This window comes from Winogradskyella wichelsiae, from assembly GCF_013403925.1.
GTDB lineage: Bacteria > Bacteroidota > Bacteroidia > Flavobacteriales > Flavobacteriaceae > Winogradskyella > Winogradskyella wichelsiae.
Window position 1 is genome coordinate 576,714 of sequence record NZ_JABFDJ010000002.1, and the last position, 230,686, is coordinate 807,399.

Genomic DNA, 230,686 nt, shown 5'->3' on the forward strand with positions numbered 1-230,686 from the left:
TAGTCCGTTTCTGTTTTTCCTCTGGGTAAAAATTAGAAAGAAATTTTCCTATATTTTCTGCCACTGTAGTTACAGGCATTAAATCGAATTCTTGACTAACCGATTTTATAAAATCATATCCAACAACTAAGTTATATTTTGGCCCGAGAATCTCTTCGTCTTTCCAAAAAATTTGTCCTTCATTCAGGTCATATTCTCCGTAAATAAGCTTTATCAGTGTACTTTTACCAGATCCGCTTTCACCTATAATTGCGAGATTTTCTCCTGGCTTAACGTTAAAATCAATAGCATTTAAAACCTTAGTTTTAGAATATCCGAAAGTGATGTTTTTTACTTGAAGCATTTTACAAAAATACTATATCATTAAAGAATCTGCATAAAAAAACCGCTTGATTTCTCAAACGGTTTTACTTTTTTTAGCTATAAGTTATTTTTTAAAAAACTTACGTTTCATTGTTTTTCCTTCAGACTCTAACCTTAAGAAATAAACACCATTTGTTAAAGTAGAAACATCTATAGCATTAGATGTAAGTTTTGAACTAAGAACACGCTTTCCGTTGATATCAAAAACTGTTGCTATTTTATTAATAACCTCAGCAGATGTTTTAATGTTTAGTTGATCCTCTACTGGGTTAGGATAAATTGACACGTCTACTAAAGTTTCGTCAACAACACTTAGTGTAGAACCTTCTATAATAGCGTGTGTTGTGTTAATTTCAGGATTAACTATATGATCCACAATACCAGATGGCCAGTAAATGATAATGCTATTAATACTTGTTAATTCACCAATACCAAAATGCGTATTTAAAGAGCTCATGTACTTAAAACCTTCCCCACTTCTTACATCACGTATTTGTGTTCCTGTTGTCGTTTCAATTTCAACTCTAGCTCCAATGCCATTAATGTTACTTGTTGCACCAATGGTATTTATTTTTACCCAATTGTTATTGTTTGTGTTATTTAAATAAATATTTCCATTACGAAAAATATCTAAAAAACCATCATTATTAGTATCTCCAATAGCACCACTTGGTGGCATATTATCTGAATAATTAGTAAATGTAAAATCACCATTGTTAAACAATATATCTCCATTACTTAAAATATCGACATACCCATCATTATTAAAGTCAGCAGGGGCATTTTCTATACCTAATTGTGCCTCTAAAACACCAGATCCAGCGGTTACATCTGTAAATGTGCCATCACCATTATTTTTCATTAATTTAGAATCACCATTTTCAGTACTACTTGCTCCAATATACACATCCATATAACCATCATTATTAAAGTCTGCCCAAGCTGAAGACCACGTTTGGATATTATCACCCAAAAGAGAAGAGTTGTCATGACCAGCACTAGGATAATTAGTATTATACCAACCATTACTATCTGCTACGTTAACAAATACTCCATTACCATCATTTCTCCATAATTCATTAGTACTTATTGTTGAAGAACCACCTCTACATTTAGCAATAAACATATCCATATCTCTATCGTTATCATAATCGATCCAAACAGTTCCGTAATTACCACCACCTGGCGTTAAACCGATTCCGTTAGGTAAAACGTCTTCACTTACTCCTTGATAGAATTGTAAATTCCCCGCACCATCATTAATATAATACACATTTGCCTGAACATCATGGCAAACAAAAGCATCTAAATGCCCATCATTGTTTATATCTACAAAATTAGAGCGTTGAGAAAACACATATTCTATTCCAGAAATTTCGGTATAAGCTGTTCCTGTATCATTTGCTTTCATAAACGTAACCCCACCTTGACCACCATAGACTAGATCGTTGTAACCATTACGATCAAAATCACCAGCAGCTAAGCTCCAACTCGGTGTAAAATCTGCATCTGGGGTAGAAATATTCATTGCGTTAAACCCACCAGAGGCTAACTGATAATGTACATTTATGTTATTAGAACTGACAGAAACGACATCATCTAAAAAGTCCCCATTTAAATCGACCAAAGCAATATCATAAGTTCCTGATGTATTTATAGGGTTTATTGTAAAACTTGCTGGATAACTAGAAGTATCAATACCAGTTGTAAGAGCAATACTTGTCCAATTACTATACCCGCCATCAGTACAATTAGCTCTTACGTAAAAAACATAATTTGTTTGCTGAGAAAGATTACTTAAATTATAAAAATTAGTTGTGATCGAAGTTCCTGAAGCTGGAATACCTTCTGATGGTAAAAGTACTGCAACTTCCCATAAAGCTTCTAAGCCACCAACACCCCAATTAGCTGTTGCACTATTGGCGTCTACATTACTAATCGCTAAAGATGTAACACTTGGACATGCCGGAGGAATAGCAGAACTTATTGATGGTGAATTAACGCAAAAACCCCATCCATAAGAGTTGTTATCGTTGTACAGAATACGATACTTAAAACCTGTTAGTTGTTCTGTAGAAAATGAAATAATATTTAAGCTTTCACTTATAAAAATTGAAGATGCCGCATTACAATAACCATTGGTTGCAATAGAATTAACAGCTATTTCACTTCCCCAACTTACCCATTCGTTAGAGCTATTATCCCAATATTGAACACTTAGTGATTCGGTATCATAAATATTTAAAACATAATTAAAAAAAACTGTTATTTCAGTTTCATTAGCGTCAAATGCATTTTGAAGATTAATAATAGGAGATTCAGCAGCAATAGTATTGTTTGAACCACCACCAGCTTCATCATCATTAAAAGAAAAAGAACCACTTGAGGATAAGGTGGGGTTTTCTTCTAAATAAGTTATATCATAACTTCCAGAGAGTGACCACGTACTATTAGGCCAATTAGAAGGTTGATTTAATTCTTGAGCATTGCCCAAATAACTTAGTAAAGTAAAAAGTAATGCAGTGAGTAATAGTTTTTTCATATTGATTGATTGGTTTAATTACAATTTATTTCTAAGGAATTTATCCATGCTTCAACAAGCTCAACTCCTTCAATGTGTACAATAGTTCTTGATAACAAAGGCATTCTATTTGACGGTTCTGTAGAGTTAATTCTATAAAACAATACTGAATTTCTATCATCTCCAGGTTCTACAATACGCCCTAAACCAAATCCTAAATCCGTTTCAGCATCTACACAAACTCCTATATTAGTAAGATCTTCGGTTAATGAAAAATCGAATCGCATTGGTCGGTATGCACAATGTGTTTCTTCTGAGTGGCAATGTGCACAATTAATATCTAAGTAAGCTCTAACTCTTTCTTCTAAAGCCACACTAGAATCATTATAATTTGGCATTTTAGCTATTTCATCTGGAAGTGTGTTTTCTAGATATCCAAAACTGACTAATTGTTCTAATTGATTACGAGGACCATCGTCATAATTATAAAGTAAATTTAAGTTTCTTACTTTAGGACCTATAGGCCGTGCTATTTCCATTACCTTATGACAGGTATGACATTCAGCACCAGATGGAATTCTATATTGTACTGATTTTGTTTCTTCTGCTTGTTGCCATTGTAAATCTACATAGCTTCCATTCATGTCTAAAACAGCTTCGGACTGTTCAGTATTCCATACGTAATTTGCAAAAACCCACCCTTCTTGTTTATTTATCATAAGACGTGTTTCAATTAATTGAGTGGTATTATCTGGAAGCACATTATCGTAGTAAAAGTTTTTTATAAGAATCGTCCCAACAGGAAAATCTAAAAGTTCATTTTCATTTACAAATGAAGCTTTAGTATTATTTGGCATCCATAAAAAACGCTTTTTCTTAGCGTAATCACTAAATAACGTTGAATTTAATGTGTAAGGCAACACACCATAAGTTGGTTCTAAATTCTTTAAATCCCCTTCAAAAAATTGATAGTCTGATAATGCGGAGAATGGCATATTATCTAAATCATATAATACGTTTGTACCCGTTGTAATGGTCACAGTTACTGCTTCTGTTTTACAGCCTCCAGAAGCACTACATATCGTATATTCAAAAATATCTACACCAATTTCATTTGGATTTACTGTATATTTTATATGATCGTCACTTGGGTTGTTAGGTGTATTATTAGTGTCAATAATTGCAACACTACCCTTTAACGGCGAACTCAATGACAACTCTCCCGTTGAAGGTATATTAGAATCGTTCAAAAAAATAAAAATTTCAATTTCTGAATTTTGAACAATAACTACACTATCTGGATTGGTATCAATAACTAAAGGACTTAATCCATCATCGTCAACGCAAGAAAATAGTAATAATAATAATGTAAGAAAAATAATGGTGTAATGTTTTCTCATAAGCGTTATTATACATTATTAATAAAACAGATCAGTCCTTAAATTTCCTACCTAAAATAGAAACTATTTACCTCTAACCTATTCTTTATCAACTCTAAATAAATAATAGGCCTAAATATACACTTTTCTATTAGTTAATGGTTGTACGAAAATAATAGGTGATTTTAAATCATAAATTAGTTTAATATTAAGTAAAACATCTTAATTTTCTATTCACCATCCATTTCTGAAGGCAAAGTTTTGAATCCCATATTATAAAGTGTAAAACCATAAATATCTGCATATTGTTCAATGGTTTTACTAACAGGAGTACCAGCACCATGGCCAGCATCAGTTTCTATTCTTATTAAAGTAGGATTTTCTCCTGTTTGCTTACTCTGTAACTCGGCAGCAAATTTAAAACTGTGCGCTGGTACAACCCTATCGTCATGATCACCTGTTGTAACAAGTGTTGCGGGATATTTCGTTCCTTTTTTAACATTATGAACAGGTGAATATCCTTTTAAATATTCAAACATTTCTTTGTTATCTTCAGCAGTTCCATAATCGTAAGCCCAACCCGCACCTGCTGTAAATGTATGGTAGCGCAACATATCTAAAACACCAACTGCAGGTAAAGCTACTTTCATTAATTCTGGTCGCTGCGTCATTGTTGCCCCAACCAATAAACCTCCGTTAGACCCCCCTCTAATCGCTAAGAAATCTGATGATGTATACTTTTCTGAAATAAGATATTCTGCAGCGGCAATAAAATCATCAAACACATTTTGTTTCTGAAGCTTGGTCCCTGCATTATGCCAAGCTTTTCCATATTCCCCGCCACCTCTAAGATTAGGGACAGCAAAAACACCTCCTTGTTCCATCCAAACGGCATTTGCGATGCTAAAACTAGGTGTTAAACTAACATTAAACCCTCCATAACCGTAAAGTATTGTTGGGTTTTTACCAGTAAGCTCCAAATCTTTTTTATGGGTTATAATCATCGGAACATTAGTCCCATCCTTAGATTTGTAAAATACTTGTTTGCTTTTGTAAGCTTCAGGATTAAAATCAATACTCGGTTTTTTATATAATTCTGAAGTTCCGTTATCAATATCGTATTTGTAAATACTTCCTGGAGTTATATAGTTTGTAAATGCATAGTAAAGCTCTTTTTCGTCTTTCTTTGTACCAAAGCCATCTGCAGTTCCTACGCCTGGTAACTCAACTTCTCTTATCAATTTTCCATTATAATCGTATTGTAACACTTGCGAAACAGCATCTACCATATAATTAGCAAAAAAGTAACCACCACCTGTTGAAGGCGTTAATACGTTTTCTGTTTCAGGAATAAAATCTACCCAATTTTCAGGACTTGGGTCCGAAGCATCTACTGTTACAATTTTTTGATTTGGCGCATCCAAATTTGTCATTATGTAAAGTTTTGACCCTACATTTTCTATAATATTAGAATCTGAATCGGTATGTCCTAATATTTCTACTAAAGGCGCATTAGGAACAGTTAAATCTTTTATATAAAGCTTATTTCCTGAAGTTGAAATACGTGGAGTAATTACTAAATAATGATCATCTTCTGTAACACCACCGTAAATATAACGATGCTTTTCTTCAGGTATACCACCATAAATTAATTGATCTTCAGATTGTTTTGTTCCTAATTTATGGTAATAAACTTTATGTTGATCAGTTTTTGCAGAGAGTTCACTGCCTAGAGGTTTATCGTAACTAGAATAATAAAATCCTTCATTCTTATACCAAGACATGCCACTGAATTTAATATCAACCAAAGTATCTTCAATAATTTCTTTGGTTTCAGTATTCATGATTAGAATTTTTCTCCAATCACTACCACCTTCAGAAATAGCATAGGCTAAGGTTTTACCATCCTTTGAAAAACTTGTACCACCTAAAGAAATAGTACCGTCTTCTTTAAATGTATTTGGATCTAAGAATACTTCAGCCGTACTTGGATCATTTCCTGTTTTATATCTATAAATAACATACTGATTTTGTAAACCATCATTTTTATAGAAGTAAGTATAGCTTCCTTCTTTGAATGGTGAACCAATTTTTTCGTAATTCCAAAGTTTTGTTAAGCGCTTTTTTAGCGATTTTCGGTAAGTAATGTTTTCTAAATACTCAAAAGTAGTTTCGTTTTGTGCCTTAACCCAATTTTCCGTTGCTTTTGACCTATCATCTTCTAACCAGCGATAAGGATCAGGAATGGAGACTCCAAAATAAGTATTAACGGTGTCTACTTTATGAGTTTTAGGGTAATTTATGGAAATAGATTTCATGCTTTGAGTTTGAATTTTACAAGACACAAAAATACTTAACACTAAAGCAAGGAAGAATAATTTTCTCATAATTAGGCTTTTTTTATAATCTCGTAATTTTACCTAAAATATAAGTTTTGAGTTATTAGAGTATACTAACAACCCAAAACTTATGATAAAATTAGATGTACAATATAAGTATTATTTCAATCACCTAATTAAGCAACACACTGAAATACAAAAAATTACTTATATTTAAAAACTTAGAAACACCTTAAACTAAATCAGTTTCTATAAGATATTCTGCAATTTGAACAGTATTAGTTGCAGCTCCTTTTCTAAGATTATCACTTACAACCCAAAGATTTAAAGTATTTGGTTGAGAAGCATCTCGTCTAATACGCCCCACAAAAACATCATCTTTACCATGCGCATACATTGGCATAGGATAAAGGTTTTCATCTAAATTATCTTGTAACGTAACACCATCTGTTTCACTAAGTAATGTTTTAACATCGTTAACATCAAAATCAGATTCAAACTCTACATTAATAGATTCACTGTGTCCACCAGCAGTTGGAATTCTAACTGCTGTTGCCGTTACAGCAATAGAGTCGTCACAAAGAATTTTGCGCGTTTCATTTACCAATTTCATTTCTTCTTTGGTATATCCATTTTCTTCAAAAACATCACATTGTGGAATTGCGTTTTTATGAATTGGGTAAGGGTAAGCCATATCACCTTCTTTACCTGCTATTTCATTCTCCATTTGTTCTACAGCTTTTACACCTGTACCAGATACAGATTGATATGTAGAAATAACAAGACGTTTAATTTTATATTTTTTATGAAGCGGTGCTAATGCCATTACCATTTGAATGGTAGAGCAATTTGGGTTCGCTATAATTTTATCTGTTTTAGATAATTCACCTGCATTAATTTCCGGAACTATTAATTTTTTAGTACCATCCATTCTCCATGCCGAAGAATTATCGATAACCGTTGTCCCAACCTCAGCAAATTTTGGTGCCCATTCTAAAGATGTACCTCCTCCAGCAGAAAACAAAGCAATATCGGGACGTGCTTCAATAGCTGTAGGAATACTAATTACCTTAATATCCTTTCCTTTATATTTTAATATCTTACCTGCAGAACGCTCTGAAGCTACCAATAATAATTCATCTAAAGGGAAATTACGTTCCTCTAATACTTTAAGCATTACGTTGCCAACCATACCTGTTGCACCTACAATTGCTACTTTCATACGTTTCAATTTAATATTTCTTAAAAATCTAATGTTACATCTACCACTTATTTTTTATAAGTGACTAATTTTTAGCTCTAAATGCTTCACAAAACACAAAGCTAAGATATCAAAATTAGAATATTTCTTTTACTAATTAGAGTAATTTAGTCTTAAAAATCTGATAAAAATAAAGGGTACTATTTATCGGATATGCATTACAAAATATTACAACAAAGAAAACCCAGACTTTTACAGTCTGGGTTTGATTAAAATAATAGTGTAGCGATGAAGCTATACGTATTTTATTTTTTTAATGAATCTCTGATTTCTTTTAATAAATCAAGTTCAGTTGGTCCTGCAGGCGCAGCTGGTGCAGGCTCTTCTTTCTTCTTCATATTATTAACTCCTTTTACAACAAGGAACATAACAAATGCTACAATGATAAAGTCAATAACGTTAGTTAAGAATGTACCATATTCTAAGAAAACATCACCAACTATTTCGCCAGCGTCATTTAAAGTTCCTTCTTTTAATTGGTATCTCAACGCTTTAAAGTCTGAGTCGAAAATCATACCAATTAATGGAGATACAATACCTCCTGTAAATGCAGTAACTACTTCTTTAAAAGCAGCACCCATTACAAAACCAACAGCAATGTCTATAAGGTTGCCCTTCATTGCAAATTCTTTGAATTCTTTTAACATAATTTAGTTTTTAATTTTTAGTTAGGCTATTAATTAAGACACCAAGTTAATAAAAAAGTCACAAGAAGTTAACAAAAAGATTATTACGGTATAAAAACGCGTTTAATACGTTGCGATAATGCTGTTAGAATTTCATAAGAAATTGTACCTGCAGATTCCGCAAGATCATTAACTTTATGAGTGGCATCGAAGACAATTACCTCATCACCTTCTTTACAGTTAATGTCAGTAACATCTACCATAATCATGTCCATACACACATTACCAATGATATATGCTTTTTCTCCATTTATAAATACAAATCCTTTTTTGTTGCCATAAATACGACTGACACCATCAGCATGACCAATTGGGATTGTAGCAATTCTTTCGTTATTATTTGAAGTATAAGCCCTGTTATAACCAACAGATTTCCCTTTTTCAACATCATGAATTTGAGAAACAACCGATTTCAAACTTGCAATAGGTTTAAAATTTTTATCTTCTTCTTCAGAATTCCCAAAACCATAGAGTCCAATACCACTACGCACCATATTGAAATGCGCCTCAGGATAATTAATAATTCCTGAAGTATTACATAAATGCAACCAAGGCTCCGTACCTGATTTTGTTTTAAAATTTTCAGTTATAGATTTAAAGGTTTCTATTTGTTGCTCTGTAAAATCTTTTTCTTCAAGATCTTCACTCGCTGCCAAATGAGAAAATAATGATTTTGCTTGTACAGATGTAGTCGCTTTTAATTGAGACACAATAGACTCGACATCCTTTTCGTCAAACCCTAAACGATTTAAACCTGTATTGAATTTAATATGAACAGGGTAATTGTTCTGACCACGTTGTTCTGCTACAGCTATAAAATCGTTTAATAGTCTAGCGCTATAAATACTAGGCTCTAAACATCTATCAATTAAAGTTTCTGCATTTAAAGACTGCGGATGCAAAACCAAAATAGGTGTTGTAACTCCTGCGTCTCTTAAAGCAACACCTTCTTGGGTGTATGCAACAGCAAAATAATCGGCACCTAATTTCTGAAGGTGCTTTGCCAATTCTACAGAATCACTTCCGTAGGCATAGGCTTTTACTACCGCTAAAAACTTAGTTTCTGGCTGTAATTTAGATTTTAAGTAGTTATAATTTTGAGTTAATGCACTTAAATCAATTTCGAGAACTGTTTCTTGAGCTTTAGGCATTATTGTCTTCTTGTTTAGAATCCACTTCCTTTGCATCATTTACATTAAGTTGCCTTAATTTATCTCTTTGAATACTTTTATAATACGCTGCTCTACTTAAGGGTTCATATTCATCAACTTCACCAAGTAAAACCAACTCATCACTAAGCGTTTTTCTATGGCTATATTGTGCTAAATTCCCTGTTTTTGTACAAACCGCATGCACCTTAGTTACATATTCTGCTGTTGCCATAAGATTAGGCATTGGTCCAAAAGGATTACCTTTAAAATCCATATCTAAACCCGCAACGATAACTCGGATTCCTTTGTTTGCTAAATCATTACAAACACGTACAATTTCATCATCAAAGAATTGGGCTTCGTCAATACCAACCACATCACAACCGTCTGCTAATATTGGAATATTTGCAGCAGCAGGAACTGGTGTTGAGCGAATTTCATTAGCATCATGAGAAACGACCATTTCTTCATCGTAACGCACATCTACAGCAGGCTTAAAAATTTCAACTTTTTGTTTTGCAAATTGGGCACGTTTTAACCGACGAATTAATTCTTCCGTTTTACCGGAAAACATAGATCCGCAGATGACTTCAATCCACCCAAATTGTTCTTTCTGATTTACTGTATTTTCGAGAAACATTTTGTAATTTTAGCACTAAATCAAAGATCGATCTTCGATTCTATAAAGGTGAGACAAATTTATTAAAAAATAGAAAGCAAAACTTACGAAAAGGAAATAAAGAGATTATATTTCTCTTTTATTCAATGTAAAAATTGGTTTTTAAAACCTAAAAAACGCTAAAGTGCTTCATTATAAAAATTTAGAATTATGAAAAAGAAATTAGAATCAGAATTAGTGAGTATTGCTCATAGGATTCTAAAATTAACAGGTAGAGAAGACATCGATAAGCTTCACGAAGAAGTTGCTGTGCTTTATGAAAAATTGACCGTTTTAAAATTTGCAAAAGATAACTTTGAAGATAGACTTCCTAAAATTGGGCATGATTCTTCTTTTTTCGACATGTTAGAAACTGCTTTTAATAATAAATATAGTGACAATATAGAAATTGAAGATAAGACTTATGTTCATTTAGATGAAACTGAAGATGATGCTATAATGGAACCTGTGATGACTAAGATTAAAGACTTAGTATCTCATATGCCCGATGAAGAAGTTGAAGAAAAACCTGTAGTTGAAAAAATACCAACACCAAAAAAAGTCTTACCAAAAGAAACCGAAACACAACAATCTTCTATTGAATTTGAAACCCTTACTTCTGGTTTTGATAAAATGCCAGAATTTGAACCTATTGAAGAAGCGCAAAAACGTGACGTTGAAAAAACAGAAGTAGAAGCCACCAATAAGTCATTAAATGACAGACTAAAGGGCCAAAACCTAAAGATAGGATTGAACGATAAATTAGCTTTCATTAAACATTTATTTGAAGGAGAAAGTGAAGATTATGATCGTGTAATTTCTCAAATTAATACCACAGCAACTTTACCAGAAGCTAAATCTTTAATTATAGAAATGGTAAAACCAGACTATAATAATTGGAAAGGAAAAGAAGAATATGAAGAACGTTTTCTTCAACTAATTGAAGGAAAATTTAATTAATGAGAATCAAACAAATTATTTATTGGTTTTGTACAGTATTATTATGCTTAATTTTTCTGTATTCAGCACAGATGTATCTGTTAAACACAGAAATGACAAAAGGTTATTTTGAAAGTCTAAACTATCCTAGTTATTTTGTTATTCCACTCGCTATTTTAAAACTTCTTGGTATTGCAATGGTTTTATGGCGAAAAAGTAAGTGGCTTACAGAATGGGCTTATGCTGGCTTCTTCTTTGATTTAGTTTTAGCAACTGCAGCACACCATTATGCTGGTCATGGTATTTTTGGCTTTTCATTTTACGGATTAGTAGTCCTTTTTCCGTCCTACTTTTTAGGTAAATATTTAAGAGACTAGATAATAATTATAAAATATTCTCGATTTCGCGAGAAATAAATATGAGTAAACTTTACTTAGTACCGACACCAATTGGAAATTTAAAAGATATCACTTTTAGAGCTGTCGAGGTTTTAAAAGAAGTAGATTTAATTTTAGCCGAAGACACTAGAACTTCAGGTAAACTTTTAAAGCATTTTGAAATTACCACACATATGCAAAGTCACCATATGCATAACGAGCATAAAACGGTTGACCATTTAATAGAAAAACTTAAAGCAGGATTAACAATAGCTGTAATTAGTGATGCAGGAACACCTGCTATTTCCGACCCAGGGTTTCTACTAGTAAGAGCTTGTGTAGAACATCATATAGAAGTGGATTGCCTACCTGGCGCAACCGCATTTGTACCCGCTTTGGTTAATAGCGGATTACCAAACGATAAGTTTGTTTTTGAAGGTTTTCTTCCTGTTAAAAAAGGAAGACAAACAAGACTGTTACTTTTAGCAGAAGAAACAAGAACTATTATTTTTTACGAAAGTCCACACAAGTTAATTAAAACCTTAGGCCATTTTTGCGAATATTTTGGTGAAGACCGATTGATTTCTGTTTCTAGAGAAATTACTAAACTTTACGAAGAAACCATAAGAGGAACCGCAAAAGAAGTCTTAGAGCATTATACCAACAAACCACCTAAAGGCGAAATTGTAATTGTTGTAGACGGAAAACATAAATAAAATTATGACTTTAGAAGATTTTTTAGCCAAACTTAAATCGAGTCCAAAACAGATTGATTTTTCTGAAACTATGAACGTAATAGAAACCTATTACCAATTTACACCAACCGCTTTCACCAATGGAACTTTAGAAAATGCTGTAGATCAAAATTCAGGATCTTGTAAATTATTTGCCTTTGCTGTAGATCAAAATTTAACAAAAGAAGAAACCTTAGCTTGTTTTGGAACTTATTATTTTGAAGATGTTTTAATAAACCCAACAGGAGCAGGACATCAAAATATTAGAAATTTTATAACAACAGGTTTTACGGGTTTACATTTTGAAATCTTTCCTTTAAAAAAGAAATAACCCATTTTTCGTAATTGGGTTAATCTTTACCTCATCAGCATCAGTCTTTTCCGCTTAGTTTCCATAATTTTCTATTTCAAAATAAAACTATGGAAACTATACATTACGACGTATTTGTAATTGGAAGTGGTATTGCCGGACAAACCGCAGCAAAAGCTTGTATTGCAGCTGGTAAAACAGTTGCTATTTCAGATAAACGAGAATTTGGCGGTACTTGCGCCACAAGAGGTTGCGATCCTAAAAAAGTATTAATGCAATTTGCCGATTTAGAGCAAAAAGCTAAGCAACTTGAAAGTTTAGGGATTAAGAATGGACCCAAAATTAAATGGAAAGCTGTTCAGAAATTCAAATCTACTTTCACAAAACCTGTTCCTTTATCTACTGAAAATAACTTGGTAGATCTTGGGATTGACTTATACCATCAATCCCCAAAATTCATCAGTAAAAACGAAATTACTGTAGAAGGCAAAACTATTTCTGCTGATAAGTTTGTAATTGCAACAGGTTTTGTACCAAGAACTCTTGAGTTTAAAGGTGCTGAATTTCTACAAACAAGTGATGCTATTTTAAAGTTGAAAAAAATTCCTGAATCAGCCATATTCATTGGTTCAGGTTATGTTGGTATGGAATTTTGCTACATGCTTTCTACAATGGGGTGCAAAGTGACAATGATTGAAATTGGACAACAAGTATTATCGCAATTTGATTCGTTTTTAGTCGAAAAACTAACGAAGGTTTTAGAAAAAAGAGGTGTTCAATTTATATACGATGTACAACCTGAAAACATTAAAAAAGGTAAGAAAAACTTAAAATTAACATTTCAAAAAGGTGGCAAATCTAAAACTATAAAAGCTAAAAAGGTTTTTAATACTGCTGGACGTGTCCCTGCTATTGATAAACTAGATTTAGAACAAGCCAACGTTAAGGCAGACGATTCGGGTATTTTAGTAAACGACTTTATGCAAAGCACAAGTAATGAAAACGTATATGCTTGTGGCGATGTTTCTAGTAAATCATTACCCCTAACACCGTTATCGGGGTTGCAAGGCTACATTGCTGGCCACAATATCATAAACGGTAATACTAAAGAATTTGAAAATCCGTTAGTCCCTTCTATTGTTTTCACACATCCACAATTGGCTACGGTTGGTTATTCTGAAGAAGAAGCTAAAAGTCGCTATAAAAATGTAAAAATTTATAAAGGTGATGCTTCAAAATGGTACAATGCCAAAAAGGAAAATGCAGAAGCTTATGCCTATAAAATAATAGTTAACGAACGTACAGATAAAATTGTGGGTGCTCATTTATTAAGCGCACAAGCCAATGAAACTATTAATATTTTAACGGTTGCTATAAATGAAGATTTAACTATAAATGAATTTAAAAAACAGATCTTTACATATCCATCCTACGCTAATGATTTAAAAAGCATGCTGAAGGATGAGTAATAAATTATGAAAGACTTACTGCACAACATAAGCCAATGTACTATCTGTAAAGCACATTTACCATTAGGTCCAAGACCTGTAGTAACCGCGAATATCAATTCTAAAATTGTAATTATTGGGCAGGCACCGGGAACTAAGGTTCATAAATCCGGAATTCCTTGGGACGACCAAAGCGGTAAAAGATTAAGAGAATGGCTTAAGGTTACAGAAGCACAATTTTACAATACCGATAATTTTGCTATTATGCCAATGGGATTTTGTTATCCAGGAAAAGCAAAAACAGGAGATTTACCACCAAAACCAGAATGTGCACCAAAATGGCACGATGCATTATTGAATAAAATGCCAAATGTGCAATTGATTATTTTAATTGGTGCTTACGCACAGAAGTATTATTTAAAAGAGAAAGCAAAACGCACATTAACAGAAACCGTTGGGGACTATAAAGAATATTTACCCAAATATTTTCCTATTCCACACCCATCGCCAACCAATAGATTTTGGAGAAGTAAAAATCCTTGGTTTGAGGAATTGGTTGTTCCTGAATTACGAAAAAAGGTAAAATCACTACTTTCTTAATATTATACATTTAAAATAACACAGAAAACCCTCACTGTTTCCAGTAAGGTTTTTTCTTATTTATTTAAAAATAAAGTGTTTAAAATCTAATAATCCGATCCATCATGTTTGCCAACTTCGTAACCATGTTTTCCTAAGTATTTTTCACCACTTTCAACAGCACCTTCTTCAATAGAAGTTCCCATAGAATCATTCCAACGGTTTAAGTAACCAAAAAGTGAAATTACACCTAACATTTCTACAATTTCACCTTCATCCCAATATTCGTATAAACGGGCTTTTATTTCAGCATTTACGGCATTTGGCACTTGGCTTGCTGCCAAACTAAAATCTAAAGCAGCACGTTCTGCATCGTTAAAAGCAGCGTGCGTCCTATATTCCCAAATATTATCTAACTGTTCTTGTTCTGCACCATAACGTTCCGCAGCTCTAATGGCGTGTGCTTGGCAATAACGACAACCCGTTGCATTACTACTTACCCAAGCAATCATACGTTTTAAAGCTGAGGTCACTCGACCTTCATTAGCCATAACGGCTTTATTCAAATTGATAAACGCTTTACTTATTGCGGGTCTGCGTTGCATGGTTAAAACCGAATTAGGACAAAATCCGAGAGTTTCATTAAAGAATTCTGCTAATGCTTTGGTTTCTAAATCGTGCTCAGCAGACAAAGGTGTTACTAATGCCATAGTTATTTTTTTAGTAGTATTTTTGAGGTAACTAAGATAGTATTTTAAGATTTAACAAAAATACAGCCTTAAACACTTCAACTATATATAACTTTTAAAATCAGAAATTATGCAACATAAAATCACAACAAATTGGAAAGGTGGATTAACTTTTGAATCTGATAATCCAAGTGGAAAAACAGTCCTTATGGATACAAATATTGAAGGTACCGACCAAAGAAATGGCCTGTCTCCAAAAGCCATGATGCTATCTTCTTTAGCTGGCTGTTCTGGCTTGGATGTTATTTCTACTTTAGATAAAATGAAAGTTGAAATTAAAGATTTTAAAATGGATGTTTCAGGTGAATTAACAGACGAACACCCTAAGTATTACCATACCGTTACTGTGGATTATCATTTTTACGGAGCAGATTCAAACGAAAAAAAATGTGAACGCGCCGTTAATTTATCTGTTGAAAAATACTGTGGCGTTATGGAAATGTTTCGTCGTTTTGCAACTGTTGAAACCAATATTCATTTTCATTAACATTAAAAAAACAAGTCGTCTTGAGCGCCTTCGAGATATTCATAAAACCTATTAATATTAGGTATCAACTGCGCTCAACCGACACTAAACATCAATTTATTTTAGCTACATATGCGTTGGACATTAAAACCAAAACCACAAGCTTCAAAAGTTGAAGAACTAAAAGCAGCACTTAAAGTAGATGATACCGTTGCAACCTTATTATTACAACGAGATATTGATACTTACGATGCAGCTAAAAAATTCTTTAGACCAAGTTTTGAAGACCTTCACGATCCTTACTTAATGAAAGATATGGATAAAGCTGTTGCACGTATTGAACGCGCCATAACAGCAGGTGAGAACGTGATGGTTTATGGCGATTATGATGTAGACGGAACAACATCTGTAGCCTTAATGTCTACCTATTTAAAAACACGAATAGATAGTATTGCAACTTATATTCCAGACCGCTATGACGAAGGTTACGGCGTATCGTATAAAGGAATTGACTTTGCAGACGATAATGGATTTTCTTTAATAATCGCGCTCGATTGTGGAATTAAAGCCATTGATAAAGTAGCCTATGCCAATGAAAAAGGGATTGATTTTATAATTTGTGATCACCACAGACCAGGAGCTGAAATTCCGGATGCTGTTGCCGTTTTAGACCCAAAACGGGAAGATTGCGAATATCCATTTAAAGAATTATGTGGTTGTGGTGTGGGCTTTAAACTGATTACCGCTTTAGCTGCAAACCAAGGACAAACTGCTGAAGATTTAACCGAGTATCTCGATTTGGTCGCTACTGCTGTCGGAGCAGATATTGTACCTATTGTAGATGAAAATAGAGCTTTAGCCTATTTAGGATTACAGGTTATTAACACCAATCCTAGACCAGGAATGAAAGCTATTATCAACCTGGTTAAAAAAGATATTCTTACCATTACAGACGTTGTATTTACCATCGCACCACGTATTAATGCGGCAGGACGAATGAAACATGGTAATTATGCGGTTAGACTATTATCTGAAACCGATTTTAATCTTGCAGAAACTTATGCTTTAGAAATTGAAGCTTATAATTCTGACCGAAGAGAAACTGATAAACGTATTACCGAAGAAGCTTTAGTTCAAATTGAAGACAACAAGGAACAAGAAGGCTTTACAACCGTTGTTTATGATGAATCTTGGCACAAAGGTGTTATTGGGATTGTGGCTTCACGTTTAATAGAAACGTATTATAGACCCACTTTAGTCTTTACAAAAAGTGGTGATAAATTAGCCGCTTCGGCACGTTCTGTAAAAGGGTTTGATGTGTATAATGCACTAGAGGCTTGCTCAGAACATATTGAACAATTTGGTGGTCATAAATATGCGGCAGGTTTAACTTTAGATCCAAAAAACTACGAGGCTTTTAAAGCAAAGTTTGAAAGTGTGGTAAAAGAAACCATTGATCCTAAATTATTAATGGAAGAGTTAAAAATAGATTTAGATATTGAGCTCGGCGAAATCAATGATAAATTAATGCGAATTCTAAAACAATTTGCACCTTTTGGTCCTGGAAATATGTCACCCACCTTTATGTCGCAAAATATAAAAGATACAGGTTGGGGGAAATGCGTAGGGGAAGATGATAAACATATCCGACTGACAGCAACGCAATCTTTTAACGATAAAATAGTTTGTATCGGTTTTGGTTTAGGTGATAAAATAGATATTATTAATAGTAAAAGACCATTTAGTGCAGCCTATTCCATAGATGAAAATCACTGGAATGGTACTGTAAGTTTACAGTTGAAATTGAAGGATATAAAAGTATAATAAACCCTGAAGGATGAGATATTAAATCAAGTTTAGCATATGCCTTTTAAGCATAAATAATTGGTAATATTTTTTATAGTAATAAAACATCAATTGTAGACCTGTTAAGTTTCAAAAAAACCTCAAAGGTCTCATAAACTATTAACTACATTGGCAAAAAACGATCCATACGCAGCATTAAGGATTAGAGAATTTAATACCTTTTTATTATTACGCTTTTTATTAATCTTTGGTTGGTCTATGCAATTTATTGTTATAGAATGGGAAGTTTATACTTTAACCAAAGACCCTCTCTATTTAGGATTAATAGGTTTAATGGAAATTATACCTGCTTTTACAATGGCGCTATTTGCTGGCCATATTGTAGACCAAAGAGAAAAACGAAATTTGCTAGCCTTATGTATTGCGGCGTTTTCATTAATTAGTTTAGGCTTATTTCTGTTAACTTGGGAGCAAGCAGTTGGTCATTGGGAAACTACAACCATTTTATATTGTATTTATGCCTTGGTCTTTTTTGGTGGGTTTTTACGTTCGTTTTTTGGACCGACCATATTTTCTTTAATTGCACTTATTGTACCTAAAAAAGTATATCCTAATGCAGCTACTTGGAGCAGTAGCACTTGGAAAGCTGCCAGTGTTTTAGGTGCCCTTTTTGCTGGTTTTTCTATAGATTGGATTGGTGTTGACTATACGTTATGTATTGTTTTTGTTATGGTGACCCTGTCTTTAATTATTACATTTCAAATAAAGAAAAAGCCTATTTTAAATCCAAATATTGGCGAATCAGTAAAGGAAAGTTTAAAAGTAGGTTTGCGATTTGTATATAGTGATAAATCTATTTTAGGCGCTTTATCTTTAGATATGGTTGCTGTTTTATTTGGCGGAACTGTGGCTTTACTTTCTGTCTTTTCTCAAGATATTTTGCATGTGGGCTCTAAGGGGTTTGGGGTTTTAAATGCATCCATATCTATAGGAAGTATTCTTACCATGTTTATCACCACCTATTTACCTGTAACCAAAAACGCTGGTAAGAAACTGTTGATTTCTATTTTTGCCTTTGGGTTGTGTATTATAGCCTTTGGTATGTCTAAAATTTTCTGGGTAAGTATTGTTGCTTTATTTTTATCTGGCGTTGCAGACGGTGTATCTATGGTAATTAGACAAACCATTTTACAACTAAAAACACCCGATCATATGCGAGGGCGTGTGGCTTCGGTAAATTCTATGTTTGTAGGATCTTCTAACGAACTTGGGGCGTTTGAAAGTGGTTTAGCCGCTAAAATAATGGGACCAGCAGTTGCTGTTATATTTGGTGGCACCATGACTTTAATTACAGTAACCACCATTGGTATTAAAAATAAAACGTTACGAAATCTCGATTTAACTAAAGATATCGAAGCACATGAGAAAGAGGAAGAAATCGCTTAGTATTTCTTCAAATCAAAATTTTCACCATCAAAAACACCGTAAGTATAATATTGTATCCAATCGCCCAGGTTAACGTACTTAGACTTTTCATTCAAATCAATTTCTAAAGGCAAATGTCGGTGTCCAAACACAAAGAAATCTCTATGTTTATCTTCTAATTTACGTTTACAATAAACGGCTAACCATTCATTTTCTTCACCTAAAAAAGTAGCATCATCATCACCAGAAATCATTTTGTTTTTTACAGACATGTATTGCCCAATACGCAATCCAATATCTGGGTGCATCCATTTAAATAACCATTTAAAAACAGGATTGGTAAACACTTTTTTCATGCGTTTGTAACCTTTATCATTTGGCCCTAAACCATCACCATGACCAATAAAAACAGAAGTATCATTAAACATGAATTCTTTAGGTTCATGATATACAGGAATACCGAGTTCTTCTTCAAAATAACCATGCATCCACAAGTCGTGATTCCCCACAAAATAGTGAATCGGAATTCCGGAATCACTAATTTCGGCAAGCTTACCAAGCGTTCTTGTAAATCCTTTTGGGACAACGGTTTTATACTCGAACCAAAAATCGAATAAATCACCTAACAGAAAAATGGCTGCCGCATCGTGTTTAATTTCATCTAACCAAGCCACAAATTTTTTCTCACGTGGTTTAGAAGCGTCACTAGTTGGTGCGCCTAAATGATTGTCAGATGCGAAGTAAATTTTCTTTCCTTCAGTTAAAGTAATATGATTGGATTTATTCATTATCTGATGCGTACCATTCTGCAAAAGACGATGTAGTTTCTGAAAGCCTTAATGAATGTAATTTTATAGTTTTGGGTAAACGTTGTTTTATTTTTTCAGCAAAATCAATCACCATCATTTCACTTGTTGGCTGATAATCTACCAACAACACGTTATGATCTCTAATTTGTAATTCTCTAGCTAACTCAACATGCGGCGTATTTTTATTAAAAACAGTAGCATGGTCAAAAACATCTACAATTTCTTCCTTTACAATTTTCTTTAAATCCCCAAAATCAATCACCATTCCGTATTTCACGTTTGTGGTATCAGAAATTGGAGTTCCTATTACGGTTACATAAAGTTGGTAACTGTGGCCGTGTACATTTTTACACTTCCCGTCGTAACCGTATAATGCGTGACCTGCTTCAAAAGAAAACTGTTTTGTAATGCGTATTTTACTCATGCTATTTTTAATTAGGATGCAAAGATATTATAAATGTAAAAGGAATGGCTTTTTAGATTACATTTGCTCACTTTTTTTAATTTTATTAAGATAATATGAAAACATTAAATTCTTACAAAAGTCACGTTGAGTAGTCTTTTTGAAGCTATTCCGTTTGTTGAAAACCCGCTTTATGAGCGTATTATTTCAGACATTTCATCACAAAAATATAGTATTGTTGATGATTTCTTTTCAGAAGATGAAGTTATTGCCTTAAGACACTCGTTGCTTTTAAAGTATGAAGAAGATGCGTTTAAAAAAGCAGCTATTGGAAATAAAACCCATAAATTCATAAAAAAAGCAGTCCGTGGTGATATTATTCTTTGGATCAATGAGAATATTATTAATTCTGCGGAAGAATTATTCTTCAATAAAATTAACGATTTAAAAGATTACCTAAACCGTACTTGTTTTTTAGGAATAAATCAGAAGGAATTTCATTACGCTATTTACCCAAAAGACACCTACTACAAACGTCATTTAGATACGTTTCAGAATGATGATAGACGTAAGTTATCTTTCGTATGTTATTTAAATAGTGAAGACTGGAAACCCGAAAACGGAGGAGAACTAGTACTTTATTTAGATGGAGAGGATAAAGTAATCTACCCTTTTCCTGGTAAAGTTGTCATTTTTGAAAGTCAGGAATTAGAGCACGAAGTAAAACCCGTAAATACCCAAAGATTAAGTATAACAGGTTGGTTAAAAACAAGGTAAATTTATATTACCGTTTTTTATATTTATTGTAGAAATATACAATTACAAGTGCTAATCCGAGTATAAGAAATAGGCCGTTTCCGCCTAAAAAACCAAGTACATCCATGTTATTCTTCTTTATATTTGTTTTTACTATATCTATAAATGATGTAGGCAATAGCCACCAACACTACAAAAGGGACCAAATTACCTATTAGAATACCTATGCTATAATAATCATCGGGTGCTTCTTTTAGCTTTTCGTCTATGTCTAGGTCTTGAAGTAATGTAATTAAAAAATGCATTTAAAGTGATTCATTTATAATTCAAATTTAAGCGTTTTCAGCAAGTGATTTAAATGTTTTACGAAATTTAATTATTAATGGTAAGCCTCGAGCAATCATCCAAAATGTAAAGGCAACAAAAATGCCATAAAGTTTATAATCTAGACTATCGGTCCAGAAAATAATAGGTACAAAAACAACCAATGTAGAAAATAGTAAAACATTTCTAAGATATTTCATCCTACCGAGTCCTTTAAAAACTCCATCGAAAATAAAAGCCAATGCACATAAGGGCTGCATAGCTAAAATGATCCAAAAAATATTATAAAACTCATTGAGTACCTCTTTATCATTACTAAAAACACGACCTATCTGATAATAGAAAATCGCTCCTGTTACACTAATTATCAAACCAACTAGAATACCATATTTTATGAGTTCATTACTCAGCTCAATTAAATTCTTATAATCTTTTGCGCCATACAATTTACCAGATAAAATATTACCTGCACTAGCATAACCATCGATAAGAAAAGCACCTAAAAACCACAAGTTAATCCCAATGGTGTAAGCTGCAATGTAGTTTTCCCCGTATTTAGTTGCAAAACTCGTTGCTAAATATAGTGCCAAGTTTAAAGCTAATGTTCTAATAAATAAGTGCGCTATCATTGTAACAAAACGTTTCATTTCAGTATTAAAAGGCAGCTTTATCAATAAAGGAATATCTGTTTTTTTAAGGAGATAAAATGCAGAGAGTAATGCCATAATAACTTGCGCTAATACACTAGCATAAGCCGCACCTTTTATATGCATTGCAGGAATAAGCCCTTCAATACCATAAACAAAAGCAAAATCTAAAACAATATTTGCAGCCGCTCCGACTATGGCAATAAGCATTGGAAAATATGTGTTTTGTAAACCTCTAAAAGTTCCAAAAACAGCAATAGTAAATAGCGTGAATGGAAAACCAAAAACACGAATTTGATAATACGCTACACTATAATTTAGAATGTCTCCAGAAGCATTGTAAAGTTTAAAAATCTGAGCTGCGAAGGGATAAGTAATACCAATGATAACTAAGCTTAATGCGGTAATTATAAAAATTGCCTGAGCTGGTAAATTCTTTACTGCATCTAATTGATCTGCACCAACATATTGAGATACGATTGAAGAAATAGCACTTCGGGTTTGCCCTAAAACCCATATCAGCATAGAAAAAAACGTCCCAACAATACCAACAGCTGCCAACGAAGTTGTGGCCTCATAATCCATATTACCAATAATAGCGGCATCAGTTAAAGACAGAATAGGCTCGGATACTCCAGATATTAATGCTGGAATAGCGAGTTTGTTTATTTGTTTTAAAGTTATTTGTGTGCTCACAGAACTAATTCATAACAATGAAAAGGAAATTCACTTTGCTTTGGAAAATAAATATCCTCTAATTTTTTATAACCGCGAAGTTCGTAAAACTTTTGGTTTCTTTTGTTCTGTGAAAAGGTATCTAATCTAATTGAACTACAATTGTTTTCAGTAGCAAATTCCTCAGCGAAATCCATAAGGTTTTGGGCATAACCTAATCCTTGATGTTTTGGATGAACCGCTAACCTGTGAATATAAACATTATGAACATTGTTAGTTAACCATTTTACAGGAACGTACTCAGAGTCCATTAGCTTTGAAATTACAATACAGCCTAAAATGTTATTATTAATTTTCAACACATAAAGTTCTTCGTGTTCAACATCTTTAGCAAAGGCAGCTGCATTTGGGTAATGTTCGTTCCATTGATAAATACCTTTAGATATCATTGTTTCAGCACATGCTTTGGTAAGAACCAAGAGTGATTTAACATCATCTATTATGGCTTTTTCAATTTTATAACTCATTAATTTGACTTAAAATTTAGTTTTAAAAAGTGAACAAAAATAAGTATATATTTACAACTGTAATGGGGATGTAGCTCAGTTGGCTAGAGCGTTTGACTGGCAGTCAAGAGATCGTGGGTTCGAATCCCATCTTCTCCACCAAAACGTCTTGGGGTGCGCTTTTCTATCAATTAGAACCATATTAACATTTTTTGCGTAAGTTAGCAGCCGTTTAATGCCCCTAACATGAAACCTACCATACTAATTATCTATCTTTTAGCATGTACTTTGTATGCGCAAAAACCTGCATTTAATCCAGAAAGCTCTTCTGGAGAATTATTTGAATACTCTGAATACACAAATACGGAGCGTGCTAAATTTGCTATTGAAGATGTATTACAAAATACTGATTTAAAGTTCCAAACTTTACAATCTGAAAATCACGACCTTGGTTTTACGACCAACAATTATTGGGTTAGATTTCGATTAGAAAACACTCTAAATACAGATAAAACTTATTATTTGGTCACTGCTAGACCAATAACAGACGTCGTTGATTTATATACTATTAAATCTGAAATTGAAATTTCTAAAAATGGAGATCAAGTTTCTTTTGATAAAAAAGATATTAATCACAGAGAAAATGTTTTCAAAATAAAACTAAAAGCTCAAAGTAAGCAACTCTTTTACATCAACCTATCTAGTGATGGAGAAACCCTAAACCTTCTACTTAATTTATATGATGAAGACTCTTTTATAAATAAAAATTACACCCAACAATTATTTTTAGGCTTGTTTTATGGTGTTTTATTATTAACGAGTTTAATCTATTTGTTTTTTTATACCAGTTTAAGCAATAAAACATTTTTGTATTATTGTTTGTATGCTTTTTCGATTGCTTTAATGCAAATGTCTTTAGACGGCTTTATACATCAATATATTTTACCTAATGGTGGTTATTTAAATAGTCGAGTTGTTTTAATTACGGCACTATTTTCGAATCTATTTTTACTCAAATATTGTGAATATTTTTTAAAAGTAAATTTAAACTTAAAACACTTTAAAATAGCTTATAATATTATTTACGGTGTTATATGTACTTTATTTTTAATGTTATTTATCAATTCTAAAACGTTAGAACTAGCATACCCCTTAAGTAATTTAAATGGGTTATTGAGTCTTATCTTAATTGTTACTACAGTTTTTAAAATGCGCTTTAAACGTATTTATGTCGATCCTTTCTTTTCTTTAGGTATTCTATTTTTGGTTATCGGTTTAACAGGTTTTGTAATGAATAATTTGGGTTTACTTCCAACAAATTTTTACACGCAAAACAGCTCTAAATTTGGAACAGGTATAGAAGTCATTCTACTTTCACTTTCGATGACCAAACTTATAAAAAAATTAAGGTTAGATAATGAACATTCACAAGAACTAGCATTAAAAAAATCCGAAGAAATTAGTGAGATTAAGAGTTACTTTATGTCTAATATAAGTCATGAATTACGCACACCTATCAATGCCATAATGGGCATGGTAGATATTGAATTAGCAAGTGCAGACAACGATGTAGAAAGCAGAAAAAAATATCAAATAATTAAGAATGCATCCATAAGCTTATTAAGTAATGTGAATGATGTTTTAGATTTTGAAAAAATTGAAAAGAAAGAACTAAAATTAAGAGAAGAAGAGTTTAATCCTTCAATTGTATTAAACCAAATTAGTAATAATTGGAAAACAGAAGCGAATAAAAAAGGACTTAAATATGCCTTTGAAATGGATTCTGAAATCCCCACCAAAGTCATAGGTGACTCTGATAGATTTGTTCAAATTATAAATAATGTATTAGCCAATGCTGTTAAATTCACAAAAAATGGTCAAATAATTCTAAAACTAAAATGTTTACCACAACCTAATGATATATCTAGTTTCTGCTTTCAAATATCAGATTCTGGTGTCGGTATGAGTAAGATTAGTAAAGACAATGTATTTGTTAGTTTTAATCAAATGCAACTGAACCATAAAAGACAATTTGGGGGTATGGGACTTGGTTTAACCATTGCTAAACATTTAATTGAACTCTATAAAGGTTCCATTAAAATTGAAAGTAAAATTGATAAAGGGACAGATGTTTTTATTAAAATACCGCTTAAAAAATTAAAGAATGAAAGCGCTACGGTCGATAATAAAAGTGCTGTAATATTCGAAAAACCTTTACATATTTTAGTTGTTGAAGACAATAAACTGAATCAATTAGTTATGCGTAAGCTATTAGGAAGTTTTACAAGTGTAAGCTTTTCTGTGGTAGAAAATGGTAGCGAAGCTCTTAAGGCATTAAGAAATGATGTCTATGATTTAATCTTAATGGACCTACAAATGCCAGTAATGGATGGTTACGAAGCAACTAAATTTATTAGAAGTGGAGAACTAGGTTCTTCAATTATTAATATACCCATAATAGCCGTTACAGCAGATGCAATGGAAGAAACAAGACAACGTGTTTTAGAAATTGGCATGAATGATTACATGACTAAACCTGTTAAAAGAGATTTACTTTATGAAAAAATTAAATGTTGTTTTAACAATAACTTAAGCGTTGCCTAATCGTTTATCAATCTACTTTATAAACTTGCTTATAATTTCTGCAACATCATTTAACTCTGCCGAAAGCTGTTCTTTTTCCCATGGATGTTTTGTATTAAACACGTGGTCTGCCTCTGGTATTATTTCTAACCTACTATTCTTACTCCATTGAGAGATATTATAAGCTTCATCAATTTTTACAGAAGTGTCTTTATCTCCATGAATTATTAAAACAGGAAGCTCTATTTTTTTAGTTGCAAACGCTATGTTAAGCTTATTCTCATTGGCTTTAAAATCTTCAAAAAACTGGTAATAATGCGGCATTTCTTGTTTTGTTCTTCCGTTCTTAACGTACTTCACACCATTTTCCTTCCAGCTTTCAATTTCTGTTTTAGAGCCAAATCTATTAGCAAAATTACTGACACTCGCTAATGTAATAAGCTGAGTTATTCTAGCGTCTTCTGAAGCCTTTAAAATAGCAATACCACCACCACGACTATGACCAATTAATGTGATGTTATGAGTATCTATTTTGGTGTTATCGTTGAAGTTTTCTTCTACCCAATCAATAACAGCATTTAAATCATCTAATTCTTTGGTGTAGTTATTATTTCCAAAAGCTTCCAAGTCCGGAAAATCAATTGGGTTTTCCATGGTACCTCCATTATGAGAAAAATTGAATTTAATAAAACAAAGTCCAGATTTAGCTATTTGCTCTGCCATCAAATTCCAAGCACCCCAATCTTTAAAACCCTTATAACCATGACAAAATATTACAACAGGTTGATTTCTTTTTTCTTCAGAATAGAATGCATCTATAAGAATTATCTTTTTACCATCTCTATTTAGAATTATATTTTTATCTATTTTCATTTGGTTAAATCTTTTTCAACAAAATTAAGTTCGGGATTACAAATTTCAATGATGAGGCTTTTCAGTTCTATTTCAAAATCATCTAATGTTTCATTCGTTATAAGTTGGTCCTTTTTTCTTGAGCCAGCTGATTCTTTTTTTCCAAATTTTAAAAAGCCTCCATTTAAGTTTTTAAAGGATATAATTCCTGCTTCAATAGGTAGTTCTATTTTGTTATTTTGGCGCATCATATAAGCATAGCACAAAATCTGAAAGGACTTACTATACTTATCATAATCGGTGGTTAAATCTTCCCAATTTACTATTTCTACTTTGTTCTGTTCTACTTTACCAGACTTATAATCAATAACTCTAGTAACTCCATTAAAACGGTCAACTCTATCTACTTTTCCTTTTAGTTTAATAGGAAAATCTAAAGAATCGATTGTAATCATTATTTCTTCATCTGCTTCTATAGATAGGATTTCTATTTCATTACCCTGTTTAAGACTCTCCATTTCTAAATCTATAAAATTTGAAATATAACGTTGTGCTATCTCAAAAATAATAAGATTTTTACCATTAGAAAAACCACCTTTATTATACAGTTTTTCAAAATGCTTAGTGACCATTTCTCTTATCTGACTTTTAAACTTCTTAAGATGTTCAACCGTTAAAATTGACCCCTGTAAAGGTTCATAGAAATCTTCAAGAGAATTATGAATTACGGAACCGAGTGTATTTGCTGCAATGTTCTCTTCAACCTCTTCAAACTCTTTAATACCAAGTATTTTTTCATAATAAAAATCAATAGGATTTCGAATGTAATTCGTTAAAGACGATGGAGAATAACCTTTGTTAGAGAGTGTTTTAATTTGATCTATAACCGATGGTGTTTTTATAATGTTCTGTAATTTTTGCTGAATATTAGGTACGCTAGGTGATAGAATTTTGTGCTTTACGTTATGCAACCCTTCGATATCTAACTGTGTTATAAACCTGCTTCTTTCTCCTCCTTTCAAAGCATCTATCTCGGTATTATAAAGAATATAAACATTCTTTGCACGTTGTAATAATCTATAAAAATGATAAGTATAAACGGCGTCTTTTTCTTTAAATGTAGGTAACTTATTTTCAATCTTTACATCAAAAGGTATAAATGAATTGTTCGTTTTACCCGAAGGAAGAATACCCTCATTAACGGAACTTATAATAACGGTTTCGAAATCTAAAACACGAGATTCTAACATACCCATAATTTGAAGACCGTCTAAAGGCTCTCCTTTAAAATCTAATGTTTCCGAACTTAATAATTCTTTATAAATAGTTTGTAAAGCAACAATAGAATTTAGGTATTTGTACTTGGTGTTTAACTCAGATAATTGATTAAATAAGGTATTAAAACGGTATAAATATTCTAATTCTAAACTGTGTATTGACTTATCGTTATCAAAGTTTAATTTCATCTTAAAAATAAGAGAAGTACATTGTTTTAAAGCAACGCCAGGCTCATTATTCCATGACTTAAAAATTAAATCTAACATTTCCAAACTTGTAGTTGAGATCTCTTTTAATTCATTAATCGAAACATATACTAAATTATTTTTCTGAATATGCTCTACAATAATCTTCGAATCATTGCTTGTTTCTGTTTCAAATAATGAATAAATAGCGGGGTGCGATAGTAACCCTATTATATCTTTATAATAAAATTGTTTTGGATTGTTTTTATGAACTAAAAATAATTGCTCAAATAACGACGACAATGGTACAAACTGCAATGGTAAACCCATTGTTACGTTCAATTTACTAATGGTATCTGGAATCGAATTAAGAACGGGTAATAAAAGCTGTTCTTCACCTAGAACTACCGCTATTTTAGATAAATTAGTATCTACCTGCGTTAAGTCTTCTATAATTTGACCTATATATTTGGCTTGCCCTACAAGTTTAGGAATGCCAATTGCATGAATATTTTTTTTATCAGAATAATGTGATGTTGTCCAATTAAAAGCATTAGTTTTAAAATATTCCCATTGGCTTCTATGTTGTCTTGTAAACCATCCTGCATCATGCTTATTGTCATCAATAAAAGCTTTATCAATATCCCAATATATATGAGCTAAATCACTTTCTAGTAAACCTTGTATAATCTTAGACTCAGCAGTATTTAAGGCATTAAACCCTAAAAAGACATGGATTTTATCGTTAAATTTTTCAATATAAGATTCTAAATTAACAACTGCTTCTCTATAAATAAGTCCTTGATAACCCTGTTTAGATTCTAATAAATTTTCAGTGAAAGCAGCATAATATTCTTTCAGGTGTTTCCAAAACTTTAAATGATTCTTAATCAATTCTGTTTGGTCAGTTTCTAAAGACCAATGACTCAGTTCTTTTATGGCATTTAAATAATCAAAAATTTGCTCTTGTGGTATAAGATAACGGTCTATCTCGTTAAAGTCTTGTAATAAGATTTGTGCCCATTTAGAGAAGGATTCAAAAGTTTCTTGCTCTGCTTCTTTTGTTAACTTCTTATATGTTTCGTAAAGTCTAAATAATAAATCGGTATTAGGAAGGTTTTGCAAACCTGATAATTCCTCTACAAATTCTTCAATACTTACAATTTGAGGCGAAAATATAGGCTCATCCAATATTGATGACAGGTGATGCTTAAGAAAAACACCTGCACGCTTGCTTGGTAAAATGAAATTAACTTCTGCTAGATTTAACTTTTTATCTTGAAGTTGTAGTAGTACGGATTTTATAAAACTTATCATTCTATAAAAATAGAAAACGCCCCGAAATTCGGGGCGTTTTTTCAATATATTTTAGATATGATTAGTTTTTCAACTTCACCTCTACACGTCTGTTTTCTTTTTTACCAGCTCTTGTACTGTTACTAGCGATAGGATTAGCTTCACCAAAACCAGAAGCAGTTAATCTATCAGAACTAATACCATTTGCAATTAAGTAATCTCTAACTGCATTTGCTCTTCTATCAGATAATGCTTGATTCATTGATTTAGAACCATCGCTATCAGTATGACCTTCTAAAGAGAAGTTAGCTTGAGGATATTCTTTAAATATTGCAACCATAGATTGTAATACTTGATCCGTTTGTTTTTGAAAAGTTGCTTTACCTGAGTTAAACAAGATAGATCTTGAGTATTCATTTAAAGTCTCCATTACTTCTTCAGTTGGTGCAACTTCAGGACAACCATTGTTTGCCACTGTACCAGCTTCGTTAGGACATTTATCATCTTTATCTAAAACACCGTCACCATCAGTATCAGGCCAAGGACATCCGTTGTTTGCTGCAGGACCTGCTGTATCTGGACATTTATCATCAGCATCAGAAACACCATCACCATCAGTATCAGGACAACCAGCTAATTCTTTAAGACCAGCAACTTCTGGACACTTATCATCTTTATCCATTACACCATCACCGTCAGTATCAGGACAACCATTAAATTCAGCTAAACCTGGAGTATTAGGACAATCATCTTTAGAATCTGGAATTCCATCATTATCAGAATCAGGACAACCGTTGAAGATCTCTAAACCTGCTTCTTCTGGACAAGCATCATCTTTGTCATATATACCATCACCGTCAGTATCAGTACCACCAAATTGAAATACAACTCCAACTGAATGTTGAAAATGCTTAGGTAAGTAATCTTCAAAAGAATGCTTGTAAGTAGAATTAATATCTATACCTAAGTTATCCGAAAACCAAAATTTAAATCCTAAAGTTCCGTTTGCAGTTCCTGCTCCTATTTCGTCTAACCATGTGTAACCACCACCAACTCCTAAATAAGGATCGATAACTTTAGAGTTAATTACATTTTTAAAACTATAAGTAATATTACCATCTAAACCGTAATATGTTAAGTCATCTACAGAATTAGTTGTTTCCTCACCTGTTATTAAATCTACATTAGAACCAAATTTGTCAATTCTATTAATAGAACCTTTTGCAGTAAAAGTAAATCCATCACTAAGGTATCTAGATACTGAAAGCGTTGAAATTGAAGGTAGTATACTCCAATGATCATCTGCATTGAAATACTCGTCAAAATAGTCTCCTTGTGGTGCGTCTTCTCCTACTGGATAAAAGTCAACTGCGTTCGCTCCAAAGCTAAGAGCCCATGGATTGTTCTTATCTTGTGCATTAGATGTGCTAAAACTTGCGATAAGCACTGCGACAAAAAATAATCTGCTAAGATTTTTCATATTAATTAATTTAATTTTAAGTGTTAATTGTTGCAAAAATAGTATGTTAAAATTTATTAACAAAGACAAATATATAAAACTTCTGCCTTTTTGTCCTAGATTAGAGCGTTTGAGTTAAGATTTGAATGGTTTCAGATAACTTTCAATTCTTTACCAACTTTCTTAAATGCAGTTATTGCTTTATCGAGTTGACTTTTATCGTGAGCAGCAGATAGTTGCACTCTAATTCTTGCTTTATCTTTAGGAACGACAGGGTAAAAGAAACCTATAACATAAATACCCTCTTTCAATAGTAAATTTGCCATATTTTGAGAGAGTTTTGCATCATATAACATTACTGGTACAATTGCTGAATCTCCATCTACAATATCGAAACCAGCTTCTTTCATTCCTTTCTTAAAATACTTAGTATTCCAATCTACTTTATCTCTTAAAGTTGTATCATTTTTTAACATATCAAACACCTTAATAGAAGCACCAACAATAGCAGGCGCTAAAGAGTTTGAGAATAAATATGGTCTAGAACGTTGACGCAGCAATTCAATAACTTCTTTTTTCGCTGTAGTGTAGCCACCCATTGCTCCGCCTAATGCCTTTCCAAGTGTTCCTGTAATGATATCAATTCGTCCTAAAACACCTTTTTCTTCTAAAGTCCCAATTCCAGTTTCTCCTATAAAACCAGTAGCATGGCATTCGTCAATCATAACCAAAGCATCATACTTATCCGCTAAATCACAAATTTTATCTAAAGGCGCAACTAAACCATCCATAGAAAATACTCCATCAGTGACAATAATTTTGAAACGTGCGCCATTGGCATTTGCTTCAATTAATTGTGTTTCTAAATCTGCCATATCGTTATTTTGATAACGATATCTGGCCGCTTTACACAACCTAACGCCATCTATAATAGAAGCGTGGTTTAGTGAATCTGAAATTATAGCATCTTCCTTTGTTAATAAAGGCTCAAAAACACCTCCATTAGCATCAAAAGCTGCTGCATATAATATCGTATCTTCTGTACCATAAAAATCAGCAATTTTTCGCTCTAATTCTTTATGAATATCTTGGGTACCACAAATAAAACGCACTGAAGACATCCCAAAACCATGTGTATCCATAGTATCTTTTGCAGCCTGCACAACATCGGGATGAGAGGATAAACCTAAGTAATTATTAGCACAAAAGTTCAATACTTTTTGCCCTGTATTTAAAGTTATCTCGGCTCCTTGTGGTGAAGTAATAATACGCTCTTCTTTAAAAAGACCTGCATCTTTAATAGCTTCTATTTCTTGTTGTAAGTGGTTCTTTATATCTCCGTACATAATTTAATTTTGTTTGATATGGTCAAAGATACTATGAAAAATTAGACTTCTAGAACTTCGATTGTATCATTTATATAAACAAGTAATTTATGCGTAACAGTCAAATTCATCTGATTTAAAACAAATTCGTAATCACTTAATTGAGCGGCGTGAAATGATTTCTGATCTCCTGTTTTATAATCTATAATTATAGCTTCGTTTTTAGAATTGATATTTAATCGGTCTGGTCTTAACTGCTGACCCGAATTGGTAATTATATCACGTTCATTATAAATTCTGAAACCGTCCTTAAAGTATAAAGCTAATTTTGGATGATTTATTACTTGCATCACTAACCTTTCTAATGCCTCTTTATTTTTGGCTGTTATTTCACCAGAAATTAAAAGATTACTAAATGCTAGCTCTAAATCCGTTTTCGTCTTAATTTTTGATAAAATTAAATGCACTAAATTACCGCGCTCAATAGCAACTTCTTGCTGCGTATCCCAAAGTAATCCTGATTTGGTCACAATATTTAAATTATGAGCTTCTTTAGGTACTGATATTAATTTTAGTGGATCGGAAGGGGTTTCTTTCTCTGAAATATTTTGGTTTGGGTTTAAAGTACCAAAACTATAGTTCAACTCGCTGTCATTCCATTTGTTTTCTTTCATTAAGAAATTAATAAACATACCTGCATAAGTATTTCCTTTTACTGCTCCTTTAGCGTCAATATCTTTTTTCGTAATTATATACAATTGCTCGACTGCTCGTGTTAAAACCACATATAACAAATTAATATTGTCTAATTCTAATTCCGATTGATGTCTATTATAAATTAATGCACCTATTTCGCCAAACTCTTCAACATCTTTATTATAATTAAGTAACAATGTACTAAAACCGTTGTGACTTTCTGCTGCAACAGGAAACCAAACCTTTGGCTCTAATTCTCTATAAATATCAAGATCTGCATAAGGAAAGATAACAACAGGAAACTCTAATCCTTTAGATTTATGGATGGTCATAATCTGAACCGCATTCATGTTCTCTGGGGTTACCACACTTAAAGTATCTTCTTTCTTTTCAAAATAATTAACAAAAGCAGACACATCAGAATTTTGTTTTTGTGTAAATTCTAAAACAACATCTAAGTAAAATTGAAGATAAGCATCTGAATTTTTGTTAAGATTAAATAAGCGTACTACATGCTCTACTAACTCGTATAACGGTAATTGAAGGCATTGGTTTTTATCAATAAAAAGATCAATATTCCTTAACTCTAGAAACATATCATCAAGATCTTTCTTAAGGTAGGTTGTAAAAAACAAGTGTTTATCTTCTGCCTGATATTGTTCTGCTAAATAAGAAAGCACATCTATTTTAAGACGGTCATTATCGGGCTGAATGAGCAGTTTTAAAAAAGAATTTATAAAGATAACTTTATCTGAATTTTTTAACAATAAGGTCTCAGAAGAGGTTATTTTAATACCATTATCATTTAAAAAACTAGCTATCGCAACACCTTCCTTCCTTTTTCTTACTAAAACACAAATATCATCTAAAGGAAAACCGTTGCGCTCACATTCCTTAATAGTTTCTAAAACTTGATCCGCATACATCTCATGGATATCATCCTCTTTTTGTACATCTAAAAAATTAAGATTTACATAACCTTCTGATTTATTATGCGTGTTTTGTTTCGCCTTTTTATAAAGATCAGCATAAGTACTTTCGCTAAAGGCCGTTTCACTTAAATATTTAAAAAATGAATTATTAAATTCAATAACAGCTTTAGCACTCCGGTAATTGGTTTCTAAGGGTAAAACTTCGGCGGCAAGCTGAAACGGCTGATCTATTTTATTATAAAGTTTAATAAATTGTTCAGCCTCACCACCTCTCCATCTGTAAATTGCTTGTTTTGCATCGCCAACCAACATTGCAGAACCATTAACCGCAGAAAGAGCATTCTCTAACAAAGGGACTAAATTTTCCCATTGCATATTAGAAGTATCCTGAAATTCATCAATAAAATAATGCTTAAATTTTTCTCCTAAGCGTTCATAAATAAAAGGTGTTGGTTGATTTTTTATTTCATTACTGATGATAGAATTAAATTCTGAAATCAGCATTTTATTCTGATCAGACTTTAGGATATCCAGTTCATTTTGTATGGCATTTAAAACTGAAAGTGGTATGATATTTCGGTAAAAGCCTTTTTTAAGTTTTAATTTAAAAATAAATGTTTTAATATCTGAAAATGCTTGTGCTAATTGCGGTTGAATGCTATCAATAACCGATGCTATATCATCCTTAACACGTTTGGGATATAAAGCATTTCCTTCCACCAAAGTATTTTGCCAAGCCGTATCAAACGATATACTAAATGCTTTAACACTTACTTTTTTAAAGAATTTAGGAAGATAACTACCACTAAAATCGTTGTATTGTAACCCGCTCTCATCAATTAAAGTTAAAGCTTTATTTGCTGTAACAATTAATGTTTCTTCTATCTCTGTAACCTCTTTAGCTAATTGCTGTTTTAAAACTTTAAAATCATCAAGTGTTTTTTCTTTCAAAGCGTTAATGGCAAAAAGATCATTCTCATTCACTAATAATTTCGAAATTTTATTAAAATCGAAACTAATATCCCAACTTTTATCGTCGTCAGCTTTTTCTATCGCAAAATCGACTAATACTTTAGTTAAGGCTTTGTCTCTTCCAGCTTTCGCTATTAAACTATCTACAGCTTCACTTAAAAGTCGTCCTTGATCTAATTCTACTTCAAAATTTATAGGTAATTTTAAGTCGTGCGCAAAAGTTCTAATCACTCGGTGTGTAAAACCATCAATTGTAGAAATATCGAAGGCACCATAATTGTGAATAATATGCTTTAAAACCTGCTTCGATTTGCTATGCAGTACTTCAGGTATTATACTTAACTCTTCACAAATAGCAACAAACATCGGATTTGGATGCGTTAAACTCTCTTCTTTAGAAAAAGATTTAAGCATATCTATTATCCGTTCTTTCATTTCGCCTACTGCTTTATTAGTAAACGTAATGGCTAAAATGGACTTAAATTGGTCGTTACTCTTAGATTGAATTAAGATTTTTAAATAGGCTTTTGCTAGTGTAAAGGTTTTTCCACTACCAGCAGAAGCGTTGTATATTTTAAAGGCTGAATTTTGCAAAAGATAATTTTTATACCAAAATAGGCAATCTTAATAGTTTATTAAGAGAAATTAAGACACAAAATTGTAAATTTGAGTTCAAGGAATTTATTAACCAATTAAAAACATAAATATTATGGCTTTCGAATTACCGAAATTAAAATATGCTTATGATGCTTTAGAACCGAATATTGATGCTCGCACAATGGAGATTCATCATACTAAACATCACCAAGGCTACACAAATAAATTAAACGCAGCAATTGAAGGAACTGATCTAGAAGGTAAAACTATAGAAAATATTCTTATCAACTTAGATACAGATAACAAAGCAGTACGAAATAATGGTGGCGGATTTTACAACCACTCATTATTTTGGGACGTAATGAACCCTGAAGGAAAGGGTCGTTTATCTGGAGACTTAAAAGATGCTATTGAAGCAGAATTTGGTTCTTTTGAGGCATTTAAAGATGCATTTTCTAGTGCAGCAGCAACACGTTTTGGTTCTGGTTGGGCCTGGTTATGTGTACATGAAGGTGGAAAAGTTGAAGTTTGTTCTACAGCAAACCAAGACAATCCATTAATGCCAGGAATTGGTTGTGAAGGAACTCCAATTTTAGGTTTAGATGTATGGGAACATGCTTACTACTTAAACTACCAAAATAAAAGACCAGAATATATTGAAGCTTTCTTTAATGTAATTAACTGGAACGAAGTTGAGCGTCGTTACGCTGAAGCTAAATAATTTTTTAGTTTCATTTATTTAGACTTATAAAGAGAATCCGAACATTTAAATGTTCGGATTTTTTTATTTGTCTTATTTGAATTACCTACGTGAAATAATTTAGAGATATCACAAAACAGTTTCTATAATATATTTCTGATCTCTAAATTTAATCTCATCTCCAACACTCTTAGACAATAACAATTGTGCAATTGGTGTTACCGCAGAAATTGCATAATAAGACACATTATCTATCATAATTTCACCAGCGCTTATTGCAATAAAATAATTAGATGTGCTTGTTTTTACTACACTACCAAACGCCACTTTATTGTGCTTTGATTCTATATTTATTTTATGAAGAATTTGCTTCTGATTTTCGATTTCAGATAACTGATGACCTGCTTTTTCACGTTCTAACTGCAACATCGCTCTTCCTGTTTCGTGTTTGTCGCCTGCGCTACTTTTGGTTTCAGATTCTAATGAATATTGAATATCTGATATCGCTTTATTTACCGTTAACAATCGGTTATCAACAAACTCTATGCATGCGTTATATAATGCTTCTTTAATAATCATTCTTTAGGCTTTAGATTTAATGTTCCGTAGTATCGCATCTGCTTCACAATCCACTGTTTTCGTTTTTGAATATAAGCAGATGCCGGATTTGCTTTATAACTTCTAGGGTTTGGTAACACAGCAACTATTGCTGCGGCTTCATAAGGACCTAAATTAGCTGCTGATTTCTTAAACCAATGTTTCGCAGCAGCTTCTACCCCATAAACTCCTTTCCCCATTTCAATACTGTTTAAATACACCTCTAAAATACGCTCCTTACTCCAGATTGTTTCAATTAAAAAAGTAAAATAGGCTTCTAAGCCTTTACGCAACCAACTTCGTTCTGGCCATAAAAACACATTCTTTGCCGTTTGCTGACTTATGGTACTTCCGCCTTTAATACGTTTTCCTTTTTTATTGTATTCATAAGCTTTTTCAATCGCTTCTAAATCAAATCCATTGTGGTTTACAAATTTTTGATCTTCACTACAAATCACTGCCAATTGCATGTTTTTTGAAATGTCTTCCATTGGCACCCAATTATGTTTCCAAAGCTCTGTTTCTTCAGTGTTTTCGAAATATCGAATCACCATAAGTGGTGTAATAAGAACAGGAACATATTTAAATAATACCACTGAACCAACTGAAATTATAATGCTCCAAATAAATAATTTTGCTAAAAATCGAAAAATTCTCTTCATCCCTTAATCTAATAAATCTGCTAATTGTTTTCCTATTGTGCTTCCTATCGCAATCCCCATACCACCTAAACGCACACCACAAAACACATTATTAGACAACTGTTTTACTATTGCTTTTTTCTGTTTACCGACTCCCATAATACCAGACCATCGATGCTCAATTTCAAAATTTGTTTGAGGCAATATTGTTGTTTTTAATAATTCTTCAAGTTTATTTTGAATGAGATGTGTTTCTCCAAATTGAGTAGTTTCTTCCGTTTTAAAATCTAGATTTCTCCCTCCTCCTAACAAGATTCTATTGTCTATATTTCTAAAATAGTAATACCCTTCATCTAAATGAAATGTTCCTTTTATATGCAAATTATCTATTGGTTTGGTAATTAAAACTTGCGCTCTAGCTGGTTTAACTTTTGGTAGGTCTAAATCCTTAGCAAATCCATTTGTTGCAATAAAGAGTTTTTTTGTTGAAAACGTAAAATGATTTGTATTTAATTTTACAGAATCTGCATCCCCCGAAAAAGAATCTACAGTACAATTATTTAGTATTTTTATTCCTAGAGACTGCACCTTGTAAAGTAAAGCATCCATCATTTTACCAGTATCAATCTGACCTTCAAAAGAATTAAAACTATATGTAGATTTTATCTTTTTAAAGCCAAAATTGTTTTCCTTAAAAGAAAACACTTCAGCTTTAAACAATGGAAGTAAAAGTTGATTGATATATTCTTGTCTCTCAATACATAAATTGTACAATGCATCATCAGAGTCTAAGAACAATTCATAACCGCCAAGATTTTGATAATCTATAGTATTATCGCCCAAGATTGTACGAAGTAAATGAAGTCCCTCTATTCGTTTTTTAATTAATTCTAAGACTTCTGCCTCTGAATGATGATTTAAATCGTTTACAATTTCACTTAAACTTCCAAAACATGTAAAACCTGCATTTTTAGTACTCGCCCCTTGTGGAAGCATTCCTTTTTCAATAATTAGAATCTTAGAATTTGGAAATCGTTGTTTTAATTGTAAAGCACAATTAAGGCCTACAATGCCGCTACCAACAATTGTATAATCGATGTTAGTTAACCAGTTTTTTATTTCCCAATATGATAAGTTCATAAGATAAAAAAAGCCCCTAAAGTTAGGAGCTTTTTCAACTATAATTTAATTTTTAATCAACTATAATTTTCTTAGTTACTTTTTGTGAACCATCTATAATAGTTAATAAATAGACACCCGATTGTGCGTTGTTAAGTTGAATAGTTTTATTAAAGCTTCCTATATTATTAAATTTCTGATTGTAAATAGAACGACCTCTTATATCATAGACATCAATAGCAATATTTTCACTAGACCTAGGATTAAACTTGATATTAAATTCGCCATTATTTGGATTAGGATAAATACTTAAAGCTTCTAACTCATTATCTTGTAAAGATAAATTTGTTGTATTACAAAATTCTACTGACCAACTATTTAACACCCCTGTATCTCCTGAAAAGAAATCGGCTATTAAGATGCTCCAATCTCCTTGGGAGTTTAAACCACTAAACTCAGATAATGGCTCAGACGGGCTATATGCATTTCCTACTCCTGTAAAATCACAGTCTATATCAGCTGCTTCATCGTCAAACTGAATATTAATATTGTCTGAACTGCTACAGTTTCCAATCCATACATCAACCTCTGTAGTACCGTTTGGATGTATTAGTCTTACTAATAAATCACCTACGTAAGTATGATCGATATCTACGTTAAGCTTAAGTGATTCTATTGTGAAGTTATCAGGAACGTTGATTACGTTTTCTAAAGGTACTCCGTTTACACCAGATGTTGTACCTGTACCATCTGCAATAGCTTCATTAACATTGTTTGCACTATAAGTTGTACAATCTAAACTTGCTCCAATTGAAATGTTTTCAGTATTTAAATTAAAAAATATTCCATTTGCTGCTTCTACCATAATTCTGCAATTAACAGAAGAAACGTTAGGTACTACAATATCGTAAGAACCATTATTTGCTACATTAGAAGCCAAAATGGTATCAAAGTTTTCTCCATCTGTTGCTAATAAAATATTAACATTAGCTTCATTTACACCGTTTGCTGTCGTACCAGCAACATCCCATGTTACTGTTTGCGTACTACCTACACTCCAGGTCTGACCAGATGTATTTTGAGACGTAACTATAAACGGACCGGCTGCAGCAACATTAGTAATAGTCATTTCATCTGAGTCGGTCTGGCCTCCTCTAGCGTCATTATCCCTAACGGTTAACATAAAATCGATACTTCTATTTACGCTAGATAATTTCTCCCATGTTGTAGAAGTACCTCCATTAGTTAATACATCCGAAAGTTGTGGCACATATCTTGTTGAGTTTTCAGTACCTTCAAAAGATCTAACTAAAGGTCCTGTAGTAATTGTTTCTGTTGGTAAGCCGGCTGAACCCAAATCGTATTGTTCCCAAGTATAAGTTAGAGTCTCTGTACCATCTACATCAGTAGAATTACTTCCATCTAACTTATAAGGTGTTCCTTGAGGTATTGTATAGTTGGCTCCTGCATTTGCAACTGGCTCTGTATTACCTGTAGATGTTCTATTTACAGGACAAGAACCTGTACTAGTAACATGAGACCAAATTCGATTAATACTACCTTGGTGAAAATAAGCATCACTATTATTTTGTACATTATCAGATCCACAAATACCTGCATAAGCCATAATTGTTGAACCACTACCTGGCTCATAGGCATTTGCTCCAGAGCGGTTTCCTCCGGAACAACTACCAATGGTTCCATTAAAAGTATGAGGCGCACCAAATTGATGTCCTAATTCATGTGCAACAAAATCGATATCAAAAGCATCACCTACAGGTTGAGAAATTCCAGTAACCCCTCTTGCTTTAAAATTATTATTACACGTTACTCCAAGACTCGCTAATCCACCTGCTCCAGTACTAAACGTATGCCCTATATCATAACCCCCAGATGTGATAGCAGCATTAATAATAGATTGACTTTGACCTATTAAGATACTCTCATTGTCATTATTAAAATCATCTGTATCACCGTCTGTGTATATTATCGCTTCATTATTATCAATCAAGGTTAAAGTAATTGATAAGTCGCGCTCAAAAACACTATTAACTCTAGTTAATGTTACAACAATTGCAGCCATAGCATCTGCCACTGTACCACCATGAAACTGCGTATATTCGCCAGTACAAGCAACAGCTATACGGTAATTTCTTAGAGTACCATCGTTAGCGTTTCTTGCTGACGGTGTCTCAAAACTAGTTGTATCTAAAAGTGAATCATTGTCTATAACCCCACATTCAAATTCAGAATTTTTTTCCATCAAATCCTTTTTAGAATAAACCGTATAGATATCTCCTACTTTAGTAAATGGATCAATGAATTGTGTGCCATTAGATGTTCCCAAAAACATAGCATGAAATCCTTTTGAAGTTATACTAAACCTAATAATCTCTGTTGGGTTATCTACACCTTGACCAGCGTAGCTTCGCATATCAGGATACTTAGCCTGAAGCTCTGACTCCATAACGGAAGCTTCAAACACTTTAAATTTACTAAGCTTACCTTCTGAGTTTGGAAAAGAAATAATTGTATTACCGATATTCTCTCTATTTCCTACCTGAGCTAATGTATTTCTTAGATTTTCAAGATTTAGATGAAAAAATTTTTCTTTCTGAAGTTCTATTTTCCTTACGACCTGTTGAGACTGTTTTGCTTTTTCAGCATTTACACTCGTCCATAATTGAGTTGAATTTTGACCTTGAGCGGATATTGAAATAAGCACAATGATAACAGTGCTAATTTTTAAAGCGTAGTTTTTAAGCATATATTATTTTTTAATAGTTCATAAAGTTACGTTAATTATATTAAAATGTTCACTTACCCATAAATCCCACGTATTCCTAATACCTTTTAAAACAAAAAAACCCAAACTTTTACGTTTGGGTTTTAATTTATTCTTCAATCTCTTTTTCTAATACAAAGTCTTCCATAAACTTGGTGGTGTAATTACCCGCTAAGTAATCTGGATGATCCATCAGTTGCCTGTGGAAAGGTATTGTTGTTTTAATCCCCTCTATTACAAACTCGTCTAATGCACGCTTCATTTTATTGATAGCCTCTTCTCTTGTTTGAGCTGTTGTTATCAACTTTGCAATCATAGAATCATAATTAGGTGGAATAGTATAACCTGCATAAACATGAGTATCTAAACGCACTCCATGTCCGCCTGGTGCATGTAATGTAGTTATCCTTCCTGGTGAAGGTCTAAAATCATTAAATGGATCTTCAGCATTAATTCTACATTCTATAGAGTGCAAGTTTGGCGTATAGTTTTTACCAGAAATTGGCACACCTGCTGCTACTAATATTTGCTCACGGATAAGATCAAAATCAATAACTTGTTCTGTTATTGGATGCTCTACCTGAATACGTGTATTCATTTCCATGAAGTAGAAGTTTCTATGTTTATCTACTAAAAATTCAACTGTTCCTGCACCTTCATACTTAATAAACTCTGCAGCTTTAACAGCAGCTTTACCCATTTTATTTCTCAATTTATCAGTCATAAATGGAGAAGGCACTTCTTCTGTTAGTTTTTGGTGACGTCTCTGAATAGAACAATCTCGTTCTGATAAGTGACATGCTTTACCGTTAGCATCACCAACAATTTGTATTTCTATGTGGCGAGGCTCTTCAATAAGCTTCTCCATATACATATCATCATTTCCGAAAGCAGCTTTAGATTCTGAACGTGCGGATTCCCAAGCATTCTCTAGATCTTCTGGTTTCCAAACGGCACGCATACCTTTTCCACCACCACCTGCAGAAGCTTTAAGCATTACAGGGTAACCTGTCTGTTTAGCTACTTTTACACATTCTTCAAAAGTTTCAATGATTCCTTCACTACCTGGTACACATGGTACACCAGCAGCTTTCATTGTAGCTTTAGCATTGGCTTTATCTCCCATTCGGTTAATCATCTCTTCTGATGCACCGATGAATTTTATACCATGCTCTTCACAAATTTTTGAAAATTTAGCATTTTCAGACAAAAAACCATAACCTGGGTGAATGGCATCTGCATTTGTAATTTCTGCTGCTGCAATAATATTAGACATCTTAAGATAAGACTCACTACTAGGTGGCGGTCCTATACAAACGGCTTCGTCTGCAAACTTAACAGGCAAACTATCTGCATCTACAGTAGAGTATACTGCCACAGTTTTAATGCCCATTTCTTTACAGGTTCTGATAACTCTTAGTGCTATCTCACCTCTATTGGCAATTAATATTTTTTTAAACATAACTTTCTAATATTTAAAATTTCAAATTCCAAATCCCTAGTTTAAAGGAATCTTGTTTTGGAATTTTAAATTTGGTTATGAAGGATCAACTAAAAATAATGGTTGATCAAATTCTACAGGTGAAGAGTCATCTACTAATACTTTCACAATTTTACCAGAAATTTCTGATTCAATCTCATTGAACAACTTCATTGCCTCAATAACACAAAGTACATCACCTTCTTTTATATCCGTACCTACTTCAACAAAGACAGGTTTGTCTGGAGATGGCTTACGATAAAACGTACCAATAATTGGTGATTTTATAGTAATATATTTTGAATCTTCAGTCGATGCTGCTACAGGCGCCGCTTCTGCTGTTGGTACCGCAGTTTGCATTGGCATTTGTTGCTGTGGCATAGCTGCTGTATGCATTGGGACTTGTTGTACTATTGTAGTCTCGTTTTCAGAACCTGTTCTAATAGTAATTTTAATATCGTCCATTTCTAACTTAACTTCACTTGCACCAGATTTAGCTACAAATTTTATTAAGTTTTGAATTTCTTTTATATCCATAATATTAAGATATTTTGTTAGTTAGTTTTTCGTTAGGAGTTATAGGCCCATTTAAAATAAATTGAACCCCAAGTAAATCCACCACCAAAGGCAGCAAATATTATTTTGTCACCTTTTTTAAGTTGTGACTCGAAATCAAATAGTAATAAAGGTAATGTTGCAGAAGTAGTGTTACCGTACTTCTCTATATTCATCAGAACTTTGTCTGCGTCTAGATTTATTCTGTTAGCTGTAGCATCTATAATGCGCTTATTAGCTTGGTGTGCTGCAAGCCAAGAAATGTCATCGTTAGTTAGACTATTTCTTTTCATAATCTTTTCAGCTACATCTGCCATATTAAATACCGCATTTTTAAATACGGTTTTCCCGTCTTGGAATACATAATGTTTTCCTTCGTCGAAAGTTTCTTTAGTTATAGGGTAAGAAGATCCACCATAAGTAGCTTGTAAAAAGTCTCTTCCTTCTCCATCACTTCTTAATAACTCATCTTGTAATCCTAAACCTTCTTCATTTGGTTCAAAAAGTACAGCTCCAGCTCCATCACCAAATATGATGCAAGTTGCTCTGTCTTTATAATTAATAAATGAAGAGTTTTTATCTGCTCCTATTAAAAGAATTTTTTTATAACGACCAGCTTCTATGTAAGCTGCTGCAGTAGACATTCCGAATAGGAAACTAGAACATGCTGCTTCTAAATCGAAAGAAAATGCATTTACGGCTCCAATTTGTGTGGCTGTATAGGCAGCTGTTGAAGCGGCTTTCATGTCTGGTGATGCTGTACAGACAATCACCAATTCGATCTCCTTTGGATCTAAGCCTTTTTTCTGAATAAGATCTTCAGCTGCTTTTATGGCTAGGAATGATGTTCCTTTTCCTTCTTCTTTTAGAATTCTTCGCTCCTTTATACCTGTCCTCGAGGTAATCCATTCGTCATTGGTCTCAACCATTGTTTCTAGTATTTTGTTAGTTAAAACATACTCAGGAACATAGCCTCCGACAGCTGTAATTGCCGCTGTGATTTTACTCATTATTAGCTTTTAGATTAATTAAAAGTATGAAAAATTGACAAAATCAGGTACGGTTTATTCAACTTTCCTTGGTTTTGACAAATTTGACAAACGTAAATAGGAACGCAAAGTAAATGGTTTTTGCTGTATTGAAAAAATAATAACAAAAAAAACGCTCACAAAGGAGCGTTTTCTTGTATGCATGCATAGTACTTATGCTACATTTTCTTCTTCAACAGAGTTGTCAATAAGAACTTGACCTCTGTAATATAATTTACCATCATGCCAATGAGCTCTATGGTATAAATGTGGCTCACCAGTTGTTGGGCAAGTTGCTATTTGAGGTACAGAAGCTTTGTAATGTGTTCTTCTTTTATCTCTTCTTGTTTTCGAAATTTTACGCTTTGGATGTGCCATTTTAAATGTTATTTATCCGTTAATAGTTTTTTTAAATTATCCCAACGAGGATCAATATCCTCTGATGATTTTGCTTTTTGATCCTCACTTGGACTCAATTCTTCTAATTTTGAAAGTATATCGGACTGTAATGTACCGTCTTCTATACCTGGATGGACTCTTTTTATAGGAACCGCTAAAATAATTAACTCATATATATATTGAGCTATATTAATTTCATACTCACCATGTGCAACAATTAGAATGTCTTCATTCTCATCATTGTACTCATCACCAAACTTTACGACTAATTTAAAATTATCGTTAATAGCTTGATCATATGGTTCATTCGTAATATCACAATTTAGATTTATTGACCCTTTTGCCGAAAAATACAACTCAAAAAAAGTTGATTTCTTGTCAAATTTGAGATCAATTACTACGTCTACTGCGTTAAATTCATCATATTCAAAATGCTCAAAGAACGTGTTATCAATTTGATAATCAAAATGGTGCTCTCCTATTTTTAATCCTACAAAAGGGATAGTATAAGATTTTAATGCCTTCATTATCACATTCAATTTGAGCGTGCAAATATATAAATTTTTATTAACTTAAAGCCTAGATATCAACAAATTTTGTTTATAACTATCTAGATAGTCTTTTTAACGGGTTTTCATTATAAATATTGTACTCTTCTCTTTTTCTAAAGATCTCTACTGCTGTGACAATAGCCAATTTCATAGAGCTTTCGTCGGCGATGCCTTTTCCTGCAATTTCATAAGCTGTACCGTGATCTGGAGAGGTTCTTACTTTATCTAAGCCTGCAGTATAATTAACTCCTTTGCCAAAGGCAATAGTTTTGAAAGGTATTAAACCTTGATCGTGATACGATGCTATAATGGCATCAAAATTACGATAAGTGTTAGATCCAAAAAAACTGTCTGCTGAGTAAGGTCCGTAAACAAGACTACCATCTTTCTTGATTTTTTCTAAAGCAGGCTTTAAAACAACATCATCCTCATTACCAATGACTCCATTATCTCCTGCATGAGGATTAATGGCTAATACGGCAATTTTTGGTTTTCTAATTCCGAAGTCTTGTTTAAGTGATTTCGTTACTGTTCCTATTTTTTCCTTTATAAGATCTTCTGTTATGGTTTCACTAGCGTCTTTTAAAGGAACATGATCGGTTAAAAGTCCGACTCTTAATTCATCTGAGACCATAAACATTAAACTTTTTCCATTTAAAGCTTTGGCTAAATAATCTGTGTGACCAGGAAAATTAAATGTTTCTGATTGAATATTGTGCTTATTAATAGGTGCAGTTACCAATACATCTATCGTTCCTTCCTTTAGAGCATTCGTTGCAGCTTCAAGCGATTTTATGGCATATTCACCTATTTTTTTATCTTCTGTGCCAAATTGAATTTTCACAGGTTCATTCCAAACATTAACCACATTCACCTTACCGTGAACTATTTTTTCTGGCGAATCAATACTGAAAAAATTAATTTTACTATTAAAATGAGTCTTAAAAAACTGCATAGTCTTAGTTGAAGCAAAAATCACAGGTGTATTTAATTCTAAAGACCTCGGGTCTTCATATGTTTTAATGACTATTTCTGCACCAATACCATTGAGATCACCAATTGAAATCCCTACAACTATCTTTTCGTCTTTTTTCATTTTTTGTCTTTAACTTTGTAACTGCAAATTTAACTAAATAAAGTACAAATTATGTTCACAGGTATTATAGAAGATCTAGGGAAAATTGAAAAATTAGAAAAAGAAGGCGGAAATCTTCATATTACAATGCATACCGCTATAACAAATGAATTAAAAATTGATCAGAGTGTTGCACATAATGGGGTATGTTTAACTGTTGTTGGAATAAAGGAAAGCACTTATACCGTTACAGCTATTCAAGAAACTTTAGACAAAACTAATTTAGGTTTATTAAATGTAAACGATTCAGTAAATATTGAACGCGCCATGAAGTTAGGGGATCGATTAGATGGCCATATTGTACAAGGGCATGTAGACCAAACAGCCAAATGTATAGAGGTTTTAGAAAAAAATGGCAGCTGGGTTTTTACCTTTGAATATGATAAAAACTTAAATAATATTACAATTGAAAAGGGTTCTATAACTGTAAATGGTGTGAGCTTAACAGTTGTTAACTCTATGCTAAATCGTTTTTCCGTCGCTATTATACCGTACACGTACGAACATACCACATTTAAAAATCTCGCAATTGGAGATACTATAAATTTAGAATTTGACGTGATTGGAAAATATGTAAAGCGATTAAATGATTTAAGAAATTAGACTGGTCGTTTAGGTGTTTTTAAAGACTTATAAATACCATAACCTAAGGCTAATGAAAACAAAAGTACAATACCACCATCTATAGGAAGACCTGGTGGTGGTGGTGGAGCCGGAGGAGGCACATCCACACCTTGAGCTAACGCTATAAAACCTACAAAAAAAATAAAGGTTGAGGCAAGTATGTTTTTCTTCTGCATTCTATATTAAATATGGCGTAAAAGTATAAAAAAAAACGACTAAACAAAATTTAACGCTATTTAGAACATCTACGAAATACAAATTTCGCCGATTAAACGTTAAAAAGTGCGTTAAATAAGAGAAAATGATGACTTCTATATTTGTATTTAACCTAATAATAATATTAAGACTTCTTAACCTAGACACTTAAACGTTCAAATCAAAACATCAGTATGTCTCCCATTCTCTTCACTACAATAATAAAAAGAGTTCGTGTATAATAATTAACTATGTGCTTCTAGATTATAATTTGCACCAAGGACTCACGTAATATTTAAGTTGTCATAAGCTAATTTGACCTCAGCTTCTCCATATTTTCGCTCTAAACGTTTTATAACAAAATGAGCCGTTGCCATTTTCTGAAAATGATCTACAAAAACATAATTTAATCCTCCACCTCCAATTGCACCAACAACAGGTACGACTTGTGCTAAAAATTTCTCACTAATTAATAGACTTAATCTCGTAGCAATTTTAGATAAAAAATTACCAATTGCATTAGATCCCAAAGTACTTGCCCCTTTTACTAAACTATCTAAGCTCATTTTTATACTCGCTGATGACAAATTGTTTAAGGCTGAATTTAATGCCATACGTGTTGTGTAATAGCTCGTTTCCATTCCATCATCATCTACAGCATCTCCACCAAGAGCAAAAACTTGCAAACATGCCATTTGACCTTCCAGTGTATAAATATCCTCACCTTCACTGCGAGCTATATCCATAATTGTTCGCATTAAAAATTTAGTAGTTAACGTTACTTCTGAAGCAAAAATAGCAGTCCCTAAACCTGTAGACGACCCAAAAAAACCACTTAAAGCACCTGTTCCTGTAACAATACTTTTGTACGTGTTTTTTGAAGGCTTCTTAAAGGTTTGATTCTTTTTTATCGTCAATAAATTAGCCTTAATAACTTTTAGCAAAACTTTTTCTGTGATTTTCTGTACTTTAATTAATACTTTTTCTGGTACGTAACTAATTCCAGTTTCAACGGTATTACCTATTTTATTAATATTACGTATAGCCCAGCCTAAATTCTGCATCGTAGACTTCGCATCTAATAAAATTCTCTTATCTTCTAGTGTTATGGAGTTTGTTGTAAGGCTCAAATATTATTTATTTTATAGAATTGGTCGTTTAATCTATGTCATTGTTACAAAAATATCCATCTAATCCTGTAGAATAAAAGTTATTTAACAGTATTATTCTTATCAGATATAAACTCATCACGTCCATTGTATTTTACATTTTCTTTTATGAGAATATCTATAGGAAGGTAAATTTTATGCTTTGGCATTTTATTTTGCATTAAATAATCCGTTAAAAGTCTGACAGATTTATAGCCTTGATCAAATGGTTTTTGAGATATTAAAAACGAAACCGAATCATTTAATAAGCACTCTGTATTTTGAGGTGTATTATCAAATCCTATAAGCTTTAAATCTTGTAACCGATTATTGTCAATACAATCTACAACTTTATAAATTCTACTCGATGGCACAAATACTCCTTTAATTTCAGGATGTGTTTGTAAATATAAATTAATGATTTCCTTTGTCTCTAGCACGTTATTGATATCTTCAATTTTTAAAGTTTTCGGAGTTGAATTAATTTCATTTTTAAAAAAATAATCCTTAAACCCTTTAACTCTATTAGATATCGCATTGTTTTTAGTTATATCGTGGCTCGATTGAATAATTAAAAACTCACACGGTTGTAAATTATTAAAATGCAGCAATTTCCCAGCAATATAGCCCGCAGTACAAGAATCTTGCCCTACATAGCCCATATTATTAAAGCCCTCTATGTCAATATTTAAAAATAAATATGGAATATTAAGCGCTTCTAATCGATTTATAATTTGCTTGGTTTCATTAGAAAAATTAGGCACCATAATCACAGCCGTTGGTTTTGTTTCTAATAAAGCTTTAAAAGCCTTTAAATACGAAATGGGATCAGATTGATTAAACTTAAAACTACTTACCTGAACACCAAAATTCTTAACATCCTCAGCAGCCTTCAGAACGCCCAAGTATGGAGATTTCCAAAACAAATCAGAATCATCATGCTCAGGTATAAGCACTGAAATTTGATGCTTCTTTTTCAAGGCTAGCGCACTTGCAACAGGATTCACTTTAAAATTATGACGCTCAAGAACCTTCTTAACCTTAGCCTCTGTCTTTTTCGAAACACCAATTCTGTTATGTATAACGCGATCCACAGTTCCTTCAGAAACATTCGCTGCTTTCGCTATATCCTTAATTGTAATCATATTAAAATGTATCTACCTCAATATATACAACACAAACTTATGTATTAAATATATAGCTTATAAACTAGGGCAATTTACTAAAAATAACCACAATTTTGTGTGCGCACACAAAAAGCGATTGTTATATTTGTGTGTGCGTACACGGAAAAATAATTAAAAGAAAAGACTTAATTATGAATAAAGTAATCGTATTAACAGGAGCAGGCGGTGTGTTATGTAGCACTTTAGCTATAGCACTTGCAAAACAAGGAAATAAAATTGCTGTTTTAGATTTAAGAAAAGAGGCTGCGGACAAAGTAGCAGATGAAATTAATTCTAACGGCGGAACAGCTATTGGAGTTACTGCAAATGTTTTGGAGAAAGACACTTTAATAGCAGCCAAGAAAACTGTAAATGATATTTTTGGAAAAGTTGATATCTTATTAAATGGAGCAGGTGGAAATCACCCTTTAGGAACAACTTCTAATCCCTTTTTAGAATTAGAAGATTTAGCAAATAAAACAGAAGGTTTTAAAACTTTTTTCGATTTAGATCCAAAAGGCATTGAGTTTACATTCAACCTTAATTTCTTAGGAACTTTAATTCCTACACAAGTATTTGCAACAGATATGGTAGGTAGAGAAGGTTGTTCTGTATTGAATATTTCTTCTATGAATGCGTTTACACCCTTAACAAAAATACCAGCTTATAGTGGTGCAAAAGCTGCAGTCTCTAACTTTACACAATGGCTAGCTGTTCACTTTTCTAAAGTAGGAATCCGTGTTAATGCATTAGCCCCTGGCTTTTTCTTAACCGACCAAAACAGAACATTACTAACAAATACAGACGGAAGTTTAACACAAAGAGGACAACAAATTATTGACCAAACACCAATGGGTCGTTATGGAGAACCTGAAGATTTAATAGGCACAACATTATGGTTATGTGGTGAAGGTGCAAAGTTTGTAACAGGAGTTGTAGTGCCAATTGACGGTGGATTTTCAGCCTATAGTGGCGTTTAAAAAACAAAAACATGATACAAAATTTAGAACAAACATGGCGTTGGTACGGACCAAATGACCCTGTTTCTTTATCTGACATAAAACAAGCAGGAGCAACAGGAATTGTTTCGGCATTACATCATATTCCAAATGGAGAAGTTTGGACGGTTGAAGAAATCAACAAAAGAAAAGAAGTTATAGAAAATATTGGACTTACATGGTCTGTTGTAGAATCGGTACCTATCCACGAAAACATTAAAACAAAGTTTGGGGATTATCAGTTATATATTGACAATTACAAACAAACCTTATTGAATTTAGGGGAATGTGGCATTGATACCGTATGTTATAATTTTATGCCTGTTTTAGATTGGACACGTACCAATTTAGATTATGAAGTTTCTGATGGATCAACCGCATTACGTTTTGAAGCAGCAGCTTTTGCAGCTTTTGAATTGTATTTATTAAAAAGACCAGGGGCAGAACACCACTATTCTGATGTTCAAAAAGAAAAAGCAGCAACGTTTTTAAAAAATTCAACAGCTGAAGAACAAAAGACTTTAGTTAGAAATATTATAGCGGGTTTACCTGGTGCTGAAGAAGGTTATACTTTAGAAGAATTTAATGCCATTTTAGCCACTTATAAAAATGTTGGTCCGGAAGAATTAAAAGCAAATTTATTTTCATTTTTATCCGAAATTATTCCCGCAGCAGAACAAGCTGGAGTCTTAATGTGTATTCACCCAGATGATCCACCTTTTCCAATTTTAGGTTTACCAAGAGTGGTTTCAACAGAACAAGATATTGTTGATTTATACAAAGCGGTTCCTTCTCACAACAACGGACTAACATTCTGTACAGGTTCTTTCGGTGTAAGAGCTGATAATGATTTAGCAGGAATGGTAGAACGTCTTGGTGATCGTATTCATTTTATTCATTTACGGGCTACAAAAAGAGATGCTGAAGGTAATTTTCATGAAGCAGATCATTTAAATGGCGATGTAGATATGTATGCCGTGATGAAAGCTTTAATTAAAGAGCAACAAAAACGTATTGAAGCCGGACGAACAGATCTTAGAATGCCATTTAGACCCGATCATGGACACAAAATGTTAGATGATTTAAAAAAGAAAACAAACCCTGGTTATTCTGGTATTGGACGCTTACGTGGCTTGGCAGAATTACGTGGTTTAGAATTAGGTATTAGACGTTCATTATAACATAGAATTTTTTTCAAAATGACTAGTAAATCACCTTTTATAAAGGCTAATTTTTTACTGCAATCTGAAGTCGCAGAAACACTATATCATCAGTACGCTAAAGATTTACCGATTATAGATTATCACAATCATTTGTCACCACAAATCATTGCAGAAGATCTACCTATAAAAAATATTACAGAAGCTTGGTTAAATGGTGATCATTACAAATGGCGTGGTATGCGTGCTAATGGCATTGAGGAAACTTTTATTACAGGAAATAAAACAACGCAAAAAGAAAAATTTTTAAAATGGGCAGAAACGGTTCCTTATACATTAAGGAACCCGCTGTTTCATTGGACGCATTTAGAACTCAAACGCTATTTTAATATTGATGATCTTTTGCAACCGGCAACCGGAGAAGCTATTTATAAGAAAGCAAATACCATTTTAGAAACCAAAACGCCTGCGCAATTATTAGAGCAAATGAACGTTGAAGTCATTTGCACTACTGATGACCCATCAGATAATTTGGAACATCATACAATAATTGCAAAAAAAGGATTCTTCACTAAAGTTCTACCCACATTTAGATCCGATAACTTAATTTTAATTGAAGCAAGTAATTATGTCAATTATATTAAAAAACTAGCTTCTGAAGTTGAATTTTCAATTTCAAACTTATCAGAATTATTAAAGGCTATTCAACATCGCGTTGACTTTTTTAACACGTTAGGTTGCCGACTTTCAGATTATGGATTAGAGCAAATTTATGCTTTTGATTTTACAAAAACCGAAGCCGATGCTATCTTTCAAAAACGTCTATCAAATACCGCTATTTCAAAAGACGAAGCCAATGTATTTGCCTCTTGTATCTTATTTGAATTGTGTAAAATGTATCATGCAAAAGGCTGGGTGCAACAATTCCATTTAGGCGCCTTAAGAAACAATAATAGCCAGTTATTAGACCAAATAGGTTTAGATGCTGGCGGAGATTCTATTAATGATTTTAATCAGGCACAAGCCATCTCTAAATTGTTTAATCAATTAGATGCTGAAAATTCATTATCAAAAACCATTACTTATAATTTAAACCCATCTCAAAACGAAGTATTTGCAACCATGATGGGAAATTATAGCGAAGCAGGTATTCCTGGAAAAATGCAATGGGGTTCTGGCTGGTGGTTTTTAGACCAAAAAGATGGTATAGAAAAACAGTTAAACACACTTTCAAACATGGGCTTATTAAGTCGGTTTATTGGTATGGTAACAGACAGTCGTAGTTTTTTATCCTTCCCGAGACATGAGTATTTTAGACGAATTCTATGTAATTTAATTGCAGAAGATGTCAATAACGGGCTTGTACCAAATGATATTGAATTTCTTGGAAAAATGATTCAAGATATTTGCTATCATAATGCGGTTAATTATTTCGATTTTGAAAATTAGATATTAAAACATTTCCTGATAGCCAACTCGCTTCTGAAAGAGAAGTACTTGAGTTATTACAAAAGTAAGCGCCGCAATCCTATCTAATTTATACCTGAATATCATGTATTTGGCATCCCTTATGTATTTAAAACAAACAACAATTTAATGTTTTAGAAAGAAGCCTTGGTGTTTAAATTATAATGCTTTCAGATTTTTATAACCACTTTTCCCATAAAAACGACGTTACATCATTGAACCATATATAAGAATCCTAAGTCACAAAAAAAATCCGCGTTTCTCCATTAGGTGAAACGCGGATTATATAAAATAATTTATAATCTTAATTTGCAGTAATTGTAATTTTTAAAACAGTGTTAACACTTGGGTAATCGTAGCCATCGTTAACATTCGATAATAATTGAACAGGTTCTGTTTCAGCCATTCCTGTGTCTGCCTCTAACTGGTTAGTCACTGTGTTTGGACCGATGGCAGGTTGTTCGTTAACTTCGGTTCCTGCGTCCCATAAGTAAACCATACTCGTAATATCTCCACTTAAAGGTGTACCGTCTGTACTGAATAATTCAATTCCTGTATCTTCCGTAGCAAATAACACATCGTTGGTAGCGGCTAACATACTTGCGAATGACAAGCTATTTCCTGCTTCTGCCGTAAAACTAAAGGTGTAGGTATTTCCTGGTAATAAAGGTCCTGGTCCGCTACTGCCTAATGGAGTATTAAAAACATCCCCCGAAATTTGGCCTTCTAATCCACTTAAATTTCCGGCCAAAACAGCTGTGTTTCCATCTTCTGCGATAGCTTCCAAACCTAAGTCGTAATCTGTACTTCCTGAAGTAAACAACGGCATCGTATTCTCGTCGTGAACCACAAAGATTCCAGGAGACGATGGGAATGTAACTCCCGTATTTTCGGCAGTGTAGTCACCTAAAGGCGCAGCATTTCCATCTTCAGCAATAGCTTCTACACCTTGACCGTAATCAGGTTCACCTTCTGTAAATAAAGGATTTGCACCACCATGAACCACATAAACACCAGGTGATAAAGGAGCAACAGACATCCCTGCACTAGTGTCTAAACTTGCTGTAGCTAAGTCTTCAATAGAAACGGTAAACAGTGTACCTTCTGTATGCGTAATGGTTACTGAAATTATTTCGTTGACTTCTGGAAAATCAAACATAAAGCCATTGGTTACGTCTGCAATTTTTAATACGTTTCCGTTTTCTACTTCTCCAGTATCAGGACCAGACTGCATTCCTACTGTATTAGAACCAACAGCAGGCTCTTCATTAACTTCCGTTCCGGCATCCCATAAATAGACTTGATCGGTAACATCTCCCGAAATAGGATCTCCATTCTCATCGTAAAACGCAATTCCATTACCATCAGGAGCAAAAAATAAATCGTTGGTTGCGGCTAACATAGTTGCAAAAGATAATTTTTGACTTCTACCAGCATTAACAGTAAACTCGTAACGTTTTCCTGGAGTTGCTGGGCCAGGGTTTGCATCGCCTACAGGGGTATTAAATAATCCAGAATCTATAAAACTATAGGCGCTACCAATATTTTCAATACTTACTGTAAAATTAGTTGTTTCGCTTGGATCTACTGTAGTGTTGTCGTCGTCATTATCGCAACTTGCAAAAAGTGTAATAACGGATAAAAGTGTAATAAATTTAAAATTTTTCATTTGTAAATATGTTAATGATTATATATCCACAAATATCCTCCGAGAGTATCACCAAATTATAACAACGATATAACCATAGTATAAATTATTATATAAAATTTATAACGATGCCGTTCTTTTAAGCACTGGCAGGTTAAAATAAAACTCGGTACCCTGATTTAAAATACTATTTACTTTTATGGTTGAATTATGAAGGTCCATAATCTTTTTAACAATGGCCAAACCAAGTCCGCTACCTTTTGTGGCATCGGAATAAAATTTGCCTTTACGGTAACGTTCAAAAATATAAGGTAACTCTTGAGATTCTATACCTCTTCCTGTATCTGAAACCTTTACCATCACCTGATCATTTACTCTATAAAGCTCTAAGGTTACTACATCTCCCTGCTCACAATGTTTAATTGCATTGTCAATTATATTTTGTAAAGCACGATCGATTAAGGCGATATCTGCATATACGAAAGGTAAATCTTTAGAATACACCGTATTAATACTTACGCCTTTATCTTTAGCAATGATGCGGTATTTATCGGCAATATCTTGAATAATTTCTGCCATTTGTAACGCTTCTGGTTGCACAGCTTTTTGGTTGGCTTCTAAAACACTTAATTCAAACAAATCATTAACCAATTTTTTAAGGCGTTCAGAATTTTTAAGCACAATTTCCATGTAACGCTTTTTTTCCTTTTCCTTTAAAGTGTCACCTTTAATCATAATTGTTTCCACAAAACCTTGAATAGAGGCAATAGGTGTTCTCAGGTCATGTGAAATATTCGCGATTAATTCTTTTCGTAAGTTATCTACACTTTGTAAATCTTGAATATTACTTTGTATGGTTTGGGCCATGTCGTTATAGGTATTAGCCAACAATCCCATTTCTCCATGCTGAACACCAGCTACGCGAGCATCATGGTTACCATTTTTAAAGGAAGTAAACGCAGCAATAATTTTATTGAAATTTCTTGTAATAATATAAATAGAGAGTATTGCTACCAATAGGGCTGCAAATAGCGCATATAAGATATTACGCATACTTAATTTACGAATATAACTGGCTTCGTGTTTTTTAATCAGGGAGTCGTAGTCATTACCACCTACAATGGTATAAATGTAACCCACTTTTTCGTTATTATACAAATAGGGAGCTGCTGAAAATATTTTTTTAGTTCCCGGTAATTTTGGGTCATCCCCTTTTATAAACACCTCGCCATCTTGGGCAATAAATTCTGTTATCGGTTTTAAATCAATGCTTGTGGCTTTCACCTCTTTGTTCATGGCGACATGCTTAAGAATGTTACCATCTAAGTCTAATAAATAAACTTCAGTTGCCGGATTTGTAGCCATAACATGATGCATTAGACTGCTCATTTTAGAACCGACTACCGAGTCGCCATCGTACAGTCCTTGAATTTCTTCAACGATATATCCTGCCACATTTTTATTTAAGCCTTGTGTGATTTCGTCATGATATTCTTCTGAAAGTTGCGTGGATGTTCTTGTAATTAAAAAGGCAAGTACGACAAATAATGAGATGAGTATACCAGCAATTTTGTAAAATAAGGTGTTTTTTGTTTTCATAATGTATTAGGATTCAGAAAATCGGTACCCAACTCCCCAAGTGGTAATGATATATTCTGGGTTGCCAGGATCTTGTTCTATTTTTGCTCGTAAACGGTTAATATGAGAATTAACCGTATGTTCATAACCTTCGAATTCATAACCCCAAATACGATGCAACAATTGCGCACGACTATAGGTCTTACCCACATTATTGGCTAATAAACAAAGTAATTCAAATTCTTTTGGAGTAAGATTAAGACGCTCTCCTTCTAGTTCTACTTTACGCATTTCCTGATTTATAACAAGGTTTTTACGCATTAAAATAGGTAAATCTTCTTCTGAAGTAGCAATTTTAGTATCTAAAACTTGGCGTCTAATGATCGCTTTTACACGCGCTTGTAATTCACGAATGCTAAATGGTTTGGTGATATAATCATCTGCTCCTGTTTCTAGTCCTAAAATCTTATCGATTTCATCACTTTTACTGGTAAGCATGAGAATAGGAGTGTTAATATTAGATGCTCTTAGCTCTCTGCAAATATCTAAACCCTTTTTACCAGGTAACATTAAATCTAAAATAATAAGATCGTATGCGTTTGTAGAAGCTTCAATAAAACCTTCGTTACCATTATAACAACTTTTTAAAGCGGTTTGATCGTCTTCAAGGTTTATAGTGACCAATTCTGCGATATGCACATCGTCTTCAACAACTAAAATTTGAACCATTTTAATATATTTTGTGAGCAATCTAATCGTAAAGTATCATGAAAGTGTCTCGATACTATGTTATTTTAAAAACAATAAGTTTTTTGATTACACGTTAATATTTAAATAGACGAAAGAAACAGAAGATACTTTCAAGTAATCCAATACCAAATCACCAACTGTAATCTACGATAAGAATACATTTCACAAACTTATTGTATCTGTTACAGCTAACTGCATTCAAAAAAAGACATCTATAAAACCTTAAAGGAATTGATAAAACACATATCATTTTCAATATAGAACTGATACTAAACTCACTAGAAAAGAATAGGAAGGTTACCGTAAAAGATTTATGGTCTAAATAAAAAAAGCCTTACATCTCTGTAAGGCTTTTTTTTTGTTTGTGGTCCCACATGGACTCGAACCATGGACCACCTGATTATGAGTCAGGTGCTCTAACCAACTGAGCTATAGGACCATTGACATTTGTCAATCTCTTTATTACTAAACAGTGTGCAATATTACTACATATTTTAAAACTGACAAAGAAATTTTATCCCTTTATATCTTGACAAAGTTCAATTAGTACACCATTGGTTGATTTTGGATGTAAAAAAGCTATTAATTTATTATCAGCACCACGTTTTGGTTGTTTATGAATCATTGTAAACCCTTCTTTTGTTAAACGCTCTATTTCTGCTTCAATATCATCTACAGCAAAAGCAATATGATGCATGCCCTCCCCTTTTTTCTCTATAAATTTAGCAATCGGACTGTCTTCTGTGGTTGCCTGCAGTAATTCAATTTTATTAGGTCCACACTTAAAAAATGAGGTTTTTACACCTTCACTTTCTACATCTTCAATTTTATAATGAGCTTCACCAAACAAAGCTGCAAAAAGAACATTTGACTGATCTATGTCTTTTACCGCAATACCTATATGTTCTATTTTTTTCATCTTAATTAGGTTTCAATTTCTGCTTAAAACAGAAATCGTATTAATAATTTACATTCAAAAATAAGATTATCTTTAAATAACCTCTACTTTTGCAAATCATTAGTTATAATGATTATTATGGAAGAATTTACACAGAGACAGAAAAAAATAGGGGGTATACTCCAACAAGATTTAGCAGAGGTTTTACAAAAAGCAGCTTCTGATGGGGGTTTAAGAGGTGTTATTATCTCCGTGAGTAAAGTAAATGTTACTACAGATCTTTCTGTGGCTAAGGTATATCTTAGTATTTTTCCGAATAAAGAAGCTAAGCCTTTATTAGAAGGAATTAAATCTAATAAACCACTTATTAGACACGAATTAGCGCAGCGCACACGTCACCAATTGAGACGTATGCCTCAATTAGAATTTTTTATCGATGATTCTTTAGAATATATTGATGGTATTGAGCGCTCCCTAAAAGGAGAAGACAATCCGTTAGAAAACCCAGAGTTATTAGGTAAGCGTAAAAAACAATAAGTGAATTTTCCTTTATATATAGCAAAACGTTATCTGTTTTCTAAAAGCAGTAATAATGCTATAAATATAATGACGTTTATTGCTTCTGGTGGCGTTATTATTGCAGCAGCAGCACTATTTATTGTGTTATCGGTCTTTGCGGGCTTAAAAGATTACAGTCTTAATTTTTCTTCATTTGTAGATCCTGATTTGAAAGTACTACCTTCTGAGGGTAAATCATTTCAATGGACAGAAAATGATATCAATTCCCTTTTAAACATTGAAGGTATTGCTGCCTACTCTACAATTATTGAAGAAAGGATTATAATAAAATCTGAAAACAAAAATCTTATTGCCACCTTAAAAGGAGTGGACAAAAATTACCTTAACGTTACTAACATAGATTCCATGGTAACGAAAGGAAATTGGGTTAGACCAGATAGTCATGAGGTCGTTTCTGGTTGGGGAATTTCTAACAATCTCTCTTTTGGTATTTTAGATTTCCGAAAATCGTTGTCCTTATATGTTCCTAAAGCAGGTAAAGGCCAAGCGAGTTCTGCTAAAGGTTATTACAATTCGGTACATGTGAATAATGTTGGCTTATTTGAAATTAATGAAAAGCTTAATAATAACTACATTTTTTCAGATATTACGCTTGCTAAGCAATTACTAAGCTATCAAGATGACCAACTCAGCGCTATTGAAATTAAACTAAAGCCTGATGCTAAAGAAGATGCAATAAGAGCACAGCTCAAAGCTACCTTTGGAAATAAAATAGCAATTAAAAACAGAGCACAATTAAACGATGCCTTATTCAAAATGCTGAATACTGAAAACCTTGCTGTTTATCTCATATTTACTTTAGTAATTATCATTGCCCTTTTTAATGTTATTGGTGCTATTATTATGATGATTCTTGATAAGAAAAAATCACTTAACACCTTATTTAATTTAGGTACAGAAACCAAAACGATTAAGTCTATTTTCTTTCTACAAGGAAGTTTGATGACTGTTGTTAGTGGACTGATTGGTGTAAGTATTGGATTGCTCGTTGTAGTATTACAATTATCTTTTGAATTGGTAATGTTAACCCCAGACTTACCTTACCCTGTTGGTATTAACTTCTTCAATGTCCTTATTGTTTTGGCAACGATTTTTGCTTTAGGCATTATAGCCTCTAAAATTGCTTCTCAGAGAATTACCCAAGGTTTAATAAAAAGCTAAAAAAATATTTCATAGCGTTATAAATATGCTTATTTTTAATTAAGAAATTCCCAAATTTTAAAAATCAGACACATGAAACAACTATTACTTTTAACTATTTTAATTTTCTCTAAATCTCTTTCTGCGCAGACAATTTATACCTATACGGGCATAGGGGACTGGACAGAAGAAACTAATTGGTCACCTAGTTATCCTGGTACAACAATAAATGAAAATGATGAAGTTATAATATCTACTGATAGCGAGGTAGTCGTAATGTCTGCATCTATTAATGGAAAACTAACAATTGATGGAAATCTAGAAACACAACATTTTCTGACTATCAATGGAGAACTTATAATTAATGGTTATTTATATAGCAGAACTACATTAACAATTAATAACACTTGCATAAACAATGGAATACATCTATCTAACTCTGTTATTAAGATATATGGTGTTTATACAAATAAAGGTACTCTGACACTCTCATCGATCTCTAATATCTATCCAGATGGTGTTTTAAATAATGAAGGGGCTCTTACTAGTTTTAATTTATATAATAATGGAACATTAAATAACACAGGGACATATACAAATAATCTTAATTTATTTGGAGATAATAATATACACATTTCAGATTTTACAAACACTCATAATTTAATACCTGGGGGTAACAGTTACATTATTGGAACTTATAATTTTGATGCTAACTTAAGTTTAGCTGATAATTCTATCTTAATAACAGAAATTGAAAGTGCCACTGAAGTTGACTTAGTAAACGTAAATGAAACAGCAACTATCGGTGGTAAATTAGAGGTTACTTTGTTAGAAGATTACGACCCAGCAATAGGAACAACTTACACCATTTTACAAGCCAACGCTATAACGGGTACTTTTAGCGATATTGAATATCCTGATTTGGGTACTGATAAAGAGTTCTCTATTACTTATAACACAGACAATATAGTTCTTGAAGTTGTAGATAGCACATTATCTATTGATTCAGACAACGAATTAAGCAGTGTAAGTATTTACCCTAATCCTACTTCGGGTATTTTAAATATAAACAACACTAATACTATTTCGCAAATTGCTATCTATTCTGTTTTAGGTCAAAAAATTAAAACATTGACATTAAGTATAGGAAATAATAGTATAGATATAAGTCATCTAAAAAAAGGCGTTTACATGCTTTTAATTGATAAAAACTTATACAAGCTTATTAAAAATTAGAGAACTTATTCTTTTATAAACTTATTTGGGCGCTATTTGGTTTTAATCAAATAGCGCCCATTCCCAAATTTTAAAAATCAGACGCATGAAACAACTATTACTTTTAACTATTTTAATTTTCTCTAAATCTCTTTCTGCGCAGACAATTTATACCTATACGGGCATAGGGGACTGGACAGAAGAAACCAATTGGTCACCAAATTACCCTGGCATAATAATAAGTGAGACCGATGAAGCTATAATATCTACTGATAGTGAGGTCTCTATTCTATACGGAACTATTAACGGAAAACTAACTATTAATGGTGAGTTAGAAACAAGCTCTACTCTTACTATTAATGGCGAACTTGTAATTAATGGTTACCTAAACAATAGATCCACATTAACAATTAATGGAACAGCAACAAACAATGGAACGCACCTATCTAGTTCATTTTTAAGAATATATGGACAGTACACAAATAAAGAAACCCTAACACTTAATTCTTTTTCATATATTTATCCTGATGGAGTTTTAAACAATGAAACTTCAATGACTAGTATTTTATTTTATAACGATGGAACTCTAAATAACACAGGGACTTATATAAATAACAGTAGTTTATACGGGAATAATAATATACATACTTCAGATTTTGTAAACACCAAAAATTTAATACCAGGAAGCAATAGTAATAGTATTGGAACTTATAATTTTGATGCTAACTTAAGCTTAACTAGTAGTGCTACTTTAACAACAGAAATTAAAAGTATTACTGAAGTTGACTTAGTAAACGTAAATGAAACAGCAACTATTGGTGGTGAATTAGAGGTTACTTTATTAGAAGATTACGACCCAGCAATAGGAACAACTTACACCATTTTACAAGCCAACGCTATAACGGGTACTTTTAGCGATATTGAATATCCTGATCTAGGCACTGATAAAGAGTTCTCTATTACTTATAACACAGACAATATAGTTCTTGAAGTTGTAGCAAGTACCTTATCTATTGATCCAGATAACGAATTAAGCAACTTTGTAATTTATCCTAATCCTGCTTCTGGTATTTTAAATATAAACAATATTAATGCTGTTTCGCAAATTGATATCTATTCTGTTTTAGGTCAAAAAATTAAAACATTGACACTAAGTATAGGAAATAATAGTATAGATGTAAGTCATCTAAAAAAAGGCGTTTACATGCTTTTAATTGATAAAAACTTATACAAGTTTATTAAAAATTAGGGAACTTATTCTTTTATAAACTTATTTGGGCGCTATTTGGTTTTAATCAAATAGCGCCCATTTTTTTAAATAAATTTAGCGTACTATACTTTTTAAAATAAATAAAAGTAAGCGCAAATCAACAATTGCATTTTAGTTAAATATGAAGAATTTATAAAGTGAATTTATAATCAGAAAACTGCTTTAAAACCTCATCAAAAGCAGCAAAAACGTCTTTAGAATCATCACTAGTTACCATTTTCATTCGGTATTCCTTAAAGTGTGGAATTCCTTTAAAATAGTTGGTATAATGTCTTCTAGTTTCAAAAACACCTAATGTTTCACCTTTCCAATCAATCGCCATTTGAAGATGTCTTCTAGCGGCCTCTACACGTTCTGCTAACGAAATAGGTGCTAGGTGTTCACCTGTTTCAAAAAAGTGCTTAACTTGCTTAAAAAACCATGGATTTCCTATAGATGCTCTACCAATCATAGCGCCATCTAACCCGTAAGAATCTCGCATTAGCATCGCTTTTTCTGGTGTATCTACATCTCCATTTCCAAATACAGGAATATGCATACGAGGGTTATTCTTCACCTCAGCAATCGGTTTCCAATCAGCTTCACCTTTATACATTTGAGCCCTAGTTCTACCATGAATAGAAATTGCTTTACAACCTACATCTTGCAAACGTTCTGCAACCTCAACTATTTTAATAGAATCATGATCCCAACCTAGTCTGGTTTTTACAGTGACAGGTAAATTAGTACGCTTTACCATTTCTGCAGTCAACTGTTCCATTAAACAGATATCTTTTAAAATACCTGCTCCTGCTCCTTTTGATACTACTTTTTTAACCGGACAACCAAAATTGATGTCTATAATATCTGGATTCGATTTTTCAACAATATCAATGGTTTGCAGCATACTTTCCATATTGGCTCCAAAAATCTGAATCCCAACAGGACGTTCTTTTTCATAAATATCTAATTTCATAACGCTTTTTGCCGCATTACGAATAAGACCTTCACTACTTACAAACTCTGTATACACCACATCTGCGCCTTGCTCTTTGCAAAGTGCTCTAAATGGTGGATCGCTAACGTCCTCCATAGGTGCCAAAAGCAATGGAAAGTCCGGTAATTCTATGTCGCCTATTTTTACCAAGAGTATCTATTTTAATGCAAAATTAAGGCTTTTATTACTCTTTGTTAATCTGTTTTACAAACTATGTAAAAAATCAATTCTATTTTAATATGTATATTTAGCTAAAAACATTAAAAATGAAAAAGATATTATTTTCTGCTTTTATAGTATTTGGCTTACTTATAAGTTGTGATGCTATAGATGAATTAACCAAATTTGATTTAGATTATCAAAGTAGTTTTTCAATTCCGCCAACAACCTTAGTTAATATCCCTATTAGTTTAGATACTCCTGATGTTACCACGGGCTCTGAGTCTTCTTTTGAAAGCAACAATACAAACAAAGATTTAATAGAAAGTATTAAATTAACAATGATGACAATGACTATTGAAGCCCCAGAAGATGGTGATTTCAATTTTCTAAAAGAAATATACATTTATATTAACGCAGAAGGTCTTGAAGAAATAGAAATTGCAAATGGTGTTGATTTAGAAAACACCAATTCTAATGTTTTAGAATTAAATATTTTAGACCAAGAGTTAAAAGAATACATTAAAGAGGATAGTTTTAACCTAAAAGTGAGAACAACTACAGATGAAACCATTAACGAAACTCACAACATTGTAATAGACACAAAGTTTAGAGTTGATGCTGAAATTTTAGGGGTATAAATTAATTACATCACTCAAATTAAAGTCAGTTTTCACTCTTATGGTCATACGATAATGTTTTCTTCTAGTATTTAATCCAAACGTGGTTTTCCTTTCAACTTATATTTAATGGATATGAATCGAAAAAATTACCGTGTTATCTAACAAAAGAAAGTACGTAGCTCTTTTTTACAATTGAAATAATAGTAGTACGAGAAATACTAATTTGCTTATAGCAGAATTCAAATTAATTTAAATCTTTAAGTCTGTCTCGCTCTTCTGCATCAGTGGTATGCTCATTAGTGCTCAGTTTAGTGTTACCAAACTTGTAACTAAAACCCAACTTAATAAATCGATTATCACTATTTACGAAACCAGTGTTGTTTTGATTTAAATATTGTGTTTTTGTATAAGTATATTGCTTATTAAACAGATCTTCAATAGAAAGAGATAAGGTTCCTTTTTTCTTTAATATAGATTTGGAGACGCTTAATGTAGAAAATAATTGCCCTTTAACCGTAGTTAAATGTTGAAGATTTCTATAGGAATAGAACATCGATAAATTAATATTTAAACTATTATCTTTAAGTAGAGATAAATTTGGTGCTAAAATAAATACTTGAGACCATTGATCTTGCTCTACATTATCAGTACCAAAATTTAATTGCTCTTTGACGTAATACGTTGAAGAAACAGCATAAACTCCCCACTTATCAGATGGATAATAAGAAAAAATTAAATCTAATCCCGTCTCTAACGTTTTATCAATATTAGTTGGTGTATAAGCAATAATATTTGTATCGTTGTCTTGTCTTGGAAATTCTTCAATTGCGTCATCCGTATTCATATAATACCATTCTACAGTAAAATAGTCTAAAAAGTTAACACCAACTTTAAAGTGATCCACGAATGAAGGTGTTAAATTTGGATTACCTAAAACAATCGTATTCTCATTTATAAAAAAGGTAAATGGGTTTAAATCTTTATAACTGGGTCTGGTAATACTACGTTTGTAATTTGCATCAATAATTACATCTTCTGTTAATTGGTATGATAAGCTAGTATTTGGAAACCAATTAAAATAATCTTGTGTATTTGTTTCACTCAGTGTTAAAGATTTGCCTTCAATATTTGTTTGTTCTACCCTTAAGCCTAAGTTTAAATTCCACTTATTCCAAGTTGCACTATAATCTGCATAACCCGAAAATACTTTTTCATCATAATTAAAACTATTCGTATTTTCTACATTTAAAACTTCTGTACCACCAATAATATCTAATCGAGTAATATCACTATTCGTTTTTATATTAGAGTATTTAATACCAGCATCAAAATTAGAATTTTCATTAATTGGTAAAACATAGTCTATTTTCCCTGTGATAATATCTGTTTCTTGATTTGCAATGGTATTAAACTCAGAATCATTGAAAAGTATGTTATTATTATCATAAAAATTACTTAATACATTTTGGTCACGATCATAATCATAAATCGTGTAATGTCCATTAAAAGAAAGACTAGCATCATTATTAAAATTATGCATAAAAACGATATCTGTACCAATGTTATATTTATTATCCCTAGATAAATTATCTGCTGTGAAACTAGATACCAACACTGAGTTTTCATCTGTAATATTAGTATTGTTATTAATCCTGTATTTAAAATAAGGCATATATAAGCCTGTACTAGTTATGCTTAGCGTATTTTTATCATTAATATAATAATCAAAATTAAGATTTAGATTGTGCGTTTCAGACCAAGTATTTCTATTTACATCAGAGGCCCAAATTTCTTCAATATTCTTAGAGTTATCTAAATAATTAACAACATACTCTTGATCTCTATTAATTTTTTTATCAGAATAGCTATAGTTGAGGTTAAGATTAACTTTATCATTTTTAAAATAATGACTTGTTGACGCATTATATCTTGGAAAAACACCTTGGGTATAATTAGTTTGAATACTTCCCCTATAACCTGTCACTAAGTTTTTACTCATTACTATATTAATTACAGAACCACTATCCGCATCGTAACTCGCAGGTGGGTTTGTAATGACTTCAATAGATTTAATATTATTGGCAGGTGTACTTTCTAAAAGCTGTATTAATTCAGAAGGAGTTAACTGTACTCTTAGATTATTTATAAAAACCGTGGCTCGTGTACTTTTAATACTAATACCGTTATCTGCAACTATAATTCCTGGTGTATTTCTTAAAACACTCAATGTAGAACCTTCTACTAAGGCCGTATTTTCTACATTAAAAATTAAACGATCTGGTTTACGAGTAATTGTAGGTTTTATTGCAACTACTGTAACTTCTCCTAAATTTTCTGAAGATTCGTTAAGTATAATTGTTTTTAAATCTAAATCTGTGCTAAGTACAATTTTTTGCTTAAACTCTTCATAACCGATATAACTTACCTTAATATGAAACGTTGATGAAGGTATATCTATTAAAGTAAAAAAACCATTTTCGTCGGTAGAAGTCCCTTTAAGAAAGGTTTCTTCAGTTTCAGTTATAATTACAATATTAGCAAATTCAATTGGGTTATCATCAATATCAACAATACGACCAGAAATGGAATATTCTTGCGAAAATGCTACGAAAAAGAGCGTAGAAAAAAGGACGCAGAAATAGTGGCGAAGGTTAATAATCATAGTATTAGGTTTGTCTCGCAATATATAAATTGTTTTTCACTTTCTATTGTGGTTTTTCCACAGTATTATTCATTTTATAAAACAAATATTTTAGATACCTTAAAGCACAAGAAATCAATTATATTTGCCAATTAGATATTGCCTTAGAAAAGAGACATGAAAAATATACGTAATTTTTGCATTATTGCACATATTGACCACGGAAAGAGCACATTAGCAGACCGTTTATTAGATGTTACAGGTTCTGTTACTGCTCGTGAACAACAAGCACAGCTTTTAGATAGCATGGATTTAGAGCGCGAACGTGGTATTACCATAAAATCGCATGCCATACAAATGGACTATGAATATGAAGGTGAAAAATATGTATTAAACCTTATTGATACACCTGGTCACGTAGATTTTTCTTACGAAGTATCGCGTTCTATTGCGGCTTGTGAAGGGGCTTTATTAATTGTAGATGCTGCTCAAAGTATACAAGCACAAACTATTTCTAACTTATATTTAGCATTAGAGAATGATTTAGAAATTATTCCGGTTCTAAACAAAGTAGATTTACCAAGTGCAAATCCAGAAGAGGTTACAGACGATATTGTTGATCTTTTAGGTTGTAAACCAGAAGAAGTAATCCATGCCAGTGGAAAAACAGGTTTTGGTGTTGAAAATATTTTAAAAGCAATTATAGAACGAATTCCTGCACCAAAAGGAAATGTAGATGAACCACTTCAAGCTTTAATTTTCGACTCTGTTTATAACACCTTTAGAGGTATTGAAACTTATTTTAGAGTTTTTAATGGTGAAATTAAAAAAGGACAAAAAATTAAATTTGTCGCAACAGGAAAAGAATATTTTGCAGATGAAGTTGGGACTTTAAAACTAACCCAAGTTGCTAAGCAAAGTGTAAAAGCTGGTGATGTTGGTTATTTAATTACTGGGATAAAAACAGCTAAAGAAGTAAAAGTAGGAGATACTATAACTGATTTTGCAAATCCTACCACAAATATTATTGCAGGTTTTGAAGATGTTAAACCTATGGTATTTGCTGGTATTTACCCCGTAGATACAGAAGATTACGAAGAGTTAAGAAACTCTATGGAAAAACTTCAACTAAACGATGCGTCATTGGTGTTTCAACCAGAAAGTTCTGCAGCTTTAGGTTTTGGTTTCCGTTGTGGATTCTTAGGAATGCTTCACATGGAAATTATCCAAGAACGTTTAGAACGTGAATTTGATATGACTGTTATTACTACAGTGCCTAACGTATCGTACCATGCATTCACTAATAAAAATCCAAACGAAGCATTTATAGTTAATAATCCTACTGATTTACCAGAACCAACTACTGTAAACCGTGTTGAGGAGCCATTTATAAAAGCTACTATTATTACAAAAGCAGATTTTGTTGGTAATGTAATGAGTCTGTGTATTGAAAAACGTGGAATGATTGTCAATCAAACGTATTTAACCACAGAACGTGTAGAGTTAATTTTTGAAATGCCATTGGCAGAGATTGTTTTCGATTTTTATGATCGTTTAAAAACAGTATCTAAAGGTTATGCCTCTTTCGATTACCATCCAATTGGTATGAAAGCCTCTAAATTAGTACGTTTAGATGTTTTATTAAACGCACAGCCTGTAGATGCACTTTCTGCTTTAATTCATACCGATAACGCCCATAATATTGGTAAAAAGATGTGTGAGAAACTAAAAGAATTAATACCAAGACAACAGTTTGATATTCCTATTCAAGCGGCAATTGGTGCAAAAATTATTGCCAGAGAAACTGTAAAAGCACTTCGTAAAGATGTTACGGCAAAATGTTACGGTGGTGATATTTCTCGTAAACGTAAGTTATTAGAGAAGCAGAAAAAAGGTAAAAAACGTATGCGCCAAGTTGGTAATGTAGAAATACCTCAGCAAGCGTTTATGGCTGTCTTAAAGCTTAATGACTAATTTTCATTAAAAGATAAATATAAAAAATCCTGCTATTGCAGGATTTTTTTTCGATAGAACTTAAAATATTTTTATTGCTTTGCTTTAAGGTTTTGGTGTTTCTTCTTTTACTACCTTTTCAACATCAAGGGGTTTACCTAAATACACCAATTTATAATCTTCTCCTATATCTTCTGCTTTAGTATCGTATACAGATATAATATGAAGCTCTCCTTCGTCATCTTTTAAAAATAAAGGAATCATATACTTATCCTTACTTGCTAACTCTATAAGATTAGCATAATGTGCTGCATCATCAATATCTACCTCTTGTATTGCAGGATATCTTCGAGTAACTTCTGTTAAATTAATATAATCATCAGTAGGAGAGAACAAACCTTCTTTCGGACTGTTTTCTGGGTTATTCATTTCATCTGAAGTCACTAATCTATAAGAACCATTTTCACCAAAATCTTTGCTAAACTTTTCAATGACATAAGCATTAATTTCAGAATTTCCTGTCATTGCCATAATATAACCAACATCATTTAACTCAATATTATCAGATAACGTATCTGAATAAATATTACTACTTAGCGCTTCAAGTCCCAATTCTTGAGCTTTATCAATATTATTCTGATTACTATCTATAAGCACCACATGACGTCCGTTATTCACTAAATAATGCCCTAATAATCGTGGTAATTTAGAAGCACCTACTATTAAAATACCATTAGATTTTGTAAGAAACACACCAACTAATCTTGCAAATAACCGTGCGGTTGTAGCATTTAGTAAAACAGTTCCTAAAACAATCATAAATACCAGAGGGGTAATGTATTCTGCGCCCTCAACACCTTGTCTCATTAGTTTACTTCCAAAAAGCGATGCAATACCTGCGGCAACAATTCCACGAGGACCAACCCAACTTATAAATAACTTTTCATTAAAGTTTAATTTAGAACCTTGGGTACTAACAAAAACAGCTAATGGCCTAATAACAAAAACTACAATAGCAAAAAGTATTGCCGTTTTCCAAGTATAAAGTAATAGTAAATCTGAAATATTAATATTAGCTGCTAAAAGAATAAATAAGATTGAAATTAATAAAACACTTAGAGATTCTTTAAAATAGAGTAGTTCTTTTAAGTTTTCAAGCTTACTGTTTCCTAACACCATTCCCATAACTACAACAGCCAATAAACCAGATTCGTGAGCAAACAATTCAGACTCAACAAATACTAGCAATACTGTAGACAATGACACCACATTTAATAAGTAATGCGGAATCAATTTTTTATTTATAGCAAAGGCTAAAGCATGCGCAAAAGTGAACCCAAACGTTGTACCAAATAATACAATTTTACCAAACTCTATTACTGCTGTTTTAGTGAAACCGCTATCTCCACCAACACTAATAAATTCGAATACCAATACGGCAACCAAAGCTCCAATAGGATCGATTAGAATACCTTCCCATTTTAAAACGGCAGACACATCTTTTTTAAGCGGAATATTCCTTAAAATAGGAGTAATAACTGTTGGACCAGTAACGATAATAAGTCCAGCAAATAAGAAAGACAGATCTAAACTTAGACCAAAAACATAATGGGCAACAATTCCAGAACCAAAAAATGTAATAGCAGAACCAACCGTTATTAATTTTGTAATAACAGGTCCTACGTTTTTTATTTCAGAACGTTTTAATGTTAGTCCTCCTTCAAATAAAATAATACTTATAGCAAGCGACACAAAATAATACAAGCTATCCCCTGGAAATAAGCCGTATTCACCATTCCAAATTGGTTCTATCCATTTTGAACCATCTTCACTTAAAAATTCTGCAGCAATAGGACCTACCAATAATCCAATTAATATTAAAGGCAAAATCGCTGGAATTTTAAATTTCCAAGCCACCCATTGCGCTAATATTCCTAGAATAATAATTCCAGCTAATTCTAACATCTATTTACTTTTTTGTGAAAATACTAAATTCTAGTTTTATAAAAGGTTTTAACCTATGCGATATAACAAAGATTTAAGTCTTAAAATCTCTTGCTTAATTTTTAAAATCCTTTAATCTTTTAGCGCATCTGACTCTTTTTCTTCAGATTTATAATACACACGTTTTAAACTTTTTTTTAATAAAGTAAACCTATAAACTCCGATTATAAAAAATAGGATACTAAAGATAATTGCTGTTAATGCTAAATATTCAAAATTTGAAAATTCTTTTAATTGATATAAAGCAATAGCGCCTAATAATAAATATAAAGAAGAACGAATGTAAGACAAAAGCGTACGCTCATTAGCCAAACGTGTACGCTCTATAGCCAAATAATCTCGTAAAATTACTTGCTGATCGGGTTTAAAATCGCGTCCAAAACGTAAAAGTTTAATCTTCTTTATTTTTAAAGGTGATTTCGATACTTTTTTCATCATTAATTCTATTTATCATTCTAAAAGTAACTGTTTTATAAGTGAGTTTAAAATGTGAAGGATTAAATTGTTAAATATCCACTAATAATTGTTCGTTTCGTCCATTAAGTTTGATGCTTTTAGTAATTTGCAGAGTCTATTTTTAATATTCATATTATGAAGTTATATCCTATACAAGCCGGAAACTTTAAGCTAGATGGAGGTGCTATGTTTGGCGTAGTTCCTAAACCTCTATGGCAACGTACTAATCCTGCAGACAATAACAATATGATAGACATCGCAGCCCGATGTTTATTAATAGAAGATGGTGATCGCCTTATCTTAATAGATACAGGAATGGGAGATAAACAAGATGCTAAATTTTTTGGTTATTATTACCTTTGGGGAGATGATACTATAGATAAATCATTGGCTACTCATGGGTTTCATCGCGATGATATTACCGACGTTTTTATGACACATCTACATTTTGATCATTGTGGTGGAAGTGTACAGTGGAATAAAGACAAAACGGGTTACGAAACAGCTTTTAAAAACGCACATTACTGGAGTAATAAAGATCATTGGAAATGGGCTACTGAACCCAATAGAAGAGAACGTGCTTCATTTTTAAAAGAAAACATTTTACCTATGGAAGCGAGTGGTCAATTAAAATTTACTGGACTTCCTGAAAATAAAATTCTTAAAAATTCAGCTTTAGGCTTCGATCTTTTCTTTGCTGATGGGCATACCGACAAACAAATGATTCCGATGCTACAATACAAAGGAAAAACCATTTGTTTTATGGCAGATTTATTACCAACTGCAGGTCATTTACCTATGCCTTTTGTTATGGGTTACGATACAAGACCCTTATTAACACTCGATGAAAAAGAAGTGTTTTTAAATATGGCTGCAGACAATAACTTCTATCTCTTTTTAGAGCACGATGCTCATAACGAAATTATAACGGTTAAGCACACAGAAAAAGGAGTAAGACTTAACGAAACTTTTACTACAAACGAAATATTTATCTAAAATATTAACCCTATACGTGTTATAGCCTATTAAGAGCTTCATTCCATATCAGAAGGCTTTTAATAACTAACGGCACGTATTTATTATATAATTATAAACAAAAAAAATGAAATTTAATTACAGATCATTAGCATACTTAAGTCTTGCTGGAACCCTATTTTTAGGTTGTGGTAGCACAGCAGAAATTCTTTCTACACCAATTGAAAATATAGATTCTTCACCTTTAAAAGTAACAGAATTAACAGATGTAGAAAAGAAACATTGGGGCCATTTAGACCTTGTTAAAGATACTATACCTGGTATGAGTGTTGATAAAGCTTATACAGAAATTATAAAAGATAAAAAAGGAACTAAAGTTATCGTAGCCGTTATAGATTCTGGTATTGATATCGATCATGAAGATTTAAGAAATGTACTTTGGACCAATGAAGATGAAATTCCTAACAACGGAATTGATGATGATAAAAATGGTTATATCGATGATATTCATGGTTGGAACTTCTTGGGTGATGCCTACGATGAACAATTAGAATATGTACGTTTAATTGCAAGTGGTGATACTACTGATCCTCGTTATGATGAAGCTGTTGCTTTACTTGAAGAAGAATCTAAATCATATGTAGATGCTAAAGCAAGATACGACCAGATAGCACAAGCTGTAAATGGTGCTGATGAAGTTTTAACCAAGCACTTTGGAAAAAGCGATTATACTATTGAAGAAGTTAACGCTATAACAACTGAAAATGAAGCTTTAACACAAGCCATTCAAATTGCAAATGGCATGAACGGTAACGGTTTATCTTTAGCTGATGCTAAAGTTGAAATAGAAAATGCCTTAGTAGGTATTAATGAACGTTTAAACTTTCATTTTAATCCTAACTTTTCTGGAAGAACAACAGGAGATGACATTAATGATTTATCTGATATAGGCTATGGAAACGGAAACGTTAAACCTGTAAAAAGTGATGAGTCTCATGGTACACACGTTGCTGGTATTATTGGTGCAGAACGTCATAATGGTTTAGGTGTAGATGGTATAGCTAACAATATAGAAATTATGTCTGTAAGAGCTGTCCCTAACGGTGATGAGTACGATAAAGATGTTGCTTTAGCTATTAGATATGCTGTAGATAATGGAGCAAAAGTAATTAATGGAAGCTTTGGTAAATCTTTTTCTCCACATGCAGAATGGGTAAGAGATGCTATTAAATATGCTTCTGATAATGATGTTGTATTTGTACACGCTGCTGGTAATGATAGTAAAAATGTAGATGAAGGAACTAACTTTCCTGATGATAATGTAAACTTTGAAGAAATTTCTAACACTTACATTAGAGTCGGTTCTTTAACTTCTAAATATGGTTCTAAAATTGTTTCTGGTTTTTCTAACTACGGAAAGAAGAATGTAGATGTTTTTGCACCTGGTTCTGCTATCTATTCAACATTTCCTGATAATGATTATAAAAGTATAAGCGGAACTTCTATGGCCTCTCCTGCTGTTGCTGGTGCAGTAGCCTTAGTTCGTTCTTATTACCCAAAATTAAGTGCCGCACAAGTTAAACAAGTGATTTTAGATTCTGGGTTAGCTATAACAACTAAAGTTGTTGTTGGTGGTGATGCCTCTAACATTAAATCTTTTGCAGACTTATCTAAATCAGGAAGAATTGTTAACGTTTATAATGCGTTAATTATGGCTTCTAAATTATAATAAGCACTTCTATTAAATTAATAATTTTAATATAAGTCTATATTTAAAAAGGTTATCTTTCAAAAATCTGACAGATAACCTTTTTTATTTAAACAAGTTTTTCAAACCTAATTTCTAAATTTTTTATAAAATAATTCTATAGGTTTATAGACTTTATCCTTACCCTAAAATATATAAATTTCATGAAACATTTCATTCTAAGTCTTTCTTCTCTTTTTATTTTTTGGTCTTGTAGTGTAGCGAAAGCTCCTGTTGATGCCATTGAAAAATCGAGTAATTCAACAAATGCTTATTGGCAACAACATGTAGATTATTCTATGGATATTGACATGGACGTTAACAACTATCAGTACAAAGGAAAACAAAAATTGGTCTATACCAATAACTCTCCAGATGTACTAAACCGGGTGTATTACCATTTATTTTTTAATGCATTTCAACCTGGTAGTGAAATGGATGTACGTTCTCGTACAATTCAAGATCCAGATCCTCGTGTTGGAGATCGTATTAGTAAACTTCAACCTAATGAAATTGGTTTTATAAAGGTTAATGGTTTAAAACAAAACGGAACATCTATAACTTATGAAACCGTTGGTACTGTTTTAGAAGTTCAATTAAATCAACCTATTCAACCCGGTGAAAAAGTAACTTTTGACATGGATTTTGATGCACAAGTACCTGTTCAAATTCGTCGTTCTGGACGAAACAACAAAGAAGGTGTTGCTTTATCTATGGCGCAATGGTATCCTAAATTAGCTGAATATGATACGGAAGGGTGGCATGCTGATCCTTACATCGGAAGAGAATTTCATGGTGTTTGGGGTGATTTTGATGTAAAATTAACAATCGATAAGGATTATGTTGTTGGTGGTACCGGATATCTTCAAGGAGAACCTGTTATAAAATCGAATTTAAAAACACTACATTTTAAAGCTCCAAAAGTGCACGATTTTACTTGGGCAGCAGATCCTGATTTTATTCATGATACTTTCAAAATGTCAAATGGTACAATTCTAAATTTCTATTATAAAAAAGATTTAGAGCAAAAGTATCTTGATAATTGGAAGAAATTACAAGCAGACACTGCAGAATTAATGAATTTCTTTAACGAAGCTGTTGGTCAATATCCATACGATCAATACTCTGTTATTCAGGGTGGTGATGGCGGAATGGAATATGCTATGAGCACTTTAATTACCGGACAACGTAGTTATGGTAGCTTATTGGGTGTTACCGCACATGAGTTGGCACATACTTGGTTTCAATTTTTATTAGCAAGTAATGAATCTAAACACGAGTGGATGGACGAAGGTTTTACAACGTATATTTCTACTTTAGCAATGCAAATTTTTAAAGATGAAAAAAGTGAAAATCCTTTAGCGAGAACCTATGCTGGTTACATTGCTTTAGCAAATTCTGGTATAGAACAACCTTTAACAACTCACTCGGATCGTTATAAATTTAACCAAGCTTATGGAGCTGCTGCTTATAGTAAAGGAGCTGTACTTTTAGCACAATTAGGTTATATAATTGGTGAAGAAAATTTAGATAAAACTATTAAAAAATACTTTGAAGATTTTAAGTTTAAACATCCACAGCCTTTAGATGTAGTTAGAACTGCAGAACGTATTACTGATTTTGAATTAGATTGGTATTTTACAGATTTTGCACAGACAACCAATACTATTGATTATGGTGTTAATAAAGTGGAAGGAAAAACAATTACTTTAGAGCGTATTGGTTTAATGCCAATGCCTATAGATCTTTCTGTAACTTATACAGACGGAACTACTGAAGATTTTTACATTCCTTTACAAATGATGCGTGGAGAAAAGCCAACCTCTGCAACTATTATTAATGATTGGGCCTGGGCAATGCCAACCTATTCTTTTGATGCTAAAAAAGCCGTAAAATCAGTTGAGATTGATGCTTCTCAGATGATGGCAGATGTTAATAGAGAAAATAATGTACTTACTTTAGATTAAAGTACTAATACAATCAAATAAAAAAAGAGCACAACCATTAGGTTGTGCTCTTTTCTTTTTTTTTATAACTTTTTAGTTTAAAAGCGTTTTTTAAATACCACATCTTTATTGTAATCATAGACACGCCAAGTACCATTTTGTTGATCTCTTTTATAGCTGCCCTTAATTTTTAACTTTCCGTTACTATAATATTCTAAGTAATCTCCGTGTTTTAATCCGTTTTTAAGTTCTACAGAAAATCTAATTTTACCGTTGTAATATTTCTTTTCAAATTGCTTAGCGGTTAAATCAGAAGCGAAAATTTCTTTAATAGTAAAAATGGTGGCTTTATTTATGGTCTCTTCTGTTATTTCTACTTCTTTTTTTGTTTGATTTCCCTTAGCCTTAGACGATGAATCTGTAAATGAATATTTAGTTTTTACAGTTTCGGGATCCTCATAGTCTACAACTAATTTGGTTTCAAAAAGATCATCTTCAGATTTTAACTGAATACCTATTTGAGAAAAACAGATAAAATAATCCTTGTTATCGCTCAATTCTTTTCTTGTAGTCGCATCTAAAAAATTATAGGCACTATTGTATAAATTTGGTGCATTGATGTATGCAAAAATATTAGACCTGCTATCAAAATTATTATCGAAATCTTCAAAGGATTCAAAATTTGCTAGTGTATCGTCATTAATATAACTGGTAATTATACTCTTCAATGTATTTGGGTGATTACTAAAAACAACATAATCATCAATAATTGTAAAATAAGGTTTGTCAATTTCTTTAAATAAATCACCTAACAAGATTTTAAAAAATCCTTTAATATCCATAAAATTAATGGTGTGCCCTTTGTAACTAACTTCTTTAAATTTTACTGGACTTCGTCGTCGTATTTGTTCTAAAATAAAATCCAAATTCTTTTTAGCATCATCGATATCTGTTGTTTTTAATATAAATGCGACATCTTTCTTAGAGTCAGTAACTGTAGAATGTAACTGAATTAAAGCGATTTCATCATCTATCCAACTTACAAAATGCTTTTTTAAATCTATTTTTAAGAAGTTTTCTATTTGCTCTGTACCATCTAAATAGATTTTAAATTCTTCTGGTTTTTCTTTTAAAACATTTTCAAAATTGGTATAAAATTTATCAAACCTATCGAAAGTAAAACTTAAATAAAGTGCGGTTTGTTTTGGTGCTATTTCTGCGATTCTTCTAGAACTATAACCAGAATTCTGAAGTGATTTTAAATATAAACTAACCTCTTCATTATAGTTGGTAATTCCATTGGCTGTAATAGTGTTATCATCTACATCAAAATTAAAGCCACTAAAATATAAACTATTACTCAGCGTCTTTGTTAAAGCACCAGCATCGTTAGAAAAAACTTTTAAATAGTCTTCTAGGTATTTATACTGCACATACAACCTAAACATATCTCCATAACCAACTTCTTTCTCAACTTCAATAAAATCAAGGTTTCTTCCTATTTTTGGTTCTTTATATTGATCTATTGAGGCTTCTACTAAAGTATGCACATAAGACGCTATCATTTGGTTTTTAATAAAACTAATATGTAGAGTTTCGCGTTTTATAACATCATAAACTTCTATAATTTCTTGATTATGATATTTACGTTTACTTATCTTATAATTACTATTAGCAAAAGTATTTAAGTGATTCTTTAGAATATTTAATTTTGCTATTTTCTGTAAATCTACAACATAGAAAAAATCATATTTCTTAGGTTTATAAACGTGTGCAGATATTAAAATTTCTCTGTTTCCTATTCTATCGAAAACACTTTTTTCCTGTTTAAAAATTGTATCAATTTTATTGAGGCTTTCTGCCAATTCATTAAAATAAGAATTGGTGTTTAGGTGTTTCCATATATCACTTTTACTAACATCATTCCAGTTATCTATAGGATCTTGGGTCTCAATAATATATACAGCATCCTTTGGAACTAAGTATATAGATTTTAAATTATCATTATTATCGATATAAAAAGTATAAAATGAATATAGTAAAACGCTACAAATGAGTAAAACTATAACAATAAGAGATTTTCTTTTTGTCATTGTGGTAGTTTATTTGGGTTAAAATGAATTAATATGAGGAACAAAAATAACTTAATATTCTTGTAAAAAAACCAGTAGTAAAATTTAGATCTTCATTTATAATAATCTTAAAATTTTGAAGCTAAAGCTTTAGTATTGCTAAGATTTAAACTTACTTTGTTAAATTAATTTTTAAAGCTTTATAAAAAGCAAAATTTCTTAAAATGTCTTTTAAATACTCGCAAAAAGATAAACTTAAAAGTAAAAAGCTTATTGAAGCGCTATTTACTAATGGCAAGGCTGTTACAGCTTATCCATTAAAACTTATATATATTAAAACAGAATTTGAAGATGGTTCTCAATTAAAAACAGGTGTTTCTGTAAGCAAACGTTTACATAAAACAGCCGTTTCTAGAAACCAAATAAAACGATTATTACGTGAAGTATACCGACTTAACAAACCGCTATATTTTAACAATAGTTCTAATTCTTATGCGTTTATGATTCTGTACCTCAGTAAAGATGGTACTACTTTTGATAAATTAAATAAGAACATCAATACTTTGTTTAAAAAATTCTTAGTTCAAAATGAGCCTTTGGTTGAAAAATCGGAGTCTAATACTTCTGAAACATGAAAAAAAATCTTTATAGAATAATAATAATTCCCGTCGTAGCTGCACTTATATTTTTAGGGAGCACAGCTTTTAAAAATGACTTTTTCGAAATAGCGAAACAAATCGAAATTTTCACGACACTTTTTAAGGAAATTAACATGAATTATGTTGATGATACCAACCCTGGAGACTTAATGGATACGGCTATTAAGAGCATGTTAGAAGATTTAGATCCATATACTCAATTTTATAACGAACAAGACGTAGAAGCCTCTAGAATTAATAATGCAGGAGATTATACAGGTATTGGAGCAAAAATACTTACCCTACATGATAAATTAGTTGTTGTAGAGCCTTACAAAGGTTATGCCGCTGATAAAGCCGGACTTAAAGCTGGAGATGAAATTATAAAGGTTGATAAAGTTACTGTATCAGATTTTAAAGACGATGCTGCAAATTTATTACAAGGTGCTGCCGGTACAGAAGTTTCAGTAACCTACAAAAGACAAGGAAAATCTACAACGGTAAATATTATTAGAGAATCTTTAGAAATAAAAGCCGTACCTCATTATTCTATGATTGATGATAAAACAGGTTACGTTGTACTAAGAAAATTTAATAACAAAGCCTCTGCTGAAACCATAAGCGCTATAAAAGCTTTAAAAAATCAAGGAGCTACAAAATTGATTTTAGATTTAAGAGGAAACCCAGGAGGTTTACTAAACGAAGCTGTTAACGTCACTAATATTTTTGTACCAAAAGATCAATTGGTAGTCACTACAAAATCTAAGGTTAAGAAGTACAATAAGACCTATTATACGCAACACGAACCTATAGATACTCAAATTCCATTAGTCATTTTAATAGATGGTAAAAGTGCCTCTGCAAGTGAAATTGTTTCAGGTGCTTTACAAGATATGGATCGTGCTGTTGTTGTTGGTACTCGTAGTTTCGGTAAGGGTTTAGTTCAACGTCCTAAGGCCTTAACTTATGGGACACAAATGAAGATAACAATTTCGAGATATTACACACCATCCGGACGTTGTATTCAAGCATTAGATTATTGGAACCGTGATGAAAATGGAAAAGCAACCAGAACAAAACAAGAAAACTATAATGCCTTTAAAACTAAAAATGGCCGTAACGTTTTTGATGGAGGTGGAGTAGAACCTGATGTTGAAGTAGAGTTTGCTAAACATACACCAATTACCAAAGCTATTTCTAACGAAAATTTAATATTCGATTTTGCAACCGAATATTATTACGATCACAAAGTCGAGGAGTTAAAAAACTTTAAACTTTCAGATTCAGATTTTAAAAATTTTAAAAATTACATTAAAAAAAGTGATTTTAATTTTGAGACTAAAACTGAAAAAGCATTACACAATGCTATTTTAGTAGCTAAAGAAGAAGCGCTTGAAAGTGTTATAGAATCTGATTATAATGATTTAGCCAAAACATTACAATCTTATAAATCTAATGCTATAGATATCAATAAAACACAATTAAACGGATTACTGACAGACGAAATTATTAAACGCTACTTTTACAGTGAAGGTTTATATATGTATTACACCGCTAACAATTTAGAAATTAAAAAAGCTTTAAGTATTTTAAATAATCCTACACAGTACGCTAGTATTTTGAGATAGTGCTTAATTTTTTTATATTTAGCGTCATTAACATTTTCTGTACGCACGAAAATTATAATAAATGAAACCCCTAATTATCCTTTTATGCTTTTGTTTTCAACTTTCTTTTGCTCAAAAGGAATTGAAACACGAAGTCTATTTCGAAACTGATCAACACGATATTCCCGAAACTGAACACAGCAGACTATTACTATTTCTATCTATAATTGAAGAAGTAGATATCGAAAAAATTACAATATATGGTTTTACAGATGATAGAGGAAGCGATAATTACAACTTAGTTTTATCGCAAAATAGGGCAGATGCTATAAAAGAAGTTTTTTCTAATAATGAATTTGACGAATCTAGAATTACCAATGTAGATGGTAAAGGTAAAATCTTAGTTAACATTATTAAAGAAGACAATCTTAATAAAATTAGAGGTCTAAACCGTAAGGTAGAAATTATTGTAACACCTGTTTACCCACCAAAACCAGAAGTCGTAGAAGAACCTAAACCTAAAGAAGCCGAAGATTTACTTAAAGGTGAATTAAAAGAAGGTGATAAAATTCTTTTAGATAACTTATTGTTTAGAACCGGTTATAGTTACTTAACCAAAGATTCTAAAGTAGTCCTTGATAGAATTGCTGAGGTTTTAGTAGAACGTACCAATGTATATTTTACTATTGAAGGTCATGTATGTTGCACACAAGGAGAAAGAGATGCTATTGACCGTAAGACTAAAAAACGTAATCTTTCTGTTGCCAGAGCAAAATATATCTACGATTATTTGGTAGATAAAGGGGTTAAGCATTACCGAATGAAATTTGCAGGTATGCGCAGAAAACAACCACTCGGAGGTGAACCACAATTAGATAGACGTGTTGAAATTTTAGTGACGCGTATTTACGAGAAGAAATAATTAAGATTTAATCATATTAATATGTGGAATACCATCTTCGAGATATTCCGCTCCAACCTCGTTAAAACCTAAATTATTATAGAACTTTTTTAGGTAAGATTGTGCTGAAATTCTGATATTAGTTTCATTATAACGTGTTTTTATAGCAGCAATGGAAGCTTCCATAATAGTATAGCCATATTTAAACTTTCGTTCGTTAAACCGTACTAAAACTCTTCCTATACTAGTTTCTTCAAAATAATAACCTGCTTCAAAAATACGGGTATAAGCCACTAATTTTTCGTCTTTATAACCTAAAATATGAAGTGCTTTTTGATCCTTTCCATCGATATCCTGATATACACAATCTTGCTCAACAACAAAGACTTCACTTCTCAATTGAAGAAGTTTATAAAGTTCTTGAGTAGATAATTCTGTAAAAGTTTTTATTTCAATTTTTAACATTAGTCTTGTACAATTACTTCTTTAGGGTCTTCCTTATTAAACTCGGGTTGAATGGTAACATGATTGATGTTAAACTTATGGTGTAACACTGTTTCTATCTCTAAAAGCAGCTTATTAAATGCTGTTGTAGAAATATCTTCTTTTAAATCTAAATGGGCTTCTAAATGCAATTCGTCATCACTTAAATTCCAAATATGTACATGGTGTAACTTACTTACTTTTGGTAGCTTATTTACAGCTCTTACAACGTCTTTTATATTAATGGTATCTGGTGTAAATAACATCAACATTTTAGTAGATACTTTTAATAGATCGGTTCCTACCCAAATTAAATACAAGGCAATTAATAACGTTAATAAACTATCTACCCAAAATAATTGATAGTATTTCATTAATAAGCCACCTATTAACACCGCAACACTTGCTAACATATCTGTAAATAAATGCAGATAAGCAGAACGCATATTTATGTTATTCTTAGAATCTTTTTTTAAGATTAAAACACTTAAACCATTTCCTATTATAGCAATAATAGAAAGCCAAATTACCAAACTAGACTCTACCTCTTGCGGATCTTTAAAACGTTTTACAGCTTCTATTATCAATAAAACAGCTACAATTATTAAAGTACACGCATTAATGAAAGCCGCTAAAATTTCGGCTCGCTTAAATCCAAACGTTCTATTGATTGAAGCTTTTTGTTTCGATAATTTAGAAGCTACATAACTTACTATTAGCGAAAGTACATCGCTAAAATTATGCAAAGCATCACTTAATAATGATAAACTTCCAGACAGTAAACCACCAATAACTTGAGCTACGGTAATAATTACATTAAGAAATATTGATAATAAGAGCTTTTGCCCTCTTAAATCTTTTGGACTATGAGAATGCTGATGCGAATGGCTCATTTTAATATCAATTTTTACTACTTTTTAACATGACAATGGAATTTTATCAACTCTATTTTGATGACGGCCGCCCTCAAATTTAGTTTCTAAAAAAGTATCTACCATTTTAATGGCTTGAGGAATTGAAGTAAAACGCGCTGGTACACAAATAATATTAGCGTTATTATGTAAACGTGTTAACTCAGTAATTTCGTTAGTCCAACAAACTCCAGCTCTTACATGTTGGTATTTATTAGCGGTCATTGCAACCCCATTTGCACTACCACATATAAGGATACCAAAATCTACTTTGTTAGCTTCAACATCTTTTGCAACAGGATGTACAAAGTCTGGATAATCTACACTATCTAATGTATCAGTACCATAATTAATAATAGTATGTCCTTTTGCTTCTAAATGTTTTACGATTGCAAATTTATAATCTGGACCTGCGTGATCGTTTCCTATTGCTATTGTCATGTTATGTTTTTTTATTAGACCTCAAAGTTAATAATTGCTTACAAGTATGCATAACTTATAGAGGCTTACTTATGCATAAGTTTTAAGTTTGTAAATGCGGTTTTCTAACAAGCGTAATTAACATTGTTCATAACTCTAAATAAAATGATCTATAATTGTTAATATCTGTTCACAAGTATTGAAAACAAAAATTAGGATTATCCAGTTATTTTTCCAAACCAAAATAGGAAGTTAAAAACCTAATTAGTTAGTACTTTTTTTAAAATAAGTTATCAAACTAAAAATAGAGGAAATGAACAGTATTTTACAAAATACATATCATTCAATTCTATTAACATTCGTTATTAACAGTTGTTAATAGTTTTTTAATTTAGCTTAAAAATGAAGTGTTTAGATGTAAATTTAATGTTAACTAAAATGTTGTAAAATGTAAACTACGAAGAATCAAAATAAAACTTCAAAAAGTTATAGCCACTATTAACATACTATAATAACCACTATTATTTTTTTAAATTTTAAAAGAAAAACTGATTATATGTATATATATGTTAATAACATCTTTTTTTTAGAAATTGAACATTAGTAAACCTTCAAGTAGATTCCGTTGTTTAGGCTCTAATACGAGCCGTACAAAAGGATTGAAGTATTATACAGGTGTATATAATACTATATGATATAGTTTTAAATGTGCATTAATATATAACTTGTTATTGCACAGTTGTCTATAATAAAATACAAAAATGATATACTTAAATTGAATATTAAAGACGTGTACTTCTGCTGCAATTAATATTTTAAATAGGGCTTCTAATAGTAATTTAAGGGTTTTATTTTTTTTAGATTATCCTTATTTGCGTTGCTTGGTTAAACTTTAATTCAATGATTTTTAGATGTAGCTGATGGGATTTTTCATTTATTTAACCTTAACTAAACACTATTTAATTTTAATATCTTAACTTTGTAATAAACTCAGTATCCTCTCTTCTACTTATATTGGGTTTAAATTAAGAATTCCTAACACTTTTTAGGAAACGAATAAGATTACAAATTAAATGACAAAAAAGAGATCAAGGAAACCTTCACATAATAAGATTTCCAACCTTACAAATACAATTCTTAGTATTTTAAAAAAAGATAAAAATTCAACTTTTAACTATAAACAAATTGCATCTAAGTTAGGTGTTAATGACGCTAGTAGTCGCAATCAGATTATAAAAAAACTTCAACAACTTAAAGCAAAAAAAGAGATTGAAGAAGTAGATCGTGGTAAATTTAAATCCGTTGCAAATAATGAATATCATAAAGGTATTTTAGATGTTGCCTCAAAAGGAAACGGTTATATTATTTCAGACGATTTTGAGGACGATATATTTATAGCTTCAAATAATATTAATAAAGCTTTACACGGCGATGAAGTAGAATTTTACGCCTACAAGAGAAAACATAGAGGTAAACAAGAAGGAGAAATTACTAACATTATTAAGCGTGCTAAAACGGAATATGTTGGTACCATTCAAATTCATGATAAAAAAGGATTTGCCTTTGTTGTTGTAGATAGTAACAAAATGTACACTGATATTTTTGTACCTATTAACAAAATAAACAAAGCAGAAGATGGTGATAAAGTACTAGTAACTTTAGAAGAATGGCCAGATAAAGCAGATTCTCCAAACGGTAAAGTAATTCAAGTTTTAGGTAAACCAGGAGAACACAGTACCGAAATTCATTCAATTTTAGCAGAATATGGTTTACCATTAGAGTTTCCTAAAGAAGTGGAAGACTATGCTAATACTATTGATTTAGAAATTAAACCAGAAGAAATTGCAAAACGTCGCGATATGCGTAAAGATTTAACCTTTACCATAGATCCTAAGGATGCGAAAGATTTTGATGATGCACTATCCTTTAAGGTTCTAGATAATGGCTTATATGAGATCGGAATCCATATTGCAGATGTTTCTCACTATTTGCAACCAGGAACCGTTTTAGATGATGAAGCTTATGAGCGTGCAACGTCTATTTATTTAGTAGATCGTGTAGTACCTATGTTACCTGAAGTTTTATCTAACGGTGCATGTTCATTACGTCCACACGAAGAAAAGTACACATTTTCAGCAGTGTTTCAAATGAATGATAAATGTGAAATTAAAAATGAATGGTTTGGTAGAACAGTAACCTATTCTGATGCACGATTTGCATATGAAGAAGCACAGGCTATTATTGAAAATAATGCAGCTATTAATGAAGTTGAAGTTTTAAAGCATAAAGAAAAAATTGATACAACAATTCCTGTAGAAGTATCTTTAACAGGAAATGAATATCAAACTTCAGTAGACGTTGCACAAGCAACCATAAAAATGAATCAATTGGCTCGTAAAATGCGAAATGCACGTATGCGAGATGGTGCTATTTCTTTTGATAAAGTTGAAGTAAAGTTCGATTTAGACCAAGAAGCAAATCCGGTTGGCGTTTTCTTTAAGACCAGCAAAGATGCCAATAAAATGATTGAAGAATTCATGTTATTAGCCAACAGAAAAGTATCTGAGTTTGTTGGAAAACAAAAGAAAACCTTTGTATATCGTGTGCATGATGAGCCAAAACAAGAAAAATTAGCACAACTTAAAACGGTTGTAGCGCGTTTTGGACATAAGTTAGATTTTAAAGATAAAGGCAGTATTGCATCATCTTTAAATAATTTACTAAAAGATGTTGTTGGTAAAAAAGAACAAAACTTAGTTGATACATTAACTATTCGTACCATGTCTAAAGCAGAGTATACTACAAAAAACATTGGTCATTATGGCTTAGCATTTGAGTATTACAGTCACTTTACGTCACCAATTCGTCGTTATCCAGATGTTATGGCACATCGTTTATTACAACAATATTTAGATGGTGAAAAATCGGCTAACGAAGATATTTACGAAGAGAAGTGTAAACACTCTAGTGATATGGAATATTTAGCAACTAAAGCTGAGCGAGATTCTATTAAATACATGCAAATTCGTTTTATGCAAGATCATGAAAACGAAGAATTTTTGGGTGTTATTTCTGGTGTTACCGACTGGGGAATTTATATCGAAATCATTTCGAATAAATGTGAAGGTATGGTGAGTGTTAGAGATATGAAAGATGATCATTACCAATTTGATCAAGATCAATATGCAATGGTTGGTAGCAAAACCGATACTATGTATCAGTTAGGTGATGAAGTTATTGTAAAAGTGAAGAATGCAGATTTAGTTAAAAAGCATTTAGATTTCTATATGGTTGGAAAACCAGAAGCAGAAGTTTAAAATCATTTTGTTACGTTAAAAAAAAAATAAATATTTAAGAATGATTCTTACCACGACTAATTCTATTGAAGGTCATAATATAGTTAATTATTTAGGCATTGTAACTGGTGTTGCAATTAATAAAGAATCTATTGCTATGGGTTTTAGTATGTCTAAATATTATTCAAAAGTACAGACAAGTATTGAAGATGTAAAAGAAGAAGCATTTCAAACTTTAAAAGCACACGCAGCAAAATTGCATGCCAATGCTGTAGTTGGTATAAAAGTTGAAATAGAATTAACGGCAAGTAATTATGCCATGGTTTCTGTAACAGGAACCGCTGTAAAAGTTATTCTTTAAAATGAAAACAAGTACAAAAGCAGGTTTATACGTTTTTTTAATATTTGCCGTTATTTATGGAATTGTAAGATTTAGTCTTCAAGCTATCTTTGTAGATATTAATCAGTTGGTTTTAGCAGTTTGTTCTGCTATAATAACGATCATTTTAACACCTCAAAGGCGTATTGTTAAAAAACGTTCTGGTGAAGAAATACAGTTAAAATGGTACTTTAGTAAAAAGGTATTTACCATAAAATAAGTCAATCATATGAAAAATATAGTAGTAGTAATTTTTTTAATGGGTACTTTATTTTGTAACGCTCAAGAAACTATTGAAAAAGAATTAGGTGAATTTTCTACCGTTAAGGTATTCGATTTAATTAATCTCAAAATGATAGCTTCTAACGAAAATAAAGTAGTCATTTCGGGAGATAATAAAAAAAATGTAGAAGTTGTTAATAACAACGGAAAGCTAAAGATTAGGATGAATATTAAGGAAAGCTACGATGGTAACGATACTGTTGTGCTTCTTTATTTTATTTCTGTAGATGTAATAGATGCAAATGAAGGTGCTTTAGTCACTGTAAAAGAACCTATTAAACAATACGAAATTGATTTAAGAACTCAAGAAGGTGCAGAGATTACGGCAGTTGTAGAAACGACGTATGCTAATTTTAAAGCTGTAACTGGCGGAATTATTAATGTATCTGGTAGTTCTAAAAATCAAGATATTTCTATATATACTGGCGGCGAATTTAATGCAGAGGAATTTATCACTGAAAAATCTAAGGTCAGTATTAACGCTGGTGGTGAAGCTTTTATACATGCTACAGAATTTGTTGATGCAAAAGTTAAAGCCGGTGGAAGTGTATATATTTATGGAAAACCGAAAGAGCTTAATGAAAGCACCATACTTGGTGGTACAATTAAACGCATGTAGTTTCCTTTGAGTTTCTTACCTTTGTTAAAATCGTAAGTTTTTACATGTTAGACGATATCTTAGCAGCAATTCCCTTCGGAATAATTTTAGCCTTTACAATTGGACCTGTTTTCTTTGTACTATTAGAAACGAGTGCAACTAAGGGATTTACTAGCGCTATTATTTTTGATATAGGCGTTATTTTAGCAGATATTGTTTTTATTTTTGTTATATTCTTAAGTACTGACTCTCTGTTAGATAAAATTAAAGACGATCCAAAACTCTTAGTTTTTGGTGGTGCTTTATTACTCATTTATGGACTTATTAGCTTTATTAAAACATCTAAATCTTTTAGAAGTATTGTTAGAGAACACCATAGAATAGAGTTACCTAAAAAGAATTACGGAATGCTTTTTATAAAAGGATTCTTACTCAATTTTATTAATATAGGTGTGCTATTAGGTTGGTTAGGTTTCATTGTTATTGGAACGTCTATTACAACTTCAGAGAACGGTGTAACAGTCTTTATTACCACAATGATTGTATCTTATTTTCTAACAGACCTTGTTAAAATAGCGGCTGCTAAAAGACTAAAAAATAAATTAACACCACGTCGTATCTTTAAGACTAAAAAGATAGTTGCTATAGTTATTCTTATCTTTGGTATTATATTATTAAGTCAAGGTTTATTTCCTGATTTATATGAAAAAGGAATAGAACAGATTGAATCAGTTAATTCTATATAGTTATTCTATTTGTATGAAAACTAAAATATTAACTTTTCCTCTACGTCTTTCAGTTATCGTTTTAATTTTCGGAGCATTATTTAAAATTATGCATTGGCCTTTTGCTAATAATTTAATGTTGATAGGTGCTGTTTCATTAGCTATATTATACACTATTCGTTTTATTAAAAAAAAGAAGAAATTTTTATTAGACTATGTAAAATTAGCTTTAGTCTTAGTTTGGGTTTTTAACTATCTGGTTGGTGCTTTCCATATTTTTTATGTGCCTTATCTTTTTGAAATTCTCTTATTAATTCTTTTTATTTATTGGTTTATTATTGAAGGACCAGTTTATATTAAAAATAGAAAATTTACGAAGAATAGATTTCTAAAAGTATGCTATAAAATTTTAATAGCATTAACTGCTTTTATGGTCTTTTTCGGTCTGCTATTTAAAATTCAACATTGGCCTTATGGATCTTTACTGTTTGTTTTAGGAATTCTGAGTCTTAATATCTTATTATTTCTAGATTACTTTTTAATAGATAGAAGCCAGTTAGATAAAGAATAATTTCTAAAAAAAATTAAACATAAAAAAAGCCTCTAAGAAAACTTAGAGGCTTTTTGAGGTGTCGAGCGGATTCGAACCGCTGTAGATGGTGTTGCAGACCACTGCCTAGCCACTCGGCCACGACACCCTATATTTTGTAAATAGGATTCTCAATTATTTATTGAGAGCGCAAATATAAAAATTATTAACGTTAACCCCTAATTAGGTTTACTTTTTTCGCTTTTGACTCATTTTTATGGTAACCATCTCAACATCACCACCTATCGGAGGGTTTATTTTACTTACCGTTACTAAGGCCTTCGTAATTAAAGACTCTTCAACAAAAACACGGTTCAAAATACGTTTAGCAACCGTCTCTAAAAGCTTAGAAGGAATAGCCATTTCTTCTCTTACAATTTTATTTAGTAAAACATAATCTACAGTATCACTTAATTCATCAGATCCTGCCGAAGTTTGTAAATTAGCTTTAACTTCAATATCTACTCTATAATCACTACCAATTGCGGTTTCTTCTTTTAAGCAACCATGGTTAGCGAAGACTCTTATATTTTCTACTTTTATCATTCCCATGTTACAAAAGTAATATTAAGTTGAATTATAAGGAATTTCTTATCGTATTTTAATTCAGTTTTATTAATTAGTAAACAAATCAAATATATTACTCAAGGCACTAGTTTTGGTTTTATAGAACTCTGTATAACTACATCTTTTGCAAGTAACGGATGTAAATTTCTTATTCTGTACATCAAATATTTTAGAAAAAGTACCACCTGTAGCTCTCATTTCACCTGTTTCATAAGTTGTATTATCGCATTTGGGACATTTGTAATTCATAATATATTTAAATTTATTGTTTCATACTATGAGTATAAAAAAGTGCATAAATGTTACATTTTGTTTAATTTTACAATCGATTTATAGAACTAGGATATTGTATTATTATATAATCTCTATTTCTTAATACCCAAGACATGTCAGAAGAAACAAAAGCCCTCAATTTTATTGAGCATATTATAGAAGAAGATTTAGCTAGCGGTTTAGCAAAAGACAAACTTCGATTCCGTTTTCCACCAGAACCTAATGGTTATTTACACATTGGTCATACCAAAGCCATTGGTATTAGTTTTGGATTAGGGGAAACGTATAATGCACCTGTAAATTTAAGATTCGACGATACTAACCCTTCAAAAGAAGAACAAGAGTACGTAGATGCTATTAAAAAAGACATTGCTTGGTTAGGTTATCAATGGGAAAATGAACTGTATTCTTCAGATTATTTTCAGAAGTTATACGATTGGGCTATTCAAATGATAAAAGATGGTAAGGCTTATGTAGACAGCCAAACTTCTGAAGCAATAGCCGAACAAAAAGGAACACCTACGCAAGTGGGTAAAAATAGTCCGTATAGAGATCGTAGTATTGAAGAAAATTTAGATTTATTTACACGTATGAAAGCTGGCGAATTTCCTGCTGGTACACATATTCTTCGTGCTAAAATTGACATGGAAAGTCCAAATATGTTAATGCGAGATCCTATGATGTATCGTATTATGTTTGAGCATCACCACAGAACAGGAAATGATTGGTGTATATACCCAATGTACGATTGGACGCATGGCGAAAGTGATTATATAGAACAAATTTCACATTCATTATGTTCTTTAGAATTTAAACCACACAGAGATCTTTATGATTGGTTTAAGGAAAATGTTCATGCTTATGCAAAAGATGAATTTCCTATGATGCCAAAACAACGAGAATTTGCACGTTTAAACTTGAGTTATACCATAATGAGTAAACGTAAATTATTGCGTTTAGTTGAAGATAAATTTGTTTCGGGTTGGGATGATCCGCGTATGCCAACCATTTCAGGTTTACGTCGTCGTGGTTATACACCAAATTCTATCCGTCAGTTTATAAAAAAAGTAGGTGTTGCTAAGCGCGAAAATGTAATAGATGTTTCTTTATTAGAATTCTGTATTCGTGAAGATTTAAACAAATCTGCCAATCGTGTGATGGCTGTTTTAGATCCTATAAAAGTTGTAATTACTAATTATCCTGAAGATAAAGAGGAATGGTTAGACGCTGAAAATAATCAGGAAGATGCTGCTGCCGGATTTAGAAAAGTACCTTTTTCAAGAGAAATTTATATTGAAAAAGATGATTTTAAAGAAGAAGCTGGAAGTAAATATTTTAGATTAAAACTTGGTGGTGAAGTAAGATTAAAAAATGCTTACATCATTAAAGCGAATAGCGTAGTTAAAGATGAAAATGGTGAGATTACTGAAATTCATTGTACATACGACGAGGATACCTCTAAAAAAGTAAAAGGAACTTTACATTGGGTTTCTATAAAACATGCTATTGAAGCTGAAATTAGAGAATATGATCGTTTGTTTATGCACGAGTCGCCAGATAGTGATAAAGACAAAGATTTTATGGAACTTTTAAATCCGAAATCTTTAACTGTAAAAACGGCTTATTTAGAACCAAGTTTAGCAGATGTTAAAGTAGGAGAGCAGTTTCAATTTCAACGTCTAGGATATTTCAACGTAGATAATGATTCTAAAGCCGAAAAATTAGTTTTTAATAAAACGGTAGGCTTAAGAGATAGTTGGGAAAAAATAAAACCAAAACCTCAAAATAATCAGACTCAAAATAAGCCGCAACAGCAACAACAAAAACGTCCTGCTTTAAGTGTTATTCAGCAATTGGGTAAAAAATACACTAATTTACCTGAAGAAAAACAAGCAAAGTCTAAAGTAGAGATACAAACGTTAGCCAATGATGTTGCTTACGATGATTTAGAGCCTTTATTTGGTACTGCTGTAAAAAAAGCAGGTACTCGTATCGCAACTTTAATTGCGTTAAAAGTATTGCTTAAAAATGGCTTAGAAAGAAATGAAGCTATTAATGAGTTTATAGAGAAAGCTAAAGAAGATAAAAATGAAGTCTTGGTTGCTGAGGCTTTAGATGTGTAATCTACACGAATTATAATTTATAAAAAAACCTCATAATTATTAGTTATGAGGTTTTTTTATAAATACAAATTAACAATTGTTGCTATACATATTTAGCAATTAATCATTTGCTTCATCTAGCTTTTTTTTGTTTTTCATGGCTTCACCAATTTGGTTACTTGCTGTAAAACTAGCTACCATATCATTTAGCATTTGGCTTCCTGCTTGTGGTGAATTTGGTAAAAGAATTAAATTACTATTGGTTTCTTGTCCTATAGCTTGTAAAGTATCATAATGTTGCGTTACAACGATTAAAGCTGATGCTTCTTGAGAATTGATACCAACTCTATTTAAAACATCTACAGACTCTTCTAAACCACGTGCAATTTCGCGACGTTGGTCTGCAATACCTTGTCCTTGTAAACGTTTGCTTTCTGCTTCTGCTTTGGCTTTTTCTACTATTAAGATACGCTGTGCGTCTCCTTCATATTGCGCAGCTGTTTTTTCTCTATCTGCCGCATTAATACGGTTCATTGCTATTTTTACCTGTGGATCTGGATCAATATCAGTCACTAAAGTTCTAATAATATCAAATCCGTAGTCCATCATAGCATCATTTAATTCTGCTTTTACAGCTAATGCAATATCATCTTTCTTTACAAAAACATCATCTAATTTCATTTTTGGTACTTCAGCACGCACCACATCAAATACATAAGAAGTAATTTGATCATGTGGATAATCTAACTTATAAAACGCATCATAAACACTTTCTGTTACTACTTTGTATTGTACAGAAACTTTTAGTTTTACAAAAACATCATCTAAAGTTTTAGTCTCAATAATAACATCTAATTGTTGAATCTTTAAACTTAATTTTCCTGCAATTTTATCTACAAATGGAATTTTAAGCTGTAATCCAGAATGTCTAATACTGTTAAATTTACCAAAGCGTTCTATAATGGCAGCCGTTTGTTGTTTAACCACAAAGAATGATGAAAACAATACAAATAATGCAATTAATAAAAGTGGTACTAATATAAAGTTACCCATAACATGATTTTATTTAAAATTAATACTACAATATACAAAATGTAAAGTTGGTTTTTTAGTAATCCTTATCAATCTGTAAATCAATAAGGATTACATCTTATTAAAACCGTTCTATGAGATACTTTTTATTAAATTTTCAATGCGTTTTACCGTTTCAGCTTTCCCAATCATATACATAATATCAAAAACATCAGGACCTTGTAAAGCGCCAACAAGTGCTAATCTTAAAGGCATCATTACTTTTCCAAATCCGATTTCATTATCTGTAATCCAACCTTTAATGTTAGTTTGTAGGTTTTCAACTGTAAAATCTTCTGTGTTATTAACAAGTTCAATAACTTTATTTAATACGTCTTCAGTTCCTTCTTTTAAGGCTTTTTTAGAAGCTTTTTCATCAAAAGAAGTTGGTGTTGTAAAGAAAAAATGACTTAAGTTCCAAAAATCACTTACAAAAGTGGCACGTTCTTTAATTAAACCTACTGCTAAAGCAATGTAATTCACATCCATTTCAGCCAATTCTGGTTGCATGGTTTTAAACTGTTCTGCTAAATGTAAATCTAATTGTTGTTGCATGTAATGGTGATTAAACCATTTGGTTTTATCCGGATCAAAACGTGCACCTGCTTTATGTACTTTTTCTAATTCAAAATCAGAAACTAATTGTTCTAAGCTAAAAATTTCTTGTTCTGTTCCTGGATTCCATCCTAAGAAGGCTAAGAAATTAACCACAGCTTCCGGGAAATAACCATCTTCTTTATAGCCTCTAGAAACCGTTCCGTCTGGTGCAGTATATTCTAATGGAAATACAGGGAAACCTAATTTATCACCATCACGCTTGCTTAATTTTCCTTTTCCTGTTGGTTTTAAAATTAATGGTAAATGTGCAAATTCTGGTGCATCCCAACCAAAAGCATCATATAATAATTTGTGTAAGGCTAAAGATGGTAACCATTCTTCACCACGGATAACATGTGTAATTTCCATTAAATGGTCATCCACAATATTCGCTAGGTGATAGGTTGGCATCCCGTCACTTTTAAACAAAACCTTATCATCTAAAATATTAGTATCAATTTTAATTGTTCCTCTAATAATATCTTTTAGAATTAAATTTTCGTCTTGTGGCGATTTAAAACGAATTACATAATCATCACCAGCTTCAATCTTAGCTTGTGTTTCTTCAGGTGTTAATACCAAAGAATTAATTAAGTGTCCTTTTTCACGGTTATGCCAGTTGTAGATAAATGTTTTTCCTTCAGCTTCGTGTGCTTTTCTTTCTGCATCTAATTGTTCTGCAGTATCAAAAGCGTAATAAGCATTTCCGCTAGCTATTAAATCGTCAGCATATTGTCTATATAAATGCTTACGTTCACTTTGTCTGTAAGGACCAAATTTTTCATTCTTTCCTGGACCTTCATCAAAAGGCATTCCACACCAATCTAAAGATTTTATAATGTATTCTTCTGCGCCTTCAACAAAACGGTTTTGATCGGTATCTTCAATTCTAAGAACAAAATCACCACCATGTTTTTTGGCAAATAAATAGTTGAATAAAGCGGTTCTCACACCACCAATATGTAAAGGTCCTGTAGGACTTGGTGCAAAACGCACTCGTACTTTTTGAGACATAACAGAATATCGTAATTGTTTGTGAATCTGAATTTATTTCAGAATATCGTGCAAAGATAAAATTATAGCAGTTAAGTAGGAAGTGTGATGCACTAAGTTTTTTAGATGTGATTAAAATTAGACTCGTTAATTATTCGATTATTTGATGGTTTCAATTAAATACGATTGTATTTCAGCTCTATTTAACACCAAAAAGGCTTATTATTAACAGAATCTTACCAATTTTGCAGTAATTGCAATAAAAATAAAATTGTAGTTTAGTCAGTTAGAATAATATATGAGCAATTTTGAAACCATAAAACACAAACTAGAAGAATTTATTAAAAGGTATTATACCAATGAATTACTCAAAGGCGCTATCCTTTTTTTCGCCATTGGTTTGTTATATTTAATAATCACTTTGCTTGTAGAATATTTTTTATGGTTGAGTTCTACGGCCAGAACTATTTTATTCTGGGTCTTTATTTTAGTAGAATTAGGACTCTTTGTAAAGTTTATCGCTATTCCGTTATCTCATTTATTCAAATTTAGAAAAGGTATTAATTTTGAAACGGCTTCTAAATTAATAGGAAATCATTTTCCTGAAGTTAATGACAAATTATTAAATGTCCTTCAACTTAATGAAAGCGTTCAACATTCAGATTTATTATTAGCGAGTATAGAGCAGAAATCTTTAGAATTACAGCCCATTCCTTTTAAAACTGCCATAAATTTTAAATCAAATACAAAATATCTAAAATATGCAGCTATACCTGTTGCTATTTTATTATTATCTTATATAACAGGCAAAATTAATTGGTTTAGTGATAGTTATGAACGTGTTGTAAATTATAAAACAGCTTATGAACCACCTGCACCTTTTCAGTTTTTTGTTTTAAATGAATCGCTTCAAGCTGTAGAAAATAAAGATTTTAAATTACAAGTATCTACTGCAGGGAACGTTATACCTGAGAATGCACAAATAAAATTTAATGGTCAGTCTTATTTTCTGCAACAAGTAAGTCCTGGTAATTTTCAATATACATTTAGTTTACCAAAAGATGCTGTAGAATTTACACTAACGGCTAATGATGTAACGTCTAAACCTTATGAACTTACAGTTGTAAATACACCAAACCTTGTTAATTTTGAAATGGTTTTAGATTACCCTTCACATACTAAAAAACAAGATGAAGTGTTGAAAAGTACAGGTTCTGCTTTAATCCCAGAAGGAACAAAAGTAACATGGAAAGCAAAAACGAAAGCAACTACAAGTGTTCATATTTATGCAGAAGACACTTTGAGTTTTAAATTAAATTCTGACAATAATTTTGAAGCTTCTAAACAACTTTATAAAAATTACAATTATAGCATTACTACTAGTAATGAAGATTTAACAGATTACGAGAATTTAGCTTATAACATTAATGTTGTAAAGGATATTTATCCTGAGTTACATATTAAAGTTCAAAAAGATTCTATAGATCAACAAAGTTTATATTTTTTCGGACAAGCCAATGATGATTATGGTTTATCTAAATTACAATTGGTGTATTATCCAACAGAAGATGAATCTAAAAAAGTGGTTTCACCAATTTCAATCTCTAATTCTAATTTTAGCGAATTTGTAAGTGCTTTTCCAAATCAATTAAATTTAGAAGAAGGATTGAGCTACCAACTTTATTTTGAAGTTTTCGATAATGACGCAATTCATAATTATAAGCGCACAAAAAGTTCAACGTTTAGTTATCGTAAATTAACAAAAGGCGAAGAAGAGCAGAAACAATTAAATGAGCAAAGTGAAACGATAAAGGATATCAGTAAAACTTTTGATAAACTTGAAGAGCAAGATAAGAAGCTTGAGGAATTATCTAAAACTCAAAAAGAAAAAGAAAGTCTTAATTTTAATGATAAAAAGAAATTTGAAGATTTCTTAAAGCGTCAAAAAAATCAAGAACAGTTGATGAAAAATTTCAACAAAAAACTTCAAGATAATTTAGAAGAATTTCAAAAGGACGAAAAGAAAGACGATCAATTTAAAGAAGATTTAAAAGAACGTTTAAAAGAAAATGAAGCGCAACTTAAAAAAGATGAAAAGCTTTTAGAGGAACTTGAAAAACTAAATAATAAAATTAACAAAGAACAGTTCACACAAAAACTTGAAGAATTATCCAAACAAAACAAAAATAAGAAACGAAGCATGCAACAGCTGTTAGAATTGACTAAACGTTTTTATGTCATGAAAAAAGCAGAGAAAGTTTCTAAAGAATTAAAAACGTTATCAGAGAAACAAGAAGATCTTTCTGATAAGAAGAATGAAAATACAAAAGAAGCTCAAGAAAAACTAAATCAAGAATTCGAGAAACTTCAAAAAGATCTTGATGAACTTAAAAGAGAAGATAGACAACTTCAAAAATCTGTAGATATTCCTAGAGATGAATTTTTAGAGAATGAAATTAATCATGATCAACGGGAAGCGAAAGAAGCCCTAGAAGAAAAAGAAAAGGACCAAGGTGAAGAAAAGCCTAATGAAGCCAATGAAAAGCAGGAGAAGGCCAAAAAACAGCAAAAGAAAGCTGCTAAGAAGATGAAGCAAATGGCAGAGATGATGGACCAAGCGATGTCTGGTGGTGGCGGTGGTGGTGACCAACAATCTGAAGATATTGATACTTTACGTCAAATATTAGAGAATTTACTAAGTTATTCATTTGATCAAGAGGAACTTATGAATACTTTTGATCGTGTAGATGTCAATAATAATAAATACGGAAAGTATATTATTGAGCAAAGTAACCTTAGAGAACATTTTGAGCACATTGATGATAGTTTATTTGCCTTATCATTAAGACAACCTAAAATATCTGAACAAGTTAATGAACAAATATCTGATGTATTTTTTAATATAGACAAGGCTCTAGAAAATTTAACTGAGAATAGAATTTACCAAGGAGTAGGTGCGCAACAATATGCTGTTACCGCAACTAATGAATTGGCTAATTTTTTAAGTGAAGTTTTAGATAATATGGAAATGTCCATGCAACCTTCAAAAGGACAAGGAAAAGGTGATGGTGAATCTTTACCTGATATTATTATGAGTCAAGAAGAGTTGAATAAACAAATGGAAGAGGGCATAAAAAAAGAAGCAGGTAAAGAAGGAAAAGAGGGTAAGGAAGGTGAAGGAAAGAAACCTGGACAAGAAGGTAAAAAAGGCGAACAAGGTGAAGGTGAAAAACCAGGTGATAAAGGAAAATCTGGAAAAGAAGGTGAGCAAGGAGAAAGTGGCGAAAATGGTAAATCTGGCCAAGAAGGAAAAAGTGGTGAAGGAGGAAGGACTGGAGAAAACGGTGAAGGAGGTGAAGGTAGCCAAAATGGAAAAGAAGGTAAAAATGGCAAGGGTGGTAAGAATGGAAAAAACAAAGGTGAAGGCGAAAATGGAGAAGTAGAAGGTGAAAAAAATAATGGTTATGGAGAGGGCGGAAGTGAAGAACAAAATGGAGAGCTGTTTAAAATTTACCAACAACAACAACAATTAAGACAAGCTTTAGAAGACCGAATTTCTAAAGATGGAACCATCCAATCTGCGGGTCAATTAATAAAGCAAATGGAGGAGATTGAATTAGATTTATTAAACACAGGATTTACAAATCAGACGCTTCAAAAAATGATGGATGTTCAACATCAATTATTAAAAATGGAGAATGCTACATTTATGCAAGGTGAAGATACCAAGCGTAAATCTGAAACAAACAGTCAAGAGTTTAATCAGTCAAATTCAAATCAAATTGAAACAGCAAAACAATATTTCAATACAACCGAAATTTTAAATCGTCAAGCACTACCTTTGCAAGATTATTTTAAAAAGAAAATTCAAGAGTATTTTAAAGACACAGATGATTAGTTTTAATTACGAAACCGAGTTCAGTTTAGAACACACAGACCAAATTTCAGAATGGATTTCAAAAGCTATTACTGAAGAAAATTGTAAGGAAGGAGAAATCAATTATATTTTTTGTTCAGATGATTATTTACATAAATTAAATGTAGATTTTTTAGATCACGATACGTTAACCGATGTTATCAGTTTCGATTATTCTTTAGGTAAAGAATTACATGGTGATATTTATATTTCTGTAGATCGTGTAAAAGAAAACGCAGATGATTTTAAAACCTTATTTAAGGACGAAATTTCTAGAGTTATTATTCATGGCGTTTTACATTATTGTGGTTACAAGGATAAGAATGATGAAGACGAAAAGATGATGCGTTCTAAAGAAGAATATTATTTAGCTAAGCGAAATTTTTAATTAACGTTTAGTTACGCTTTGTTTCAATTTTATTAAAGTTGATAGCAAGCTAAAAATTATTAGTAAAACTTAAATTCTACGCTTGTAGGAATAAATTGTTCCACGTGGAACAAAATTAAAAATAAATATGTTTAACGAAGTTTACGATGTTATAGTTGTAGGTGCTGGTCATGCTGGTAGTGAAGCTGCTGCTGCTGCCGCAAATATGGGTAGCAAAACATTATTAATTACAATGAACCTTCAGAACATTGCACAGATGTCTTGCAATCCTGCAATGGGAGGAATTGCAAAAGGTCAAATTGTAAGAGAGATTGATGCGCTTGGAGGTTACAGCGGAATTGTTTCAGATACGTCTGCCATTCAATTTAAAATGTTGAATAAATCTAAAGGACCTGCAATGTGGAGTCCAAGAGTTCAAAGTGACAGAATGCGTTTTGCAGAAGACTGGAGAATGCTTCTTGAAGGAACTGAGAATTTAGATTTTTATCAAGAAATGGTTTCTGGATTATTAGTCGAGAATCATAAAGTTGTTGGTGTAAAAACATCACTTGGTGTTGAAATAAAATCGAAGTCTGTTGTACTTACAAACGGTACTTTTTTGAACGGCTTAATCCATATTGGTAATAAGAATTTTGGTGGAGGTAGAGCAGGTGAAAGAGCAGCAACCGGAATCACAGAACAGCTTGTTAATTTAGGTTTCGAATCTGGAAGAATGAAAACAGGAACACCACCTAGGGTTGATGGAAGATCTTTAGATTTTTCTAAGATGGTAGAGCAACCTGGAGATGAACATCCAGATAAATTTTCATATTTAGATATTACAAAACCGTTGACAAAACAACGTTCTTGTCATATGTCTTATACAAGCGAATTGGTGCACGATTTACTTCGTGAAGGCTTTGATCGTTCACCAATGTTTAATGGTAGAATTAAAAGTGTTGGACCACGTTATTGTCCTTCAATAGAAGATAAGATTAATCGCTTTGCAGATAAAGATAGACATCAATTATTTGTGGAACCTGAAGGTTGGAATACTTGTGAATATTATATAAATGGTTTCTCTACATCGTTACCAGAAGATGTTCAGTTTAAGGCTTTACGTTCTGTTGTTGGTTTTGAAAATGTAAAATTCTTTAGACCTGGTTATGCAATTGAATACGATTATTTTCCGCCTACACAGTTAAAGCATACTTTAGAAACTAAGCTAGTTGAAGGCTTGTATTTTGCAGGACAAATTAATGGTACTACAGGATATGAAGAAGCAGCTTCTCAAGGTTTAATGGCGGGTATTAATGCAAGTTTAAAAGTGCAAGAAAAGGAGGCTTTTACTTTACAAAGAGACGAAGCTTATATAGGTGTTTTAATAGATGATCTAATCACAAAAGGTACTGAAGAGCCTTATAGGATGTTTACGTCAAGAGCTGAATATAGAACGCTTTTAAGACAAGATAATGCTGACTTTAGATTAACACCTAAAGGTTATGATTTAGGTTTAGCGTCTAAAAAACGTTTAGACCGTATGGAAGAAAAGCAATCTAAATCTGATGCGTTTGTACAGTTTTTTAGAGATACAAGTGTAACGCCTGAAGAAGCAAATCCGGTCTTAGAAGCTAAGAATTCATCACCGGTTAAACAGCAAGATAAGATGTTTAAATTGTATGCTAGACCGAATATTACTATCGATGATGTTAGGCAATTTAAAGCTGTAAATGATTATGTTTTGGCTAATGAATTAGATCAAGAAATGATTGAACAAACAGAAATTCAAGTCAAATATGCGGGTTATATTGAGAAGGAAAAGAACAATGCGGATAAGCTTAATCGACTAGAAAATTTAAAAATACCAGCTGGTTTTGATTATTCAAAATTGAAATCTATGAGTATAGAAGCAAGGCAAAAATTAGCGAAAATAGAGCCTGTTACCATATCTCAAGCATCAAGAATAAGTGGTGTTTCACCTAATGATATTTCTGTTTTATTGGTTTATTTAGGTAGATAATTAATGTTGGATTAGTAGTTTTTTTGTGTTATTATTTCGTTGTTCCACGTGGAACAACGAAATAATAATTTGATATTTATTCACTCTTTATACTCTGAAATGAGTTTTTTTAAACATTTTTTATTCTTTTTAAAGTGTTTTAAAGCTTCTTTATTTTAGTTATTTCGTCTTGAAATCGGTATAATTTAGTTTGAAAAGCAACTTTAAAATTTAATATTTATAGTTTTAAATAGATGATTTAATAGGTGTTTTTACAATGTGATTGGTAGTTTTTATATAGAAATTTAACCTGTTTATTTCAGTTGTTTTTTAATTTGAAGCTCGTGTTTTTCTAAAATGAGATAGTTTTTATGTGCTTTTTTTAAGGTGGTATTTTCTCTATAAAGTAAAAATATGTATTGTTTTAAAGGTTTGAAAACTAAAAATTATTATCTATTTCTATTAAATTAGAATGTTACACGTGGAACAAGGTGTCGTATTTTAATCTGTTTTTAACCTGGTTAATTTTAATAATGTGTTGAAATAGGCGATAGAGTTTAGTGAAAATTGTCAGGGTTAATATTTCTTAAAAGTAAATTTTACTAATTTTTAAAGAGGTTTTGCTATTTATATCTGATAATTTTGTTTCTTTAAATAGGGTTGTTTTCAAAAATGAATTAAAATATAGCAGAGTTTTACTAGATTAAAAATAGAAATATATTGTCTATTTCTACTTAATTAAAATGTTACACGTGGAACAATGTGAGTCTTTTTTATCTTTTTAATATTAATAATATTCTGAAATAAGGGAGGGAATTTAGTAGAAACTGTCAGGATTAGTGTTTTTTAAAAATGAATTTCACTGATTTTTAATGTGGTTTTGATATTTGTATTTGATTATTTTAAAAAAAAGAAGCTAAAAAGGAGTATTGTTTTAAAGGGTTTAAAACAGAAATATATTGTCTGTTTCTAGTAAATTAAAATGTTACACGTGGAACATTATATTGTATTTTAATCTGTTTTAGCCTTTTTAATTTTAATAATATTCTGAAATAGGGGGTAGGATTTAGTGAAAATCATCAAAATTAATACGTTTTAAAAGTAAGTTTCACTAAATTTTTTGAGAGGTTTTTATATCAGATTTATTCATTTTTTAATTTTTCAACGTGTTTCTATTGTGATTAACGCTTCAATAAAAAGAAAGCTACAGACTTAAATTTGATGATTTTTTTAGATCATTAAGTCTTAAATTAGAAAATAACATATAATAAATAGGAGTTTTTTTTATAAGATTTAGATTGAAAAAGGATAAGATATGATTCCATTTTTCTTCTAAACTCAAAAATTAAAAGAATTCAAGTCAAACAAAATTCAATAAGATTCAAACACTTTATACTCGTGATAGAAAATAAATCAACATACATTACTTTAAAAGATCACTCTGTTTCTAAGGAAGAATTTCGGTTATTGTATAACGAGGAGTTAGATATGTTAGAAACATTTCCGGAACCTAAAGGAGAAAAGTTATCTGCATATTATAAAAGTGAAGACTATATTTCGCACACAGATACTAAGCGTAATTTGTTAGAATATGCTTACCATTATGTAAGAGGAATTTCTCTAAAACGTAAACTAAAACTGATTAATTCGTTTCAATCTGAGTCTAAAACACTATTAGATATTGGTTGCGGAACTGGTGATTTTTTACAAACAGCATTAAAAGGAGGGTGGAAGATTACAGGAATTGAACCCGATGAAAACGCTAGAAAAATCGCAAATTCAAAAACAAATGATACAGTATTTGAACCAAAAGTCTTAGAGAGTTTTGAACCAAACTCTTTTGATGTTATTACGCTTTGGCATGTTTTAGAACATTTACCTGATTTAGAAAAGCAAACGGCATTATTTAAATCCCTTTTAAAACCGACTGGGACTTTAGTTATTGCTGTGCCTAATTATAAAAGTTACGATGCGGAATACTATAAAAACTTTTGGGCGGCTTATGATGTGCCAAGACATCTTTGGCATTTCTCAAAAACATCGATTTCAGAATTATTTAAAAAAGAAAATATGAAATTGGTAAAAACTTTACCAATGAAATTTGATGCTTATTATGTTTGTTTGCTTTCAGAAAAATACAAATCTGGTTTTATGAATCCTTTTAAAGCTTTTTGGATAGGTTGGCGCTCTAATCGTAAAGCAAGCGTAAATAATGAGTATTCTTCGCTTATTTACGTGCTAAACAAGACGAATTCTTAATACAAAGAGCGCTAAGTTTTAATTTAAAGTGTAAATGTATAATTACAAGCAAATATTTTGAAAGCTTCTTAAAACGTCTTATTTGAGCTTGTTTTTGATCGATTTAATCAATAATATTATATTTTTTGATAGAAAAAAGCAATAGTTAAATTATTTATCTAAATCACAATCTAACTTTTATACATTTGTAAAAATTAATTTTAATATAAATCATGAAGAGAATATTTTTAAGCTTAGGCGTATTAGTTGTTTTAGCATCTTGTGCTCAACCAGAAAAAACAGGTTTTGTAAATAATTCTGAACTAATTAATGATTATCAAGGAAAGTTGGATATTGAAGATAAATATCAAGCTAGAGATGAAGCAACAAAAAAGAAAAGCGATAGTCTTGGACAAGCTTATCAAAAAGAGGTTGCAGAATTACAACAGCGATTAGCGAGTATGTCAGAGCAACAACAACAACAAGCAGCACAACCATTTCAACAAAAATGGCAAATGATAGAGCAGCAAATGAAAGCTGACCAGCAAAAATTTCAGACTGAATTTCAAACAGAAATAGATTCTTCTATTGTTGATGTTGTAGATTTTGTAAAAGAATATGCAGAAACTAATGGATATTCTTATGTTTTTGGGACTAGCGATGCTTCTAGAAGCGTTATGTATGGTAAAGAAACAAATGATTTAACTAAAGAAGTTCTTGAAGCGCTTAATGCAGCTTATAAAGAGAAAAAATAGTACTCAATTTTAGGATTCGATATAAAAAAAAGTCAAGCTATGAAGCTTGACTTTTTTTATGCAATAATCTGGTGAGTTTTATGGATAAATCAGTTAAAATAATCTTAGAATTACCGTTTCGTTCTATGTGATACATAGCGTCTTGTAGTTCAGTAGAGATTTCTAGTATGTTGCTATCGTGAACGAAAGGCGCAAATTTTTCTAGTTTAAAATCTTTAGATTTAGGTTCTAAATACACCAATTCTTTAGCATTATAGTTCAATAATAAAGCTTGTCTAAAATAGTTAAGACAGAAGCTTAAGAATTTTTTCTGCGTTTCACGTCCTGTTTTGGCGATGTCTTCAGACCATGAAATTAAATCGTGAATAGCAGCTTTGTTTCCTCGTGCTTTAAAAGCAGAACGTACCCAAAGAACAAACCATTCTTCAAACTGAATGTCTTCACTATCATTATAAATAAGATCACAAGCTTTGTTGTAATTTCCATTAGACTGATGGGCTATTTTAATGGCAACAGCTTCTTCAATATGATAGTTTTTTACCAAACCTTCAACAATAGCTTCTTCAGCTAAGGGCGGAAAATGTAATATCTGACAACGCGATTTTATAGTATTAATAATCTGTCCTTCGTCTTCAGTAATAAGAATAAAAACTGTTTTTTCTGGTGGTTCTTCAATTAGTTTTAGAAGTTTATTGGCGCTGGCTGTGTTCATCTTTTCAGCCATCCAGATAATCATCACCTTATGACCGCCTTCAAAAGACTTAAGAGTCAATGATTTAACAACTTCTAGTGCTTCTTCAACACCAATTTGACCTTGTTTATTATCAACACCTAATAGTTTGTACCAATCAAAGAGATTTCCGTAAGGTTGTTGGTCTAAAAGTTGACGCCATTCTTTTAAATAATATTTAGAGACAGGTTTGCTTTTTACTTTATCACTTGTCGTAACAGGAAATGCAAAATGTAAATCGGGATGCGAGAAGTTTTTGAACTTTATATTGCAAGAATCCTTGCCGCCAGTATTTTCGCCATTAGTATTACTACATAAAATATATTGTGCGTAGGCTAATGCCATTGGTAAGGTGCCAGAACCTTCTGCACCAACAAATAGCTGGGCGTGTGCAATTCTGTCACCATCTACACTTGTAGTAAGGTGATTTTTTATGTGTTGTTGACCTAAAACTTCAGAAAATAACATGGTTTTGATTCTATTGTGTTTTACCTCAAAATCGAGGCCTCTAATTATAAGATCTTTCGCGTCTTATACGGAACAAATTTAAATTAAACGTTAAATTCAAATACTATTCGATATTAAGCAAAACTATATAAAATATTTATGTTTCTAATCTTTATATTTGTCTTATAAAATATATACCATGAAAACATTAAACGACTTTAATTTTAAAGATAAGAAAGCATTAATCAGAGTAGATTTTAACGTACCGTTAAATGACAATTTTGAAGTTACTGATGCTACAAGAATTGTATCTGCAAAACCAACAATTATTAAAATTTTAGAAGACGGAGGAAGCTGCGTTTTAATGTCGCATTTAGGACGACCAAAAGGTGTTCAAGATGAGTTTTCATTAAAGCACATTATTCCAAAAATTGAAGATATTTTAGGTGTTGAAGTAAAATTTGCTAGCAACTGTGTTGGACAAGAAGCAGAAGAAAAAGCAGCAGCTTTAAAACCAGGTGAAATTTTATTACTTGAAAATTTACGTTTCCATGAAGAAGAGAAACAAGGAGATAAAAAATTTGCTGAACAGTTATCTAAGTTAGGTGATATATATGTTAATGATGCCTTTGGTACAGCACACAGAGCACATGCTTCTACTACAATTGTAGCTGAATTTTTTCCTGAAACAAAATGTTTTGGTCTTCTTTTAGCTAAAGAAATTGAAAGCATTAAAAAAGTGATGGAAGATGGTGAGAAACCAGTTCTAGCCATACTTGGTGGTGCAAAAGTTTCTTCAAAAATCACAGTAATTGAGAATATTTTAGATAAAGTAGATCACTTAATCATTGGTGGAGGTATGACTTTTACTTTCGTTAAAGCTCAAGGCGGAAAAGTTGGTAATTCTATTTGTGAAGATGACAAAATGGAATTAGCTTTAGATATTTTAAAGCAAGCTGAAGCAAAAGGTGTTAAAATCCATTTACCTGTAGACGTAGTTGCAGCGGATAGTTTTAGCAATACTGCAAATACACAATTTTGTGATGTTTATGAAATTCCTGATGGTTGGGAAGGTTTAGATGCAGGACCAAAATCTATTAAGATTTTTGATACTGTTGTTAACCAATGTAAAACAATTCTTTGGAATGGACCTTTAGGTGTATTTGAATTAGAAAGTTTTGCTAACGGAACTATTGAATTAGGAAACTCTATAGCAAATGCTACCAAAAACGGAGCGTTTTCTTTAGTAGGTGGTGGAGATTCTGTTGCTGCTGTAAAACAATTTGGTTTTGAAAAGAAAGTAAGTTATGTAAGTACCGGTGGTGGTGCAATGTTAGAAAGTCTAGAAGGTAAAACTTTACCTGGTATTGCTGCGATATTAGACTAATATATGAAGTTGTTTAAGTACATCTTTTTATTATTTTTCTTTTTTAGCTGTGATTCTGATGATAAAACTTCTGAAGTAACAGATATAAGATATAAAGTGCTCTTAGATTATGATGGAGATCTCGTTTTCATAGGTGACCAAACAAATAAGGTGATTTTTGAAAGTAGCTCTTCTGAGTATTATTTGAGCATTTTAGGCTATTATAATGAAATACAATCTAAGAGGCTGTACTTCATTTCTAGAAGTGATTTTTATTCAGGTTTTATGTTGAATTACATCGATTTACAAGATTTGTACGAGAATAGAGATTATAATTATACGGTTCAATCTTCTATTATTAATTTCGATGAAAATGATTATTTGATGTCTGGCGTCTTTATGGAATCAGAAAACAGATATCATTTTTTAGTTACAGAAGACGACTCAAATATTCTTTTAAAAACCTTTGAAAGTGGATCATTGGTTGAAACTCAAAATCTAACTTCATCATTTGCTGTCGCTAATTTTGGCATAGAAGGAATTAGTTATCTGCAAGAATCTAATAAGCTAGTTATAATTCAAGATGTATTTAATTCTTCAACTCAAAAAACTAAGATTATCGATTTAGATACTTTTAGTTTAATCGGAGAGCATACTAATTTTAATTACAACTTTTTTAAAAGCTTCGGAAATGAAGATCATCAATACCTAATTGGTCGAAAAGAAATTAGCTATGAAGTCCATGAATATTTAACAGATTTAGAAGGTAATTTAATTACTGATAATTCTGATGAATATGCTTTTATAGGAAGGGCATCAACAGGTTACGATACAGAAGAGAGTGCTTTTGAATATTTTGTAAACGGAGATGTTAGAGAAGAAGTAGGAACAATAAATACCACTACTGGTGAGTTATTACGGCAAGGTGTAGAAGGAGAGCCTCATTCTAGAAATTCCCCAATTTTTTATTTTAAACCAAATTAATCAATTCGATTAAATTAATAAACGTTATTTGACTATGCTACGTGTAATAGTATTATTTTTTTGTACAACTATTTTTAGTGCTCATATTGTAGCACAAACAAAAACGGATAGTACTCTACAGAAATCATCTGAAACAAAAGAGAATAAAGGAGCTGTTTTAGATGGTAAACTGTTTAAAACAGATAAGAATATCAAGGCTATTAAAGATAGTTTAGATATTAAAGACCTTTTAGATTTACCTGAAGCTGCAGAGTTAGATAAAAAATGGTTAGAAGAACTATATAATAACTCACTTTTTGATACCATCTATAAATCTGTATCAGAAATGACTTATAAACATGTAGATTATCCAGAGCTTTCTACAGATACTTTAAAGGCAAGATTAGAGCGTTTAAACGCTAGAACGCCATTTAATGTAGAATATAACGAATCTTTAGAAAATGTAATTAAAAGCTACTTAAAACATAGGCATCGATCATTTGAAAAATTAATGGGATTAAGTCATTTTTATTTCCCCATGTTCGAGCAAGAATTTGCTAATCATGATATTCCCTTAGAGATGAAATATCTTGCTATTGTAGAATCTGCTTTAAAACCTAGAGCAAGATCTAGAGTTGGTGCAACAGGTTTATGGCAATTTATGTACGGAACAGGAAAAGAACATGGTTTAGAGGTGAGTAGTTATGTAGATGACCGTAGCGATCCTATAAAAGCAACAACTGCAGCAGCAGAGTATTTAAACAGAGTATATCGTATATTTAATGATTGGGACTTAGCATTAGCAGCCTATAATTCAGGACCAGGAAATGTAAATAAAGCTATTAGACGCTCTAATGGAGCTACCAATTATTGGAATATTCGGCATAATTTACCGAGAGAAACAGCAGGGTATGTACCTGCTTTTTTAGCAACAATGTATATTTTTGAATATGCAGAAGAACATGGTTTTAAACCAGAACGACCAGATTTTCAATTAATTCAAACAGACACGGTACACGTTAAACAAATGATTTCTTTAAATCATGTATCTGAAGCTACAGGTATAAAAATAGAAGAACTACAGTTTTTAAACCCTTCATATAAATTAGATATAATTCCAAAGGTTGAAGGCAAAATCTACACCTTAAGATTGCCTAGAACAGCGATTGGTACATTTGTCACTAATGAAGATCGAATTTATGCGTTTGCAAATGCAGAATTTAATAAGCGAGAAAAACCTTTACCAGAACTCATAAAAGCAGATAGTAAAATTACTTATAGAGTAAGGAGTGGAGATTATCTAGGTAAAATTGCAAGAAAATATGGGGTAAGGGTAAGTCAAATAAAACAATGGAACGGTCTTAGAAGTCACAGTTTAAAAATAGGACAGAGACTTACTATTTTTCCTAAAAATCATGGAGTTACCAAAACTGTTGAGAAACCTAAAAAAGTAATAAATACAGCAGGAAAACAAGTTTATAAAGTAGTGTCTGGGGATTCACTTTGGAGCATTGCTCAAAAATTTCCTGGAGTTTCTGTGGATAATATTAAAGATTGGAACGATATTAGTGATAATAAACTCAAAATAGGAATGACACTTGTTGTGTCTAAATAATAACCCAACTAAAACATTAAATTATGAAAGCTTTTTATACTGTATTATTTTGTGTGTTACTATTAGCATGTGGAGATAAAAAGGAGAACGATAATCAAATTTATTTACCAAGTTCTAACGGAAATTTAAATACCATATCTATAGTGGCAGATAATATTGTTTGGGAAGGTGAAGTCGGTGAGGCTATAAGAAACATTTTTGCAGCACCTTTAGATGGTTTGCCTACAGAAGAGCCAATGTTTAACATAAAACAAATCCCGACACAAGTTTTTGATGGTTTTGCTGCACGAAGTAGAATTGTATTAAAAATTGAAAAAGGAAATGCAGAAACTACAACTAAAATTATGCATGAAGCATTCGCAAAACCTCAAACGGTAGCCGTTGTAGGCGGTAAAACAAACCAAGATATTATAAAGGAATTAGAAGAAAATAAGAGTAAAATAATTGATGCTTTTAACAAAGAAGAAGTTAAAGAGAAATTAAGACGTATTAATTTATCTCCATTAGATGATAAGGTAATTGAGAACAAATTAGGTATCGCTATAGATATTCCTTCGGCTTATAATATTGCTAAGTCAGACGAAGATTTTTTCTGGATTAGAAAAAATTTAAGTAATACAAAAACCATTGATTTAATGCTGTATACCGTTCCAATGGAAACGATTTCTAGAAGCGATAGTACAATTATAGATATTGTTAAGATGAGAAATCAGATTACAAAAACTAAAATTCCTGGTGAAGACGGTATTTATATGGAAGTTGAAGATGCTTATGCACCATCTATGTTTGAAGCAATTATAGATAACAAACCTGCTTATGAAGTAAGAGGTATGTGGATCATGAATGGTTTTACAATGGCAGGTCCGTTTATTACTTATGCCATTGAAGATAAAGTTAACAACCGTTACATTATTGCAGATGGTTATGTTTATGCACCTTCATTAGAGAAACGTGATTATATCTTTGAATTAGAGGCTATGATTAAATCTATGTCAATTAAATAAATATTTGATTACTAATAAAAGAAAAAGAGGCTATCTAAATATATTTAGATAGCCTCTTTTTTATTCCTATAAGAGAAGAGTAAAATGTTATTCTTTCTTTTTAAGATCAGTAGATTCTTCTTCTTTACTAGCATCTTTAAATTCTTTAATTCCGCTACCCAATCCTTTCATTAATTCAGGTATTTTTTTACCACCAAACAATAAAAGTATTGCAAGACCAATAATTACATATTGCCATGGTCCAATGAATAAAAATATATTGCTGAAAATCATAATTTTAAATTTTAGAGTACAAAGTTAGTAATTATAGTTTATATAATAGTATTCTTTAGTCAACTTTAAGAGTTTATGGTGGTGCTATTTCAGTATTTTAACTAATTTTGTTTTAATGGCAAAAAAGAAAAATAAAGAGAAGAAATTCACCAAAAAGCTGCTGCATAAGTATCGCTTAGTCATTCTTAATGAAGATACTTTTGAGGAGCGTTTTGCTATAAAATTAACACGTCTCAATGTTTTTATATTATCTTCAATTTCAGCTATTTCACTTGTGTTTTTTACAGTTTTGTTAATAGCGTTTACTTCATTACGAGAATATATTCCGGGCTATTCTTCGGCAAAATTAAAAAAGAAAGCTACAACATTAAATTACAAAACAGATTCATTAGTCCAAGAGCTTGAAATGAATAAACGTTACTATGCGTCTATCAGAAAGGTCTTAACAGGTGATGTTGCAACTATAGATTTTAATAGAGATTCTATTATAGAGGCTGCTAAAAATGATCTTGATATTTTGCAAGTTCCGACTAATAGAGAAGATTCTATTTTAAGAGAAAAAGTAGATAAAGAAGATAAGTATAACTTATTTGAGACTTCAGGAGATCAATCTAATTATATTTTATTTCCTCCCGTAAACGGTACAATTTCTGAAGGCTATAATTTAAAAGATAAACACTTTGCTGTAGATGTGGTCGTACCATTAAATACACCTGTAAAAGCAACTGCAGATGGTACAATTATATTTGCTGAGTGGACTGTAGAAACAGGTTACGTGGTAATAATAGAACACAATAGAGAGCTTATTTCGGTTTACAAGCACAATTCGGCCATAACGAAAGCTCAGGGAGATTTGGTGAAGTCTGGTGAAGTTATAGCCATGTCTGGTAATTCAGGCGAATTAACAACAGGACCTCATTTGCATTTTGAACTTTGGAGTAAAGGATATTCTGTTAACCCAACTAATTTTATTAATTTTCAGTAATGGCATCATTCAAAGCCGCACTTTCAAAAATCTTTGCAAAGGTTATAGCAAGGAAAATAGATAAATGGTCGTCTCAACCAATTGAAACGCAACAAAAAGTTTTTAGAAATTTAATTTCAGAAGCTAAGCACACCACTTTTGGTATAGATCATAATTTTGATTCTATAAATTCTGTTGAAGCATTTCAACGCAACGTTCCTATTAGAGATTACGAAGAATTAAAACCTTATGTAGAGCGTGTTGTTGCAGGTGAACAAGATATTCTATGGAAAGGGAAACCGCTCTATTTTGCTAAAACCTCAGGTACAACATCTGGTGCTAAATACATACCAATTACAAAGGAAAGCATGCCAACGCATATTGAGGCAGCTAGGAATGCAATTCTGTTATATATAAATGAAACAGGAAATTCAAAATTTGTAGATGGTAAAATGATTTTTCTGCAAGGGAGTCCTATTCTGGAAGAAAAACATGACATAAAATTTGGACGCTTATCAGGAATCGTTGCCCATTTTGTTCCAAAATATCTTCAAAAAAACAGATTACCAAGCTTAAAGACGAACTGTATTGAAGATTGGGAGACGAAGATTGATGCCATTGTTGAAGAAACTATTAATGAAGACATGAGTATCATATCGGGAATTCCTCCTTGGGTACAAATGTATTTTGAAAAGCTGATAGAGAAATCTGGGAAAAGTGTTGGAGATCTTTTTCAAAACTTTAATTTATTCATTTTTGGAGGTGTTAATTATGAACCTTATCGTGCAAAATTTGAAAATCTAATAGGAAGAAAAGTAGATAGTATTGAACTATACCCAGCAAGTGAAGGCTTTTTTGCTTTTCAAGATAAACAAGATGAAGAAGGAATGTTACTTCAATTAGATTCTGGAATATTTTATGAATTTATAGAAGCTGAACATTTCTTTGAAGAAAACCCTAAACGCATCACTATTGCAGATGTTAAGTTAAGCGTCAATTATGTTATGATTATTTCTACAACTGCTGGTCTTTGGGCGTACAATATTGGGGACACAATTCAGTTTACATCATTAAAACCCTATAGACTGATTGTTAGTGGAAGGATAAAACATTTTATTTCAGCCTTTGGAGAGCATGTTATTGGTAAGGAAGTAGAGCAAGCGCTAAAAGAAGCTACCGAAAACACGTTAATTTCAGTAAACGAATTTACGGTAGCACCACAAATAAGTCCTGCCGAAGGTTTACCTTATCACGAATGGTTAATAGAGTTTGAAAATGAACCTGAAAACATACAAGAATTAGTTGAAGCATTAGAGCAATCGTTACAAAAACAAAATAGTTACTATTTAGATTTAATTACAGGTAAAGTTTTAAAACCTTTAAAAGTTACAAGAGTTACCAAAGACGGTTTTCAAACGTATATGAAGTCAATAGGGAAATTGGGAGGTCAAAATAAAATTCCAAGATTGGCTAATGATCGGAAAATTGCAGACAGCTTACACCAACTTAATTTAACTAAATAAGCCTATATTTGTAGGTTAAACTAATGTATGAGGACAACAAAAAAAGAACAAGGAAGAACAAGAGCACAAGAAAGTTCTAGTGCTATAGAGCGCATGTATATTACAATGCGTCATCTTTTTAATCGTGGTTTTTATAAACCAATGGGAGTCTCTGGAGAAACATTACGTGAGGCTTTATTACTCTTACGTCCAGAAATATATGGTTCAATTGGAGAAGAAAAAGCAGAACTAGAAGGACTGCTTTATGTTGTAGATCGTTTACCTCAAGGTATAGAAGAATGTACATTTATCAATTTAACAAGTGATGAAGGTTATGCTAATTCACATTTTAAAGCCATTATCCCACCAAAAAGAAGACGTAATTGTTATCGTATAGATGATGAGCAAATGAATATTGAAATCACACGAGGACGTTCTGAGATTTATGATATTTTAACACACCTTACGTTCTTATTTGTAGAGTCTCATAAAATAAGTAAGCGTGTAATTATTGATGAAGATGGTTCTACGGTTAGAGATTGGCAAAAATTAGAGAACGCAGTATTATCTTCTAATAAATTAACTCAAAAAGAACGCGAAATTGCAATTACCCATACCGCAAATATTTTAGGAAGAACGTTTCACGAATTAACAGATGCTTATCCAAAATTTGCTACAGAAAGTCAACCAGAACGTTTACTTCATATTGTATATTGGTTAGGTAAATTAGCTATTGAAGAAACTATTAATAACGTAAAACGTACTATTACGTTTAGTCCAGTCTTAAGAGAACGTTTAGGGCATCATATCCATGGAGAGATATGGGCAGATACTATAAAAACGGCTTTACATAAAAATGGTTTATTAGAACGACCAATCCATATCATTAGTGCTAATATGCATAGTGTTATGAACTCATTATTTGCAAAAGGCGCACTGAAAGGAGCAGATGCTAAAAAAGATATTTTTCAAACTTATGAAGCCTTAAGTGAATCGAAAAATGGCCATTTACGAAGTAAGGTTGAAAAATTAGCTTTGCAAAACGGAATGATTACCATCAAAGATACTTCGGGGACTAATATAGATATCCAAATTTTTGATACCGATCAAATAGATTTTTCTAAAACCGATTTAAAATATTTAGAGGAAGCTAAAGAAAAGAAAGCAGTTCTTATAGTTATGGATTATGCTTTTGGCGAGCAGGCTTATGAAACTTTGGATGAGCTATTAAAGCCTATAACCGTAAAGGATGAAGATGTACATTTAAATGTAAAATCTATTTCTATTATGGGTAAAGCTGGTATTTTACAAGGAGGAAAAGGAGATGTGATGATTCCGAATGCTCATATTTTTGAAGGTACGGCAGATAATTATCCATTTAAAAATGAATTGAGTAAGGATGACCTATTAGACTGTGGGGTGTCTGTTGTTGAAGGAACTATGGTCACTGTTTTAGGAACGTCGTTACAGAATAAAGAAATTTTAAAATTCTTTAAAAAATCGACTTGGAACGTTATCGGTTTGGAGATGGAAGGAGCACACTATCAAAAAGCAATACAAGCTGCCTCTAGGGTTAGAGGAAATATAAATGAAGATGTAAAAGTAAGATACGCCTATTACGCTAGTGATAATCCATTAGAAACGGGTGGAACATTAGCTTCTGGTGGTTTAGGCACTTCAGGTGTAAAACCAACATATGTAATCACAAAAAAAATAATAGAACAAATATTTAATTCTTAAGAAATGAGTGATAAATTACCCCAGCAACCACAAAATGAAGAAATTGATTTAGGGCAGTTGTTTAATGCTATAGGAAAAGTTTTTGAAAAATTTTTCGCTTTTATAGGGAGTATTTTTAAAGGAATTTTTTCTGCTATCATCTATATTTTAAAACCGTTAATTGAGAATTTAAAACTGGTTGTAATTACTCTTTTTGTAATGATAATTTTAGGTTTTGTGTTAGAAAAGACCAAAAAACCGTCTTATTCCTCAAAAATGATAGTAGAAACACATTTTGATTCTAAATATCAGTTAGTTAAAGATGTTGGCTATTTTAATAATTTAATCCAGTCTGATAATTTTATAGAATTATCAAATATTTTTAAAATTGATAGTTCGGATGCTAAAGAGCTAAAATCATTTGACTTAATCCAAGGCCCTGAAACACCGAATGATTTGTTTATAGAGTATGGTGATTATTTAAAAAATATTGATACATCATTAGTTGAGCAACTGAGTTATAAAGAATATGTAATAAATAGAGATCTTTTATCAGGTAATAGATACACTATCAAAGCAGAAGCTTTTAAACAAGATATATTTTTAAATCTTACAGATGGATTTAGAAAGACTTTTGAAAACGATTTTTCAAAACATAAAAAACAAGTCAGAGATACGATAGTTTACATCCAAAATTTGTCATATAACACTGAGTTAACGCGCTTAGATAGTTTACAAAAAACGTATGTAGATGTTTTAAAGAACGAATCTAATAATAAAAATGTTTCACTTGCTTTAAATACAGTAATTCCTCTTCAGCAAGAAAAAACAGTAACTAAAGAATATGAGCTATTTATCAAAGAACAAGAGATTAGAAGAGACTTGTATGACATAAACAGTGAAATGGCTGAAGAAAACACTTATTACGATATTATTTCCTCCTTCGAAAGACTCGGTAGTAGGGAGAGTGAGGTATCAAACCGCTATTACTTTATGCTGCCAATTTTATCATTAATACTGTTTATTTTAGGTTTTTTATTTTTAAAAGCTATTAATTATATTAAGAATTATGAGTAAAAGAATTTTATTAACAGGAGGAGCTGGCTTTATCGGTTCAAATTTTGTAGTTCATTTTTTAGAGAATTATAAGGATGTAAAAGTTGTTAACCTTGATTTGCTGACATACGCAGGTGATCTTTCTAATTTAAATGAACTTAAAGAAAATGAAAACTACACATTTATAGAAGGTGATATTTGTGATACAGAATTAGTAAATAGTCTTTTTGAAAAATATAAATTTTCTGGAGTGATTCATTTTGCTGCAGAATCTCATGTAGACAATTCAATTAAGAATCCTGATGCCTTTGTAAAAACAAATGTTAATGGAACTTTTAACTTAATAGATGTTGCCAAAAAACATTGGATGGATGCTCCATTTTCATTTAAAGAAGGTTGTGAGACTAATAGGTTTCATCATATATCAACAGATGAGGTTTATGGAACTTTAGGTGAAACAGGTTTGTTTACTGAAGAAACGCCTTATGCACCAAATAGTCCCTATAGTGCTTCAAAAGCATCATCAGATTTTATTGTTAGAAGTTATTTTCATACGTATGGAATGAATGTAGTGACTACTAATTGTAGCAATAATTACGGTCCAAAACAACACGATGAAAAACTGATTCCAACCATTATAAGGAAAGCAATTAATAATGAAGCTATTCCGATTTATGGAGATGGAAAAAACATTAGAGATTGGTTGTATGTAAAAGATCATTGTACAGGAATTGATTTAGCTTTTCAAAAAGGAAAAGCAGGTGAAACCTATAATATTGGTGGTAAAAATGAACGTGATAATTTATACATCGTTCATAAAATTTGTGAAATATTAGATACTATTAAGCCAAAGGAGAATGCTTCGTCTTATGCTGATTTAATTACCTTTGTTCAAGATAGACCAGGTCACGATTTTAGATATGCAATTGATGCTTCAAAATTAGAAAAGGAATTAGGTTGGAAGGCGAGTGAAAATTTTGAATCGGGTATAATGAAAACGATAGAGTGGTACCTTAATAAATACAATAGTTAATATGAAAGGAATTATACTAGCAGGTGGATCAGGAACAAGATTACATCCTTTAACTTTAGCGGTAAGTAAGCAATTAATGCCTGTTTACGACAAGCCAATGATATATTATCCGCTTTCAACCTTAATGTTGTCTGGGATAAGAGAAATATTAATCATTTCTACACCTCAAGATTTACCTTTATTTAAAAAATTGTTAGGTGATGGTGCTAAATTTGGTTGTGATTTTCAATATGCGGTACAAGAAGAACCTAATGGATTAGCTCAAGCTTTTATTATTGGTGAAGATTTTATTGGTGATGATAAAGTGGCTTTAATTCTGGGAGATAATATTTTTTATGGAACTGGTTTATCAGACTTATTGCAAGAAAATAATGATCCTGATGGAGGAATCGTTTATGCTTATCATGTTCTCGATCCAGAACGTTATGGTGTTGTAGAGTTCGATAAATCGGGTAAGGCTGTTTCAATTGAAGAAAAACCAGAACATCCAAAATCTAATTATGCAGTTCCTGGGATATATTTTTATGATAATTCTGTAGTAGACATTGCAAAAAACATTAAGCCAAGTCACAGGGGTGAATTAGAAATTACAGATGTTAATAAAGCTTATTTAAGCCATGGGAAACTAAAAGTAAGCGTTCTAGATAAAGGTACAGCTTGGTTAGATACAGGTACTTTTAAATCTTTAATGCAAGCTTCTCAGTTTGTACAAGTGATAGAAGAACGTCAAGGTTTAAAAATTGGTGCTATAGAAGAAGCGGCTTTTAGTATGGGGTATATTAATGAAGATCAATTTAAATCTCTTATTGAACCAATGATTAAAAGTGGTTACGGTAAACATCTATTAAGTTTATTATCTAAATAAAAAGAATGACAATTAAAGAAACAAAATTAGAAGGTTGCTATATTTTACAACCTAATATTTTTAAAGATAAAAGAGGTTATTTTATTGAGAGTTTTAATCAAAAAACATTTCATTCACTATTAGGATTGGATGTTAACTTTGTTCAAGATAATGAATCTAAATCTTCTAAAGGTGTTTTAAGAGGTTTACATTATCAACTAGGTGAATATGCCCAAGCAAAATTAGTGCGTGTTGTTAAAGGTGCTGTTTTAGACGTAGCGGTAGATGTAAGAGAAGGTTCTAAAACATTTGGACAGCATGTTGCAGTAGAACTTACAGAAGAGAATAAAACACAGCTTTTTGTACCAAGAGGTTTTGCGCATGGTTTTATTGTTTTAGAAGATGAAACAATCTTTAGCTATAAGTGCGATAATTATTATCATAAAGCATCAGAGGCAGGTCTTATTTATAATGATGAAGACCTAAATATAGATTGGCAATTACCAAGCACAGATTTTATTCTTTCAGATAAAGACATCGTCTTACCTAAATTAAAAGATGCTAAAATATGATAAATGTACTTGTTACCGCTAAAGACGGTCAATTAGGACAATGTTTTCAAAGCTTAGTTTCAAAGCATCCAAATCTTCGATTTATTTTTAAATCCTCTTCAGAATTAGATATAACTAATAAATCTAATATAGAAGATGTCTTTGATGCGCATTCATTTGACTATTGTATAAATTGTGCGGCTTATACAGCTGTAGATAAAGCAGAAGAAGCAGTTGAATTAGCAGATAAAGTAAATCATTTAGGAGCTCATAATTTAGCTGAAGCTTGTAAAAAGTTTGATACGACTTTAATTCATATTTCAACAGATTTTGTGTTTGATGGGCAATCAAAAGTGCCTTATTTAGAAACGGATACTACGAGTCCTTTAGGGGTTTACGGTGAAACTAAATTAAAAGGAGAGCATGCAATCTCTAAAACGTTGAAACAGCATTATATTATTAGAACCTCTTGGTTATACTCAGAATATGGTAATAATTTTCTCAAAACAATGTTGAGGTTAGCTAATGAACGTGATGAAATAGGTGTTGTTGGTGACCAAATAGGGAGCCCAACGTATGCTAAAGATTTAGCAGAGGTGGTATTACAAATTGTTGAGTTAAGAAAAACCAGCTATGGTATTTATCATTATAGCAACGAAGGCGAGATAAGTTGGTACGATTTTGCTAAAGAAATTTTTAGAATAAGTAATAGTGATATTAAGCTTAATAAAATTGCTACTACAGATTACCCAACTCCAGCAGAACGACCGAAATATAGCATATTGAATACAGAAAAAATAAGTACACTATTAGATTTTCAAAACCCTAACTGGAAAGTTAGTTTAACAAAAGCTTATATTAATTTAGAAAGTAAAAATTAGAGTAAAATTATTTTTTAAATAACTGATTAAAAATCTTTTATTGAAACATAAATAATTATATAAAAACCTAATATTTAAGGCTTAAATAGAATTTAAAATTAGGGAAATCCAATTTACATATGTTATTCAATTCTCTTGATTTTGCTATATTTTTTCCAATAGTTTTTGTTCTTTATTGGATTGTATCTAAAAACTTGACCTTAAGAAATATTTTGATTTTAGCTGCCAGTTATACTTTCTATGGTTGGTGGGATTGGCGGTTTTTGTTTTTAATAGCAGTAAGTACTTTAGTCGATTTTTATGTAGGTAAACAAATGCATAAAGCAGAGGATAAGGGCAAACGAAAACAATTACTTTTTGTTAGTTTATTTGTCAATTTAGGCTTTCTAGTTTATTTTAAATACACCAATTTTTTTATAGAATCATTTGTAGATTCGTTTAGGTTATTTGGTAAAGAGCTTGAGGTATCTACACTAAACATCATTTTGCCAGTAGGTATTAGTTTCTATACTTTTCAGACTTTAAGTTATACCATTGATATCTATAGAAAACAACTAAAACCAACCAGTGATATTATAGCATTTAGTGCGTTTGTAGCATTTTTCCCTCAGTTGGTGGCTGGTCCAATAGAAAGAGCTTCTCATTTATTACCTCAATTTTATAAGACCTATACGTATAATTATAAGCGTGTAAAATCGGGCCTTTTATTAATAGCTTTTGGGCTATTCAAAAAAATGGTCATTGCAGATAGAGCAGCACTTTTTGTTAATGAGGTCTATAATAACCCTGCAGGTTATGAGGGGGTAGAAACCATTTTAGCTACTGTATTATTTGCATTTCAGATTTATTGTGATTTTTCAGGATATTCAGATATAGCTATTGGTGCGGCAAGAACAATGGGATTTGATTTAATGAGAAATTTTGACAACCCTTATTTATCAAAATCTATAACTGAGTTTTGGAGAAGATGGCATATTTCACTTTCCACTTGGTTTAGAGATTATGTTTACATACCCTTGGGAGGAAGCAGAGGTGGTACAAATAGAACTTATTTTAATCTATTCATTGTTTTTTTAGTAAGTGGTTTGTGGCATGGAGCATCTATAACTTTTGTTATTTGGGGTGCAATACATGGTATAATAATCATTATTGAGAAAGCTATATCAAAAAATAAAGCTTTGTTTTTTGATAAATTTAAAATTAATAAAGCAAGTATTTCTAATAAGGTAGTTTTTATAACTACCACGTTTACAATCGTTAGTTTTGCTTGGGTGTTTTTTAGAGCTAATTCTTTTTCCGATTCAAAACTAATTATTGGCAGTTTTTTTAATAATAACTTCAACGAATTATTTGGGGATAAGCTTTATTTAATAGGCTTAAAAGAAAATGAATTTTCATTATTAATAATTTCAATAGTCGTTTTAATATTTTTCGAAAGATTTCACAGAAAACGAAGTTTTTTTAATATTTTAAATAAGCAATCAATTGTTTTTAGGTGGGTTGCGTATTTATTTATTGGACTATTTATAACAATATTTGGCGTTTACGGAGAGACTGTTGCTTCAGAGTTTATTTATTTCCAATTTTAAAATTAATGATAAAGAATTTAGCGAAAATATTAGTTAAAGGGTTGATTTTTTTAGTATTATTTTTTCTAATAATACTAACCATAGAACCCTTGTTTAGTGAGTCTAAAAATTCAGTTTGGACGCATTTTTATGCACAAGAAAAAAATTCGGTGGATATTTTAGTTTTAGGAAATTCTCATGCTAATGCTGGTATAGATGAAGATATCGTTAAAGCAAAATTAAACGCAAATTTAGTCTCTTTAGCCACAAGAGGACAAAATATATATCAGTCGTATTATTGTGCTTTAGAAGCATACAAATATCAAACGCCAAAAGTTTTAATTATAGAAAATTATTTATTTTATGAACGATTAACATTAGATAAATTTATACATCAAGACCCTTCTAAAAATGATTACCTTAAACGTTATTTAACTTTTGAAGGAAAAAAGATAGGAAAGGTTAAATATGAAGAATCAAGAAAATTTTTTCAAGGAAATTTTGTTGAAAATATGTTTGCTTCAATAAATAAGCATGAGCGTTGGACAGACGTAGATGAAATAAAAAAACGCCTTTACATACAAGATAGTATATATAGAAATAAGAGTATATATATAATGAGTAATAAAAGGGCTGAGGCTTATGAGCTTAAAAAAGAGTATGATTTAATGACTTATAATATACTACCTGACGAAGAAATAGCCCTAAAGTCTATAATAGAATTAGCTAAAGAAAGAGGTACTGAACGGATTATATTACTTACGATTCCTTTTTATAATTCTTATAGAAATAAAATTGATTATAATTCATTTACTTCACCTTTTAAGAAATACGTAACTAAAAACCCAGGTATCGAATATATTGATTTAAATGTGAAATTTCCTGATTGGGATAATACTTACTTTACAAATGAACCTGTGGGTTACAACCAACATGTTAATTATAAAGGAGCAATTAAAGTTAGCAATAATTTATCTAATGTGATTAAGACTAAATTTAATTATAAAAAAGATAGATCATTAGAGTATTACTTGTATAATGAGATTCAAAAAGATTCCATAAAAAAAGGTAATCGAATTATAGGTAATTTAGAAAGATTAAATGGTGAAAAACGAGGATTATTAGTCATAGATAAACCTGATACGGTAATTAAGCTTGAAGGATGGATGGCAATAGAAAATTATAGTTCTGATGAAAACGAAATGTTTATTGGTCTAAAAAGAGATAACGATTTTATTTACATAAGTGATTCAAAACAATTAAAAAGAAAGGAAAGAAAAGACGTTTCTAAATATTTTGACAAGACAAATATTTATGATAATTCTGGTTTTCAAATTTTTATTAATAGCAAGATTTTAGAGAAAGGTACTTATGCTGCTTATCTGATGATTCGTAACAATAAAGGGGAGGTTGCTGTGAAGTCAGTAAAAAAAACAATTAAAATTTTATAATAGCCAAGTTCTAATATCCGTCTATAAATGAATAAAAATCTTATCCTTATTTTATGTTTTATAATAACTACTTATGCTTGTAAAAACCATGATTCTGCGCAAGAGTCAGTTTTTAAAGTGGTGATGAAAGTACAGTCTGATAATAATACTACATTTCATATGCATTATAAGGAAGAGGGAGATGAAAATTTCACAAAACATAAAGTAATTAATGGGGTTATATTAAAAGGAAATGAAGTCGAATTTAAATTACCTAAAAATAGTTTTCCAATAAGTTTGAGGTTCGATTTTGGTAATAAAATTGTTTTACAGCATTATACCTTTAAATCCATGTTAATAACATACGAAGATTTAAAGATGAACTTGTCTTTAGTGGAATTCAATGCCTTCTTCAGTCCTAATAAATATATAAATTTTAATAAAAAAAATGGAGAGATTTATAATAAGGTTATAAATGGTAAATCAGACCCGTATTTTATATCGCGACCATTTTTTGATAAAAAACTCGAAATAGAAAAGCGATAAAAAGCTCTAAGATGAATATAAAAAAAATCATAAAGACTGTTATCGATAAAACAAAAGGTGATTTTGCAAAAAAGTCTATAATTTCAATAACCCTTAAATTATTAGGGTTATTCTTAAGTTATCTTTTTACAGTTTTAATATCTAGAATTTTTGGTGCTGAAATTACAGGCAGATTTTCTTTAGCATTTACTATTTTAAATATTTTTGCCATAATCTTTGCATTAGGTATACCAGATGCAATCGTAAAATTATCTTCAGATTCAAATTATAAAGAATCATTTAATTTTAAAAAGATTTCTTTTAGACTAATCTTGATGTCTAGTATCTTAGGAGCTATCATTTTGTATGGTTTAGCGCATCCATTAACTTTATTTTATAAGGACTCCTCGTTGTATGACTATTTTGTAATTGCATCTATGACAATATGCCCATTAATCATATTACGTTATAATTATGAAAGTCTTAGAGGAAGAAACAAAATTGTAAAATTTGCTATTCTAGCTAATATAGTGCCGTACTTCATTGCTATTTTAAGTATATTTTTAATTCAATCATTAAGTAGTAATCTATATGGCATCATCTCGATGGAGGTTTACTTTATAGGGACCATATTAGCGTGTCTGTTAAGTTTTTTAATGGCTAAAGAACCCAATCAACCCAAAAAAGAATTCTTATCGTTAAAAAGAACACTGCATTATGCTCTTCCGATGTTGGCTACAAGTTCTTTTATTTTTATAATGGGGTGGACTGATACTTTGATGTTGGGCTATTTTAATTCCACTAAAGATGTTGGTATATATAATGTAGTAATTAAAATAGCACGAATAGCAATAATAATGTTGACGTCTATTAATTTGGTTTTAGCACCTAGGATTTCAGAATTGTATAGTAATTCTGAAACTGAAAAATTAAAGGGTTTAATTAAGGGGGTAAATAAAATAATTTTCATTTCTACCATACCAGTAGTGTTTGTAATACTAGTTGCTAATAAATTTATATTAGGCTTATTTGGGCCAGAATTTATTGCTGGTAGTACAGCCCTTGTTATAATTATAATTTCTCAATGTTTTAATGTAATGACAGGCAGTGTTAGTCAAGTTCTTAATATGACAGGATATCATAGAAATTTAAGAAATTTCACGATAATTAGTGCAGGGTTAAATCTAATATTGAATTTCATTTTAATTCCAATTTATGGTATTATAGGAGCTGCTATAGCAACAGGGGTGAGTAGTGTGCTACTTAATCTTATGGCTGTGATATTCGTAAAAAAACGATTAGGAATAATTACCTATTTTAACCCGTTTAGTTTTTGATTTTACGAAGTGTATTATTATGCTAAATTTTACGATATTAATCTTTCGTATAACTACTTTTATGCTTTTATTTAGTAAAACTTAAGATTGTAAAAAAGGAAGAGAAATTAAAGTATTTATAATATTAAAACATTGTCTGATTTTAAAGAGTAAGAGGTTAGAAAATATATTTAATTAACAATTTTTAAATAAATTATCTGTTTAATTACTGTAGAAAACTCAGAGTACCAATTCTAGTCCATTTTGGACCCTCGATATTAATAATTTATTAATAAAACAAAAATAATGATCGATAAGAAGTTAGATTTTTTATGTATCGGTGCCCAAAAGTCAGGAACAACATCTCTGCATGATATATTGGTGCAGCATCCTGAAATAGCTTTACCAAAAAACAAAGAAACTCATTTTTTTTCTCATGAGGATATTTATACGGAAGATATAGAGGATTATTATAAAATGTTTACAAGCAACTTAAGTTCTGATAAAGTTATAGGCGAAATTGATCCAGAGTACTTACCATCAAAATTAGCATACAAACGATTATATAAGAACTTTGGGCCTAATATAAAATTCATAGTTATCTTAAGAAACCCTTTTGATAGAGCTTATTCACAATATTTAATGTCTAAAAGGAGAGGTTTTGAACCATTAGGATTTAAGGAGTCTATTGAGGCGGAAAAGGGCAGAATAAATGATCAATTTAGTGATCTTTATCATTCTTATAGCACACGAAGTTTATACACGCCTCAAATTAAGAAATACCTAGAATTATTTGATTTATCAAATTTTCTTTTTATTAGGTTTGAAGATGATTTTTTAGATAATAAATCAGAAACAATTGACAGAATAACAACTTTTTTGGGTTTGCCCCCTTTTAATTATAATTTAAATATTGAGAGTAATAGGGCTTCAGTTCCCAAAAGTAAATTGGTAAGAGATTTTGTAGATAAACCAGGTATTATTAGAAAATATGGTAAGCATTTAGTGCCTTTTAGCGGATTAAGAAGGAGTATAATTAATAAAATAGATCACTTAAATAGAAAAAAGATATCGTACGCTGTTAATGAGAGCTTAAAAAAGGAATTAATTGAAAATTTGTTCTTAGAAGATATAAAAGAACTAGAGTCATTAACGAAATTAAATCTCAGTAGATGGTACAAAACAATGTAGGGGTTGTTACTTTGACATATGGTGATAGATTTGATTATGTTTCTAAGAATATTAAAGCGACTTTAGATTTAGAGCATGTTAAAAAAATGGTTGTTGTAATGAACGGTGTAAGTGAAACAACCTTATCTAAGTTAAACAATCTTTCTATTAATGAGCCTAAATTGATCATTCATGATTTAGAACATAATGCAGGTTCGGCAAAAGGATTTAAAGAAGGAATTGAAAAAATTTTAGAAGAGGATATAGAGTTTATTTGGTTGATAGATGATGATAATTTGCCACAACGAGATGCATTAAGCCAACTTTTAAAACACTGGAAGCTTTTAAACAAAGAAAACAAGCCGCTTTATTCATTATTGTCTTACCGCCCAGATAGAAATGTATATAAAGAGGCTATTCAGAGAAATAATCCATATTTTATGCTTGGCCCTGACAACTCTTTTTTAGGGTTTCATTTAATAAAAAAAATAAAACATTTATTTTTTAAAGATGAGAAAGTTCAAGAGATTAAAAGAACAGGAAAAGTAGCCGTAGCACCTTATGGTGGAATGTTTTTTAAGAGAGAATTAATTAAATTAATTGGACTTCCAAATGAGTCTTTTTTTCTTTATGCCGATGATCACGATTTTTCATATCGAATTACCAAAAACGGTGGTGAAATTGTACTAGTGCTGGATAGTGTTTTAACGGACTTGGAAAAATCTTTTCATTTAAAAAAACAAAATCGGGTATTAAAAACAAGATTTTTCTCAACAAATTCAAAAGATGCAATATTTTATTCTGTTAGGAATAACATATATTTTGAATGTAATTTTGTTGAAAGTCCAATTATTTATAATCTAAATAAGACTATCTATATCATCTTGTTATTTTTTGTAATGATATCTAAACCAAAAGATTTCTGGAAATTTCGCCTTATTTTAAAAGCTATTTATGCCTCAAAACAAATGACAAATGATTAAGCTTTCTAAATTATATAAACTTGCATTTGGCATAATAGTGATTTTATGTTTTTTGATGGGTGGAAGTATTCAATTTTTTATAGGTATCCCTAATATTGTTTATAGTTTAGGAGTATTGTCCTTTCTTTTAGTAATATATATATTATATATTTCAGTTAAAAAAAAGGTTTTATTAGACAGAGTTGTAGCCCTTTTCATTCTACTGTTTTTTTTCATTATTATAAGTGCTATTTATAATTCTACCGCTGTTATTAAGACATTAATTTATCTAATTTTTGTTCTTGTTCCTCTAAGTTGTTATTTATTTTTTCATATCAATAATAAAGAAGAATACCTACCTAAGGCCACAATTAGTAAATTGTTTTTAATAATAGCTTTAGTTCAGCTTCCTGTAATGCTTATCCAAAATTACGGATACGATTTTATTATAGATTTTAATAGAAGTAATCAGTCGATAGCTCCATTCGACTTTATGTTTGGTACCTTTTTTTTAAAAGCGGATCATGCACTAGGTTTTTTTTTATTATTCAACATAATTAATATTTACACACGTACTAAAGCAGCATCTATTTCTTCAAAATTAATAATACTATATCTAGTATTAACAATATTTTTTGGTGAGTCTAATGTATCTAAGTTATTGGTTCTTATATTTATTCTTTATATGGTTTACACTATAGTTCCTAAGAAAATTAGAATAATAGGATTAGTTGCTCTTGTGTTTTTAATACCAATCAGTCTTGTTCAATTAAATAAAATTAAAGCTTTTGAGACGGAGGTTTATTTTATAAAAAATCAATATAATATTAAAACATCCTTTCGTAATTACGAAATAGGAATTGCAAAAAGACCGCAAGTTGTTATTTCTTATGCAACTAAAATACCTCTAAAATTTATAGGTGATGGTCCCTATTCTTATTTTGATATTATAAAAGGGAAGTTTGCTTTAACAAAACATTTTTCTCAATTAATATGGGTATACGCAGATATAGGGTTGTTTGGGTTAACACTCTTAATATTAATATTATACATCTTAACATTAAACTTAGGTTTGTCGATTACATTAAGGTTTCTTGTATTTTCCTTTATCTTAGTTTATGCTTTTATGACAACTATACTTTCAGACTTGGTCATAATGATTACTTTTATGAGCTTATTAAAAAATAAGAGACGAACCCTATGAATATATTACTAATCCCATTTCACGATTGGAGGAAAATCTTACTAGAAGGTTTTAGAACAAGGGATGCACATTTCATTGAAGAATTCACTAAGTCTAAAAGTCATAAAATAATTATAGTCAACAGACCTACTACTTTTTTAGAGATTATATTAAAGAGAAAGAGAAACCTAATTAAAGGTAAAGTTGTACTTTCTAAAAGTAGTTTTAAGCTCTATGAAATAAAGCCTAATGTATATGTTATAGATTTTGTTTCTCTTAACGTCTTTAGTCAAATTTACCATAGCTATATCTGGTTTATAAATCAATATGGAAATGATAATTATATTGAGTTTATTAATGATGCTTTAGATTATTTAGGAATTAAGGATGATTATCACTTATTAAATCAGAATATATTTGCCTATAAACTGTCTGAAAAATTAAAACCAAAGAAATCGGTTTTTGATTGCTGGGATAATTTCGAAAAATTTAATGTTTATAAAAAATATCTGCCAAATATTGAATTAGGGTATAAAACGTACGCTAAGGTCGCAGATTTTTGGATGACAAATTCTAAAGATAACATAGGTTATTTTAACGAAAAATATAAACTTGATCAAATATTTTTAGTTAATAATGGTGTAGATTTAGAGCGTTTTGTTCATGCTGAATGTGTAGAATTCCCAGAGGATATGAAAGGTCTAAAAAGGCCCATAATAGGTTTTGGTGGTAAAATTTCACAACTCATAGATACTGAATTATTGAATAAAACCATGAAACTTTCTAACGAGGGTTCTTTTGTATTTGTAGGTCAAATATTAGACAAAGAAGTTTTTGATAAAATTGATAAACTAGATAATTTCTTTTATTTAGGAGATAAGCACTATGACCAATACCCCAATTATGTAAATAATTTTGATATTTGTATTGTTCCGTACGTTATAGAAAACGAAAAGAAGTCTGGGGCAAATACTATTAAAGTTTATGAGTATTTAGCAACAGGTAAAAAAGTTATTGGCACACCATCTAACGGTATAGAAGATCTTGCTAAAAACGTTTATATTGTTAATAATGCTAGTGATTTTGTATCTGAAATAAAGGATATAACGAACAATAAAGAGAGTATAGACCTCAATTTTCACTCGTGGGGATATAAATTAAAACAATTATTAAAGATTTTTGATAGTACGAATGAGAGTTAAGTTAAAAAAAAATTATTATAAGTTCTATTATTTGCTTCTTTGCTTTGTTGTTTTCGCTATTCCATTTAAACTTAATTACGGAAATTTAACTTTGATTATAGCAACTGTTTTTTCGGTTATTTTTATTTCAAAAAAAGAGATTATAAAATTTAAACCATTAATTTTTTATTTTCCTTTAATCTTTTTCTGCATTACGATAATTAGTAGTTTAACGAGCAAGAATGTTTTTGCAGGGTTAAAACGTACGGATTTAGAATTTCTTCCTATTATGATAGTAATTCTTCTTTTAAGTAAAAGAATTACTAAAAACATGATTAAGCAACTTTTTTTTGTGTTTTATTTATCTACAGCTTTCTTTACTTTAATTTTAATTCTTATTAGTGTTTATAACATATATTCAGGAAATAGCTCAGGAACATTCCATAATTTCACGTCTCCATACGATCAACATCCAGTTTATTTTGCTATTTATATATCTATATCGTTGTGTTATTTATTGATTTATCAAAAAACGTTAATATTCAAGGGGCATTTAATATTTAAAATTGTAACGATATTTATTCTTGTTTATGGATTAGTTTTGTCTGCTTCAAAAGCTGTTTTGTTCTTTAATTTTATAATATTTTTTCTGTATGTCTTTATGCGATATGAAAAAATTAAAGAGAGATTAATAGGGCTTTCACTATTATTAATATTTTTTGTATTTGTATCTAATAATACATTAATTAAAGACAGGTTTACTAATGGGTTAACTTTGTCATCGCAAGTATTAGATTTTACACCGACTGATGATTTTAGTGAAAAAAAGATATTTTCTTATGACGAAAAGAAAAACATAAGTGACTTAGAGCTTCGTTATATTTTTTCTAAAATTGCAATTTTTCATATTTACAATGATCATAAAATCGTTTTTGGTTATGGTCAAGGAGATGTGCAAAACTATTTAGATTATTATTTTTATTCATATAATTTAGCACCTAATTGGTATGACGGCTATAACATACATAATCAGTATCTTCATATTTTAATTACCTATGGGATATTTGTTTTAATCATGTTCTTATGGTATATAGGTTTTAGTTTATATATCGCAATAATTAATCGCAATTACCTTTACTTATTCTTTATATTAATTTGTAGCTTTGTATTTCTTTTTGAAGTAATTCTGGTTCGAAATAAAGGAATTATATTCTTTTATTTTTTTAACACATTATTCTTAACACATTATTTAGATTTTGAAAATAGCAATATTAGGAACAAGAGGTATACCAAACTATCATGGTGGTTTTGAGCAATTTGCAGAATCGTTGTCCGAGTATTTAATAGATAAAAATCATGAGGTAACTGTTTATAATTCTCATATGCACCCTTTTAAAGAGCATACATGGAAAGGAGTTAATATTATTCATCAATACGATCCAGAATATAAGATTGGTACGGCTGGTCAATTTATATATGATCTTAACTGTATAAGGCATTCTAGAAAGCAGAATTTCGATATTATATTGCAGCTAGGATATACCAGTAGCTCTATTTGGAATAAGTTCTTCGATAAACGTGTAACCATTGTAACAAATATGGATGGTTTAGAGTGGAAACGTTCAAAATATAATAAATCTACTCAACAATTTTTAAAGTATGCTGAGAAGCTAGCTATTAAATATAGCAACTTTATAGTTGCAGATTCTATAGGTATTAAAAGCTATTTGGATGATAAATACAATATTGAATCTGAGTATATAGCGTACGGTGCTAAATTATTTGAAATCCCTGAGGAAGACAAAATAAGCAAGTATAATGTTAGAAGTGGTGAATATAATATGTTAATAGCTCGGTTAGAGCCAGAGAATAATGTAGAAGTTATTTTGGATGGAGTTTCTCAATCTAAGACAATAACTGACTTTCTTGTTGTTGGAAAGCATGAGACTAAATTTGGTAACTATTTAAAAGATAAATATAAAAACCATTCATCAATAAAATTTTTAGGTGGTATCTATAATCAAAATGACTTAGACAATTTAAGGTACTTTTCAAATCTGTATTTTCACGGACATTCCGTTGGTGGTACAAATCCATCTTTATTAGAAGCAATGGGCTCTAAGGCCTTTATTATTGCTCATAATAATATTTTTAATAAAAGTATTTTAAAAGAAAACGCTTTTTATTTTAAATCAGATACAGATATTATAGAGTTATTACGTTTAGATAAAAAGAACTTTATGGAAAAGGTAGACTGTAATTTCTTAGAAATCAGTAATCATTTTAGTTCCAATTATATAAATTCTAAATATGAGAATTATTTAGAAAAATGCTTTCAACTAAAACAGCTATCTAGTACATAATTTTGTAAATGCTATTTCTAATTTTATTGATTAATAAGTTGCATCTAATCAGAAAAATTTTCTTGCTAAATGTATTCCAAACTATAGTATATTTTTATTTTGTAGATAATATTGTTAGTTGCATCTTTGATTAATATATTTATTTTGAGTCAAATCAAAATTAAATAGAGTTATAAGAAATATAAATTATTGTATTGAGTTTATTTAAGCAAGGCCGGTATTCGGGATATTTAAGACCAATTTCATACATTATTGATTTAATTATCATTAATGGCATTGCCGTACTTTATTTACTTAGAGGAAATGATCCATTTATTTTTTTAATAGTAATATCCTTAAGTTGGTTCTTAATTTCAATTTATGCTAGATTTTATGAAGTTTACAGATATACGAGACCTGTAAATATACTTTCTCTTATTGTTCAGCAATTTGTTCTATTTATACTTGTTGTTTTTGCTTTTTCAGGCTTGTATCATGAGCTTCATATATATCCAAGGCCTATTGTTAAATATACACTGCTGTGTTTTCTTTTTATTGTAATTTTTAAATTTACTATATTTTATTTATTACAGAAATATAGAACTTCTTTTGGGGGTAATTATAGAACCACAGTAATCATAGGGTTTAATAAAAAGACACTTGCTTTGGATAATTTTTTCAACAAGAATCCAGAGTATGGTTATTTACACAAAAAGACTTTTAATTTAAAGAACAAAACACACTCTCTTGAAGAATGTTTTCAATACGTTTTAAGAGAAGGAATTGATGAAATTTACTGTTCTATTTCAGAGCTGAGTAATGTTCAAATAGCAGATATTGTTCATTTTTCTGATAATAACCTTAAGATTTTAAAATTTATTCCGGATAGTAAAGAAATTTATTCAAAAAAATTAAAATATGAGTATTACGATTATATTCCTATTCTAACACTAAGAAATATTCCATTAGAAGATTCTGTAAATACTTTTATAAAGCGTGGTTTCGATATTGTTTTTTCTTGTTTAGTAATAATTTTCTTGCTGTCATGGTTGACACCTCTAATTGCAATTTTAATAAAATTAGAATCTAAAGGACCTGTGTTTTTTAAACAATCTAGAAATGGTTTTAATTATAAAGAATTTGACTGTTACAAGTTTAGATCAATGATGCCAAATACAGATGCCCATTGTAATCAAGCAACAAGGGGAGATCAGCGGGTTACCAAGGTTGGTAAATTTATTAGAAAGACGAGTATTGATGAATTACCTCAATTTTTTAATGTACTTTTTGGAGATATGTCGGTTGTTGGGCCAAGACCACATATGGTCAGTCATACAACTATCTTTGCAAAAAAAATTGATAAATTTATGGTGAGGCATTTTGTAAAACCTGGGATTACGGGTCTAGCGCAAACTAGTGGGTTTAGAGGTGAGGTGGAAACGGATAAAGATATTATTGGTCGAGTAAAGTATGATATATTTTATATAGAAAACTGGTCTTTGTTATTAGATATTAAAATTATAATTCAAACATTTGCTAACGCTGTAAAAGGTGAAGATAAAGCCTATTAAAAGAAACTTTTTATAATTAACGTACAAACCAAAGTTTATCTTCTAGAAAGATCTACAAAATATGGAATTTAAAAGAGGAAGATATTCATGGGTGCTAAGACCAGTATTAATTGTATCTGATCTTGTAATTTTAAATATTTTTTCTGTTGTTTTATTAAAATTTAATAAACAAGATTTATATTTTTTCCCCATAGAGTTGTTTAATGATAAGAATGTTCTATACTTAATATATTCAATAGTTTTTTGGCTTTTATCAACGCATTTTTTAAAGTTCTATAAAGTTTATAGATATACTTCATTATTAAATATTCTTTCCTTAATAATAAAGCAGTTTTTTGTTTACAGTATTTTAGTTTATGCATTTGTCGGCTTTTTTAGAAGCATTAATATCGAAGTTGATTTAGCTTTAGAATATTTATTTTGTGCTTTTGGTGCAATTAGTTTTATAAAATTACTTAGTTATTATGTTTTAAAATATTTTAGAATATATCTAAAAGGCAATCTTAGAAATATCATTTTAATTGGCAGTGGTTATAGTGTTGATGAGTTAAAAAAAGTATTTAACAAGAAAGAATTAGGCTATAATGTAAAAGCAGTTTTTAGTAACACAGAAAGCGATAGATCTGGGTCAATTGAAGATAGTTTTAATTATTTAAAACAGAACAAGGATAATATCGATGAGATTTATTGTTCAATAAATGATTTAGAAGAAAAAGACATTAACGAATATGTGCGGTATGCTAATTTAAATTACTGCAACATTAAGTTTATTCCAGATACGAAAAAGCTTTTCACTAAATGTTTTAAAACCGATTATTACAATTATGTTCCTGTCTTGTCTATACAAGAAGTGGCATTAAACAATGATGTAAATAAGTTTTTAAAGCGAACCTTTGATATTGTTTTCTCTTTATTTATAATAATTTTTGTGCTGTCTTGGGGTTCTGTTATTTTGTTTTTTTTAATTAAATTAGAATCTAAAGGCCCGTTAATCTACAAGCATAAAAGAACAGGCATTAGTTATCACCCATTCAATTGTTATAAGTATAGATCACTTACGGTTACAAAAGAATCAAAAGGAACCTATGTAACAGAAAATGATAAACGCCTTACTGTAATAGGTAAATTTATAAGAAGAACAAGCATTGATGAGTTACCTCAATTTATAAATGTTTTAAAAGGAGACATGTCTGTTGTAGGACCTAGACCACATATGTTATCTTATACAGATGATTATTCGAAAAAAATAAACAAGTATAATTTTATTTTTAGACACAATGTAAAACCAGGAGTTACAGGTTTGGCGCAGATTAAAGGCTATAGAGGAGAAATTAAATGCGATAAAGATATTATCAATAGAGTAAAATACGATATCTTTTACATTGAAAATTGGTCTGCATTATTAGATGTAAAAATTATTTTTCAGACCATCATCAATATTATTAAAGGAGATGATAACGCTTATTAAATTTTTCTATGCAACCTTTAGTTTCTATCATAACCCCAATGTATAACAATGTCAATGTTATAGAGAAAACGATTAAAAGTGCTCTTAGTCAAACGTATTCTAATTGGGAATTACTTTTAATAGATGACGCATCTACAGATCAAATTAATGACGTTTTAAAGCCGTATACCGATTCCGATTCAAGAATTAAGCTACTCACCCATAAAAAGAATAAAGGGGCAGCAGAAGCAAGAAATTTAGGGACCAAAATGGCTTTAGGGAATTACATTGCATTCTTAGATGCAGATGACCTTTGGCTTCCTAATAAACTTCAATTACAAGTTGCTCAGTTACAAAGTGGTATTACAGATATTAGCTTTGGAAGTTACGAATGGATAGATATTAATAATAAGCCTTTAAACATTAAAGTAAACGCATTGCCACAGTTATTGTACAAAAAGCAGCTTAAGGCCAATTATATAGGTAATTTAACGGGAATATATAATGCTGAAAAATTAGGAAAAATCTATACTAAAGATTTAAAAAAAAGGCAAGATTGGTTACTGTGGTTAGAGGCGTTAGATCGAAGTGATCAACCCGCAATTGGTATTCAAGAAACGCTTGCTTACTATCGCATTTCAGAAGGCTCGCTGTCTTCAAACAAAACCAATTTAATAAAACATAATTTTAATGTATATCGTAAAGGTTTAGGGTTTTCTTCAATAAAATCTTTTGCTTATTTACTACAGTTTTTATTCGAACATCTGTTGGTGAAAAAACGTTTAATTAAACCTATAGTTTCGAAATAAACTGCTTTAATTTTCCTGCTTTAGTACGTTTTAATTGCTCTACACGTTCAAAACTTACATTTATACCTGCTTCTAAATAACGTGTCATTTCTGCAGTAATGAGTTCTTTTTTTTCAAAATCTAGGTCTTCACGACTCACATACCGAATGATAAAATGATCTATTTTAGATTGTTCCACAATAAACTCTGAAACATTACCATCGTTTTCAATAACACTTTTAGTGATGTAATAAAAGGTTAATCCAGCGGCTTTTTTTCCACTAGGCAATATCACAATGCTATTTGTTCTTCCAATCAGTTTTTTAAGGATTGGTTTCCTAACGGTACTTTTTTTAGATAAAACACCAATATCACCCAAATCATATCTAATAAAAGGATGTGCTTTATTGTATAATGAGGTAATCACAACTCTACCTTCTTGTCCGTTGGGTAAAACATTATTATTATCATCTAAAATTTCAACAAATAACGTTTCGCTATTCACCTGCCATTCGTCTTTTGTATTCTGAAAAGCAATAAGATCTAATTCCGATGCGCCATATTCATTAATAACAGGCAATCCAAACTGACTTTCTAGCAGCAGCTTATCATCATCAAATAACATTTCAGAAGTAACAATACAGGCTTTTAAACTAGGACAGAAAGCGTTTAGAACAATATTCTTACGTTTTAGAAATTTAGCAAACTGTACAATTGAGCTTGTGTAACCATTTATAAAATCAAACTTTGTAGATTGAAACTTTATTAAAGCTTTTTCAAAGGCTTCATTACTTAAATCAAAGACCGAAAATCGAAAACGGTTACCAAAATAATCTTTCAACCGTTCCTTGTAATATCCTTTTTTATCTAACGGAATACCATAAAATCGGGCTTGTTTAGAGCTATTAAAATCAATACTATACCAACCAAATCGATTCATTATTTCTGCCCAAGTTAATGCGTGGCACCATTTGTCTTTTGCAAAAATGAAAGGATCACCAGAGCTGCCCGAAGTTTTATTTAAATAAACCGTTTTCGGTGTAAAATCATCACTTAAACGTTCTTCTAAAGGTTGCTGTAAATGGCGTTTAGTAATTATAGGAACTGAATTCCAATCGTTAAGATGAATAGATTTGCCTAAAGCCTTATAAAATGAATTATGCTCTAAATGATAAGAAACAATAGTGTTTTTTTGATGTTCAACATAAGCTGTAAAATCAATATCATTTTTAGCCTGAATTTCAGACAAAGCAGATTTAGCTTTGTGAATATCAAAGCCATTTAATTTTAAGGATAAATCGAATAATCTCAAGGTGATTTTTGACTTTAAGGTTTCCGTAAAATAATTGCTTTTTAAACTTAAAACCAATTATTTTTGTTGAAACAATTTTAAGGATGAATATTTTAGTACTAGGCTCTGGCGGAAGAGAACACACATTTGCATGGAAAATTGCACAAAGTAACCGTTGTAAGTCACTTTTTGTGGCTCCGGGAAACTCAGGAACTGAAGCAATTGCAACAAATCTAAATATTGGTGTTACTGATTTTGAAGCGATTAAATCAGCAGTTTTAGAACACCAGATTGATATTGTAATTGTTGGTCCAGAAGATCCATTGGTACAGGGTATTCATGATTTCTTTTTACAAGATGATGCCATTAAAAATGTAGCAGTTATCGGCCCACAACAAGCCGCTGCAGAACTTGAAGGTAGTAAAGAGTTTGCCAAAGAGTTTATGATGCGTCATAACATACCTACAGCTGCGTACGAGAGTTTTACTAAAGAGAATGTAGAAGACGGTTATGCGTTTTTAGAAACATTACAACCTCCTTACGTTTTAAAAGCAGATGGATTAGCGGCAGGAAAAGGAGTTTTAATTCTTAATGATTTAGACGAGGCCAAAGCAGAACTAAAAAGTATGTTAGTTGATGCTAAGTTTGGAGACGCAAGCACCAAAGTAGTGATTGAAGAGTTTTTAGACGGAATAGAATTAAGTTGTTTTGTTTTAACAGACGGAAAGGATTATAAAGTTCTTCCTACAGCAAAAGATTACAAACGAATTGGAGAAGGAGATACAGGTTTAAATACGGGCGGAATGGGTGCCGTATCACCAGTACCATTTGCAACTAAAGAATTTTTAGATAAAATTGAAAACCAAGTTGTAAAACCAACAGTAGACGGTTTAAAGAAAGATAATTTACCCTACGTTGGCTTTATATTTATTGGCTTAATTAAGGTAGGAGATGATCCTAAAGTGATTGAGTACAATGTAAGAATGGGTGATCCGGAAACAGAAGTAGTTTTACCAAGATTAAAAACAGATTTAGTTGAGGTTTTTGAAGCAATGGCAAACCAAACGTTAAGTGAGGTAGAGATTGTTATTGATGACAGAGCAGCGACAACCGTAATGTTAGTATCTGGTGGTTATCCTGAAGCTTATGAGAAAGGAAAAGAAATTACAGGTGTGGATAATATTACAGATTCTATTGTTTTTCATGCAGGAGCAATTTCTAAAGAAGGAAAAACAGTAACTTCTGGTGGTCGTGTTATGGCAATTACATCTTATGGTAATACGTATAATGAGGCCATAAAAAAATCTTACCAAAGTATAGAAAAACTACATTTTAATAAGATGTATTATCGTAAAGATATCGGATTTGATTTATAATCGTATCTGGATTTTTTAGTTTCAAACAAAAAAATTTCTGTGCGCTAATAACGAAACTATCGTAATTGGAGTACAGAAATTTTTAATTTTTATATGAAATAAAAAAATTGGATTAAGTTTAGATATAAGAATGAGAAGAAATACTTTTATCTTCCTCACCATTATCATTAAACTTTTTAAGTTGTAGCATCCAATAAACAAAAGCAACAATGCCAACAGCCATAAAAATCCAGTTAAAAATGTTTGCAGAAAACCAGTTTTCTAACTCAAGTGCTCTAAGGCTATCAAGAGGTGTAAGTAAAACATTTACAAATAAATCTTGTATTGCGTAAAAGAAATCTTTCATAACTTTATAAATTTACACCAATTCTAATTTTAGTATAGAATTGAAAATCGAAGAGCAAAAATACAAAAAGAGTTCATGATTACAAGTGTTTTTAGTAAATCTAAACCTATAAATTTCATAATTGTTGCCATTTATGTGAGTTTACTTTTTGTGTTTACAAACTATTCTTTCCTTATTTTTGATGTAAACAGTGGTTTAGCTACATTTTTTAAATGGGCTATAACATTGTTTTTAGTTTTTTTACTCGATTTTGTTGTTTCTAAAAACAACCTAACGCAAAGAAATAGTTATGCAATATTGACCTTCGGTTTACTGGTTGGTTTGTTTCCTGAAGCATTGCGTCATACCGATTTATTACTTTCAAATTTATTTATAGTTTTCGCATTAAGACGATTAATTAGTCTCCATTCTAGGCTACATATTAAGAAGAAATTGTTCGATGCAGCCTTTTGGATCGTTATAGCCGCATTATTCTATTTTTGGGCGATCCTGTTTTTTGCTTTAGTGCTTGTCGCTTTAATTTACTATTCTCAGAATGATTTTAAAAATGTTATTATTCCTTTTACAGGGGCAGCTACTGCAATTTTATTGCTAGTAACATATAACATTATAATGGATGATGTCTATTTTAAACCTTCAACCTTTGAGCGTTATGCAAGCCTTGATTTTACACCGTATGATTCTAGAGCAAGTATTTTAAAATTAACCATTTTGTTTAGTTCGTTTGTATGGACGCTTTTTTATTACTTCAGAATGATTCCCGATAAGAATAAGAAATTAAAACCTTCCTATTTTATAATCGCTTGGGCATCTGTTATAGCGGTTTTAATAGCGATTATTTCACCTTTAAAAAACGGAAGTGAATTTCTCTTTTTATTTGTTCCATTCTCAATTGTGATGGCCAATTATATGGAAATGATTTCAGAACGTTGGTTTAAGGAAGTGTTTGTTGTTTTATTAATTATTGCACCAATAATCAGTTTATTGCTGTAATTTATTTCCAAAGGCTAAATCACCAGCATCGCCTAATCCAGGAACAATATACCCTTTTTCATTAAGCTTGTCATCAATAGCAGCAATCCAAAGCGTAACGTCTGTGTCAAAAGCCTTAGATACAAAATCGACACCAGGCTGTGCGCCAATAACACCAACTAAATGTATTGCTTTTGGTTTTCCAAAGGGTTTTAAAGCTTCAAAAGTTGCCACCATAGACTGCCCAGTTGCTAGCATTGGGTCTGCTAATATTAAGGTTTTACCTTCTAAGCTTGGGCAAGCTAAATATTCCACTACTATTTCAAAACTTTCAGGATTATGTTTGTGTTGTCTGTAGGCTGAAATAAAAGCGTTTTCGGCGGCATCAAAATAATTTAATAAACCATTATGAAGCGGCACACCTGCTCTTAAAATAGAACAGAGAACAATATCTTTTTGATGTAAAACAGTTTCAGATTTACCTAATGGCGTTTGAGTTGTATGTGTGTCAAATTGAAGTGATTTACTCAGTTCATAGCCTATAATTTCACCAATGCGTTCAATATTTCTACGAAAGCGCATACTGTCTTTTTGAACAGTTTCGTCTCGTAATTCAGACATAAAAGTATTTAAGATTGAAGGCGTCTCGGAAAGGTTGTGAATTTGCATATTTTGAAAATTAGTTCTGTCGTTAAAGTTAATAATTCCAAGTATATTTGTAAACATTAAATCAATTTCATTATGTTTTCACAAAAAGCAAACGCCATTTTTCAAGACGTTATAAAAACCTATAAAGTATTAAATACCGTAGATCAGCCTTTTACTAATAAGTATGATAAAAGTGATGATCTTATAGCACATTTGTTATACAGAAAGTCTTGGATAGACACTGTTCAGTGGGCTTACGAAGATATTATTAGAGATCCAAACATTGATCCTGTTGCAGCTTTAAAGTTGAAACGAATGATTGATGCTTCTAACCAAGATAGAACAGATACCGTTGAATTTATTGACAGTTATTTTTTAGATAAATTTAAAGATGTTACGGTTAAACCTGAAGCTAAAATAAATTCTGAAAGTCCTGCTTGGGCTATCGACAGATTATCAATCTTAGCCTTAAAAATTTATCACATGCACGTGGAAACTGTAAGAGACGATGCTTCGGTAGAACACAAGGCAGCTTGCCAAAAGAAGCTAGACATTTTATTAGAGCAACGCGTAGATTTAAGCACTGCTATTGATGATTTACTGACGGATATCGCTAATGGTGATAAGTACATGAAGGTTTATAAGCAAATGAAAATGTACAATGACGACGAGCTTAATCCTGTTTTAAGAGGACAAAAATAAGACTTCGCCAATTTATAAGACCTAGCAGTTTTTTATACCTAGTAGGTCTATTTAAGCGAAGGTTAAACCCAGTATAATTTAATTATAAGCCGTTGTCGTTGTTTTTCACTGACAACGGTTTTTTCAATTTTATAAAGTATTTATAGACCTTTTTTGATTGTTATTTTATGCCAAACCCAAAACACATATTAGTTCTTCGATTTTCTGCTATGGGAGATGTAGCTATGACAGTTCCTGTTTTAAAGGCGCTCACCACGCAACATCCCGAGTTAAAAATTACAGTCGTTACAAGAGCGTTTTTTAAGCCTTTTTTTCAAGACTTAGAAAATGTCACTGTTTATGCTGCTGATTTAAAAGGAAAGCATAAAGGTGTTTTAGGGCTTTATAAATTATCTAAAGAGCTTAAGGCATTACATTTTGATGTTGTAGCAGATTTGCATAATGTATTGCGTAGTAAAATTTTAAAATTCTTTTTCTTAGGGAAAAAAGTAGTCCAATTAAATAAAGGGAGGGCAGAGAAAAAAGCGTTGACTACAGGTAAATATTTTAAACAATTAAAAACAACGCATCAACGTTATGCGGATGTTTTTGAAGCTTTAGGTTTTTCAATTAATTTATCGGATCCAATATTTTTTAAGCCAAAAAAAATAAATGATAATTTAAAAGATTTTTTCTCGAATAAAAACCTCAAAAATATAGGAATTGCGCCGTTTGCAGCACATAACAGTAAATTGTATCCTATAGATAAAATGAAGGCTGTAATTGCTGACATTTCCAAAAATTATAATGTTATTTTATTTGGTGGAGGGGCAAAAGAAATAGTAATTTTAAATGAGCTTGAACAAGAATTTTCTAACGTAAAATCTGTGGCAGGTAAATTAAATTTACAAGAAGAATTAGCTATTATTTCTAACTTAGATCTTATGTTGGCTATGGATTCTGGTAATGCACACATGGCGGCAATGTTGGGTAAAAAAGTCATTACCATTTGGGGGGTTACTCATCCTTTTTCTGGGTTCGCACCATTTAATCAACCTGATGATTTTGCTTTAACAGCAGATAGAACACGGTTTCCTTTAATTCCGACATCTATTTATGGTAATAAATTCCCTGAAGGGTACGAAAATGCTGCAAGTAGTATTTCTGAAGCTACAATCATTTCTAAAATTAAGGAAGTTATTTAGTTTTATAACTTCTCGATACAATTTTATCGTTCCTCAAAAATCACTCGAAGTGACGTTGTTTCTTTTGATTATTACGCGTCAGTTCGAGTGAAATTCATTTTAGAATTTCGTATCGAAAACTGTTTACTTCTGTTTCTTTTACAAATCAGGATTGTCTTCTGTACTTTAGTTTATAGACTTCTCGATACGATTTTATCGTACCTCAAAAACCACTCGAAGTGACGTTCATTCTTTTGATTATTACGCGTCAGTTCGAGTGAAATTCATTTTAGAATTTCGTATCGAAAACTGTTTACTTCTGTTTCTTTTACAAATCAGGATTGTCTTCTGTACTTTAGTTTATAGACTTCTCGATACGATTTTATCGTACCTCAAAAACCACTCGAAGTGACGTTCATTCTTTTGATTATTACACGTCAGTTCGAGTGAAATTCATTTTTTCAGACTTTTATATCGAGAACCTATCGTAAATAAAAAGACCTTTCACGTTATTAAAACATGAAAGGTCTGTATATCTAATGATCCAAAAATCTAACTAATCTAATAATCAAGATTAAACATCATCATAATCCACAACAACAGAAGCTGAAGTTGGATGCGCTTGGCATGTTAAAATTAAACCTTCGGCAACTTCACTATCTGTAAGGATATTGTTTTGTCGCATTTTAGCTTCACCTTCAGTAACTCTTGCAATACAACTGCTACAAATTCCGCCTTGGCAAGAGTAAGGGGCGTCAATATCTTGTTTTAATGCAGCTTCTAAAATGGTTTGTTCTTGAGACATGCTGAATTCAAATTCTTCTTCATCAACTAAAACCTTTATTTTAGTCTCACCAGAAGGTAAATCTGTAGCAGCAGTCGTTTCTGCTTCAACAGGAGCTGTAAATAATTCAAAAGCAATTGCTTTTTCCTTTACTCCGTTTTCAATTAAAACATCTTTTACGGTATGGATCATTTGTTCTGGGCCACAGAGGTAAAACTTTTCAATCGTTACCTCTTTGTATTTGTTCTTAACGATGAGGTTAACGGTGCTTTTTTCAATTCTACCTAATAAAGCATCTTCTTCTCGAGCTTGACTGTATATAAAGTGAACATGAAAACGGTTGCCATACTGCGCTTGTAATTCTACAAGTTCTTTAAAAAACATGGTGTTTTTAGAAGATTTGTTTCCGTAAACGAGTATGAAGTTACTAAACGCTTCGTTTTCTAGAAGGGTTTTGGCAATACTTAAAATAGGTGTAATTCCACTTCCTGCAGCAAAAGCAGCAATGGTTCTTGTTTTAGCATCGTTAGCTTCAAATGTAAAACGACCATTAGGTTCTGCAACCTCTAATACGTCACCAGCTTTTAGTGTATTATTAGCATAAATTGAAAATGTTCCACCTTCAACAGCCTTAACTGCAACGGTTAGATTTCCACTTTTTTCTGAAGCACAAATAGAGTAATCTCTACGAATATCTTCATCATTAATAGTGGTTTTCAAAGTAATATATTGTCCGGCTTTAAAGCTGAATTTTTCCTTAAGATTTTCAGGAACGTCAAATGTAATCGCAACCGATTGGTCTGTAACCTTGTCGATTGACTTTATAGTGAGTGAGTGAAATTGTGACATCAAAAAATAATTTTGTGCAAAGATAGACATTCTGTTGCATACCTAAAGGGTATCAAAAGCCTGAGAGGTCTAAAATTTTAATAAATACACATACCTAAGTTTCTTATACATAAGAAAATTATGTATATATTTGTGAGACGATGAGCAATTCAAAATTATATAAAGGAAGTTTAACGACTATCATTTTAAAGCTATTAAATGAGCACGATAAAATGTATGGTTACGAGATTACCCAAAGGGTAAAGGAATTAACTAAAGGTGAGTTGAAAATTACGGAAGGTGCATTATACCCGGCTTTACACAAGTTAGAAGCAGAAGGTTTGTTAGATGTCGAAGTTGCAAAAGTAGATAACCGATTGCGTAAATATTATAAACTCACAGAAACTGGGACCAAAGAAACCGTTAATAAGCTAGAAGAATTAGCAGACTATATTAAAACGATGCAGGCGTTAGTGAATCCTAAATTAGCTTAGGTTGTGATGAGGTTAGAAAAAGAAGACATACAATTTATAGATGATTTTCTCATATATAAAAAGATAAAACATCTTGATATTAGAGTTGAATTAATAGATCATTTGGCAACAGAGTTCGAAGATTCTTCTGCTTATGTTATTATTGAAGATTTTTTATTAAGTAAAGTTAACTTTATATTAGAGTTTGATAAGAAACAGAAGAAGACGATTCATTGGAGTTATCAAAAGTTGCTTTGGGTTCAGTTTGCAAAGTTTTTTTATCAATTAAAATTTGTAGTAATATTTATCGCATTAGAAATTTTTGGGTATATAATATTTAATCTTTTTAGTTTAAAGACCTTTAGCTTTATTTGGTTAACGACACTGGCAATTTTGTTACTTTATCCTATATATTATCAAATTAGGTATTCTAAAGCATTAAAAAAAGTTCAATCTATGCAATCATTGTTTAGTATAACTTCACTTCCCTCTGTGTTTTTATATACGTTTGGTGTTTTAAAAGATTATTTATTCGAAACACCAACAGTATTAGTCTTATACTTTAGCATTTCGCTTTTATTAAGTCTTTCTGCGGTAATTGTAATTGAAAACAATAGAAGAAAAATTATAGAGAAATATATTAATCTTGTAAGAGAAACATGAAACTAACCGAATCCCAAATACAAGAACTCTACGCTTTTACAAGACAACATTTTGTAGAACATTACGATTTACAAACAGAACTGGTAGATCATTTAGCCAATGACATAGAAGTCCAATGGCAAAAAGAATCTAAAATTAGTTTTGAAGATGCTAAAAACAGAGCCTTTAAAAAATTTGGCATTTTTGGTTTTATGGATGCCATTGAGCAAAAAGGTAAAGCTATGAACAAACGCTATAGAGGTTATTTGTGGACTGAGCTTAAAAAATGGTTCGAGATGCCACAAATTATCGCGACTATTGCTTTGTTTTTAATGTTCTATGTGGCGTTTTCAACTGTGTATACGACAGCTTTAGCTTTGGTGTTTTTTGGGGTTATATTAGTTTGGTGTACTTATAAAAGTATTCAACTCAACAAGCAGTTTAGGCAACGCAAAGAGGTTTCTAATAAAAAATGGATGCTCGAAGAAATGATTTTTAAACAAGCGGGTAGTACAATGTTTGTTTTTATGTCGCAATTATATAATGTGTATCAAATTCCAGAAAGCTTTGGTGAAAATGCCTATTTTTTAGTTCTTTTTTCTTTAGCATTTACGGCCTTAACGTTAATAAATTACATCAGTCTAGAGGTAATTCCTAGTAAGGCTGAAAAATTACTGAATGAAGCTTATCCGGAATTTAGTTTGTAACAAATTTTTCTTTTTTGATACTTATCTCATATAACCAACCCATCATTACATTATGATAAAACATTTTCTCAATCTCGAGTGGAAACAATATTTTCGTTCGTCCTATTGGCAAAAGAATATGGTAATTAATATCTTCATGGTATTATTTGCGCTCTATTTTGTTGCTGTTTTTATAGGATTAGGTATTGGATTACTTTATTTACTAAAAGAAGGTTTTCCAGATCAAGATCCGTTTGTAGTTGCAAATAATTACCTGTTTTATTGGATTATTGCAGATTTGCTAATGCGTTTCTTTTTACAAAAATTACCAGTAATGAGTGTGAAACCGTTGTTAACGCTTCCTATTAAACGCGCTACTGTTGTAAATTATGTTTTGGGGAAATCGGCACTTTCATTTTTCAACTTTTTACCTCTGTTTGCCATTATTCCTTTTAGCTTTATGTTAGTAAGTGATGGTTATGAAACATCTTTAGTTTTAACTTGGATGTTTACGATGATGATTTCGGTACTCATTATTAATTTCTTGAATTTTATAATTGAAGCATTTTCAGCAGAATCCGAAATATCATTTTTACCAATAATTGTTATCATTGGTGTTTTATTTGGGTTAAATTATTTTGAAATTCTACCAATGACATCTTTAATAGGAAGTGGATTCTTGGCCATTGCGCATCATCCAATTCTTATATTAATTCCAATTATAATTTTAGGATTATGTTACGGTTTCAATTTTAAAATCTTAAAGAAGAAATTGTATTTAGACAGTTCATTAAAATCTAAAGTAACTGAAGTAAATGCTTCAGACTTATCTTGGACAGAGCGTTTTGGTGATATAGCACCTTTTATGAAACTCGATTTAAAATTGATTTGGAGAAATAAACGAACCAAATCGATGGTGTTTCTATTGTTTATTGGTGTCCTATACGGATTGTTCTTTTATCCACAGCCAGTGTATCGAGAAATGACATTTATGTTTGCTTTAATCGGTATATTTTCTACAGGATTCTTTCTTATTAATTTTGGGCAATTTATTCCGGCTTGGGATAGTGGTTATTATAAATTACTAATGAGTCAGAACATTAAATACGAACAATATTTACGTTCAAAATTTATCCTTATGGTAATTAGCGTCGTAATTCTATTTGTTCTAGGAATTCCTTATGTTTACTTTGGTTATAAAATCTTAATTGCACATTTTGCAGCGGCAATTTATAACATTGGTGTTAATACGCACGTCATTCTTTGGGGAGGCTCTTATAACCGAAAAAAAATAAATTTAGATAAAAAAGCAGCCTTTAATTATCAAGGTACCGGAGCTGTACAATGGTTAATTGGTATTCCATTAATGATTGTTCCAATGGGGTTATTTGGACTTGTAAATTGGCTTGTAGGTTTTGCGGCAGCAATAGCTTTATTAATGGTACTTGGAGTTGCGGGTATTGTGTTTCATAAAAAATTAATGAAATTCATAACCAAGAAATATATCAACTCTAAATACAAAATGATTGACGCTTTTAGTCAAGATAACTAATAATACATCTCATCATGATATATACAAAAAATCTTACCAAAACATATAACGGAACTACAGTTCTAAATATTGAAGAATTAAGCATTCCTAAAGGCCAAAGTTTTGGTTTAGTTGGAAATAATGGAGCAGGGAAAACAACCTATTTTAGTTTATTGCTCGATTTAATTAAGCCAACAACAGGAAACATTACCAGTAATAATGTAGTTGTAGATGAAAGCGAAGATTGGAAACCGTTTACATCCTCTTTTATAGATGAAAGTTTCTTAATTGGTTACTTAACACCAGAAGAATACTTTTATTTTATTGGAGAATTAAGAGGGCAAAATAAAGCAGATATCGATAATTTAACCGCTAAGTTTGAAGACTTCTTTAATGGTGAAATTATTGGGAAGAAGAAATACTTAAGAGATTTAAGTAAAGGAAATCAGAAAAAAGCAGGAATTGTAGCCGCGCTTATTGGTCATCCTGAAGTTATCATTTTAGATGAGCCATTTGCGAATCTAGATCCAACAACGCAAATTCGTTTAAAGCAAATTATTAAAGATTTAGCCCAAAAACAAGGTGTTACAGTTTTAGTATCCAGTCACGATTTAACTCACGTAACGGATGTTTGTGAGCGTATTGTGGTTTTAGAAAAAGGAAATGTGGTTAAAGATTTAGAAACAAATCCAGAAACTTTAAAAGAATTAGAAGCACACTTTTCTGGTGGCACAATATTTTCTGACGAAGAAGAATAATCGTTTATATTTATAATTGAAGGCTCGTAATTAATTGTTAGTTACGAGCCTTTTTATGTTGAAGCCTGTTGTAGTTACTCAAAAAACGATTAAATAATATTAGAAGTTCAAAAAGATGCTTATTTTTACGAACTAACACACTAAATACGGTGTGTTTTAGTTATCTATTAATCAAATAGAACCAACGTTGAAAACCTATTACAAACTTATATTGCCTTTGTTTTGTGTGATGATGCTAGTTCAAAGCTGTTCGCGCAAGAAGGATAAATTTATAAATCGAAATTTTCACGCCTTAACTACAGAGTTCAATATACTTTATAATGGTAATATTGCTTTACAGCGAGGTATAGATAATGTAAACAACGAATTTACTGAAGACTTCTGGAATCTCTTGCCTGTAGAGCGTATGGAGATAAAAGATGACATTTTTCTTCCAGGACAAACTGAAAATGCAGACTTTGAGCGTGCTGAAGAAAAAGCGATAAAAGCCATTCAGAAGCATAGTATGAATTTTGATGGTAAGGAAAAAAACCCTCAAATTGACGAATCTTATTTACTTTTAGGAAAAGCACGTTACTTCGATCAACGTTTTGTTCCTGCTATGGCAGCTTTCAATAATATTCTTAATAAATACCCAACTAGCGATAAAATTAATCAAGTTAAAATCTGGCGCGAAAAAACAAGTATGCGTTTAGATAATGATCGTGGTGCAATTGATAAACTAAAACGTTTATTAGAGGAAGAAGAATTAGAAGAGCAAGATTTAGCAGATGCTACAGCAACACTAGCTCAGGCTTATATTAATATAAAATCTAAAGATAGTGCTATTGCTCAACTTTCTATAGCTGCAGAAAACACTAAGATTAAAAGAGAAAAAGCACGTTATCATTTTATTAAAGCACAATTATATAACGAGTTTGGTAAAAAAGATAGCGCAAATTTAGAATTCGATGCTATTATAAAAATGCATCGTCAAATACCAAGATCATTTTACATTAACGCACACATTGAAAAAACGAACAATTATGATTTTTCAACTGTAGATCCAGTAGTTTTTGAAGAATACCTTGTTGATTTAGAAGAGAATAGAGAGAATAGACCCTTTTTAGATAAAATCCATTATCGTATTGCAGAATATTACCGCAATAATGTGTCAGATAGTATTTCAGAAGTGTACTATAACAAGTCACTTAGAAAAATTACGTCAGATAAATATTTAAAGTCGCTTGATTATGAGACGCTAGGAAATATGTATTTCGATAGAAATATTTATAAAACAGCAGGCGCATATTACGATAGCACTATGACGGCTATGGTTACAAACTCAAAACCTTTTAGAGTTATTAAAAAGAAGCGTGAAAACTTAGACGATGTTATTTATTATGAAGGTATCGCACAGGTTGATGATAGTATTATAAGAATTGTAAACCTTCCTAAAGAGGAGCAATTAGCAGTTTATACAAAATATGCAGATAATCAGCGTTTAAAGGCTTTAGAAGAAAAAAAGCGACAAGATGAAGTTATAGAGAAACAAAAGAATCAATCAGTGCCAACACCTCAAAACCTAAATGTGTCAAGAGCTTTAAGTAGTTCAACAGGTAGGTCTAAAGATCTTAATTCTGCAAGTAACAATAGTGGTAAGAGTACTTTTTATTTTTACAATTCTACAACTGTAGCATATGGTAAAAATGAATTTCTAAAACTTTGGGGAGATCGCAAACTTCAAGATAATTGGAGACTTACCAATCAGAGAGCAGATATTGTAAACGAAGATAAAGATGATTTAGGTGGAGATGCTGAGGTTGAAGACGAGCGTTTTAATCCAGAAATATATTTAGCCTCTTTGCCAACAGATCAAAAAGATATTGACAGTATAGTTAAAGAGCGCAACTTTGCCTATTATCAGTTGGGTATTATCTATAAAGAGAAATTTAAGGAATTTGAGTTGGCAAAAGATAAGCTTGAAAAACTTTTAAGCAACGAGCCTGAAGATCGATTAATACTACCTTCAAGATATAATTTGTATCGTATTTACGTAGAGTTAGGTTTAAGCGCAAGAGCAGAAACGATGAAAATGGCCATTATAAAAGGTTATCCAGATTCGAGGTATGCAGAAATTCTTTTAAACCCACAATCAGAATTATCTAAAGACGAAAACAGTCCAGAAGCAATATATACAAAGCTCTATAATCAATTTGAGCAAGAAGAGTATGCGGCAGTAATAGCAGAAGCCGAAACGCAGATTAAGCGATTAGAAGGAGATGACATTGTGCCTAAATTTGAAATTATAAAAGCTTCAGCTAAAGGTAGGCTTTATGGTTTTGAAGCTTACAAAGAAGGTATTAATTATATCGCTTTAACTTATGGAAATACAGTTGAAGGAAAGAAAGCACAAGATATCTTAGAGAATGCCGTTCCGGTTTTAGCTAAAAAAGAATTTATTTCTGATGATGATGCAGGTAAATTCAATGTTATTTATCAATTTAAAAATAACTCAGGAGAAGATGTCGAAGCGTTTATAAAAACGTTAGATGAGGAAGTTGCCAAAATCACATACTTTGATCTTAATACATCAAAAGATGTTTACGATGAGAATACCACTTTTATTGTTGTGCATGGCTTAAAAAGCATTGGAGGTGCAAATGGATTTGGCGAATTGCTTAAAACAGGAGAAAAAGATAAAAACGGGCGAGCTGTAAAGCCAAAAATTACAAGACCTTACTTTGCTATCTCATCACCAAATTATGCAATCATTCAACGACATAAAAATTTGAATGTCTATTTAGAACTAAAGTAATTTAAAAAGAATCATTATGTTTTCTTCAGAAAGAAAAAAACCAAAACTACAAACAATTATGGAAACAAGTACGCAACAAAATATAATAGCTCAGGGCACTAAAATTGTTGGTGATATAGAGAGTCAAGGTCCATTTAGGATTGACGGTACTGTAGAGGGTAACGTTAAAACGTCTGGTAAAATTGTTGTTGGTAAATCTGGTTACATTAAAGGAACCTTACAAGGTGAAAATGCTGATTTTGAAGGTAAATTTTCAGGTAAGCTTATCCTTTCGGGCACGTTGTCTTTAAAAGCTACTGCAAATATTGAAGGAGAAGTACACATTAATAAGCTTGCTGTAGAGCCAGGAGCAACATTTAATGCTACTTGTTCTATGAAGGGTAATGTAAAGTCACTAACTAACGAGTCTGCTAAAGCGCAAAGTGTCCAAAGCAAATAATAATCCAAGTAAGTTTATTAGATTCACCGCCGTTGGGATTCAAATGGGAGGTGTTATTTTTCTTGGCCATTATTTAGGGCAATGGTTAGATGCAAAGTACGAGAAGGATTTTTGGGATACTATCTTAACCCTTTTGTCTGTTTTTGCATCTATATATTTGGTAATTTCACAAGTTATAAAAGTGTCTAAAGAAGATGATTAAATCACTTATGCTTTATGCTGCATCTTTTGCGGTATTGTTTCTTATTATTCATTTCTCACAAGAATTTGTTCTTAACGAATCTAACAAGACTGTTCGGTTTAATCTTTGGGATACCAATGTGTTTTTGGTTATAGCGTCTTTATTAATCTGTATTCATTTAAAATTGTTTTCTAGCATAAAAAGTTTTCAACCTCAATTAGGATTTATTTATTTACCAACACTTTTTATTAAAGGGGGTTTGTTTTTTTTAGCATTTAAATCTTCTGTATTTAGTTTAGAAACTTTAACAATGGTAGAGCGGTTAAGTCTTTTGTTGCCATTGCTCTTGTTTTTAGTGCTTGAGGTATTTTTTGTAGTGAAAATTCTAGCGCAAAATGAGGATTAAATATTAAGAATAAAAAATATTGTATTTTTAATAAATTACGTACTTTTGCAGCGAATTTGAAAAGAGTAATTTTTTTGATTTTTTTAACAATGAGGATATTTCAACAAAGTTTTAAATTTTTAGCACTTACAGTCTTAGTGTTCTTGTCAACAACTATTTATGCCCAGTCTTCTCATGAGGATGGCGGTCAGATAGATACCAGAGAGGAAGTCGATGCATATATTTCGCATCACCTTCAGGATTCTCATGACTTTACTTTCTTTTCTTATACTAGCGATGAGGGAGAACGTAAGCATGCTGGTTTTCCACTTCCGATGATTTTATGGTCTTCTGATGGATTAGTAACTTTTATGTCTTCAGAATTTCATCATAATGATGATGGACATGTTATCGTTGAAAAAAACGGTTTAAAATTCGCTAAAATTCATTCTAAAATATACGAATTAGAAGCTGGAGCAACAGCTGTTAATTTTGATGCCGAGCATCATGCTACTAATGGTGCTAGAGTTTTAGATTTTTCTATTACAAAGAGTGTTGTTGGTATTTTAGTTATTGGGTTATTAATGTTTTTCTGGTTTGTTAGATTAGCAAAGCAATATAAAACAAAGAAGATCCCTACAGGTTTTGGTCGCGTGTTAGAGCCATTAGTGCTTTATGTTAGAGACGAAATTGCTAGACCAAATATTGGGGAAAAACATTATAGAAAATTTACAGGTTATTTGTTAACCGTATTCTTTTTTATCTGGCTTTTAAACATGGTAGGTTTAACACCTCTTGGTTTTAATGTTACAGGTCAAATTGCCGTAACGGCATGTTTAGCCATCTTTACACTTATTATTTATGCGGTAAGCGGTAATAAAGATTTCTGGATGCACATTTTATGGATGCCAGGCGTACCAATTTTAATTAGACCAATATTAGCCGTTATAGAATTGGTTGGTACATTTATTATTAAGCCTTTTTCTTTATTAGTGCGTTTGTTTGCTAATATAACAGCGGGTCACACAGTAATAATGGCGTTAATTGCTATTATGTTTGTAATGAAAGATACATTAGGTGTTGCAGGTGCAACAGGGTTATCTTTTATACTTTCTGTATTAATTATGTTTATTGAGGTTTTAGTAGCCTTTTTACAAGCTTATATTTTTACAATGCTTTCTGCTTTATTTATTGGTATGGCAGTTGCGGAACATGATCATGAGCATGATCACAAAGTTGTTGATGCGGAAGACGTAAGAAGTGATTTTGTCTAAGAAGAGTTTTTTTAATTTAACTATATAAATATTTTACAATGGTAACTTACAATTTAATTGGAGCAGGATTAATCGTAATCGGAGCAGGTTTTGGACTTGGTCAAATTGGTGGAAAAGCAATGGAAGGTATTGCTCGTCAACCTGAAGCTGCTGGAAAAATCCAAACAGCAATGATTATTGTTGCAGCACTTTTAGAAGGTTTAGCATTCGGTGCTTTAATCTTAGGGAAGTAAGCTCAAAAAAAACAAGATAGCGCCTCTGCAACGGTTGGTTGCAGAGCCTATTTTATTTTAAAAAAGAAATTAAAAAAACATTTAATTATTTAATAAGATGGAAACATTATTAAACGATTTTTCACCAGGATTATTTGCAGTGCAAACTGTATTACTTTTATTATTAATTTTCTTAATGGTAAAATTTGCTTGGAAACCTATTATCAGTTCTTTAACTGAAAGAGAAGAAGGTATTCAAGGAGCATTAGATGCAGCAGAAAAAGCAAGACGCGAAATGGCGAACTTGCAAGCAGACAATCAAAAATTATTACAAGAAGCACGCTTAGAGAGAGAGACGATGATTAAAGAGGCGCGTGAACTTAAGACTAAAATGATTGCTGAAGCAGAAGCAGAAGCACAGGTGCAAGCCAATAAAATGATTATCCAAGCACAAGCAGCTATTGAAAGTGAAAAGAAAGCAGCTATGGCAGAATTAAAAAGCCAAGTAGCAGGTTTATCTTTAGAGATTGCTGAAAAAGTAGTGCGTAAAGAATTATCTAATAAAGACAAACAACTAGAATTAGTTGAGTCTATGTTAGGAGAAGCAACTTTAAACTAAGATAAATGTCAGGATCAAGAGCGGCAATACGATATGCTAAAGCAGTTTTAAGCTTAGCAAAAGATCAGAAATCTACGGATGCAGTAAATAGTGATATGAAATTAATCACAGATACTATTGCACAAAGTGAAGATTTAAGTCAAATGCTTCAAAGTCCTGTAGTAAAAGCTTCAGATAAAAAAGCAGTATTAGTAGCAGTATTTAAAGATACTAACGCTATTACAGTTAATTTAGTGGACACTTTAATCTCTAATAAGAGACTAGCAATTTTAAATGATGTAGCGATAAGTTATACGCATTTATTTGATGAAATGAATGGTACACAAGTGGCTACTGTAACTACAGCAGTTCCTTTAAGCGATGATTTGAAATCTAAAGTGTTAGCTAAAGTAAAAGAGCTTACAGGTAAAGAAGCAGAAGTAACAAACGTAATTGACGAAAGCATTATTGGTGGTTTTGTATTGCGTGTTGGTGATATTCAATATAATGCGAGTATTTCTAACAAATTAAATAAGTTAAAAAGAGAATTTACATTAAATTAAGAAGCGTTAGATAGGCGTTTAACGTCAAAATAATCTAGCGACTAATATCTAAATAAAGATGGCAGAAGTAAAACCAGCTGAAATATCAGCAATCTTAAAACAACAACTTTCAGGCTTCGAAGCAGGTGCTTCATTAGACGAAGTAGGAACAGTATTAACTGTAGGTGATGGTATTGTACGTGCTTACGGATTAGCTAATGCGGAATATGGCGAATTAGTTGAATTTGATGGTGGTGCAGAAGGTATTGTACTTAACCTTGAAGAAGATAACGTAGGTATTGTACTTTTAGGAACTTCAGTAGGAATTAAAGAAGGATCTACAGTAAAACGTACAGAACGTATCGCATCAGTAAAAGTTGGTGAAGGTATTGTTGGTCGTGTTGTAGATACTTTAGGAAATCCGATTGATGGTAAAGGACCAATTTCGGGTGAAACTTACGAAATGCCTTTAGAGCGTAAAGCTCCAGGTGTTATCTATAGAGAGCCAGTAACTGAGCCATTACAAACGGGTATTAAAGCGATTGATGCTATGATTCCTGTTGGTAGAGGTCAACGTGAGTTGGTAATTGGAGATAGACAAACTGGTAAAACTGCAGTTTGTATTGATGCCATCTTAAATCAAAAAGAATTTTACGATGCAGGAAAGCCTGTATATTGTATATATGTTGCTATTGGGCAAAAAGCTTCAACAGTAGCACTTATTGCTAAAACTTTAGAAGAAAAAGGAGCTTTGGCATATACTACTATAGTAGCAGCTAACGCATCTGATCCTGCAGCAATGCAAGTTTATGCACCGTTTACAGGAGCTTCTATTGGTGAGTATTTTAGAGATACTGGTAGACCAGCTTTAATTGTATTTGATGATTTATCAAAACAAGCAGTTGCTTACCGTGAAGTATCTTTATTATTAAGACGTCCACCGGGGCGTGAAGCATATCCTGGTGATGTATTTTATTTACACTCAAGATTATTAGAACGTTCTGCAAAAATCATTAATAATGATGCTATTGCTAAAGAAATGAATGACCTTCCAGATGTTTTAAAACCTTTAGTTAAAGGTGGTGGTTCATTAACAGCTTTACCAATTATTGAAACACAAGCAGGTGACGTTTCAGCATATATCCCAACTAACGTAATTTCGATTACAGATGGTCAGATTTTCTTAGATGGTGATTTATTTAACTCTGGTGTTCGTCCAGCAATTAACGTAGGTATTTCTGTATCTCGTGTTGGTGGTAACGCGCAGATTAAATCGATGAAGAAAGTATCTGGTACTTTAAAATTAGATCAAGCTCAGTATCGTGAATTAGAAGCCTTTGCTAAGTTTGGTTCAGATTTAGATGCTGTAACTTTAAACGTAATTAATAAAGGTAAGCGTAACGTTGAGATTCTTAAACAAGCGCAAAATGATCCTTTTAAAGTTGAAGATCAAGTTGCAATTATTTATGCTGGTTCTAAGAACTTATTAAAAGACGTTCCTGTAGAGAAAGTAAAAGAATTTGAACGTGATTATTTAGAGTTCTTAAATGCAAAGCATAGAGATACTTTAGATTTACTTAAGGCTGGTAAATTAACAGATGAAGTTATTGATACATTAACAAGTGTAGCAAAAGAATTATCTGCGAAATACAAAGCTTAATATAAGCTATGAATTTAGAATTATAAGCGCAGTTAAATTGTTCTTATAATTCTAAATTTTAATAAATAAAATAGGTTTTAAACGGAATGTCACTCTGCGCATAGTCAAAGAGTATGTTGTATAACATTCTAATACATATAAAGAATGGCTAATCTTAAAGAAATACGTAACAGAATATCATCAGTATCTTCAACAATGCAGATTACTAGTGCCATGAAAATGGTATCTGCTGCTAAGTTAAAGAAAGCACAAGATGCTATTACTGCAATGCGTCCTTATTCTAATAAGTTAACCGAATTACTTCAGAGTTTAAGTGCAACTTTAGATGAGGATTCTGGAAGTAAATTTGCAGAACAGCGCGAAGTAGAGAATGTTCTTATTGTTGCTATAACATCTAACAGAGGATTATGTGGTGCTTTTAATACCAATATTATTAAGCAGACACAAAATCTAATTAATAATGTTTACACTTCTAAGAATGTTTCTGTTTTAGCCATTGGAAAAAAGGCTAATGATGCTTTTGCAAAACAAAATAGAGTTGTTGCTAATAAAAGTGAAATTTTTGATGATTTAACTTTTGATAATGTTGCCGAAATAGCAGAAATGTTGATGGCTAAATTTATCTCTGGTGAATATGATAAAATCGAAATTGTATATAATCACTTTAAAAATGCAGCGACACAAGCTATTATAACAGAGCAGTTTTTACCAATTGTGCCTATTGAAGTAGATGAAAATGTAAATCTAGATTACGTTTTTGAACCTTCAAAATTAGAAATCATTGAGGAGTTAATACCTAAGTCTTTAAAGACACAATTATATAAAGGAATTAGAGATTCGTTCGCGTCTGAGCATGGTGCTCGTATGACGGCTATGCACAAAGCAACTGATAATGCAACAGAGCTTAGAGATCAGTTAAAATTAACATACAACAAAGCAAGGCAAGCATCTATTACTAATGAAATCCTAGAGATTGTTGGTGGTGCAGAAGCTTTAAACAACTAATTGTTTTTAGATTAAGCTTGTTTTGAACATTTTATATTAAAAAAAGCCTAACTTTAATAGTTAGGCTTTTTTATGTTTAATTTAAAAAAATTGATAATTTTATCAATTCAGGGTGGTTGTTAAAGTTTAAATGTGTTTTTATTAATTAAATTGTATTCTTAAGTGTTATTCTACGATAATGAAGAAAGTATATGTATTACTTTGTGCAATTGGTATTGTATTTAGTTTTTGTCAGTGTTCTAGTTCTAAATATCAATTAGAAAAAGAATCTTTATTATCTCCCTATAAACCTTATTTTCAATCTTGGATAGCCGAAGTTGTAAAAGGCGGTTCAGGATTTAATATAACATTTCCTAATTTAAATGCTAATAACCAAGTTGTAGTGGATAGCGTCTTTTTTAGAGGTCTTAAAAGTAAATTGGTTAAAGGGCGTGCAAAATATACAGCAAAACTTCAAAATCCTTCTCCATACGATAGAGATATGAGCCTCGAAGCAGCTTTTGTAAAAGATAAAGAACCTACATTTCCGTTTAAGTTATTAAATACAGAATGTGTTATCAGTTATTTTGAAAATGGATTGCTTAAGTATCAGAAAATTTCTGGGTTAAAAGAGAAAGAAGGTGTTTTTTACGATAATGATACTCTAAGGTAAAGAACTCTGAGATTGATAAATAATTCTTTCAATTTATAAATTAGTTAAACTTAACTTATTAAATTGGGTTTTTAGTTTCATAAACAGTTAGACCAATATATATTTAATACTTTTGAGTTTCATTAGTATTCATAAAATTGAGCGGATTCAAATCACTTTTTAAACAAACATTCATTTATGGTTTAGCAACGGTGCTACCAAGAATGTTGAGTTTTATTTTAGTACCACTTTACACAAATCCAGAGGTTTTATCTGTAGAAGAGTATGGACGTGTATCGTTTATCTTCGCCTATTTTGTGCTTTTTAATGTGGTTTTGGCATACGGAATGGAAACTGCATTTTTCAGGTTTTTTAATAAGAATGAAAATCAAGAAAAAGTCACCAGTACTTCTGCTATTTCATTAATCATAAGTTCACTTGGTTTAATGGGAATTGCCTTTCTGTTTAGAAATCAAATTTCATCACTTATAAATATAGAACTTAAGTATCTCAATTTAGTTTTCATCATATTGCTCTTAGATGCTTTAGTCATTATTCCATTTGCATGGTTACGCGCTACAGCTAGACCTATGAAATATGCAATTATTAAAATCCTTAATGTTGCTGTTAATTTAGGATTGAATGTATTTCTACTACTATACTTAAAAGATTTAGCGACTAATTATTCAATCTTTAATAGCATTTATATAGCAGATTTTGAAATCAGTTACATTTTCATTTCCAACCTTATTGCAAGCGGATTAACTCTGTTGTTATTGCTGTCATTCTACACCAAACTAAAGTTTACTTTCGATACTGTTTTATGGAAAAAAATGATGCGTTATGCATTGCCTGTTCTTATTGCAGGGATTGCTTATTCCGTAAATGAAACGTTTGATCGTATTTTATTAGAAAAACTCTTGCCAACAGATATTGCAGAGGAACAAATAGGAATGTATTCGGCATGTTATAAATTGGCTTTATTTATGACGTTGTTTGCAACAGCTTTTCGTTTAGGTATAGAACCTTATTTCTTTAGCCACTCTAAAGCTAAAAATCCACAAAAAAACTATGCTAAAATATTAGAATACTTTGTCGCTTTCGGCTCTGTCATTTTTTTAGGCGTCATTGTTTTTGCAGATATCTTAAAACCCTATATTATTAGTAGTGACGCTTATTATGAAGCCATGTGGATTGTACCATTTATCCTTCTAGCTAATTTTTGTTTAGGCATTTATCACAACCTTTCTGTATGGTACAAAATAACAGATCGCACAAAATATGGTGCCTATATTTCAATATTTGGTGCACTAATTACGTTAAGTCTAAACTATATTCTAATTCCGATAATTGGTTTCAAAGGTTCTGCCATTGCAACACTATCCGCTTATGCTGTAATGATGCTATTGTCTTTTTACTTTGGAAGAAAGCATTATCCAATTCCTTATAATTTGAAGAAAATAGGATTATATCTATTGGTGTCTATTCTATTTTCGTTTGTGTTTTTCTATAACTACAGAGAAAATTATATTATCGGAAGTGCAATGATAATTGTATTTTTGGGATTAGTTATTTCACTTGAAAAAGAGGAAATAAAACAAATTTTAAATCGAAATTAATTCGTCATTCAGAATATTAATATTACATGAATATAAAAATCATCAATAAGTCTAGTCATCAATTGCCTCATTACGAAACTATCGCTTCGGCAGGTATGGATTTAAGAGCTAACTTATCAGAATCTAAAATTTTAAAACCTTTAGAACGAAGTATTGTTGGTACAGGTTTGTATATTGAATTACCAATAGGCACCGAAGCACAAGTAAGACCTCGTAGCGGATTAGCGGCTAAAAAAGGAATTACAGTACTCAATGCGCCAGGAACTATTGACGCGGATTATAGAGGCGAAATAGGTGTTATTTTAGTAAACCTTTCTAACGAAAATTTTTTGATTGAAAACGGAGAGCGTATAGCTCAATTGGTCATTGCAAAACACGAACGTGCAGAATGGCAACTTACCGAAGAATTATCTAGTACAGATCGTGGTGAAGGCGGTTTTGGAAGTACTGGAGTCAAATAACAAATTCCTGACAAAGCAGGAATCTCAGAATAAATAAGAAACTAAAAAAATAGATTCCTGTTTTCTCAGGAATATAGTTTAACAAAAATCACCTGCATCTGCAGGCTCAAAATATGAAAATAATAGTTCCAATGGCAGGTCGAGGATCTCGCCTTAGACCACATAGTTTAACCGTACCAAAACCATTAATTCCTGTTGCCGGTCAACCAATCGTTCATCGTTTGGTTAAGGATATTGCAAAAGTTTTAAAACAACCTATTGAAGAAATTGCGTTTGTTTTAGGAGATCCTGCATTTTTTGGAGATGATGTTGTTAAAAGTTTAACCGAACTTGCAGAAGGTTTAGGGGCTAAAGCATCCATTTACAGACAAGATCAACCTTTAGGGACAGGTCACGCTATAATGAGCGCAAAACCATCTTTATCTGGGCCTGCAGTGATTGCTTATGCAGATACATTGATTAGAGCTGAATTCGATTTAGATCCAACAGCAGATAGTGTTATCTGGACAAAGTGTGTTGCGAACCCTGAAGCTTACGGTGTTGTAAAGCTAGATGAAAACGAGAGTATTGTAGAACTTGTTGAAAAACCAGAAAGCTTTGTAAGTGATCAAGCCGTTATCGGTATCTATTACTTTAAAGATGTTGCGGTTCTTAAAGATAAATTACAAGAAGTTTTAGACGAAAACATAATGAACGGTGGCGAATACCAAATTAACGATGGTATTAAACGCATGATGGGTGATGGACGTGTTTTTAAAACAGGAACTGTTGATGAGTGGATGGACTGCGGAAATAAAGCTGTAACTTTAGATACAAATGCTAAAATGTTAGGGTTCTTAACCGCTGATAAAGAAGAGCAATTGGTTGATGATTCTGTGGTTTTAGAAAATTCTAAAATTATTGAGCCTTGCTATATCGGGAAAGGAACGGTATTAAAAAACACAACTGTAGGTCCTAATGTGTCAATTGGTGAAGGCTGTGTTATTGAAAACACAACCGTTAAAAATAGCTTAATTCAGAATCATACAAATATCAAGAATGCTAATTTAGACGAAGCTATGATTGGTAATCATGTAAAGTACAATGGCGAGTTTACTAAGATTAGTATTGGTGATTATACTGTAATAGAGTAACAAATTCCTGCAAAAGCAGAAATCTCATTTTTTTTAATTCTTCTTTGGAATACTTTTTGAAAACTATTCCAAAGAATACCAAGTAACATCTTAAATTATGTACGTTGTATTATATTCATTTGTAGTTAAACCAAATCATGAAGATCAGTTTTTAGACGCTTGGAAAGGTTTAACAGCATTGATTTATAAACACGAAGATAGCTTAGGATCTAGATTACATAAAAAAGAGGACTTAAATTTCATTGCATACGCACAATGGCCAAGTAAAACTATTTTTGATAATGCAGGAAAACATTTACCTAAGGAAGCAAATACCTTTAAAAACGCAATGAAAGCGTCGTGTATAAAAATTGAAATTTTAGAAAAACTAGAAGTCGTGCAAGACTTGTTAAAAGAAAATAAAAGTGAATAAGAAGTATATTTTTATAGTTGTTTTTCTTTTCGGAATATTAATTCCGCAGGTTAATTATGCTCAGGTCGATTTTAATAAAAAACCAGATGATGATTTAGGGAATGTTGAAGATGAATTTCAAGAGCATTTCTTTGAAGCCTTAAAAGAAAAAGGAATTGAAAATTACGACCGTGCTGTTATTGAGCTTAAAAAATGTTTAAATCTTAGTTCTAAGTTTCCTGTTATTTATTTCGAATTAGGTAAAAACTATAACAAACTTAAAAACTTTGGCGCTGCAGAAGATAACCTGAAAAAAGCAATAGACATGCAGCCAGACAATGTTTGGTTTTTAGATGAACTTTATGATGTGTATTTTCAGCAAGATGATATTAAAAATGCATTAAAAACGATAAAGCAATTAGTAAAATACCACCCTGATTATAAAGAAGATTTAGCGTCACTTTATGTAAGGGAAGAAAAATACAAGCAAGCCTTAGATATTTTAGACGAATTGGATGCCGAGTATGGTTTGAGTGAATCTAGAGACGGTATGCGTAACGATATTTATAGCATTACAGGAAATGCAGACGATCGTATTGAAAACCTAGAACAACGTATTGCTAATAATCCTAATAATGAAGATAATCACTTAAAACTGATTTATCGTTATAGCCAAACAGGCGATCAAAAAAAGGCTTACAAAGCAGCTAAAGATTTGCTAAAAATAAAGCCTGATTCTAAATTTGTGCATTTAGCGTTGTATAAATTCTATCTTCAAGATGAAAAAGTAGACAAAGCAATCCATTCTGTAAAAACAGTTTTAACAAGTCCTGAAATTAATGCAGATGCTAAGGCAAAAGTATTGAAAGACTTTGTTGCTTTTGTATCTCATAATCCAGAATACGAATCCGATTTAATAGATATTACATCCTTAATAGATGATAATAAAGATGCGCAAACACATAGTGATCTTGGACATTATTACTTAAAAGCCGGAGATAAGGTTAAGGCATTGTCTAATTTTAGAGAAGCTTTAAAACAGAACCCTAACGACTTCAAATTAATTAAAGATGTCTTATTACTTCAATTAGATATAAAAGATTATAATGCGGTTATAAAAGATAGTGAGCGTGCTTTAGAATTGTATCCTGCGCAACCTATTCTGTATTTAGTGAATGGTGTGGCTCAGAATAATTCTGGTGAACCTAAAAAGGCAATTGATAATCTTGAAATGGGATTAGACTTTTTAATCGATAACCCAAGCATGGAATCTGATTTTTATTCAGAATTAAGCCTGGCTTATAAAGCCATAAATAATATTAGTAAATCAGAAACGTTTGCTAAAAAGGCAAAAGCCTTAAAAAAACAAGTGTAAATGAATGTATTTCAAAAAGATATAAAACTGAAAGTTGTATTTAGTGCCATGCTTATAGGTTTGGTAATGAGTTGTAGCGGTACTAAAAGTGTTATAGCTTCTGGTGTTGCCAGCGATAAACTTTCAGCAAAACAAGTGATAAAGCAACACGAAAAAAGTGATGCTGATTTTAAAACGATGAACGCTAAGGTTGCTATTGATCTTATTGAAGGTAAAAAAGAACAAGGCCATACATTTAATCTTAGAATGGAAAAAGATAAGGTGATTTGGTTAAGTGCTTCATTTGGGATGGCTCGTATGATGATTACGCCAGATAAAGTTAAGTTTTACAATAAGTTAGATGGTGAATATTTTGATGGGGATTACAAATTATTAAGTGATGTTGTTGGTATAGATCTCGATTTTAATAAAGTACAAAACATATTGCTAGGACAATCTATTTACGATTTAGAACAAGAAGCACATCAGGTTTCTGTGAATGGAAATTCTTATGCCTTAAGTCCAAAAGATCAAAATGTATTAATAGAGTTGTTTTATTTAATTAACCCTTCACATTTTAAAATGGATAGTTTACAAATGTACCAACAGTCCGAAAAACGAATGTTACAAGTAGATTATGCTTCTTACCAAGAAGTAGACAAGCAAATTATTCCAGAAAATATTAAGATTATTGCTGTAGATAATGACGATGAAGTAATTATTACTATGGCATTTAAATCGGTATCTTTGGACGATGAAGTTCGTTTTCCGTTTAACATCCCAGCGGGCTATAAAGAAATTGTGATTAAATAATGACAACAAACCGTTTCTACACTACACTTATTATTGGGCTATTATTGTCTTGCACATCGCTTTTTGCACAAAGTGATAAGCAAAAAAAATTAGAGCAACAGCGTCAGCAGATTTTGAGGGAAATGAAGCAGATCAATGCTTTATTATTTACAAAAAAGAAAGAAGAGAAATCTGCCATAACACTTATTGAAGACATTAATTATAAAGTTAATGTGAGAAAGAATTTAATAAGAATTACCAATGAACAGGCTAATTTATTAACCCGAGAGATTAATACAAACCAGGAAGAAATTACAAGCTTAAGAACACAATTACAAGAGTTAAAAGACGATTACGCTGCAATGGTTGTAAAATCTTATAAAAGCAAGTCTGAGCAAAGTAAAGTAATGTTCCTATTGTCTTCAAACAACTTTCAACAAGCCTATAAACGCCTTCAATACATACGTCAATACAGAGAATACCAGAAGGATCAAGGTGAAGCTATAAAATTAAAAACAAAAGAACTACAAGCTTTAAACATTCAATTATCTAAACAAAAAGAAGATAAGAAAAAGTTGATTGAAGAAAATAGAATTGCTAAACGAGAATTAGAAGGCGAATTGAAACAGCGAGAAGTTTTAATGGCATCGATAAAATCTGACATGAGTAAATTTGCATCACAGATTAAATCTAAGAAGCAAGAAGCAGATCGTTTAGATAAGGAAATAGACCGCATAATTGCTGAAGCTATTGCAGCAGCGAATAAAGAAACAGGCAAAAAATCGACTACAGGAAAATTTATTTTAACACCTGAAGCTAAGAAATTAGCTGCAAATTTTGCATCTAATAAAGGAAAATTAGGATGGCCAGTAGCACGAGGTGTAGTAAAAGCTAAATTTGGAAAAGGAAGATCGTTAACCGATAGTTCTGTAGAGGTGAATCATTCAGGTATAAAAATAGCCACTGAGGTTAATAGCGATGTCACAGCGATTTTTAGTGGTGTTGTATCTTCAATTCATGCTATGAAATGGGGAAACCCAACGATTTTAATAAGACATGGTGATTACATAACAATCTATCATAACCTTTCTAAGCTCTATGTGAAAAAAGGAGATCAGATTACAACGGGGCAAGTAATAGGTAAGGTTTTTAGTAATAAAATTACAGGTGAAACGCTTTTAGACTTCAGAATTTATAAAAACAGTTTAAAGTTAAATCCTGAGTCTTGGTTAGCTAAACAATAAAATAATTAAACTTTTAGTCCTTAAAAATTGCTTTAAGTTCAGTGGCATCAGCAGGTTTCATTTTACCAGCTAACACTAAGCTTAATTGCTTACGGCGCAAAGCAGCATCAAAACGTTGCTTTTCTAGCTCTGTTTCTGGTACAAGTTCTGGCACTTTCATAGGGCGTCCAGCGTCATTAACAGCAACAAAGGTATAGATCGCTTCATTGGCTTTAACACGATCGCCAGATTCTCTGTTTTCAATCCAAACATCAATATAAACTTCCATAGAGGAAGAAAAAGCTCTAGAGACCTTAGCTTCAATCATTACAACACTACCTAATGGAATTGCTTTTGTAAAAGCAACATGGTTTACAGCTGCTGTAACTACAATATGTCTAGAGTGTCTTCTGGCAGATATACTAGCCGCTTTGTCCATACGAGCTAACAACTCACCCCCAAATAAATTATGAAGCGGATTTGTTTCGCCAGGTAAAACTAAATCGGTTGAAACTGTTTTAGATTGAGAAGCTGTTCTAGATAACATAAAGTATAAAGTGGTTTTAATATTTGTGCAAATATAAAAGGAATTTATAAGGCAAATGTATGATTATAAAAAAATGGAGTAGAGGTAAGACTGTATTAAAAACACTTTAAAATTTCTTTATAAAGCTAAGTAATAATAGCGCAAAACACATCATTACCTTAATGGTAAGGTAGTTATGGTAATTACTAAGATTGATGTAAAACTATAGTTAGCTCTATATAGAGAAAAAAACTTATTTAATTTTTTTTAGAAGTAACCAAGCATCACGGTTATGTTCGCTACGAATTTGAGACAATTCTTGTTGAGCTTCAGATCTCGTTTCAAAACTACCGTAAACAACTTCATGCAAACCAAAGCGGTTTGTACCTATTTTACGAGCTTTAAAACCTTTGTCTCTTAGTTCTTTTACTTTAGTTTCAGAATTAGCTTCTACTCTAAAAGCACCAGCCACAATATGGTAATTACCACTTTGCTTTTCTAAAGATAAAGTTGCTGCGGGTAATGGGTTCATTACAAAAGTTGCCTCTTGTACCTTAGCATCAAGCTGCTCGTTAGCTTGCTCTTGTGCCAGCTGATTATGAGTCTCTATTAGTGAGTTGTAGTAAGTTGTAGCGCTAAAACCACCTAAACCTAAAAATACAACAGCCGCAGCTGCATATTTAAACCAGTTGTGATTAGATCGTTTTTCTGGTGTTAATGTAATAGGAGCTACTTCTTCAACAGCCTCAACAGTTTCCTTATAAATTTCTCTTGTAATATGAGAAGATGTAAAGTGAGATAAACCAAAAGCATCTGTTAGATAATTGATGTGACGCGATGGATTAAATTGAATTTTTTCATCAGCACTTAAAGTCAACTCGCCAATGTTTTTAAACTGAATAGTTTCTCCTTCTAAGAGGTATAATTTTAAAGATCTTACTTGTGTAGAGATTTTACGTAATGCCTCAGAGTAAGATACTTTTTCGGCTTCGGCAATATAATTAGCTAATAAGCCATCATTTTGTTGTAACTGCTCATTAAACGCTAATTCCTTTTTTGGAGGATAGAATGAATGAGTCGTTTCATGAATTTTGGCTGAAACACGGTTGGTTAAGAATGCACCGAATTCTGGAACGGTAACACAATCGTAACGGTATAAAAGGTCGCTAATGTAAGTCTCTAACTGCATAGGGGCAAAGTTAAAAATTTTTATTTCTGAAAGAAGATTCATGTTATATTTTTATTAACATCAAGCTATATTTTGTACTATGTTATTGATTTCCTTAGAATTTAACATTGAAAATTTTATTTGTCTCAACTTAAACAGTCAAATGAGGAGTAAGTCAATAACTAGATTAGTAGCGGTTGCATAATCTTGTAATTCTTCTATTTGATAGAAGACATCGGTTTATTAATTTTAGGTTTATAATGATTCATTTGTTTAATTATTAATTAGTTATATTCGTAAATGTTTGATTAATTCCTTCAGGTTCTTAATTTTCAATGACAGATCAACAACTTATTTATGCATTAGCACTGCAACACGTTCCTAAAATAGGAGCTACAACAGCCAAGAAGCTAATTAATCATTGCGGATCAGCAGAAGCGGTTTTAAATGAAAAAAGAGATAAGCTTTTAAAAATAGATGGTATTGGTTTAATTACTATTCAAGGACTATTTGATAAACAGCACCTCTTAGACGCTGAACAGGAATTAAAGTTTATAAAAGATAATAATGTAATTCCTCATTATTTTACAGAAGACTCGTACCCTGAGCGCTTAAAGCATTGTATAGATGGTCCTATAGTACTATTTCAATCTGGAAACATAAATATTAAGCAACAACGAATAATTAGTATTGTTGGAGCCAGAAAAATAACGACAAGCGGCATTGCGTTCTGCGAAAAATTAGTAGAAGCTTTATCGTCATTTAATCCTATTATAGTTTCTGGTTTTGCTTACGGAACAGATATTACAGCGCACAAAGCTGCGGTAAAGCATAATTTGCAAACCATAGGTTGCTTAGCCCATGGTTTTAACCAAATCTACCCTAAAGTGCATAAAAAATATGTTGCAGATATTGAAAATTATGGAGGATTTTACACGGATTTTTGGAGTACAGATGTATTTGATAGAAATAACTTTTTAAAACGTAACCGCATTATCGCAGGTCTTAGTGAAGCAACCATTGTTATAGAATCTGCAGAAAAAGGGGGGAGTTTAGTTACGGCTGATATTGCAAACTCTTATAACAGAGAAGTTTTTGCTGTGCCTGGCAGAACTACAGATAGCCAAAGTATAGGTTGTAATAATCTTATTAAATACCAAAAAGCACATTTATTATCTCACCCTTTAGATGTACCTTATATGTTAAACTGGGAAGTAGAATCTAACAAGAAACCAGCCGTACAGCAGCAGTTATTTGTAGCGTTAAATACAGACGAACAAATTATCTTTAACTTTTTGAAAAATAACGGTAAAGAGTTGTTAGATGTTATAGCACTTAGGTGCGAAATGCCAACCTATAAATTGGCAGGTTTACTTCTAAACATGGAACTTAAGGGAGTCATTAGGCCATTACCTGGTAAGTTATTTGAGATCATTTAATTATTTCCTCTAAATACGTATTCTAAATCATTTTTTTTTTGAATTTTAATAGATACGCATTTATGTGTGTTACTCTTTGTACCATACACTTAAAGGGAAATTACCTACACGTTAACTAATATTTTTTGAGTATTTCATAAACTGTGGCACTTTTGCTGCGTTAACCCCCCAAGTTTACACTGAAAAGATATTTATTTAAGAACTTGTTCTTATGCTGGTATCATTCAAAATTTATAATCTATGACTACAATTTTATCTTACCTATCGTCAAAAAAAACGATAACTACATTTTTACTTTTGTTTAGTGCTGTGTCTTTCTATGCACAAACTGTAACTAATATTTTTCCTACTCGTGTAACGACAAGTAGTACTATCACTATTATTGGTGAGGGTTTTACTGACGGGGATCAGTCAGGTATTACATTTTCTGGTGGTATGGGTATCGGGAGTCAGACGTTTGTAAGTGAAACAGAGATGACTTTTAAGATTACAGCAGATGGTTCAGGTGATAGAATTGAAACCCTTTCAATAACAGGAGTCTCTTCTTATAGTGTGTCTAGAACATTTAATTATATTGGGCCAACAAGTAAAAGTGTGAGTGCCAGTAGTGAAATTAGAGTTAGAGAAGTGTATACCACTTGGGATCAGAATGAAGATGGAGTAAATTTCTGGAAATCTTCGGATTGGAATCCTTCTAGTACTGAGGCAGGAAAAGAAACTTGGCCAAATGATAGCCATGAGTTATTAGGATTTAAAATGAATTATGGTGGTAATGATATAATCTTTTCTACAGGGGTTAATAATGCATTCTTAGAAACGAAATTAAGTGCCTTAGGTGTAGATGTCTCAGCTACAAGTACAGAGTATGTAAGTCAAGAGTTTAAAGCATATTCTACTAATGGAGTTAGTGGTAAGCCTAATTCTAATAATTATATGGGGTTTGCTGATAAAATAGATGATCATGAAGGTTCAATAGTATTGAATAATGCGGTTAGAAAAACAGTATACGATGTTATTATAGATGGAGATGGAGATTTAATCAACGGCACCGGCAACGGATTAGAATTAGGAACAGGTATAGCGAATTTTAATAATCAGGCAGATATAAGGTTTTATAGTGGTAATGGAGATGTTGGTGCTGTAAATGATGGTATTCCAGATTTATTAATCACACAAATGGCACAGCCAGGCGGTAGTGATGTATATTATTATGCTGATGTAGATGGTAATGTTGTTGGGAAACCTGTTAAACTTGCATTTGTTAATACTAATGATACTAGGTTATATCAATGGAGAGTCGATTTTTATCGATTAGATTATTCTACAGGGTCAACTTTTGAAACAGCTATACCAACTACAGCATCATTTGGTAATGGACAGACAAGAGGTTTTAGAATGGCGGCGCTAAGTTTAGAGGATTTTGGTATTAATGTATCAACTACAGCAGCCGCTTATGAAAATATTAATAGTATTGATAATATCAATATGGGAGCTGGTGGGTCTTCAGATATGTCTTTTATGGCTTATAACAAGTCTGCATTTGATATTAAATCTCCGGTGATTGATAAATCTCCAGTTTCAAGGTTTGTTTGTAGGTTTCCATCAAGTGAATTTGTTTTCACTGCATTAGGGGATATAGATGGTGCCCCAACTGGCGATTCGAAAGAATTAATTACCTATACATGGTTTAAAAATTATACAGAGTTATCAGAAACATCAAATACATTTACCATACCTGCTGGATTATATAGCGCAGATTTAGACGATACAAGTTACCGAGTTAGGGTTGCAAACGGCTATGGTGCTGTAGATTTACCTTTTACAATTACTGAAGGAGGTACACCCGCTTATTGGGATGGTACAAACTGGGTTTTGCCTACAGTTTATACAGACAATAATATTTCTGTTCCTGATGGAGATCGTAGTTTAAGATTTACAGCTGTATCTAATGACTTAGAAGTTATAGGAGCTATTGAAGGTGTTGAAGGATGTGATTGTGTAGTTTCAGCGGGGCAAAATGTAACAATTGGTGAAGAATATGCAATGACACTTTATAATTCACTTACGGTAGAGGAGGAGGTTGCTGCAACTACTGTAGATGGTGTTGCCGTTGATGCTATACCTGCTGCTACCTTTACTATAGAAGATGATGCTAGTCTAGTACAAATTAATGATGTAGAAAATAGTGGAGAAATTAAAGTAAAACGAGCATTGGATGCAAGTGAAATTAACCAATATGATTACGTGTATTGGGCATCTCCTGTAGCAAATTTTAATATCTCACAAATTTCTAACACACCAACATACCAGTGGAGTGTAAATGCAGGAAATACTGATTCAGGTGTAGGGAATTGGGTATCTGCGGCTAACTCTGTAATGAACCCTGGTGAAGGTTATATTGTTAGAGTGGCTAATGCTCAATTAAGTGGTTTTACAACGGAATTTTATGGAGAGCCAAATAATGGACCATTTACTATTGGTGTTGAAAAATCGGATTTATATGAAAGTATGGATTATAATAATAGTAGTTGGAATTTAATAGGTAATCCTTATCCATCAGCTATAGATGCTGAAACATTCTTAACTGTAAACACCAATATTGAGGGACGTGTAGATATCTGGACTCATGATACAGCATTGTTTTCAACTGTAGGTGCTGCTGACCCCTTTTATGATGACTTTGGGGTTAATTACGGAAATCAGTATATCACTTTTAATAGTACGGGGACTTCAACACCAGATCCATCTAATACATTTGATGGAAAGATTGCTTCAGGGCAAGCCTTTTTTGTAAGAGTTGAAGATACTTCAACAAGTCCATCTTCTGTTAATTTCACTAACGCTATGCGTCATGATAATGAATTTGCTCATGATAACTCACAATTTCACAGAAATAGTGGGGAAAATGCAGGAAGTACAGAAAAACAATTAGTTTGGTTAAGTTTAGCTAATGAAAACAACCATGCTATAAGCACATTAATAGGCTATGCAGAAGGTGCTACTGAAGGAAAAGACAGACTTTACGATGCATATACTAATAATGAAGGCTTTAATTTATATTCTCTAATTACAGAAGACGAAAAATTAGTGATTCAAGGATTGCCATTACCATTTGTAGATACTAATACAGTACCTCTAGGTGTTGAGTTAACACAAAGTGGTATTTATACTGTTGCTATAGGTAATGTAAAAGGAAGTTTATTTGAAGGAGAGAGAGGACAAGGTATTTACTTAGAAGATACTTACAATAACGTGGTTCACGATTTAAGAACAGCACCTTATACGTTTACAGGAGAGCAAGGTATATTTAATGACCGTTTTATTTTAAGATATACAGAGTCTGTTACACTTTCTGTTGAAGAGATTTCTAACACTAATACATTTGCATATATTAATGATGCTATGTTCTATGTTAAGTCTTCTACAGCAATTGAATCAGTAGAGATATATGATATAAGTGGTAAGCAAATTACGAACTACACATCAAATGATAATAGCGATTCTTTTAGTACAGAATTTAACTTTACTAAAGGTGTATATGTAGCAGCCATTACATTAGAGAATGGAAGTATCGTAACTAAAAAGTTGATTAACTAATAGAATAATTAGTTTAACCATGTAAAAAAGCCCTTAGTTAAAATAACTGAGGGCTTTTTTTGTTTGGTGTTGTACTAAATCTAGTTATCTCTACTTCTGTTTTTTATACATTAAAAAGAGATTAACAGTAGCAGCAATAATAACAACTATGGCCAAATAACTTAACCATTCCATAGAGGTATCATCACTTAATAATCATGAGGTTAATAATAATACCATCGCTATAATTGTAAGCACAGGGCTTAGAGCTTCTCTTTTAAATTTCATTTTAATAACCGACTCTTTCTCTTACGCGTTTTAATACGGCATCAGCAACCAACTTAGCCTTCGCTGCTCCAACAGCTAAAGCAGCATCAATTTCTTCAAGATTATCCATGTAATAATGGTAACGTTCTCTTTGTTCTGCAAAACGTTCTAAAACCAATTCGTATAAGGCTTGTTTAGCATGTCCGTAACCGTAGTTTCCGCCTTCATAGTTTGCTTTCATGGCTGCAAGTTGTGCTTCTGAAGCTAATAAGCTATAAATAGCAAAACAATTACAGGTAGACCATTCTTTTGGTTCTTCGAGTGGTGTGCTATCCGTTTCGATCGACATTATTCTTTTGCGTAGTTGTTTGTCTGGTAAAAAGATATTGATAAAATTACCGCGACTCTTACTCATTTTCTCACCATCAGTTCCTGGTATAAGCATGCCATTTTCTAATATTTTTCCTTCAGGTAAAACAAAAGCGTCGCCCATTTTAGCATGAAAACGAGAAGCGACATCACGTGTCATTTCAATATGTTGTAATTGATCTTTTCCGACCGGAATGATATCTGCGTCATAAATTAAAATATCCGCAGCCATAAGCATTGGGTAGGTAAATAAGCCAGCATTTACATCTTCTAAACGATCGGCTTTGTCTTTAAAGCCATGAGCTAAGGTTAAACGTTGGTAAGGGAAGAAACAGCTTAAATACCAAGATAATTCCGTTACTTGTGGAATATCACTCTGTCTGTAAAAGACGGTTTTTTCAATATCTAAACCGAAAGCAAGCCAAGTTGCAGCAACAGAATAGGTGTGATTTCTTAATTCTTCAGCATCTTTAATTTGTGTTAAAGTGTGCAAGTTTGCGATAAATAAAAACGAATCGTTTTTAACATCGTTTGCCATTTCAATTGCTGGTAAAATAGCCCCTAATATATTTCCTAAATGAGGCGTTCCTGTGCTTTGTACTCCTGTTAATATTCTAGCCATACTCATTTCTCACAAAAGCGAGAATCTCTTTAATTGTTAAACGAAAAAACAAAGGTAAATTTTTTAGTAGAACTATAAGTAGCCATTTAATTTAATTAACTAGTTTTGGTACCATGGCAATTATTAAATATCTATTCTGGCTTTTGTATCGTATTTGGTTCTATATTTTAGTAGCTATTCCGATTATTATTATGTTTCCTCTACTAATTATTTCAATTTTGAGGGAGCAGTGGTATCCTTATTTTTTTAAGCTTGCCCGTATTTGGTCTAAGTTTATTTTAATAGGAATGGGATTTGGGTACAAAATTAAAAGAGTCGAAGTTCCCGAACAAAATGAGAGCTACATGTTTGTAGCTAATCATACCTCTATGGCCGATATTATGCTGATGCTAGTAGCGGTGAAAAATCCATTTGTATTTGTTGGTAAAAAAGAATTGTCCAAAATTCCGTTGTTCGGGTTCTTTTATAAACGAACTTGTATTTTGGTAGATAGAACAAGTGTTAAAAGCAGGCAGGCTGTGTTTTTGCAAGCACAAAGACGATTAAAACAAGGTTTGAGTATTTGTATTTTTCCTGAAGGAGGAGTTCCAGAAGAGGATATTTTGTTGGATGATTTTAAGGACGGAGCATTTCGTTTAGCTATTAATCATCAAATACCAATTGTTCCAATTACATTCTATGATAATAAGAAGCGTTTCTCTTATACTTTTTTTAGTGGAAGCCCTGGAAGAATGCGTGCTAAAATTCATAATTTTATTCCAACAGAAGGGTTGACTATAGTAGAAACAAAATCTTTAAATAAAGAGGTGAGGAGTTTAATACTAGAAGAATTAAATACTAATTTAATGAAGAAATAGAAGAAAGTTATTCTAATGATTATAAGTATTTTGGTAATATCAAAATTTATAATTTAATCTTATTTGAGATCAATATTTAAATAAAAAGGTGTTCTATAAAGCCTGTTCTTAGTGTAAATTATAATTAATTTTATTTTTTAGATGTGAAAAAGATAATAGGTTAATACTTGAAAACGAAAAAATCCTGAAATTTAATTTCAGGATTTTAACACTCAGACTAAGAGTTTTAATGAAAGGCTTTAATTTTAAATTAAAGCTATTTTTTTTATTTTAGAACATCCCTATAAAGTGGCTACCTTCTGTATTAATAAGTGTTGCCCCTTTTGTAGTTATGCCTGTTTCTGTGTCTATAACATAAATGTTTCCATTTTCTCCTACTGGTGCTTGAGTTACGTATATTTCTGTTCCATCAACAACAAATCCTTGGTATTGAAATAAGTAAAAGTCTGGGTCATATGGAATGTCAGTTATTTTTTGTGCTGTCTTTGCGTTTAAATCGACAAGGGCAAAAAATCCTTGAGCTCCAGCGACACCTTCAGCAGAACTAGCATCACGGTAAGCTACTACAGCTTTTCCAAAAGCAGTAGGCCTCCAGGCAAGAATATAAGAATCTTGAACACCTAACGCATCATCTAAATTAAAATCATAGGTATCATCGTATTGATTATTTGAATCAATTTTTAATATATGAGAGCCTTCTGGATCACTTTGATTTGCTTGATAAACACTTCCGTTGTATTCAAAAGAATTAATGCTACGGTATCCATTAGTATTACCATTGCTTATTGTAGACGTAATTACAGTTGGGTTTAATAAAGAAGGATAATCTAATACAATAGTTTTAGATCCTAAAATTTCAAAATCACTATCACTTTCTGTAGTTGCAGGATCAAGCTTACTTAAGCGCGCTCCAATATATAATTTATTTCCAGCAGCATTAAGTGTAGGCATGTCAATTCTAGAAATATAATAACCTTGCGCTTCTTCTTCAGGACTTAAAGGGACGCTGTGTTCTTGAAACTCGTTGATTAAAGAATTTTGCAAATCTAAAGTTACGACACCTATTGTAGCTTCTGTACGTGTATAATTACCTTCTGCATCGAATTCGTTTTCTGTGTTTACATATACAGCTGAACCTGTTTGATCACCATCAAATAATTTAATCCACCTAGGAGCAGTTCCTACATAAGGGGCAATGCTTATTTCTGACCCCGTCTGAGTAAAGCTATTACCACCTCCTACTGTATATTTTGTATAATTACCTCCAGTATCACCAGCGTAACTAATGTTAAATATGGTATTACCATCTTCAGAAGATTGTAAACGAGCTGTTCTGTTTGAAGGTGCAATAAAACCATTTTCAAAAGGGTCAATAGACACTGTTGGGTCTTTTGCATCTGCACTGCTTACAGAGTAAATTAAAGTTCCTCCATTACCGTCTCCAGCAACATCTCCCATTTTTGCTGCCGCTACAGTAATATATCTACCTTCTTCTAGAGTTCCACCATCATTAGATGTATTTGTATCATCATCACTACAACTAAATATTAGTAATAATGCACTAAAAGCAAAAAACTTAAGGTTTAAAAATTGATTTTTCATTTGTATTAATTTTTAGAAATTTTTAATAAAATAATTTAGTTTTAAATAAAAAGCGCGTCCTGGTTTTTGAACCGATAGGTTGTCATACACAGGTTTGTCAAAGATGTTTTTAATGTCAAAACTCATCACTAATTTCTGGTTTGGAAACGTGTAGCTAAAGCCAAAGTCTTGAGTTAATTGTTGTGGTACTTTAAAAAAATCATCACCAACGGTATTTGATCCTTGAGGTACTAAGTACGAGAAATCATCTGTAAAGTAGGTGGTGTAAAATAGGTTTAAAGTCGATTTTTTTTGAATTAAATCTTTAAGTGAATAGCGTAAACTTCCATTCATTGTTAGAAATGGTGTATTCGGAATAGCGATTTCTGTGCCGTTTACTGTTTCTGTAGTTAAATCAAAATGAGAGACGTTAAAATTAAGACCAAAATTGTTGTTATAGGTGTAATCTAGTTGTGCATCTATCCCTTTAGATTTAGCATTGCCTTGATTAACATATAATATTAATTCGTCATTTACATTGAGAGACGTTTCTATCGGTAAACCAATCCTATCTGTAATATTTCGTGTAAATAGATTTGTTGAGATGGCAAATTTGTGTTTTTTAATTTTGAAATTTCCAAACCTAAAACCTAAATTAATGTTGTTACTAAGCTCTGGTTTAAGACTTGGGTTTGCAACAACATTATCTCCATCATTACCAAAGACCTCGGTCTCGTTTGGTAATCGTATTGCTTTTTCTGCTGAGGTTAATATCGTTATGTTAGGTTTAAGTGCATAGGAGGCTGCAAATCCATAACCTTCATATTTATTGTTACTCTGTACGATTTCGTCTACAATGATATCATTCCCATTGCTATCGGTTTCTATAGCCGGATCTACACTAATAGTTTTTTGCCTATAGTGTTTCCCAAATAAATTGGCTTTTAGTTTGTTTTCAATAGCGCTCAATTCATAGGTTAAAGAGTATATGTTTTTATACAAATCTCTTGTTCCTTTAAATGTGTTTTCTAATACGGATTTTAGTTCATCACTATCTTCTCTGTCAATGCCACTGTAGACATGGTTTAGTAATATTTTATGATTATTATTTATAGTGTAAGATACTCCAGTTCTAATAGATGAAACTTTTCGTTTAATAGTTGCTAATGTTGGTCCACCTTCTTGTTGAGAACCCCAAGTATATTGATATTCATCTCCTCTAAAATCCGTTGCTCTTTCTCCGTTCCAGCTGTAGGCCCAAGCGACTGTATCGTTTACTATTCGGTTTCGGTTTCCATACAAACCATTAACTGTAACGTCTAGTCCCTTAGTTAATAAATCTTTCTTTTGATAATTTAAAGTTCCTAGCAAAGCATCTGATTCCAAAAATCTTCCATAATATGGGGTAATTGTCATAAAGGCACCATGCTGTACTTCTTTGTAATCATCAGAACCGGTTATACCTACAAAAAATTGATCTGCCCACTTTACATCGGTATAACCAATTTGTGCCATACCGCCAGTAGATCTGTAGGCATCGTTAAATCGTTTTGCCGTAATTGGAGTTTGTACACCTCCTAAGCCAGTAGTAACGACACTTCTTCCCGAAACCTCATAATCGTTATCTGAATAATTATGAAAACCAGAAGCTTTAATAGTTAATCCTGTTTTTTCAAAACGATATAGGGCGTTTACGCTGGTTTGAAAAGTATTAAATGAACCATAAGAAACAGAGGCGTTTAAACTATTTTTAATACTTTTTTGAAGTACTATATTAATAGCTCCACCTAAAGCATCATCTGCTAAATAACCAGGAACAACACCTTTGTAGACTTCAATATTTTTAATCATGGAAGGTGGAATACTATTTAGATTAAATGAGGAGCCATACATAGAAATAGGAATTCCATCTATAAAAATTCGTACAGCACTACCAGATAAACCATTTAAACTATATTCTACGTTAGAGCCTAAACCTCCATCTTGTCTAATTTTGACTCCTGCTGTTGTGTTTAGGATTTCGTTAAGCTGAATGTTTCTTTGACTAATTTCTTTTGTTTCAATAACATTGACAGCAAAACCTTTATCTTCTATTTGTCGTTTTTCGGTTTTTGTTTTTACTACAACCTCTTGTAGATCTTGGTAATCTGTTAATTCTAAAACTATGGTAGTCGTTTCAGAATCTGAATTTAATGTTATAGATTTTGTTACGCTCTTGGCATTAATAGAATATATTTTAAGGGAATAGTTACCATGTGGTATATCTGCAAAGGCGAATTCACCATTAACTCCTGCAGATGTTTCTTTTTTTAAGAATTCGTTTTCAATAGTTACAGATACACCCAGAGACGGTTGATTATTATCAAACATTATATAGCCAGAAATCCGACCTGTTTGAGCTACAAGACCATAACTGAAACTTAATGCAATTAAGAGGAGTATTGATTTATTCAAGATACCTGTTTTTTTGGCAAATTTAACCTTATTTAGACTAAATACAAATAAAGAGGTGATTATTTTTTGTTCTATTTATTATATGTCTTCTTTTCTTTTTTAGAACTTATAATTAATTGAATATTAGAGGTTTATAGCAGCTTTCTCTTTGTTTTATTGTGTAGTAATAGAAGCGAAAAGGGAGATTGTTAGATAATGTGCTATTTTATAAATTTGGTTTCAAGGTTATCTAACTTTTTAATGATTAATAATATAATTTAGAATCTTACATTAAGATTAGTAATGGTATTAAATGAGAAAAACGCTCTGAAACCTTCAGAGCGTTTTAAATTTTATGATATAATAAGCGTGAGTATTTTAAATTAGAGATTTATTTATTCTCATTAATTAATGCTCTTACTTTAGCTTCTAATTCATCCATAAGATCTGGATTGTCTTTAATAATCATTTTTACTGCATCACGTCCTTGTCCTAGTTTTGTGTCACCATAGCTAAACCATGATCCACTCTTTTTAACAATTTCATGATCTACAGCTAGGTCTAAAACCTCTCCTACTTTAGAGATGCCTTGGCCATACATAATGTCAAATTCAGCCAATCTAAATGGTGGTGCAACTTTGTTTTTAACTACTTTAACACGGGTTTTATTACCTAATACGTTACTATCACTATCTTTAATTTGTGTAGATCTTCTAATATCTAAACGAACAGAAGCATAAAACTTTAAGGCGTTACCACCTGTTGTTGTTTCTGGGTTACCGAACATTACTCCAATTTTTTCACGTAATTGGTTAATGAAAATTACAGTACAATTTGTTTTACTAATAGAAGCTGTTAATTTTCTAAGTGCTTGAGACATTAATCGTGCATGTAATCCCATTTTAGAATCTCCCATTTCACCTTCAATTTCACTCTTTGGTGTTAAGGCCGCAACAGAATCGACAACAACGATGTCAATAGCACCCGATCTAATTAAATTATCAGCAATTTCCAGTGCCTGCTCACCATTATCTGGTTGAGATATAATTAAATTGTCGATATCAATTCCTAATTTTTCAGCATATGTTCTATCAAAAGCATGCTCTGCGTCAATAAAAGCAGCAATGCCTCCTGCTTTTTGAGCTTCTGCAATAGCATGAAGTGTTAAGGTTGTTTTACCTGAAGATTCTGGACCGTATATTTCAATAACACGACCTCTTGGGTAACCGCCAACTCCTAATGCAATATCTAATCCTAATGAGCCAGAAGAGATAGCTTCAACATCTACCACAGCTTGATCGCTCATTTTCATTACTGTTCCTTTCCCGTAAGCCTTATCTAACTTGTCTAAAGTTAATTTTAAAGCTTTTAATTTTGCGTCTTTTTCACTACTCATATGTTCTTTTTTCTTAGAATTCTTCATTAATTATTATTCAAAAATACCACTTATTTTAATTAATAACATTTCTCGTTTCAAATTACTACAAATGAAAGTTATGTTTTTTTGCCATTTATTTTAATGCGGAAGTTATAAATCTTCAATTCCATTTGGTATGTGAGGTGAAAATCAATTTTTACATCTACTAAGTGAAAATGAAAATAATTGCTCTGATTAAATTTAAAGAGTCAATTGGTTTTCGACTTTTAAATTTTTAAGTAATGTATTTGGTGTTTCAGTTGCTGTTAAATCCTCTGTGACTGTTAAACCGATGTAGATTAATTTTTAAGTTAGTAAGTTAATCAAGCACTATGAGATATTCTTAGTGCTTTTTTTGTGCTTCAGTATTTCGTTTTCGTTAAAAATGATACCTTTGCGGCTAATTATTCTTTAACCTTAAAAATTAGTATAGCATGCAACTGTACAATAACTTAAGTGCTAAAGAAAGAGCAGAACTTATTGAACAAGCGGGAAAAGAACGCTTAACAATCTCTTTCTACAAGTACGCCAAAATTAATAATACCGAAATTTTTAGAAATCACTTATTTCTTGCTTGGGATCAATTAGAGGTCTTAGGTAGAATCTACGTGGCAACCGAAGGGATTAATGCCCAGCTGTCTGTACCTGCAGAAAATTTTGAAGCTTTCAAAAATCATTTAGATACCATTACATTTTTAGAAAATGTAAGATTAAATATCGCTGTAGAGCACGATAATTTTGCCTTTTTAAAGTTGAAAGTCAAAGTCCGTAAAAAAATAGTAGCAGATGGTTTAAACGATATGTCTTTCGATGTTACCAACAAGGGTGTTCACGTCAATGCTGAGAAATTTAATGAACTCATTGAAGATCCAAACACGGTTTTGGTAGATATGCGTAATCATTATGAAAGCGAAATTGGTCATTTTAAAAATGCAGTGACACCAGATGTCGATACTTTTAGAGAATCTTTAGATTTAATTGAAGAAGATTTAAGAGAACATAAGGAGGACAAGAAGTTAGTAATGTATTGTACAGGCGGAATTAGATGTGAAAAAGCAAGTGCATATTACAAACATAAAGGCTTTAAAAATGTATTTCAGCTCGAAGGTGGTATTATTAATTACGTGAGACAAATTGAAGCAGAGGGTTTAGAAAATAAATTCTTAGGCAAAAACTTTGTATTCGACGAAAGACGATCAGAGCGTATCAGTGAAGATGTAATTGCTAATTGTCATCAATGTGGTGAGCCTGCAGATTTACATACCAATTGTGCTAATGAGGCTTGTCATTTATTGTTCATTCAATGCGATTCTTGTAAGGAGAAAATGGAAAACTGTTGTTCTACTAACTGTATGGAAATAAACAGATTACCACACGAAGAACAAAAAGCACTTCGAAAAGGACAGGGGAATAGTAATGATATTTTCAAAAAAGGAAGAGCAGATCATTTGCCATTTAAAAAGGACTTGAGAAATATTTTTGAGACTTTGAAAACAGATAAAATCTAAATTCCGATGCAAAACATTGAATTAATGGCACCTGCCGGTAATTTTGAGTCCTTGCAGGCAGCTTTAGATAACGGTGCAGATTCTATCTATTTTGGAGTAGAGCAACTTAACATGAGAGCGAGAGCTTCAGTTAATTTTACTCTAGATGATTTACAAGAAATCGTAAAACGTTGCGAAGCCAAAAACGTTCGAAGCTACCTTACTTTAAACACCATAATTTATGATCACGATTTATCGATTGTAAAAACCTTGATTAAAAAAGCAAAAGAAGCTAATATTACTGCTGTTATTGCTATGGATCAAGCGGTGATTGCTGTGGCAAGAGAACATGGTATGGAAGTGCATATTTCTACCCAAATTAATGTCACTAATATTGAAACCGTAAAATTCTACGCGCTTTTTGCAGATACTATGGTGTTAAGTAGAGAGTTGAGTTTACGTCAAGTAAAGCACATTACCGAGCAAATTGAAAAAGAACAAATAAAAGGCCCTTCTGGAAGATTGATAGAAATTGAAATTTTTGGTCATGGTGCACTTTGTATGGCTGTTTCAGGTAAATGTTATATGAGTTTACATTCTAGTAATTCTTCAGCAAATAGAGGGGCTTGCAAACAAAATTGCAGAAAAAAATATACCGTTATTGATCAGGAAACTGGTTTTGAAATGGAATTAGATAACGAGTATATCATGTCGCCGAAAGATTTGTGTACTATCGATTTTTTAGATGAAATTGCTGAAGCTGGAGTTAAGGTTTTAAAAATTGAAGGGCGAGGTAGAGCACCAGAATATGTCGCTAAAGTTATTAAATGCTACCGTGATGCCATAGATAGTGTTGCAAACGACACTTACAGCAAAGAAAAAGTGATTTCTTGGATGCAAGATTTAGAAAAAGTCTATAATCGAGGTTTTTGGAGTGGTTACTATTTAGGTCAGAAATTAGGTGAATGGAGTACGGGTTCTGGGTCTCATGCTGTGCAGAAAAAAGTATATTTAGGTAAAGGCACACATTTTTATCCGAAAGCTAAAATTGGTGAATTTAAAATTGAAGCTTATGATATTACAGTTGGTGATACTGTTTTAGTAACTGGGCCAACTACAGGTGCTAAAGAAATGGAAGTAACTGAAATGATGGTGAATGATTTAAAATCTGAAAAAGGAAGCAAAGGAGATGTGATTACCATTCCTTTAAACTTTAGAATCAGGGCTTCAGATAAATTGTATAAAATTGTAGAAAATAAAGTTGAAGCTTAATGGTGATTGTAACCTTGCAACGCAAAAAATGTATTGGCTGTAATTACTGCGTAGAAATGGCACCAAGTCAATTTCAGATGTCAAAGAAAGACGGAAAAACAGTTTTATTAAATACCAATGAAAAAAAAGGCTTTTATACATTGAAATCAAACGATTATACAATTTTAGAAGCTTGTGAAAATGCATCCAAAGCTTGTCCTGTAAATATCATTTCTGTAAAGGTTAATTGATTGTAAGTACACGGTTTTAATAGAGTTTTGGATTCCTATTATATTGTAATAACAAATCAGATTTTAGCTAACTCAGGAAATAATCTTATCTTTACTCATTAATTATTTACGAATCCTCTATTTAGGCTTATGTGGTCTAGATTTAATATATAAATTTTATGGCTTGTAACAGTTGCTCAACTGGTAATGATGGCCAACCAAAAGGATGTAAAAGCAATGGGACTTGTGGCACAGATAGCTGCAATAAACTTACTGTTTTTGATTGGTTAGCTAACATGTCGCTTCCTAACGGACAACAGCCTTTTGTAGGTGTTGAGGTACGTTTTAAGAACGGCAGAAAACAATATTATAAAAATACAGAAAACCTCACTTTAAGCATCGGTGATATTGTGGCAACACAAGCTAAATCAGGTCACGATATCGGAATGGTTACGCTTACTGGAGAATTGGTAAGCATACAAATGAAGCGTAAGAAAGTAAGACTTGACGACGCAGAAAATGTTCTAAAAATATATCGAAAAGCATCTCAAAAAGATATTGATATTTGGTCTGAAGCTAGAGATAGAGAAGAGCCAATGAAGGTTAAGGCACGTCAGTTTGCTATAGACTTAAATCTGAAAATGAAAATTTCAGATATTGAATTTCAAGGTGATGCAAGTAAAGCTACGTTTTATTACACAGCAGAAGAACGCGTAGATTTTAGAGAACTAATTAAAGTTTTTGCCCGTGAGTTTAGAACACGTATAGAAATGAAACAAGTTGGTTTTAGACAAGAAGCTGCAAGACTTGGAGGTATTGGTTCTTGTGGTAGAGAGTTGTGTTGCTCTACTTGGTTAACTGATTTTAGATCCGTAAGCACATCAGCAGCACGTTACCAACAATTATCTTTAAATCCGTTAAAACTTGCAGGACAATGTGGAAAGCTTAAATGTTGTCTTAATTACGAGTTAGATGCCTACCTAGATGCCTTAAAAGCATTCCCAAAGTCAGATGTTAAGTTGTATACAGAGAAAGGAAACGCAGTTTGCCAAAAAACGGATATTTTTAAAGGTTTAATGTGGTATGCTTATGAAGGCGAATGGATGAATTGGCATATTATCACTACAGAACAAGCCAATGAGATTATTGATAAAAATAAGAAAAGAGAAAAAGTAGCAAGTCTCGAAATGTATGCTGTTGAGCATATACAAGACACTAAAACTGAATTTGAAAACGTTGTTGGTCAAGATAGTTTAACACGTTTCGATAATCCAAAGTCGAATAAGAAACGTAAAAACAGTAGGAATACTAAAAACAGTAACAGTACTAATAAGAATAAATCTAGAAATAGAAGCCGTGATCAAAGTTCTAATGCAAAGCCAAAGCCGAATGCAAAGAAAAATTAAGGGGTTATTTATTGTAATAATAGGTTGTTTTTTTGTGGTAAGTTGCGATTCTAATGCTGTTTTTGATAATTACAAATCAATATCTAAAGGGTGGCATAAAGATTCTATAGCTTCATTTAATTTTAAAGCTCCAGATACCATAGAAAATTATAATTTATACGTCAATCTAAGAAATACAAATGCCTATAAGTTTAGTAACTTATTTTTAATCGTAGAATTAGATTATCCTAACGGAAAAGCGGTTAAAGATACTTTAGAGTATAAAATGGCAGCACCTAATGGTGAGTTGCTAGGAACAGGTTTTTCTGATTTAAAAGAAAATAAATTGTGGTTTAGAGGTTTTAACAAGCCATTTAAATTTAACGAAGAAGGACAATATAAGGTTAATATTCAACACGCCATGAGAAACAATGGTGATGTTAATGGAGTAGAGTATTTAAAAGGAATAACAGAAGTTGGGTTTAGAGTAGAAAAAGCTCAAAAATAGTAAGTATGGCAAAAAAGAAAACAGTAAAATCTAAATCAGAAACATTAGGTTTTGCAAAATATGTACGTTGGTTTTGGATTCTATTCATAGGTGGTATTTCAGCAATTGTATTATTATTTTTATTCGCGTCTTGGGGGTTTTTAGGTGAAATGCCCGATTATACCAGATTAGAGAATCCTGAAACAAATTTAGCTTCAGAAATTATTTCTTCAAATGATGAAACACTGGGTAAGTTTTATTTTGATGATAATAGAACCCCAATTGGTTTTAATGACTTACCAAAAAATTTGGTAGATGCATTGGTTGCAACAGAAGATATACGATTTTACGAGCACTCCGGTATTGATGGAAGAGGAACTTTAAGAGCTATTTATAAATTAGGTGCTGGTGGTGGAGCAAGTACTGTTTCTCAGCAATTGGCAAAAAATTTATTTACAAAACAGGTTTCTTCAAATATTGTAGAGCGGCTTTCTCAAAAAGTAAGAGAGTGGGTTATTGCTATCCGTTTAGAGCGTCAATATACAAAGGAAGAAATCATTGCTATGTATTTTAACATTGTTGATTTCAACAACAACGCAGATGGTATACGTAGTGCTTCTAGAATATATTTTGGCAAAGAGCCAAGGGATTTAGATATTAAAGAATCTACGATGATTGTTGGGATGTTAAAAAACCCTTCGTTATATAATCCTAGACCTCAAAAAAACCCCGTTGGTGTTAGAAATAGACGGAATGTTGTTTTAGCTCAAATGGCTAAATATGATTACATCACTGAGGAGGTAAAAGATTCTCTTCAAAAAACAGAATTAGATTTAAACTATTCACCAGAATCACATCGCGAAGGTATTGCTACTTATTTTAGAGAGTATCTGAGAGGTTTTATGAAAGATTGGGCTAAAGAAGAAAAGAATATGAAACCAGATGGTAATAAATATAATTTATATACCGATGGTCTTAAAATCTACACAACAATAGATTCTCGAATGCAGAAATATGCCGAAACTGCGGTTGAACAGCATATGTCCAAATTACAAGCAGAGTTTGATAATCAAAATACACCAGATCGTAATAAAACAGCACCGTTCTTAGATCTAAGAGAGTCTGAGGTTACAAACCTATTAAATGACGCGATGAAACGTGGTGAGCGTTGGAGAATACTTAAGAAGCAAGGGAAATCTGATAAAGAGATTCGTGCCTCATTTGATAAACCAATAGATATGAGGGTTTTTAAATGGGTTAACGGTAAGGCTAGTGAAGTAGATACGGTAATGAAACCAATTGACTCTATGCGTTATTATAAATCATTTTTACGTACAGGGATGATGTCAATGGAACCACAAACTGGGCACGTTAAAGCGTGGGTTGGTGGTATAGATTATAGAAATTTTCAATACGATATGGTGAAGCAAGGGAAGCGTCAGGTGGGGTCAACCTTTAAACCTTTTGTTTATGCTACTGCTATAGATCAATTACAATTATCACCATGCGATTATTTCCCAAGAACACAAATTACTATCGCTGCCAATAAATTTGGAAATCCAAAACCTTGGACAACCAAAAACTCCGATAACAATTATTCAGGGGAGCAAACGCTTAAAGATGCTTTGGCAAGTTCTACAAACACTGTTACAGCAAGGTTAATGAACGAAATAGGACCTCAACCTGTTGTAGAGATGGCTAAGAAATTAGGGATTGAACAAGATATTGTGCCTGTACCAGCAATTGCTTTAGGTACAGCAGATATTAGTGTATATGAGATGGTAGCTGCCTATTCTACATTTGCAAATAAAGGAGTGTATAACAAGCCTGTGATGGTAACACGTATTGAGGATAAAAACGGAACAGTTTTATATCAAGTAGCACCAGAAAGTAAAGATGTATTGAGTGAAGAAGTTGCTTATGTTACCGTAAATCTGATGGAAGGGGTTACACAAGCAGGTTCAGGTAAAAGACTTAGACATGATTCTGATTACTTAAAAAACACCAAAATGTATAAAGAAGTTATGACGGGATATCCTTATAAACTTTCAAATCCAATAGCTGGTAAAACAGGAACAACCCAAAACCAAAGTGATGGTTGGTTTATGGGGATGGTACCAAATTTGGTAACAGGTGTTTGGGTTGGAGCAGAAGATAGAGCTGTACACTTTAGAAGCATTACTTACGGTCAAGGTGCATCTATGGCATTACCAATTTGGGGACTTTACATGAAAGCTTGTTATGCAGATGAAACTTTAGATGTATCTACAAGTAGTTTTGAAAAACCAAGAAACTTATCTATTAATATAGATTGCACTGCTAAAGATGAAGGAGATATAGGTGGGCCTAGTAATCCTGAAGATGGTGTTGATTTCGATTTCTAAAAGTTATTAGCGCTCATTATCTATTTAATGATTTTTAATTATTGATTTGGTGCTGATTTTTGTATTTTTAAAATGCAAAAATTAGTACCTATGATTAATAAGAAAGTAGCTAATATCTCTGAAGCACTTAAAGGAGTTTCAGATAATATGACCTTTATGTTCGGTGGTTTTGGGCTATCTGGAATTCCAGAAAATGCCATTGCCCAACTCGTAAAACTAAATATTAAGGGGTTAACCTGTATTTCTAACAATGCAGGAGTTGATGACTTTGGCCTAGGTCTATTATTACAGCAAAAGCAGGTCAAAAAAATGATTTCATCTTATGTAGGAGAGAATGACGAGTTTGAACGTCAAATGCTTTCTGGGGAATTAGATGTTGAGTTAATTCCACAAGGAACCTTAGCTGAGCGTTGTAGAGCTGCGCAATCGGGTTTTCCTGCTATCTACACACCCGCAGGTTACGGTACAGAAGTGGCCGAAGGAAAAGAAACTAGAGAATTTGATGGAAAAATGTATGTCTTAGAACATGCTTTTAAAGCCGACTTTGCTTTTATTAAAGCTTGGAAAGGTGATGCAGCAGGAAATTTAATCTTTAAAGGTACTGCTCGAAACTTTAACCCCAATATGTGTGGTGCTGCCAAAGTAACTGTCGTTGAAGTTGAAGAATTAGTTCCGGTTGGAACATTAGACCCTAACCAGATACACATTCCTGGAATATTTGTTCAACGTATTTTTCAAGGTGAAACATATGAAAAACGGATTGAACAACTTACAATAAGGCAAAGAGCTTAAAGCTTGTCCTTCTTGTTAAGGCGGGCTTTAGCAGCTAGAGTTATAGAATTAATTAAATAGATTTCTGCTTTCGCAGGAATGACAGAAAATATGTTAGACAAAAACGGAATCGCAAGACGCATTGCACAAGAAGTTAAGGATGGTTATTACGTGAACCTAGGAATAGGTATTCCAACTTTGGTAGCCAATTTTGTTAGAGATGATATTGAAGTTGAGTTTCAAAGTGAAAACGGAGTCTTAGGTATGGGGCCATTTCCTTTTGAAGGAGAAGAAGATGCTGATGTAATTAATGCGGGTAAGCAAACAATAACCACATTACCAGGTGCATCTTTTTTTGATTCAGCAACAAGTTTTGGAATGATTAGAGGGCAGCATGTAGATTTAACGATTCTTGGTGCAATGGAAGTCTCTCAGGATGGTGATATAGCAAACTGGAAAATTCCTGGAAAGATGGTAAAAGGAATGGGCGGTGCTATGGATTTGGTGGCAAGTGCAGAAAATATTATTGTTGCTATGATGCATACTAATAGAGCTGGTGAATCTAAATTATTGAAAGAATGCACTTTACCGTTAACGGGTGTAGGCTGTGTAAAGAAGATTGTTACAAACTTGGCAGTTATCGAGGTTACAGCTAAGGGGTTTAAACTCTTAGAACGGGCACCAGGAGTTTCTATAGAAACCATTAAATCTGCTACTGAAGGGGAGCTAATTATTGAAGGTGAAATTCTAGAAATGAATATCTAGTTTATTTCATTAATTAAATTTAAGCTACTATTTTATAGTAGCTATTTTTGTAAGTAATATCTTAATAATATTTTAAAAAAGTTAAAATTTTATGTATTACAACGATTTATAATGTATTTAAGCAGATTATTTTAAAAATAAGTTTCATATTGTAGTCACGAAACAAACAAAGTATTAACCGAAGTTACCATAAACTTAATTTCCTTTTTGCCCCAAACCGACATTGAAATACTGCTTATGAAAACTAAATCAAATTTATCCAAACCTACTTTTACTGAGAATCACGAATTTTCGGTATTGGAAAACACATTAGAATTAATTTCAAATGTGCTTAAATTAACTAAAAAAGTGTTCATGCTATAATCCCTTTGGGATAGCATGAATAAGCTTTTTAGTATAGGCTTGCCTCGGTGAAGCGTATATGGTATCTGCATCTCCGATTTCTTCAATTTTTCCTTTATTCATTACTAATAACTGATCTGCCATATATTTTACAACGGCTAAATCGTGTGATATAAATATATAAGTAAATCCAAATTGTTCCTTTAAATCATTTAACAAGTTTAAAACCTGAGCTTGAACAGAAATGTCTAATGCAGAAACAGACTCATCACAAACAATGAGCTGAGGTTCTAAAGCGATAGTTCTAGCAATACCTACGCGTTGACGTTGACCTCCCGAAAATTCATGAGGATATCGATCAAAAGCAGAAGCGTCTAAACCTACTTTTTCTAAAATTTCAATAACTTTTTCTTTGCGTTCTTTATTTGAAGTTCCAATATTATGAACCTTCATTGGTTCTAAAATAGCATTACCAACGGTTAACCTTGGATTGAGCGAAGCAAATGGATCTTGAAATATAATCTGAATATCTTTTCGTAGCGTTCGCATTTCCGAAGTATTCAAATTTATAATGTCTCTTCCTTTATATAGTATTTGTCCAGAAGTGGCTTTATCTAGCTGTAAAATAGCATTTCCTAAAGTTGATTTTCCGCAACCAGATTCGCCAACCAAACCTATAGTTTCTCCAGGGTAAACTTTAAAGCTTACACCATCTACGGCATTAAATGGTTTATCTTTAGAAAACCACCCGCTTTTAGATATGTACGTTTTTTCAACGTCAATAACTTCTAATAAAGGATCTTGTGCGTATAATTTTTTGTGGTTTTTAGCTCTATCTAATTCAGAAATAATAATTTTACTTACACTATTATTCATGAAATCTGAGATTGTAGGTAATTGTTTCAACCTAAAATCTGTTGATGGTCTAGCGGCAATTAATGCCTTGGTGTAATTGTCTTTTGGCTGATTAAAAATTGTTTCAGTAGTACCTTGTTCTACAATTTCACCTTTATACATTACTAAAACACGATCGGCCAATTCAGAAACTAAAGACAAATCATGAGAAATAAAAAGTACACTCATTTTTGTTTCAGTTTGAATCGTTTTAAGCAATTCTAAAATTTCTTTTTGAACGGTAACATCTAATGCAGTTGTAGGTTCGTCTGCAATTAGTAATTTTGGTTTACAGGCAATTGCCATAGCAATCATAACGCGTTGCTTTTGACCACCTGAAATTTGATGAGGATAGGCTTTATAAATTCGTTTGGGATTAGGTAATTTTACTTTATTAAAAAGATTTAGAACTTCAGTTTTAATTTCTGACGTAGATAATTTAGAATGTTGTTTTAAGATTTCTTCAACTTGTTTACCACAACGCATAGATGGATTTAAAGAACTCATGGGTTCTTGAAAAATCATGGCAATTTCTTTTCCTCTTATGGTTTGAAAGGCTTTATCTGATAGTTCAATTAGGTTCTTATCTTCAAATTGAATAGTACCTGATGTGATTTTCGAAATCTTTTTGGGTAATAATCCTATTAAAGCTAATGAAGAAATCGATTTACCAGAACCAGATTCGCCAACAACAGCTACAATTTCATTTTTATTTATATGAAACGAACTATTATTTATAATCTGCTTTTCAATTTTATCTTTAAAAAACGAAATATTTAAACCTTCAACTTGAAGTAATTTTTGATTTGCCATAAGTAAATGTAGTTCTTTTCTTCAATAGTGCTGAGGTAAAACCGTAAACTGATTTTTCTCGTCTAAAACACGATAATATAATTTTTGTTTTAACAAAATTTTAATAGTTTTAATAAACTTAGTGAGATTTTAACCTTCAAAAATTATGAATTATTATGGTGAAAAATTATTTTAGTAAAGTTTGTGCAGTTTTAATAATGCTCTCTTTTTATCCATTATTTGCTCAAACTAATTTGCAAAAGAAGCAAATAGTAAGTCGTTACAATAAACAATCAATAGACAATTTAAGTAGTAAATTTAATAAAATTGCTAAAGCTGAGAAAGCGATTGCTAAACAAATGGCATTAGTTAATGGTTGGCCGCTTATTATTAAAACTGAGGACTCTTATATGGAACTTCAAAAAGTTTCTTCAGAAGGAAAACCTCTTTATTATAGAACGTTTAACGTTGCAGCGGCTAAATCTACAAGAGTAAATCATTTAAATTCTGGTGGCTCTTTAGGTTTAAGTCTAGATGGGCAAAATATGATTGCCCATGTGTGGGATGGTGGTTTGGCTAGAAGTTCTCATCAAGAGTATGATGGTGCAGGAGGTAATAATCGTTTCTCAATTGGGGATGGTACGACAACCTTGAATTATCATTCTGCTCATGTTACAGGAACTATTATTGCATCGGGTGTAGTTGCAAATGCTAAAGGTATGGCACCTCAGGCGAGTGCCGTTGGCTATGAGTGGAATAATGATCTTTCTGAAGCTACAACTGCAGCAGGAAATGGCATGTTAATCTCTAATCATTCTTATGGTTATGCGGCTCGAAATTCTGCAGGACAAGCACAATTACCTAGTTATTATTTTGGGGGTTATATTACAGATTCTAGAGATTGGGATGAGCTTATGTTTAATGCACCCTATTATCTAATGGTTGTAGCAGCAGGAAATGATGGTTCAGATAATTCAGCAAATAGCTCTCCTTTAGACGGAAATTCGTCTTATGATAAATTGTCTGGTCATGCAACCGCAAAAAATAATATGGTTGTTGCCAATGCAAACGACGCAAATATTGATACTGACGGAAATTTAGTTAGTGTTATAATTAATTCAAGTAGTAGTGAAGGGCCTACGGATGATTATAGAATAAAGCCAGACATTACTGGGAACGGTACATCTGTGTATTCTACATATGATTCTAGCGATTCTGCCTATAATAGTATTACAGGTACTTCTATGGCATCACCAAATATTGCAGGCTCTTTATTGTTATTACAACAACATGCAAATAATCTAACCGGTAGTTATTTAAGAGCATCAACACTAAAGGGGCTTGCGCTTCATACAGCAGATGATGCTGGGTCTAGTGGTCCAGATGCTGTATTTGGTTGGGGCCTAATGAATAGTAAGCGTGCAGCTGAAGCTATTACAAATAATGGAAATGAGTCTAAAGTTGAAGAGTTAACACTATCAAATGGTCAGTCTTATCAGATTACAGTAGACTCAGATGGAATTAATGATTTATATGCTTCAATTTCTTGGACGGATAGAGCAGGTACCGCTACAACAACGGCGAATGCAACTGATTCTAATTTAATTAATGATCTAGATATTAGAGTTACTAAGGGTGGAACAACATATATGCCATGGAGGTTAACAAGTGTAACAACAAATGGGCAAGGTGATAACACTAAAGATCCTTACGAACGTGTTGATGTAGAAAATGCATCAGGAAGTTATACCATTACAATAACACACAAAGGTTCATTGACAGGCGGAAGTCAAAATTATTCATTAATTGTTACTGGGTTATCAGCAAGTCCAGTGGTATGCAACGCTACAACACCAACCGGTTTATCTATTAATGGGTTTGGATCTTCAACGGCAACAGTATCTTGGGATGCCGTAAATGGTACGTCTTATGATTTTAGATATCGTGAGTTAGGAGCATCTGCATGGATTACAACTTCGGTTTCAGGAGCATCAACATCTCTATCTGGTTTGTCTCCAGAAACAGATTATGAAACACAAGTAAGAAGTGTTTGTAGCGATGCTTCGGTATCTTCTTATTCTAACTCTGTTAATTTTACAACTACAGAAGTACAGCTTAACTACTGCACTTCAACAAGTAGCAATGTTAATGATGAGTTTATTAGTCGTGTTCAATTAGGTGCTATTGATAATGTTTCTACAGGTCAATTTTATTCAGATTTTACTAATATTTCTACAAATTTATCTCAAGGGCAAAGTTATACTATAATAGTAACGCCTACATGGACAGGAACAACGTATGCAGAAGGTTATGCTGTTTGGATTGATTACAATAACGACGGTGATTTTTTAGATTCTGGAGAACAAGTTTTGTCTCAGTCAGCTATACAAACATCCCCTGTTAGTGGTAGTTTTACAGTTCCTTCTGGAACCTATTCTGGTAATACTAGAATGCGTATTTCTATGAGTTATAATGCTACTCCTACCGCTTGTCAATCCTTTACATATGGGGAGGTTGAAGATTATACCGTTAATTTAATATCGGGAACTCCGGATATAGTAGCACCAGTTATTACTCTGAATGGGGCATCAATAATTAATTTAGAAATTGGTGATACTTATAATGAGTTAGGAGCAACTGCGACTGATGATATTGATGGAGATTTAACATCCGACATTACTGTAACCGGTGTTGTGAATACTAATATAGCTGGCACTTATACTAAATATTATAATGTAAGCGATGCAGCTGGTAATACCGCCAATCAAGCAGGAAGAACAATTTCTGTAATAGAATCTTCTGAAGCAACATGTTCTGAAGTTGCCCTTTCAATTACGTTTGACAACTATCCTGAAGAAACAGCCTGGAGCGTGAAAGATGCATCTGGTACAATAATAGCATCTGGTGGAACTTATGGGAATCAAGCAGATGAATCTACTTTAAATATTAATGTTGGCTGTTTAGAAGATGGATGTTACGATTTTGAAATTACAGATGTTTATGGGGATGGTATTTGTTGTTCTTATGGTAATGGTTCTTATTCATTATCATTAGATACGGGAATTGTATTAGCTTCTGGAGCATCATTTACAAGCTCTGAGACTACTAACTTCTGTTTAGGAGGTGCTAATTCTAATTTTGATGTCAATCCTGGAGTAGTATCAGATAATCCAAACCAGTATTTTAAAATACACCCAAATCCTGTTAAGCAGAAACTTAGTATTGATTTACTAGGCTATGAAGCACAAACATTTGAAATTAAAAATATGTTAGGTCAAACTATTGTAAAAGGAAGGTATACATCTGTAATTGATGTGTCTAAATTTGATAGTGGTATTTATATTATTCAATTGAATATTGGTGATAAGACCAAAGTGAAGAAATTTATTAAAGATTAGTATCTTTTATAAATGTGTTAGTCTTGAAAGGTCCAGGTTTTTAATCTGGACTTTTTTATTACACGTGTTTTATTTCGTTATTTTGAAGCAATTGCTCTCCTCGTAATCTTAAAAAGATCTGAGCAACTGCAATAGTATCTTTTTCGCAATAGATAACAATGCGGTTGATTTCTTTTGTTTTGTAATAGACTTGGTAAACCTCACTACCGTCAATATCATCTTTTGGTGAAGGAATGCCTAAAACATTAGTCAATAGTTTTAATGAGGTATAAGTTTTATAATCACCAAATTTCCATAATTCTAAAGTGTCTAGGTGTGGCACTTCCCATGGTTTTTTTCCGAATAGATTTAGTTTGTCTGGTAATTCTATACCGTGAATAATCATTCTCCTTGCTATATAAGGAAAATCAAATTCCTTACCGTTGTGAGCGCAAAGCAAATGTTTATTAGAGTTAAAATGTGTGATGAGTAAGGCTTTAAAGTCAGTTAAAATTTTAATTTCATCTCCATAAAACGAAGTCACTCTAAAGCTTCTAAATTTTTCATCTGTTATAAAATACCCAACCGAAATGCATACAATTTTACCAAACTCAGCCCAAATACCTGCTCTGTCATAAAATTCTTCAGCAGTAAACTCTTCTTTCCTTTGGTATCTCGATTTGGCATCCCAAAGGTCTTGTTTTGTACTGTCTAAATCTGAAAAATTTTCTGTTTCAGGAACGGTTTCTATATCTAAAAATAGAATGTTTTCTAGGTTGAGTTTGTTAATCATTTCTTCTTCCCGAAAAATCGGTAATTTTTTAGTTATCTAACATCTTGTAAGCTTCTTCAATATACAAACCGATATCATTCGTAAAGCTTCCAACTCCTGCATCGGGTGATTTTTTATGACCTAATCTTACAATAATAACGTTGTCTTCGGGTTGTACAATTACATATTGACCAAGGTGACCGCGCATCATAAAAAAGTCTTTTCCGATATGGTTTTTTAGCCACCAACCATAACCATATTCTGGACTCTCAGAAAATCTAGGTGTAATAGACTTAGCAACAAAGCTTGAGTCTAATATTTGCTTGCCATTCCATTTTCCATGGTCTTTAAAAAGTTTGCCATATCTAGCAAAATCTTTAGCGTTACTAGCAATACAACAATAGGCTTTTACCAAATCATGATCTTCACTATCTACTTGCCAAAATGTTTCATTTTCTGAGCCTAAAGGCTTCCAAAAGCTTTCTTCTAAATAATTGTAAACTTTCTTTCCTGTAGCTTTCTCAATTACCATGGCTAACATTTGTGTATCACCGCTTGCGTATTTATAGCGCTTACCTGGTTCTGTTTCCATTTCTAAACTATTCATAACTTTAGATAAGTCATCATCAAAATAAGCACGTGTTGTAATAGATAAAGGTGAATAATAGGCTTCATCCCAATTGGTGCCAGAAGCCATGCTAGATAGATCTCCAACGGTCATTTTTGCAGCTCTTCCATCACAGAACGCAGGTAGGAAATCACAAACAGGTTGGTCTATACTTTTTATATAACCCTCTTGAATTGCTTTAAACATTAAGCCAGAAACATAACTTTTTGCCATGGAAAAAGAATTTGTTTTAGAGTCTTCATTGAATCCATCAAAATATTTTTCGAACCAAATACTATCATTTTTAATTATGACATAAGCAATTGTCCCCCAGTCTGAATTGGCTTGTTTAAGATTTTCTGTTGCTTCAATGGCATTATAATTTTTGTGATTTGGCCAAGGCATAGGTTCATCACTTGCTGCAATTTCTTGATTATCAAATTCTTTATAATCTTCTAAAAAGGCTGTTTTATGGCCATTCATGTAGATGGTTCTTACTGCTTTTATGAGGTAATCTGTATCGGTAGCGTATAAAGCGACTACAACCAAAGCGATTAATATAACAATGAATTTTAGAACGTTTTTTAGGAATTTCATTTATAGAGATAGTTTATTTATTAGTTTTTCGTTGGGCTAGTTTTTCTTTATAAAACTGTTTGTTAGCGATATAAAGTGTTTTCTTAAAAGTAGCAATAATATTTTGTTCTTCATCAACAAGATGCATTGTTTTAGTAATGTCTGTTTCTAAATGGGTTGAAATACTTTCTTTTATGTTTACTATTTCTTCTTCATTAAATGTAAACACACCATAAATTGTTGTTTTTCCAGGTCTTTTGTAACGTGCTTCTACGGCTTTGTCCCAAACAACGTAATCATCACCAAGTATTTGAATTAATTGTATCATGTAAATTGGGTCTGTAGCAGCAAGCATGCTACCCCCAAATAATGAACCCGCATAATTCCGGTTTCTCCAATTAAGTTTAAGTCTTATTTTTACATAGTGTAGATCATCACTTACTTCTATAAGTTTTGCTGTTGTCCGTCTGTACATAGGCGACCAATTAAAACCATACTTATAAATAGTTGAGGTTTTAAAAAAACGTTTTAAGAATTCGGTAGCAACTTTGTACATAAATTAAAATAAGGATTGTTGTTTATTTTCACTCTCGTGATTAAGCAACCATTGTTTTCGGTGTAAACCACCTGCATAACCAGTAAGACTTCCGTCGCTTCCAATAACGCGGTGACATGGTATAATGATCCAAAGAGGATTTTTACCATTAGCATTTGCAACAGCTCTAATGGCCTTTGGATCGCCTAATTGTTTAGATAATTGAAGATATGATATGGTTTTTCCTGGAGGAATATTTTGTAAAAGTTTCCATACTTTTTTTTGAAATTCAGTGCCTTCAAGATGTAGATTTAAGTTGAATGTTTTTCGATGACCTTCAAAATAATCTTGAAGTTGATTAACACAATTTTCAAGCTCATGAGGGATTATAGCAGTGATTTGTTCTTCGGAATTTAATACGCTTACTTGAGAAATACCATTTTTATCTCCAACAATTTTTGTGTAACCTAAGGGAGAATTAATGATGCACGAAACCATTTTTTATTCGTTTTCTTTTTTAGCTTTTTCTTCTATAATCCCTAGTTTTTTTGCTCTAGCTTCCCAGCTTTTTCTCGCGAGAGATTGTAAATCTGAAACGTTATCACTTTCATCCATTATTTCTAGACCTAATAGGGTTTCAATAACATCTTCCATCGTTACAATTCCACTAACGGAACCATATTCATCGACCACTAAAGCCATATGATTTCTGCTTTCTACTAGTTTTTCAAATAATTCAGGAATAGGTAAATTACGTTCAATAACAATGATATTTCGTTTAAGATCGGATAGTTTTTTAGATCCGTTATCTAAGGCCATCTCTTTAAAAACTTCATCTTTTAAAACTAAGCTTTGAATGTTATCTGCATCACCAGAAAAAATAGGAATTCTACTAAATCTTAAATTCATATTTTCTTTAAAAAACGCTTCAACCGTCATGTTTTCATCCACAGTTTTCATCACTGTTCTAGGCGTCATTACATCCTTAGCAAAAACCTCTTTAAAGGTCAGCAGGTTTTTAATAATCTTACTTTCGTTTTCTTCAAAAACACCTTCTTCATGTGCGATTTCTGCCATAGCAGCAAAGCTTTCTCTATTTAAAACACTTCCGTGTCCTTTTCCTCCAATGAGTTTTGTTGTTAACTGAAGTAGCCATAAAATACCTGTGTATTTAAGCGGGAATATTAGAATGTTAAGTGCTTTAGATGTAAAATTAGCCAACTGTTTCCAGTATGTTGCACCTATTGTTTTTGGAATAATTTCTGAAGCAACTAAAATTAGAATGGTCATTACGGTAGATACGATAGCTACCATTAAGTCTTCAGTAATAGTAATACCTAAAATAGTTCTTTCTGTGGTGCCATACATTTCAGCATAAGCCACTTTTGCTTGTACACCAACTAAAATAGCACCAACGGTATGTGCAATAGTATTTAATGTTAGGATGGCAATTAAAGGACGATCAACATCTTTTTTTAATTCTTCTAGTTCAGTAGCGTAAACTTTACCTTCTTTCTTTTTAAGATTTATAAACGTAGGAGTTAAGCTTAGTAATACAGCTTCTAAAATAGAACATATAAAAGAAAAGAATATGGATATGACAGCGTAAAAAATGAGTAAGCCCATTAATAAATAAGAGTTTTAGTTAGGGCTAAGTTACAAAATGAATGTTGAATTTCAGAGTTATTTTATTTAGCGTAAAACCTCCTTTCTTTTTAAATTAGTAAGTCTTTTAATTTTATGTAATAAAAAAGTAGGATAAGATAATTATTTATGAATAAAAAAGAAGGGTCATTAACTTAATTGTAGACACATCCTTTTTTGTAAAAACGACTATCTTCCTAATTAAGATAAGCTAAATTATTTTACATCTAAAAATACACCAGCACTAAATGAAGGGTTTGCTGCAATAATTTTTCCGCTTAAAAGAGAAGAATAGTTGAATGAGACACCTAGTTTCTTGTTGATGTAATAAGCCACTTCTGCGCCTAAACCAACATATTCTATATTATTAGCAAATATGCTCCCTTGAGAATTTTGAGCATTTAAACTTCCATTATGTAAGGATTGTATGGTGTTTAGCCTTCCTATTAACCAAAATTTATTTTGAATTAACTGAGTTCCTAATTCTAATCCTGTGGTGAGTTGATCTGAGAAGTTATTGGTTCTATTATTAAACCCGAAATAAACTTTGCTGTAAAAAGATTGGTTATATATTTTGAAGGATTTACCTAAGTTAAGCTGCATTAATTGGTTAAATTCTCCGTCACCAGTTTGAAAACTTCCATCAGATCCACCTTCGCTTTTTCCTGTAGGTAATCCAAATTTTAAAGAAGCAGATAAAGCCCAAGAGTTTTTATTAAAGATGCTGTAGTTAACACCTAAATCTATATCTCCAATAGAATTGACCGCTTCACCTTCGGTTAACACTTGTCCTGTTGTTCTTGAAACGGCATCATTTTGAGTTGTTCTAGAAAAAAAAGGAACATAAGCTATTAAATCCCATTTTTTAGTTAGTCCGTATTGGCCATAAAAGTTGAAATTAAAATTTGTTCTGGTTGCATTTGGGTCTTTTTCACCAGTATCTGTATAATGTTCGTCAGATTCTAAATACCAGGCTGAAACTTTATAATAGCCTTTGCCTTTGTCTTTGGTCCATTGTGCAAAAGAATATTGATAGCTTAAAAGAAGGATAGCTATTGTTGTGATCAATTTTTTTAATGTCATTGTAATAATTTAAATATGGAATTAATCTAATATTTCGCCAGTACCTACTTTTACTCCAAAGGGTTGACACCAATAGAGTAAATACGTATAATCATTAATGTTAGTATCGGGAATGGTGTATGTATGAGCACCATTAAAAACACTAACAGGGCCAACACTATAAGCTCCAGAAATAGAATTAGGATTGTTGGTTAGATATAAGTAAAGTCCAGGTAAGCTAGTTGTAGCTTGGTAGTCGCTATTAACAGAAAGCAGTAGATCGTCAGAGTTTTCTTGCTCTTGAAGTGTAAAAGTACCCGTAAGTAAGTAACTACTAGTTGTTGCGATGGTTCCAGCTTTCACAATGGGTTCTATAATTATAACAGTTCCATCTTCTGTGATGGTTATAGTAAAACTTTCTTCTAAAAAGACATCATTTTCTTGTACAGAAGCAGATATAATGGCGGTTCCTTCAGAAATAGCGGTTAGAAACCCAGAAGAATTAATGGTTATAATATTTGCGTTTGAGCTGGTCCAAGTTACTATTGCTTCTTCTTCAATTCCTATATTGTTAAAATATGCAGTATTTAACTGATAAGTTTCAGGAACAGGTAATGAACTGATAGGATTTAAGATTCTTAATTCAGGCTCTATAAAGTCATTAATAATATCTTCTCCAATACAACTTGTTTGCATAAGGAATAGTGAAACAAATAAAAGCATGTACTTTTTAATCATAAATAATAATTTTATAGAGTAGTTGTCTTTAAAACCTTAAAAGCCTTACAGATAATGTTAAAAAAATACTAATATGTTGTTTTGTAATGCTGAATTAAAACTAAAAAACACTCTTATAATAAATATAAGAGTGTTTTTTTACAAGTGTAAATTATAGATTTTGGCAATGTATTATTGTACTTCTATGAAGTCTTTTTGTTCCTTTAAGTGTATAAATTCCCCATTTTTATATTCAAATTCTCCTTTGTAAGCATAGACTGAATCAATCTGGCAGCAATATGAGAAATCGGTTGCATAGCTATATGATAGTTTATTGGAATTGTTATTATAATTTAGATATTGCTCTGTTTTAATAAAATGTTCTTGAGACAATGATAATTTTCTGCTAGGATTAAAATTACTGTCATTTTGTATTTCGTTGTATTTCGGATACTTATAATCAAACTGGTGATAATTTATTTTATTACCTTCAAATGATATTAAAATAGCTGACTTTGTTGTTTCGGAATAAACGGCTGCTGGTCTCCCAAAGCTTTTTTCCTTTATGAGATATTTTCCATCTGGCATTAGATAAATATTCTCAATATCTGTAAAACCTAAGTTGTTAATTATTTGCCCATTTGCGAATACTATTTCTGAAACCCAATAAGGATTACAGTATGCACCACAAGATTCTCCACGCCCAACAAATACTTTAAATAGGCTGTCTGGAGAAGCATATACTCTGCCTGCAGAGATGCCTTTATCACCATCAAAATAATCAGATAGTAATCTTTTAATTTTTAAATTTGAAAAATCAGTATTTATTGTGTCTAACGTTGAGAAGGCTGTTTTCCTCCAAAAAAGAAGTAAATCTAAAGAGTCCTTATGGGATGTTTTATAGTTTGAATGAATTTCTTCAAAAGGATAGTCTATGAAGGCCTCATTAAGCGATTTTTCATAAACCGATAATTCTTTATTCTTTGATTCTTTTTGGTCTTTGCAGCTAAAAAATAAAGCTAAGATTATAAATGCTATCTGTATTTTCCAATTGTATCTCATAGGTTGTTTAACTTTCTAATATAATATTAGTGTTAGGAACACCGTATTGAGATATGCGTTCTAGAAATGTTATTAGGGCTTTGTTATCTTTAAAATAACCTAAGATGCATAAGCTGTCTTCACCTGTAATACGATCGCAACGTTCTACTTCATTAATGTATTTAATTTGATTATATGCTGTTCTTATGGTACTAGATTGATGAATTTTTAAATTGATATAAGCCCTGACAGTAACACCTAATTTGTCGTGATTTAGCTTTAACGAATAGCCTAAAATAAATCCTTTTTTTTCTAATTGTTTTACACGTTTACCAATGGCCGGAGCTGATAATTCAACAGCTTTACCTATAGTAGCAAATGATTCGCGTGCATTTGTACGTAACATTTTAATGATTTTTTGATCAATAGCATCCATTTTTTGTTTCGAAATTAATTTGTTAATAATTCAAGTGATTCGAAACCAAATATAGGAAAAAGATTCGTTTTAAACTTGATGTTTATTGGTCGTTTAGTAGTTTTACAACATCTTTAGCAAAATAACTTGCAATAATATCACCACCAGCGCGCTTAATTGCAGTCACTTGTTCCATCATCACAGCATCATGATCTAACCATCCTTTTTCAGCTGCAGCTTTTAACATGGCATATTCACCAGAAACTTGATAAACAGCAATAGGGACATTCACTGCATTTTTAATTTCACGGACAATATCTAGATAACATAATCCTGGTTTTACCATTACAATATCTGCACCTTCTTCAATATCTATAAGGGTTTCACGAACGGCTTCTAGTCTATTGCCGTAATCCATTTGATATGTTTTTTTGTCTTTTGGCACATCTACCAAATCAACTGGAGCCGAATCAAGAGCATCTCGAAAAGGACCATAAAAAGCCGAAGCATATTTTGCGGTATAAGCCATAATCCCAGTGTTTTTAAAACCTTCCTGCTCTAGTAACTGACGAATTCTTAAAGTTCTTCCGTCATTCATATCGCTAGGTGCAATAAAATCAGAACCTGCTACGGCATGGCTTAATGCCATTTCTGCTAACACTTTAGAAGATTCATCATTTAATATAATACCATTTTCTACAATACCATCGTGGCCGTAAACAGAATAAGGATCTAAAGCTACATCTGTCATTACTAGCATGCCTGGACATGCATCTTTTACTGCCTTTATAGCACGTTGCATTAATCCATTTGGATTTATAGCCTCTGTACCTTTATTATCTTTTAATTTGTCGTCTACTTTAACAAATAGTAAAACAGATTTTAAACCTAAAGACCATAGTTCTTTTACTTCTTTTTGAAGTGTATCTAAACTAAATCTATAGTAATTTGGCATTGAAGGAATTTCATCCTTAACACCTTTTCCTTCCACCACAAAAAGTGGTACTAAAAAATCGTTTGGTGTGATGTAAGTTTCTCTAACTAAACTTCTAATAGCTTCGCTAGTTCTCAGTCTTCTATTTCTTTGTATTGGAAACATGATTATGTTTTTTATAGACCAGTTTGGTTTTAAAAACCAGACAGGTTTTTAGTTTAAGTTTTATGATTACTTTTAATGCCTACAAAGTTACTCATTATAACCCATTTTATATTGCTAGAAAGCTTAAGACTTTTACAATTTATTTATCCTTGGCGAAGCTATCAGGCAGAACTTTTAAAAGATTTTAATAGTCATATATCAGATCACCATTTTCATGTTATTGCACCTCCCGGTTCTGGAAAAACCATCTTAGGATTAGAGATCATTAGGAAGCTTGGAAAGAAAACTTTAGTCTTAGCGCCAACATTAACCATAAGGAACCAATGGGAAAACAGATTGCGGTCTTTTTTTACGAAAAATGCTAATTTCGAAGCTTTTTCTTTCGATTTAAAAGCGCCTAGCGACATTACTTTCTCTACCTACCAGTCCCTTCATGCCTTTTATAAGGCATTTGAGGATAAAGAAGACTATTATAAATTTTTTAAAAAACATAAGATTGAAACCATTGTTTTAGACGAAGCACACCATTTAAAAAATGCGTGGTGGACTTGTTTAATGGACTTAAAAAAGAATTCTGATTTCTATATTGTGGCACTTACGGCTACGCCTCCTTATGATAGTAGTAGGGCAGAGGTTTCTAAATATTTTACTCTTTGTGGTGAAGTTGATGATGAAATTGCTGTTCCAGATTTAGTGCGCGAAAAAGATTTAAGTCCCCATCAGGATTTTGTGTATTTCTCAAAACCTGAAGATTTAGAGATCAATTTTATTGTAGATTACCGAAGAGATATTGCTAATTTTAAAGATGAATTATTAAAGGATGAAGATTTTATTTCTTTTTTAGTCAATCATCGTTTTTATAAAAACCCAAATTGGCATCTAGATGAGCTTTATACTAACACCGAATATTTTTCTTCAATTCTCATTTTTTTATATGCTTGTGGATTTGGTATTGATCATCAAAAATTAGAAGTTTTAGGGTTTGCTAAACAAGAAATAATTCAGTTTCCTGAACTCGATTTACATTGGCTTGGAATTTTATTTCAATGTTTGTTAGTTTCTGATAGAGAGCAGCTTATTGATAAAGAAGATTATCTTTTAAAGCTAGAAAAACAATTACGACGACTTCATGTTTTTGAAAAAAAATCAATAGATTTTATAGGTGAACAATTATTGTATAAATCCCTTTCTAACAGTCCTAGTAAACTTAAAAGTATTGTGAGTATTGTTAACGCAGAACGGGTAAGTTTAAAAGCCGATTTACGATGTGTTATTCTTACAGATTACATTCGGAAAGAGTTTTTAAATGTTACAGATGAAGGCATAAAGAATATTAGCAAAATTGGAGTACTTCCTATTTTTCAATATGTAAGGCATTATTGTCAAAAACCAGAGGAATTAGCAGTGCTTTCTGGAAGTATTGTTATTATACATCAGTCTATTTTAGAGATGTTTGAAACGATTGAAGCTTTAGATAGTTTTAGCTTTTTGCCATTACAAACAGACGCTTCGTTTTTATTGGTTAGTGCTAAAGGGAAGTCAAATACTTCTATAGTAAGCATCATTACGCAACTTTTTGAAGCCGGATATATTAAAGTCCTCATTGGTACAAAATCTTTATTAGGAGAGGGTTGGGATGCACCTTCTATAAATAGCTTAATTCTGGCTTCTTTTATAGGTTCGTTTGTGTCTTCTAATCAAATGCGTGGTCGAGCCATTCGGAAAGATGCAAATCAACCTAATAAAACCGGAAATATTTGGCATTTGGCTTGTGTAGATCCTACAGTTTTAGATGGCGGAAAAGAAGTCGATACACTAAAACGTCGTTTTGAGGCTTTTGTTGGTGTCACTAATAGTACCATTCCGTTTATTTCAAATGGTTTTGAACGTTTAGATATTCCTGATGAAATTCCTATAGATACTATTGAAACTTTAAATGAAACTACTTTAAACCACGCAACGAAACGTGTTTTAGTTACTGAAAAGTGGAATAAGGCCATTGGAAAAGGAACAAAATTAACCAAAGAGGTTAAGATTTTACATTCTGGAAACCGCCCTTTTCAGGCACAAAAGCAAATCTATTATTTTGATGTGCTTCGGTTTTTTGTAGTCGAATTATTTTTTACGGTGCTTCTCTTTTATTTTGAATTTGTTGTGGAAAGTTTCCATCTCATTCTGCAACGTGGTTTTTACTACTTTATTTATACATTTTTAGCAGCCTTTGTTTTTGGGTTTGGTTACAAGTTTTATAAAGCTTTAAAACTGTATATACGGCATGGTTATCTTTATAAAAAGATAGGTAAAATGGGATTAACAATTTTAGATACATTGCACGAACTTGGTTATTTAACGTCTAATAGAGACGCTATTAGTGTAAATTCTTATTTATTAGGAAAAGGAGATGTAGTTTGCAATTTGGTTGGTGCTAATGCTCTTGAAAATTCCTTGTTTGCTAAAGCATTAAGTCAACTTCTAGAACCAATTGAATCTCCTAGATATTTAATTATTAAAACGAATGTATTACGAAAGCGTTTTGATGTAGAGAATTTTTATCCTGTTCCTGAATTATTTGGTGATAAAAAGGAAAATGCTTTGGTGTTTCAGAAGCATTGGAATACTTATTTAGGAAAAACAAAACTCTTATTTACAAGAAGTGTAGAGGGGAGAAAGTTATTGTTAAAAGCAAGATTATATCATGTGTATAATGCTTTTAAGGAAGTAACTAAAGAAGTTATGGTTTGGAAATAGTTTATTAAGGTGTAGACTCAAATAATAGATCTGTTAGGTTTTTTTGAAGCCTGTAAGGGTTTAACTTGTTTACTGACTTAAACCTAGGTAAAACCATTGCTCATTTTCTTTTACAAAAGCTGATTTTTCGTGTATAATATCTACTTTTCCATTTTCAAAGAAATAAGCATTAAAAGTTACGGTGCCTTCTGTATCGTTTTCCGATCCTTTGGTAGTTTCTAAGACTTCTAATCTAATCCATTGTACCGATTTTGCCCATTTTACAATGGCTTTTTTCTCTTTTATTTGTCGTGTAGATTTGTGGTGTGTTGCCATTAAATAATCACCATTAGCTAAAACAAATGCGCTATAGCGAGAACGCATAAGTTGTTCGGCAGTGTCTGTTTTTCCATGGTTTAAATGAAAAATTTCACAGCATTCTTGGTAGGTTTTGTGGTTTCCGCAATGGCAGTTCATCGTTTGTAATATTACTATTTTGAGACCTGCTAGGTTTGATAAACCTGCAAGGTCTAACATAAGTTTATTTAGGGTGTAGTGGTTTTTATTTTAGGTATTAAGATGCTTATTATACCCAGCCCACAGGGGTTTGTAACACTTTAATCAGTTTCTCTTCTTCGCTTCCAAGTTCAGGGTTATGATCATAAACCCATTGCACATGTGGTGGTAAACTCATCAGAATACTTTCTATTCGTCCATTGGTTTTTAACCCAAATAGTGTGCCTTTATCATGTACTAAATTAAATTCTACATAACGACCACGGCGTATTTCTTGCCAATCGCGCTGAGTTTTGGTATATTCTAAAGTTTTTCGTTTTTCAACAATGGGTACATAAGCCTCTAAGAAACTATCGCCTACTTCGGTTACAAAATCGTACCAGTTCTGCATGTCCATTTCTTCGGTAGCTTTGCAATAATCAAAGAATAATCCACCAATACCACGGCCTTCATTTCGGTGTGCATTATGGAAATATTCATCGCAACGTGCCTTATATTTTGGGTAAAATTCAGAGTTGTGTTTGTCGCAAGCTGTTTTGCATGTCTGGTGGAAGTGTTTTGCATCTTCTTCAAACAAATAATAAGGTGTTAAATCTTGTCCACCACCAAACCATTGATCTACGATGTTACCTTCCTTGTCATACATTTCAAAATAACGCCAATTCGCATGTACTGTTGGAACCATTGGATTTGTTGGGTGTAAGACCAAACTTAAGCCACAGGCAAAAAAATCAGCATCTTCCACTCCAAAATACTTCTGCATACTGTCTGGTAATTTACCATGAACACCAGAAATATTAACACCTCCTTTTTCAAAAACAGCACCATTTTCTATAACACGTGTTCTTCCACCGCCACCTTCTGGACGTTCCCAAACATCTTCTTGAAATTTAACTTTACCATCGACTTCTTCTAATTTAGAAGTGATGGTGTCTTGTAATTGATGTATGTATTTAAAGAATTTGTTTTTCAAAATAAATTATTTATATCGTTCGTATAACTCCATATCTAAAGATTTTTTGTCTTTTGGAGTAAACTCATTTAACAATGTTTTTTGCCACTTAAAATTATTGTTTAAAGCGACCTTTATACTCGGTAAATTAGTTTTATTTACTATAATTTGAAGTGTTTCTAATCCTAAACGATTAAAAGCATATTGAGATAAATGGTGAATGGCTTTAGAGGTTAATCCTTGCGCTGCAAAAGGGTAACCAATGCAGTAGGCAAATTCTCCTTGCTTGATGCCCCAATCGAGTTCTTTGATGTAAATAAGTCCTGCGAGTTCTCTTGTTTCAGAATGTTTTAAAGTGAAAACAAACGTTGCTTTTTCTTCAAACTGTTTTGTCATCTTTTCAACAAATAATTGAGATAAGGTTGGGTTTAGGTTTTGCTCTAAAGTTTTAGGGAAATAAAGTTTTAATCGGTCTTTGTTGGCGATCATGAAATTACAAATTTTCCACGCATCTTTTTTATGGATGGGATTGATTTCAAAATCATTAAATTTTGCTGTCATCTTTATGTATTAAGATGTTTAGGTGTTTCAAAACCATTTGTAGGCCGAACTATTAGATTTTCACTTTCTAAAAGCTCAACAGTTTTTAATGTGGCAGCTGTTACACTCAATGGCAATACGATAATAACACCAATAAAAGGAATGAATAAAAATAACATAAAAACAATACCATTTCCTATGGCAACACCTCTATGTTTTCTTACAAACTGTAGACTTTTTTTATACTTAAAATGACGTTCTAAGGTGTAATCCATATTTCCAAAACCAGCATAGTAAGCTTGCACTAAAAATAATATAATTGTAGCTGCTATATTTCCTATTAGTGGTATAAAATTCAATAATAAAATAGGAATAGTAACAAGTAGTTCTTTTCCTAAATTTCTAACATTGATACGTATACCTCTCCATAATTGCTCTTGGAAAGAGGTGTTTCGATGACTATGTCTGTCAACTCCAGTTATGTGTTCTTCAATTTTTTCTGAAACAGGACTCATAAATGGTGAAGATAATGCCATAATGATATGCTTATATAGGATTAAGCCTATAGCCACGATCATTATTGCTCCAATAAAGGTCGAAATAGTTGTAAAAGTTTCTTTTCCCCACTCCCAAACCCATGCTTTAGCTATAAAACGTCCCATGTTATCTGAAAGACCATAAGCAGATATTCCAATTATGGTAGCAGTAATAATGCTGATAAGCACAGGTATTGCAAAATATTTCCAAAGTTTTAATTTTGAAATTAAAGCGAAACACCCAGAATAGGCTTTTACACCTCTTAATATGTTATTGATCATATTATAGTTTTATTTAGCGATACTTAAAAGACGCTAATACGTATTTTAAGTTACAATAATTGAGTAAGTATTAAACTTATTCTGCTTTATATTCTTTAACGGCATCGATAAATGCTTTGGCATTTTCTAAAGGGATGTTGGGTAAAATACCGTGTCCTAAATTAACGATGTATTTATCTTTTCCAAATTCGTTAATCATTTGATGTACCATCTTTTTAATTTCAGCAGGTGGCGAAAATAAACGTGTTGGATCAAAATTACCTTGTAAGGTTATATTTCCTCCTGTTAAGTAACGTGCGTTTTTAGGAGAGCATGTCCAATCAACTCCTAAAGCAGAAGCGCCAGATTTTGCCATGGTGTCTAAAGCAAACCAACATCCTTTTCCAAAGGCAATTACAGGTGCATCGTCTTTTAGAGCATCAATAATTTGTTGCATATATTGCCATGAAAATTCTTGATAATCTACTGGAGATAACATACCTCCCCAAGAATCGAATATTTGTACAGCATTACAACCTGCTTTTACTTTTTCTTTAAGATAAGCAATAGTTGTATCCGTAATTTTTTGTAACAATCCATGAGCGGCTATAGGATTTGTAAAACAAAACTCTTTAGCTTTATCAAAGTTTTTAGAGCCTTGTCCTTGTACACAATAACAAAGAATTGTCCATGGTGAACCTGCAAAACCAATTAAAGGAATCTCATCATTCAATTTTTCCTTGGTAGCTTTTACAGCTTCATAAACATAGTTTAAAGCCACTTTTACATCTGGAACAATAACATTATCGACATCTTTTTGAGAACGAATAGGATTTGGTAAATATGGACCGAAATTTGGTTTCATTTCTACCTCGATATTCATAGCTTGTGGAATTACTAAAATATCTGAAAACAAAATAGCAGCATCCATACCGTAACGACGAATAGGTTGTATGGTAATTTCACTTGCTAACTCTGGTGTTTGGCAGCGTGTAAAAAAATCATATTTTGCTTTAATTTCCATAAATTCTGGTAAATAACGTCCTGCTTGACGCATCATCCAAACTGGAGGGCGTTCTACAGTTTCCCCTTTTAATGCTCTTAAAAATAAATCGTTCTTAATCATGTTATATATTTTTGTTTCTTAAGTCGTATTCCTCTTGTCCTACGCAATAATTCTCTATGTCTTTATTATTTCCATAAACAACTAAAGTGTCATGTTCTTTTACTATAGTCTCTGAATTTATACGACCTATGCTTTCTTTAATTATATGTTTTTTACCTATTAAATTATGTTTTTCCCTTTCGCGAATAATAGTAATTAATGTCAGTTTATATTTATTTGTGGTGTCTAATTCTTTTAAAGTTTTACCAAAGAAATCTTTTTTTGCTTTCACTTCTGAAATGGTGAAATTATTATCTAATTGATAGTTTTCTAAAGTAGATTTAAAATTTAGTTGTTGTGTTAAGCGTTTTGCAGAATCTTGTTCTGGATGAATAATACTATTAACTCCCATAGCTTCTAAAACAGTATCGTGAATAGGTGAAATGGCACGGCTAATGATTCTTGCATCGCAAAGTTTTTTAACAATCGCTGTAGTAATAATTGCTGCACCTTCATTTTCACCTATGGCTACAACAACTAAATTTGCATCCTTTAAAGGAACAGCATCGTAAGCCAATTCATTAGTAGAATCCATACAAATAGCGTGAGAAACTTGGTCTTTTAACCAGTTAATTTTCTCCATTTCTTTGTCTATTACAATAACTTCGTTGCCTGTTTCTGTTAGACTTAAAGCTAAAGCATTCCCAAAATTTCCAAGTCCAATAACAATTACTTTCATCTTTATATAATTATATACTCTGTAAAATAACCTTAGTTAATTAAAATATTCTCTTTTGGATACTCGTAAAACTGATGATTTATTTGACGTAATAATCCAATCATTAAGTTAAGCATTCCTATTCTACCAATAAACATGATTAAAATAATAACATATTTACTGGCTTCGGTTAATGTTGGTGTAAAATTTAAGCTTAAACCGACGGTGCTATAAGCTGAAAAACATTCAAAAATAACACTTAATAAAGGGGTGTCTTTCGGTTCAAACATTAATAGTGCCATTACAGCTATACTTATAACTACAAGTGAAATACATAAGATAGCAAAAGCTCTAGAGGTTGATTCTGAAGAGATTCGTTTTCCAAAAATCTCAATACGAGTCTTCCCTCTAGCTACTGTAAAAATGTTTAACATCGCCAATGCAAAGGTACTTGTTTTTATACCCCCACCTGTAGATGCAGGTGAAGCGCCAATCCACATTAAGAATATAACAAATAGTAAAGATGGAATAGTCATTTTACTATAATCAATAACATTAAAGCCAGCGGTTCTTGGGCTTACAGAATTAAAGGCTGCATTTGTTAATTTACCGATTAAAGTAGGGTGCTCTAACATGGTGTTATTGTATTCTGAAATAAAGAACCCAGCCCACCCTAATAATAACAAAATAACTGTGGTGTAAATAACTATTTTAGTATTAAGAGTAATTATACTGACACGTTTATGTATTATTTTTGCTTTAAATAACTCTAAAACTAAGACTTTGATTTTCTTATAAAAGTTGAAAATAATATTATGACCCAAACCTCCAAAAATAATGAGAATCATAATAATCCATTGAAAACCATAATTAAATCGGATGCTCTCTTCAAATAATCCTGATGGAATAATAGAAAATCCTGCATTACAAAATGCAGAGATAGAATGAAATACTGAAAAGAAAATTTTATCCTTTATAACAGTATTTTGAATTATGGATGAATAGATGATTATAGCTCCAATAATTTCTAAAGATACTGTAAAAATTACCACATTTAATGCGGCTCTAAAAACATCTTTTAGACCATCTTGAGCAATAAAATCTCTGGTGTTTAAGCCTTCTTTAAACGATGAACTTCCTCTAAAAAAGAAGGCGAAAAAAGAGGTAAATGTTAGAATACCTAAACCACCTAGCTGAATTAAAACTAAGATAATGGACTGCCCAACAATGGTAAAGTCTCTACTAGTATCTAATACAGCTAAACCTGTAACGCAAACTGAACTAGTTGCTGTAAATAGGGCGTTTGTAAAGCTTATTCCGTTTACTGTTGCACTAGGTAGCATAAGTAAAAAAGCACCTAAAATAGCTAGAATAAAAAAACTTCCAACAAATACAATTGTTGGATTATAATATACTTCGTAAATGTAACGTACAAAAACCAATAGTCGTAGAAGGAAATATAAGATAAGACCTAGCTCTAATATTGGTTTTATTTTTTGTAGTATATAATGGTAGTCGTTATGACTATGGGTTATAGCAACGATAATTGATGCTATTAATAAGATTGAGATAATTACAACATTTACTAATGCGACCCTTTGATTCTTTTTGCGCTTGTAAACCGAAAGTTTAACAGCATTAAAAAGAATTAACAGGATGGATAAAGTAATTAAACCAAAGACATGTGGTGATGTAAAATTATCGGTGTGATCATAACCAAAATCAAAAACAATAAAGAACAAAACAATAATATCGAAAAACCGATAAATGTAATTAAGCACTGATTGTCTTTCTAGCTTTGACATTTAAATCACTAGGGTTTATTTTAGATCACCTATCCTTAAAACAGATGTAAATAGGCTATTAACTATAGTATTCATTCACTAGCTCCACAACACTTTCTACTAAAGGAACTTTTGCTATGCGTACTTCTTTAAAGTGCTTTTTAGCTTCTGTAGCTGTAGTTTCTCCAATACAAAACGCAATTCCTTTTGCTTCGTTTAATTGTAAGAAACTTTGAACTGTAGATGGGCTGTAAAACATAACGCCATCTAAATCTTCTTCAATTTTTTTAGCGTCTAGTTTTGTTTCGTAAGCCTCAACTTCGTTAACTTTAATATTGCTTTTAGATAAAATATCAGGAATGGTGTCTAATCTTAAGTTGCTACAAAAGTAAGTAACTTCGGTACCGTCCATAAATTCAGCCATATGCTCAGCTAAATTTTTAGCATAAGATTCATGATGCTTTACTTTACCTATGCGTTTTTCTACCAAACGTTTGGTGCGTCTACCAACACAATAAATATTTTTGAATTGTAATTCTATAGCAGAGAAGTTAGTCAGTAAAGCTTCTACAGCATTCTGGCTTGTGATAATAACATTTTCAATCTCATTACGAACGATATTCTTATTTAATCGGTTAGGATTCGTTTTAATATCATCGTTACTTACAGGAACAACATTGTCGTGAAACTTAGCGACCTGATCTTTTGTTAATTTTTTAGTTGAATAAATATTAGTGACTTTATCACCTTGACCTAATTCATCTATCAAAACTTTTCCTCCTTTACCAATGATATAATCAGCACAGAATTCTGCTAAATTATGATGATTACCAAGAGGAACAACTTTAGAAACTTCGATTTTTTTAGAACCATCTGTACTTAAAAGAATAGCTTTAAAATTAACCTCTTCGTCTTTAATATAAGCTAAAGCTCCGATTGGTGCAGAACAACCACCTTCAAGACGATTTAAAAATTCGCGCTCAATTGATGTGCTTATTTCTGTTTCTTCGTGATTAATTTCTGCACAAATAGCACGGGTTTCTTCATCGGTTTCTAATGCTGTAATCATTACTGCTCCTTGTGCTGGTGCAGGAATCATCCAATGTAGATTAATCGCGTCTTCAGGTGTAATATTTAAACGCCCTAAACCGGCTCCTGCAAAAATAGCAGCATCCCAATCTTCGTTAGCGTCTAATTTTTCTAATCGTGAATTTACATTACCACGTAAACCAACTATAGTGTGCGTTGGGTAACGGTTTAGCCATTGTGCACGACGTCTTAAACTTCCTGTAGCAATAATGGCATTTCTAGCAGATAAAAATTCTTCATTTTTTTTAATAACTAGAGTGTCATTAACATTACCACGTTTTAAAACAGCAGCTTGTATAATACCTTTTGGTAAAACAGTTGGTACGTCCTTTAGTGAGTGAACTGCAATATCAATAGCGCCTTTTAGCATAGCAACATCTAAAGTCTTAGTAAAAACTCCAGTAATTCCCATTTCGTATAAGGGTTTATCTAGAACTAAATCTCCTGTAGATTTTATAGGTACCAGTACGGTTTTATGCCCCAATCTTTCAAGTTGAGATTGAACGGTTTTTGCTTGCCACATAGCGAGCTGGCTGTCGCGTGTGCCAATGCGAATAATTTTAGACATTATCTGTAGTTTCTAACTGGAATATTTTTTTGATGAGCTCTATGCTTTCATCAGAAGAATCACTATCTTCTCTTAAGTGGTGTGCAAATTGATTGGTTATTTTTTGAATAATATTATTACTAATCAATTCGGCCTGATCTTCATTGAAGTCAGCTAATTTTTTGCGTTGGTTGTTAAGTTCAGAATTTTTATAATCTGTTAACTTATGTTTTATAGCCTGAATGGTAGGTACAAACTTTAAGGTATCTAACCAGGCATTAAAATCGGCTGTGGTTTCAACAATTATTGCTTCAGCATCAGGAATAAACGCTTTACGTTTTTCTAAAGTATCATCTGTAATTTTAGCTAAATCATCTAAATGTACTAATGTAATATTAGAGTGTTCTCTAATATCTTCATTTACGTTTTTAGGAATCGATAAATCTAAAACTAATAACGGTTTTGTAGTCGAAATTAAATCTTTATATACCGTTGGAGTGTGAGCACCTGTTGCTACAATAGCAATATCTGAAACGTTTAATTCTTCGGCTAAATTATCGTAATCTTTAACCACAAGATTAAATTTACCAGCAACCTCTTCAGCTTTATCTTTTGTTCTATTGATTAAGGTGATGTGAGGATTTTTAGTGTGTTTTACTAAGTTTTCACAAGTGTTTCTGCCAATTTTACCTGTTCCGAAAAGTAGAATGTTCTTTTTAGAAATATCTTTTACATTGTTCATTATGTATTGAACAGAGGCAAAAGACACAGACGTTGCTCCCGATGATAATAAGGTTTCGTTTTTAATGCGCTTACTGGCTCTAATTACCGAGTTTACTAAACGTTCGGTAAATGAATTAAGTAAATTAAACTTTTTAGAAGCTCTTGCACCTGCTTTAAGTTGAAAGATAATTTCAAAATCACCTAAAATCTGACTGTCTAAACCAGAACCTACACGAAACATGTGGTTAATGGCTTCTTTGTTTTTATGTACGTAAGCCACCTCCTGAAACTCTTCTACAGTTCCTTTGGTGTTTTCACATAATAAATGAATCAGTTGAAATGGATGTTCTGCAAAACCGTATAATTCTGTACGGTTACATGTAGAAATCACCAATAGGCTCTCTATACCATTTTCTTTGGCTTGGGTCAATACGTTTTCCTTAGCGGTATCGCTTAGGCTAAAATGACCACGCACTTCCGCATCAGCTTTTTTATAGCTGAGACCTATAGCGTAAAAATATTTGCTTTTGTTATGCATGTGTTGCGTTCGCTCGTTTACCTGACTTTGGAAAGTAACGCCGCAAATGTAATTTCGATATTTTTAAAAAAACAACGCTAGAAGAACTTTAAGTGTCGTTTCGGGTTTTTTAGTCTCATTTTTACCAAAAACATGATAAAAATCATACTTTTGTTTATAATCAATAGCTTTTAAGCGTTTTGTTTAGAACTAATCTAAATAATAGTGAAATGAATTTAGAAAAAACGAATTCAGAAAGTATCGCTAAAGGTACTTTTGAAGAAACATATTTGGAAGATGGATTTTTTATATTAACACATAAAAATGAAAATGACACCATTGAAATTCTTGAACGCAAGATAGATAGTAGTTACATTCAATTTCATTTTTGTAACAAGGGAACTGCTGCTTTTGTGTTTAATGACGGGCGTTATACTTTAAATATAAACGAAGAAACTTCTTTGCTGCTTTATAATCCAGAACGTGATTTACCTATCCATCTAGAATTACAGCCTCATTCTTGGTTGGTGTCGTTAGTCATTTCTATTAAAAAATTTCATGGTTTGTTTTCTCAAGATGCTAATTATGTGACTTTCTTAATGGATGATAATAAAGATAAAAAGTATTATAAAGATGGGAAAATTTCACCTTCAATGGCTGTTGTTTTAAATCAGTTAATTAGTTTTAATCTTAATAATTCTATTAAATCATTGTATTTTAAAGGTAAAGCTTACGAGTTGTTGAGTCTATTTTTTAATAGAAGTGAAGATGCAGATATTGAACAATGTCCGTTTTTAGTAGATGAGGTTAATGTCGCTAAACTGAAAAAGGCAAAAGATATTATTATTGCTAATATGTCAGAGCCGCCAAGTTTGCAAGAATTAGCAGATGAAATAGATCTGAGCTTAAAAAAATTGAAAGAAGGTTTTAAGCAGATTTATGGCGATTCGGTTTTTAGTTTTCTATTCGATTATAAAATGGAAGTGGCACGTAAACTTTTAGAATCTGGTGATTATAATGTAAATGAAGTTGGATTAAGAGTGGGTTACAGCACAGGAAGCCATTTTATTGCGGCTTTTAAAAAGAAATTTGGGACGACGCCTAAGAAGTATATAACGGCTTCTAGTTGAAAAGCGAAATGATTAAAAATTACTTAGTTTCTCAAATTACAAGTTATAGCCAACGCTAAACATAATAATGCGAGGTAAAATATAAGTCTTACTATCTGAAATTAGATAATCAGAAAAACTATTACTTTGTTTAAATTCTTCATTAAATAGGTTTTGACTCGTGATTTTAAAAGACCAAGCGCTATTCTCTCTTTTGTATGATAAAGATGTATTTGCAATTTGATAGTCGTTTTTTTGAGCCAAATCTTTGTTGTTATAAATGTTTTTACTGTATTCAAAATTGAATATAAAACCATCAAGAAAATAGTAATCTATTTTTGAAAAAGGTACTGTAGTTACAAATTTAGAAGTTGTACTGTTAGATGTAAATCGACTAATATCCTGTTTTAAACCGATTTCTATGGTTGGAAACTTTTCAAAGAGCGTTTCTAAACCCAATTCATAATTATAACTTGTATTTCTGTTTGTTTCAATAGTATTATCTACCTCTTGTTTGAAGTTTGACTTGTTGTATCCTACATTAAATTTAGATTTTATGTTTTTAATATCTTTTTCTAAGTGAATGTTAGCCGTAAAATCTTCAGAAGCGTTATTAAATAGTTTGGCACTTATAAATTGATTAATTTGTTGAGAGACGTTTGGATTGGAAGAATCAAAAACAACAGTATTCTTTACACCTCTAATTTGCTTGTTATAGCTAATGTTTGCAAACAGCAATAAACCTCTGTACAAGCTAAACCGACTGTATCTTGCGTTAAGCGAATGAAATAAGTTGTTTTCTAAATTCTCATTTCCTCTAAAAACAGAATTATAAGATTGTAAATAAAACTGATTTGCAAAGCGATTAGTATCAGAGAATGTTGTTTTTAAGTTGTAATTCAGTTGAATTTTTCTAGATTTATTAAAGTCGATTTTAGCTAAAAAATCTGGTAACACAATCCATTTATTTTTGTGAATCTTAGTTTGTTGATTTACGTTCCAATTATAATTGTGTAAAAAGGCACCTTGCTTAAAAGTAAAAATACCTGTTCTAAATTTATAATGTATTCCTGCAAAGGCATCGTTTAATTTAAAATCTAGATTATTATTGAAACCATCAGATTGAAAATTATTTTCATCGCCATTATCTAATATTTGTTGGTCTGTAGTAAGGAAATTCTCTGCTAAAAGTTTATTGCCGAGTGTGGTATATATGTGGTTACTCTTGTTAATTTCCCAGTAATATTTAAAGATACCATCAAAATTTTGCTGTTGCGTGTCTCTATCTTGGTTAAGACGTATTAAATCTTGACTATTATCTGTTGGAATTAATCCTTGTAGAATTGGATCTTGTGTAGACCAAAAGTTATTTCTGTCGGTTGAATCGAATACATAATTGATAACAGCTGAAAACGTATGGTGTTTAGATTTTCTTTTGTGCCACTCTACATTTTGGTTTAAAAAAGTAGCCGTTAAATTTCTGTTTGTATTTATGTTATTAGTATTGTTTGAGACAATTGTTGCTAAATTATCGTTATTAGTTGTATTTGTTCTTTTTATTTGGGTTCTCGCATGCCACCATTCTGATGCGTTTGGCACATATTCTAAATTAAGGTTTGTTATACCTAATAAATTTTGAGCATTTGTTTTATTGGTTTTCTCTTCTGTATAGGTTGTATATTCATTAAAATCCTCAACAAAATTGTTGGTATCACTATCTGAAAGAATTATATAACCAGAAATATCTAATTTTGAGGAAGCTGTTTTAGTAATGTTTAAAGCACCAAATTTTTGTGTGCTTGTTAAGACATCTCTATTGTCCATAAATTGAGAAAAGTCGCCTCCACGGAAATTAAAATTACCTTTAAAAACAGCATTTACACCACCAGAAAAACTAAGATAATCTTTAAAGGACATTGTCTCTTCACCTATGTTATTAATATTACCGATAAAATTTATATTGATTTTTGGTGCATAATAAAAGAGGTTTGCACTTGTTTTATAAAAATCGTTATTGCCTATTCCAGCAGATATATCACCAAAAGTAAATCGGTTTTTATCTTTTTTTAGTTTAATATTCATAGCCATTTCATCAGAATCTGTTAAACTCTTTAAAAAGGCGATTTCATTATAATTATCAATGACTTCTATATCTCCAATTGCATTTGCAGGAATGTTGTTTACGGCTAATTTAGAGTTGCCACCGAAAAATTTTTTTCCATCCACTAGCATGGCAGTAACTTTTTTGCCAAATACAGTTACAGTACCATCTCTAGATACTTCTACACCAGGTAGTTTATGGAGAACGTTTCTTAATTTGCGCTCAGACCCATTAACAAATTTATCTGTTTTGTAGGTTGTAGTATCGCCTTTTACAGTTATTGGCATTTCTATGACGACCGCACTTAATTGTTCAGTTGATTGTTTTAAAACAATATTCTTTTGAAGCGTTTTTGAGGCTACAAATTGAAAGTTAGCGGTCTTATATCCTAAATACGAGATACTGATATTTACCGTATCTTCTTTAGTCAATTGTAATTTGTAAAACCCTTCACTATCTGATACTGAAAATTTTAGATTTTTTGAAATGTCATTAGGCTTAGCTATAACGTTGGCTAGAGATATAGGATTATTGAGACTATCTGTAACTTTCCCTGATAAGGTTATGTTTTGGGCAAATAAATTGGTAGTAAACAATAATAATAAAATAAAGATATAGTCTATTTTCATTGAAATCACCTTAATTTTTGTCTTAAACTGCACACGCGGGAACATTCTAATTACTTTTTTAAAAATCGAAATTTAGAATGAAAAATGGATAAGCCAATCTAATTTATTAACTAATTGTTGCCAAATACTTTACGTTTAGCTTTTTCGATAATTTCTACATATTCTTCATAAGTAACTACCTTTCCTTTCGTTGGAGCTTTTACTTTAACCTTTTTTTTAGGATTAAGTTCTATTTTAGTAACCTTAAAGGTGGTTTTACCTAGGTCTAATTCTAAAATTAATCCAGGTAAACCATATTCGCCTTTTGGTCCAAAGTTTAAAGGTAAGGCTGGTGCGTACCAAGCAATAACTTTGCCTTTACTTCTCGTGGCTTTAAAAGCTGTATAGCCATTTATTATTTTAGATTCTTGTGTTAATTTCCACTCTAAATTTGGATTAGGATAAATAAAGCAATCACCTGTAGTTTCACAGTTTTTTATTAAATATTTATCCTCTTTAGTATTATAGTAATATTCATTAGATCCACCTGCACCTGTTCTCGCTATTTTTTGCCCAAAATCAGTTTCATCTATATTTAAGCTAGTTTCTACTTTGTACAAACCTTCTCCATTATTAAATTCAATGGTCGATAATGTAGGTGTTGTATTGAGAAATACTGCATCCATCCCTTGTATCATAAATTCACCTTTCTGCTGTTTGCTTAAAGAGTCTCTTTTTTTTAAGTAATTATCTTTTGCTTTTTTACTTATTGTAGATTCGTAATGAATAATGCCGGAAAGGTTATCTTGTGCGTTTAAAGTCAATGAAATGACAAATGAGGCAATAACTATTATTGATTTTAAATGTTTCATATATTTTTTAAAAAATAATCTAGAGGCTATTAACCTCTAGATATAATTGATATAAGACTTTACGATTAGCAACCTTCCATACATAAAGCATATAATGCAGTATAGTTTTCCATTAGTTCTCCACCTGCACCTCTATCGTCGTGGTCTTCGGATATTAATAATGCAACGTGTCTTGCTGCCGCGTTACAATCACTAGCACAACCAAAATCATCTTCAGATTGTATGGTTTCGTTATTTACTATGGTTTCTTCTTTTTCTATTGAATTAGCATTCATAAAAGTAGCACCTATAGCTAATGTAAAAACTAGACTTAAAAATAATTTTCTCATAATTTAAATTGTTTCAATAACCCTAATTTAGTTAAGGTTGGATTAATAATTAATTATGCAAAGATTTTAGCAAAGAGAAAATATAGCAAAGTGTGCAAAGAAAAAATAAACCAACGCTGGTTTTTGGTATCAATACCTGTTCAAAAAACGACTTAAATGCCTTTGCTTTACATTTTTATAATCTTTCGAACAGCGTGAATCTAAAAAAAAAATAGAATAAATCAAATAAAAAATAGGTTTTTTTTTGAAATAAAACCTATTACGGTTTTTCCGTAATACTACTGTGGTAAAACCGTAAGTGCTAACCTAAAATAATTGAAAATTTAACAATTTTAGATTATGATTTTCCTGAGAATTATATTAAACAACGGTTAATAATCATTATCATTTCTAATTGGTGTAACACGTTGGTAATATTTATGGTTTAAAGAAAAAACTTATAAGAATTAGCAGATGAAATAGATCTCAGCTTAAAAAAAATGGAAGTCGCACGTAAGCTTTTAGAATCTTATGATTACAATGTAAACGAAGTTGGATTACGCGTAGGTTACAGCACAGGAAGCCATTTTATTGCGGCTTTTAAGAAGAAATTTGGGACGACGCCTAAGAAGTATATAACGGCTTCTAGTTAGGTTTTAGAACCTATATTCTAGTTTTAATAGTACATGTCTTGGTAGTAACCTATATTCGGTGGAAGAAGAGCCAATATCGGTTATTGAGAATGTTCTGTATGTTTCAGTATTAAAAAGGTTTTTACCGGTTAAACCCAGAGATAGTTTGCTTTTTATGAGTTGGTATCTGGCATCAATATCTAAGAAATAATACGTGTTATCCGTTGTTTGTATATTTCCAAAATAATAACGCTCAGATTGAAGCTGCACATCAAATTTATCATTGAAAACAAATGTTAAGTCTAAAAAACTTTCATTGTTAGTATAAGCGTTATTAATTGTAGTTTCTATTTCGTTTGTTGTCCATTTTGTACCTATATGGTAGTTGAAGACACCTTTAAAACCTGAACGTAATTCTATGCCGTAATTATAATTATTAGAGGTTATGGTTCTTAGGTCTGAATTATTTACAATGTTTTTAAATTCGCTTTTAGAGTAGCCTAAATCTAGTTTTAAATTAGAAGATATAAACTTAAAATAATAATCAAGTTTAGAATTTATACTTATAAACGCTCGGTCTTTTATTAGTATTTGTCGCGATTGGGTAAAATTTTGTTCAATATTTGTATTCGTAGAAAAGAAATCGTGATTTTTACTGTACAAAATAAATGTATTTGCAAAAAAGCGATCGCTCCAATTACCCAATTGATAATTAAACGACATACTAGAGGCATCTAATTGATTAAAACTACTAGTGCCAGTAGAAAACGATCTAAAACTAGTAAGCACAAAGTTGTTATATATCTAAAATTGTTGCATTTGTAGTATTATAAGAATACGATGAAGTAATTTTGTTTTTATCATTTATTTTCCAATCTAGTCCTATGCTTGGGTTAAGAAAGAAAGGGTTTTGGCTCTCTGAGCTATTCCTGAAGTCTAATTGATTAAAAAGCTGATGTATGTTTAATTTTCCTGTGAGTCCAAAATCGCCTATTTTATAACGGTATTTGCTTTTTATATACAAATCATTAACAGTATAGGTGGTATTGTTTTGGTAATTTATGGGTTGTTCTAAAGTAGTATCATTTTCTAAGATTGAAAACTCAGTATTTAATTTGTCTTTTCGATATTCATTACCAAATTGAAGTTCTAATAAGTTCCCATTAGGTTTTCTATCTAATAAATGTGCGCTTACACCTGCAAATTGCATTTGGTTAGTGCTTTGTTGTTTTACGTTGTTTGCATTGGTTGCATCTGGAAATAAATCTTGATAAAAAAATTGGTTGATACTATAATTTTGTGGTGATTTTTCTTGAGTAAAGTGACCTGTAAGTAAAAAGACTTTTTTATCTGTAAATTTATTGGTGTAATTGATTTTTTGATCAAATAATGTATTTTGATGCTTTAGATTTTCTATTGTAGAATTCTCGTTAAAGATTAAATTAGAGCCATCATTATAATTGCCACTATTAAACTTTGTGGTGGCTTCTAACATTTTGGTTTTAGATATGTTGTAAGTTAAATCTAGCTTGCCAAATGCAATTCTTTTTTTACTTCTTAGTTTGTAAAGTTGGTGTTGTTTGCATTGACATTATCAATTTTATTTCTGTAAAAATCGGTTTCATCCCAATTAAAAAAGCCTAATGTTTTTATTTTTAGTTTCTCAGTAGGATTAAATATAGCATTTAATGAAACCAGTTCTGCATTATTAAAATTGGTTCTGCTACGTTTAAAATTTAAGCTACCAGCAGATAAATTCAATAAACTACTAACGTGTTGGTTGTCTCCGATACTTGATGGTTCATTAGAACGAAAAGGTCTAATAAGGTTTTGAATATCTCCTGTGGTATCATAACCAACACTGTTGCCATTGGCTAAAAAAAAGTATTTATTTTTTTTACCAAAATTCATAAGGTTGCCCTTTAGTTGGTAGAAACCATCATTACCAATACCTAATTCTGCATTACCAAACCAAATACGTTTAGCATCTTCTTTTAGCTTCAAATTTAAAGCTATTTTATTGCTTTCTTCAATGTCTTTTAGTAACCGATTGTTTGAGTAGCGTTTTAATACCTCAACCTCTTCTATAGGATAGGCAGACATATTTTTTGACAATATTTTATAGCCTTTCTCAAAAAGATCGTCTCCATCAATCATAAGTTTCTCAATTTCTTGATTGCCTACTTTAATTATGCCGTTACTATCTACATTTAATCCTGGAATTTTTTTTAATAGGTCTTCTACCGTTTGTTCTGTGCCATTAGTAAAGAATCTAGTTTTAAAAAGGATGGTGTCTTTAAGGATAGAAATAGGTTTTTCTGCACGGATAATTACTTCTTTTAAATCTATGGGCTGTTCTTCTAATTTGATATCTAAGTTAAGATGGCTTTGATTTTTTAAAACAGTAATGGAAATGATTTTGGTTTTATAGCCAAGGGAGGAAAACGAAAGTTTAAAATGACCGTATTGGTTAGTGGTTAATTTATAGTTTCCATTTTGATCTAAAAATGTATATCCAATAGTTGAAGAGCCAAGAGAATCTTTTAGAATGATACTTGCTGAAGGAATTGAATTTCCATTTTTTTCTTTAACAAATCCTGAAATAATTGTTTGAGAAAAAATGAGACTATTAAAAGTTAATAAAATAAATAGAATTAGTTCTTTTTTTCCTCTTCTTCCCATTCAAATTTAATTTCAAAACCTGTTCTTAGTGTCTTCATTTGAGTTACTTGGACTCCTTTGGGTAGCTTGCTTGCCATTTTTTTATACTGATTATCGTTGTTAAACTTTCTATCGGCATATTGTTTTATTGTTAGAGTCTCTTTCCCTTTTAAAATAGGCTTTAAGTCTAAAGCCGTTTCTTCAGTTTGTTTGATTGAATTTACTTGCCAATGGTAACGTTTAGTTGTGTCATATACTTCCATAATTAGCCCTGGTAAACCACTAAATTTCCACGGTCCGTAAGGTAAAGGATACTCTTCCGAATACCATGCAATATAATTTCTACCCCTAAAGTATAAAGTTGCTTTTTTTAAAAGGTACTTATCAAGCATTTTTTCTTCATCATGAATTTCCCATTTCAATTGTGGGATATTTTCTTCTACTATGAATTGTTCAGAAAATAAATTGATTCTTGATATAAGGGTATCTTTATTGAAATCTTGGTAAAAAACTTTTTTCTTTCCTGCGGAAAATAAATCATATTCCGTGTTTTCCCCGTCACTTTGTTTTATGCTAGATTCTGTATTTTTCCCGTACATGAACATGGACTTTTTTCTCGAGCTATCTAAATATAAAATGCCTTTTTGTGTGGTTGGTCTTTCGGTATTAAAGGAGATTGTATATTCTATTTCAACATCATAATTAATATTCTGTGCATAGGTAATATGAGTAATGATATAAAAAAGGATTATTGAATAAGAAATTATTTTCATGTAATTTAAACGATTAAGGTTTGTCAATCAGGCGCTTCAATCATTGAAAAAATGAAAGAAGGTTTTAAGTAGATTTATGGCGACTCAGTTTTTAGTTTTCTATTCGATTATAAAATGAAAGTGGCACGCAAACTTTTAGAATCTGATGATTATAATGTCAATGAAGTTGGGCTAAGAGTGGGTTACAGCACTGGAAGCCATTTTATAGCAACTTTTAAAAAGAAGTTCTAAGCCTAAGAAGTATATATAGCAGCTTCTAGTTAACGAAGTAAATTGTTGGTTTTAACTTGAGATAATGCGTAATGTTTTATTAAATAACTAACACTTCCTATAAAAGGTAAACCTAAAATTATTGCTACCCAAATTAAAAACTTAAAAGTACTCTCGTTTTTTGATGCTAAAACTAAGCTTGTAATAATCATTACGACTAGTAATGTTCCCATAAAAATAATTTGCATTGGTGAAATAAAAAGCATATTTTTTGGTTTAGTTGATTTAAGGTGAAAGTACAAATTAAATCTTAGTAATCATAATACCCATCACCACCGATAGCTCTAACACGTTGTCTGTCTTTATATATAGCAAGATTTAAGATTTCAGTATACTGCTCTTTTAACTCTTTTGTTTTGTCTACCATAGTACCATAGGTTTCTGATTGAGAATAGTAATTCACTACCAATTCATTTGGGTTTTTTGGTTTTATAAAAGAGATATAATGTAAAATCTCTAATTTGCCAGAATACTCATCGTCTTTATCTATTTTAAAGAAATACATTTCTGCATTTTTCCCCTTGTCAGTTGTAAAATCACGTTTAAGAATAAAAGTAATTGAATCTTTTTCCTTCTCATAATTGGCATCTGATAAGAGTTTAGATTTTGCAAATTGCTGTTGGTTAATTCCAATAGATTTAATTTTGTTTAAAAGCTTTTCTTCGTCTAATTCTTCTAAAAGTAAATATTGGTTTTCTTCGTTATCTACGAGTATTTCGTTCAGCTTTTCTGGTATGGTTTCTTTTGCTTGAGATAGTAATACGTAATATTTTACCAAAGCGTAAGCGTCATCTACATTCAATAATTTTTCAAAGAAATCTTTTGCCTTACGTTCATTCCTGTAAGGAAAAATTAAGCGTACATAAGTAGATAAATCACTAGAGTAAGTATTGTATCCATAATTATAGTTTCCTAGGTTTCGCTTAATTTCCACTTTAGCGTCATTAATCAACTGATTTTTATATTTTTTATATGTTCTTTGTTTTACTAAGCCACTATCTTTTACTTTAGCGAGTAGAGTATATAGTGGTTGTTTGTATTCTTCTATGGTTGAGTATTCTAGTATTTTGGGAAACAAAGAAGCTTTAAGCGCTAAAGAATCTTTACCGTTGTAATTGTAAAACATGCTGCTAACACTTCCTAAAGGTAAATCGCGTTCCATAAGTTCTAGAGCAATTTTATAGGATGCTTTATTATTAGAGTCTAATAAACCTTCTAATATTGAGGTTTGTGTTTGTGGATCGGAGTAACTATTAATATATAATTGTTTTATAAAAGGTATATTATTCTTTAAATCTATAGTAATAAGTTGTTCTACAAGATGAGATTTTATGTTTAGACGATCTTTGTCAAATTGAAAATCTTTTAAAACCGAAATAATGTCTTTGCTGTTGTGTTTTTTGAATTTTACTAAGTCGTAAGCTTCTATAACAATACTGTCATTAGACCTCAGGGCTTCAAAAAATAAATTAGTTTTATCTTTTAAAACACTTTTGCCTAATAAGGTATCTTTTGGGGTGAAGGAATTATAAAATTCTGTTACAAATTTTGAAGGCCCACTTATAGAATCAATCAAAGTTTTTAGTTCATACAGAACTCCTTCTTTCAATATATTTTTAACTAACACTTGCTTGGCACTCGCAGAATCTGAATATGTAAAATTGTGAGTATAAATAGCACCTGTTTTTGAAGACGAACGATTACCGATATTAAATTTTTTCTCTGGAATATAATAACGCGACATATAATTTACTTTCTCTTCTAAGTTTTTCCAAAGGCTATCTGTATTATGAAACATTTGTAAATCGTGAAACTTAGTTCTGGAGACTGTAATTTGTTCGTTAGCATTGGTAGAATAAACTGTTTCGTTCATTGTTTGCTCATAATCTTTATGCCTTGTGGTATTGTTGTAGTTATAAGGGTTTGGTAATGGCGCTTTTCCGTTGGTATTTACTGAGAAGTATAGCGATGTATCGATTACTGTTTTAAAATTGGTATAATCGGTTTTGTTGAATTTAAAAGATTTAAAAAAGGCAGTTTTATCGGCATCATTAGTACCAACGTAACCTAATAAATAATAACTACCATCTTTTGCTATGGTTTTTAAATGAAGTTTTTTATTTGTTGAAGAGTCTAAAAGGGCATAAGATTCATAATTCTTGTAATTGCCAGCTTTAAATCCCCCTTTAGCTTCTGAAAGCTTATAGTTTTTATATAAAGCATGATGAAAATATTTAGCTTCAAAGCTATCTTCTTCAATATAAGAGAGGTCGTTTAATACCGCTTCTTCCAAAAAATAATAGGCATCATCTTTATAACCTTCAAGTAGTTTTTTACCATAATTATTCATGTTACTAGAGGTATAATAATTAGGAAAATTTACTTGAAATTTTTTTTCTGGAGATACAAATAATTGTGTGGTGTTTGAGAGTGTCTTTAAGTCAATAGAATTAAAAACGTCACCTTCATGTTTTAATACAAAATCACTTCGACCTGCAAATTTTATAATAATGATTTCTAAAGGTGTTTCGTAAATATGATATTTCTGAAACTCGCCTTTTTTAGTCTTATTAACGATGCTTATACCTGGATAAGGTTTTTTTAATTTATCCTTTTTTATAATATCCCCGGGGATATCTTCATATAGTAGATTGTCAATATCTTTTAAGGTGATATTAGATTTTTCGTTTGGTAAATATCTAAAGCGGCTAATTCTATTAATGGTTAAGTAAGCACCATTAGTCATGTCTGGGTCTAAATAATATTTTTGTCCACCATAAGAAAACTCACGTAATTCATCGTAGGTGTTAATGCTTAAAAACCCATCTGGTGTGGTGTGTTTTTTAAGTGTTGGCGCTATAAATAAACTGTCTAATTTTGTTTTTTCTGTCTTACTGTAATTAGTTTGTTTAGATATTAGTGCCTCTACAGTATAGCCTCTTTTTCGCAACAGATTAATCATGCCTTGGTCACCTGGTAAATGAGCTGCTCCAACACCTGCAAAAACAGACTTGGTTGGCATTAGTTTATCTAAAGAAACCACCATATTTTCATTACGGATGTAAAGCATGTTTTCTCTAAAGAATTTTGTGTTTACACCAGCTCCAATAGAATCTAATAAATCTAAATTGCGATCGCGATAAAGGTTTTCTTGAATTAAATAAGGATTCTCTTGAGCGTATAATTTTTGAATCCACGGCTCTAGTTCTTTTTTGTTAGCATTATAGGCTGCTTTTGTGGTAAGGTATCTCGATTCTTCTAAGTCTTCTAAAGCATATATTTCTTTGTTATTTTTCTTTCCCGCTTGAAAAATAAACATGTCTAAATAAGTCTCTTCTTCAAAATTATCTGACGTATTACTTTTTCTGTATAAATAGGTATTTATAGCGTTATTATCCATTCTTACAGAACCTCTAATTGTCATTTCTTCAGGATGTATTAGCTTAAATGCATTGGCATAAAAATCATCATTATAATCGTTGTAAGCAGCTATTTGATTTAACATGGTTGCATGATTAAATTCAGGCCACGTTGTAGGATCAGATTCTAAAGCAATACAGTCACTTTGGTCTAAAGCTTTATAGAACACATCATCGAGTCTAAAGGCTACTTTTTTGCTGACATGCATTGTGCCATATAGATAAGATGGTTTTTGTAATCCATTTCCGGTAATCTTCCAAAGTAGACTCTGATATTGTTGTTGTGAGAAAGCAAAAGCGGTAAATAAAACAAGAATTATAGAAGCGGTTTTTTTCATAATATAATTTAAGCGGTACTTGTAAAGGTATTTAAATCCTTTTAAGAGTTATACAGAATTCGTTAAACTCGATAAAATACTAAAATTAAAACTACCTATTTTTTAATTGATAAATTAAAAGTTAACAAAATATTTAAAATAGTAGAATAAATAAAAGCAATACCAACCATTAGAAAGTATTATATTAAGAGTGTATTTTTGTAAGCGAAAAAGAAAACTATGGCAAAAGGAATTTTATTAGTCAATTTGGGTTCACCAGAGAGTCCAAATCCTAAAGATGTTAAGAAATATCTTGGGGAATTTTTAATGGATGAGCGTGTTATTGATGTACCGCTTTGGGCTAGAACGCTATTGGTAAAAGGTATTATTTTAAATACACGACCAAAAGCATCTGCAGCGGCATACAAGAAAATTTGGTGGGAAGATGGTTCGCCTTTAATTGTGTTATCTGAACGACTTCAAGAAAAAGTTCAGGAACAGGTAGAATATCCTATCGCATTAGCCATGCGTTATGGTAGTATGACGATTAAAAAAGGCTTACAAGAATTAGTCGATAAAGGTGTTGATGAGGTCTTTTTAGTGCCACTATATCCTCAATTTGCTATGGCAACGACCGAAACTATTTTGGTATTGGCTGAAGAGATAAGACAAGAACATTTTCCTCAGTTAAAATTTTCTGATTTAAAAGCATTTTATAATAATCCAGAATATATCGAAGTACTTTCTAATAGTATTTCGAGAAGTATTGAAGGAAAAGATATCGATCATTTATTGTTTTCTTATCATGGAGTTCCTGAACGACACATTAGAAAAAGTGATGTTACAAAATCGCATTGTAAAATTGATGGAAGTTGTTGTGCAACGGCATCTAAAGCACATGAGTTTTGTTACAGACATCAATGTAAAGAGGTAACACGTTTGGTTGGGGAGCATCTTAAATTGAAAGAGGGAACATACTCTACCAGTTTTCAATCGCGATTAGGTTTCGATCCATGGTTAAGACCTTATACAGATAGAACCATTGAGCGTTTTGGAAAAGAAGGCATTAAGAAAATGGCTATTGTAACGCCTGCATTTGTTAGTGATTGTCTTGAGACTTTAGAAGAAATTGCTATGGAAGGTGAAGAGATTTTTCACGAAATGGGAGGAAAGGAATTTTCTACAGTTCCATGTTTAAATGATGATGCCGAATGGGTTAGTCTTTTAGCAAAATGGATTAATGAATGGGCAACTTCTAAATAGTTAAGTTAATTAATGGCAAAAGTGTCGTCAGAAGAATTAGGAAATCAACCAATTGGTCAATTGCTAATTAAGCAAGCTGTGCCCGCATCTATTGGAGTGTTGGTTATGTCTCTAAATGTTGTAGTTGATACTATTTTTGTTGGGCAATGGATTGGTGCCATTGCTATTGCAGCTATAAATATTGTATTACCTGTTTCGTTCTTTATTGCGGCTTTAGGAATGAGTGTTGGTGTTGGTGGAGCATCTATTATTTCTCGCGCACTTGGTGCTTCTAATTACGAGAAAGCTTTAAAAACTTTTGGAAACCAAATTACATTAGTTTTAGTATTAACCACATCTATTGTAGCGCTGGGGTTATTTTTTGCAGATGATATTATTCTGCTCTTTGGTGGTAAAGGCGAAATTTTAGCCCCTGCAAAAGTGTATTATAAAATTGTGCTTTACGGAATTCCTATGTTGGCCTTTTCTATGCTTGGTAATAATGTGATTAGAGCAGAAGGAAAACCAAAATTCGGAATGTATGCCATGATGATTCCATCAATTGGTAATTTACTTTTAGATTATATTTTTATCAATTTGTTGGGTTACGGAATGGCTGGTGCGGCATGGGCAACAACAATTTCTTATAGTTGCTCATTCTTATTCGTTGTTTGGTTTTTTAATTCAAAGCATTCAGAATTAAAAATAAGCTTATCACACTTTGGTCTTGATTTGTCTATTGTAAAAGAAATTGCAGCTTTGGGTTTTGTAACCTTGGCAAGACAAGCTGTTGTTAGCGTTACATACTTGTTTATGAATAATATTCTATTCAATTTAGGTGGTGCAACTTCTGTTACAGCATATGCTATTGTGGGTAGAATGTTAATGTTTGCTTTGTTTCCTGTACTTGGTGTAACTCAAGGTTTTTTACCAATTGCAGGATTTAATTATGGCGCTAAAAATTACGAACGTGTTAGGGAGAGTATTAATATTGCTATAAAATATGCCGCTATTTTAGCCTCTGTAATATTTGTAGTGCTTATGTTGTTTCCTGAGGCAATTACTAGGGTATTTACTTCAGATTTAGATGTTATAAGACAAACACCTTATGCAATGCGCTGGGTTTTTGCTGCGACACCAATTATAGCATTGCAACTTATTGGTGCTGCTTATTTTCAGGCGATTGGTAAGGCCACACCTGCATTGTTACTTACGTTGTCTCGGCAAGGGTTTTTCTTTATTCCGTTGATATTAATTTTACCAAAATTTTATGGTGAAATTGGCGTGTGGATGTCATTTCCTATTGCAGATGTTTTAGCTACAATTGTAACGGGCTATTTTTTAAATCGTGAAATCCGAAAAAATCTAATCAATAAAATAGTTTAAATTAGTGAGCTCATGGAGTATTACCAATATATAAAATCCTTTCATCTTATTTTTGTAATTACATGGTTTGCTGGGTTGTTTTATATTCCTAGGTTGTTTGTGTATCAAATTGAAGCATCCGATAAGCCTTCACCCGAAAAAGAAATTTTAGGTAAGCAATTAAAACTGATGGCAAAGCGATTGTGGTTTATTATCACTTGGCCTTCAGCAATTTTAGCGACTTTATTTGCTGTCATATTAATGATTTTAATGCCAAGCTGGTTTCAGCAAAGCTGGATGCATGTAAAACTCACGTTTGTATTGCTCTTATTTATTTACCATTATAAAACACATATCTACTTTAAACAACTTCAGAATGACGAGGTAAAAGTGACCTCTAGTTTTATGCGTATTTGGAATGAAGGTGCAACATTTATACTTTTTGCTGTTGTTTTCTTAGTGATTCTTAAAAGTTCAATTAATTGGATTTTTGGTATTGTAGGTGTTTTTGTTTTGGGTATTTTAATTATGCTAGGGTTTAAGCTGTATAAAAATATGCGTTCAAAAGATCCTGAAGCTTAAAAAAGAGTCTTTATAAAAAAATTTAGATTTTTATTAATTTGAAAATTAGACTTACCTGCTTTGGATTGATTATTGCTATCTTTAAGACTTGTAACTAAGAATTAAAAGCCGCCCATTTATATTGGGTATTTCCATAATGATTAAACGCCTATCCTTAAGAGCCCGAATAGTTTTAAACATGATCCTTTTGGTCTTGTTGGCATCTGGTTTAATTGCAGCAGTAACGATTTATCAATATAGTGAAGAGGCTAAAGATTACCATAAAGAACGTTTAGAGCGAAAGGAAAAAGCCATTAAGCAAAGCATTGACTTTGTTATTCGCGAAACTACTTATCCTGTAACTACAGAAAATATTCCGCTAATTTTTAAAGATGAAATATTTGAAATAGATGCCATTCATAATCTACAAATTAAACTATACGATCTCGATGGGCAATTACTAAAAAGTTCTAAACGAACCTTGCAGGTAGATCCAAATGAACGCTGTTTAGATGCTGAAATACTGAATGTTTTATCTAATACTTTAGAGCATCGTTATGTTTTAAAAAACAAAGTTTCGGGTCATACCTTTCAGTCTTCGTATAGCTATATTATGGACGAAAAGTTTAAAAACATTGCAATTTTAAACTTACCGTATTTAGAAAATGATGACTTCTTTAATAAAGAGCTTAAGGAGTTTTTGTTTCGTTTAGCTTATGCTTATTTGGTACTTATTCTTGTTGCTATCATTTTTGCTTATTTCATCTCTAAGTTTATTACAAAATCGCTTAAAACGATTAGTGATAAGATGAGTGAAACGCGACTTGAAAAACGTAATAAGAAAATTGAGATTGAATCTTCTAGTGAAGAAATTGAAACGTTAGTAAATTCATATAATAGTATGATTGATGAGTTAGAGGCAAGTGCTGTAAAATTAGCAATCAATGAGCGAGAGCAAGCGTGGCGAGAAATGGCAAAGCAGGTAGCTCACGAAATAAAAAATCCATTGACCCCAATGCGATTAACCGTTCAGAGTTTTGAACGTAAATTTGATCCACAAGATGAAAATATTCATCAAAAACTTAAAGAATATAGTAATACGCTTATTCAACAAATTGATACCTTGAGTTCTATTGCTTCGGCTTTTTCTAATTTTGCTAAAATGCCAGCTCAAAAAAGTGAAGTACTTAACGTAGTGCTGATTGTAAAAATGGCACTCGATATTTTTACAGAGGATTATATTGAGTTTCATTCGGAAGCAGAAAAGATTATAGCAAAATTTGATAGAACTCAGTTGATTAGAGTGGTAACTAATCTTGTTAAAAACGGAATTCAATCCATACCTGAAACTTCTGAAAATCCAAAAATTGCAGTTCGTGTTTTTAATGAGAATGATAATGTGTGTATTACAGTTGAAGATAATGGATCTGGAATCTCCGAAGAGACAAAAGCTAAAATATTTGAACCTAAGTTTACTACCAAATCTAGTGGAATGGGGCTTGGTTTAGGAATGGTGAAAAACATTGTAGAAACTTATAAAGGAAATATTACCTTTACATCTCAGCTAGGAAAAGGCACTATTTTTACAGTTATATTTCCTAAAAATCAGAATCCTAATTAATTTAGGATATTATAGAAATAAGCAAATGGTTGTGTTCTCTTAGAGTTATGCAATTAAATTTTAAATAATAAAATTCCCTCTTCCTTGGGAATAAAAATAAGTTTTTTATGAACTACGAAAATATTTTATCAGAACATTCTAACGGAATTACAACCATTACAATTAACAGACCTAAAAAATTAAATGCTTTAAATAGAGCTACCATTCAGGAATTACATGATGCTTTTGAAGCGGCTGATACAGATGGTGATACTAAGGTGATTATTATTACAGGAAGTGGAGAAAAAGCTTTTGTAGCAGGTGCTGATATTAGTGAGTTTGCTGATTTTAATGTTGAAGAAGGAGGTGATTTAGCTGCCCAAGGTCACGAGATTTTATTTGATTTTGTAGCGAATTTAAGTACACCGGTTATTGCTGCTGTAAATGGTTTTGCTCTTGGTGGTGGATTAGAATTAGCTATGGCTTCTCATTTTAGATTGGCAAGTGATAATGCAAAAATGGGATTACCAGAAGTGTCTCTTGGCGTTATTCCAGGATACGGAGGTACACAACGTTTACCGCAATTAGTAGGTAAGGGGAGAGCTATGGAAATGATTATGACAGCAGGTATGATTGACGCAAATAAAGCTTTAAGCTACGGTTTGGTGAATCATGTTGTGCCTCAAGAAGAATTATTACCGCTTGCTGAAAAGATTGCTAGTAAAATAATGCGTAACTCTTCTGTTGCCATTGCTGAGGCTATTGGTGCAATTAACGCTAATTATGATGATGGAGTTAATGGATTTGAAGTTGAAATTGAAGCTTTCGGTAATTGCTTTGGTACCGAAGATTTTGTAGAAGGTACTACGGCATTTCTAGAGAAGCGTAAGGCGGATTTTCCTGGTAAGTAATAAAATAATATTCGTATAAAATATTATTTAACAACATTCTTTTTAGATAATATTTTATACGAATAATATATAGGTGCCATTATTATGAGGCTTGCTATAATAACAGGACTCATAATAGCTAGTTGTATTTTGTAA

197 protein-coding genes, 3 tRNA genes and 3 pseudogenes (1 of these 203 running past the window's edge) are annotated in these 230,686 nt (G+C 31.7%); 114 read left to right on the forward strand and 89 right to left on the reverse strand.

Translation table 11 applies throughout. The features are described 5' to 3' along the window. From HM985_RS06140 to HM985_RS06175, 8 genes are all read right to left on the reverse strand, one after another. Positions 1-343, reverse strand: the 5' end (the start) of a protein-coding gene (locus HM985_RS06140; RefSeq protein ID WP_179375402.1) for an ABC transporter ATP-binding protein. It extends 572 nt beyond the left edge of the window; only the first 343 of its 915 coding nucleotides appear in the window; its start codon is at positions 341-343; its stop codon lies beyond the left edge, outside the window. An 84-nt stretch (positions 344-427) separates the two neighbouring features. Then, positions 428-2,905: an FG-GAP-like repeat-containing protein gene (locus HM985_RS06145; protein ID WP_179375403.1), complete on the reverse strand. Its 2,478-nt coding sequence runs from the start codon at positions 2,903-2,905 to the stop codon at positions 428-430. A 14-nt stretch (positions 2,906-2,919) separates the two neighbouring features. Next, a complete protein-coding gene (locus tag HM985_RS06150; RefSeq protein WP_179375404.1) occupies positions 2,920-4,284 on the reverse strand; it encodes an Ig-like domain-containing protein in 1,365 nt (454 codons plus the stop codon). 209 nt (positions 4,285-4,493) lie between these two features. After that, entirely contained in the window at positions 4,494-6,650 is a 2,157-nt protein-coding gene (locus HM985_RS06155; protein WP_179375405.1) for a prolyl oligopeptidase family serine peptidase, read from the reverse strand. Between the two features lie 184 nt (positions 6,651-6,834). Continuing rightward, entirely contained in the window at positions 6,835-7,824 is a 990-nt protein-coding gene (locus HM985_RS06160) for an aspartate-semialdehyde dehydrogenase (protein ID WP_179375406.1), read from the reverse strand. Between the two features lie 284 nt (positions 7,825-8,108). After that, positions 8,109-8,510, reverse strand: coding sequence for a large conductance mechanosensitive channel protein MscL (gene mscL, locus HM985_RS06165; RefSeq protein WP_179375407.1), 402 nt, complete (start codon positions 8,508-8,510; stop codon positions 8,109-8,111). Positions 8,511-8,593: 83 nt separating this feature from the next. Continuing rightward, positions 8,594-9,700, reverse strand: coding sequence for an alanine racemase (alr, locus tag HM985_RS06170; protein WP_179375408.1), 1,107 nt, complete (start codon positions 9,698-9,700; stop codon positions 8,594-8,596). Then, positions 9,693-10,340, reverse strand: coding sequence for a thymidine kinase (locus HM985_RS06175; protein WP_179375409.1), 648 nt, complete (start codon positions 10,338-10,340; stop codon positions 9,693-9,695). Before HM985_RS06175 ends, alr begins: the two co-directional genes overlap by 8 nt. Positions 10,341-10,529: 189 nt before the next feature. On the opposite strand from HM985_RS06175, the gene HM985_RS06180 reads away from it, so the two are divergent. The 6 genes from HM985_RS06180 (at position 10,530) to HM985_RS06205 (ending at position 14,766) form a co-directional block, all read left to right on the forward strand. Next, positions 10,530-11,318: a hypothetical protein gene (locus HM985_RS06180; protein ID WP_179375410.1), complete on the forward strand. Its 789-nt coding sequence runs from the start codon at positions 10,530-10,532 to the stop codon at positions 11,316-11,318. Then, a complete protein-coding gene (locus HM985_RS06185) occupies positions 11,318-11,674 on the forward strand; it encodes a DoxX family protein (protein WP_173587516.1) in 357 nt (118 codons plus the stop codon). Before HM985_RS06180 ends, HM985_RS06185 begins: the two co-directional genes overlap by 1 nt. Before the next feature lie 41 nt (positions 11,675-11,715). Next, the gene (rsmI, locus tag HM985_RS06190) at positions 11,716-12,390 is read left to right on the forward strand and encodes a 16S rRNA (cytidine(1402)-2'-O)-methyltransferase (RefSeq protein ID WP_179375411.1); all 675 of its coding nucleotides are present in this window, start codon (positions 11,716-11,718) and stop codon (positions 12,388-12,390) included. A 4-nt stretch (positions 12,391-12,394) separates the two neighbouring features. Next, positions 12,395-12,739, forward strand: a complete 345-nt coding sequence (locus HM985_RS06195) for a HopJ type III effector protein (protein ID WP_179375412.1) — start codon at positions 12,395-12,397, stop codon at positions 12,737-12,739. Positions 12,740-12,828: 89 nt separating this feature from the next. Continuing rightward, a complete protein-coding gene (locus tag HM985_RS06200; protein ID WP_179375413.1) occupies positions 12,829-14,187 on the forward strand; it encodes a dihydrolipoyl dehydrogenase family protein in 1,359 nt (452 codons plus the stop codon). Between the two features lie 6 nt (positions 14,188-14,193). After that, positions 14,194-14,766: a uracil-DNA glycosylase family protein gene (locus HM985_RS06205; RefSeq protein WP_179375414.1), complete on the forward strand. Its 573-nt coding sequence runs from the start codon at positions 14,194-14,196 to the stop codon at positions 14,764-14,766. An 86-nt stretch (positions 14,767-14,852) separates the two neighbouring features. On the opposite strand, the gene HM985_RS06210 is transcribed toward HM985_RS06205, so the two are convergent. Further along, a complete protein-coding gene (locus tag HM985_RS06210) occupies positions 14,853-15,455 on the reverse strand; it encodes a carboxymuconolactone decarboxylase family protein (protein ID WP_179375415.1) in 603 nt (200 codons plus the stop codon). Positions 15,456-15,564: 109 nt separating this feature from the next. On the opposite strand from HM985_RS06210, the gene HM985_RS06215 reads away from it, so the two are divergent. The 3 genes from HM985_RS06215 (at position 15,565) to HM985_RS06225 (ending at position 19,212) form a co-directional block, all read left to right on the forward strand. Then, positions 15,565-15,981 (forward strand): OsmC family protein, encoded by a 417-nt coding sequence (locus HM985_RS06215; RefSeq protein WP_179314215.1) that lies wholly within the window; start codon positions 15,565-15,567, stop codon positions 15,979-15,981. 111 nt (positions 15,982-16,092) lie between these two features. Beyond that, positions 16,093-17,784 carry a single-stranded-DNA-specific exonuclease RecJ gene (gene recJ / locus HM985_RS06220; protein ID WP_179375416.1) on the forward strand — a complete coding sequence of 564 codons (1,692 nt, stop codon included), beginning with the start codon at positions 16,093-16,095 and terminating at the stop codon, positions 17,782-17,784. A 150-nt stretch (positions 17,785-17,934) separates the two neighbouring features. Continuing rightward, positions 17,935-19,212, forward strand: coding sequence for an MFS transporter (locus HM985_RS06225; protein ID WP_179375417.1), 1,278 nt, complete (start codon positions 17,935-17,937; stop codon positions 19,210-19,212). Here HM985_RS06225 and HM985_RS06230 read toward each other — a convergent pair. Both HM985_RS06230 and HM985_RS06235 read right to left on the reverse strand, forming a co-directional pair. Further along, on the reverse strand, positions 19,209-19,979 hold the full coding sequence (locus HM985_RS06230; protein WP_218843375.1) for a UDP-2,3-diacylglucosamine diphosphatase: 771 nt from the start codon (positions 19,977-19,979) through the stop codon (positions 19,209-19,211). The genes HM985_RS06225 and HM985_RS06230 overlap by 4 nt on opposite strands. After that, positions 19,972-20,424, reverse strand: a complete 453-nt coding sequence (locus tag HM985_RS06235; RefSeq protein ID WP_179314211.1) for a 6-pyruvoyl trahydropterin synthase family protein — start codon at positions 20,422-20,424, stop codon at positions 19,972-19,974. The genes HM985_RS06230 and HM985_RS06235 overlap by 8 nt, the downstream gene beginning before the upstream one ends. Before the next feature lie 126 nt (positions 20,425-20,550). On the opposite strand from HM985_RS06235, the gene HM985_RS06240 reads away from it, so the two are divergent. After that, a complete protein-coding gene (locus HM985_RS06240) occupies positions 20,551-21,180 on the forward strand; it encodes a 2OG-Fe(II) oxygenase (protein ID WP_179314210.1) in 630 nt (209 codons plus the stop codon). A gap of 107 nt (positions 21,181-21,287) precedes the next feature. Here the strand turns inward: HM985_RS06240 and HM985_RS06245 are convergent, their stop codons facing one another. Genes HM985_RS06245 through HM985_RS06255 form a run of 3 tightly spaced genes read right to left on the reverse strand, consistent with a single transcriptional unit; the run spans position 21,288 to position 23,332 of the window. Continuing rightward, positions 21,288-21,464 (reverse strand): hypothetical protein, encoded by a 177-nt coding sequence (locus HM985_RS06245; protein WP_179375418.1) that lies wholly within the window; start codon positions 21,462-21,464, stop codon positions 21,288-21,290. Between the two features lie 27 nt (positions 21,465-21,491). Next, the gene (locus HM985_RS06250; protein ID WP_179375419.1) at positions 21,492-22,826 is read right to left on the reverse strand and encodes an MATE family efflux transporter; all 1,335 of its coding nucleotides are present in this window, start codon (positions 22,824-22,826) and stop codon (positions 21,492-21,494) included. Further along, on the reverse strand, positions 22,823-23,332 hold the full coding sequence (locus tag HM985_RS06255; protein ID WP_179375420.1) for a GNAT family N-acetyltransferase: 510 nt from the start codon (positions 23,330-23,332) through the stop codon (positions 22,823-22,825). The genes HM985_RS06250 and HM985_RS06255 overlap by 4 nt, the downstream gene beginning before the upstream one ends. Positions 23,333-23,396: 64 nt before the next feature. On the opposite strand from HM985_RS06255, the gene HM985_RS06260 reads away from it, so the two are divergent. Further along, a tRNA-Ala gene (locus tag HM985_RS06260) sits at positions 23,397-23,473 on the forward strand. Between the two features lie 84 nt (positions 23,474-23,557). Next, positions 23,558-25,915 (forward strand): hybrid sensor histidine kinase/response regulator, encoded by a 2,358-nt coding sequence (locus HM985_RS06265; RefSeq protein ID WP_179375421.1) that lies wholly within the window; start codon positions 23,558-23,560, stop codon positions 25,913-25,915. Positions 25,916-25,927: 12 nt separating this feature from the next. Here HM985_RS06265 and HM985_RS06270 read toward each other — a convergent pair whose 3' ends face one another. The 5 genes from HM985_RS06270 to HM985_RS06290 form a co-directional block, all read right to left on the reverse strand. Next, complete coding sequence (locus HM985_RS06270) at positions 25,928-26,767, reverse strand: alpha/beta hydrolase family protein (RefSeq protein WP_179375422.1); 840 nt, start codon at positions 26,765-26,767, stop codon at positions 25,928-25,930. Further along, complete coding sequence (locus HM985_RS06275; protein WP_179375423.1) at positions 26,764-29,526, reverse strand: PD-(D/E)XK nuclease family protein; 2,763 nt, start codon at positions 29,524-29,526, stop codon at positions 26,764-26,766. Before HM985_RS06275 ends, HM985_RS06270 begins: the two co-directional genes overlap by 4 nt. A 61-nt stretch (positions 29,527-29,587) precedes the next feature. Continuing rightward, positions 29,588-30,985 carry an OmpA family protein gene (locus tag HM985_RS06280; RefSeq protein WP_179375424.1) on the reverse strand — a complete coding sequence of 466 codons (1,398 nt, stop codon included), beginning with the start codon at positions 30,983-30,985 and terminating at the stop codon, positions 29,588-29,590. A gap of 131 nt (positions 30,986-31,116) precedes the next feature. Then, on the reverse strand, positions 31,117-32,310 hold the full coding sequence (gene kbl, locus HM985_RS06285) for a glycine C-acetyltransferase (protein ID WP_179375425.1): 1,194 nt from the start codon (positions 32,308-32,310) through the stop codon (positions 31,117-31,119). A 41-nt stretch (positions 32,311-32,351) separates the two neighbouring features. Then, on the reverse strand, positions 32,352-35,483 hold the full coding sequence (locus tag HM985_RS06290) for a UvrD-helicase domain-containing protein (protein WP_179375426.1): 3,132 nt from the start codon (positions 35,481-35,483) through the stop codon (positions 32,352-32,354). Positions 35,484-35,598: 115 nt separating this feature from the next. Between HM985_RS06290 and HM985_RS06295 the strand changes: the two genes are divergently transcribed. Next, the gene (locus tag HM985_RS06295) at positions 35,599-36,207 is read left to right on the forward strand and encodes a superoxide dismutase (protein ID WP_179375427.1); all 609 of its coding nucleotides are present in this window, start codon (positions 35,599-35,601) and stop codon (positions 36,205-36,207) included. Between the two features lie 108 nt (positions 36,208-36,315). Here HM985_RS06295 and HM985_RS06300 read toward each other — a convergent pair whose 3' ends face one another. The 10 genes from HM985_RS06300 to pdxA form a co-directional block, all read right to left on the reverse strand. Beyond that, a complete protein-coding gene (locus tag HM985_RS06300; protein ID WP_179375428.1) occupies positions 36,316-36,765 on the reverse strand; it encodes a 3-oxoacyl-ACP synthase in 450 nt (149 codons plus the stop codon). Then, positions 36,762-37,445: a monofunctional biosynthetic peptidoglycan transglycosylase gene (gene mtgA / locus HM985_RS06305; RefSeq protein ID WP_179375429.1), complete on the reverse strand. Its 684-nt coding sequence runs from the start codon at positions 37,443-37,445 to the stop codon at positions 36,762-36,764. The genes HM985_RS06300 and mtgA overlap by 4 nt, the downstream gene beginning before the upstream one ends. A 3-nt stretch (positions 37,446-37,448) precedes the next feature. Continuing rightward, positions 37,449-38,564 carry an NAD(P)/FAD-dependent oxidoreductase gene (locus HM985_RS06310; protein WP_179375430.1) on the reverse strand — a complete coding sequence of 372 codons (1,116 nt, stop codon included), beginning with the start codon at positions 38,562-38,564 and terminating at the stop codon, positions 37,449-37,451. 52 nt (positions 38,565-38,616) lie between these two features. After that, positions 38,617-41,310 carry a zinc-dependent metalloprotease gene (locus HM985_RS06315; protein ID WP_179375431.1) on the reverse strand — a complete coding sequence of 898 codons (2,694 nt, stop codon included), beginning with the start codon at positions 41,308-41,310 and terminating at the stop codon, positions 38,617-38,619. Between the two features lie 127 nt (positions 41,311-41,437). Beyond that, positions 41,438-42,790, reverse strand: coding sequence for an acetyl-CoA carboxylase biotin carboxylase subunit (gene accC / locus HM985_RS06320; RefSeq protein ID WP_179375432.1), 1,353 nt, complete (start codon positions 42,788-42,790; stop codon positions 41,438-41,440). 75 nt (positions 42,791-42,865) lie between these two features. Then, positions 42,866-43,345 carry an acetyl-CoA carboxylase biotin carboxyl carrier protein gene (accB, locus tag HM985_RS06325; RefSeq protein WP_179375433.1) on the reverse strand — a complete coding sequence of 160 codons (480 nt, stop codon included), beginning with the start codon at positions 43,343-43,345 and terminating at the stop codon, positions 42,866-42,868. A gap of 32 nt (positions 43,346-43,377) precedes the next feature. Beyond that, positions 43,378-44,373, reverse strand: a complete 996-nt coding sequence (locus HM985_RS06330) for a beta-ketoacyl-ACP synthase III (RefSeq protein ID WP_179375434.1) — start codon at positions 44,371-44,373, stop codon at positions 43,378-43,380. A gap of 192 nt (positions 44,374-44,565) precedes the next feature. Then, a complete protein-coding gene (gene rpmF, locus HM985_RS06335; RefSeq protein ID WP_114308164.1) occupies positions 44,566-44,769 on the reverse strand; it encodes a 50S ribosomal protein L32 in 204 nt (67 codons plus the stop codon). An 8-nt stretch (positions 44,770-44,777) separates the two neighbouring features. Beyond that, complete coding sequence (locus tag HM985_RS06340; protein ID WP_179375435.1) at positions 44,778-45,317, reverse strand: YceD family protein; 540 nt, start codon at positions 45,315-45,317, stop codon at positions 44,778-44,780. 79 nt (positions 45,318-45,396) lie between these two features. Beyond that, positions 45,397-46,437 carry a 4-hydroxythreonine-4-phosphate dehydrogenase PdxA gene (gene pdxA, locus HM985_RS06345; protein ID WP_179375436.1) on the reverse strand — a complete coding sequence of 347 codons (1,041 nt, stop codon included), beginning with the start codon at positions 46,435-46,437 and terminating at the stop codon, positions 45,397-45,399. A 51-nt stretch (positions 46,438-46,488) separates the two neighbouring features. Here pdxA and HM985_RS06350 point away from each other — a divergent pair, with 51 nt between their 5' ends. Further along, a complete protein-coding gene (locus HM985_RS06350) occupies positions 46,489-47,079 on the forward strand; it encodes a riboflavin synthase (RefSeq protein WP_179375437.1) in 591 nt (196 codons plus the stop codon). Here the strand turns inward: HM985_RS06350 and HM985_RS06355 are convergent. From HM985_RS06355 to HM985_RS06365, 3 genes are all read right to left on the reverse strand, one after another. Then, the gene (locus HM985_RS06355) at positions 47,076-47,276 is read right to left on the reverse strand and encodes a PID-CTERM protein-sorting domain-containing protein (RefSeq protein WP_179375438.1); all 201 of its coding nucleotides are present in this window, start codon (positions 47,274-47,276) and stop codon (positions 47,076-47,078) included. The genes HM985_RS06350 and HM985_RS06355 overlap by 4 nt on opposite strands. Before the next feature lie 303 nt (positions 47,277-47,579). Continuing rightward, a complete protein-coding gene (locus tag HM985_RS06360; protein WP_179375439.1) occupies positions 47,580-48,425 on the reverse strand; it encodes an EcsC family protein in 846 nt (281 codons plus the stop codon). A gap of 80 nt (positions 48,426-48,505) precedes the next feature. Further along, positions 48,506-49,588: a substrate-binding domain-containing protein gene (locus HM985_RS06365; protein WP_179375440.1), complete on the reverse strand. Its 1,083-nt coding sequence runs from the start codon at positions 49,586-49,588 to the stop codon at positions 48,506-48,508. Between the two features lie 173 nt (positions 49,589-49,761). On the opposite strand from HM985_RS06365, the gene HM985_RS06370 reads away from it, so the two are divergent. The 3 genes from HM985_RS06370 to uxaC are packed head-to-tail and all read left to right on the forward strand — an operon-like array spanning position 49,762 to position 53,216. Next, positions 49,762-50,589 carry an SDR family oxidoreductase gene (locus tag HM985_RS06370; protein ID WP_179375441.1) on the forward strand — a complete coding sequence of 276 codons (828 nt, stop codon included), beginning with the start codon at positions 49,762-49,764 and terminating at the stop codon, positions 50,587-50,589. Between the two features lie 11 nt (positions 50,590-50,600). Further along, positions 50,601-51,788, forward strand: a complete 1,188-nt coding sequence (gene uxuA, locus HM985_RS06375; RefSeq protein WP_179375442.1) for a mannonate dehydratase — start codon at positions 50,601-50,603, stop codon at positions 51,786-51,788. 18 nt (positions 51,789-51,806) lie between these two features. Next, positions 51,807-53,216: a glucuronate isomerase gene (gene uxaC / locus HM985_RS06380; RefSeq protein ID WP_179375443.1), complete on the forward strand. Its 1,410-nt coding sequence runs from the start codon at positions 51,807-51,809 to the stop codon at positions 53,214-53,216. 322 nt (positions 53,217-53,538) lie between these two features. Here uxaC and HM985_RS06385 read toward each other — a convergent pair whose 3' ends face one another. From HM985_RS06385 to mce, 5 genes are all read right to left on the reverse strand, one after another. Continuing rightward, positions 53,539-54,903 carry a spondin domain-containing protein gene (locus HM985_RS06385; protein ID WP_179375444.1) on the reverse strand — a complete coding sequence of 455 codons (1,365 nt, stop codon included), beginning with the start codon at positions 54,901-54,903 and terminating at the stop codon, positions 53,539-53,541. A gap of 99 nt (positions 54,904-55,002) precedes the next feature. Further along, positions 55,003-56,481, reverse strand: coding sequence for a sensor histidine kinase (locus tag HM985_RS06390; protein ID WP_179375445.1), 1,479 nt, complete (start codon positions 56,479-56,481; stop codon positions 55,003-55,005). Positions 56,482-56,487: 6 nt separating this feature from the next. Then, positions 56,488-57,189: a response regulator transcription factor gene (locus tag HM985_RS06395; protein WP_179375446.1), complete on the reverse strand. Its 702-nt coding sequence runs from the start codon at positions 57,187-57,189 to the stop codon at positions 56,488-56,490. Between the two features lie 386 nt (positions 57,190-57,575). Beyond that, positions 57,576-57,649: transfer RNA gene (locus HM985_RS06400), tRNA-Ile, on the reverse strand. Positions 57,650-57,724: 75 nt separating this feature from the next. Beyond that, complete coding sequence (gene mce, locus HM985_RS06405; protein WP_179375447.1) at positions 57,725-58,129, reverse strand: methylmalonyl-CoA epimerase; 405 nt, start codon at positions 58,127-58,129, stop codon at positions 57,725-57,727. 117 nt (positions 58,130-58,246) lie between these two features. Here mce and rbfA point away from each other — a divergent pair, with 117 nt between their 5' ends. The 4 genes from rbfA (at position 58,247) to HM985_RS06425 (ending at position 62,291) form a co-directional block, all read left to right on the forward strand. Further along, on the forward strand, positions 58,247-58,645 hold the full coding sequence (rbfA, locus tag HM985_RS06410) for a 30S ribosome-binding factor RbfA (RefSeq protein WP_179375448.1): 399 nt from the start codon (positions 58,247-58,249) through the stop codon (positions 58,643-58,645). Then, the gene (locus HM985_RS06415) at positions 58,646-59,848 is read left to right on the forward strand and encodes an ABC transporter permease (RefSeq protein WP_179375449.1); all 1,203 of its coding nucleotides are present in this window, start codon (positions 58,646-58,648) and stop codon (positions 59,846-59,848) included. A gap of 72 nt (positions 59,849-59,920) precedes the next feature. Next, entirely contained in the window at positions 59,921-61,063 is a 1,143-nt protein-coding gene (locus HM985_RS06420; RefSeq protein ID WP_179375450.1) for a T9SS type A sorting domain-containing protein, read from the forward strand. Between the two features lie 85 nt (positions 61,064-61,148). Further along, on the forward strand, positions 61,149-62,291 hold the full coding sequence (locus HM985_RS06425; protein ID WP_179375451.1) for a T9SS type A sorting domain-containing protein: 1,143 nt from the start codon (positions 61,149-61,151) through the stop codon (positions 62,289-62,291). A gap of 151 nt (positions 62,292-62,442) precedes the next feature. On the opposite strand, the gene dusB is transcribed toward HM985_RS06425, so the two are convergent. Continuing rightward, a complete protein-coding gene (gene dusB, locus HM985_RS06430; RefSeq protein ID WP_179375452.1) occupies positions 62,443-63,438 on the reverse strand; it encodes a tRNA dihydrouridine synthase DusB in 996 nt (331 codons plus the stop codon). Between the two features lie 116 nt (positions 63,439-63,554). On the opposite strand from dusB, the gene HM985_RS06435 reads away from it, so the two are divergent. Beyond that, positions 63,555-64,088, forward strand: a complete 534-nt coding sequence (locus HM985_RS06435; RefSeq protein WP_179375453.1) for a hypothetical protein — start codon at positions 63,555-63,557, stop codon at positions 64,086-64,088. 226 nt (positions 64,089-64,314) lie between these two features. Here the strand turns inward: HM985_RS06435 and HM985_RS06440 are convergent, their stop codons facing one another. Continuing rightward, positions 64,315-66,732, reverse strand: coding sequence for a TonB-dependent receptor domain-containing protein (locus HM985_RS06440; RefSeq protein ID WP_179375454.1), 2,418 nt, complete (start codon positions 66,730-66,732; stop codon positions 64,315-64,317). A gap of 156 nt (positions 66,733-66,888) precedes the next feature. Here HM985_RS06440 and lepA point away from each other — a divergent pair, with 156 nt between their 5' ends. Beyond that, a complete protein-coding gene (lepA, locus tag HM985_RS06445; protein ID WP_179375455.1) occupies positions 66,889-68,685 on the forward strand; it encodes a translation elongation factor 4 in 1,797 nt (598 codons plus the stop codon). 84 nt (positions 68,686-68,769) lie between these two features. Here lepA and HM985_RS06450 read toward each other — a convergent pair whose 3' ends face one another. Next, positions 68,770-70,629, reverse strand: a complete 1,860-nt coding sequence (locus HM985_RS06450) for a cation:proton antiporter (RefSeq protein ID WP_179375456.1) — start codon at positions 70,627-70,629, stop codon at positions 68,770-68,772. A 111-nt stretch (positions 70,630-70,740) separates the two neighbouring features. Then, on the reverse strand, positions 70,741-71,103 hold the full coding sequence (locus tag HM985_RS06455) for a DUF202 domain-containing protein (RefSeq protein ID WP_218843376.1): 363 nt from the start codon (positions 71,101-71,103) through the stop codon (positions 70,741-70,743). Positions 71,104-71,259: 156 nt separating this feature from the next. Here HM985_RS06455 and HM985_RS06460 point away from each other — a divergent pair, with 156 nt between their 5' ends. The 3 genes from HM985_RS06460 (at position 71,260) to HM985_RS06470 (ending at position 75,813) form a co-directional block, all read left to right on the forward strand. Next, the gene (locus HM985_RS06460) at positions 71,260-72,120 is read left to right on the forward strand and encodes an MBL fold metallo-hydrolase (RefSeq protein WP_179375457.1); all 861 of its coding nucleotides are present in this window, start codon (positions 71,260-71,262) and stop codon (positions 72,118-72,120) included. Positions 72,121-72,226: 106 nt separating this feature from the next. Beyond that, complete coding sequence (locus HM985_RS06465; RefSeq protein WP_179375458.1) at positions 72,227-73,828, forward strand: S8 family peptidase; 1,602 nt, start codon at positions 72,227-72,229, stop codon at positions 73,826-73,828. Between the two features lie 182 nt (positions 73,829-74,010). Then, positions 74,011-75,813, forward strand: coding sequence for a M1 family metallopeptidase (locus tag HM985_RS06470; RefSeq protein ID WP_179375459.1), 1,803 nt, complete (start codon positions 74,011-74,013; stop codon positions 75,811-75,813). Positions 75,814-75,890: 77 nt separating this feature from the next. On the opposite strand, the gene HM985_RS06475 is transcribed toward HM985_RS06470, so the two are convergent. After that, positions 75,891-77,885: a DUF3352 domain-containing protein gene (locus HM985_RS06475; RefSeq protein WP_179375460.1), complete on the reverse strand. Its 1,995-nt coding sequence runs from the start codon at positions 77,883-77,885 to the stop codon at positions 75,891-75,893. A 203-nt stretch (positions 77,886-78,088) separates the two neighbouring features. Here HM985_RS06475 and rnpA point away from each other — a divergent pair, with 203 nt between their 5' ends. The 3 genes from rnpA to HM985_RS06490 all read left to right on the forward strand — a co-directional run bounded on the left by rnpA (position 78,089) and on the right by HM985_RS06490 (position 81,031). Beyond that, entirely contained in the window at positions 78,089-78,499 is a 411-nt protein-coding gene (gene rnpA, locus HM985_RS06480) for a ribonuclease P protein component (protein ID WP_179375461.1), read from the forward strand. Next, positions 78,496-80,130 carry a S41 family peptidase gene (locus tag HM985_RS06485; RefSeq protein WP_179375462.1) on the forward strand — a complete coding sequence of 545 codons (1,635 nt, stop codon included), beginning with the start codon at positions 78,496-78,498 and terminating at the stop codon, positions 80,128-80,130. Before rnpA ends, HM985_RS06485 begins: the two co-directional genes overlap by 4 nt. Positions 80,131-80,191: 61 nt before the next feature. Beyond that, on the forward strand, positions 80,192-81,031 hold the full coding sequence (locus HM985_RS06490) for an OmpA family protein (RefSeq protein WP_179375463.1): 840 nt from the start codon (positions 80,192-80,194) through the stop codon (positions 81,029-81,031). On the opposite strand, the gene HM985_RS06495 is transcribed toward HM985_RS06490, so the two are convergent. From HM985_RS06495 to rpiB, 3 genes are read right to left on the reverse strand one after another with little or no spacing between them, the layout of a single operon-like run. Then, the gene (locus HM985_RS06495) at positions 81,032-81,475 is read right to left on the reverse strand and encodes a GNAT family N-acetyltransferase (protein WP_179375464.1); all 444 of its coding nucleotides are present in this window, start codon (positions 81,473-81,475) and stop codon (positions 81,032-81,034) included. Then, positions 81,475-82,386 (reverse strand): cation diffusion facilitator family transporter, encoded by a 912-nt coding sequence (locus HM985_RS06500; RefSeq protein ID WP_179375465.1) that lies wholly within the window; start codon positions 82,384-82,386, stop codon positions 81,475-81,477. The genes HM985_RS06495 and HM985_RS06500 overlap by 1 nt, the downstream gene beginning before the upstream one ends. Before the next feature lie 24 nt (positions 82,387-82,410). After that, complete coding sequence (gene rpiB, locus HM985_RS06505; protein WP_179375466.1) at positions 82,411-82,845, reverse strand: ribose 5-phosphate isomerase B; 435 nt, start codon at positions 82,843-82,845, stop codon at positions 82,411-82,413. A gap of 1,052 nt (positions 82,846-83,897) precedes the next feature. On the opposite strand from rpiB, the gene HM985_RS06510 reads away from it, so the two are divergent. The 6 genes from HM985_RS06510 to HM985_RS06535 are packed head-to-tail and all read left to right on the forward strand — an operon-like array spanning position 83,898 to position 88,675. Beyond that, complete coding sequence (locus HM985_RS06510) at positions 83,898-86,141, forward strand: ribonuclease R family protein (RefSeq protein WP_179375467.1); 2,244 nt, start codon at positions 83,898-83,900, stop codon at positions 86,139-86,141. 40 nt (positions 86,142-86,181) lie between these two features. Then, entirely contained in the window at positions 86,182-86,481 is a 300-nt protein-coding gene (locus tag HM985_RS06515) for a YbjQ family protein (RefSeq protein WP_179375468.1), read from the forward strand. Position 86,482: 1 nt separating this feature from the next. After that, the gene (locus HM985_RS06520) at positions 86,483-86,719 is read left to right on the forward strand and encodes a hypothetical protein (RefSeq protein WP_179375469.1); all 237 of its coding nucleotides are present in this window, start codon (positions 86,483-86,485) and stop codon (positions 86,717-86,719) included. Positions 86,720-86,728: 9 nt separating this feature from the next. Continuing rightward, entirely contained in the window at positions 86,729-87,400 is a 672-nt protein-coding gene (locus tag HM985_RS06525; protein ID WP_246284962.1) for a head GIN domain-containing protein, read from the forward strand. 44 nt (positions 87,401-87,444) lie between these two features. Continuing rightward, complete coding sequence (locus tag HM985_RS06530) at positions 87,445-88,125, forward strand: LysE family translocator (RefSeq protein WP_179375470.1); 681 nt, start codon at positions 87,445-87,447, stop codon at positions 88,123-88,125. 13 nt (positions 88,126-88,138) lie between these two features. Further along, entirely contained in the window at positions 88,139-88,675 is a 537-nt protein-coding gene (locus HM985_RS06535; protein WP_179375471.1) for a GldL-related protein, read from the forward strand. A gap of 56 nt (positions 88,676-88,731) precedes the next feature. On the opposite strand, the gene HM985_RS06540 is transcribed toward HM985_RS06535, so the two are convergent. The 3 genes from HM985_RS06540 to HM985_RS06550 all read right to left on the reverse strand — a co-directional run bounded on the left by HM985_RS06540 (position 88,732) and on the right by HM985_RS06550 (position 89,509). Then, positions 88,732-88,802 (reverse strand) — tRNA-Cys (locus HM985_RS06540). Between the two features lie 80 nt (positions 88,803-88,882). Beyond that, the gene (folB, locus tag HM985_RS06545) at positions 88,883-89,245 is read right to left on the reverse strand and encodes a dihydroneopterin aldolase (RefSeq protein ID WP_179375472.1); all 363 of its coding nucleotides are present in this window, start codon (positions 89,243-89,245) and stop codon (positions 88,883-88,885) included. Positions 89,246-89,308: 63 nt separating this feature from the next. Then, a complete protein-coding gene (locus HM985_RS06550; RefSeq protein ID WP_179314171.1) occupies positions 89,309-89,509 on the reverse strand; it encodes a zinc ribbon domain-containing protein in 201 nt (66 codons plus the stop codon). 137 nt (positions 89,510-89,646) lie between these two features. Here HM985_RS06550 and HM985_RS06555 point away from each other — a divergent pair, with 137 nt between their 5' ends. Further along, on the forward strand, positions 89,647-91,656 hold the full coding sequence (locus HM985_RS06555) for a glutamine--tRNA ligase/YqeY domain fusion protein (protein WP_179375473.1): 2,010 nt from the start codon (positions 89,647-89,649) through the stop codon (positions 91,654-91,656). A gap of 99 nt (positions 91,657-91,755) precedes the next feature. On the opposite strand, the gene HM985_RS06560 is transcribed toward HM985_RS06555, so the two are convergent. Further along, the gene (locus tag HM985_RS06560) at positions 91,756-92,688 is read right to left on the reverse strand and encodes an SPFH domain-containing protein (RefSeq protein ID WP_179375474.1); all 933 of its coding nucleotides are present in this window, start codon (positions 92,686-92,688) and stop codon (positions 91,756-91,758) included. A gap of 111 nt (positions 92,689-92,799) precedes the next feature. Continuing rightward, positions 92,800-94,317 (reverse strand): glutamate--tRNA ligase, encoded by a 1,518-nt coding sequence (gene gltX, locus HM985_RS06565; RefSeq protein WP_179375475.1) that lies wholly within the window; start codon positions 94,315-94,317, stop codon positions 92,800-92,802. Between the two features lie 277 nt (positions 94,318-94,594). Here gltX and HM985_RS06570 point away from each other — a divergent pair, with 277 nt between their 5' ends. The 5 genes from HM985_RS06570 to HM985_RS06590 all read left to right on the forward strand — a co-directional run bounded on the left by HM985_RS06570 (position 94,595) and on the right by HM985_RS06590 (position 103,571). Further along, positions 94,595-98,194 (forward strand): collagen-like triple helix repeat-containing protein, encoded by a 3,600-nt coding sequence (locus HM985_RS06570; RefSeq protein WP_179375476.1) that lies wholly within the window; start codon positions 94,595-94,597, stop codon positions 98,192-98,194. Beyond that, a complete protein-coding gene (gene ybeY, locus HM985_RS06575; RefSeq protein WP_179375477.1) occupies positions 98,187-98,600 on the forward strand; it encodes an rRNA maturation RNase YbeY in 414 nt (137 codons plus the stop codon). The genes HM985_RS06570 and ybeY overlap by 8 nt, the downstream gene beginning before the upstream one ends. A 127-nt stretch (positions 98,601-98,727) precedes the next feature. Then, positions 98,728-100,599, forward strand: coding sequence for a tRNA uridine-5-carboxymethylaminomethyl(34) synthesis enzyme MnmG (mnmG, locus tag HM985_RS06580; RefSeq protein WP_179375478.1), 1,872 nt, complete (start codon positions 98,728-98,730; stop codon positions 100,597-100,599). A gap of 1,380 nt (positions 100,600-101,979) precedes the next feature. Beyond that, positions 101,980-102,837: a class I SAM-dependent methyltransferase gene (locus HM985_RS06585; protein WP_179375622.1), complete on the forward strand. Its 858-nt coding sequence runs from the start codon at positions 101,980-101,982 to the stop codon at positions 102,835-102,837. A 212-nt stretch (positions 102,838-103,049) separates the two neighbouring features. Further along, positions 103,050-103,571: an OmpH family outer membrane protein gene (locus HM985_RS06590; protein WP_179375479.1), complete on the forward strand. Its 522-nt coding sequence runs from the start codon at positions 103,050-103,052 to the stop codon at positions 103,569-103,571. 37 nt (positions 103,572-103,608) lie between these two features. On the opposite strand, the gene HM985_RS06595 is transcribed toward HM985_RS06590, so the two are convergent. Next, the gene (locus HM985_RS06595) at positions 103,609-104,769 is read right to left on the reverse strand and encodes a DNA polymerase III subunit (RefSeq protein WP_179375480.1); all 1,161 of its coding nucleotides are present in this window, start codon (positions 104,767-104,769) and stop codon (positions 103,609-103,611) included. 178 nt (positions 104,770-104,947) lie between these two features. Here HM985_RS06595 and HM985_RS06600 point away from each other — a divergent pair, with 178 nt between their 5' ends. Genes HM985_RS06600 through HM985_RS06615 form a run of 4 tightly spaced genes read left to right on the forward strand, consistent with a single transcriptional unit; the run spans position 104,948 to position 109,696 of the window. Next, positions 104,948-106,135 (forward strand): phosphoglycerate kinase, encoded by a 1,188-nt coding sequence (locus tag HM985_RS06600; protein ID WP_179375481.1) that lies wholly within the window; start codon positions 104,948-104,950, stop codon positions 106,133-106,135. A gap of 3 nt (positions 106,136-106,138) precedes the next feature. After that, on the forward strand, positions 106,139-107,098 hold the full coding sequence (locus HM985_RS06605; protein WP_179375482.1) for a hypothetical protein: 960 nt from the start codon (positions 106,139-106,141) through the stop codon (positions 107,096-107,098). Positions 107,099-107,132: 34 nt separating this feature from the next. Beyond that, complete coding sequence (locus HM985_RS06610; RefSeq protein WP_179375483.1) at positions 107,133-108,692, forward strand: LysM peptidoglycan-binding domain-containing protein; 1,560 nt, start codon at positions 107,133-107,135, stop codon at positions 108,690-108,692. A gap of 23 nt (positions 108,693-108,715) precedes the next feature. After that, positions 108,716-109,696, forward strand: coding sequence for a DUF4837 family protein (locus HM985_RS06615; protein ID WP_179375484.1), 981 nt, complete (start codon positions 108,716-108,718; stop codon positions 109,694-109,696). Between the two features lie 87 nt (positions 109,697-109,783). Here HM985_RS06615 and HM985_RS06620 read toward each other — a convergent pair whose 3' ends face one another. Beyond that, a complete protein-coding gene (locus tag HM985_RS06620) occupies positions 109,784-109,969 on the reverse strand; it encodes a twin-arginine translocase TatA/TatE family subunit (RefSeq protein WP_179375485.1) in 186 nt (61 codons plus the stop codon). 115 nt (positions 109,970-110,084) lie between these two features. Here HM985_RS06620 and HM985_RS06625 point away from each other — a divergent pair, with 115 nt between their 5' ends. From HM985_RS06625 to HM985_RS06725, 21 genes are all read left to right on the forward strand, one after another. Beyond that, positions 110,085-110,954, forward strand: a complete 870-nt coding sequence (locus HM985_RS06625) for a M23 family metallopeptidase (RefSeq protein ID WP_179375486.1) — start codon at positions 110,085-110,087, stop codon at positions 110,952-110,954. Continuing rightward, positions 110,954-112,456: a GH3 auxin-responsive promoter family protein gene (locus HM985_RS06630; RefSeq protein WP_179375487.1), complete on the forward strand. Its 1,503-nt coding sequence runs from the start codon at positions 110,954-110,956 to the stop codon at positions 112,454-112,456. Before HM985_RS06625 ends, HM985_RS06630 begins: the two co-directional genes overlap by 1 nt. A 27-nt stretch (positions 112,457-112,483) precedes the next feature. After that, positions 112,484-114,175, forward strand: coding sequence for a DUF6909 family protein (locus HM985_RS06635; protein ID WP_179375488.1), 1,692 nt, complete (start codon positions 112,484-112,486; stop codon positions 114,173-114,175). Positions 114,176-114,178: 3 nt separating this feature from the next. Further along, positions 114,179-115,231, forward strand: coding sequence for a hypothetical protein (locus tag HM985_RS06640; protein ID WP_179375489.1), 1,053 nt, complete (start codon positions 114,179-114,181; stop codon positions 115,229-115,231). Further along, positions 115,224-116,243 carry a dTDP-glucose 4,6-dehydratase gene (gene rfbB / locus HM985_RS06645; protein WP_179375490.1) on the forward strand — a complete coding sequence of 340 codons (1,020 nt, stop codon included), beginning with the start codon at positions 115,224-115,226 and terminating at the stop codon, positions 116,241-116,243. The genes HM985_RS06640 and rfbB overlap by 8 nt, the downstream gene beginning before the upstream one ends. A 1-nt stretch (position 116,244) precedes the next feature. Beyond that, a complete protein-coding gene (gene rfbA / locus HM985_RS06650) occupies positions 116,245-117,108 on the forward strand; it encodes a glucose-1-phosphate thymidylyltransferase RfbA (RefSeq protein WP_179375491.1) in 864 nt (287 codons plus the stop codon). Positions 117,109-117,113: 5 nt separating this feature from the next. After that, entirely contained in the window at positions 117,114-117,659 is a 546-nt protein-coding gene (gene rfbC / locus HM985_RS06655; protein ID WP_179375492.1) for a dTDP-4-dehydrorhamnose 3,5-epimerase, read from the forward strand. After that, positions 117,656-118,519, forward strand: coding sequence for a dTDP-4-dehydrorhamnose reductase (gene rfbD, locus HM985_RS06660; RefSeq protein ID WP_179375493.1), 864 nt, complete (start codon positions 117,656-117,658; stop codon positions 118,517-118,519). The genes rfbC and rfbD overlap by 4 nt, the downstream gene beginning before the upstream one ends. 212 nt (positions 118,520-118,731) lie before the next feature. After that, positions 118,732-120,108 (forward strand): MBOAT family O-acyltransferase, encoded by a 1,377-nt coding sequence (locus HM985_RS06665; protein ID WP_246284963.1) that lies wholly within the window; start codon positions 118,732-118,734, stop codon positions 120,106-120,108. A 5-nt stretch (positions 120,109-120,113) separates the two neighbouring features. After that, on the forward strand, positions 120,114-121,538 hold the full coding sequence (locus HM985_RS06670; RefSeq protein ID WP_179375495.1) for a hypothetical protein: 1,425 nt from the start codon (positions 120,114-120,116) through the stop codon (positions 121,536-121,538). Positions 121,539-121,565: 27 nt separating this feature from the next. Further along, entirely contained in the window at positions 121,566-122,063 is a 498-nt protein-coding gene (locus tag HM985_RS06675; protein WP_179375496.1) for a hypothetical protein, read from the forward strand. An 11-nt stretch (positions 122,064-122,074) separates the two neighbouring features. Then, the gene (locus tag HM985_RS06680; protein WP_179375497.1) at positions 122,075-123,379 is read left to right on the forward strand and encodes a flippase; all 1,305 of its coding nucleotides are present in this window, start codon (positions 122,075-122,077) and stop codon (positions 123,377-123,379) included. A 285-nt stretch (positions 123,380-123,664) separates the two neighbouring features. After that, positions 123,665-124,549, forward strand: a complete 885-nt coding sequence (locus HM985_RS06685) for a sulfotransferase family protein (protein WP_179375498.1) — start codon at positions 123,665-123,667, stop codon at positions 124,547-124,549. Further along, a complete protein-coding gene (locus HM985_RS06690) occupies positions 124,531-125,511 on the forward strand; it encodes a glycosyltransferase (protein ID WP_179375499.1) in 981 nt (326 codons plus the stop codon). The genes HM985_RS06685 and HM985_RS06690 overlap by 19 nt, the downstream gene beginning before the upstream one ends. Beyond that, positions 125,504-126,694: a hypothetical protein gene (locus tag HM985_RS06695; protein ID WP_179375500.1), complete on the forward strand. Its 1,191-nt coding sequence runs from the start codon at positions 125,504-125,506 to the stop codon at positions 126,692-126,694. Before HM985_RS06690 ends, HM985_RS06695 begins: the two co-directional genes overlap by 8 nt. Then, positions 126,691-127,875 carry a glycosyltransferase gene (locus HM985_RS06700; RefSeq protein ID WP_179375501.1) on the forward strand — a complete coding sequence of 395 codons (1,185 nt, stop codon included), beginning with the start codon at positions 126,691-126,693 and terminating at the stop codon, positions 127,873-127,875. Before HM985_RS06695 ends, HM985_RS06700 begins: the two co-directional genes overlap by 4 nt. A 91-nt stretch (positions 127,876-127,966) precedes the next feature. Then, entirely contained in the window at positions 127,967-129,166 is a 1,200-nt protein-coding gene (locus tag HM985_RS06705) for an O-antigen ligase family protein (RefSeq protein ID WP_179375502.1), read from the forward strand. Further along, positions 129,111-130,217 (forward strand): DUF1972 domain-containing protein, encoded by a 1,107-nt coding sequence (locus HM985_RS06710; protein ID WP_179375503.1) that lies wholly within the window; start codon positions 129,111-129,113, stop codon positions 130,215-130,217. The genes HM985_RS06705 and HM985_RS06710 overlap by 56 nt, the downstream gene beginning before the upstream one ends. Positions 130,218-130,411: 194 nt before the next feature. After that, the gene (locus HM985_RS06715; RefSeq protein WP_179375504.1) at positions 130,412-131,767 is read left to right on the forward strand and encodes an exopolysaccharide biosynthesis polyprenyl glycosylphosphotransferase; all 1,356 of its coding nucleotides are present in this window, start codon (positions 130,412-130,414) and stop codon (positions 131,765-131,767) included. A 61-nt stretch (positions 131,768-131,828) separates the two neighbouring features. Further along, a complete protein-coding gene (locus tag HM985_RS06720; RefSeq protein ID WP_179375505.1) occupies positions 131,829-133,235 on the forward strand; it encodes an exopolysaccharide biosynthesis polyprenyl glycosylphosphotransferase in 1,407 nt (468 codons plus the stop codon). An 8-nt stretch (positions 133,236-133,243) separates the two neighbouring features. Beyond that, on the forward strand, positions 133,244-134,023 hold the full coding sequence (locus HM985_RS06725; protein WP_179375506.1) for a glycosyltransferase family 2 protein: 780 nt from the start codon (positions 133,244-133,246) through the stop codon (positions 134,021-134,023). Here the strand turns inward: HM985_RS06725 and HM985_RS06730 are convergent. Next, positions 134,007-135,314 carry a phenylacetate--CoA ligase family protein gene (locus HM985_RS06730; RefSeq protein WP_179375507.1) on the reverse strand — a complete coding sequence of 436 codons (1,308 nt, stop codon included), beginning with the start codon at positions 135,312-135,314 and terminating at the stop codon, positions 134,007-134,009. The two genes, HM985_RS06725 and HM985_RS06730, sit on opposite strands and share 17 nt — an antisense overlap. A gap of 83 nt (positions 135,315-135,397) precedes the next feature. Between HM985_RS06730 and purD the strand changes: the two genes are divergently transcribed. Further along, positions 135,398-136,669, forward strand: coding sequence for a phosphoribosylamine--glycine ligase (gene purD / locus HM985_RS06735; protein ID WP_179375508.1), 1,272 nt, complete (start codon positions 135,398-135,400; stop codon positions 136,667-136,669). Positions 136,670-136,787: 118 nt separating this feature from the next. Here purD and HM985_RS06740 read toward each other — a convergent pair whose 3' ends face one another. After that, complete coding sequence (locus HM985_RS06740; RefSeq protein ID WP_179375509.1) at positions 136,788-137,015, reverse strand: DUF6341 family protein; 228 nt, start codon at positions 137,013-137,015, stop codon at positions 136,788-136,790. Positions 137,016-137,090: 75 nt separating this feature from the next. Here HM985_RS06740 and HM985_RS06745 point away from each other — a divergent pair, with 75 nt between their 5' ends. Further along, the gene (locus HM985_RS06745; protein WP_179375510.1) at positions 137,091-138,008 is read left to right on the forward strand and encodes a DUF6427 family protein; all 918 of its coding nucleotides are present in this window, start codon (positions 137,091-137,093) and stop codon (positions 138,006-138,008) included. Here HM985_RS06745 and upp read toward each other — a convergent pair. Then, the gene (gene upp / locus HM985_RS06750) at positions 137,997-138,656 is read right to left on the reverse strand and encodes a uracil phosphoribosyltransferase (protein ID WP_179375623.1); all 660 of its coding nucleotides are present in this window, start codon (positions 138,654-138,656) and stop codon (positions 137,997-137,999) included. The two genes, HM985_RS06745 and upp, sit on opposite strands and share 12 nt — an antisense overlap. 72 nt (positions 138,657-138,728) lie before the next feature. On the opposite strand from upp, the gene HM985_RS06755 reads away from it, so the two are divergent. Then, on the forward strand, positions 138,729-139,337 hold the full coding sequence (locus HM985_RS06755) for a DUF4254 domain-containing protein (RefSeq protein ID WP_179375511.1): 609 nt from the start codon (positions 138,729-138,731) through the stop codon (positions 139,335-139,337). A gap of 167 nt (positions 139,338-139,504) precedes the next feature. Next, positions 139,505-140,521 carry a glycosyltransferase family 9 protein gene (locus tag HM985_RS06760; protein ID WP_246284964.1) on the forward strand — a complete coding sequence of 339 codons (1,017 nt, stop codon included), beginning with the start codon at positions 139,505-139,507 and terminating at the stop codon, positions 140,519-140,521. A 553-nt stretch (positions 140,522-141,074) separates the two neighbouring features. Here HM985_RS06760 and HM985_RS06765 read toward each other — a convergent pair. Beyond that, a complete protein-coding gene (locus tag HM985_RS06765) occupies positions 141,075-142,133 on the reverse strand; it encodes a ferredoxin--NADP reductase (RefSeq protein ID WP_179375512.1) in 1,059 nt (352 codons plus the stop codon). 140 nt (positions 142,134-142,273) lie between these two features. On the opposite strand from HM985_RS06765, the gene HM985_RS06770 reads away from it, so the two are divergent. From HM985_RS06770 to HM985_RS06880, 23 genes are all read left to right on the forward strand, one after another. Then, positions 142,274-142,606 (forward strand): PadR family transcriptional regulator, encoded by a 333-nt coding sequence (locus HM985_RS06770; protein ID WP_179317141.1) that lies wholly within the window; start codon positions 142,274-142,276, stop codon positions 142,604-142,606. Positions 142,607-142,612: 6 nt separating this feature from the next. After that, a complete protein-coding gene (locus HM985_RS06775) occupies positions 142,613-143,248 on the forward strand; it encodes a hypothetical protein (RefSeq protein ID WP_179375513.1) in 636 nt (211 codons plus the stop codon). Then, a complete protein-coding gene (locus tag HM985_RS06780) occupies positions 143,245-143,934 on the forward strand; it encodes a hypothetical protein (protein ID WP_179375514.1) in 690 nt (229 codons plus the stop codon). Before HM985_RS06775 ends, HM985_RS06780 begins: the two co-directional genes overlap by 4 nt. Before the next feature lie 52 nt (positions 143,935-143,986). Next, the gene (locus HM985_RS06785; protein WP_179375515.1) at positions 143,987-145,465 is read left to right on the forward strand and encodes a DUF5687 family protein; all 1,479 of its coding nucleotides are present in this window, start codon (positions 143,987-143,989) and stop codon (positions 145,463-145,465) included. A 14-nt stretch (positions 145,466-145,479) separates the two neighbouring features. Then, the gene (locus tag HM985_RS06790) at positions 145,480-146,202 is read left to right on the forward strand and encodes an ABC transporter ATP-binding protein (protein WP_179375516.1); all 723 of its coding nucleotides are present in this window, start codon (positions 145,480-145,482) and stop codon (positions 146,200-146,202) included. Between the two features lie 187 nt (positions 146,203-146,389). After that, the gene (gene porW, locus HM985_RS06795) at positions 146,390-148,999 is read left to right on the forward strand and encodes a type IX secretion system periplasmic lipoprotein PorW/SprE (protein WP_317167125.1); all 2,610 of its coding nucleotides are present in this window, start codon (positions 146,390-146,392) and stop codon (positions 148,997-148,999) included. 16 nt (positions 149,000-149,015) lie between these two features. Next, entirely contained in the window at positions 149,016-149,438 is a 423-nt protein-coding gene (locus tag HM985_RS06800; protein WP_179375517.1) for a bactofilin family protein, read from the forward strand. Further along, the gene (locus HM985_RS06805; RefSeq protein WP_317167126.1) at positions 149,422-149,640 is read left to right on the forward strand and encodes an AtpZ/AtpI family protein; all 219 of its coding nucleotides are present in this window, start codon (positions 149,422-149,424) and stop codon (positions 149,638-149,640) included. Before HM985_RS06800 ends, HM985_RS06805 begins: the two co-directional genes overlap by 17 nt. Further along, the gene (locus HM985_RS06810) at positions 149,633-150,025 is read left to right on the forward strand and encodes a DUF6168 family protein (RefSeq protein WP_179375518.1); all 393 of its coding nucleotides are present in this window, start codon (positions 149,633-149,635) and stop codon (positions 150,023-150,025) included. The genes HM985_RS06805 and HM985_RS06810 overlap by 8 nt, the downstream gene beginning before the upstream one ends. Positions 150,026-150,114: 89 nt before the next feature. Then, positions 150,115-151,278: a F0F1 ATP synthase subunit A gene (atpB, locus tag HM985_RS06815; protein WP_179375519.1), complete on the forward strand. Its 1,164-nt coding sequence runs from the start codon at positions 150,115-150,117 to the stop codon at positions 151,276-151,278. Positions 151,279-151,316: 38 nt separating this feature from the next. Beyond that, a complete protein-coding gene (gene atpE, locus HM985_RS06820) occupies positions 151,317-151,511 on the forward strand; it encodes an ATP synthase F0 subunit C (RefSeq protein ID WP_179314141.1) in 195 nt (64 codons plus the stop codon). A 97-nt stretch (positions 151,512-151,608) separates the two neighbouring features. Next, entirely contained in the window at positions 151,609-152,109 is a 501-nt protein-coding gene (locus tag HM985_RS06825) for a F0F1 ATP synthase subunit B (RefSeq protein ID WP_179375520.1), read from the forward strand. Positions 152,110-152,114: 5 nt separating this feature from the next. Beyond that, a complete protein-coding gene (atpH, locus tag HM985_RS06830) occupies positions 152,115-152,651 on the forward strand; it encodes an ATP synthase F1 subunit delta (protein WP_179375521.1) in 537 nt (178 codons plus the stop codon). 58 nt (positions 152,652-152,709) lie between these two features. Continuing rightward, positions 152,710-154,290 (forward strand): F0F1 ATP synthase subunit alpha, encoded by a 1,581-nt coding sequence (gene atpA / locus HM985_RS06835; RefSeq protein WP_179375522.1) that lies wholly within the window; start codon positions 152,710-152,712, stop codon positions 154,288-154,290. Positions 154,291-154,434: 144 nt separating this feature from the next. Further along, a complete protein-coding gene (gene atpG / locus HM985_RS06840; protein WP_179375523.1) occupies positions 154,435-155,295 on the forward strand; it encodes an ATP synthase F1 subunit gamma in 861 nt (286 codons plus the stop codon). Positions 155,296-155,473: 178 nt separating this feature from the next. Continuing rightward, entirely contained in the window at positions 155,474-155,947 is a 474-nt protein-coding gene (locus HM985_RS06845) for a hypothetical protein (RefSeq protein WP_179375524.1), read from the forward strand. Between the two features lie 137 nt (positions 155,948-156,084). After that, the gene (locus tag HM985_RS06850; RefSeq protein WP_179375525.1) at positions 156,085-157,545 is read left to right on the forward strand and encodes an oligosaccharide flippase family protein; all 1,461 of its coding nucleotides are present in this window, start codon (positions 156,085-156,087) and stop codon (positions 157,543-157,545) included. A gap of 26 nt (positions 157,546-157,571) precedes the next feature. Then, entirely contained in the window at positions 157,572-158,006 is a 435-nt protein-coding gene (dut, locus tag HM985_RS06855; protein WP_179375526.1) for a dUTP diphosphatase, read from the forward strand. Between the two features lie 113 nt (positions 158,007-158,119). Next, positions 158,120-159,139, forward strand: coding sequence for a sugar phosphate nucleotidyltransferase (locus HM985_RS06860; RefSeq protein ID WP_173587686.1), 1,020 nt, complete (start codon positions 158,120-158,122; stop codon positions 159,137-159,139). A gap of 97 nt (positions 159,140-159,236) precedes the next feature. Further along, positions 159,237-159,551: an antibiotic biosynthesis monooxygenase family protein gene (locus tag HM985_RS06865; RefSeq protein ID WP_173587687.1), complete on the forward strand. Its 315-nt coding sequence runs from the start codon at positions 159,237-159,239 to the stop codon at positions 159,549-159,551. Next, on the forward strand, positions 159,544-160,905 hold the full coding sequence (locus HM985_RS17395) for a tetratricopeptide repeat protein (RefSeq protein WP_179375527.1): 1,362 nt from the start codon (positions 159,544-159,546) through the stop codon (positions 160,903-160,905). Before HM985_RS06865 ends, HM985_RS17395 begins: the two co-directional genes overlap by 8 nt. Further along, the gene (locus tag HM985_RS06875) at positions 160,906-161,697 is read left to right on the forward strand and encodes a DUF4292 domain-containing protein (protein WP_246284965.1); all 792 of its coding nucleotides are present in this window, start codon (positions 160,906-160,908) and stop codon (positions 161,695-161,697) included. It abuts the gene before it with no gap. Beyond that, positions 161,697-162,920 (forward strand): murein hydrolase activator EnvC family protein, encoded by a 1,224-nt coding sequence (locus HM985_RS06880; RefSeq protein ID WP_179375528.1) that lies wholly within the window; start codon positions 161,697-161,699, stop codon positions 162,918-162,920. Before HM985_RS06875 ends, HM985_RS06880 begins: the two co-directional genes overlap by 1 nt. A gap of 13 nt (positions 162,921-162,933) precedes the next feature. Here HM985_RS06880 and HM985_RS06885 read toward each other — a convergent pair whose 3' ends face one another. Together HM985_RS06885 and HM985_RS06890 are read right to left on the reverse strand one after the other, a co-directional pair. Continuing rightward, positions 162,934-163,446 carry an acyl-CoA thioesterase gene (locus tag HM985_RS06885; RefSeq protein ID WP_179375529.1) on the reverse strand — a complete coding sequence of 171 codons (513 nt, stop codon included), beginning with the start codon at positions 163,444-163,446 and terminating at the stop codon, positions 162,934-162,936. 232 nt (positions 163,447-163,678) lie between these two features. Next, positions 163,679-164,656 (reverse strand): HU domain-containing protein, encoded by a 978-nt coding sequence (locus HM985_RS06890; protein ID WP_317167127.1) that lies wholly within the window; start codon positions 164,654-164,656, stop codon positions 163,679-163,681. Positions 164,657-164,928: 272 nt separating this feature from the next. Here HM985_RS06890 and dprA point away from each other — a divergent pair, with 272 nt between their 5' ends. Both dprA and HM985_RS06900 read left to right on the forward strand, forming a co-directional pair. Beyond that, positions 164,929-166,032, forward strand: coding sequence for a DNA-processing protein DprA (dprA, locus tag HM985_RS06895; RefSeq protein WP_179375530.1), 1,104 nt, complete (start codon positions 164,929-164,931; stop codon positions 166,030-166,032). A 240-nt stretch (positions 166,033-166,272) separates the two neighbouring features. Beyond that, complete coding sequence (locus HM985_RS06900) at positions 166,273-169,629, forward strand: T9SS sorting signal type C domain-containing protein (RefSeq protein ID WP_179375531.1); 3,357 nt, start codon at positions 166,273-166,275, stop codon at positions 169,627-169,629. A gap of 268 nt (positions 169,630-169,897) precedes the next feature. Here the strand turns inward: HM985_RS06900 and trpS are convergent, their stop codons facing one another. Beyond that, positions 169,898-170,866, reverse strand: coding sequence for a tryptophan--tRNA ligase (trpS, locus tag HM985_RS06905; protein WP_179375532.1), 969 nt, complete (start codon positions 170,864-170,866; stop codon positions 169,898-169,900). A gap of 113 nt (positions 170,867-170,979) precedes the next feature. Between trpS and HM985_RS06910 the strand changes: the two genes are divergently transcribed. Next, positions 170,980-171,723, forward strand: coding sequence for a lysophospholipid acyltransferase family protein (locus HM985_RS06910; protein WP_179375533.1), 744 nt, complete (start codon positions 170,980-170,982; stop codon positions 171,721-171,723). A gap of 270 nt (positions 171,724-171,993) precedes the next feature. On the opposite strand, the gene HM985_RS06915 is transcribed toward HM985_RS06910, so the two are convergent. From HM985_RS06915 to recA, 3 genes are all read right to left on the reverse strand, one after another. Beyond that, on the reverse strand, positions 171,994-173,325 hold the full coding sequence (locus tag HM985_RS06915; RefSeq protein ID WP_179375534.1) for a hypothetical protein: 1,332 nt from the start codon (positions 173,323-173,325) through the stop codon (positions 171,994-171,996). Between the two features lie 12 nt (positions 173,326-173,337). After that, on the reverse strand, positions 173,338-175,758 hold the full coding sequence (locus HM985_RS06920; RefSeq protein ID WP_262886514.1) for a TonB-dependent receptor: 2,421 nt from the start codon (positions 175,756-175,758) through the stop codon (positions 173,338-173,340). A gap of 370 nt (positions 175,759-176,128) precedes the next feature. Beyond that, positions 176,129-177,133, reverse strand: a complete 1,005-nt coding sequence (gene recA / locus HM985_RS06925) for a recombinase RecA (protein WP_179375630.1) — start codon at positions 177,131-177,133, stop codon at positions 176,129-176,131. 455 nt (positions 177,134-177,588) lie between these two features. On the opposite strand from recA, the gene trhO reads away from it, so the two are divergent. The 8 genes from trhO to HM985_RS06965 all read left to right on the forward strand — a co-directional run bounded on the left by trhO (position 177,589) and on the right by HM985_RS06965 (position 185,914). After that, a complete protein-coding gene (gene trhO, locus HM985_RS06930) occupies positions 177,589-178,662 on the forward strand; it encodes an oxygen-dependent tRNA uridine(34) hydroxylase TrhO (protein ID WP_179375535.1) in 1,074 nt (357 codons plus the stop codon). Positions 178,663-178,668: 6 nt separating this feature from the next. Then, entirely contained in the window at positions 178,669-179,913 is a 1,245-nt protein-coding gene (locus tag HM985_RS06935; protein WP_179375536.1) for a peptidase U32 family protein, read from the forward strand. Beyond that, complete coding sequence (locus HM985_RS06940) at positions 179,913-180,143, forward strand: ferredoxin (RefSeq protein ID WP_179375537.1); 231 nt, start codon at positions 179,913-179,915, stop codon at positions 180,141-180,143. The genes HM985_RS06935 and HM985_RS06940 overlap by 1 nt, the downstream gene beginning before the upstream one ends. 158 nt (positions 180,144-180,301) lie before the next feature. Next, complete coding sequence (locus HM985_RS06945) at positions 180,302-181,528, forward strand: PSP1 domain-containing protein (RefSeq protein WP_179375538.1); 1,227 nt, start codon at positions 180,302-180,304, stop codon at positions 181,526-181,528. Further along, entirely contained in the window at positions 181,512-182,015 is a 504-nt protein-coding gene (locus HM985_RS06950) for a gliding motility lipoprotein GldH (RefSeq protein WP_179375539.1), read from the forward strand. The genes HM985_RS06945 and HM985_RS06950 overlap by 17 nt, the downstream gene beginning before the upstream one ends. 5 nt (positions 182,016-182,020) lie before the next feature. After that, positions 182,021-184,378, forward strand: a complete 2,358-nt coding sequence (locus HM985_RS06955) for a penicillin-binding protein 1A (protein ID WP_179375540.1) — start codon at positions 182,021-182,023, stop codon at positions 184,376-184,378. Positions 184,379-184,468: 90 nt separating this feature from the next. Further along, positions 184,469-185,170 (forward strand): CoA transferase subunit A, encoded by a 702-nt coding sequence (locus HM985_RS06960; protein WP_179375541.1) that lies wholly within the window; start codon positions 184,469-184,471, stop codon positions 185,168-185,170. Between the two features lie 90 nt (positions 185,171-185,260). After that, positions 185,261-185,914: a CoA transferase subunit B gene (locus HM985_RS06965; RefSeq protein WP_179375631.1), complete on the forward strand. Its 654-nt coding sequence runs from the start codon at positions 185,261-185,263 to the stop codon at positions 185,912-185,914. Positions 185,915-186,271: 357 nt separating this feature from the next. Here HM985_RS06965 and HM985_RS06970 read toward each other — a convergent pair whose 3' ends face one another. Beyond that, positions 186,272-187,963, reverse strand: coding sequence for an ABC transporter ATP-binding protein (locus HM985_RS06970; protein WP_179375542.1), 1,692 nt, complete (start codon positions 187,961-187,963; stop codon positions 186,272-186,274). Between the two features lie 155 nt (positions 187,964-188,118). Between HM985_RS06970 and HM985_RS06975 the strand changes: the two genes are divergently transcribed. Further along, a complete protein-coding gene (locus HM985_RS06975; protein ID WP_179375543.1) occupies positions 188,119-191,340 on the forward strand; it encodes a S8 family serine peptidase in 3,222 nt (1,073 codons plus the stop codon). A gap of 58 nt (positions 191,341-191,398) precedes the next feature. Here HM985_RS06975 and HM985_RS06980 read toward each other — a convergent pair whose 3' ends face one another. From HM985_RS06980 to hemB, 10 genes are all read right to left on the reverse strand, one after another. Continuing rightward, the gene (locus HM985_RS06980; protein WP_179375544.1) at positions 191,399-192,112 is read right to left on the reverse strand and encodes a 3'-5' exonuclease; all 714 of its coding nucleotides are present in this window, start codon (positions 192,110-192,112) and stop codon (positions 191,399-191,401) included. 28 nt (positions 192,113-192,140) lie between these two features. After that, positions 192,141-193,295 carry a serine hydrolase domain-containing protein gene (locus HM985_RS06985; RefSeq protein ID WP_179375545.1) on the reverse strand — a complete coding sequence of 385 codons (1,155 nt, stop codon included), beginning with the start codon at positions 193,293-193,295 and terminating at the stop codon, positions 192,141-192,143. A 13-nt stretch (positions 193,296-193,308) separates the two neighbouring features. Next, complete coding sequence (locus HM985_RS06990; RefSeq protein ID WP_179375546.1) at positions 193,309-193,830, reverse strand: PaaI family thioesterase; 522 nt, start codon at positions 193,828-193,830, stop codon at positions 193,309-193,311. A gap of 3 nt (positions 193,831-193,833) precedes the next feature. Then, entirely contained in the window at positions 193,834-194,307 is a 474-nt protein-coding gene (locus HM985_RS06995; RefSeq protein ID WP_179375547.1) for a methylated-DNA--[protein]-cysteine S-methyltransferase, read from the reverse strand. 3 nt (positions 194,308-194,310) lie between these two features. Further along, complete coding sequence (locus tag HM985_RS07000) at positions 194,311-195,435, reverse strand: CNNM domain-containing protein (protein WP_179375548.1); 1,125 nt, start codon at positions 195,433-195,435, stop codon at positions 194,311-194,313. 234 nt (positions 195,436-195,669) lie between these two features. Then, positions 195,670-196,536 carry a hypothetical protein gene (locus HM985_RS07005; RefSeq protein ID WP_179375549.1) on the reverse strand — a complete coding sequence of 289 codons (867 nt, stop codon included), beginning with the start codon at positions 196,534-196,536 and terminating at the stop codon, positions 195,670-195,672. Between the two features lie 21 nt (positions 196,537-196,557). After that, the gene (locus HM985_RS07010) at positions 196,558-197,253 is read right to left on the reverse strand and encodes a hypothetical protein (RefSeq protein WP_179375550.1); all 696 of its coding nucleotides are present in this window, start codon (positions 197,251-197,253) and stop codon (positions 196,558-196,560) included. A gap of 171 nt (positions 197,254-197,424) precedes the next feature. Then, positions 197,425-198,294, reverse strand: coding sequence for a hypothetical protein (locus HM985_RS07015; RefSeq protein ID WP_179375551.1), 870 nt, complete (start codon positions 198,292-198,294; stop codon positions 197,425-197,427). Between the two features lie 7 nt (positions 198,295-198,301). Further along, positions 198,302-198,709 (reverse strand): Lrp/AsnC family transcriptional regulator, encoded by a 408-nt coding sequence (locus tag HM985_RS07020; RefSeq protein WP_262886515.1) that lies wholly within the window; start codon positions 198,707-198,709, stop codon positions 198,302-198,304. Positions 198,710-198,791: 82 nt separating this feature from the next. Further along, on the reverse strand, positions 198,792-199,787 hold the full coding sequence (gene hemB / locus HM985_RS07025; RefSeq protein ID WP_179375552.1) for a porphobilinogen synthase: 996 nt from the start codon (positions 199,785-199,787) through the stop codon (positions 198,792-198,794). Between the two features lie 75 nt (positions 199,788-199,862). Between hemB and HM985_RS07030 the strand changes: the two genes are divergently transcribed. Next, a complete protein-coding gene (locus HM985_RS07030; RefSeq protein WP_179375553.1) occupies positions 199,863-202,535 on the forward strand; it encodes a DEAD/DEAH box helicase family protein in 2,673 nt (890 codons plus the stop codon). Positions 202,536-202,604: 69 nt separating this feature from the next. On the opposite strand, the gene HM985_RS07035 is transcribed toward HM985_RS07030, so the two are convergent. The 9 genes from HM985_RS07035 to hemA form a co-directional block, all read right to left on the reverse strand. Then, on the reverse strand, positions 202,605-203,051 hold the full coding sequence (locus tag HM985_RS07035; protein ID WP_246284966.1) for a YchJ family protein: 447 nt from the start codon (positions 203,049-203,051) through the stop codon (positions 202,605-202,607). Between the two features lie 49 nt (positions 203,052-203,100). Then, the gene (gene hemF, locus HM985_RS07040; protein WP_179375554.1) at positions 203,101-204,003 is read right to left on the reverse strand and encodes an oxygen-dependent coproporphyrinogen oxidase; all 903 of its coding nucleotides are present in this window, start codon (positions 204,001-204,003) and stop codon (positions 203,101-203,103) included. Between the two features lie 6 nt (positions 204,004-204,009). Continuing rightward, the gene (locus HM985_RS07045) at positions 204,010-204,543 is read right to left on the reverse strand and encodes a GNAT family N-acetyltransferase (protein ID WP_179375555.1); all 534 of its coding nucleotides are present in this window, start codon (positions 204,541-204,543) and stop codon (positions 204,010-204,012) included. Between the two features lie 2 nt (positions 204,544-204,545). Then, positions 204,546-205,340, reverse strand: coding sequence for an EI24 domain-containing protein (locus HM985_RS07050; RefSeq protein ID WP_179375556.1), 795 nt, complete (start codon positions 205,338-205,340; stop codon positions 204,546-204,548). 76 nt (positions 205,341-205,416) lie between these two features. Further along, entirely contained in the window at positions 205,417-206,445 is a 1,029-nt protein-coding gene (gene hemE / locus HM985_RS07055; protein WP_179375557.1) for a uroporphyrinogen decarboxylase, read from the reverse strand. A 1-nt stretch (position 206,446) separates the two neighbouring features. Further along, a complete protein-coding gene (locus HM985_RS07060; RefSeq protein ID WP_179375558.1) occupies positions 206,447-207,163 on the reverse strand; it encodes a potassium channel family protein in 717 nt (238 codons plus the stop codon). A gap of 32 nt (positions 207,164-207,195) precedes the next feature. Then, a complete protein-coding gene (locus HM985_RS07065; RefSeq protein WP_179375559.1) occupies positions 207,196-208,947 on the reverse strand; it encodes a TrkH family potassium uptake protein in 1,752 nt (583 codons plus the stop codon). Between the two features lie 58 nt (positions 208,948-209,005). After that, positions 209,006-210,583 carry a hydroxymethylbilane synthase gene (gene hemC, locus HM985_RS07070; RefSeq protein WP_179375560.1) on the reverse strand — a complete coding sequence of 526 codons (1,578 nt, stop codon included), beginning with the start codon at positions 210,581-210,583 and terminating at the stop codon, positions 209,006-209,008. Further along, the gene (gene hemA / locus HM985_RS07075; protein ID WP_179375561.1) at positions 210,576-211,823 is read right to left on the reverse strand and encodes a glutamyl-tRNA reductase; all 1,248 of its coding nucleotides are present in this window, start codon (positions 211,821-211,823) and stop codon (positions 210,576-210,578) included. Before hemA ends, hemC begins: the two co-directional genes overlap by 8 nt. Positions 211,824-212,032: 209 nt before the next feature. On the opposite strand from hemA, the gene HM985_RS07080 reads away from it, so the two are divergent. After that, complete coding sequence (locus HM985_RS07080; protein WP_179375562.1) at positions 212,033-212,932, forward strand: helix-turn-helix transcriptional regulator; 900 nt, start codon at positions 212,033-212,035, stop codon at positions 212,930-212,932. A gap of 36 nt (positions 212,933-212,968) precedes the next feature. Here the strand turns inward: HM985_RS07080 and HM985_RS07085 are convergent, their stop codons facing one another. The 3 genes from HM985_RS07085 to HM985_RS07095 form a co-directional block, all read right to left on the reverse strand. Then, positions 212,969-215,641: a carboxypeptidase-like regulatory domain-containing protein gene (locus HM985_RS07085; RefSeq protein WP_179375563.1), complete on the reverse strand. Its 2,673-nt coding sequence runs from the start codon at positions 215,639-215,641 to the stop codon at positions 212,969-212,971. Between the two features lie 110 nt (positions 215,642-215,751). Further along, on the reverse strand, positions 215,752-216,492 hold the full coding sequence (locus HM985_RS07090) for a GLPGLI family protein (RefSeq protein WP_179375564.1): 741 nt from the start codon (positions 216,490-216,492) through the stop codon (positions 215,752-215,754). Positions 216,493-216,557: 65 nt separating this feature from the next. After that, positions 216,558-216,821: a hypothetical protein gene (locus tag HM985_RS07095; RefSeq protein ID WP_179375565.1), complete on the reverse strand. Its 264-nt coding sequence runs from the start codon at positions 216,819-216,821 to the stop codon at positions 216,558-216,560. Positions 216,822-217,264: 443 nt separating this feature from the next. Here HM985_RS07095 and HM985_RS07100 point away from each other — a divergent pair. After that, positions 217,265-217,453, forward strand: a pseudogene (locus tag HM985_RS07100) (helix-turn-helix transcriptional regulator); the annotation flags it as partial. A 3-nt stretch (positions 217,454-217,456) separates the two neighbouring features. Here the strand turns inward: HM985_RS07100 and HM985_RS07105 are convergent. Together HM985_RS07105 and HM985_RS07110 are read right to left on the reverse strand one after the other, a co-directional pair. Next, positions 217,457-220,114 (reverse strand): annotated as a pseudogene (locus HM985_RS07105) (carboxypeptidase-like regulatory domain-containing protein). Further along, positions 220,087-220,866, reverse strand: coding sequence for a GLPGLI family protein (locus HM985_RS07110; RefSeq protein WP_179375566.1), 780 nt, complete (start codon positions 220,864-220,866; stop codon positions 220,087-220,089). The pseudogene HM985_RS07105 and the gene HM985_RS07110 overlap by 28 nt, the downstream one beginning before the upstream one ends. Before the next feature lie 42 nt (positions 220,867-220,908). On the opposite strand from HM985_RS07110, the pseudogene HM985_RS07115 reads away from it, so the two are divergent. Next, positions 220,909-221,097: pseudogene (locus HM985_RS07115) on the forward strand (helix-turn-helix domain-containing protein); the annotation flags it as partial. Between the two features lie 29 nt (positions 221,098-221,126). Here the strand turns inward: HM985_RS07115 and HM985_RS07120 are convergent. Both HM985_RS07120 and HM985_RS07125 read right to left on the reverse strand, forming a co-directional pair. After that, a complete protein-coding gene (locus tag HM985_RS07120) occupies positions 221,127-221,342 on the reverse strand; it encodes a PLDc N-terminal domain-containing protein (RefSeq protein WP_179375567.1) in 216 nt (71 codons plus the stop codon). A 44-nt stretch (positions 221,343-221,386) separates the two neighbouring features. Next, the gene (locus HM985_RS07125; protein WP_179375568.1) at positions 221,387-224,893 is read right to left on the reverse strand and encodes a TraB/GumN family protein; all 3,507 of its coding nucleotides are present in this window, start codon (positions 224,891-224,893) and stop codon (positions 221,387-221,389) included. Positions 224,894-225,112: 219 nt separating this feature from the next. Here HM985_RS07125 and hemH point away from each other — a divergent pair, with 219 nt between their 5' ends. From hemH to HM985_RS07150, 5 genes are all read left to right on the forward strand, one after another. Next, positions 225,113-226,135, forward strand: a complete 1,023-nt coding sequence (gene hemH, locus HM985_RS07130; RefSeq protein WP_179375569.1) for a ferrochelatase — start codon at positions 225,113-225,115, stop codon at positions 226,133-226,135. A gap of 12 nt (positions 226,136-226,147) precedes the next feature. Continuing rightward, on the forward strand, positions 226,148-227,500 hold the full coding sequence (locus tag HM985_RS07135) for an MATE family efflux transporter (RefSeq protein WP_179375570.1): 1,353 nt from the start codon (positions 226,148-226,150) through the stop codon (positions 227,498-227,500). 12 nt (positions 227,501-227,512) lie between these two features. Beyond that, positions 227,513-228,061: a CopD family protein gene (locus HM985_RS07140; RefSeq protein WP_179375571.1), complete on the forward strand. Its 549-nt coding sequence runs from the start codon at positions 227,513-227,515 to the stop codon at positions 228,059-228,061. Between the two features lie 178 nt (positions 228,062-228,239). Then, positions 228,240-229,661, forward strand: a complete 1,422-nt coding sequence (locus tag HM985_RS07145; RefSeq protein ID WP_179375634.1) for a sensor histidine kinase — start codon at positions 228,240-228,242, stop codon at positions 229,659-229,661. A 107-nt stretch (positions 229,662-229,768) separates the two neighbouring features. Continuing rightward, a complete protein-coding gene (locus HM985_RS07150; protein WP_173587737.1) occupies positions 229,769-230,551 on the forward strand; it encodes an enoyl-CoA hydratase/isomerase family protein in 783 nt (260 codons plus the stop codon). The last annotated feature ends 135 nt before the right edge of the window (positions 230,552-230,686 follow it).

Excerpts from the sequence above, each read along its gene's own strand:
- HM985_RS06145 (WP_179375403.1), bottom strand. The coding sequence starts at position 2,905 with ATGAAAAAACTATTACTCACTGCATTACTTTTTACTTTACTAAGTTAT.
- HM985_RS06245 (WP_179375418.1), bottom strand. The coding sequence starts at position 21,464 with ATGCATTTTTTAATTACATTACTTCAAGACCTAGACATAGACGAAAAG.
- HM985_RS06690 (WP_179375499.1), top strand. The coding sequence starts at position 124,531 with ATGGTACAAAACAATGTAGGGGTTGTTACTTTGACATATGGTGATAGA.
- hemC (WP_179375560.1), bottom strand. The coding sequence starts at position 210,583 with ATGTCTAAAATTATTCGCATTGGCACACGCGACAGCCAGCTCGCTATG.
- HM985_RS06460 (WP_179375457.1), top strand. The coding sequence starts at position 71,260 with ATGAAGTTATATCCTATACAAGCCGGAAACTTTAAGCTAGATGGAGGT.
- kbl (WP_179375425.1), bottom strand. The coding sequence starts at position 32,310 with ATGTACGGAGATATAAAGAACCACTTACAACAAGAAATAGAAGCTATT.
- atpH (WP_179375521.1), top strand. The coding sequence starts at position 152,115 with ATGTCAGGATCAAGAGCGGCAATACGATATGCTAAAGCAGTTTTAAGC.
- HM985_RS06695 (WP_179375500.1), top strand. The coding sequence starts at position 125,504 with ATGATTAAGCTTTCTAAATTATATAAACTTGCATTTGGCATAATAGTG.
- HM985_RS06880 (WP_179375528.1), top strand. The coding sequence starts at position 161,697 with ATGACAACAAACCGTTTCTACACTACACTTATTATTGGGCTATTATTG.
- HM985_RS06520 (WP_179375469.1), top strand. The coding sequence starts at position 86,483 with ATGAAAACAAGTACAAAAGCAGGTTTATACGTTTTTTTAATATTTGCC.
- HM985_RS06570 (WP_179375476.1), top strand. The coding sequence starts at position 94,595 with ATGAGCAATTTTGAAACCATAAAACACAAACTAGAAGAATTTATTAAA.
- HM985_RS07035 (WP_246284966.1), bottom strand. The coding sequence starts at position 203,051 with ATGTTAGACCTTGCAGGTTTATCAAACCTAGCAGGTCTCAAAATAGTA.
- hemH (WP_179375569.1), top strand. The coding sequence starts at position 225,113 with ATGGCAAAAGGAATTTTATTAGTCAATTTGGGTTCACCAGAGAGTCCA.
- HM985_RS07110 (WP_179375566.1), bottom strand. The coding sequence starts at position 220,866 with ATGAAAATAATTTCTTATTCAATAATCCTTTTTTATATCATTACTCAT.
- HM985_RS07005 (WP_179375549.1), bottom strand. The coding sequence starts at position 196,536 with ATGACATTAAAAAAATTGATCACAACAATAGCTATCCTTCTTTTAAGC.
- HM985_RS06670 (WP_179375495.1), top strand. The coding sequence starts at position 120,114 with ATGATAAAGAATTTAGCGAAAATATTAGTTAAAGGGTTGATTTTTTTA.
- HM985_RS06910 (WP_179375533.1), top strand. The coding sequence starts at position 170,980 with ATGGCAATTATTAAATATCTATTCTGGCTTTTGTATCGTATTTGGTTC.
- HM985_RS06310 (WP_179375430.1), bottom strand. The coding sequence starts at position 38,564 with ATGAACTTATCATATTGGGAAATAAAAAACTGGTTAACTAACATCGAT.
- HM985_RS06775 (WP_179375513.1), top strand. The coding sequence starts at position 142,613 with ATGAGGTTAGAAAAAGAAGACATACAATTTATAGATGATTTTCTCATA.
- HM985_RS06200 (WP_179375413.1), top strand. The coding sequence starts at position 12,829 with ATGGAAACTATACATTACGACGTATTTGTAATTGGAAGTGGTATTGCC.
- HM985_RS06915 (WP_179375534.1), bottom strand. The coding sequence starts at position 173,325 with ATGAAAAATCAATTTTTAAACCTTAAGTTTTTTGCTTTTAGTGCATTA.
- dut (WP_179375526.1), top strand. The coding sequence starts at position 157,572 with ATGAATATAAAAATCATCAATAAGTCTAGTCATCAATTGCCTCATTAC.
- HM985_RS06640 (WP_179375489.1), top strand. The coding sequence starts at position 114,179 with ATGAGTGATAAATTACCCCAGCAACCACAAAATGAAGAAATTGATTTA.
- HM985_RS06940 (WP_179375537.1), top strand. The coding sequence starts at position 179,913 with ATGGTGATTGTAACCTTGCAACGCAAAAAATGTATTGGCTGTAATTAC.
- HM985_RS06195 (WP_179375412.1), top strand. The coding sequence starts at position 12,395 with ATGACTTTAGAAGATTTTTTAGCCAAACTTAAATCGAGTCCAAAACAG.
- HM985_RS06965 (WP_179375631.1), top strand. The coding sequence starts at position 185,261 with ATGTTAGACAAAAACGGAATCGCAAGACGCATTGCACAAGAAGTTAAG.
- accB (WP_179375433.1), bottom strand. The coding sequence starts at position 43,345 with ATGGATATAAAAGAAATTCAAAACTTAATAAAATTTGTAGCTAAATCT.
- atpB (WP_179375519.1), top strand. The coding sequence starts at position 150,115 with ATGAGGATATTTCAACAAAGTTTTAAATTTTTAGCACTTACAGTCTTA.
- HM985_RS06955 (WP_179375540.1), top strand. The coding sequence starts at position 182,021 with ATGGCAAAAAAGAAAACAGTAAAATCTAAATCAGAAACATTAGGTTTT.
- HM985_RS07150 (WP_173587737.1), top strand. The coding sequence starts at position 229,769 with ATGAACTACGAAAATATTTTATCAGAACATTCTAACGGAATTACAACC.
- lepA (WP_179375455.1), top strand. The coding sequence starts at position 66,889 with ATGAAAAATATACGTAATTTTTGCATTATTGCACATATTGACCACGGA.
- HM985_RS07030 (WP_179375553.1), top strand. The coding sequence starts at position 199,863 with ATGCCTACAAAGTTACTCATTATAACCCATTTTATATTGCTAGAAAGC.
- HM985_RS07080 (WP_179375562.1), top strand. The coding sequence starts at position 212,033 with ATGAATTTAGAAAAAACGAATTCAGAAAGTATCGCTAAAGGTACTTTT.
- HM985_RS06215 (WP_179314215.1), top strand. The coding sequence starts at position 15,565 with ATGCAACATAAAATCACAACAAATTGGAAAGGTGGATTAACTTTTGAA.
- HM985_RS06620 (WP_179375485.1), bottom strand. The coding sequence starts at position 109,969 with ATGATTTTCAGCAATATATTTTTATTCATTGGACCATGGCAATATGTA.
- HM985_RS06785 (WP_179375515.1), top strand. The coding sequence starts at position 143,987 with ATGATAAAACATTTTCTCAATCTCGAGTGGAAACAATATTTTCGTTCG.
- HM985_RS06985 (WP_179375545.1), bottom strand. The coding sequence starts at position 193,295 with ATGAAATTCCTAAAAAACGTTCTAAAATTCATTGTTATATTAATCGCT.
- HM985_RS06890 (WP_317167127.1), bottom strand. The coding sequence starts at position 164,656 with ATGAATCTTCTTTCAGAAATAAAAATTTTTAACTTTGCCCCTATGCAG.
- rfbC (WP_179375492.1), top strand. The coding sequence starts at position 117,114 with ATGACAATTAAAGAAACAAAATTAGAAGGTTGCTATATTTTACAACCT.
- HM985_RS06740 (WP_179375509.1), bottom strand. The coding sequence starts at position 137,015 with ATGAAAGATTTCTTTTACGCAATACAAGATTTATTTGTAAATGTTTTA.
- HM985_RS06950 (WP_179375539.1), top strand. The coding sequence starts at position 181,512 with ATGCAAAGAAAAATTAAGGGGTTATTTATTGTAATAATAGGTTGTTTT.
- HM985_RS06765 (WP_179375512.1), bottom strand. The coding sequence starts at position 142,133 with ATGTCACAATTTCACTCACTCACTATAAAGTCAATCGACAAGGTTACA.
- pdxA (WP_179375436.1), bottom strand. The coding sequence starts at position 46,437 with ATGAAAAAAGACGAAAAGATAGTTGTAGGGATTTCAATTGGTGATCTC.
- HM985_RS06995 (WP_179375547.1), bottom strand. The coding sequence starts at position 194,307 with ATGGTTTCGTGCATCATTAATTCTCCCTTAGGTTACACAAAAATTGTT.
- HM985_RS07135 (WP_179375570.1), top strand. The coding sequence starts at position 226,148 with ATGGCAAAAGTGTCGTCAGAAGAATTAGGAAATCAACCAATTGGTCAA.
- HM985_RS07140 (WP_179375571.1), top strand. The coding sequence starts at position 227,513 with ATGGAGTATTACCAATATATAAAATCCTTTCATCTTATTTTTGTAATT.
- trpS (WP_179375532.1), bottom strand. The coding sequence starts at position 170,866 with ATGGCTAGAATATTAACAGGAGTACAAAGCACAGGAACGCCTCATTTA.
- HM985_RS06385 (WP_179375444.1), bottom strand. The coding sequence starts at position 54,903 with ATGAAAAATTTTAAATTTATTACACTTTTATCCGTTATTACACTTTTT.
- HM985_RS06945 (WP_179375538.1), top strand. The coding sequence starts at position 180,302 with ATGGCTTGTAACAGTTGCTCAACTGGTAATGATGGCCAACCAAAAGGA.
- rfbD (WP_179375493.1), top strand. The coding sequence starts at position 117,656 with ATGATAAATGTACTTGTTACCGCTAAAGACGGTCAATTAGGACAATGT.
- HM985_RS06180 (WP_179375410.1), top strand. The coding sequence starts at position 10,530 with ATGAAAAAGAAATTAGAATCAGAATTAGTGAGTATTGCTCATAGGATT.
- HM985_RS06340 (WP_179375435.1), bottom strand. The coding sequence starts at position 45,317 with ATGAAGGCATTAAAATCTTATACTATCCCTTTTGTAGGATTAAAAATA.
- HM985_RS06590 (WP_179375479.1), top strand. The coding sequence starts at position 103,050 with ATGAAGAGAATATTTTTAAGCTTAGGCGTATTAGTTGTTTTAGCATCT.
- HM985_RS06935 (WP_179375536.1), top strand. The coding sequence starts at position 178,669 with ATGCAAAACATTGAATTAATGGCACCTGCCGGTAATTTTGAGTCCTTG.
- HM985_RS07060 (WP_179375558.1), bottom strand. The coding sequence starts at position 207,163 with ATGAAAGTAATTGTTATTGGACTTGGAAATTTTGGGAATGCTTTAGCT.
- HM985_RS06450 (WP_179375456.1), bottom strand. The coding sequence starts at position 70,629 with ATGTTAGAATTAGCTGGAATTATTATTCTAGGAATATTAGCGCAATGG.
- folB (WP_179375472.1), bottom strand. The coding sequence starts at position 89,245 with ATGGGAATGATAAAAGTAGAAAATATAAGAGTCTTCGCTAACCATGGT.
- hemE (WP_179375557.1), bottom strand. The coding sequence starts at position 206,445 with ATGATTAAGAACGATTTATTTTTAAGAGCATTAAAAGGGGAAACTGTA.
- recJ (WP_179375416.1), top strand. The coding sequence starts at position 16,093 with ATGCGTTGGACATTAAAACCAAAACCACAAGCTTCAAAAGTTGAAGAA.
- HM985_RS06990 (WP_179375546.1), bottom strand. The coding sequence starts at position 193,830 with ATGTACAAAGTTGCTACCGAATTCTTAAAACGTTTTTTTAAAACCTCA.
- HM985_RS06875 (WP_246284965.1), top strand. The coding sequence starts at position 160,906 with ATGAATGTATTTCAAAAAGATATAAAACTGAAAGTTGTATTTAGTGCC.
- HM985_RS06370 (WP_179375441.1), top strand. The coding sequence starts at position 49,762 with ATGAATAAAGTAATCGTATTAACAGGAGCAGGCGGTGTGTTATGTAGC.
- HM985_RS06615 (WP_179375484.1), top strand. The coding sequence starts at position 108,716 with ATGAAAGCTTTTTATACTGTATTATTTTGTGTGTTACTATTAGCATGT.
- HM985_RS06330 (WP_179375434.1), bottom strand. The coding sequence starts at position 44,373 with ATGAGTAAAATCACAGCGGCAATTACAGCTGTCGGAGGCTATGTTCCT.
- HM985_RS06355 (WP_179375438.1), bottom strand. The coding sequence starts at position 47,276 with ATGCAGAAGAAAAACATACTTGCCTCAACCTTTATTTTTTTTGTAGGT.
- HM985_RS06495 (WP_179375464.1), bottom strand. The coding sequence starts at position 81,475 with ATGTTAAAAATTGAAATAAAAACTTTTACAGAATTATCTACTCAAGAA.
- HM985_RS06275 (WP_179375423.1), bottom strand. The coding sequence starts at position 29,526 with ATGATAAGTTTTATAAAATCCGTACTACTACAACTTCAAGATAAAAAG.
- HM985_RS06395 (WP_179375446.1), bottom strand. The coding sequence starts at position 57,189 with ATGGTTCAAATTTTAGTTGTTGAAGACGATGTGCATATCGCAGAATTG.
- mtgA (WP_179375429.1), bottom strand. The coding sequence starts at position 37,445 with ATGAAGAGAATTTTTCGATTTTTAGCAAAATTATTTATTTGGAGCATT.
- HM985_RS06235 (WP_179314211.1), bottom strand. The coding sequence starts at position 20,424 with ATGAGTAAAATACGCATTACAAAACAGTTTTCTTTTGAAGCAGGTCAC.
- HM985_RS06760 (WP_246284964.1), top strand. The coding sequence starts at position 139,505 with ATGCCAAACCCAAAACACATATTAGTTCTTCGATTTTCTGCTATGGGA.
- HM985_RS06800 (WP_179375517.1), top strand. The coding sequence starts at position 149,016 with ATGTTTTCTTCAGAAAGAAAAAAACCAAAACTACAAACAATTATGGAA.
- HM985_RS06960 (WP_179375541.1), top strand. The coding sequence starts at position 184,469 with ATGATTAATAAGAAAGTAGCTAATATCTCTGAAGCACTTAAAGGAGTT.
- HM985_RS06685 (WP_179375498.1), top strand. The coding sequence starts at position 123,665 with ATGATCGATAAGAAGTTAGATTTTTTATGTATCGGTGCCCAAAAGTCA.
- HM985_RS06600 (WP_179375481.1), top strand. The coding sequence starts at position 104,948 with ATGAAAACATTAAACGACTTTAATTTTAAAGATAAGAAAGCATTAATC.
- recA (WP_179375630.1), bottom strand. The coding sequence starts at position 177,133 with ATGAGTAGTGAAAAAGACGCAAAATTAAAAGCTTTAAAATTAACTTTA.
- HM985_RS06510 (WP_179375467.1), top strand. The coding sequence starts at position 83,898 with ATGACAAAAAAGAGATCAAGGAAACCTTCACATAATAAGATTTCCAAC.
- atpE (WP_179314141.1), top strand. The coding sequence starts at position 151,317 with ATGGTAACTTACAATTTAATTGGAGCAGGATTAATCGTAATCGGAGCA.
- HM985_RS06315 (WP_179375431.1), bottom strand. The coding sequence starts at position 41,310 with ATGCTTAAAAACTACGCTTTAAAAATTAGCACTGTTATCATTGTGCTT.
- HM985_RS06630 (WP_179375487.1), top strand. The coding sequence starts at position 110,954 with ATGGCATCATTCAAAGCCGCACTTTCAAAAATCTTTGCAAAGGTTATA.
- HM985_RS07090 (WP_179375564.1), bottom strand. The coding sequence starts at position 216,492 with ATGAAACATTTAAAATCAATAATAGTTATTGCCTCATTTGTCATTTCA.
- HM985_RS06810 (WP_179375518.1), top strand. The coding sequence starts at position 149,633 with ATGATTAAATCACTTATGCTTTATGCTGCATCTTTTGCGGTATTGTTT.
- HM985_RS06210 (WP_179375415.1), bottom strand. The coding sequence starts at position 15,455 with ATGGCATTAGTAACACCTTTGTCTGCTGAGCACGATTTAGAAACCAAA.
- HM985_RS07015 (WP_179375551.1), bottom strand. The coding sequence starts at position 198,294 with ATGAGATACAATTGGAAAATACAGATAGCATTTATAATCTTAGCTTTA.
- HM985_RS06420 (WP_179375450.1), top strand. The coding sequence starts at position 59,921 with ATGAAACAACTATTACTTTTAACTATTTTAATTTTCTCTAAATCTCTT.
- HM985_RS06970 (WP_179375542.1), bottom strand. The coding sequence starts at position 187,963 with ATGGCAAATCAAAAATTACTTCAAGTTGAAGGTTTAAATATTTCGTTT.
- HM985_RS06350 (WP_179375437.1), top strand. The coding sequence starts at position 46,489 with ATGTTCACAGGTATTATAGAAGATCTAGGGAAAATTGAAAAATTAGAA.
- rpiB (WP_179375466.1), bottom strand. The coding sequence starts at position 82,845 with ATGACAATAGCAATAGGAAACGATCACGCAGGTCCAGATTATAAATTT.
- HM985_RS06425 (WP_179375451.1), top strand. The coding sequence starts at position 61,149 with ATGAAACAACTATTACTTTTAACTATTTTAATTTTCTCTAAATCTCTT.
- upp (WP_179375623.1), bottom strand. The coding sequence starts at position 138,656 with ATGCAAATTCACAACCTTTCCGAGACGCCTTCAATCTTAAATACTTTT.
- accC (WP_179375432.1), bottom strand. The coding sequence starts at position 42,790 with ATGTTTAAAAAAATATTAATTGCCAATAGAGGTGAGATAGCACTAAGA.
- rsmI (WP_179375411.1), top strand. The coding sequence starts at position 11,716 with ATGAGTAAACTTTACTTAGTACCGACACCAATTGGAAATTTAAAAGAT.
- HM985_RS06790 (WP_179375516.1), top strand. The coding sequence starts at position 145,480 with ATGATATATACAAAAAATCTTACCAAAACATATAACGGAACTACAGTT.
- dprA (WP_179375530.1), top strand. The coding sequence starts at position 164,929 with ATGACAGATCAACAACTTATTTATGCATTAGCACTGCAACACGTTCCT.
- HM985_RS06280 (WP_179375424.1), bottom strand. The coding sequence starts at position 30,985 with ATGAAAAATCTTAGCAGATTATTTTTTGTCGCAGTGCTTATCGCAAGT.
- HM985_RS07065 (WP_179375559.1), bottom strand. The coding sequence starts at position 208,947 with ATGTCAAAGCTAGAAAGACAATCAGTGCTTAATTACATTTATCGGTTT.
- HM985_RS06470 (WP_179375459.1), top strand. The coding sequence starts at position 74,011 with ATGAAACATTTCATTCTAAGTCTTTCTTCTCTTTTTATTTTTTGGTCT.
- HM985_RS07010 (WP_179375550.1), bottom strand. The coding sequence starts at position 197,253 with ATGATTAAAAAGTACATGCTTTTATTTGTTTCACTATTCCTTATGCAA.
- ybeY (WP_179375477.1), top strand. The coding sequence starts at position 98,187 with ATGATTAGTTTTAATTACGAAACCGAGTTCAGTTTAGAACACACAGAC.
- rnpA (WP_179375461.1), top strand. The coding sequence starts at position 78,089 with ATGTCTTTTAAATACTCGCAAAAAGATAAACTTAAAAGTAAAAAGCTT.
- HM985_RS06155 (WP_179375405.1), bottom strand. The coding sequence starts at position 6,650 with ATGAGAAAATTATTCTTCCTTGCTTTAGTGTTAAGTATTTTTGTGTCT.
- HM985_RS07085 (WP_179375563.1), bottom strand. The coding sequence starts at position 215,641 with ATGAAAATAGACTATATCTTTATTTTATTATTATTGTTTACTACCAAT.
- HM985_RS06885 (WP_179375529.1), bottom strand. The coding sequence starts at position 163,446 with ATGTTATCTAGAACAGCTTCTCAATCTAAAACAGTTTCAACCGATTTA.
- HM985_RS06160 (WP_179375406.1), bottom strand. The coding sequence starts at position 7,824 with ATGAAAGTAGCAATTGTAGGTGCAACAGGTATGGTTGGCAACGTAATG.
- HM985_RS06230 (WP_218843375.1), bottom strand. The coding sequence starts at position 19,979 with ATGAATAAATCCAATCATATTACTTTAACTGAAGGAAAGAAAATTTAC.
- HM985_RS07145 (WP_179375634.1), top strand. The coding sequence starts at position 228,240 with ATGATCCTTTTGGTCTTGTTGGCATCTGGTTTAATTGCAGCAGTAACG.
- HM985_RS07020 (WP_262886515.1), bottom strand. The coding sequence starts at position 198,709 with ATGGATGCTATTGATCAAAAAATCATTAAAATGTTACGTACAAATGCA.
- HM985_RS06625 (WP_179375486.1), top strand. The coding sequence starts at position 110,085 with ATGGCAAAAAAGAAAAATAAAGAGAAGAAATTCACCAAAAAGCTGCTG.
- HM985_RS07125 (WP_179375568.1), bottom strand. The coding sequence starts at position 224,893 with ATGAAAAAAACCGCTTCTATAATTCTTGTTTTATTTACCGCTTTTGCT.
- HM985_RS06455 (WP_218843376.1), bottom strand. The coding sequence starts at position 71,103 with ATGAAAAAAGTATCGAAATCACCTTTAAAAATAAAGAAGATTAAACTT.
- HM985_RS06860 (WP_173587686.1), top strand. The coding sequence starts at position 158,120 with ATGAAAATAATAGTTCCAATGGCAGGTCGAGGATCTCGCCTTAGACCA.
- mscL (WP_179375407.1), bottom strand. The coding sequence starts at position 8,510 with ATGTTAAAAGAATTCAAAGAATTTGCAATGAAGGGCAACCTTATAGAC.
- mnmG (WP_179375478.1), top strand. The coding sequence starts at position 98,728 with ATGTTTAACGAAGTTTACGATGTTATAGTTGTAGGTGCTGGTCATGCT.
- HM985_RS06295 (WP_179375427.1), top strand. The coding sequence starts at position 35,599 with ATGGCTTTCGAATTACCGAAATTAAAATATGCTTATGATGCTTTAGAA.
- HM985_RS06185 (WP_173587516.1), top strand. The coding sequence starts at position 11,318 with ATGAGAATCAAACAAATTATTTATTGGTTTTGTACAGTATTATTATGC.
- HM985_RS06550 (WP_179314171.1), bottom strand. The coding sequence starts at position 89,509 with ATGAATTACAAATGTCCCAAATGCGATAATACAACTTATGAAACAGGT.
- HM985_RS06980 (WP_179375544.1), bottom strand. The coding sequence starts at position 192,112 with ATGATTAACAAACTCAACCTAGAAAACATTCTATTTTTAGATATAGAA.
- HM985_RS06825 (WP_179375520.1), top strand. The coding sequence starts at position 151,609 with ATGGAAACATTATTAAACGATTTTTCACCAGGATTATTTGCAGTGCAA.
- uxaC (WP_179375443.1), top strand. The coding sequence starts at position 51,807 with ATGACTAGTAAATCACCTTTTATAAAGGCTAATTTTTTACTGCAATCT.
- HM985_RS06605 (WP_179375482.1), top strand. The coding sequence starts at position 106,139 with ATGAAGTTGTTTAAGTACATCTTTTTATTATTTTTCTTTTTTAGCTGT.
- HM985_RS06770 (WP_179317141.1), top strand. The coding sequence starts at position 142,274 with ATGAGCAATTCAAAATTATATAAAGGAAGTTTAACGACTATCATTTTA.
- HM985_RS06390 (WP_179375445.1), bottom strand. The coding sequence starts at position 56,481 with ATGAAAACAAAAAACACCTTATTTTACAAAATTGCTGGTATACTCATC.
- HM985_RS06635 (WP_179375488.1), top strand. The coding sequence starts at position 112,484 with ATGAGGACAACAAAAAAAGAACAAGGAAGAACAAGAGCACAAGAAAGT.
- HM985_RS06265 (WP_179375421.1), top strand. The coding sequence starts at position 23,558 with ATGAAACCTACCATACTAATTATCTATCTTTTAGCATGTACTTTGTAT.
- HM985_RS06175 (WP_179375409.1), bottom strand. The coding sequence starts at position 10,340 with ATGTTTCTCGAAAATACAGTAAATCAGAAAGAACAATTTGGGTGGATT.
- HM985_RS07095 (WP_179375565.1), bottom strand. The coding sequence starts at position 216,821 with ATGAGAAAATTATTTTTAAGTCTAGTTTTTACATTAGCTATAGGTGCT.
- HM985_RS06490 (WP_179375463.1), top strand. The coding sequence starts at position 80,192 with ATGAAACCCCTAATTATCCTTTTATGCTTTTGTTTTCAACTTTCTTTT.
- HM985_RS06435 (WP_179375453.1), top strand. The coding sequence starts at position 63,555 with ATGAAAAAGATATTATTTTCTGCTTTTATAGTATTTGGCTTACTTATA.
- hemA (WP_179375561.1), bottom strand. The coding sequence starts at position 211,823 with ATGCATAACAAAAGCAAATATTTTTACGCTATAGGTCTCAGCTATAAA.
- HM985_RS07000 (WP_179375548.1), bottom strand. The coding sequence starts at position 195,435 with ATGGGCTTACTCATTTTTTACGCTGTCATATCCATATTCTTTTCTTTT.
- atpA (WP_179375522.1), top strand. The coding sequence starts at position 152,710 with ATGGCAGAAGTAAAACCAGCTGAAATATCAGCAATCTTAAAACAACAA.
- HM985_RS06300 (WP_179375428.1), bottom strand. The coding sequence starts at position 36,765 with ATGATTATTAAAGAAGCATTATATAACGCATGCATAGAGTTTGTTGAT.
- HM985_RS07045 (WP_179375555.1), bottom strand. The coding sequence starts at position 204,543 with ATGACAGCAAAATTTAATGATTTTGAAATCAATCCCATCCATAAAAAA.
- trhO (WP_179375535.1), top strand. The coding sequence starts at position 177,589 with ATGCAACTGTACAATAACTTAAGTGCTAAAGAAAGAGCAGAACTTATT.
- HM985_RS06440 (WP_179375454.1), bottom strand. The coding sequence starts at position 66,732 with ATGATTATTAACCTTCGCCACTATTTCTGCGTCCTTTTTTCTACGCTC.
- HM985_RS06975 (WP_179375543.1), top strand. The coding sequence starts at position 188,119 with ATGGTGAAAAATTATTTTAGTAAAGTTTGTGCAGTTTTAATAATGCTC.
- HM985_RS06500 (WP_179375465.1), bottom strand. The coding sequence starts at position 82,386 with ATGAGCCATTCGCATCAGCATTCTCATAGTCCAAAAGATTTAAGAGGG.
- HM985_RS06530 (WP_179375470.1), top strand. The coding sequence starts at position 87,445 with ATGTTAGACGATATCTTAGCAGCAATTCCCTTCGGAATAATTTTAGCC.
- HM985_RS06900 (WP_179375531.1), top strand. The coding sequence starts at position 166,273 with ATGACTACAATTTTATCTTACCTATCGTCAAAAAAAACGATAACTACA.
- rfbB (WP_179375490.1), top strand. The coding sequence starts at position 115,224 with ATGAGTAAAAGAATTTTATTAACAGGAGGAGCTGGCTTTATCGGTTCA.
- HM985_RS06475 (WP_179375460.1), bottom strand. The coding sequence starts at position 77,885 with ATGACAAAAAGAAAATCTCTTATTGTTATAGTTTTACTCATTTGTAGC.
- rbfA (WP_179375448.1), top strand. The coding sequence starts at position 58,247 with ATGGAAGAATTTACACAGAGACAGAAAAAAATAGGGGGTATACTCCAA.
- HM985_RS06555 (WP_179375473.1), top strand. The coding sequence starts at position 89,647 with ATGTCAGAAGAAACAAAAGCCCTCAATTTTATTGAGCATATTATAGAA.
- HM985_RS06865 (WP_173587687.1), top strand. The coding sequence starts at position 159,237 with ATGTACGTTGTATTATATTCATTTGTAGTTAAACCAAATCATGAAGAT.
- HM985_RS06150 (WP_179375404.1), bottom strand. The coding sequence starts at position 4,284 with ATGAGAAAACATTACACCATTATTTTTCTTACATTATTATTATTACTA.
- HM985_RS06680 (WP_179375497.1), top strand. The coding sequence starts at position 122,075 with ATGAATATAAAAAAAATCATAAAGACTGTTATCGATAAAACAAAAGGT.
- HM985_RS06255 (WP_179375420.1), bottom strand. The coding sequence starts at position 23,332 with ATGAGTTATAAAATTGAAAAAGCCATAATAGATGATGTTAAATCACTC.
- HM985_RS06725 (WP_179375506.1), top strand. The coding sequence starts at position 133,244 with ATGCAACCTTTAGTTTCTATCATAACCCCAATGTATAACAATGTCAAT.
- HM985_RS06465 (WP_179375458.1), top strand. The coding sequence starts at position 72,227 with ATGAAATTTAATTACAGATCATTAGCATACTTAAGTCTTGCTGGAACC.
- purD (WP_179375508.1), top strand. The coding sequence starts at position 135,398 with ATGAATATTTTAGTACTAGGCTCTGGCGGAAGAGAACACACATTTGCA.
- HM985_RS06780 (WP_179375514.1), top strand. The coding sequence starts at position 143,245 with ATGAAACTAACCGAATCCCAAATACAAGAACTCTACGCTTTTACAAGA.
- HM985_RS06515 (WP_179375468.1), top strand. The coding sequence starts at position 86,182 with ATGATTCTTACCACGACTAATTCTATTGAAGGTCATAATATAGTTAAT.
- HM985_RS06700 (WP_179375501.1), top strand. The coding sequence starts at position 126,691 with ATGAATATATTACTAATCCCATTTCACGATTGGAGGAAAATCTTACTA.
- HM985_RS06560 (WP_179375474.1), bottom strand. The coding sequence starts at position 92,688 with ATGGGTAACTTTATATTAGTACCACTTTTATTAATTGCATTATTTGTA.
- HM985_RS06270 (WP_179375422.1), bottom strand. The coding sequence starts at position 26,767 with ATGAAAATAGATAAAAATATAATTCTAAATAGAGATGGTAAAAAGATA.
- HM985_RS07120 (WP_179375567.1), bottom strand. The coding sequence starts at position 221,342 with ATGCTTTTTATTTCACCAATGCAAATTATTTTTATGGGAACATTACTA.
- alr (WP_179375408.1), bottom strand. The coding sequence starts at position 9,700 with ATGCCTAAAGCTCAAGAAACAGTTCTCGAAATTGATTTAAGTGCATTA.
- atpG (WP_179375523.1), top strand. The coding sequence starts at position 154,435 with ATGGCTAATCTTAAAGAAATACGTAACAGAATATCATCAGTATCTTCA.
- HM985_RS06365 (WP_179375440.1), bottom strand. The coding sequence starts at position 49,588 with ATGATTACAATTAAGGATATAGCGAAAGCAGCGAATGTTTCTGAAGGA.
- HM985_RS06485 (WP_179375462.1), top strand. The coding sequence starts at position 78,496 with ATGAAAAAAAATCTTTATAGAATAATAATAATTCCCGTCGTAGCTGCA.
- HM985_RS06535 (WP_179375471.1), top strand. The coding sequence starts at position 88,139 with ATGAAAACTAAAATATTAACTTTTCCTCTACGTCTTTCAGTTATCGTT.
- gltX (WP_179375475.1), bottom strand. The coding sequence starts at position 94,317 with ATGTCTCAAAAAGTACGAGTGCGTTTTGCACCAAGTCCTACAGGACCT.
- HM985_RS06755 (WP_179375511.1), top strand. The coding sequence starts at position 138,729 with ATGTTTTCACAAAAAGCAAACGCCATTTTTCAAGACGTTATAAAAACC.
- HM985_RS06525 (WP_246284962.1), top strand. The coding sequence starts at position 86,729 with ATGAAAAATATAGTAGTAGTAATTTTTTTAATGGGTACTTTATTTTGT.
- HM985_RS06675 (WP_179375496.1), top strand. The coding sequence starts at position 121,566 with ATGAATAAAAATCTTATCCTTATTTTATGTTTTATAATAACTACTTAT.
- HM985_RS07050 (WP_179375556.1), bottom strand. The coding sequence starts at position 205,340 with ATGATCAATAACATATTAAGAGGTGTAAAAGCCTATTCTGGGTGTTTC.
- rpmF (WP_114308164.1), bottom strand. The coding sequence starts at position 44,769 with ATGGCACATCCAAAGCGTAAAATTTCGAAAACAAGAAGAGATAAAAGA.
- hemB (WP_179375552.1), bottom strand. The coding sequence starts at position 199,787 with ATGTTTCCAATACAAAGAAATAGAAGACTGAGAACTAGCGAAGCTATT.
- HM985_RS06720 (WP_179375505.1), top strand. The coding sequence starts at position 131,829 with ATGGAATTTAAAAGAGGAAGATATTCATGGGTGCTAAGACCAGTATTA.
- HM985_RS06205 (WP_179375414.1), top strand. The coding sequence starts at position 14,194 with ATGAAAGACTTACTGCACAACATAAGCCAATGTACTATCTGTAAAGCA.
- HM985_RS06610 (WP_179375483.1), top strand. The coding sequence starts at position 107,133 with ATGCTACGTGTAATAGTATTATTTTTTTGTACAACTATTTTTAGTGCT.
- uxuA (WP_179375442.1), top strand. The coding sequence starts at position 50,601 with ATGATACAAAATTTAGAACAAACATGGCGTTGGTACGGACCAAATGAC.
- HM985_RS06745 (WP_179375510.1), top strand. The coding sequence starts at position 137,091 with ATGATTACAAGTGTTTTTAGTAAATCTAAACCTATAAATTTCATAATT.
- rfbA (WP_179375491.1), top strand. The coding sequence starts at position 116,245 with ATGAAAGGAATTATACTAGCAGGTGGATCAGGAACAAGATTACATCCT.
- HM985_RS06845 (WP_179375524.1), top strand. The coding sequence starts at position 155,474 with ATGAAGAAAGTATATGTATTACTTTGTGCAATTGGTATTGTATTTAGT.
- HM985_RS06595 (WP_179375480.1), bottom strand. The coding sequence starts at position 104,769 with ATGTTATTTTCTGAAGTTTTAGGTCAACAACACATAAAAAATCACCTT.
- mce (WP_179375447.1), bottom strand. The coding sequence starts at position 58,129 with ATGAAAAAAATAGAACATATAGGTATTGCGGTAAAAGACATAGATCAG.